The sequence below is a fragment of the Paenibacillus sp. ACRRX genome (genome assembly GCF_022346885.1).
Taxonomy (GTDB): Bacteria; Bacillota; Bacilli; order Paenibacillales; family Paenibacillaceae; genus Paenibacillus_B.
Genome location: NZ_JAKRNK010000011.1, coordinates 1 through 178707 on the forward strand (window position 1 = coordinate 1; position 178707 = coordinate 178707).

Consider the following 178707-nt stretch of genomic DNA (forward strand, 5'->3'; position numbering starts at 1 on the left):
TTCGGGGTGGAAGCACAGTAATGTGTGGAGCTGACGAATACTAATCGGTCGAGGGCTTATCCTAATCATTCTAAGTAGAGCATGTACACTTCGCATTCAGTTTTCAAAGTGCAAGCTTTGAATACAGTTATATTCCCTGATAGCTCAGTTGGTAGAGCACTCGACTGTTAATCGAGTTGTCACAGGTTCGAGTCCTGTTCGGGGAGCCATATGGAGAGATGTCCGAGTTTGGTCGAAGGAGCACGATTGGAAATCGTGTAGGCGCCACAAGCGTCTCGGGGGTTCGAATCCCCCTCTCTCCGCCAGTAGCATGGCCCGTTGGTCAAGGGGTTAAGACACCTCCCTTTCACGGAGGTAACAGGGGTTCGAATCCCCTACGGGTCACCATTACAACTTCTCAACTGGTAATAATTGAGGGTTGAATAAGCTTTGAAGATTTGATATGATATAAAAGTCGCTGATGAAACAACAACATGGACGCTTAGCTCAGCTGGGAGAGCATCTGCCTTACAAGCAGAGGGTCGGCGGTTCGATCCCGTCAGCGTCCACCATAATATCGCGGGGTGGAGCAGTTCGGTAGCTCGTCGGGCTCATAACCCGAAGGTCGTAGGTTCAAATCCTGCCCCCGCAACCAAATAAATCGTGGAGCTGTGGTGTAGAGGCCTAACATGCCTGCCTGTCACGCAGGAGACCGCGGGTTCGAATCCCGTCAGCTCCGCCATTTAATTAATATTGGTTAGGGCGATTAAGTACGAAATTAGGCTCGGTAGCTCAGTCGGTAGAGCAAAGGACTGAAAATCCTTGTGTCGGCGGTTCGATTCCGTCCCGAGCCACCATATAAGTTTTGCGCCGGTGTAGCTCAGTTGGTAGAGCGGCTGACTTGTAATCAGTAGGTCGAGGGTTCGACTCCTTTCGCCGGCACCATCTTGGAGGATTAGCGAAGTGGCCAAACGCAGCAGACTGTAAATCTGTTCCCGTCCGGGTTCGGTGGTTCGAATCCATCATCCTCCACCATTATAGGGGCATAGTTTAAAGGTAGAACAACGGTCTCCAAAACCGTTGGTGTGGGTTCAATTCCTGCTGCCCCTGCCAAGAAGATCTTGGCGAAATTGAATATTTTTAGGAATGTGGCGGTCGTGGCGAAGGGGTTAACGCACCGGATTGTGGCTCCGGCACTCGGGGGTTCAAGTCCCCTCGATCGCCCCATATACCTTTGGGGATTAGCCAAGCGGTAAGGCAACGGACTTTGACTCCGTCATGCATAGGTTCAAATCCTATATCCCCAGCCATTTGCGGACATAGCTCAGTGGTAGAGTATCGCCTTGCCAAGGCGAGGGTCGCGGGTTCGAATCCCGTTGTCCGCTCCATTATGGCGCCATAGCCAAGTGGTAAGGCAAAGCTCTGCAAAAGCTTTATTCCCCAGTTCAAATCTGGGTGGCGCCTCCAAAAAGTTTTAAAAGATTTGATTGAAATGGCTTCATATGTGCCCTTAGCTCAGCTGGATAGAGTATTTGACTACGAATCAAAAGGTCGGGAGTTCGAATCTCTCAGGGCACGCCACTTAAATTTAATATGCCGGTGTGGCGGAATGGCAGACGCGCGCGACTCAAAATCGTGAGGGAAACCGTGGAGGTTCGAGTCCTCTCACCGGCACCATTTCAAAATTCAGACCCAAGATGATTCTTGGGTTTTTTTATTGCTTTAAAAGAATAATTTATAGACAGAATAACTTATAGATAGGGAAAGCATACAACAATATTCGTTAATAACTAATTAAGACTTGTTGACTGCATATGCGCAGCATCTAAAATCGTATGGGCCTTGTTTGTATGGCATGCTTGTTTAGTAAATGGATTGCTATTGTATGCAACTACCGAGAATGTAGGACAGCTTATCCAACAACAGAATCGATACGATTGTCTATATTCTAATACAAAAGCCAAGCAGTGAAGCTTATGCTCGCGTCTGCTTGGCTCTTTATAATTATAATATTTTATTGCGTATCACTGTTAGTAACTGGTATATCTGCAGTTGGAGCAATCACTGCACGGCTAGGTTCGCTTCCTGCGCCATCGGTCAATCTTTTGATCATTTTCTCAATGTCGAGTCCTGAGACATCTTTGAGCATTTGTGGCGCTGTCGCCATAAGTTGGGTGACATAGTTGCTGACGCGGGCTGCTCCTTCACCATGCCCTGTATCTACTACCGTCAATTTGTCAATCGACTTAATTGGTTCAGCTACTTTACCTGCTAATTCAGGAAGCATCTTTACGACAATGTCGAGCACTGCTGCTTCGCCAAACTTTTCGAATGCTTCAGCTAGCTTCTGCTTGGCTTCTGCTTCAGCTAGACCTCGCAAGCGGATAACATCGGCTTCAGCTGTACCACGAGCGCGTTCTGCGTCTGCAATTGCAAGACCTTCAAGCCGCTTCTGCTCGGCTAATGCCTTCGCTTCGGCTTCGATGCGGTATTGCAGCGCATCCGCTTCAAGAACTTTGCGGGATTTTTCCGCTTCCGCAGCTTGAACGACGGAATAACGCTCTGCATCGGCCTTCTTCTTCACTTCAGAATCATATTGCTTCTCGCGGCGCAGTATTTCTTTGCCCTCGAGATCGATTTCACGTTCTTTTCTAACCAGTTCAACACGCATTTGCTCTTCAACTACACTTTGCTTGGAACGTGCTTCCTGGATATGGTATGCCTGATCCGCTTCGGCTCTTGCTTGATCCTGTTCTTTCTTAAAGGAAGCGATCTTCAGTTCTTTCTCTTTACCGGCTTCAGCAATATTCGTATCACGAAGGAGCTCAGCCTTCATACCTTCTTCCTCCGCCTTCGCCTTCTGAATTCGAGAATCACGAATTGCTTCTGCCTCAGCAATATCCGCGTCTCGTTTTACAGCTGCAATCCGAGGCTTCCCGAGTGCTTCTAGGTAACCATGCTTGTCGCGAACGTCTTTGATGGTAAAAGAGACAATTAACAATCCCATCTTCTTGAGATCTTTAGCGGCAACGGATTGAACCTCCTGCGCGAAGCGATCACGGTTGCGGTATACTTCTTCGACGGTCATCGATCCAAGAATGGCCCGAAGATGACCTTCTAATACTTCTTGGGCTTCACTCTGCAATGCCACCGTAGGCTTCCCAAGAAACTGCTCCGCAGCTGTTGCCACATCTTCCACAGATCCTCCGATTTTGATGATAGCAACGGCGTCTGTCAGGACTGGAACCCCTTGCTCGGTGTACACTTCAGGTGTTGTGACATCCAACTTGTGTGAAAGCAAAGATAAAAACTGTGATTGCTGGAAAATAGGAAGTATAAAGGCACCGCCACCGCGGACGATTTTCATCTTGCGACCGGTTTCATCTGAGGACACATTACGGCTGCCTAGATATGAACCAGTCACAATCATTGCTTCGTCTGGGCTTACGGTTTTGTATCGTGCCCAAAATGCCAAGCCTAGTACAACGATCACACCCACTAGGATAAGGGGTATCAATAAATAATCTTCCATCCCATTCTCTCCTTTTTATTCATATATGTATGAGAAAAACTTCGGAATGAAGCTTTTCACAACAAACGAACATATGGATTGATTTGTGTGGTAAAGAATATGATTTAACTAAGAGATTATTCAAGGATGGATACAAATACCGTATGTTCTCTCACCTCGATAACAACTACCCGACTATCTTGAGCTATAGCAATTCCATCAAAAGAGGCCGCGATCTGATTCGTATTGCTTACCCCAACTTTAATAAGCACTTCACCATAGCCCTGGGCGGGTATCGCAATACTGACATCCCCAATTGAGCCTACTAATTCATGGATGGAATAACCAATAGAATTCTCACTGTTCTCCATCGGTTTTATATAGAGGAAGTAAACGAGCACAGCTATCAAAATAGCTCCTGCAACCGCGATGGTGACTATAAAACCAGTGTGAAGCAAGGAGTATCGGGTAAGCAAAATGCCGATGGCGCCAATTGAAGTTAAGCCGCTGACTAGTACAGTGGGCTGTAAAAATGGAACATGGGTATCACCGACTACAAAGTGAAAGGCATGTTCCAATAAATCGCTAAATATTAGCGTAACAAGCGCATAAATAACACCAAACACGAGTAAACCCCAATATAAAGCTTCCATCGCATCACTCCTCACATGAAAGCTGCCTCATCTGCTTTCCATTTGGTAATGAAATCACTCTAATGGGCAGTTATGGAATTATATACGTTTGAATCAGGTGTTAGTTTCAATGGGCGAGGGGCATGCAGAACTGGAGTCTATGGAGGCCCCCGACTTCAGTCTAGGTTTAAATACCGTCCACAGCCTGTTTTGAGATGACAAGAAACAACCTAGAATAAAGACATAAGCAAACGACATATGAAAGGTGGTGACGAACACAATGCAAAAGAAAGGAAATACTCTAGCATTACTGTTGATCGGACTTGGGGCATTCCTCTTGTTGAGTAAGCTTGGTTTAAGCTTTGGAGGATTGTTCGGATACCTGATACCAGTTGCAATGATTGCACTTGGATATTACGGCATTAAAGCAGGAAATTCGTTCTTTGGTTGGATATTCATTATCATCGGTGCCATTTCCTTAATCGGCAAGTTGTCCTGGATTATCGGCTTACTTATTGCAATCGGCATGATATGTTTTGGAGTGTCTATGCTGGTAGGCAAACGTAAAGGGTATCCAAATTAAACATAGGCTACTGAAATTCGAAATAAGGAGGGTTAAACAGCATGAGCAATATATTCCGGCGAGTACGAGATATTACACTCGCCTCACTAAACGAACATTTAGAGAAGTCGGAAGACCCGATTCGCCTCATTGACCAGTTTCTGATGCGTACTCGTCAAGAAATTACGGAAGCGGAGCGGTTGTATCAACAGTATGTCATGCATGCGAACCAGATGAAGCAGCAGCTTAATCAAGCAGCGGAACTTCGCGATCGTAGAGAGCAGCAAGCTCTGCTGGCTCTTAAAGCTAATGAGGAATATGCAGCTAAGCTAGCCCTTCAAGAGAAATTGATGCATGAAGAGAAAGTGTTAAATTACACAGATTTATATGATAAAAGCAAGCAGGCGATTCTCGATCTGGAAGAACAACTGCACACTTTAAAAAGCGAATTCCAAACGGTGTATGACAAACGTCAAATGTTCATCGCCCGTATGCAGACGATTCGTTTGCAGCAGCGTATGAACGAACGGGGATTGGGGAATCCAAACCAGGTTGATGGCATGTTCCGTCGATTGGACGATCGTGTGACTGATATGGAGTGGGAATCCCAAAGCTTGCGCGACGTTCGCCGTATGAATGAAGCCAGCTATAGAGGCTCTTATGAAAAGGATGCCCAAGTGCAGCAGGAGATGGAGCGCTTGAAGCAGAAGCTGAACACACCTAAGGAGTGATAGAAGGATGAACAAGAAGCTGTATCGTTCCACACGTGATTCTAAAATGTGCGGACTGTGTGGCGGACTTGCGGAATGGCTGAATATCGATGCAACACTCATCCGTGTGTTGTTTGTGATCGGGGTCATATTTTCCGGATTCACCCTGCTCGTTGTCTACTTTGTCATAGCACTTGTAGTTCCGAAAGAGCCTCGGCCGCATGGCCCGATGGGATTTAACGGTTCGAACGGATATGGTCCAAACAATTACTATGACCAACAAGGCTATAATGGCGGCTATGCAGGTGGAGGATACTCACATGACCGCGATGCCCAATACCATCGCAATGACTATCGCAGCCGCAACGATTATCGCTCACAGCAGCAATATAACAGTTCGTACGATAACAACAGTTCGAATATCGACTCCATGATGGGTGATATTGAGAAGAAAGCTATGATGAACGAATTACAACAATTGCGCGAGAAACTCGCAAAGTACGAGAAAGGGGATAAGTAAAATGGGAGTATTTAAACGTATTAAGGACATGACAAAGGCATCTGTACATGATTTGTTGGATAAGGTTGAGGATCCGGTAGTAATGTTGAATCAATACCTGCGTGATATGGAGCAAGAAATTCGTGAGGCTGAAGTAACAGTCGCTAAGCAAATGGCTAACGAGCGCCGTATGAAACAACGTTACGAGGAAGCAGTACGCGTTTCGGGTGAACGTGAAGCACAAGCAGGACGTGCATTGACTTCAGGCCAAGAGGAATTGGCAAGAAAATTGCTGGAAGAAAAATTATACTATGATCAAAAGATAGTAGAATTCGGCGATCTTCATGCTCAGGCGAAAGCACAGGCAGAAGAGTTGATGCATCAAATGCACGTCATGAAGGATGAGTTCTACAAGCTTCGTAACAAACGTAATGAATTGGCTGCACGTGCTCAAATGGCACAAGCCCGTAAGCAAATGTCATCCATCAATACGCTGCATACAATTGAAAGCGGAAGTGCATCGCTTGGTTTCCACCGTATGGAGGAGAAAATTATGCAGCTAGAAGCAGAAGCTGATGTCCTGCGCGTGCCATATAGCTCAACCGCATCTGTTTATCAACCGCCGGTTGATCCTGAAAAGCAATTAAAAGTAGAAGAACAACTTGCAGCATTAAAGCAAAAGCTCGGCAAAACGGAATAACCTCTTGGGGTTTAATGATAGAGTATGATATGCTAATCATTGGGCTAAATACGGCGATGCATCCTGCATCGCCGTTAGTGCCTTTGTACAATGACAGAACAGGAGGTGCGACATGTTGTCGAATAACCGAATACTTGCTTATATTCTTATTGTGCTGGGGCTGTTTATATTAATCGGAAAATGGCTAAGCTTCGGGACGTTTGTCGCCCTTGTGCTGATCGTTGTCGGCATGCGTAAAGTGCAGTCGATGGAAACCAAGATCGGATATGTGCTGCTCGGTGTTGGTGGAGCCATACTTCTGTTGGAGCATCTGCCGTTGTTTATTGGCATCGTTCTTATCTCATTAGGCTTATTTTATGTCAGATCGCGTAAGGTACAGCCGAATGAGCAAGTCATAAAGCGTCAGAATTTATCGACTAGCTTAAAATGGGATCGTGAGCCTTATCATCTGTATAGTCAAAGCTTATGGCATCTTGTCGGGGAAAGTGATATTGACTTGTCACTTGCGATTCTGGAGGAACCAGAGACAACACTTCTCTTCCAAGGTGTTATTGGTGATATTGATATTATAATTCCAGACCATATCGGTGTTGAGATCGAAGCAACCGTTTTATTTGGACAAATCGATGTGGGCCATGACAGAGACACGGGATTTTTTAATAAATGGACGTGGCGATCTCCAAATTATGAGAAAATGGATCAAAGAGTGAAACTGTATCTTTCGTATATCGTAGGAGATATTGACATTAAATTGCACTAGGTCAGGTGAAAGGAGAAGCTTTCCGCATGAATAGCAAGAAGAATGCAAATATGGTAATACGATTTATGGGGGAAACGCTGCTCCTTTCCTTTGCTTTGTTTTTTATCATCGTATACATGCTGCAATCAGCGGGTTATGTTCAGCCCTTTGAAACATGGGCAGCTGGAGTAAAGGCAACGTTATCAGCTCTACTGGTCGTTGCTGTTATTGCGACGTTATTTGGTTTTTATCAAGGCTATAAGATCAAGCGCAGAATTGAGCTGCTGCGCGAATCGATGGTGCTCTTAGAGAAGGGCAACCTGTCCAGACCGATGCCGGAGCTCGGCAATGACGAGCTTGGACAGCTTGCGGAACAATTAGGTCGGGTCAGTAAGCGTTGGGAGGAGCAAGTGACCTCCCTGCAGCGTCTATCGACCAATAATGCGCAGCTTGCGGAACAAGCGCGAATTACGGCTATAATTGAAGAGCGGCAGCGATTGGCGCGGGAGTTGCATGATGCGGTCAGTCAGCAATTGTTTGCGATCTCAATGACCGCAACTGCAGTCAAACGTACGTTAGGCCGTGATTTTGATCGGGCAGAGCGTCAGGTCGAACTGATCGAAGAGATGGCATCGGTAGCGCAATCGGAAATGAGGGCGCTGCTGCTGCACTTGCGGCCGGTACACCTGGAAGGCAAGGGGTTAGTTCAAGGGTTGCGGGAACTGGTGCATGAACTGCAGTCCAAAGTCCCGATTGATATTCATTGTGAAGTGGATGAGGATATTCAACTGCTTAAGGGTGTGGAGAATCATCTGTTCCGCATCATTCAAGAAGCACTATCGAATACGTTACGGCATTCCAAGGCTGAGCGTATGGAGATTAGGCTGCAGAATCGTGAGGATGCTGTAAGACTGATGATTCGTGATAATGGAGTTGGTTTTCATTGGGAGGATCATAAGCAGGCAAGTTACGGTCTGCGTACAATGCAGGAGCGTGTTAACGAGATTGGAGGCTCTATTCAATTTATTACGGCCCCTGATAAAGGAACACGTATTGAGATTCGGGTACCCGTGTTAAAAGACGAACCGGCTTGGAAGGAGGAAGAGGTTAGCGATGGCGATAGAAATGGATATCGAGACATCGATTCGGGTGCTGCTCGTGGATGACCATGAGATGGTTCGAATCGGTCTTGCTGCCGTATTAAGTACGGAAGATGGCATTGAAGTTGTTGGGGAAGCAAGCAATGGTGAAGAAGGGATCAGGCTTGCCCAGGAATATAAGCCGGATGTTGTTCTTATGGATCTTGTCATGGATGGCATGGACGGTATCGAATCTACACGTAAGTTGCTGCAGCTTTATCCGGAATGCAAAGTAATCGTACTGACCAGCTACCTGGATGACGAGAAGATGTATCCCGTTATTGAAGCGGGGGCTTTCAGTTACTTGCTGAAGACGTCACGTGCGACGGAGATCGCAGAGGCGATCCGTGCGGCGGCAAGAGGTCAGTCTGTACTAGAGTCACAAGTGGCGTCCAAGATGATGAACCGTTTTCGTCAGCCAAAGCCGACCCAAGCTGCTCACGAACATCTGACAGAGCGCGAGATGGACGTACTGCGATTGCTGGCACAAGGCAAATCCAATCAAGATATTGCGGATGATTTGTTCATCGGAATAAAAACTGTAAAATTTCATGTGACAAATATATTGGCGAAGCTTGGTGTAGAAGATCGAACGCAAGCAGCTATATATGCTTATAAGAACGGCTTAAGCGAATAAATGACAAGGCAGCTCCACGTACTGTGTATACAGTATGGGGGCTGCCTTTTCTTTTTGTCTGCTAGAACGAGTAGGCAGTCGGAATCGCTTTCTCGCCTTGTAGGACAAGCTATACGTAAGTTCACAAGTACATAAATAACTCTATCCGACATAACTTAACATAGCCAAATCATAGGATAAGTACGTGTGAGCCTATGCAAAATTTACCGAAATATATAGGTCGATTATCGTAGGAAATGCTCGATAAAGCTTGATGGAATCAGCATTTACAGAAAGCAGGAGTCTTACAAAACAAGCAGAAACAATAAAGAGACCAGTGCTAAGTCCAAGTCTACCCGGGGGCCGTAATTAAATGGCCGATAAGGATATGAATACCGAGCTGCGGCGTAGGGATCTGCAATATAATTTGCTGCGACTGCAGTTGGACTAGTATCGGGGGAGGTTTTAGCTTTTGATTTTTTCCCCTTCTTTTTACTCGGTGCAGTCTCCTTCGTCTCCCCGGATAAATGTGCTGGAGAGGAATCAGCGTTTAAAATGAGCTTGCCGTTCTCACAATGACTCAGACGTCCGATATACTCTCGACCATCTTTGGTCACAACACCAACTGAACGTCCACAAAATTGTGATATCGTTCTTTCATCCAATGGTATAGGGATCATTCTCACCAGTCTCCTTTCAACAAACGTTTTGTTATTTAATGTATTCAAGACGTGACAGTCGCGTATGGACGTTCACCTAACGGTCTTCAGCCTATTTTGCTAGTAAAAGACACTATTTTGTAATGGAGGTCGACGACATGATGAAACGACAAGGAAGATGGATTGCAGTGCTTAGCTTGACTTTGTTTGCGATGTGTGGAGCTGCGGCATCCTGGGGCGGTCCTATGCTCAGCAGTGCTGCTGCAACGGTAGCAAAAGCGGATCAGAAGCAGGTACCATCCATTTCGGAACGGGTAAGCATGTTGTGGGTATTGGCTGAGCTTAGCGGCGAACGTAAATTTAACACCACCATTACAGTGCAGGGAAGCTTTCATACGGCGGAAGAAAACTGGGGGAAGGAACGGAACGAGTGGTCGCTTGTCATTAAACACAAGGAGCCACTTGCCGAAGTTACAGAGCATGGGCGTACCGTGTATCGTTCTCATTATGGCGCTTCCTCTTGGAAAGGCGATGTCCTTTTATTTCGCGAAAAGGATGGACGTGCCTATTATGTCGTGACGATAAAAGGGGCTGCGAATGGCGGGATGAAGCAGAGCGTGGAAGAAGCTGATCGTCTTCGCAGTCTGCTAACGGGTGGGCACTATGAGAACGATTGGAATGCGACTGTACAGACGGAAACGAGCTTAAGACGTGATGCAGCATGGGCAAAGGCAGAGCAGGCAATCAAAGAATGGGGCAGTGCTAATCCGTTGGATATATACGAAGATGACAGGACGATCAGTGCTTCTTACGAGACTAGTTATATGGGTGAAGGGGTTGCGATGAAGGATGGGCACGCGAACCTTCAGGTTGCCGTACAGGAGAACGGCAGTACGGGAATAACACGAATCTCATTTGGTACTCCATTAATCTCTGGAGAATACTAGGAATGATTTGTCTAGAAAGATGGAATCCTGCAGATTTATGTGCTAAAATGGCATCACATTCGAAATAAAAATGTTGAAGTTCTATAAACGAGTGTAAGGATGATGGAGAGAGATGACTGAGATGCATAATCAAGAATCGATATTGTCCGATGGCGCCGTCTTTTTCATTTTTGGTGCTACCGGAGACCTTGCGCGCCGTAAGCTGTTTCCTGCCATATACAGCTTATATCGTGAAGGCAAGCTTGGCGAGCGCTTTGCCGTTGTAGGACTTGCGCGTCGCCCGCGCACGAACGATGAGTTCCGTGTAGATGTTCGTGCATCGATTGATGAATTTTGTCGATACGATGTGAAGGATAATGGAGAGTGGGAACGATTTGCTGAGCATTTCGAATACAAACCTCTCGATATCAACAATGTGGACGGTTTCCGCGAGCTGACTGTGCAGACGGAAGAGATTGAACGTAAGTTCGACGTTCCAGGCAATCGCTTATTTTATATGGCGCTTGCGCCAGAATTGTTCGGCAGCGTTTCACATAACTTGCGTGATGGTGGAATGCTGGATACAACAGGCTGGACTCGGCTTGTCATTGAGAAGCCATTCGGGTATGACCTGGAGTCGGCAGAACGCTTGAATGAGCAGCTTAGCTCTGTCTTTAAGGAAGAACAGATTTACCGTATTGATCACTATCTCGGCAAAGAGATGGTTCAAAATATTGAAGTGATTCGCTTTGCGAATGCCTTCTTCGAGCCGCTCTGGAACAACAAGCACATTGCCAATATTCAGATTTCCTTATCTGAGACCGTAGGCGTGGAAGAACGCGGCGGTTATTATGACCATGCTGGCGCTTTACGCGATATGGCTCAGAATCATATGCTGCAAATGCTGACGATGATCGCCATGGAGCCACCAAGCCGTCTCCATCCGGAGGATATTCGTGATGAGAAGGTTAAGGTGCTTCGTTCCTTGCGTCAATATCATACTGCAGAGGAAGTACATGATCATGTGATTCGCGGTCAGTACTCCGCTGGTGCTATGAAAGGCAAAGAACTGCCTGGTTATCGCGAAGAAGAGAAGGTGAACCCTGCATCCGTAACGGAGACTTATTTTGCGGCACGGGTATTTGTGGACAACTTCCGCTGGGCGGGAGTACCGTTCTACATTCGTACAGGCAAACGCCTCCCTGTGAAGACCACCGAAGTGGTCGTGGAGTTCAAGAGTATGCCATCTAACGTTTATTTGGGTCGTAAGCATAAGCTTGAGCCGAATCTCCTTGTTATTCGGGTTAATCCGATGGAAGGGATCTATGTCCGTATCAATGGCAAGAAGCCTGGAGCTGAAGGCGGCATTCAACCGCTTGCGATGGACTTCTGCCAGAGCTGCATGATCGGCATTAACACGCCGGAAGCATACGAGCGTTTGATCTTTGACGCAGCGCGCGGCGATTCAACGTACTTTACCCGTTGGGATGAAGTGGCTGCAGCGTGGTCCTTCGTGGATAAGATCGCTGAAGCTTGGCGCGAATCGAACGATGATCTTCACCAATATCCAGCCGGATCATGGGGGCCACAGGCTGCTAATGAACTGTTGGAGCAAGACGGTTATCGCTGGTGGCCTGTGAACGGCCAAGAAGAAGATACCGTTGTGTGGAAATAACGATCGACGACCGACTAGGAGGCGAAAGCGTTGTTTAAGATTTACGATATCTCGATGACGATTCAAGACGGTATGCAGGTCTACAAGAATAAAGATGAGAAGAAGCCAGTTATTCGCAACGTACAGAATTTCTCGAACGCCAAGGCATATGAATCGCGGATCGATATTGATGTACATTGCGGCACGCACGTAGATGCTCCGTTACATATGTTGGAGAATGGCGATACGATTGAATCGATTGGACTCGATCAACTTGTTGGACATGCACGTGTTCTGGACTTAACACATGTACAGGATAGCATCGGTCGCGAAGATCTGGAGCCATTTGGCTTGCAGCGCGGAGACTGGGTTTTGTTTAAGACACGTAACTCTTCTTCGGAAGAGTTTGACTTCGAATTTGTATTTCTGAATGAGACGGGAGCTCAGTACTTAATTGAGCTTGGTGTAAAAGGTGTAGGTACGGATGGGCTCGGCATTGAGCGTGCGCAGCCGAACTATACGACACACCGACCGCTTTTCCAGAATGATATCATTATTGTAGAAGGCTTACGCCTAAAAGAAGTGGAGCAGGGAACCTACTTTATGGTGATCGCTCCGCTTAAGCTGACGGGTATCGAGGCGGCTCCAGCACGCGCGTTCCTGATTGGCTCTTAAGCTAAGCTATAGGCGGATGAATGACTGGACTGTGCTCTCTTTTAGAGGCACAGTCTTTTCCGTACTAGAGCTGAGACTGTGTTACAGAGTAAGCAGCGCAATCTGAGCTGCAGCAGGTATAAAGCGTGTTATCGATAGATATAACAAGAATATGATGGAAAAGGATGATTACACATGACAACTCCGGTACGAATTTCCCAAAATAGCGCTGTACTGCTAGAAAAAGCACGTCGGTTCGGTCTGTCTGATGAACAGCTGCTTCAAGTGATTCAGCATAACGATGTTGCTTTATTAAGTGAAGCGGGCAACTACACGGAATGGGTAACTTATGCTCGTGAGCATGGCGAAGATCTTGAATCAGCAGTGACACACGGCTACAAGATGACATTTAATACGGTGTACGGCCTGAAAAATTGGGTGCGGGAACGCTTAGGCTTCGAAGCAGGCTCTGATTATACCGAAAGTGAAGGGCGTATGGATGGCCTTCAAGTAAGCGCGGAGGATGCAGCTATGCTGGAATCAACACTAGCGACGAATTGGGTTGTCGTAGATCAAAGCGGAGATGCCGAAATTCATGATGTCACATTGGTTATGCGGGCATTTTACCAACCAGAATCCCGTTTCTAAGATACCCTCTTTTATGTTAGAATAGATGTTATGTGATTTTGAGATGAGAGGGCTAATGTGATGAGTAAATCGTTAACAGACCAATTGATTAAAGAGGTCGATAAGCGTCGTACGTTTGCAATTATTTCTCACCCGGATGCAGGTAAGACTACGCTTACAGAGAAGCTGCTTCTATTTGGGGGAGCTATCCGTCTCGCAGGGACGGTAAAGGCACGGAAGGCGAGCAAGCATGCGACGAGTGACTGGATGGAGATTGAGAAGCAGCGCGGAATCTCGGTAACCTCATCCGTCATGCAATTCGATTATAATGGGCATCGAATTAACATTTTGGATACACCAGGTCACCAAGACTTCAGTGAAGATACGTATCGCACATTAACAGCAGCGGATAGTGCTGTGATGTTGATCGACGTTGCCAAAGGCGTCGAGGCACAGACAATCAAGCTGTTCCAAGTATGTGCGAAGCGGGGCATTCCGATCTTTACGTTTATTAACAAATTGGATCGTGAAGGCCGCAGTCCTTTTGAACTGATGGAAGAGCTGGAAAATGTGCTTGGTATCCGTTCTGTTCCGATGAACTGGCCAATCGGTATGGGCCGCGGTTTATGCGGCGTGTATGATCGGATGAAGAAACAGGTTGAGCTGTTCCAAGGCGATGATCACTCTACGATCAAAGTCCAGAAGGTTGAAGATTATAGAGATCCGGTAATACGCGAGATGGCGGGGGACTACTTGCACGATCAATTGTGCGAGGAATTGGAACTGCTGGATGTTGCCGGGGATGAATTTGACTATGAAAAAGTAATGAATGGTGAGCTGACACCAGTATTTTTCGGTAGTGCGATCAATAATTTCGGCTTGCAGACGTTCCTGGAGAACTTTTTGCAGCTGGCGCCTAAGCCATCTTCCCGTCATACGACAGAAGGCGAGATTGAGCCGACCAATGAGAAGTTCTCTGGTTATGTCTTTAAGATTCAAGCCAATATGAACCCTGCTCACAGGGATCGGATTGCTTTCCTGCGTATTTGCTCAGGCAAGTTCGAACGCGGCATGAGCGTAAAGCATGTTCGTGTAGGCAAAGACATTAAGCTGGCTCAACCGCAGCAATTCCTTGCCCAGGACCGAGATATCGTGGATGAGGCATTCCCTGGAGATATCATTGGTTTGTTTGATCCAGGCATATTCCGAATCGGAGACAGCTTGAGCCAAGGCATGTCAGTCAAGTTTGATGAGCTTCCAACTTTCTCTCCAGAAATCTTTGCGCGTGTAACGGTAAAAAATGCGCTTAAGCATAAGCAGTACCAGAAAGGCGTAGACCAATTAACTGAAGAAGGTACGATTCAAGTGTTCCATAATGCTGGAGTATTTGATGAGACGATTCTTGGTGTTGTCGGTCAGCTCCAATTCGAAGTATTCGAATACCGAATGAAAGCGGAATACGGAGTTGATGTACAGCTTCAGCGTTTGTCTTTCCAATTCGCACGTTGGGTTGTCGCTGATAATATCGATCCAACGAAGTTCCGTATTAATTCACAGTTGGTGAAGGATAAGAACGGCAATTTTGTTGCTCTATTTGAGAACGAATACGCGATGCGTACAGCTATGGAAAAAATGCCGGAAGCCAAGTTCTTGGAGATGGCCCCTTAGTCTTAGTAAGTAGGAGTGAGAAGACGCATCCTATTGGGGTAACTCATGGAGAACTTTTAAACAGATGAACAGAACCTTCAGTTCCGCTGCGTAAGCGAGACTGAAGGTTTTTGTTATTATATGAACAAACATATGAGCTATGATGATAACATTATTCTTCTAAACAGAATAAATAGATATGAGATCACAACCACTCGTTAAACTTGCGAATGTACCAAGTTTTAACTAATTGGGTTAAAAGACAATACCCCATTAAAATACCGATCAGCCATGGGAAATAAGATAACGGCAGCGGTTGCAAACCAATCTCCTCACCTAGCAGCGTAAAGGGAATGCAGATACCCGCAACCATGATGAGTCCGGTCAGCAGCAGGACAGGCCAACTGGCACGGCTTTGGAAAAACGGTATTTTTTGAGTTCGTATCATATGAACGATTAACGTTTGTGAGAGCAGACCCTCTATAAACCATCCCGATTGAAACAGTGACTGTTCCCCAATCGTATTGGCAGCAAATACGTAATACATTACAAAGAACGTCGAGTAATCAAAGATCGAGCTGATTGGGCCGATGCAAAGCATAAAACGACCGATTGATTTGGCATCCCATTTGCGGGGCTTGGACAAGAACTCTTTATCCATGTTGTCCCATGGGATTGAAAGTTGGGAAATATCGTAGAATAGGTTTTGTATGAGCAAATGTATGGGCAGCATAGGCATAAATGGCAGAAAGACGCTTGCACCAAGCACACTAAATACGTTTCCAAAATTAGAACTGGCTGTCATTTTAATGTACTTTATTATATTGCCGAATGTTTTTCTCCCCTCAATAACACCTTCTTCCAGAACCATGAGACTCTTCTCCAACAAAATAATGTCTGCTGATTCTTTGGCGATATCTACCGCTGTATCGACAGATATCCCGACATCTGCTTCCCGCAGCGATGCAGCATCGTTAATCCCGTCCCCCATAAATCCAACGGTGTGTCCCTTGCTCTGTAAGGCGCTTACAATCCGCGCCTTTTGCAGTGGATTTAGCTTCGCAAATACGGAAGTTTGTTCTGCTAGATCAGCCAGATGATGATCTGGCATGTCGTCGATCTCACTGCCAAGCACGATACGCTCCACATGTAGGCCTACATCTCGGCACACTTTGCGGGCTACGGCTTCATTGTCACCTGTTAGCACTTTCACTGTTACACCATTATCATGCAGCGCTTGGATGGCTGGTGCTGCACTTTCTTTGGCAGGATCAAGGAAGCAGATGTAACCTATGAGTGTGAGGTCGGATTCATCGTGAACTGTATATTGATCGCTCTGTGTGCGAAGCTCTTTAGTCGCAACCGCCACAACACGCAGGCCATCGCTGTTTAACGACTGCACGATCTGCTCTATGTCTGCACTTATTTCATCTGTCATCGGAACGAGCTGCCCCTGATCAGAGACATGGGAACATATACGGAGCAGTTCTTCCATTGCCCCCTTGCAAATGAGCAGATGCTGATTGTCCTTTTCTAAGATGACAGACATGCGGCGACGGTTAAAATCAAATGGGATCTCGTCCACTTTCTGGTATAAGAGCTCCGCGCCAAGTATATCTTGGAGTTCGGCATGCTCAAGCACTGCAACGTCTAATAAATTTTTCAGACCAGTCTGATGAAAGCTGTTTAAATAAGCATACCGCAGCACGTTTTCGTCTTCATGGCCATGAATGTCCAGATGCCGTTTTAGTACAATTTTATCCTGAGTCAGCGTGCCCGTCTTATCTGTACATAAGATGTTCATCGCGCCAAAATTCTGAATGGCGTTTAGACGCTTAACAACAACTTTATTGCGGGCCATCGTATTTGCACCTTTTGCGAGATTAGAAGTTACAATGACGGGAAGCATTTCAGGTGTTAAGCCAACAGCTACGGATAGGCCAAAGAAAAAAGCATCGAGCCAATCTCCCTTTGTGAAGCCGTTTAGGAAGAAGATGATCGGAACCATAATGAGCATAAAGCGGATCAGCAAGAAGCTTACACTGTTGACGCCTTTATCAAAGCTTGTCATAGGACGAGAGCCGACTAAGGTCTTCGCCATCGCGCCGAAATAAGTGCGGCAGCCTGTAGACACAACGATACCTGTGGCAGAACCACTTATGATGTTGGTGCCCATATAACACATGTTGGGCAACTCAATGGCGCTGTGGCGCAGCTGACGCTTGTGCGTCGAGAATTGGGCATGACGCGGCAGTGTATCTTGTTTCTCCACAGGCAGCGCCTCGCCAGTAAGTGATGATTCACTGGCGAACAGGTCCTTAGACGTTAGTAATCTAATATCTGCAGGAACCAAGTCCCCAGCAGACAGATGAATGATATCCCCCGGAACCAGCGCCTCCATATCGATCTCGTAAGGAGCGGATTGCCTGATGACAGAGGCGGTAGACTTGACCATTTCCTTTAATTTCTCTGCCGTGCGCTGAGAGCGGTATTCTTGTGTAAAGGAAATAAGGACACTAATCGTTACCATCACGCTAATGATGATGGCAGCTTCCGTATCTTTGGTGATGATCGAGAATAAGTCCAGTCCGAGCAAAATCAAAATAAACGGATTCTTAAAGCAGGCAAGCAGCTGCATGTACCAGGCTGGTGCCTTGTCTTGAATAATACGATTGCTCCCGTGTTGTGCTTGTCGAAGTGTGGCTTCTGCATTTGAAAGCCCTAGTAAAGTCGTGTCGTATTCCTCAAGCACGTCATCGTAATGCCAGGAAGAGATTTCAATTAGGCGGGATGAGATTTGCTTGATCGTGTCGTCTTGATTCGTGTGTTTGTTTTTGAATCTGTTTGTAAACATGGTGATACTCCTCCTTCGAGTGGAAGCAATGCGAAGGAGCTCCATAAAAAAACAGCCCCCGGATAGGAGAGCTGTTCGTTCAATTCTTGAAAGCTGGTGGAACAGGTGACAGCTTTAAATACACCTGCTTATGTATAAGAGGTGGGAAAAGTTGACAATATCCTATCCGCAGCTGCAAGAGTTGATCCTCTCCGCAATGCTTTTTGCATAAAAAATTTGTAAATAGGTTGAAAAACATAAAAGGTCGCCAACTACTGCTGCCGTCCATCAGACTTTTCCCTCCTCCGACTCATAAAAATAGGCCCCCTAGAGATAGGGGGCCATGGTGAATGCGCACGCGCAAATAAAATACCATCTAGAGCCCCCTGGTCGAGTTTTGGCACTATACAACGTAAAGACATTTGTCTTAGCCACCTTATGAAAAGCCTTAATCCGGCAATTCCTGTTCTACCCATGGGCATCTTTCGATATTTCTGGGCAGTGGCCTGTGTTTGTATAGGAGCCTCACCTAACGAGGTCATTTGACACCCCTAATAGTAGTCTGGACATTTGTCTTTGTCAACTGTTTTCAAACCGATTAAAATTGTAATTACTGGATGTTATTTTGTTTCTTTCTTTTTAGTACTTTACTTTAACGCTGCGTTAACGTTTAGAATGAGAGTATCACGTGAGAACTATTTGGACTTAAAGAGGTGACGTCACCATGAAAATACAGGAAGCTTCCCGATTATTGGGCATGACCCCACGATCAATTCGTTACTATGAAGAACGAGGGCTGCTCGCTCCCTTTAAAAAAGAGAACAACGGGTATCGTGTGCTTACCAATGACGATATGGAACGACTGAGGATGATTGGCAGGCTGCGGGAATTAGATCTGCCCATAGATGATATTCAACACTGCTTGAACGATGCCATGGCGGGAGAATTGTCTAAGCTGCGTCCTTTCTTGTTACGTAAACGCAATGCGCTGGCAGAAGAATATGTGCAAATGAGAACATTGATGAAACTGATGGATCATATGATACACGCCTCAGACGATATGGAAGGAGAACAGGCGATTATGGAATTGGAACAAGTGACAGAGCAAGCGAAGCGGGTAAGAGAGCTGCGATTAAATTGGCAGGACAGATGGAACTTTGATAAGCAGGCAAAAGGGTATGACGCAGCCGTAAATCGCATTCACGGGAATTCCGATGTTCATGCCGACTATGAGAGGGTACTGCAGCGGACAAGTGGAATAATACAAGTAAAACCAGGAGAACGCGGACTCGATCTGGGAATTGGAACAGGCAATCTATCTGCTCGCTGTTGGGAGCAAGGGGCGCTTATGACCGGTGTTGATCAATCGGAGGAGATGTTAAAGCAATGCCGGGCCAAGTGGCCAGAGTTCAGGCTGTATTTGGGTAATATGATGTCTTTGCCTTTGGCAGATGAGAAGTTCGATTTTATTATGTCGACGTATGCACTGCATCATTTGACAGAAGAACAAAAGTGTATAGCGCTGGATGAGATGGATCGAGTCCTCGTGCCAGGTGGCCGGATTGCAATTGGTGATCTGATGTTTGAAACAGAACAGCACCGTAATGAATATATGATTCGTCTGAAGAAAGAAGGAAAGTTTGAGGAAATTACAGGGATTTTGGATGAGTATTATGCAGATCGTTCCCGACTGCTGGCATGGTGGGAGAAGCACGGATATGAAGTCCATGCAGAACAGCTTGGCTTGTTGGTTCACTTGGTATATGCGCGGAAAAAATAAGTTAGGACAATTACACGAGGGACGCGGTTATGCTAAGCATAACCGCGTCTTTTGTTAGAAATTCTATCATGGAAGCTAACTGTTTTTGGATAAGTGTTGCTGGATAATCGTAATGTATTGCTGCTGCTGCTCAGGACTGCTTTCTTTCCATATCAGTTCAAACAGGACACCAAGACCAGGCAATGCGCGCTCATCGCCGTCAACCGAACCAACGATCATATCCTCTACATCTGCATCGGTTTTGTTCGAGATTTTCTGAATGATGGCCTGACGCAAGTTAATTAGTACGCTCATTCGTATGCCCTCCTTCTGTCATCGCTTTCATCCATTAGCGTAACCATGGTGAGAAAGAACCATGCATGTGGATTATGGAGTTGGTTAGGACAAGCAGGTTGAGCTATGATATAATATTTCACAAAACGTGACGGGAAACGGGAAGGTGAACCCATGGCAAATAAGAAGCAGTATGCAATTATAGGTATGGGGCGATTCGGCTCCAGTATTGCTCGCAGCTTAAGTAATCTTGGCTTTGAAGTGCTGGCGATTGACTCAAGTGAGCAGCGAATTCAGGAAATTGTCAACATGGTAACACATGCTGTATCTGCGGATTCTACCGAAGAAGAGGCATTAAAAGCGCTTGGCGTTCGGAACTTTGATGTCGTGGTTGTAGCAATTGGTCAAGATATTCAAGCGAGCATTCTAACTACGCTTATTCTTAAAGATCTAGGTGTACCCATGATTGTTGCTAAGGCGCAAAATGAGCTGCACGGAAAAGTATTGAGCAAAATCGGTGCTGATAAAGTCGTATTCCCAGAACGCGATATGGGGACACGTGTCGCTCACAATTTGATATCGCCTAACATATTGGATTACATCGAGTTGTCTGATGATCACAGTATTGTCGAGGTTCGTGCAACCGGCAGTATGCTAGGACAGAACTTGATTGAGTTGGATATTCGCGCGCGGTTTGGCTGCAACGTAATGGCGATTAAAAATAATGGACATATTAACATCTCACCATTGGCGGATTACCGATTACGTGAAGAGGATGTATTGGTCATTGTCGGTCAGAACGACAATCTGAAAAAGTTGGAGTTGGCATATTCGGGAGCATGAGAAACAACATGAGTATAAATTCAATTACATCTTTGCATAATCCGCGTGTTAAGCAATGGACGCAGCTGCAAGAGCGGAAGCATCGCAGCCGCGAGGGACGCTTTATTGCTGAAGGCGTACATCTCGTTCAGGAAGCATTGCGTTCCCAAAGTACAGTGGAATGTGTTGTTTATGATATGGATAAGGGCATTCCTAACGAGTTACGATTGGCTGCTGCGAATGAGGGGGAGGTCGAATGGATCGGTGTGACAGATGCGATTATTCGCAAATGTACGGATACGGAGACCCCGCAGCCCTTATTTGCGGTCATGAAGAAGCCTGCAACGGACTGGCGTTACTTATTCGAAGACAAGCAGGCACTGGTTGTAGCTGTTGATGGTGTGCAGGACCCGGGAAATCTGGGTACGATAATACGTACAGCAGACGCAGTAGGTGCAACTGGTGTTGTTGTCGGTAGAGGGACGGTTGATCTGTATAACAGTAAGACGGTTCGCTCCACAATGGGTTCTTTGTTCCATCTTCCTGTAGTTGAGGGAGATCTTGAGGAACTTATTCCAGAGGCGAAGAGGCACCATGTGCGTGTAGTTAGCACAAGCTTGCAGGCCGAAGCGAATTGCTATGAGCACAGCTTTACCGGCCCGACCTGGCTGGTCGTAGGTAATGAAGGTAAAGGGGTGTCTGCGCAGGTACAGGCACTGGTCGATGACGCCGTCATTATCCCGATGCGCGGGCAGGCTGAATCGCTTAATGTGGCGATGGCAACCTCGGTGCTGCTGTATGAGGCGATGCGTCAACGGTATTTTTACAAGTAAATTAACCGTTCCGCGGTGGTTTATGCTGTCTTTTTTGAGGCAGATTATATGTTATTGTAGGAGATAAATTTATTACAGAAAACCCTTATAGTGTAAGGGTTTTCTATATATTCAAATCCTTCAATCTATAGATAAATATAGAAATGGTCCTGTTAAAACTTGCTGTTGATTTACTGATTATTATCTCGCTTGTGAAATGGATTTCTGTTTTTGCCATTCGGAGGAACCAACCTTTTCCCAATAATCACTAGTTTGCTTATCGAAAATGATAAAGTAATCATTTGCTATCTTGATGAATTCAAACCTGTTCTGTACGTTTTGTGCTGATGCTTGCTTGCTCGGTGTCTCGACATAATCAACGTGTTTTGTTTTTAAAGATTGTGATATCAACCATGAGCTTAAAAGAAGGCATATACCTAAAAATAATATCGATATAAATTGATGATTCTTACTCATTATATAACCTCCAAAAGTAGTGAATTTCATATATTACCAAATGTAAGGACGAAAAAACAAAAAACAAACATATATTTCTTATTAGACATTGTGTTCTCGTATTCCTAGCTGTCTAAATAACGAAACCAAGCCAGACAATGTTGCGAATATTTAGCGTCGACACGATTAGAGCGTTCCATCTGACGTTTCAAACGAGCATCCTAAACCAGACAGGGACTGGAAAGTTTCGAATCTATCTCGATCAATTTCCATTCTCTCGCTCCTCCCCTCCGATTACAAACTTATCCGCAGCAATAGTTCACCCTTATGCCGTATTATCCGTTCGTATTGAATATTAGGAGGATTTAAGATGGCATTTCAAAGGACTGCCTATTTCATGATTTGTCTTGGAATACTTCTCTCTTCGTGTACGAGTCCATCATTATCCAATAATCCTGATCAAATCAGTCCTGCTCCAACTTTTCAAACAGGTGTTCTTTTTCAAAGTTCAAGTTTTAACGATCCGACGGAACGTGAAATAGCCGAAATCCTTGAAGAGAACTTAACGGCTGTTCTGGACAAAGATAAACAAAAGTTTGATGATACGTTTGTCATGCCAAAAGATGGCGAGATTTATTATTATGTCATGGATCCACCTTATCAAAGGTTTGAAAAAATAATGGGCAGTGGGAAGAGAATACTAGAAATCGGACTTATACCTTAGAGAAGGTCAGAAAGAAAGTGTGGAAGATTATTACATTGGATTGAGCGCGCATTTTGGTCATCATTTTCTGGCCACTAATGTCCTCCTTTAATTGGAACTGACATTTATAAAGTTTAAAATTTATGCAATAATTATCATGTTTTTAAAACTAAATGCTTCTCTCATGCATCTATTTAATTAGATAAAGAGGGGAGAATTGGGGAAATTGGAATCGAGGTATGGAGTCACGACGGCGATCTGCATTCTATGCGGCATGTTAATGATGGCAGGTTTTCTATTTTTATGGCCAACCTATCAGCAGATTGGCAATTTGTCTGCACTAAGCGATACTTGGTCCGAGAAAAGCGTTCATATTGGTTTCCCTGAAGCAATGGAACCACAGTTATATGATGGGGACGCGGGGACTTTTTTAACAAATACGCTAGGTAATATTCTAGAACCTGACAAACCTTTTACAGGGCAAACTTTTGCACTTGACTCGGATATATATGGAATGCAGCTAGATACAATAAAGGCAGGCTTACAAGAGGGTAGCATTCTACGAACCAGCGTGCAGGAGGCGCCTCCAATATTGCTCGAAGCGAATGCCTCTTATGAACTACATAAGGAAAATAGCCATTGGACGATTGTATTCCGAACAACTGGCATACAGCAGTTTAAGCTATATAGCCCGATGCCGGTCAGGATAGAAGGAGAAGGAGTTACAGTAGTCCATCAGGAGGAAGCGCAGGTAGTTATCGTCACACGTGTCGGCAACTATAGCCCCATCGACCTGTATTGGTCATCCTAATAGGTGCTGCATTGAGTATCTTAGAAATGATAAAGTTATGAATAGAGGTTATAGACCTAAAGACATCAAGATTTAGCTGGGAGGTTGTTATCGGTATGAGAAAAGTATCTTATGTTCCCGAAGCTGTTGATCAGTTGAAAATATGGAATGAGCCGCCTATGTGGAAAGTGGAAGGTCAAGATTTGCTGGTGCGGTCAGCAGGAGAGAGTGATTTTTGGCTCAAGACCCACTACGGTTTTGAGGTTATGAATGGACATGTATTTTACGATGAATATGATACAGACCTTACAGCAGAGGTATCGTTAAGCATCAATCCAGAGTCAACATACGATCAAGCGGGACTTTTTGTGATGCTGTCCGAAAACTGCTGGTTAAAGACCTCCCTTGAATATATACCAGAAGGGCCCTCTCATTTGGGCGCAGTTGTGACCAATAATGGGTACTCGGATTGGTCTACCCGTAATTACCCCAATGATCTTAACACTGAACGGTTAGCATTTCGAATCGAACGGAGAAATGACGATTACACGATATATGCTGCTACTAGTCAAAGTGATGGCAAATGGGAGCAGCTGCGTATCGCTCATCTCCATGCTGAGGAGCCTGGCAAGTCTGTACAGATTGGACTTTATTGCTGTAGTCCGACACCGAATAACGGCTGCGAGACTAGGTTTCATTCATTTACAGTAGAGTGCGAAAACTAGTAATAAATATAGGATTTGCTCCAGATCCGAAGCCGTCCATCCCCCATAGTATGTTTGATGGGGATGGACGGCTTTAGTTTGTTTAAAGGTGATGATCGAAGTGATGTATCAGATAACTAGACATCATTCAGATCATATACACAACGATTGACAGGATATGTTCGCAGTAATTCTATGCGGATTACGGTCTTTTTTGCATTTGGAAAGAAGTAGTTCGTTATTACTTATAACGAAAGTCCTAAATTGTTCCGATATATGAACTGAAGAATGTTTGAACAGCATTCGACTAGATTACTGGGGGGTTACACCACGATGCAAATAAAAGTAAAAAACCCATTTAAGTTTTATTCGCAATTGTCTCTGCGAATAAAATTGCCTGTACTTATTAGTGCATTAGTCGTATGTACGTTAGTCAGTGCAAGTATATTTATGTATTCGTTTGGATCAGGCTTGCTCATGGACAAAAGCAAGGATGAAATGCAGGCCAATGCTGACCGGATAGGGGAAAACCTACTATCTATGGTTCAAATGGAGCAGCAGACAACCTATTTGGTGGCTGTACACGATACCTTTAAAGAGTTATTAGAGCTTCGAAACAATAACAGCATGACAGATAAGCAATTTTTCTCTCCACAAAATGAACTTTACACAAAAGCAAATGATATTTTAGCCAAAAGTTTGTTAGGCGCAGAAGAGAAACAATCACTGACGCTTATTGATACGAACGGTGTTATTGTGGCAAGCAGCAATGTAGAATCGGTCAGAGACGATCGTGCAGACAGAGATTATTTCAGACAGGCGATTAAGGGAGAGTTCTTTGTAAGCGATGTGCTAGTATCCAAAAGCACTGATTCATTAATTGTGGTGACAGCTGAACCAGTGAAAAATGACGCTGGCGACGTCCTTGGGGTGTATATCAGTACGATAGATACGGCTGCTGTAGTTGAGATGCTGCAGGATATCCAAATAAATGACGAAGGTTTAATCTACATCGCCAGCCGTACGGGAACTCTTGTTTACCATTCAAAAGACCCTTCTAAAGTAGGCAAGCCGTCAGAGGCGGATTACTTAAACGAGCTTATGCTGGAGCATACGGAGGGCAAAATATTACGCGGTGATATTGATCATCCGGACAAATATATTCGTTATTCCAAAATCCCGATTGCCGATTGGACCGTGGTAGTGGAGGATAGTTATCAAGATATCAAGAAACCGTTGGACGTGCTTATGGGCAACATTATGGTCATTACGTTAATTGCGATCGTTATTGCTGTCGTAGCCGGCATTGTATTGTCGAGAGCGATAACATCACCTATCGTCAGATTGATGAATTTATTTAAGCAAATGGCGTCAGGAGACTTGACCGTAAGTGCAGACGGAAAGTATAACAGTGAGTTTAAGGAACTGGCAAACAGCTTCAACGTGATGGCTTATCAAAATAAGAAGCTGATCTATAACATGAACAAATCGATCGAAGTGTTAAATAACAGTACAAACGAATTGGATCAATCATCGAAAACGGCCGCACGCTCCATGCAGGAAACATCGGTAACCACGATGGAAATTGCTAAGGCGATGGAATCCCAATCGAATGATACGGAGCACATTGTGGCCAAGTTTGTCGGATTAGGCGATAAAATTGTTTATATTAATAATCGCTCCCAGTCAGTTAAAGAACGTGCGGAAGCGATTATTGAAATATTTAATGTGAACAACGAGATCATTAATCAATTGCTCCAAATTAACAATCGCAATGAGCAAGAAGTGAAGAAAATTTCGATGACTACTCAAATGTTGGCGGAAAGCTCCAATCACATCCGAGCAATTACGGGAGCGATCTCAAATATTGCAAGCCAAACCAATCTGTTGGCATTAAACGCTTCTATTGAAGCGGCGCGAGCTGGTGAGCATGGCCGCGGCTTCAGTGTTGTTGCAGGTGAGATTCGTAAGTTGGCTGAGCAGAGCTCAAAGCAATCAAATGAGATTAACGCGATTATTGAACAGACGCTAGTTCAGGTAGAAGAGAACAATCAAAGCGTAAGCGATATCCAGCAGATTGCCGTAGTTCAGGACGAATACGTAGGCAAAACACAGCAATCGTTTAAAGACATATTGGAATACGTAGTAGATATTACGGATCAAATTAAGTCTATGGCGTTGGAAGTAGCCAGTATGGAGAAAGATAAAGACGAGGTGCTTGATTCTGCGCAAAGCTTGTCCGCATCGGGAGAAGAAGTGTCTGCATCGGTAGAGGAAGTAACGGCGACTGTGCAAGATCAATCGGCTATGGTGCAGCAATTGGCAGGAATGATTGAAACAATCGACAACCTGACACAAGAACTGGCTAGCACCGCTGCTCGATTTAAAGTCGAGTAAGTATACTTGGGGTACTTTTCATTTATAACTAATTCCTTTAAGATAAATAAAGAACATGTATAGCTATGAACAGCCCCTTTTGCTTATGAGCAAGGGGGCTGAATTTGTTTGTCGGAGGTAGGCAACATGAAATCAATCCATACTGAAGTTGTACAACGTCGTCTTGATGCATATAAGGGACAAGATATTTATCTCCATCTGGAAATGACAACGGGGGCTTATGCCTCTCATCAAGATAGCACTAAGCTTACGGCGTCTACTTTTATAAGTAATGTGATTATTCGTTATTCTCATGGCCTGATTACGGGAAATGGACCTTATCGAGTGGGATTGAAGACAGAGCAAGGCTGGGTGTATTCGGAAGGTTTGACTCACTGGGATGATAGCGATAACGAGCAATTGATTATGGCCGGGCACGATCAAGAAGGTAAGCTCGTGGTCGGATTGCAATTAAGCACAAAGCCATTCGGAACAGCAACTGAATGACAGTAATAGACACTGCATATGACACAGTAAACGAACTGCCACTGAGTTCGAACACTATCAAAAATGAAATAAAGGAGTGTTAACATGGAGTCATACCAACACATTTTAGTCGTGCTCCCGCATCCAGATGATGAGGGGATCGTAGCAGGAACTTTGGCTGCAAATATCGCACAAGGGGCCCGTGTAACCTATATATGTCTTACTTTAGGGGAGATGGGACGTAATATGGGCACACCGCATTTTGCCAACAGAGTGTCACTTCCATCGATTCGAAAGCAGGAACTGGTAGAAGCTTGCCGGAACATTGGCATACAAGATCTGCGTATGTGGGGACTACATGACAAAACGGTTGAATTCGAAGATCAGGAGCGTCTGGATGAACGACTGCTGGCGACTATTGAGGAACTGGGGCCGGAGCTGATTATTACGTTCTATCCGGGGTACAGCGTACATCCCGATCATGATGCTACAGGTGCGGCTGTTGTTCGTACCGTGGCGCGTATAGCAGCGGACACTCGGCCTATTGTACAATGTATAGCGTTGTCCAAAGGCTGTAAGGAGATCATTGGCCAGCCGGATATCACAAATGATGTCAGCCAATATATGTCGCAGAAGCAGGCGGCGATCAGATCCCATAGGTCGCAATTTCATCACTTGGTAGGCGATTCCTTTGATAAGCCCGAAAAGCTGGCTAGATTTACGAGGGAGCGGCTTTGGACTTACAAGCTGTGCTGAACAAGCTCACTGATTGTTAAATGGACTAATGGAAGTTGTTTATGAAGCGCGATCGCTTTCCAGTACATAACGGGAGAGCGATCGCCGATTTATTAAGGGAAGCGTTCATATTAATCATCATTAGTATCTCAATGACTGCATAATCACATTTCGTACAGGATTACTGCCCTTACATGGATGCTGTCTTTTTGGAAGTAGGGAGTTGTGTCTTGCTGCCAAGCAAGTTAGTACCTAATACACCTGCCAAGATCATAATAGCGCCGATGATATGATAGTAAAATAACGGTTCCCCCAAGAAAATGACTCCGGCAATGATCGTCACGAGCGTACCCAGGTTTCCAAATACACTCATCTTGGAAGCTTCCATCTTGGAAAGAGCATAATTGGTTGTCAGTGCTGTGACAAGGGAAGACAAGATGCCAAGGTAAGCAATGGACAATAAAAAGGTCGGGTTTGCTAGTGGTTCGATAAATTGTGACCATGTTCCGCTGATGGCGTGTTTGCCGAGCGCAGCTGCATTAAAGCTGACAAAGCCAATAGCTAGCATAATAAAAGTAATATCCATCGGCTTGTATTTCTTTGCAAGCGGCCTCGCCATGACGCTGTACCCTGCCATGCATAGGGTAGACAATAAGAGCAGCAGCAATCCAGACAGATGAGTGAGATCAATGGATGCCCCCTGCATTACAAATATAAAAATTACACCCGCTACCGAGACGGACACAGATAATTTTTGCCACGCATTCGTTCGTTCCTTGAGAAACACGGAAGCCAGAAATAACGTAAAGATCGGCACGGCAGCCATTAATATGCCCCCTTCCGACGAGGAGGCGTGTAACAATCCGAAGCTTTGGAAGCCGAAGAATAAAGCAGGGTATAACAAACCGAGCGGTAAAATGGCTAAAATATCACGCAGACGGATATTCACCGTTATAACGCGGCAAACGATGAGCAGAATGGCTGCTGCAAAAGAGATCGTAAAGCGGTGGGCCAGCGTATCAAGTGGACTTGCAAACTCTAGCGCCAGCTTTACGAACATAAATGACAGTCCGATAATTAGAGCGTTAAGTACAGCTGCAGTGTAAGCTTTCCCCATATGTGTATTAGATTTCAATTCGCTCACTCCTTGAGGTTAAGTATTTCAATTCGTATTAGGGCAGCTACGATATAGATTTTACTCTACATGGGTTAGTTGGAAGTAGCAATCGCTTCCTATACTAACTGTACCGATACAGTTGAATTTCAACTTTCGACCCTCCCATGAAATGAATGGTACAACCTGTGCAAGCATACATATTAAACGTACAGGCCATGCATGACTGAACGGACGGGGATGGGAGGAATGCTCATGCGATGGGGACAAAGTTCCGGCTTACGGCGCTTGCTGCAAGGTTTGCCAGGGACGAAGCGGCCACGCAAGTGGGGACGGGCGGGTGGCAGTTGGTTAAATGGTACTGCTTGGACGCAGCCGCGTGCCAAGCGGGTGCGTTGGCACTCGCAATCGTTTAGCCGTGCCGCCGCGCATGAAAAGGCAGATCCACCGCAAGGAGAGCGCTCGGCACGTCATGGAGGTGCTGGTTGGAAATCTCACCCGCCGAAGCCGAAGCGTCGCAGACGGATATGGTTTATTGCGTTTCTCATTTTTATCGTACTGACTGTTCAATTATTTGTATACGTAGACCGCCATCTTCGCCCTCCACTTATGCATCTCGCAAAAATACGAGTTAAACAGATGGCGACCCAAGCCATTAATAAAGCAATCTCTGATCAGGTAACGCAAGGACGTCAGTTGGATAAGCTTGTGGAGTGGAAGACCGATAATCGAGGGAAAGTGACGAGTTTTATCCTGAATTATAACGAGCATATGCGCATTACCTCGGAGACAGTTAGCATTGTACAGAACGCTCTGCATGAGGTAGAGGAGTTCCGTGATCATATTCCGTTGGGTCAAGCGCTTGGAAGTACGCTCATTGCCTCTTTTGGCCCCCGCATACCGATCAAGATGGAGCCGCAGGGTGCCGTTAAGGTGGAACTGAATACAAGGCCAATGAATGTGGGCATTAATATGGTGCTTGTTGAGGTATTTATTAAGGTGGTGGAGGAAGTCGCAATCGTAATACCGTTTGACTCAGAGCCTGAGGTGGTAGAAACGGAAATTCCGATCTCGTACTTACTCGTCGTCGGTGATGTTCCTATGTATTATTATGATGGCAAAGGCCAGCCTGTTGGTCAGAATAAAGATCAGGCTCCATCGCTCGCACTGCCGCCTTTGAATCCGGATTCAGATGCTTCCAACGGGACGCAAGAACAAAGTGGGAGACAAGGTGTCAGCGTGCAGCCGAACAATTCACAGCCCGTGAACAAGCAGGATCGAGTCACAGATGGGACGATCTCGTCAGGGAGCGGTGAGGGTGATGTTAACCATTAACCTATAATAGTAAAAGGCTAACTCACCGTCCATGACATGGACTGGGGGAGTTAGCCTTTTTGATGATTCGCTGCGGCGAAAGTGTAGGCTCTATCAGGAGGATTTTCCTTTAACAGAATGCTTACGAGCCGCGCGCTCCTTGCGTTTGTCATCTTGTTCCCATTTTTTCAGGGAAGGGTAAGGATCAAATGCATACTCCATCAATCCACGGTCGCGATAGACCCCAAAATGCAGATGGGGAGGAAACTTGCCCGAGGTGCCAGGCTTGCCATAACCGGAACTTCCCACCCACCCGATGATTTGCCCGGGACTTACAATATCGCCTTGCTTTATTTGCTTTTCATATCCTGACAAATGGGCGTAATAGTGATATAGATTGTTGATATCGCGAATACCAATGCGCCATCCGCCTAAACGATTCCAACCTTTTACTTCAATGATACCATAGCAAGTACTTCGTACGGGAACACCATGACCAGCGAAGATGTCCGTCCCTTCGTGAATACGGAATCCCCCATAGTGGCGACCCATCCCCCATGTACTCCGGTAAGCATATGTGGCGGTTACAGGTAATGGAAAAGCGCGTTCATTAATTTGAATGCGGTCAAAATGTTCGTACAGTCGTGAAAATTGAATTATACGTTGGACAGCCCTGCTGTTCTCGTAGTAATTCCAAAGACCGATAGCAAAGTCGTCATTATGCGGTCCGAACGAACCAATAAAAGATGCGACACTGTACAATAAGTCAGTATCGTCGTTCAGATTTGCACGGTCATCCCCTGAACCATCTTTGCCGATTCCTTTAAACAATTGGATGGATTTAGGGTTATCATCTTCCAGATCAGGGTTCAACATGCCGACCCACTTTGGCGGTTCAACGACGACGCCAATGACAGGATTACTTGCTGTTTTTCTTTTTTTTGGATTGGCAATTGTCATCGTACGCTCATATTGATCGATGGCAGCCAGACGATACCAAGGGATGCCAGTTACTGTGCTTAACTTGTCATAGATGTGCCGCCGTGCCTGATATGGGTTAGCCGATACTTCGCTTGAATGTGGGCCTTGTTCCTGAAGCCTTGCTCCGTGCGGATTACTGTGGCTATTCTGCGATTTTTGTTCAACTAAGTTTGCATGGCTACTGGCTGCTGCTAATGCTGAAGAAGAGCCCCATACAAGAAAATACACGGTTAAAAGGACAATAAAGCGTTTCAAGATCTGTACCACCCTTCCAGAAAATATGTGCTCTTATCGTTAGGATGTGCGGTTATTTCATTCTTATCCGAACAAGAACAGTTTGTTCAAGAGAGGTATGGATTTTTAACCATTCATGATATAATACTGAATTAGGTCAAGGTTAAGCGAACAGAGAAAGAAGGTAGACTTCATGAAGAAACAAGGGGAGAAAAAACCCGACTGGATACGCATCAAACTGACCACTGGCGAGAACTACACAGAAATTAAAGATATGATGCGCTCTAAGACATTACACACGGTCTGCGAAGAAGCGCGCTGTCCGAACATATACGAATGCTGGGCGAATCGCACGGCGACGTTCATGATTCTTGGGGACATTTGTACTCGCGCTTGTCGTTTTTGCGCCGTGAATACAGGCATGCCAACTGAATTGGACCTCCAAGAGCCTGAACGCGTTGCCGATGCTGCTGAGAAGATGGGCTTGAAGCATGCGGTTATTACTTCGGTTGCCCGCGATGATTTAGGGGATGGCGGAGCTTCTATCTTTGCTGCTACAGTAAAGGCAGTTCGCAAGCGGTTGCCTTTCTGCTCCGTGGAAGTTCTAATTCCTGACTTTATGGGAAATCGAGACGCTTTGCAAGTTGTCATGGATGCAAAGCCTGATATTTTGAACCATAATGTTGAGACAGTAGAACGGATGTCGGATCGTGTTCGGGCTAGAGCAAAGTATAGCCGCACGTTGGAATTGCTTCGTCGTGCGAAGGAAATGCAGCCGAAGATCCCAACAAAGTCCAGCATTATGCTTGGTGTAGGCGAAGAGTGGGACGAGATCTTAAAGACGATGGATGATTTACGTGCACATGATGTCGATATTTTAACGCTTGGGCAATATTTGCAGCCGACACCTAAGCATCTAGTTGTTGAGAAATATTACACACCAGAACAATTCGCCCAATTAAAAGAAGAAGGGCTCAAGCGCGGATTCAGCCACGTTGAATCGGGACCGCTTGTCCGCAGCTCTTATCATGCGCATGAGCAGGTCAAGTCTGCAAATGATAAGTTGGCTGCAAGAGCGTAACGAGCAGTCAATTGTGCAGCAAGATTGAAGGGACGCGCTTCGCCGTTGTTCACCTAGAGGTTGAATGAACGGGGAAGGAGGAATAGCGGCAGTGATTCATATCAGTGGGAAGACTTACGAGCTTGTCCATGAACATCGGACAGCATGGAACCCGGAGATGTTCCGGGATCGTTACAGTGAAGTGCTGGAACGTTATGATTATATTCTGGGTGATTGGGGATACAATCAGCTTCGCCTAAAGGGATTTTTTAAAGAGGGACATCCAAAGTCAACAAAGGAATCGTCTGTATCCAGCATGATGGATTACATTAACGAATACTGTAACTTTGGGTGTGCTTATTTCATCATTGAGAAGACAGCACATAAAGAAGGTACAAGCATTCCACCTCAAGAATGGGAGTCAGAGGCGGAACTGGAAGGGGCGGCGACAGCTGAGGATACTGGTGCACCTGCTCAGCAGCGGCAAGGTATTGCTTTGCAGTCGCGACAGTCGGCTCAAGGCTCTGGGGCATCCGCTCCTGCAGATGAGCGTGAAGAAGGTCGTACAGAGCGTCAAGCTCGTCCGGAACGAGCAGAACGCCACGGTCAAGGCCAAGCTCGCCAAGGGCGTCCAGATCGTCAAGGACGTCCCGGTCAGCAGCGCCCAGACCGACCTCAGCGTCCTGAACGTACGGATCGTCAGGCGCGCGGCGAACGGCCTGATAAAGCCGAACGTCCAGAGCAGCCGGATCGTCAGAAGCCGTTCCGTCAGCGCAACCGGACGAAGCCAAATAAGTTTAATCCGGGTGCACAGTCTGATGCAGGCCAACAGCCCAATGCGAACTCGAGCAAGCAAGGGAATGATCAACTTACACGACCTGCTGATGCAACGCGACCAGTTGAGGAAGTACGGACATAATCTCGTATTCAATACAGCAACAGCCCTGTTCACGCCTAATGGCGCGATGCAGGGCTGTTGCCGTATGAACACGTATACATAATTATAGCTGCTCGTCATATCCCAGAAAGGCGCCACGTACCCGATTCCAGAATGGGAATGGCCGGTACCGTACAAAGGTGACTTTCTGATCAGCAACTTGGCAGCGTACGGATCTTAAGTTCTCTAATGGCACATTGACATGATCAATCGTCAGCAGCAAACGTTGCTGTTTGCGGGAATAAATATCAAAATGATGATGTTTGGGCAGCACTATCGAGGATCCTAACGTACGGAATACTCGGTTATTAATCGAAGCAATCTCAGCAAGCTGGATGGACTCGATGGACGGGTGGACCATTGCGCCACCCAAGCTCTTGTTATAGGCAGTACTTCCCGAAGGCGTAGAAATGCAAATACCATCTCCTCGAAACATTTCAAACAGTTGATCGTTAATATCGATCTGTGCGACAACTGTACCATCTACACCCTTTATTGTAAATTCATTAAGTGCGATATAAGTCTGTGAAATGCCTTCATCGACATTAATGCTAAGTTCGATCAACGGGTACTTCACGATGCGTGGACCGATTACGTCCTTTACTGCATGCTCAGACATGAGCTTTACGAGCAATTCAATCTCATTAGCCTTCCAATCGGCATAGAAGCCAAGATGCCCGGTATGGACCCCGACAAAAGCGATGGAATCAAGTTGGTTCATATAACGGTGGAACGCTTGAAGCATCGTGCCGTCTCCTCCGATGGAGATGACGATCTCAGGCTGGATGTCATCCGGAACTAAACGATGTTCGGAAGCGAGTTGGTGGAACTTGTCTGATAATTGCTTAGATAGTTCATCTCCACGATGTAACACTGCGTATTTCAAGGTATGAGCTCCTTTATGGCATTGTTCCTTGCATGACATATCAATACCATCTTAATCGTTCCGCCATCGGAAAACAATCGCCATCTAGGATCGAATCAAGCGAATGGCGCGAAGGATAATGCCTAACAAGGCCAAAAGGATGCAGATGACAGCAGCCGTTATTATCCCATACGATATCGAACTGACAGTGTTATTCCAACCTCCACTGGTATGTTGGAATGCGGGAGGAAGCCATGATGTAGTGGCGACACTGGCATCATATAACCATGGGTACAGCAAGTATGCCCCGGCAGCCGCCATCATACTATGAATGAGACGAGCAGCGAGAAAGGGCATATACCGTAAATCTGTCTGATTTAAAATACTTGCAATCTGCGCATGAACGGATAATCCTGCCCATGATAATATCCATGCAGCGGCAACGGCTTGCATATGCAGACCTGCTGAATATGCTGAACCTGCTCCTTTGGCGCCTAGGGTAACTTCAAATAGCCCACCAGAAAAAGCCGGAGCTAACGAATCGGGAAGCTGCACGGCATGAAGCACGACTCCTAGCAGGGAATCCCATACTTTCATCACGCCTGCTGACGTTAAAAGTTCCAGTACAACTGAGAAGAAGACCACGAGGCCGCCTACAACAATCATCAGTTTTAGAGATGACTCAACTGCATCTCGCAGCAACAGCCCAAGAGGGCGTCCATCTTGCACCCTTGCTGTATGCATAGCTTGAAACGCTCGTATCAGCCTGCCCCTAATACCTTTATTTAAGGGGCTGTTAACCGTATTGGTGGCACCTTCTGGCGTAGATGGCGCTTGATGACGGTAGAAGCGCATAATAACGCCTAAAATCAATCCTGAACCATAGTGCGCGGCTGCCAAAGTAAGCGCAAGCCCGGGGTTACCGAAAAAGCCTACCGATACTGCCCCGATCAAGAAGATCGGATCAGAGGTAGTAGTAAATGCAACAAGTCGTTCTCCTTCTTCTCTTGTGATCATGCCTTGGGACCGTAAGCGGGTTGTTAACTTAGCACCTACCGGATAACCGGCTGCGTAACCCATGGCAACAACAAAACCGCCTACACCTGGCACACGGAATAACGGGCGCATGATGGGGTCCAGCAGTGCTCCGATAAAATGGACGATACCGAACCCAAGCAGTGCTTCGGATATAATAAAGAACGGTAAGAGGGAGGGAAACAATACATCCCACCATATGGCCAAGCCACGAACGGCGGCTGAAAGAACCGAACCGGGAAATCGAAGCATTAACAATAAAAACAAGGTAAATAAAGCTGCCGTCAGCAGTAGATTAATGCGACGCCATCCCGACATGATCGTTCCTCCCTTTTGTCACGTTGGACGAGGATGGTTAAGGACAAGGGTCCATAATCATCGTATGAGCCAGAGTGATTAAACATGCTTGTCTAGCTCGGGAACGGGAACGGACATGCACAGTTTCTTAATGTTTGTAATATAAATGTAAAGAAACCGTTTGCATCTTTTCATGTTATTACGTCTATCCTTATGATACAATTGTGCTATAGAAAGCTTAGCGCGTATCCATGAGTAGGGGTGATTCGGATGAGTATTATTGCTGGCATCCTAGTTTGCGCTTTCGTCTATGTCATTCGAGAGTCGTTAATGGGTCCACCAGAAGATCATTGGGAAACATAATTATATTACGTCATGGCGCTGAACACGATTCGGCGTCTTTTTGTGTTCTGCTCCGAGTTATAACGTGACGGATGCAGTATTTTTATTGATTAGAAACCGTTATAATCAGTAATGGAGATATCACATCAGACAGGAGATTCATATGGAACGATACCATCAGACAATTTATGAGGCGATTGGCGGCGAGCAGACTGTGCGCCGCATGGTTGAGGCATTTTATCCGCGTGTGCAGGCCGAACCGCTGCTCGCTCCATTGTTTCCCGAAGATATCACGCCGGTCATGGAGAAGCAGTTTATGTTCTTAACTCAATTTTTTGGTGGCCCTGCTTTATTTTCCGATGCCTATGGACATCCGATGATGCGGGCTCGCCACATGCCGTTTCCCATTACACCGGAAAGAGCAGAGGCATGGCTTAACTGTATGAGACAAGCGATGCAAGATATTGAGATGGAGCCTGAAATCCGCGAGGTGGTTATTCAGCGCTTATCCGGACCGGCACATCATTTTGTGAACCAACCTTCCTGACATCTCCGTTCAGATCTTCGTATAGATATAGATAGAAGGAGGATGACGTAGATGGAATTGGAACCGTTGTACGAATTGAAGGCAACGTGTCCTGCGTGTGACCACATGTTTGTTACCTCAAGGGTTCGTCCACGCTACAAGCATGCGACACAAGTTGACAGTGATTTTTGTCCGCATTATGCAGAAGAGAGCCTGAACCCTGATTATTATGTTGTTCAAGTGTGTGATGCATGTGGATGTGCGACGACCGAGCATGCACTCAAACGTTGGAATGATAAACAGTTGTCATTGTTCAAGAGCAAAGTAGCGAGTCAATGGCAAGGCAAAGATTACAGTGGTGAGCGTTCATGGGAAATAGCGCTGGAAACTTATCAGTTGGCACTCTTAACGGCCCAGACCATCGGTGAGAGCAAGCGTGTTGTAGCGGGACTGCTGCATCATGTCGCTTGGTTGTATCGATACCAACAAGATGAAGTGCAGGAACAGCGTTATTTACGTTTTGCGCTCCAAGCCTATATTGCGGTGTTTGAGGGTGATGGCAGCGAGCTAAATGATGCGCGGCTTATTTATATCATGGGAGAGCTGCATCGTCGTCTTGGTGAATATAATGAAGCGGCCAAATGTTTTGCTCGATTAATTCATGACAAGCGGATTATGGATGCGGCTATGATCCGTGCTGCGCGTGAGCAATGGGCCGTTATGCGAGAAGAGATGACGAATCAGAAGCTGGAGACGCCTGATCATATGTTTGAAGAGAAGCGAACCAAGCTTAAACGTACATAAGCATCCATGAAAATAAGCCCTTATTCTGCGATAGAATAAGGGCTTTGTTGTCTGTACTAGGTGGCTGTGATTGCCAGCCAAGTGCACGTGCCAAGCGATTAAGTGGAGCGTATTGCGACATCTGCCAGCAAATAGTCCTGGTCAGCATCTACAATGGTGATGCGGCTGCTGCAGCAGGGAAAGACGAGCAGTCGCTTCTTGCCATCGTGGATGAGCGAAAGCTCTTTTGGTTTAATCGGGATCAGCACGTTCTCCTGCTTGCAAAATGGACACTGCTGCGCGAACAGATCGCCCATGATTTCGTCATACGGTAATGTGTTTTTAAAAGGTATCATGACGGTTCTCCGGTTGAATCCGCTTGGGCTGTTTCGTTGTCTGCTGGCTTGTCAGCCAGTTCAGCCAGTTTCTTCAGCAAAATATGCTGGGGCATATGCATCAACTGCTCCAAGGGGACGCCCATCGCTTTGGACAGCTTTACTGCGGTATCCGCAGATATCGGTAATGGTCTCATTGTTGAACCTCCTCAGGTGCACAGTGTAAGATGAAGTATAGTATAGTTATACACGTTCAGTACGAAAATGACAAACGAAATGCAATTCCATTCTGTCTTTAAAGGGATCATTTCTGCTGTTCTGCTGCAAGGTGTCATTCATTTGACGTTATGCGTACAAGATTACTCCTGTTTTTCAAGACAGGAAAATGAAGAAGAAGAAGGGTGGGCTCAACTGTGAAACAACCGCTACGTACGACATGGGACTTGGACATTATTTTTCCCGGAGGATCGGAATCAAAGGAATTGGACATGTGTCTGGCTCAAGTAGAGCAGGATATCGTGGGTTTGACTCACATCTTAAAGCAGATGCCAGAGCTTGAAACTTCATCACATGTACATACGCTGGCTGAGAAGATAGATGAGTATCAGACGCTGTCACAACGTGTAAGAGAAGCAAGTGCATTTATCGGATGCCTAACTGCACAAAATACGAAAGATAAAAAAGCATTACAACTGACAGGACGATCATTTGCCATAGCAGCTAAAATGAACACGCTCTCCACCCTGCTGGACCAGAAGCTGGAACAGATGTCAGACGAATTGTGGAGCACTTTTGTCGCGCTACCTAATATGTCAAGAGTAGAATTTAATTTGAATGAGAGCCGCAAGCTGGCAAAAGAAAAGCTTCCTCCTGAGCAAGAAGCCCTTTTAGGCGACTTGTCTACGGACGGATACAAGGCGTGGGGATCGTTATACGATACGATCGTGTCCCACATTCGTATGGAAACCGAAGAAAATGGTAAATGTATAAAGTTATCAGCAGGTCAGGCGCACAACAAGCTCTCTGATCCGAAGCGTGATGTTCGGGAGCAAACGTTCAAGCTGTGGGAAGAGGCTTGGGGAGAAAAGGCGGACTTCTTTGCGGATGCACTTAACCATCTAGCTGGCTTCCGTCTGAAGATGTATGAGCACCGCGGCTGGGATAACGTGTTAAAGGAGCCGCTTGCCATCAACAGAATGTCACAAGAAACACTTGATGTGATGTGGGCGACGATTGTCAAAAACAAACCTGTCTTTGTCCAATATTTGGAGCGCAAAGCCAAGCTGTTAGGAGTAGAGAAGCTCACCTGGTGCGACGTAGAGGCCCCAATCGGGGAAAGCCAATCCAAGATTTCCTATGATGAAGGTGCGGCTGTTATTGTGGAGCAGTTCCGCAAGTTTAGCCCAGATATGGCTGATTTTGCTGTACGAGCCTTTGAGAACAATTGGATCGAGGCAGAAGACCGTGATGGCAAACGTCCGGGGGGCTTCTGTACATCATTGCCGGTAAGTCGTCAGACACGGATCTTTATGACCTATGCAGGGACACAGTCTAACGTATCCACCTTGGCTCATGAACTAGGTCATGGTTATCATCAATTTGTGATGGACGGGCTCCCAGCGTTTGCGCAGCGCTATGCAATGAATGTAGCAGAGACCGCCTCTACTTTTGCGGAGATGATCGTGGCTGATTCTGCTGTGAAGCAAGCGAAGGATGAGCAGGAGAAATTGGCGCTGCTCGAAGATAAGATTGCACGTTCGGTTACCTTTTATATGAATATTCATGCTCGATTTTTGTTTGAGACTCGTTTTTATGAAGCGCGCAAGGATGGACTTCTGGCTACCGAGCAACTGTGTGAGCTAATGGTTGAAGCGCAGAAGGAAGCTTTTTGTGACTCCTTGTCGTCTTATCATCCGCATTTTTGGGCATCGAAGCTGCATTTTTACAAGACAGCAGTACCTTTTTACAATTTCCCTTATACGTTTGGTTATTTGTTCAGTACAGGGATTTATGCCCGTGCGCTTGAAGAGGGAGAGACCTTTGCAGCGAAGTATGATGCCTTATTGCGTGACACAGCTAGTATGACCGTGGAAGATTTGGCTCGCAAACATTTGGATGTCGATTTGACCAAGCCAGATTTCTGGCAAAAAGCAATTGACGTCACCTTGGAAGACGTAAAAGAATTTATGGCAATGACGGAATAAAGCGCAGTATGAAAGTAGAGGGATTCCAGTGTGGGGCGGTTATTAAAGTTTTTGCAAGCTTTGTTTTATTCCACAAATGCAATTTTGATTCCATATCTTCCGCTCTTGTTACAGGAGCGGGGGTTTAATTCAATTGAGACAGGGACACTGCTTATGCTGGGTCCTTTTCTCGCCATGTTCGCGCAGCCATTAGCCGGTATTATTAGCGATAAGCTAAAGGCTGCACGACCCATCCTCATCGTATGTTGGATTGCGACGGGTGTAAGCTCGTACGTATTATTTACGTCTCATCATCATGGGACAATGGTAGCTAGCTTGCTATCCTTGTATATATTTTTGATGCCTACTGTTTCATTGCTTGATGCGTTAGTGGTAAAGAATGCTTCGCGACTGGGTGAATCCTACAGTTCCCTTCGTATGTGGGGTTCTGTCGGTTTTATGATTACCTTGCTTGTTCTTAGCCAGTATTTTGAAATATGGGGTGGGGTCTACTCCTTGACGTGGATATTTGCGCCGATCTGGATTGGTGTATTTCTAATTCTGTGGGTACTCCAAGAGTCTCAGCCTCTGTCTGAGCCGAAAGACAATGGAGGTGCTGCGGCTGAATCGAATCTGAACCTGACGGCGATACGTAAGCTGCTAGCTGATCCTAGACTGCTCGTTTTCTTGGTGTTTATTTTTATTTTGGCGATGCCGCACCGTATGAACGATGCTTTGTTATCCATTCATATGCAGAATTTGGGTGCTACATCAGGTCAGATCTCTTGGGCATGGGCGGTAGCTGGCGGCAGTGAGATTATTGGGTTTTTCGTCATGGCAAAATTAATACGTGCTGAGCGGATTCTCGGAATGTTAGCGGTAAGTGCATTGTTGTACACGGTTCGCTGGGTATTGTACATGTATATTACAGACCCATGGGCAATCGTCTTTCTACAGGCGACGCATGCGCTTACTTATGTAGCAGTATGGGTATTGGCGATTGAATATGTAACGATGATATTGCCGCGAAGCATGGTCGGCACTGGTCAAGCGATCTTAAGTATGGTGTTCCTCGGATTAGGAGGATTGGCAGGTGGATCGCTTGGTGGGGCGCTGCAGCAGCATGTTGGTGAGTCAGCTATGTATGCGATGGGCGTTGTATGTGCGGGAATTGCCGCACTTGGCTTCTATATTTGGACGGTGCGCAATAGGCAAACCGGTAAGGAATTAACAACGTCAGAGCTTTAATCCTTGAATACAACAAGACATGATGCTTTCCTCTGCAGTACAAAAGGATTGTCATCATGTCTTGTTTTGTTATGTACTACTCCGGGTCAATTCATAAATTAAATCTTAAACACTTGTATGGTGCGTTGGAGTTGGAGCACTTTCTGCTGCATCATCTCTGTAGACTCAACCATGTTCTGCACAAGGGCGATCTGCTCATTCATAGAGGCAGATACTTGCTCAGTCCCGGCAGCAGACTCTTGTGTGATAGCGGATATGTTCTCGATAGATCCGGATATTGCTTGGGCATTATCCAGCATAAGGTCGCTTTCAGTAGCAAATGCAGCAATCTGCTGTGTTATAAACTGAATGCTATCCACGATTTCTTTGAAAATGCGCTCTGTCTCTCGAATCATCTCACTTTGCGTGCGTACGACCTCTTCATTGGTCTGAATATTGCTTATCGCCTGCTTGATCCCGGATTCAATACCTTTGACTAGCGCAAATACTTCCTTCGTGGAAGCGGATGATTCTTCAGCGAGCTTACGAACTTCTTGCGCAACGACGGCAAAGCCGAGTCCATGCTCACCTGCGCGTGCTGCCTCTATGGAAGCGTTCAGTGAGAGCAGGTTCGTCTGCTCGGCGAGCTCGGAGATGGTACGTGTAATCTTAGAAATACCGGCTGTCTGGTGGGCCAGGTCATCGATCGTCTTGGCGACATGATCAGTCGCTTCGATATTACGTTTCATGCCCTCAGATTGCGTTTCAACCGCTGTACGGCCCTTGTCAACCAATTGGATCGTTAGTGCTGACCGTACATTCATTTCTTTGGTTGAATGTGCATAGGATTCCACCTTTTGCTCGATTTGTTTAATGGAATCGGACATGGAACCGATATCTTCGGAGATTTCGGTCGCACCGATCGCCAGCTCATTAGAAGAGGCGGCTACTTGTTCCATGACCATTTTCATGTTCTGATTCTTGTGGTACATATCACGTCCTGCATCAGAGACGTGCTTCGAGATATCAGTTGTCTGCTGCAGAATCTCACGCAGCTTTTCAATCATTCGGTTAAAAGAATGACCGAGTTCTCCCAGTGCATCGTCGGTTGTTACCGTGATTGTTGTAGAAAAATCACCTTTGGCGACTTGTAAGGCGGAACGAGACATTTCCATAATAGGTTCGCTTATTGAACGTTCAAGCATATTGATAATGGGGTAACTAATGCCAATGAGGATGACAAGCGTAATCAGACCGGATACTACATTTGCGTTGGAAGTTAGCAGCACAATTGTTGTTAGCGCAAACAGTCCCACAATGCTGTAGCACCCGATAAGCATTTTCCGCTTAAAGCTTAGCGAGTTGAACCAGTTCATATAACCGCCCCTTTGTAGTTGAGAAATACCATAATAATGAAATTATTATAGCATCGTATAGTAAACGGGGTCTATGGAAATGTATATTCTTACAAAATATTCGCGAAAAAAGACATATGATGTCTACAAATGAAAAAGCCTTCAACGCATCAGCGTTGAAAGCTTATTGTGTCGTAATTAAGTATAGTTAGAGAAACAAGCGGGACAAAATTAGCGAGAGGAATGACCTGCCAATTGTTGTTCTGCGATTTGAACCAAACGTTTTGTGATGTAACCACCGATAGATCCTGTATCACGGGACGTATAGTTGCCATAGTAACCATCTTGCGGAATTGGAATACCTAATTCGTTTGCAATTTCCAGCTTCAATTGTTGCAAGGCTGCTGTAGCTTGTGGTACTACCAAGTTGTTAGTGCGGCTTTGTTGGTTTGCCAAGTGAATCACCTCCTTGTGAATGTTATTATGGTGAACTTGAGGAGAATTATGCGAGGTAGCTCAAAAAATATGGATGAAAAAAATGCCAAACGGATTAATCCGTTTGGCATCAGGAGTATAGTATTCAGTTTATTGGTTTAAGGTTGAATAACTTCTAGGTCAAGCACCAATTCTACAGGGGTTTGTGGCTGCAAATCGATCAAGCCTGTTGTTGCTTGATCAAAGGGAAGATTCGGTGCATCGGGCAGCCAAGTATACGGTTCAACGCAAATAATCTCATCTGCTTCACCGCGGGTATACAGCACCCAGTGCTTAAAGTAAGGCTCGTTGCCTGTATACCGGATCCGATAACCGTCATCACGAGTCAGCCATGCTTCTGGCTGATGGTTGCCGATGCTGAATACAGTGTCAAACTGGCTTCCTTTCAAGTTAAGACCATGATTTAGCGCATCATGCTCGTGCAAAGGCAGTGTACGTCCTGTCATAATAAGCTCTTCGTCCAACTCGTATACGCCTGTGACAGGAACGGTCAGCGACCACCGTTCTGGTTGATTGTCTAGCATTAACCACGTATGCGTACCAAAGCCAAAAGGTGCGGCTTTGTCACCTAGATTCGTAATGCTGAGTTTCTGCGTGAGTATGCCGCCAGCAAGCTTAAGCTTCATGCTGAATTCGAGCGGGGTCGGGTACTGACGCATCCAATTCGGATCATCTGCTGTGCGGAATGTTGCTGTAACGCTGCAGCATGTATCACAGCTGTGCTGGTCGACAACAGTCCAAGCCTGCGTGCGGTGCAAGCCATGTATATGGTTCTCATTGGCAGTATTTTGATCGAATTGATAGTCCACTCCTGCATAGGAGAACCGTCCGCGTCTTATCCGTCCAGGAGGCATCAGCATTGGAATGCCAAAGTGATAGGGCTTGGTCAAATAATAATCAAGATCGCTTTCGGCGGGTGTACGGAGCACTTCTCGTTCGGAAGCTTTGTCCCATAAGCGAATGACATTGTTTCCAAGACTAGGAAGGAGTGTCGCCTCCATTGTGTCGCTATGTAAAATAAACGTTTCATGTCCATTCCATTTTCCTGTTGTGATATGGTGCATGCTTGTCCTCTCCTTTATGTATACATCATAATTAACACATGTCCTCATGATACCAAAACGAATGAATAAAGTCATACGTCAGCAAGCAGCAGCAAGCTTTATACGTTGACAAATCGTGCCGCATTGATTATTCTAGTGTGTAACTTCGATGCTGAACAATGAGAAGTTCAACATCCATATAAACCTATATTCAGACAAATCGTTGATGAGGAGAAGTAAGCATCAGCAAGCGCTTCAGAGAGCCGATGGTTGGTGGAAATCGGTGCCGCTGCTATTGCCGAATGGACCTCAGAGAACCGGAAGGAAATTCTTGACTTTATTTAGGAAGTCGAGGACGTATGTCGGGTCGTTGCTCCGCGTTAAGGAGAAGAGGTCTAAGCATATATTTATCGTGTGTGATTATACGCGACTAAATGTTCTATTAGACGAATTAGGGTGGTACCACGGTCTTTCGTCCCTTCGGGGAGACGATAGGCCTTTTTTGTTGTTTTTTTGTAGGGGAAATCCATAATCTTAAGGAGTGAATCCATATGAAACGCGTATTATCAGGTATCCAGCCAAGCGGCCAGCTCACGATTGGCAATTATATTGGAGCTATGCAGAACTTTGTAAAGCTGCAGCACGAACATCAATGCTTCTTTATGGTTGTTGATCTGCATGCGATCACGGTACCGCAAGATCCAGCAGCGCTGCGCGAACAATCGGAATCGGTGGCGGCATTGTATATCGCAGCAGGCATCGATCCAAGCAAGGCAGCCATCTTCTTGCAATCACATGTGCCTCAGCATGCCGAACTGGGATGGTTGCTGACGACCCTCACTTACATGGGTGAATTAGAACGAATGACCCAATTTAAGGATAAATCAGAAGGCAAAGAATCCGTTGGAGCAGGCTTGTTTGTCTATCCATCTTTGATGGCAGCAGATATTTTGTTGTATAATGCTGATCTTGTTCCGGTAGGCGATGACCAGAAACAGCATTTGGAACTTACTCGTGATCTCGCGGGTCGTTTCAACAGTCGTTATGGGGATTATTTTACGGTACCGCAGCCGTTTATCCCTGAAGTAGGTGCACGGATTATGTCATTGGACGATGCGTCCAAGAAGATGAGTAAATCAAATGCAAATGCAGGCAGTAACATCTTCCTGTTAGATGACCCGGCTGTTATTCGTAAAAAAATAAGCCGTGCAAAGACTGATTCGGAAGCGATTGTGAAGTATGATCCGGTTAACAAGCCTGAGATTAGCAATCTGATGAGTATCTACTCGCATACGGCTAATGTCTCGATTGCTGATATTGAGGCAAAGTATGAAGGCCAGATGTACGGTCCTTTCAAGAAAGATCTTGCAGAACAAGTAGCAGCCTTTATCGAACCTCTGCAGACACGTTACCATGAGGTTCGTCGCTCTGGTGAAGTTTACGATGTGCTGCAAAAAGGTGCACAACAAGCGCAAGAAGTCGCGGAGCATACGCTGAATGAAGTCAAGAACCGTATGGGCTTTGTTCTTCCACGTCGATAACAGCTTGAATATGGAACGAGCCTCGGTACCACACTGTTGATGTGGAGCCGGGGCTCTTTTAGTATTAAGAGGCCGTAGAAGCAGCTTGTTCTTTTCTACGAAGTCTGGCTTTGACAATAAAGCCGGCTCCCATATTAAATATCGACAACAAACCGAATAGAATAGCAAGCCAAGCGTTATAGCTTATGGCGATAGCAGTGGCCATCAACAATGCGATGGAAGAGCAGGCAAACCACAATGATAATCCTTTGCTCATGTTAATCTCTCCTTTTTCAAGTAGCCGACATGATGAAATAACAATTCCTGTGTTGGCGTATAACATCTGTAGAAGCGGTTACAATAAGCTTGCAAGCTTGCAAAATAGAAACGCCATAGTGAAGGGAGATTTCATATTATGTCAGCACAATCTTCGAGTCGTACTAACAACTTGGTCGTTCCTCAAGCAACTGCAGCACTGCAACAAATGAAACTGGAAATTGCTAATGAATTAGGTATTCCAGTTGCACAAGACGGTTACTACGGCAATTATACGTCCCGCGACATGGGATCCATTGGTGGATACATGACGAAACGTCTGGTCCAAATCGCTGAGCAATCGCTGAGTGGCGGCAGCCGATAATATCGGTTAGACCGTAGATGGATGCTCAGCTCGAGCACACAGAGGCTGCCCCGGCGCGCGGGGCGGCTTTTTGTTATATGTGGTCGATAATTGCTCCAGTACACAACGTTTGTCTCTGTAGTGGCACGCATTTACGCGAACAAGCCCTTTCCAATAAGAAAGGGCTTCGTCTGTATATCACGACGGCATCGATTCCATCGACTGCATGTAAGCGCATTTCCTTACTTCTAAATGTAGCACTTCTGACTAGCGCCGGAAAGGTCAAATTGTTATGAAGCTATTGGATTTCGTGCTGCACCATTACTCAAGCCCATATTGATGCTTCATTTGTTTTTCGCTTATCCAGCCTATATAGGTATCAAGTGGTTCAAAGTTGCTGTTCATCATCACAAGAGCTACAAAAGGATATTGTTTGCGATGCCGGTAGCGTACGTCTACCCACCTAACGACGTAACCATATCCTGTAGGCTGTATGGATGCACAGCCATACCGGGTAAAATACAGAAACGTTTTTACGGCGGATTGCGATTTTGATGCTTCAACGGCGGGGTGAGAATCACATCTGGCCGTCTCATTCCAAATTAAGCCGCTGCGGCGGAGATGACCAACTCGGAATGCACCGTCTAGTTGTTTCTTTACGACGTTCCAATTGGACCATGCCACTGTAGGAATGATCGTATACCGTTCACCGTCGTTATATTCAGGATCAAGCTGCGGCATGCGGCGGAGTATTCGCCGATGTTCCAGGGTGCGCCATACAAAATAGCCGATTAGTACAAAGTAGAGTACAGGAAAAATGAGTATCGGCGACAATATGTTAAAGCCCCACAAGGTTACAGCTACAAGGTGCGTCGTAAATATAAAAGGATCAAATAACGATATGATGTTCCACGAGATCCATTCTTCGGAAAAGGGGCGAACCGCCTGTGTACCGTATGTATTAAACAAATCGGTAAATACGTGCAGTACAACGGCAAAGCCCGTCCATGCAAAGGTATGCTGCCAATTCGAAGCAGGCATGCTCCAACTAAGCAATGCGGTAATAACTACGGTCCACACAAGCAGCATTGGGATGGAATGAGAGAAGCCGCGATGATTGCGCACATAGGCTTCATTGCTTTTTAATTTCAAAATTGTATCCACATCAGGTGCTTGTGAGCCAAGCATAATCCCGATAAAAACAGCCGTGGCAGTTATACTGTGCTCTGCTACTAAAGGATCAAGCTGAGACAAGCCGGCCAAGCCCAAACCAATGGCAATATGGGATACAGTATCCATCGACATTCACCTCCTGATTGTTGTATTGTGGACGTTGACGGAACAAAATATGACTACGCTCAAGCGGTTAAAGAAGGGATGTTAAGGATGGGAAGCATTATTTTTGTAGAATATCGCATCGAGCCTGAGAAGCGGGAACTCTATTTGACACATATTAACAAGCTGCTTCAATATAAAACGGATGTAACCTTATATGAGGGAACAGATCAACCTAACGTATTTGTCGAACAATGGCATGACACAACACCGCAGCAGTATGCTGACATGAAGCGTGTTCGATTGCAAGAACAAAGTGAGTGGGATGTTGTGACAGCCTGTATTCCAGGCGGAACCGCAAAACTGCATATCTGGGAATTTGCAGCACGACAGGATACATTGTGAAATAATGTTCGTTGAATTGTCAAATTGATGAACGATTGCAAGGATCATTGTCATAGCTTACGCATTTTTGCTATGATGAAAATTACAGCAGGTGAACTTTTTTTCTGCTGTTGGATTACAACAAGGAGGAACGGGGCACGTGGATAAACCTATGACTTATCGGACCTCTTCTGACTCTGTCACGCTCAAGCCTGAGCAAGTGGGAGTCGGGATATGGAAAGAGTTCATTCAATTAACGAAGCCAGGTATTATTCGTTCAAATTTATTGGCTGCCTTTACGGGGTTCTGGGTTGCCGCACGTTGGGACATCCCTTGGATGATGATGTTATGGATGTTGCTCGGGACAACGCTTGTCATGGCTTCTTCCTGTGTATTTAACAACTACTTCGATCGAGACTTCGATATGAAGATGGAACGTACGCGCGATCGGGCATTGCCAACGGGGAGGCTGCAGCCTCAGGTTGTGTTAATCTATGCGATAGCACTTGGTGTTGTCGGACTTACGGTGTTATTCTCTTTAGTTAATGTGCTGGCCGGCGTATTAGGTATTGTTGGCATGTTTGTCTATGTCGTCATTTATACGCTCTGGTTAAAAAGAACGTCAACATGGAGCACCTCTGTCGGGGGGATATCAGGAGCAATGCCTCCTGTCATCGGCTATGTGGCGATCACAGGCAAGATCGATGTAATTGCAGTTCTGTTATTTGCACTTATGTTTCTATGGCAACCGCCGCATTTCTGGGCACTTGGCATACGCCGCGTGGAAGAGTACCGTGCAGCGGGTTATCCCTTGCTGCCTGTCGTAAAGGGGATAAAGCGTACCAAGTGGCAAATGATTCCTTACGTGCTGCTGCTTCTACCAGTACCTTGGCTCTTCTATTATTACGGTTATGCAGGTATTATCTACGCAGTAACTGGAACAGTTATTAATGCATTTTGGTTGTACGTATGTATTGCTGGATTTCGCACGAATAACGATGAGCAGTGGGCCAAGAAGAATTTCATCCTGTCAATCAACGTCCTAATGCTTCAATTCTTTATTCTTATCGCGGATACGATGGGCAAATAAAGACACTTATTATGACGTTACTGGAGGATGGACCATGGCACAATTTGCGAAGCGTTATTCATTGCAATTATTTTTATGCAGTCTCGTGCTTGTATTTGCTGTTGCCGCAGCTTGGATCTATTGGCCTAAAGGCAGCGATCTGCCTGTCGTAAAGGCGGCGCCTGAGTTCTCGATGGAGAACGTAGATGGCCAGACGGTGTCATTGGCTAGCACCAATGGCAAGGCTCGCTTGTTCTATTTCTTTTTCTCTCATTGTACAGATGTATGCCCACCTACAACCTACATGTTAAATGAGGTGCAGGACTTATTAAAAGAGAAGGGCGTATTCGGAGACAAAGCGAACATCGTCTCCGTGACATTTGACCCGAAGCGTGACACTCGTGAACGCCTCATGAAATGGGCTACAGATATGAACAAAGCGGACCTTAAAGGCTGGTACTTCTTACGTGGCGACGAGGCCGGAACGGCAGAGTTCATGAACAAGTTTGGTTCGGCCGTCGTGAAAGACAACGACGGGAACTTTACGCATACAAACCTTGTGACGCTCGTGGACCAAGATGGCAACGTGCGCAAATATTATAACGCAAATGACCTAGAGGTCACTCCGGAATTGATTGCTGACGATGTTATCTCGCTTACCCAATAGCATATGTTACTCCGAAGCAAACGGGGCTGGATCGGGATATATAACATATTCCTCCAGCCCCGCTTTTTCTAACTGCTGGATGAGATATTCATCCGGCGTACCTTCTACGCCAGCATATCCTCTGCGTGTATATATATGTTCAGCATCCTGAAATGTATCTCTTAGCACGCCTCGTATTTTCTTGCCGGATGCATCATTGTCCATAAACAAATATACGTTCATGTCCCCAACTTCTTTACGGAGCGTCTCGGTCTTATTCGTATTTAATGTTCCATATGTACATAGGATTGTGATGTCATCACTTAGTAAGCGGCGAAGACGGCTGCGATCATTTTTTCCCTCTACGATTATTGCGATATCCATGAAGTTCACCTCAGCGCTGTATAAAGTAAGTGTGTTGTGTGACCGAAAAGGTCTCTCCATTATTATGCCGTTTCATTTATATAATAAGTCTTCTATTTACGTAGTGTACCACATGCAGATTCGAACTTTACACGTGACCTTAAGAATAAGGAGACTGATTTGCGAGGAAGCTCCTAAAAAAACGAACGGCTTGCTCGAGAGCAAGCCGCATGAGGAGAGAGCGAGTTGGCATTAAAACACACCAGCGCGGAGGATGATAACTAATAAGATGTAAAGTACAAGAATTGTTCCAGTTGCTGTCCAGAGACCACCGCCGAAACCAGGTCCAATAGGTCCACCACATGGATCTACACAATGCGACATTCGGTTCACCCTCTTTCTGACTTTAAGTCGTGAGGCACAATGTATAGTATGTCGGAGGGTAGATGTCGTGCTGTGCAAACACCCAGAAAGTCCAAAGATAGGTATTCGCCTGCAATTTAAGCATTGGTGCATTTATGAAGCTTTAGATTCAGGAATGGATGGTGTTGATGCTGTAAAAGGTTGAAAAGGCTGCCTGGCAGGCATAATCGTAACTGCCGCCATCAAGACAAGGAACGCGATAAAAAACGGGGATACGACATTACGGAACTGACCAGCCAACAGCGGACCTAGAAATGAACCAATAGAGAACGCAATTGACAAGTAGGAGAAGATTCGTCCGTACTTCACCCCGCCGCTTAACTGGAGTAAGTGGGCTGACATCGCAGGCAGAATGACACCTTTGGTCATGCCAATTAGAAATAACGATACAAACAAAGGCACGGGCCAATGAATGGCGATGACAAAGAACAGCAAGGACAGCACAAATGTCCCGATATAAGTCCGGGCATAGGCTGGATAATGATTCAGGAACAGCATGCTTAGTGTACACAGGGCACCAAGACTGACAGCGGAGAACAGAATGCCAGAGTGCATGATCGATTGAAGTTGGTTCCCAACAAACGGCAGTTCGAAGAACAGGATTCCTTGAGAGCATGAGATGGCAAACGGCATAATGTAGAAGGACCAGGGGACGCTTGCAGTATTTGCAGCCATAGCCGGCTGGGAGGCTGTTTTCTCGCCGCTGTTCGAATGTATTGGTGAGAATGCCTTTTGCCCTGCTGCGGCAGCTGGATATGACACAGATGGCGGCGAGGCGGATATCGCTTCAGCCGGGACTCTAACCATAAAGATCGCAAGCAGGCCAATAATAAACAGACCGATGCCAAGTGCCTGAAAAGATGCGGTGAAGCCTAGCTGAGCAACAAGATAGGCACCAGCTGCTGGCGATACAACGGAAGCAAGTGTGTGCACGAGCCCGTTGCCAGCCATCAGTTTACCTTGCTGCACTTGGTTGGTAGCAAAACGCGCCAGCAAGGCAAGACAGGCAGGGGACAAAAAGGCAAGCACAAATCCACTGATGGAGCGGACAACCAGCAGTTGCCACGGATTAACGACATGAGCTTGCAGCACAAGCAGAATACCTGCCCCAAGTAGGCTTAACACAATAAATATTCGGCTGCCAAACCGATCGACACTGAATCCTGCCAATAAATTACCAGGCAAATGAGTGAAGGAGTACATACCCATCATGAGTCCAATAAAGGAAGGGGCAGCTCCTAAAGAAACAGCGAAAGGAGTAAGGATAGGATATTGGGCATGCAGATCAAAGAATGCAATAAACAAAAATAAATAAAGCCATACGACTGAGCGCATGTGCCGTCACCTCCACAGTGCTATGGTATACTTGTACGTTGAAAGGGACGAACTTATGACCTTAATTACATGGGATACTGGATTCTATCTTTTTCAATTGTTCATCTAACGTAGATATAAATCCCACTGTGTAATTGCATTCAAGTAGGTGGCAGATAAATCAAGCACATTTGTGACAAATAATTGCTGTATGCTACTGTTGCGAACTAGATTTCATATCTATCATATCTGGGCAGCTAGCTTATCCTTGATTATCGAAAAGGTATGACCTTACTGAACAATTGGTAATGATGTATAATATGGGTTGGAAAGGATGGTAGATAGAGAAATGGATATGAATCAGCTTTTTGAGTTTATGAAACAGAATTGGTTAATTTTCCTGATTGCACTTATTGTATTATTTGTCATCGTGAGCTTTGTGAAGACGATGGTCAAATGGGCACTTGTACTTGTAATCGTGGCGGCTGTCGCGGTATACAGCGGCATTACGTGGAACGATATTGACAAAGTGGTTACTACGGTAAAGGATGAGACCGTGCAGCAATTGAAGGATCAAGCGATGAATGCGATGGTTCAGGAAGCCAAGAAAGCGACCTTTTCGGCAGGAGCAGATGGTACATATACGATCAAGTCCCCGAATGTAGAATTAAATGGTTCTACGAACAGCAGTAAGGTTAAGCTGGCGTTTAACGGTGTGTCGTTAGGCGAATGGGAGATTAACGACACAATTAAGTCGTTTATCGATGAGGCGAAGAAGAAATAATGGACACAGTTCGGCAGTTTGCGGAGTTTAACCTCGTGACGATTGTACTGGCGTGTGTCATTCTTTTTAGCGTATGGCAAGGGGTGAGCAGAGGCGCTTCGGGGTCTGTGCGTCACCTCTTCTTTATTATACTGGAGACATGCTTGACGGTTATATCCTTATTGTTGTCATATCTCGCTGCTCAGGCATTATCACCAACCGTTGCGACTTGGCTTCAGGAAATGGTGATTAAGATTCCCAGCCACGAGTGGTCCTGGTGGGAACGTATGTATTACACGACTGTAACGAGCATTAGGGACTTTGCGCTGCTGCGTTTCGCGCTATTATTTAGTGTATTGTATATTTTAATACGCTCTATCATCGGCGTGCTGGCTCGACTTGTAATGACGTTGCTTGCCCCTTCGTCAGCGGATGACATACCGTCAAGTCAGCGTCATTCTGATCAGGTGCTTAGACGTCAAGATCTGCATCAGACCCCAAATAAACCGCTTGTCATCCGTTTTCTGAGCCGTGTTGTGGGCGCTATGGTAGGGATCGTTACTGGTTCAGTGCGTGCTTTCTTTATTGTGGTGCTTCTCTTTGGCTATGTAACCCTGCAGCAGGATACGGCTGTTAGTAGGATGGTACAATCATCTGCTGCATACCAAGCTGCAGCTAATCAAGTTATACAGCCGCTTGCGGGGGCGTGGGTAACCAAACAGCTGCCTGTATTTACAGCGCAAGTCGAGGAGCAGTTAAGTGACTTGATGCAGCGCAAATACGAGGTTATTGACTACCTTATTCCGCAGGATATTGAGAAAGCTGCTCTTGAGGTGACCAAAGGAGCGCGATCTGACGAAGAGAAAGCGCGCAAATTGTATAACTGGGTTGGAACACGTGTGAAATATGACTGGAGCAAGGCGAATAATTATATCCAGCGTGGCGAGTGGAAGGAGCAAACACCGGAGGAGACTTTTGATAGCAAATCAGGAGTTTGTATCGATTATGCGAGGCTATATGCGGTAATGGCACGTACGGTAGGATTAGAGGTTCGTGTAGTGACGGGTAAGGGCTATGATGGGAAAGGCGGATATGGGCCTCATGCCTGGAATACGGTAAAGCTTGTAGACCGAGGTTGGATACCTCTAGATGCGACATGGGCGAGTACGGGCGACTGGTTTAATCCACCGAACTTTGATGCTACGCACATTCCAGATAAAGGAGCAATATCCAACAGTTAATCTGCTGTGTTTAGTCTTTGAGCGAGTCGTTCTAATGTGATAAACTAACATAATGAACATTACTCAACGAACATACTACGCAGGAAGGATGATGGTGCTTTGAGTCATCCGCATTCGGACGAACCACACAAGCGAGAACTATTAAACCGCCGCCACTTTTCATTTCGACTAAATACTTTTTTCTTTGTTACTTTTGCTGTCTTTACGGTGCTTATTGTGCGCCTAGCTATATTACAATTTGTAGAGGGACCTGGCTTAAAAGAGAAAGAAACAAGATTAGGCTATAAGACAACAGCCATTCCTCCGCTGCGAGGCACCATTTATGACGCTTCCAAGAAACGATTGGCTTACTCGACTTCGACGCAGTCCCTTTATTTTAACGTGGACAAGAATTATACGAAGGAAGAGAACATGGCAGATGCGGAGCAGCTTGCCAGTACGCTTGCTGATGTATTTAAGGAATACGGGGATGCCTCTAAGGAGAAACCGCTAACCGCTGAAGAAATCCTGAAGCGTATGGATTTAACGGGCAAGTTGAATTATGTGTTTGTCCCACGTTTGATCAAGACTGGATTAACCCCTAAGGAGATTGCTTATTTCTTGGAGCATAAGCCGGAGTACAAAGGACTCGATATTGTTGAGGACAGTGTACGGAACTATGATGAGGATACGGTTGCGGTGCAGACAATCGGGTATCTGAAGAAATTTAAAGGTGTACGTGAATCCTACGATTACTACAAAAATATTCAGAACAATAAAGATTCGCTGCCAGATGAGTTAAGATATCTTGATTACGAGGATGTTGGCGTAGACGGAATTGAATTTATGTTTCAAGAGGAATTGCGCGGAAAGAACGGCTTGAAGCGATTTCCTGTTAACGTCGCCGGTCGTATCATCGGTCAGATGGAGCTAACGAAGCCAGAGCGTGGGAACGATCTGCATCTGACGATTCATAAGGACATCCAGATGAAGACAGAAGAATCGATCATGAAGACGCTGGAGAAAGTGCGTAACTCTTCTGATTCATTGGAAAGTGCCCCTAATGCACGAACAGGCTATGCGGTAGCCATGGAAGTAAAGACTGGCAACGTCGTTACAATGGCCAGCATGCCTGATTATAATACGAATGTCTGGAAGAACGGCTCTATTAGTCCTGAAGATTATGATAAGTATAAGTTCAATATGAACAATGGTACGATAAAGGCAGCATACGGTCCTTATGATGATGATGAGATTAAGAAGCATCCGAACTCCATCGTGTATCTAGGTTCAACAATGAAGCCACTGTCCGTATTGATCGGTTTGCAGGAGAATTTGTTTGGTTTATATGACAATTATTTTGACGGAGGATATGCTGAATTTGGGCGTAAAGGTTATGAGACCAAGGTATGGAACTCTAGCCGGAAGTCATTCGGTTATATGGATGCGGCAGAAGCTTTGCGAGTATCCTCCAATGCTTTTATGGTTGACATGATCGGAAAGCGCTTGTACTCCCGAACCGATATAAATGGCCTTGAGACGTGGGATAAGTACATGGAGATGTTTGGACTTGGGGTTAAAACGGGGAGCGGGCTCCCTGGTGAATTTGCCGGTCTGAGGGACTATCTTACGGAAGCGGAGAGAAACAATGCGCAGTCTGCACTCGTGTATGCGTCGTTTGGACAGCAAGGTAAATATACGACATTACAGCTAGCCCAATATGCAGCTACATTAGCTTCCCACGGCAAGCGTATGAAGCCTCAATTCGTCAGCAAAATTACGGATGGTGAAGATAAGGTCGTCAAACAGTTCAAGCCAGAAGTGTTAAACGAAGTAAAGTTTGATGAATCGTATTGGAATATAGTTGAGCATGGGATGAGTCGAGTTAACGTTCACGGCTTTGATGGATTCCCTTATAAATTCTATCGCAAGACAGGTACGTCCCAGCAAGACGTTGGGGGAAGAACGATCGAGAACGGGGTGTTTATCGCTTACGCACCAGCTGAGAATCCAACTTTGGCTGTTGCGGTTGTCGTACCAGAGGGTGGCTACGGCTCCTACAGTGCGGCACCAATTGCACGTGCCATCTTTGATGCCTACGATGAAGCCGTAGGGCTTACAGGCACGCCTCGCAAAGCGACGCCACCAGCAACAACGGAATAAGAATACATGAAGCGGCTGTTCTCAGATGAGGACAGCCGCTTGTCTGTTACACGATCCAACGGAAAAGGTAATAAAGGGAAAAATTATGACTTATTTAAGCTTAAATGTAGGGATGGTGATAGGAGCCTATTATGCGCTGTTGGTTAGTATCTTTGTGATCATCTTAATATAAATATTAGTAATATTTAGGCGAATGAAAGTGGTATTATATTTAATTTATACAACAAATCTAAATTTTGTCCATTATGAAAGCGTTTACCTTGTGCTTAAAATGAAGGTGTACGTCTCAGGACCAGCGCGCGGTGTGGGGCGATACATAACCGAACAAAATGAGGTGCTAGGATGAAGCAGAAACAAAAAAGAGCACGATGGGCGGCCATTCTTGGCTGGAGCATGTTGGCATTTATACTATCGGCTGGCGCAGCCAATGCGGCACAGCCACATACCTCTTATTGGTTTCCAGACCAACTGCTGAAGTGGAGTCCGGCAGCGGACAAAGATGCGGAGTTTAACAAAGGGACGATTCGTCTGGCTGAACGCTTCGCAGGCGAAAAGGTTAACGGCAACGCAAGTACGCAGCCTAAGCTGATGGGGCTTGCTGCCATGAATCCGCATACGAGCAATGTGCCTTCTCAAGGATCGGATCAAGACAGTGTTGACGCTTTCAGCTTCTGGCAGTATGTAGATACGATGGTGCTATGGGGTGGATCTTCAGGCGAAGGGATTATCGTGCCGCCGAGTGCTGACATTATCGATGCCGCTCATAAAAATGGAGTCCCGATCGTGGGTACGGTATTCTTCCCGCCAACTGCCTATGGAGGTACCTATCAATGGGTGCAGCAGACGCTGCAGCAGCGCCCTGACGGATCGTTTCCAGTAGCGGACAAATTAATTGAAGCAGCGGATTACTTTGGCTTTGACGGCTGGTTTATTAATCAGGAGACAGTGGGTGGTAATGCTGCGGATGCAACGAAGATGCAGCAGTTCCTAAAATATATGCAAGATCACAAGAAGCCAAACATGCAAGTGGTCTGGTATGATTCCATGACAAAAGGTGGCGGCATTAGCTGGCAGAATGCGCTGAACGCTCAGAATGAAATGTTCTTGCAAAGTGGGAACAGCAAAATATCGGACTCGATGTTTATCAACTTTAACTGGTCCGCCTCTGGTCTGCAGAGTTCGGCTAGCAAGGCCTCCAGTCTTGGCCGCAGCCCTTATGACGCCTACGCAGGCATTGATGTTGAGGCCAATGGTACTGGCAGCTACGTAAACTGGTCGGCAATATTCCCACAAGGTCAAAATGCACGTACATCTCTTGGCATATATCGACCAGATTGGGCTTACCGCAGTGCAACTTCCATGAATCAATTCTATACAAAATCTAGTCAATTCTGGGTTGGGGCGAATGGAAACCCAAGCCAAACGAATGCCTCGGGATGGCCAGGAATGGCACATTATTTTGCTGATAAATCCTCGATTAACTCTTTACCATTTACAACTAACTTTAACACCGGTCATGGTAAGATGTTTGCTATTAATGGCAACGTTATGCGAACGAAGGAATGGAATAACCGCAGCTTGCAGGATGTACTGCCGACATGGCGCTGGATCACACAGAGCACAGGTACGGCTCTAACGCCTAACTTTGACTGGGACCAAGCTTACTATGGCGGGAGTTCCCTTAAAGTAAGTGGCAACTTGAACGCACAAAACGCAACGCATTTACGATTGTACCGGACAGCCTTGCCTGTTGACGCAAATACGGTCATATCCGTTACGTATAAGGCGCCAATCGCTGGGGCACAGGTGAAGGTGGCACTTGTATTTGGAGACAATCCGTCCCAGACGGAATATGTATCATTACAAACGTTGAATACTTCTAATTGGACAACAGCATCTTTGCCATTGTCTGCATACGCAGGTCGTACGATTACGGAAATCGGTCTGAAATTCGAAAGCAGCACAGCTATTCCTAACTTTACTGCAAATATAGGGGAGTTGTCTGTACGTAATAGCAGTCCTCAAGCCCCATTGCCAGCGGTATCCAATCTAGCGGTTACAGAGCTTGGCATGAGCGGTGCATCGACGGATGTTCGCTTGAAATGGGACTCCCTTTCGGGCGGTGTTCAGGTGTACGAAATTTACCGCGTGAAGCCTGATGGCTCAAAAGAGTTCGTGAATGCAACACCTAACCGTGTTTACTACATTCCGCCTATGTTCCGCATTGGCAACGAGCCACAGACTACACTCGAAGTAATTGCGCTTGGCAAGGATGGACAGCGTGGAGCAGCAGCGCAAGTTAGCTTCCTATGGTCAAATGTGCAGCCGGGTATTACGAATGTTGCTTTGAATCGTACTGCCACTGCGGATACTTTTGTAAGTGGGGAATCCCCAGCCAAAGCTGTTGATGGTACGGCTGCAAACAATAGCAAATGGTGCGCCACAGGCAGCGGCAACCACTGGTTAAGCGTTGACTTGGGATCTTCTTATTCCATCACGAAGTTTGTCGTAAAACATGCTGCGGCTGGCGGGGAGTCAGCGAGTTTTAATACTCGTGATTTTAAGCTTCAGTTGAGCGCGGACGGGGTTAATTGGGCAGATGCTGTATCTGTGACAGGCAATACCTTAGGAGAGTCAAGCCATACGATCAGTGCGACAAATGCCCGTTATGCGAAGTTGGTGGTGACAAAGGCAACTCAAACGAGTGATACAGCTGCACGTATTTATGAGCTGGAAGTATACGGGCAATAATGCAGCGTAAATAGCCGCGGGATAGGACTGTATCGTGATTTAGCAAGGAGTTGCTGCTTGAGTATTCCTACTCGAGTGGCAGCTCCATTTTTAGGACATAAGAAACAAGGCGCATAACAAACTTTTGGACAAAGTACCAGCTAGCTAGGTTATACATACTTTAGTATGAAAAGTAGTCCTTTATCATTCTATTCACAATGAGTCAACAACTTTTTTTTGCCGAAAAAGTTGCACTAAGGAAACAATATTGTGTATATTAAACAAAAGAAGTATAGGTAAAAAGTATTGCGCTTATATAAAATATATAACTGCATACAATTTATAAAAGGGAGAGTGTAGTGAAAGTGAAGGCAAAGTCAACGAGATGGAATTCAGCGCTCAAGCGCTTGGTCATGACCGTACTGTTCTTAAGTTTGGCAATGGGGCTGGCAGCTTGCGGCAGCGGGAATTCGAAAGAAACTTCAGGCAGCACTACTGGAAATGAAAGCAGCGGCAAATTGACAATCACCACTACAATTGGCATGATTGCGGACGTCGTCGAGCAAATAGGCGGAGATCACGTAGCCGTCACCGGTTTGATGGGCTCTGGGGTTGATCCGCATTTGTATAAGGCATCGCAAGGGGACATTAAAAAGCTGGACGAGGCAGATATCGTGTTCTACAACGGATTGCACCTTGAGGGCAAGATGGTGGATATTTTAGAAAAGATGAGTAAGAACAAAAAGACAGTTGCAGTATCGCAAAAGCTGGACGAAGCGGAGCTGTTGGCCGACCCGGCGGCTCCGGAAGCTCATGATCCGCATATCTGGTTTAACGTGAGCAATTGGATTAGTGCGGCAGAGGTCATCCGTGACACTTTAGTTGAAATGGATGCTGTACACGCGGACGAGTACCGCCAGAATGCAGAAACGTATCTCGCCAAATTGAAGGAAACGGACAACTATGTTCGTGAGCAGGTCCAGACGATACCAGAGGACAGCCGTGTATTGGTTACAGCACATGATGCCTTCCATTACTTTGGTAAGGCATATGGAATGAAGGTGATGGGGCTTCAAGGAATTAGCACTGCATCTGAATATGGCAGCAGGGATGTGAGTGAGCTGCGTGATTATCTGGTTGATCACCAGATCAAGGCTGTGTTTGTAGAGTCAAGTGTCCCAAAGAAGGCCATTGAGGCCGTTATCGAAGGTGCGAAGAAGAAAGGCCATAACGTCACCATAGGCGGCGAATTATTTTCGGATGCGATGGGTACACCAGGCACGCCGGAAGGTACTTATATCGGAATGGTCAAACATAACGTTGATGTAATTGTTAATGCTTTAAAATAAATAGGGTCCATAATCCGATGGAAAAGAAAGATTCCGTTAACATGGTATGACTACATTTAGCATCTATCATGTGGGGCAGCATTTTACTTTGTATATTAAGCACTACTACTTATCATATCTATCCGATATACAAGATTAAAACGGATGAACTGATTCATGAATAGCAGGAAGCAAGAAGTAGAGAGGAGGAGCAACAATGACACAAACAAGACATGCATCACCTTTGACTGTTACAGGATTAACAGTCGCCTATCAAAAAAAGCCGGTGCTTCGCAACTTAACCTTTGACGTACCAGAAGGCAAGCTAATCGGAATTATTGGACCCAACGGTGCAGGAAAGTCCACCATGATAAAAGCGATACTAGGATTGCTCCCTAAGGTTAGCGGAGAGGTTCAAATATATGGCAAGCCATATGCGGAAATGAGAAAGTCTATTGGTTATGTGCCGCAGCGTGAATCGGTGGATTGGGATTTTCCTACTAATGCGTTGGACGTTGTGATGATGGGGCGTTACGGGCATCTAGGCTGGTTCAAACGACCGGGTGCTAATGAGCGGGAAATAGCGCTGGACTGCTTGAAGAAAGTAGGCATGGCAGATTATGCACATCGCCAAATTTCGCAATTGTCAGGCGGACAGCAGCAGCGGGTGTTCTTGGCTAGGGCGCTCGCGCAGAATGCGGATCTGTATTTCATGGATGAGCCATTTGTTGGTGTCGATGCTATGACGGAGAAAGCGATTATCAGTCTGTTAAATGAACTAAAAGCGCAAGGCAAGACCGTACTTGTCGTTCATCATGATCTAGCAACTGTTAAAGAGTACTTTGACTGGGTGATGCTGCTGAATGTGGAACTGATAGCTAATGGACCTACAGAGCTTGTATTTACGAAATCGCTGCTCCACGAGACGTACGGTGGCAAATTAGCCGTATTCGATCAAGAAGACGGGGCTACCCTCGTCGGATCGAGGTGATAACGATGTCATTATGGTCATGGTCTGTGTTGGCAGACCCTAATACACAATGGATATTGGTCGGATGCATGCTGCTCGGTTTGATGAGTGGCATCATTGGCAGCTTTGCTTATTTGCGCAAGCAAAGCTTGGTGGGCGACACACTCGCTCATGCGGCGCTGCCAGGCATTTGTATTGCCTTTATGCTCACTGGTGTGAAATCGCTGCCGCTATTTTTCTTAGGTGCATTAGTCGCCGGACTCATTGCGACTTTCTCTATGACAGTCATCACGCGGTATTCGCGAATTAAGGCCGATGCTGCGATGGGCATCGTGCTGTCCGTATTTTTTGGTATTGGTATCGTGCTATTAACTCAGATTCAGCATTCGTCATATGGCAATCAGAGCGGGCTTGATAAATTTTTGTTTGGGCAAGCTGCTTCTATGATTCAGAGCGACGTATACACGATGATCGGGGTATCGGCAGTTATTATTATCGCGTGCAGCTTACTGTTTAAGGAATTCAAGCTGCTTAGCTTTGACCCGGGATTTGCCCGTGGATTGGGCTTTCCGATTGGCGTGTTGGAACAAATGTTAATGTTCTTCACCGTTATCGCAGTAGTTGTCGGGATTCAAGCGGTCGGTGTCGTGCTAGTTGCAGCGCTGCTTATTACGCCTGCTGTGTCGGCAAGATATTGGACGGATCGACTGGGACTGATGGTGAGCTTGAGTGGCATATTTGGTGCTGTCAGCGGGGTCATTGGGACGTTGATCAGTACGACCACGAGCAACCTGCCTACAGGTCCATTAAGTGTATTGGCTGCTACAACAGTGTTTGTATTCTCTGTTCTCTTTGCTCCGCGCAGAGGTGTGTGTGCCAAGGTGATTCGACGAATACGCACTAATCGTACTATTCGAGAGGAAGAACATGCACGGATGAGCGAACGTGGCACTCGTGTGCGGAAGGAGGCTTCGTTATGACGGATTTTTGGATCATTGCGACAGGTGCATTGGTCGCCATATCATGCGGCATACTCGGCTGCTTCCTTGTACTTAGAAAAATGTCACTAATAGGAGACGCGATAAGCCACTCCGTTCTGCCCGGAATCGTGATCGCCTTTATGATCAGCGGCTCACGTGATTCGCTTGCCATGCTGTTAGGTGCTTCTGTAGTCGGGCTTATTACGGTCTTTCTGATTCAAATGTTCCAGCAGAGCGGCGTTCAGTCCGACGCCTCGATAGGTGTTGTGTTTACAGCACTGTTTGCAGTCGGTGTTGTGCTTGTCAGCTTAAATGCACGACAAGTTGATCTTGACTTAGACTGCGTATTATTTGGCGAGATTGCGTATGTACATTGGAATACGATTGACGTCTTCGGCATCGATTACATACCGAAGGCAGTATGGATACTTGGCTTCACGGTTGCTGTTATTTTTGTAGTGATTGGACTCTTTTACAAACAATTTAAAATCTGCGCGTTCGATCCCGCTATGGCACTTGCTTGCGGCATTCCAGTTGCGTTGTTCCACTACCTTTTAATGGGTCTGGTATCGATGACAACGGTAGCCAGCTTTGAGAGTGTTGGTGCTATTCTGGTCGTAGGTATGCTGATCGTACCTGCTGCTACAGCCTATTTGTTGACAGAGCGGTTGTCAGTGATGATCATATACAGCGTGCTGATTGGCATAGCATGTGCAGTACTGGGATATTATACGGCAGCATGGCTCGATGCTTCTATTGCCGGAATGATGGTAACTGTAGCAGGCGCATTGTTCGTATTGGCTTTTATTTTCTCCCCAAGCCACGGTATGTTGGCGCGGTTAATCAAGCAGCGTAAACTCGCTGTACTTCACAGTCAAGTAAGCTGACATATGAGCATTCAGCAAGCGTGTAGTAAGCGTGTGATAAGGATCTAACAGGCACGTAAGCAAGTACGTAGCAAGCACGCAAGAGGGTGTGTATCAAGTGCGTAACAAGCATGTTACAAGCACGCATGAAACGAATAGGCAATAGGAAAGCTGGATTCGGGCATCTCATGATGCAACGGATTCAGCTTTCTGTCATATAGGCCAATATACTCAAGTTATTTATAGGAAGAGGTAGATATTTTTGTTGTGCTCGTACCGTTTATGATACAATGTCGTTATGTAAAATGGCGTATGGTAGCCGTCTTACGCGCAGGGTCGCGAATCATGACGAATGTGCGGATGAGCAAGCCATAAACGCCGGACGGGAGTGTAGGCAACAATGAGTAAATATACACTGTTAGCTCTCGATATGGACGGGACGCTGTTAGACGAGGACCAACGAGTGAGTGAGGATACCGCCCAAGCGATAGCGGAAGCGCAAGCAGCGGGTGTAACGGTCATATTATCGACAGGCAGAGCGATTCAAAACGCGGTGCCCTATGCGGAACAGCTTGGTTTGACGGGACCAATGGTAACGGTAAATGGTGGTGAGGTATGGAAAAACCCTCAAGAGCTTCACATTCGCCATCTACTGCAGCGCAGCGCTGTTACTAAGATGCTTGAGCTATCTGAGAAGTATGACACTTGGTTCTGGGCCTATTCGACTGAACGATTGTATAACAGGGAGAAATGGAACGGAAATGTGGAGCAGGAGGATTGGCTGAAGTTCGGTTATTTTAATGAAGATGATATCGTACGCGGTCAATTGCTTGACGAATTACGCACTTTAGGCGGATTGGAGTTAACCAACTCTTCGCCGCACAATATTGAGATTAACCCGCTCGGCATCAACAAAGCATCAGGTGTACAGACTGTGTGTGATATGCTCGGTCTGGACATCTTGCAGACGATCGCCGTCGGGGATAGCTTAAATGACATTGCAGTCATTCGTCATGCAGGACTTGGTGTGGCAATGGGGAACGCGCAGGAGGAAGTTAAGCAGGCCGCTGATGCGATCGTAGCTTCCAACAATGAAAGCGGCGTAGCGGAAGTGATTCGGCGGTTTATTTTAGCATAATTATAGCGCATGAAGTAATCAATAGGATATCGCCAGCAGCTAAGGAGGAATTCGTGATGGCCATTTTGGGATGGATACTTGTCATTGCTTTGTTTGCGGTCGGGATGGCGGGTGCCATCTTCCCTATACTTCCAGGGGCACTCGCGATATATGCGGCGTTCTTTGTGTATGGCCTATTTTTTACATTCGAACCGTTCGGATTCTGGTTCTGGTCCATCCAGACATTAATCGTTGTGGTCATGTTTGTGGCGGATTATGCGGTCAGTGCCTGGGGTGTCAAACGATATGGGGGTTCAAGGGCATCCGTTATTGGCAGTACGATTGGGGTTATATTCGGCCCGTTTGTCATTCCGGCATTTGGTCTCCTAATAGGTCCGTTTCTCGGAGCTTTGATCGGGGAGCTGATCACAGGGGCTGATGTCGGACGGTCGACTAAGGCTGCGATTGGAGCGATCGTTGGTTTATTTACCAGCATGGTGACAAAGTTCATTCTGCAAATCGTTATGATTGTGTTATTTATAATTTGGATTATTTAATTTGTGGTCTGTGGTAGAAGAGGAAAGAAGGGAAGCTTTTGGCAAAGGAGTCTTTTATTAAAGGGACGCTCATCATTGCAGCTGCTACTTTAGTAGCACGCGTGCTGGGCGTATTCCAGCGGGTACCGCTTGAGCATATGCTCGGTTCTGTAGGTAACGCGGCGTTTGCCACATCTCAGAACGTCTATTTGATGATCTTGGCAATCGCGACTGCGGGTATTCCGAGCACACTCAGCAAAATGGTATCTGAACGTTACGCCCTTAATCAGGTGCGTGAGGCCGAGCGTGTCTATGCTGCGGCGCTACTGTTTGGTCTCATATCCGGCGTCGTTGTGACGCTGCTGCTGTTTTTCCTGGCACCTGTCTATGCGACAGCGATCAAGCAGCCAGAAGCCGCGCTCGCCATTCGCGCGCTGGCACCAGCGCTGTTATTGTTCCCGATGCTTGCAATGATGCGGGGGTATACACAGGGACGCAACATGATGCAGGCCAGCGGTGTGTCCCAGATTATTGAGCAGATTTTACGCGTCGCAACGGCGATCGCGCTTGCTTTAATCCTTGTGAACAATGGCGCATCCCAAGCTTGGGCAGCTGCAGGAGCTTCCTTCGGCGGTGTACTTGGCAGTATCGGTGCTTTTGTCGTAATGATTTACTACCTGCGCAAGCTGCGCCGCTTGGATCGTGAAGCAGGCGTACGGGCTCGCAGGTCTAATACACCGCCTGTCTCGTTGAAGGCGATCTTTGCGTCCATCTTTGCGTTATCGATTCCTATAGTGCTGGCATCACTTGCCGTGCCATTGGTCAACTTTATTGATTCGTCCATTACAGTGCCGCTGTTGTCCTCGGACGTAGGTGAGGCTACTGCGACGCATATCTATGGCATATTAGGGCAGCGTGCCCAATCGATTGCAGGCATACCGCCGATTCTGGCGATTGCGCTCAGTACATCGATTATTCCGGTCATTTCCGCTGCTTATGCGAAGCGGGATATGCAGCACTTACAGCGCCAGATCTCGCTTGCGATGCGTATTTCCGTATTAAGCGGCATGCCGATCGTATTAGCGCTTGGCGTAGGTGCCTTTTCCATTAACGGATTGTTATTCAGCTCGCTAGATGGTGCTGGTATTATTGCCATGCTGACGCTGGGTACGATATTACAGATTACGATGATGACATCAAGCTCGATCCTGATCGGACTTGGCAAGCCTTATATTGCGATGATTAGTGTTACGCTGGGTATTATCCTTAAGCTTATTTTCAGCTTTGTGCTGGCTCAATTTATTGGTGTATACGGTATTATTACAGCAACGATGATTACGTTCTTAATTATTACGTATCTCAACCTGCGTGTGATGAAGAAAGTCGTCAAGTTTGACGTTATGGGCAAGCGTTGGCCTGGTTTTATGCTGGCTACTCTTCTTGCAGGCGGCCTTGGTTATTTGACGGAGCGTTTGGGTGAGCAGCTTGTTGGCATTACAGCCCAATCTGTTAAATATGGAGAGCCCTTGGCGGTTGTTCCTCATGCGGGCCACAAGATTGGTTTTATGTTTACAGCAGGGTTTGTTGGTATAGTAGTGTTGGTTGTATTTATCGTAGGCCTGGTGGCGTTTCGTGTCGTTCGTAGGGACGAGCTTGGCAGTTATCCTCGGATTGTTCAGAAAGTACTGCGGCCTATTATGCGAATCCAGAAGGTGGGTTCCAGAGGGTAGGCCCTAGTGACTAATATAGGAAGACAGGTATTCTCTCTTAAGCATAGAGGATACCTGTTTTTTTATGTTATTGACGACTTGTTTTAAAGGAGTTATCATATTAATGAAATTACTTAAACGTTTAAGTTAACTTAAGTCGAGTTGAATGAAGACTGGAGGGATAAGTCGTGTCAAAGCGTTTTATGATTTCCATGTGGGTGGCGTTAGTTAGTTGTATGCTTCTGCTTACAGCATGTGGGTCGCAGCAGACGGGCCAATCTGCTTCGCCAAAAGAAGAACATTCTGAACAGCAGCAAGGGCTGCAAACAGAGTTGAAGCCAGAAGAAGGCGCGGAATTACTTGTATGGGAGTCCAAGGGACCTGAGTTGGATTTTATGAAAGCGGTCGCAGTAAGCTTTGAACAAGAATATGGCGTAAAGGTGAAGGTGGAAGCCGTTCCTGCTATAGATGCCGTGACTAAGCTGACGACGGATGGGCCTGCTGGAATCGGAGCAGATGTTTTTGCAGCGCCGCATGATCACTTAGGTAATGCAGTCATGGCAGGGCTAGTCCTGCAAAATGACGTGTTAGACGACCCAGCAAAAAATCAATTTATGACCTCGGCTCTGGAAGGTGTTAGTTATGAAGGGGTATTGTACGGTTATCCAACCGCAATTGAGACCTATGCGTTGTATTATAATAAAAAATTGCTGCCAAAGGCACCTGGGACTTATGACGAGTTGATCCAATTTGCCAAGTCGTATAATGATCCTGCGAATAAGAAGTACGCCCTTATGTGGAATGTAGGACAGTTGTATCAATCTTACTCTTTCTTGGCGGGTTATGGCGGATATGTGTTCGGCAACGGGGGGACGAATGCGGCGGATATGGGGCTGAATAGCGCTCAGTCGGTTGCAGGAGCAAAGTATTTACAATCATTAAAGCAAATTTTGCCTATCAACGTTAACGATATCAACGATAATATCATTACCGGATTTTTCGTAGAAGGCAGCACGGCAGCTATCATTAATGGCCCATGGCTAATGAATGAGTTGACGAATGCAGGTGTCGATTATGCGGTGGCTCCGCTGCCGCTCTTGCCAAATGGGGAGCACCCGAAGAGCATGTCGGGTATCCGGGCTGTATATGTCAACTCGTATACCGAATATCCAGCAGCAGCAAAGCTGTTTGCACGTTATGTCACTTCACAGGAAAATGGCAAGAAGCGATTCGAAATGACAAGACAGCTGCCGGCCAGAAAAGATCTAATGGCCGAGCCTGCGATCGCGCAGGATGCTAATATTATGGCTTTCTTGGAGCAAGCGGAACATTCGACGCCTATGCCATCCATACCAGAAATGGGAACCGTATGGGTTCCAGCAGGTGCTGCATTAGCTGCTATCTGGAACGACAATCAGGAGCCAAGCATTGTGCTGGATAAGGCAGCAGCTCAGATCAAGACAGCGATTCAATCCAAGAAATAATCGGTCACATGAACGGGTAATCTCAAAATTCGACTAAGGCGGTCTTCCGTATGATGGCAACAACAGATGCTCGTCGGCATCGGACCATAGCTGCTATTTTCTCTGCGGTATTTATAGGTTTGGGTCAGTTGTACAATAGGCAATATATAAAGGGTTTGCTATTTATGACAGCGACTCAATTGTTCTTTTGGAATTATTATCCCATCGTTTATCAAGGAATTAAAGGGCTCATTACATTAGGGGATGTGCCTTCCAAAATTGTTGCTGGTAATGTCATAAAAGGGGACCACTCCATCTTTATGCTGATCCATGGCATCATTATGATCGTCTTGGTGTTGTTATTTGCAGGTTTCTATGCGCTGAATATATACGATGCTAAGAAGAATGGTGAGCTAAGAGATCAAGGAAAGGCGGTTCCTGGATTTCTAGTATCGGTAAGACAGGCTAAGTTCAGACACTTTCCGTACCTGCTGCTGCTGCCCTCTCTCTTTTTTGTTTTATTTGTGACGGTGCTGCCGCTTGTGTTTAATGTATTGATTGCTTTTACGAACTATTCAGCACCTCATCACATTCCAGACCGCAACTTGGTGGACTGGACGGGGCTGCGAACATTTTACGATTTGTTCGCGCAGGAGTCGTGGCGGACGACCTTCTTTGGTATATCCGTCTGGAATATCATCTGGGCGGTAGCGTCCACGCTGTCTGTATTTTTTAGCGGCCTTGTACTGGCATTAATGGTGAATCATCCTAGAATAAAGTTCAAAAGGTTTTGGCGAACAATATTTATTCTGCCGTGGGCGGTTCCGCAATTTATATCGATACTGGTGTTCCGCGTGCTGCTGAATGGTTCTTTTGGTCCCGTGAACGATATGCTGGTTAAATTGGGGATGTCGCCCGTGCCTTGGCTTTCGGACCCGACGATGGCCAAAGTCACCATTATAATTGTAAACTTGTGGTTCTCTACGCCGTTCCTAATGGCGTTAATGTCTGGTGTGTTAACGACACTTCCGCGTGACTTGTACGAAGCAGCTGCAGTGGATGGCGCCACTGGGACACAACGATTCACGAAACTTACACTGCCACTTGTACTAGCAGCGACAGCACCGATTTTAATTATGCAGTTTGCATTTAATTTTAACAATTTTAACTTGATTTATATGCTGACGGATGGCAGCCCGAATCATCCTGATTACTATTACGCGGGCAGTACGGATATTTTGATCTCGTGGATTTTTAAAATGACACTGAATCAAAGCCAGTTCAATATGGCTTCCGCTGTATCGATTATCATGTTTGTCTTTATTGCGGTCTTTTCCCTGTGGAATTATAGAAGGATGAAGACAACACGAGAAGAGGATAGGATCTAAATGTCAAAATTGCTGAACAATTTGGTCGTCATTGGCATATACGCGGTGTTTGCCGTGCTTCTGTTGACGACAATATATCCGTTGATTTGGGTGATCGGTACCTCTCTTCATCCGGGAAATACTTTAATGGTAAGCAGTATGTTTCCCAAGCAGCCAACGCTGGAGCATTATGTCGAGCTCATTCGAAATACTGATTTTGTACTGTGGTTCCGAAATACAGTAACGATTGCACTTGCAAATGCGGTTTTATCAACAGGTTTAGTGGCAGCTACAGCCTATGCTTTTTCCCGTTTTCGCTTTAAAGGCAGGCAGCAAGGTTTGATGGCGCTGCTTATCCTGCAAATGTTTCCTGGCTTCTTATCGATTATGGCAATCTTTGTCCTGCTGCTGCAAACGAAGCTGCTGGATACACACTTGGGCCTAATTTTAATTTATGCTGGCGGTTCTATCTCGATGGGGACTTGGGTGATGAAAGGTCATTTCGATACGATTCCGAAAAGTCTGGAAGAGGCAGCATACATTGACGGTGCAAGCCATATGGTCACACTGTTTAAAATTATTTTGCCATTGTCGCTGCCTGCTATTACCTTTGTCGCTTTAAACAGCTTTATAACGCCGTTTATGGACTTTATACTTCCTCAGATTGTGCTGAGGTCGTCCGATAAAATGACGTTGGCGCAGGGCTTGTACAATATGGTTGCGACAGAGACCAATTCCAGCTTTACGACGTTTGCCGCGGGTGCGGTACTAGTAGCGCTGCCGATCACGATCTTGTATATGTATTTCCAAAAATATCTCATCCATGGTATGACGGCAGGTGCGGATAAAGGCTAGCCATTACAAGACGAAATTTACCGTACTATTTAGGTCTCAATATGACGAGGCATATGTTTAATTATCTGGATTCAGGAAGGAGTAGGTCAGATCATGTTTCTCGAAGCGATCTATCATCGACCGGGACAGTCCTATTGTTACTCTTATGACGAACATACCATCCATATCCGACTGCGGACCAAGAAGAACGATCTGCACTCGGTTAGAGTACTTTATGGCGACAAGTACGATTGGGACAACACGGCAACCGTATCCGAACTTTATAAGCTGGCAAGCGATGAATGGTTTGATTACTGGCAAGCAGAAGTTGTTCCTCTGCATCTGCGGCTTCGGTATGCATTCCAGTTAACAGATGACGAGCAGTCGATTTGGTATACGGAAAAAGGCTTTGTGAAGGACAAGCCGCACAATCCGCTGACTTTTTTTGATTTCCCGTTTCTTTGGGCAAATGAGGTTCTTCAGCCACCTGCTTGGGTAAAAGATGCTGTGTTTTATCAAATATTCCCGGATCGATTTGCGAATGGTGACCCGTCAAATGATCCAGAGTCGGTTCGATCATGGGAAGCGTCCTCACCAGGTCCGCATGATTTTTATGGCGGCGACCTGAAAGGTGTACTAGAGCGACTCGACTACATTAGCGAGTTGGGCATCAACGCAATTTATTTTACACCTTTGTTTGAAGCGAAAACGAACCATAAGTATGATACCACTGATTATATGAAAGTAGATCCGCAGTTTGGCGATACCGAATTGTTAAAAAGTCTAGTAGAGGCTTGCCACAACCGTGGAATCCGAGTCATTTTGGATGCCGTATTTAATCATTGTGGCTATTGGTTCGCCCCTTTTCAGGATGTGCTTGAGCATGGGGAAGCATCGCGCTACCGGGATTGGTTTCATATTAAATCGTTTCCGCTGACACAAGCGCCGAGGCCTTCCTATCATTGCTTCGCTTTTGAATCACATATGCCGAAGCTGAATACAGTGCATCCGGATGTGAGGCAGTATTTACTGGATGTCGCTCAATATTGGATTCGTGAATGTGATATTGACGGCTGGCGTCTGGATGTCGCCAATGAGGTTGATCATGAATTCTGGCGCGAATTCCGTAAAACATGCAAGTCATTAAAGCCGGACTTTTATATTCTCGGGGAAATCTGGCATGATGCGATGCCATGGCTGCAAGGCGACCAGTTTGATGCGGTGATGAACTATCCGGTGACGGAAGCGGTCCTTGATTTTTATGCAAAAGACTCGATCAATGCGGAGCAGTTTGCCTATCAAGTGAACAAACTATTGGCTGATTATCCGCAGCAAGTAAACGAGGCCACCTTTACGATATTAGGCAGTCATGATACGCCTCGTCTGCTGACGATGGCTCGGGATGAGCGGAAGATGATGCTAGCTGTACTGTTCCAATTCAGCTTCTTGGGTGCGCCATGCATTTATTATGGCGATGAGGTTGGCATGACGGGAGGAGAAGACCCAGATTGCCGCAAGCCGATGGTATGGGATGCTTCACAGCAGAATCGTGAATTGTATGCATTTTATCATCAGCTTATCGCCCTGCGAACTTCAAAACGAGCACTACAAGCAGGTCGTTTCCGAATTGTATATGCAGATCAGCAGCAGTTGGTTGTAGAAAGGAAACACGGCAGTGAGCAGGTGTACATTTGCTTTAACAACAGCAAGGATGTCTCCACATTTACGGTTGCGGGTATGACGGTGGTATCGGGATTAAGCATGCTGTTGGGGAATGGGACATTCAAACAGGAGAGCGATCAGCTTATCATCAGCTTACCTGCTTACGGAGGGTGCATACTTCATAACTAACGTCGGTCTGATAGCAAAATTGACACGGAAAAGGCGGTATGCTTTAATTGGCTTAAACGTTTAAGTTTAAGTGAGGTCGGAGAATGATGAAGAAAACAACGATTAAAGATATCGCCCAAGCAGCAGGCGTGTCGATTGCAACCGTGTCTTATATTTTGAACGATGTAAAAACGCAGTCCATCTCGGACGAAACTCGAGTGAAAGTATTAAAAATTGCACAGCAGCTCAAGTATGTTACTAATCGTACTGCTCAATCTTTGAAGATCAAAAAGACAGGCCTTATTGGGATTTTGTGGTTTAAAGACAGTGAGCCAAGTCCATGGTCCGAGCTTAAATATGCCAAAACGATCAGCAAAATTGAACAACAGTGCAGTGCACTGGGCTACCACGTTATATTGATGCAGATAGACAGCTCGGAGCCGTCTTACAAAGTCATTATGGAACGTAATCTGGACGGCGTGTTTCTCATTAATGTGGATCAAGAAAGGTTTGCCACCATCACCCCTTATTTTGGGTTCGGCATTCCGGTCTTTGTAGTTGATAGTTATATTGAGGATTCGCTCTTTCACAAGGTAATGCCAGATGTTAAGGCAGGTTTTGAAGCTTCTATTGCTATGTTGGGTGAAGCACCACAATTTCTAATATTGGACGCATATAACAATAAGCAGTGGATGGACGTGATTAAGCATGTGTCCGGTTTGCCGGAAGAGAGGATACATGTATATAAGGATGCAAGTGGGATGCGGGCTTTCTTGGCCAAGCATGAGCATCGTCCTGGAATTGTGTTAAATGAGTTTATAGCCAATCAGGCAGCCGCATCACATGCGCGTTTCACTGCATGGTGCACGTGTCATTGTCCAGAAGTGCTGCGTGATGATATCAAGCGGGTATCGTTCCGTATGAGCGAGTATACGTCTATTGTGAACTTAATGAACAGTTATATTGATGACGCGGAATATAGAAACGAGGAGAAATTTATCATATTGTCTGTCTCCTCGTAATTATACGGTATGAGGAGAATGCCCAGTGGGTTCAGCACGTTTAATAGAGATTAAACAGTATTATTCCACTATTTTAAACAATACAAGAGATATGTTTGTTTATTTGCCGGCTGGCTATGATCAGGAAGAGCAGCGGCGCTATCCTGTCCTCTATATGCATGATGGACAGCATGTGTTTTTTGCAGATCACAAGGGAGAGTCCTGGGATGTGCATCAGACGGTTGATCGTTTAGTAGCCGAAGGAAAGATGAAAGAGATCATCGTGGTTGCCATTGCTCACGTGGAAGATGCGCGAATTGCGGAATATATGCATGCGAACCCAGACGGGCACAATGTGTTCCACACGGCTAACCAAGGAGAACTCTACGAGCAGTTTCTGGTGCAGGAAGTGAAGCCTTACATGGATCGAGAGTACCGAACTTTAACAGGCAAGGAGCATACCGCCTTAATGGGATCATCTGCAGGCGGGTTAGTGTCCTATAACATAGGTTTCCGTCAATCGGAAACCTTTGGCATGATCGGTGCGTTATGTCCTTTCTTTGTTAGTGTTGAGCCGAACAAGATGGAAGAAAGATGGCTGAGCCGAGTGTATACGGAGAAGAAGGATCTTAAAATATGGATCGACGTTGGAGATGCGGAAGGCTTTACCGTCATGGAACAGCATGTGCGTCATGTGGTGGATGTTCTCGTTCAGATCGGTTATGAGCCGGGCAAAGACCTTATGTATTACTATGCAGTAGGCTCTGGTCATTCGCAGAAAGACTGGGCGGCAAGGGTGCATGCGCCGCTTCTCTATTTTTTTGGAGACATCGGCAAGCCAGTGGATGTTGATCTGCACGGACCTGAGGTGATAGGCATTCAAGGGCCCCAACGGGCGTTGAATCCAATTGTTCGTTTTGATAGCGGCTTTATGATGACGGATATTGACGCTGTCTATGAGGTAGCTGATACGGAGCTGTTGGCAGTAGCAGCGGATGGAATGTTAACTCCGTGTCAGTCTGGGCAGACAAGTGTTACGTATGTTCGTCAGCAGCTGCGAGCCAGTAAGGATATGACCGTGGTTCCGTATGTGTCAGATACGGCGAAGGTTGACATCTATGTAAAAGTACCAGCGTACACGCCGCGTACGGATTGTCTTTATGCAGGCATTGAATTGCCAATGATAGATGAAGGGCTCTATGGTGGCAGCTTTGAGGTGCCAAGAGAGATGTCGTTTGAATTTAGAATTTCGCGAGGCTTAGGCAAGCATGAAACAGACCGCAATGGCCACGAGGTTCCTTACCGTCAGTTTACTGTGACGGATGGACTGGAATTACATTATGAAGTGGAGCATTGGGTGGATTTAATTGCAAGAAAAGGTGATGACAATGAAGCATAGCTCAAGCATTTTACGAAATGAAGGATTCTACTCTGATGTTTTGGATAATATGCGTGATCTTGTGGTGTATCTGCCTCCCAGCTATCAGATTGACCTGAACAGGCGATATCCGGTGTTATATGTACACGACGGACAAAATATTTTTCACCCCGCGTTTAACGGGTATTCATGGAACATTCATACGACTGCCGACCAGTTGATTAAGGAGCGGATCATCGAGGATATTATTGTGGTTGGCGTCCCTAACATGGGGATGGAACGGGCTGATGAATTCACGCATGATCTGGAGGGAGTTTGTTATCAAGACGATAAAGTGCCGATTCAACCACGGGGCGAACTGTATGAGCGGTTTATCATTGAAGAAGTAATGCCATTTATGGATGCCGTATTCCGCACAAAAACAGGGCCGGAACATACAGCCTTGATGGGTTCTTCAAGAGGTGGACAAGTAACGTATCATATCGGCATGCGCCGTCCTGACGTATTTGGGATGCTCGGAATCGTTTCTCCTTATTTCTATTGTGTAGATCCACAGACACAGAACGAAGTGCCTATGTATCATACGTTTACCGCCAAGCAGCCCGTGTCTAAAATATGGATTGATCTTGGCAGTCGTGAAGGACTGCTGGTGAGAGAGAAGCATGTACGTGAAGTGACCGAGAAACTGCTTCAATTAGGGTACAGCCCAGACGATGAGCTCGTTTATTTGTATGAACCGGGAGCAGCACATGTGGAGCGGGATTGGGCGGCCAGAGTGTCAGCGCCGCTGATTCATTTCTTTGGCGACAGGGGAGAGGCATGCGCATTAAAGTTGAATAGCGGTGAGGAAATGGAGGAGGTTGGGTTGATCGGTCCTTCCTGCCGATTGAATCCAATCGTTGAGTATGATTCGGGCTTTAGGATGACTGTATTAAGAGCATTCTATCGTATCGAAGATGAACGTATTGCACAGGTTCGAGAGGATGGGACTGTCATTCCTTTGCAGTTAGGAGAGACAAAGGTGACAGTTCAATATGGGGACCTGGAAGCTGCTGTTACGCTGCGTGTTGTAGCAGAGATACCATCCAATGTCCAGTTGGAACTCATCGTTCATGCACCTCTAAATACGCCGGATGGCGTCAAGCTCTATGCTTGGTTTCCGCTCGTACAACATCCAGAAACCGATACGTATACGAATCAACTGCAAATTCCGATGTATTCGGAGTGGGTATTTCAAGTAAGCCGTGAGGATGGAAAGGTAGAGGTAGATGCAGCGGGGAATAAGGTGGAACGTCACTATAAAGCGCTGGCAGATGCGAAGCTCCATATTCATGTAGAGCAATGGTCTTCGTAATGTAGGAGTACTAACACCGTAATAGAGAGATAACGTGGAAGAGGATAGGGACTAGTGGAAAGGAGAGGACAAGATGAGTAAACTGGTTGTTGGCATTTTATGCAGCACGATGGTCTTTACAGGAATTGCGTTGGCAGCCGCACACAACACGTCTGACGCAGAGCGGGGAGCTTTTGACGGGCGGGATGTCGTTCGGGTTATGTATGACAAGCCGATATCTATAGAGGGTAGCATAGAGCTCCCCGAAGGGAAGCTAAAGAACCCAGATCATAGGCCTTCTACACCAAATAGAGACAATCAGGATCAGCAGCGCTCTGCTTTTCAAACATTGCCGATTACTCAAACCAACAAAGGTGTTGAAGTGACGGTACAAGCTGTTCGATTAACGAAGGATCATACCGACTTTGAAATTACGGTTAACAACAAAACGGACAAAGAAGAAGTTAAGCTTTACTTGGCTGGTACGAAGGCTGGGGCCAACCATGGAATCAAGGGCAAAACCTATGAGACGGTCGTGGCTGCTTCTCACAATCCTGATTTTAAAGATGCTGTGATTAAGCCTGGTAAAGAACGGCACGGCTGGTTATATAACAAAGCGCTCACAGATAAAGACGTGCAAAATTTAACATTACGGTTATCCGTCCATGGGAAAGAGGGAAAGAGAGAATTTCTATTCAAAGTGGACTGTAAGGACCTGAAGTTCCGTACGCTTTGATTGGGAAATGCCTGTATGTAAACGTAAACTTAATAAAGGATACGTAGTCCATCATATTTGTGCATATCGCGGAATAGGATAGATCATACGCCTTTTATGTGCTACCCGAGAAGGGGCATGAGTGAAAAGTTTAACTTTTTGCTTATGCCTTTTTGTTTTGGCGTGGCTTTGTACGGGCTGTATGCACTCCGGCGGGGAGGATGCACTGCTTCTTCTGCCCCCCATTTGTTAGCGGTATCGATTTAGATTTGGCAAACCAGCCTATGCATCAGGAAATGAAGTCGATTATCTTGGACCAAAGTTTGCTGTAGACGGAAATATGGGGACAGGTGTATCGGGTCCCCCACGTTATTCTGCGTTTCAAATTCATTTATAGTATAATGATTGCAACTGTATGGGATGGAAAACAGGGAAAAGAGGGAACAGATGCCTACTATACTTGTTGCTGACGACGATGCGAACATTCGCGAACTTGTCTGCTTATTTCTACGCAACGACGGATTCGCAACAGTCGAAGCCGCGGACGGCAAGGAAGCACTAGCCGTCTACGCCGCGACGCATGTCGACCTTGTTGTGCTCGATATAATGATGCCGATTATGGATGGTTGGACGTTATGCAAGGAGCTCCGTAAAGCCAATCCAGATCTTCCGTTACTTATGCTGACTGCGAGAGGCGAAACATGGGAGAAAGTGAAAGGTTTTGAGTTGGGGACCGATGATTATCTGACGAAGCCATTCGATCCCTTGGAGTTGACGGTGCGTGTTCGAGCATTAATGAAACGATACCGGATTGGCTCCACACAGACGATCCAGTTCGGCAACGTCACGCTTGATCGACAGACCTATAAGGTGATGAGAGGGACGGAGTCGCTTACGCTGCCGCTCAAGGAGTTTGAATTGCTGTATAAGCTTGCTGGAACACCTGGACAAGTCTATACACGCGAGCAGTTGATCGATCAGATTTGGGGGATCGATTACGCCGGAGATGATCGAACGGTAGACGTACATATTAAACGCCTGCGTGAAAGGTTTGCAACTACAACCGATTTTCGTATTGAGACGGTGCGTGGGCTTGGGTACCGGCTTGAGGTTTACGAATGATCAAATCCTTATATATACGTGTTGTCCTGACATTTTTAGTGTCCGTTATCGCGGGCACGATCATTTCCTTTTTTGTGTCTACTTTGATGTTTGAAGAAAAATTAAACGAAAACGCACAAATCAACATTCGTAACTTTGGCCAAGACATTGTCCGGATTTACAAGACTCTTCCGTTAAGTGAAGCGGAAACGTTCGTAAGCGGAATGAAGCAGCTCGATTCCTATCATATTCGGATTTACGAAGCAACAGGTCAGTTCCAGTCGTACGGAAGAGTTAACGAACACAAACCTGCCACTGTGACGAAGGAGCAATTAAAGAAAGTAATAGATGGAGGCGTTGTTCAAGACAATCCGAAAGGTATTGGCAAGGTTCTTTTAGGACTGCCGTTGAAAACGGAACTGGGAACAAAAGCGATGTTCTTGGAAATGCTCGCCCCCCCTTCCACCTCCTTTGTCACCATGTGGGCATCGATCTTTGCTACTTGTTCGTTGATTGCAGGAAGCTTAATCATTCTGGTGGCCTCCATATTTTTAGTAAGACCGATCAAAAAGCTGACAAAGGCGACCAAGCGTATAGCTGCTGGGGATTTCAACGTCAAGCTGAATATTAAGCAAACGGGTGAACTGGGTACTTTGGCTCGCAGCTTCGAAGAGATGATGCATGATTTGCAGCAATTGGAGCAGATGCGCAGGGAATTCGTAACGAATGTGTCGCATGAGGTTCAGTCTCCGCTCACCTCGATATCCGGTTATGCGCTCGCACTCAAGCAAGTAGACCTGGCAGACCAAGAGCGAAGCCGTTATCTTGATATTATCATCGCTGAAGCGAAGCGTATGTCCAAGATGAGCGACAGCCTGCTCAAGCTGAGCTTGCTTGAAGCGCAGTCACAGCAGCTTCGTTTGGCCACACTTAGCCTTGATGAACAGATCAGACGGGTAATCGTCGCGCTCCAGCCGCAATGGTCTGCTCGCGACATCCGTTTCGAGCTCAATTTGAAGGCAATTCGTCTAACGGCAGATCATGATTTATTAAACCAGGTATGGACGAACATAATCGGCAATAGCATCAAATTCTCGGTGGATGGGGGCATTATTGATGTCAGCATCAAACAAGAGGCCAAAAATGTGACCGTCTCCATATCCGATACAGGCATAGGTATTTCCTTGGAGGATCAGAAACGGATATTCGAACGGTTTTTTAAGGCAGATCGTTCACATAGTCGTAAGTATGGCGGCAGCGGTATGGGACTTGCCATCGTTAAACAGATTATATCGCTTCATCAAGGCGACATCCGAGTGCAAAGTGAACCTGGTCAAGGAACGACCTTCATTGTCACCTTGCCAATCATTACACCAACAGAAAGTTAGATTCATAGGGTATCCATCGGATTGACTAGACCACGTTCTTCATGCTGCAGCCCACATGCAAGTTTCCTTGTATGTAGGCTGCAGCATTTTTTCTCTTGTTCATATTCAGTTCATATTGTCGTCATGGGGAGTACATCTCTATTGTATATGCTTGCTTAACGGTCAGTTAAGGCAGCCCGATACAGAAATAACGACAGGAGAAGATGAGAGTGAACATAGGCGAGGGAAAGAGAATGGACTTGGATACAACAACAGGTAAAAAGCCAGCTAGGAAGATGAAAAAATGGCTTAGCATTTTACTAAAAGTGTTAGCAGGATTAGGTATAGCAATCGTACTTTTTTTGGCCATTGTGTTTATCGTAAATATAATCAGTAACAAATCAGAAGAAGGAAAAATAAAACCCTATGGTCAGTTTGTAACCGTTGATGGGAAAAATATGAATGTATTAATCCAAGGACAAGGCGAAGAAACAGTCGTGCTGATACCAGGTTTGGGAACAGGAACACCAGCACTCGATTTTAAGCCGCTAGTAGAACAGTTATCACCATTTTACAAGGTCGCAGTGATTGAACCTTTTGGTTATGGATTAAGTGATGGAACCGAAAAAGAACGAAGCATTGAAAATATTGTAAGTGAAATTCATGAAGCTTTACAGAGCCTTAAAATTGACCGATATATTTTAATGGCTCACTCTATTTCGGGCATTTACGGACTAGATTATGTGAACAAATATGAACACGAAGTGAGTGCATTTGTCGGGATTGATAGCAGTGCTCCCAAGCAATACGGTGATAAGGTTGTTGAATCTCCAATATCAAATACAACAATTACGCTGCTCAAAAAATCAGGTTTAGCCAGATTAATAATGAAACTAAGTGCTGACCCATATGCTAAAATACCAGTTGATGATGAAACAAAAGAACAAATGAGAATTCTTTCTTTCAAAAACTTCAGAAATCCCACCATTGTGAATGAAATAGAAAGTAGGTCTTCTAATTTTAAGGCAACTGAAAATTTAACATTCCCAAAAAACCTGCCTGTTATATTCTTTTTACAACCGGATAGTACAGGAATTGAAGGATGGTCAAAACTACATGAAGAGCAAGTAAAAGATTCTGTACTTGGAAAAGTGATGGCATTTGAAGGAACCCATTATTTACACCATACCAGATCAAAAGAAATCGTTGAAAATTTTAGAACGTTTATGGAAGAAGTAAAAAAGACAAGTAGATGAATTTTAAAATGAAAGCTTGTTTGTAACTATTTGATGTAACAACATGCTGTCATTCGTTTTATCTTAACAAGGTCCTCGTATTATCCATGCTGCGGCATCATGTGCAAGCTTCCTTGCATGTCATGTCGTAGCATTTTTTGATCGTTCATATTCAGTTCATATTGTCGTCATGAGGAGTACATCTTTGTTGGTTAAACTTTCATTAGTCGCACCGTTAAGGTAACTGAATAAACAGATCAGGACAGGAGTAGATGAGAGTGACACAAACAGAGGAAAAGAAAATGGGGAATGGAACGAAATTTAAGAAAGTGCGCAGCATTTTACTTAAAATCATAGCAGCAATCGTTATCGTTATTGTTCTTTTTCTAGGGATTGTATACATCATGAATGTGATAAGTACGAATTCGGAGAAAAAACAAATAGAGCCCTATGGTCAGCATGTATCTGTAGACGGGAAAAATATGAACGTGCTCATTCAAGGAACAGGCGAAGAAACGATCGTGCTTCTGCCTGGTTTTGGAACAGCTACACCAATACTTGATTTTAAACTGCTTATCGATGAGTTGTCTCCATTTTACAAAGTTGTCGCGGTTGAGCCCTTCGGTTATGGGTTAAGTGATGAAACGGAAAAAGAGCGAACTACTGAGAATATCGTAGGTGAAGTTCATGAAGCGCTGCAGCAGCTTAATATTAACCGATATATACTTATGGGCCACTCCATTGCAGGCATTTACGGCATTGATTATGTGAGCAAATATCGAGATGAGGTAACTGCATTTGTCGGAATCGACAGCAGTGTTCCAACACAACCAGGTATGGATGTCAAATTCCCATTAAAAAAATTAGAACTTCTCAAAAAATCAGGTCTCTTACGATTTGCTCTTCAATTCAGTGCTGACCCCTATAAAGGTCTGGCATTCGATGAAAAAACCGTAGAGCAAATGAATTTGATCACGAAACAAGTGAGTAACAATGACACAATGTTGAATGAAATGGATCATATTGGATCTAATTTTAAAGGTGCTCAAGGCTTAACATTCCCGAAAGACATTCCACTTCTTCTCTTTGTACAATCAAATAATGAAGCGAGAAAAGAATGGGTACCTTTGCATGAGGAACAGGCCAAAGAATCGGCATATGGAAAAATAATCACCATGGTGGGATCGCATTATTTGCACCACACTCAATTCAAAGAAATTGCGGAGAATGTTAGAGCATATATGAAAGAAGTAAAGTAAGTGTACGGAGAAAGACACAGCCACGACTTAGCAGATGTCCAATAAGTAATAGGGGAAACCGCCCGTCGGGGCGGTTTTTCATTGTGTGGTTGTACCCTATAAGATGTTATCACATGGTAGGACTGGATTGGCTAAGCACTTGCATGTTTTATATTAGGGCAGGCCTGTGCAAGCTTCATTGCATACGACGAAGTGGCATTTATTTTCTGGTTCATATTCGGTTCATATTGACGTCACGGGGAGTCCATCTTCACTCGTTACACTTTCATACGTGGGGCTTTAAGCTTGGTTGAAAAAACAGATCAGGACAGGAGTAGATACGAATGGTACAACAAGTGGGTATGAAAACGAGGAATCGAACGAGAACCAATAAAGTACGAAACATCTTTTTAATAGTCATTGGAGCAATCATAATAGCCATCGCACTTTTTCTAGCCATTGTGTATACAGTTAATCTTATATGTAATCAATCGGAATTAAAAAGATTAGAACCCTATGGTCAGCACGTAGCTGTAGACGGGAAAAATATGAATGTTCTAATTCAAGGAACAGGTGAAGAAACCGTGGTGCTCCTACCTGGTCTTGGAACAGCAGCACCCGCACTGGACTTTAAACCGATAATCGAAGAGCTATCACCCTTCTACAAAGTCGTCGTCGTTGAGCCTTTTGGTTATGGGTTAAGTGATCTAACCGAAAAGGAGCGAACCACAGAGAATATCGTCCGTGAAATTCACGAAGCGTTACAGGGTCTTAACATTAAACGTTATATACTCATGGGCCACTCCATTTCAGGCGTTTATGGACTCGAATATGTGAATAAATATGAAAACGAGGTAAGTGCATTTGTCGGGCTCGATAGCAGCGTTCCCACGCTAACGGAAAAGGTTGAATCTTCACAATTAGAAATGGCTAAACTGTTCAAAAAATCAGGTCTCTCCAGATTGACCATAAAATTGGGGAAAGACCTTTTGGCTGAACTGCCCTATGATGATAAAACGAAAGAACAAATGAGAATCCTTATGCACAAAAACATATTTAATTCCAACCTTTTAAATGAAATTGAACATATGTATTCTAATTTTAAAGCAGCTGAAAGCGTCTCATTCCCGAAAAATCTTCCCGTTATTTTCTTTGTCCAAGCGAATCATCCCGTTACGGATCAATGGATACCGGAGCATGAAGCGCAATTAAAAAATTCTGTACATGGAAAAATGATGCTGTTTGAAGCAGATCATTACATCCATCGTACCAAAGCCAAAGAAATTACAGAGAATTTGAGAGAATTTATGAAAGAAATAAATTAAGTTATCTTGTTCATACTCCATTCATATTGTCGTCATGGGGAGTACATCTTCGTTGTATAGACTAGGTTTAATGGCTAGTTTAAAGTAGCCATTAAACCGATGAAGGCAGGAGAAGATGCGCATGAAACGAAGTGAGGTAATGAACAAGAGAGTGGGTACGAGAATAGCTAAAAAACGAACTTCAATTGCTGCTTTTACGCTGATACTAACCATGTTAGCTCCGATGTCAGCAATGGCCGCTCCGGCTACGAGTAGCAGCACTCTTACCTATGATGCAACAAAGAAAATAGCTGCTGAGAAAGCCAAAATACTAACCGAAACTTACGGTACTACGAGTCTGCAATATGCACTTATTGATAAAGGAGAGATTGTGGTCTCCGGGCAGGCTGGCAAAAACGACATAAAAGGAAATGTACCACTTACTTCCGATACGGTGTATGGTATAGGCTCAACTAGCAAAATGGTACTTACAGCGTCTGTTATGAAACTTGTTGATGAGGGCAAAGTCGATTTGGATGTTCCACTTGTGAACTACATACATGACTTTAAGATGAAAGATATTCGTTACAAGCAGATTACACCACGCATGCTGTTGAATCATTCCTCTGGTCTGCTCGGTACCTCGGGCCATAATGCTACATTATATGGGGATAATGATACTTACTCACATGATACTTTTTTAGAGCAATTGGCGACTCAAAACTTAAAGGCAGATCCAGGAGCATACTCCGTATATTGTAACGATGGTTTTACGCTGGCTGAGATTCTGGTAGAGCGAGTTAGCGGCATGGGCTTTACTGCATTCATTCACAAATATGTTACTGAGCCTCTGGGCATGGACCATACCAAAACACCACAGGATTTTTTGGATCCATCGAAAATGGCTGGGATCTATTCCCCTCTGTATAAGGGACAGCTTCCAAAAGAAAATTATAACATCATTGCTACTGGAGGCATCTACTCTACAGCTGAAGATCTCGTCAAATTCTCGCAAATCTTCACGGGTCAGGTCGATGGGATTCTTTCTAGCAAGTCAGTAGAAGTTATGGCCCAAGAAGAATTTAAAAGAGGCATGTGGTCAGAAGATAGCGATACATCTATTTCTTACGGGTTAGGGTGGGATAGTGTGAACTTGTTCCCATTTAACGAATACGGCATCAAGGCGGTTACAAAGGGGGGAGATACCATATCGTATCACTCATCATTAGTGGTGCTTCCGGATTACAACATGGCTGCAGCGGTTACCTCTTCAGGTGGTTCAAGCGCAACTGATCAACTTATTGCGAGTGAACTGCTGCTCAGCGCACTTCAGGAGAAGGATCTTATTAAAGAACGGAAGCCGGAGAAGTCATATGGCGTACCTATAAAGGCAGATATGCCAAAGGAAACGTCCCAGTATGCAGGTATTTATAGTGGTGGTTCAGGTAAGCTAATGAAGGTGGAACTGAATGCTGCCGAACAATTGTCGGTAACCACACTTACCTCTCCAAACAGCCCTGATCAAAAGTATACGTATACGGCTGATGGTTCTTTTGTAAACGATAAAGGCACAGAAAAATTGAAATTTGTTGTGGAGAAAAATGGGCGCGCCTATTTGTGGTCCCGTTCCTATTTATCTGTACCGGGGCTTGGACAGTTAGCTTTCTCAGAATATAAGGCAGAGAAACTTGAAGTGAGTGAATTATCTCAGGAGATTAACGCTTCATGGGAAAAGCGTGAAGGCCAAAAATATTACTTGATGAATGAGAAATATACATCAACGTTCTATCTTAATGTTACACCAATCATACCTATTCATTTCCTAAAAGAGGTTCCGGGCTTTGTCTCGAATCATAAAATTATTGGAGCAAACGAAGCGGTTAACCAACTGCAAATCCCTGGCATGGCAGGTCGTGACACGAAGGAAATCAATTTCTTTACTAAGAATGGATTAGAGTATTTTACGGCAGGAGGGAGCATATACGCTGGTGAGGAGCTTGTAAAACCGCTCCATACGGGTACTCAATCGTCGACAACGATCCAAGCGGACGGCTATGCCAGATGGTATTCAGTGCCTGCGGCTGCCAAAGGAAAGGTTATGGCAGTTACAATGCCTTCAAATGGCGCCTTTGCTGTCTATAATCAGGCTGGTATTTGTGTGAACCATACTGTTGTCAGCGGTAATAATCAGGTCGTATTACCGGAGAATGGTAGCATTGTATTTGCAGGTGAGATTGGCTCCAAATTTGAGATTACATTGAAATAATAAATTTGGGCTTGTCTACGATGCAGTTACATAAGGCCATTTGAAAGGTAGAAAATGATGAAAAAAGTATTTATCATGATGCTCAAAATATTAGCAGTCATCGTTATCGTTATAACACTATTTATTGCCATTGTTTATATCGTTAATATCGTCAACAACAAATCGGAGCAAGGAAAAATAAAATCCTATGGTCAGTCTGTAGCTGTTGATGGGAAAAATATGAATGTTTTGATTCAAGGAAAAGGCGAAGAAACTGTGGTGCTGCTACCAGGGTATGGAACAGCAGCACCAGCGCTTGATTTTGAACCGCTAGTGAAAGAGTTATCTCCTTATTACAAGGTTGTCGTCGTCGAGCCTTTTGGATATGGGCTAAGTGATGTAACGGAAAAGGAACGAACCATAGAAAATATGGTAGATGAAATTCATGAAGCATTGAAGAGTCTAGACATCGACCGATATATTCTAATGGGTCACTCAATTGCGGGCATTTATGGCTTGGATTATGTGAACAAATATCCAAACGAGGTGAGTGCATTTGTCGGGATCGATAGCAGTGTTCCAACGCAAGGCGGTACGGAAGATCCATTTCCATCAGGAGCATATAAACTGCTCAAAAAATCAGGTTTTTCCCGGTTGTTCATGAAACTGAGCTCCGACCAAATGGTTGTACCAATCGTAGATGATGAAACTAGAGAACAAATCAGAATCCTTACGCTCAAAAACATGTTTAATCCGAACGTACTAAGTGAAGGCGAACATTTTAGCCCTAATTTCAAAGCTGCTGAAAACTTGACCTTCCCGAAAAATCTGCCAGTTATTTTCTTTTTACAAGCGAATGATACCGAAACAAAAGGTTGGATACCACTGCACGAAAAGCAAATCAAAGATTCTGTACATGGAAAAGTGATGACATTCGAAGGTGGACATTATTTACACCATACCAGATCCAAGGAAATCGTCCAAAACTTTAGGAAGTTTATGAAAGAATAATATGCGCATAAGGAATAAAAAACCGTCATATTTGACGGTTTTTTTGTTTGTCATAGCGAGCCTGCCAGAGATTCATAGGTATGCCGTATTATTTTTGCTTGTTCATACTCCGTTCATAATGGCGTCACGAAGAGTACATCTTCATTGGATAAAATTTCTTTAACGGTCCGTTAAAGTAGCCCAATCCACAGAAGATGACAGGAGATGATAAAGGTGAAACCAAGAGAAATAACAAATATGAGTATAGGTACGAGAACAGGTAGAAAACGAATTTCAATCGTCGCTTTAACCCTCGTGTTAACGATGCTTGCTCCAATGTCTGCAATGGCCGCAACGGCCACTAATAACAGCGCTAAACTTCCTTTTGATGCGTCTAAAAAAGTAGCTGTTGAGAAAGCCAAGGTACTTATAGAATCTTACGGTACGACAAGTCTTCAATATGCGCTCATCGCTGATGGAGAGATTGTCATTTCAGGACATGCTGGGAAAAATGACATAAAGGACAATACACCACTCACTTCAAATACGATTTATGGCATAGGTTCTACGAGCAAAATGGTGCTCACAGCGGCTGTAATGAAGCTTGTAGACGATGGAAAGATAGATTTAGATGAACCTGTTGTGAAATATATAACTGATTTTAGAATGAAAGATGACCGTTACAAACAAATAACACCACGTATGCTGCTAAATCATTCTTCTGGTCTTCAAGGAACTACGTCAAATAACATTTTTTTACACGACGATAATGATACTTATGCACACGATACTTTGTTAGAGCAACTGGCGACTCAAAACTTAAAGGCAGATCCAGGAGCGTACTCGGTATATTGTAACGATGGATTTACGTTAGCCGAGATTCTAGTAGAGCGAGTTAGTGGCATGGGATTTACGGCATTTATACACAAGTATTTGACAGGACCTCTGGAAATGAACCATACAAAAACACCGCAGGACCTCGTGGATCCAACACAACAGGCCGGGATCTATTTTCCTGCCTATAAGGGACAGATTCCAAGAGAGAGTACGAACACAATTGCGTCGGGTGGCATTTCTTCAACAGCTGAGGATCTCGTTAAATTCTCACAAATATTCACGGGACAGGTTGATCATATTCTTTCTAGTAAGTCGGTAGAAGCTATGGCACAAGATGAGTACAAAAGAGGCATGTGGCCGCAGGAAGCTGATCCGTCCCTCGTCGCATACGGGCTAGGTTGGGATAGTGTGCGCTTGTTCCCATTTAACGAATACGGCATTAAGGCACTTTCGAAAGGAGGAGATACGGTATCCTACCATTCATCATTAGTAGTGCTCCCAGAATACAACATGGCTGCAGCCGTCGTCTCTTCAGGTGGTCAAAGCATACTAGATCAAATGTTAGCAAATGAAGTACTGCTTAGTGCACTTCAAGAAAAGGGTGTTATTCATGAGCGGAAACAAGAAAAGCTGCATAACTTATCTATAAAAGCAGACATGCCCCAGGAATTATCTCAGCACGCGGGTATTTATGGTGGCGTGTCAGGTGCCCTAACGAAGGTAGAAATAAACCCATCGGGCGATTTGTCTGTAACCACAGTGAAAGCTCCGAATAATCCTGCCCAAACGTATACGTATAAGGCAGACGGTTCTTTTGTGAACGATAAAGGCACAGAAAAAATAAAATTTGTTGTTGAGAAAAATGGGCGTACCTACTTGTGGTCCAGCTTATATATAACTTTACCAGGGCTTTCACAGACGGCTTTAATAGAGTATAAAGCTGAGAAGCTCGAAGCTAATGTATTATCAAAAGACGTAGCTGCCGCATGGGAGAAACGTGAAGGTAAAACATTTTATGTGGTAAATGAGAAATATACATCGATGCTCTATACTAAATCTGCACCAACTGTAACCATTGATATGGGTGTTCCAGGGTATTTCTTAACGAATAAAATTATTGGGGCAGACAAAGCCGTGAATGGGCTGCAAGTTCCTGGCTCAGCTGGCCGAGATACGATGGATATCAATTTCTTTAAGAAAGATGGATCAGAGTATGTTACGGCAGCGGGTTATGTATACACTAATGAAGATCATTTCAAATCGCTTTATTCTGGGAAGGAATCTACAACAACGATCAAAGACGACGGCTATGCCAAATGGTATTCCGTGTCTGCAGCTTCCATAGGAAAAACCATGACGGTTAAGATGCCTAAGAATAGCTCCTTTGCTGTCTATGATCAAGCAGGAATTTGCATCAACAACACTGTGGTTAGCGGTAAGGATCAAGTCATATTACCGGAGAATGGTAAGATCGTTTTTGCAGGAGAAGTTGGCTCTAAATTTGAGATTTCATTAAAATAATAAATATGGACTTATCTAAGAGGCTGTCTCATAAGGTCTTTGTTGACCTTATGAGACAGCACTTTTTTTGTACGGCCGCAGAGGGGAGTTTAGCGGAAGATCGATATCCCAAACATCAACGCTGGTTTCTAAATATTAAACGCCAATTGGATGAGAGAATCCAATTGGCGTTTTGTGTTTCATTTCTATTTATAAAATGTGAATATTACTATTCAATCTTGTTAATTGTTAGTAAGAGATTGTTGATACTGAGACCAGAGCGTATTTACACCAATACCTGTGATCGATTGAATTTGATTCTCTTTCCATACCAGAATTTCATTAGGCTGCAGGCCGTATGGAATCATACTTGTTGCATTTAATGCTCGAATGAAACCACGGTGCTTCGTATCCTCAATCCAGCGAATGAAGTTTGCTGTTCCATTGCTGTGCCAAGTTCCACCAGCGCCGACACCATAGCGATTATGGTAACCTGCTGCATAACGTAAACTATCAGCCACAGCTTCCACATCAAAGTTGCTATATTGATAAGCATGACCCAATTCATGGTAAAGCATGCCTATAATTTCGTCGCGTACAGAATTGTTGGGATTAGAAGCAACGTTTGCAAGATGTTGTGAGCTGATGCCTAACGTCTTCAGTTCACTATCACCCGATATCCAGGCTGCTCCAGGAACGTTCTCAATTTTCACTAAGATCTTCTTTACTCTAAGCGGCATATCTAACGGATTTTTGTAGAAGATTTCATTTACTTTACGAAGGATAGCTGTGATATCTTTCTCGGCGTTTGGCATAGCTTCTTCAAACAATGTGCTCCCTGAGAGGTTCTGAATTTCGATGATTGGGTTTTCGGTATGCCACATGTCATTGATGCGAGAAAATTCGACTTCACTCAATTGCACAGTGTAACCGCTGTGATTTTGAATATTGTTGAGCTTATAATATCGGTAGGATGTCGTGTTGTTATTTAAGAGGTAATGTTTGCGTTGATGTCTAAGGTTGAAGTTCTCATTGCTTTTCGTATCTAAGGTTGTCCAGTTGACAGTGTCATTTGATCCCTGCAGCACCCAGCTTTTTGGATCACCATCGGCACTATTGTTATTCGATTTGGCAGATGTGAGCGCGTAACCATCGATCGTTACTTGCTCGCCGAAGTCGAACTGCAACCATGCCTTATTGTTATAAGCTAGCCACTTGGTCGTGCTTGTCCCATCAACAAGGTTCGCTTTCGTATCGGATGGAGCATTTTCTTCGCTGGCTGTAACCGTAGGTTTAATCGTTCTTACCGTCTGCTGCTCATCACCGAACAGTTTAATTTCAGACAACTGCAGCAGTTGGCCATTTTCGTATTGATTAACAAATGAATCGAACTTTACAAATTTATAAGCTGTCGTATTGGCAAATGAGTAGGTTTTTGTTTGGTGTCGAGAAGTAAAGGATTGATTCTGCTGTGTATCCAAATCCGTCCAGGTAATCCCGTCGTTAGATCCTTTTAGGATCCAGCTTTTTGGATCTCTTCCAGGCTCATCTTCTGCGGATGTAAAAGAGTAGGATTTAACGCTCTTTGCAGAGGGGAATTCATATTGCAGCCATGCTGGGGAATTAAATGTTAACCACTTTGAAAATATATACTGGTCGAATGCTTTATTCTTCCCTTGATCTGTTCCATTCTCTCCACTTGCTGATACCGTTCCGCCTACAGCCAAATTTATTGGAATAGTGGTAGTAGTGGCTTCGGCTGCCTCAGTTGTAGGAATAAATACATTGCTGTGGACACCTAATCCTATTGCGACAGCTAGGAGTGTAGCTCCCAATTTTTTCATGTTGTCCCCTCGTCTTTCCATTAAGTGTAGTGTTAATACCGATAATTGAGAGTAAGCTCTAAGCTCCTTTCTTAAAATAAATTTGATAATTATGTAAAAGGATAGCATGAATAACCGAGTAATCACAGCTATTTAAATGTGATTATTTTGTAAACAAATTGAACAGAATCAAACACATGAAGCTAAGTTCTATATTATATGTAAATTGAAATATATGCTAAACCATTACGAATTGTATGCGTTTCTAAATGGTGAAAAAAAGACTCGAGAGCTTACGCTCCGAGTCTTTTAAATGTTAAGAAGTTTGTTGCTTGGCCAATCTGATCAACAATTCAACTTGCGTGCTTATTTCAAGGTGAGCTTGATTTGAACGCCAATGTCGCCAGCAAATACAATGGAGCCTTTTGCCGGCAGTTCGATCACTGCTGTCTTGATTTCTCCTAGAGCGTATCTGACAGATGTTCCTTTCTCGTCAAATACGGCAACGGAGCTGTGTGTTGGCAAAGTGACGGTCAGCTTCTTGCTTGCAGCCGCTTCTGGAATGGAGAACCATCTAGCGTAGCCATTAGGTTGTATCGTAACAGTTGACTGTTTACCCAAGTATATCGGCTTGATGGCATCTTCAGATACAGCCAACATGCCTGCGGAATCCAAATACTCGATGCCATCCTTGGTAATAAAGTTGTACTCCATCGTATCCCGGCTGCCCATTCCTGGAATGTTTAGTTGATTGCTGGCCGAAACCGCACTTGTGATCATCTTATCATCCACATATCCTGGAAGTCCGGCAACCTTATTAATCTTCACCCCGTCGGTGAGCAGATAAAAGATCGAAGTGTATTTCTCACTTACAGGGTAATATTTCTTGCCTTCGCGTGCTTTCCAAGCAGCAGCTATTTCTGTGGAAATGTCATTAGCAGCAAGCTTCTCCATAGAAAAATGCGATAAGGCCACTTGCCCAAGGTTAGGAATTTCTTGATACATTTGCGACAATATATAGGTTCTTCCGTTTTCCTTTGTCACGAAGTTCACTTTTGTGTGACCATCTTCAGTGATAAAAGCTCCGTCAGCTGTGTATACGAATTTCTGATCAGGCAATTCCGGTGTCGTGACAGCGGAGAGAGTCATTTCCCCATTTTCTTTCATGGCCACTTTCATTACTTGACTGGTAGCCCCATAATAACCTGCATGTTTTAGTACGTCTGCTGGTATCGATGCCTTGACAGGTTTGCCAAAAGATTTGGCAGGCTGGAACTCTTTAATTGTACCTTTTTCCTTTAACGTCTGGAGCAGCATTTCGTTGGCCAATAATGTATTTATTGTGCTGGAACCACTTGAAGATAGTACGGCTGCTGCCATGTTGTGCTCAGGAAGAACCACAAGAGAAGCATGGTACAAAATCGTGTCGCCGCCTTTGTTAACGGCTTTAATGCCATAGTTGCTAAACGGGTAGAGCTTCACGCTGTCCCAGCCTAATCCATAGTTAATGATGCTGTCCTTATCATCGGGCCATAGTCCTTTTTTGTACTCTTCCTGCTGCATGGCCTTAGCTGATTGGTCAGATAAGATGCCCTTTCCTTGTCCGGTAAATAATTGAGAGAAGCGGGCGAGGTCCTCTGCAGTGGAATAAATTCCGCCAGTGCCAAGCACGTTAACTGATTCAACTGGCAATTGGCCTTTGTGAGCGGGATGATACAAGGCTGCAAACTTGGCAGCCTCCACCTTATCTATCGGTGTATTGGTATGTTTCATTCCAAGAGGGGATGTCACATGTTTGTGCAAATAAGTTGTGAAGTCTAGGCCGCTGACTTTTTCAACAAGAATTTCGGATAACGTAAATCCATCATTGCAGTACACGGAGTATGCGCCAGGATCGGCTTTTAACGATTGTTCTTGCAAATTTTCTAAAAGTGTATCATGAGCATGAGTGTCATTGTCTCCTAATAAGAAGGCATTGGGAAATGTGGAGCCACGCAGACCGGAGGAATGATTCAGCAGCATACGTGGTGTAATTTTTTTGTAACGCTCATCCTTCATTTTGAATTCTGGGAGGTATTGCACCAAGGGCTTGTCGAGATCTATTTTACCTTCTTCAACTAACTTCATAACGGCTACCGTGGCAAACATTTTGCTCGTTGAGCCTATGCCGTACATCGTTTCATTGGTCAACGGTATTATCTTGCCCTCATCATTGAGACCTGTTTGACCGGATACCACAATATTGCCGTTATCAATGAGTGCGTACTGTACGCTTACCGTGCCCATTGCTTTCACTAGCAACTCTGCTTTTTCAGCAGCTAGCTGTTGAATGCTTTGATAGTTCACTGTCGTAGCAGCAGATTCCGCCATGACTCCTGCGGGGAGCAGCATGGTGAATGTAAGTACGACTGCCAATATCCATGATAGTCTTCTTTTCATTTATATACCTCCTTTTGATAGATACATAAGTTAATACGAATGAGGTTTCTAATCAGTTCATTCATCACCCAAAATTGACCATTACAATAATGTAAGGTTGGACATTACAAGATTCGACAGTAATTGCCGAATATACATGATAGCACCCATTTAAATCTATTAATTCAGCGGCAATTCTAGTTCAAACATCAAGTGCCCAAAACTTTACCGCCCACTTCTGCATCTTAAAGGGGAAGTTATTTATCATGAGGAGGACCTGGGTATGAAAAATTTCAAGTGGATGCTTGCTGTATTAGTGATGGCTGGTATGTGCACGATATCTTCCCGTGAGGTTGCTGCTGCTAATGAAACACCCGTTAAGAAGCAAGAGCAGAAAAGGGTAGAGAAGAAAATGGCGGAGTTGAATCCGAAGCTGGCAGAGATGGCGAAGAAAAGCATACGTAAAATAGCAGGTAAAGAAATTGAATTAGAAAGTGTGGTCATCTTTGATAACACGATCTTTATTTATCCGAAGGCTGGCAGAGACAGAGGGCAAGTAGTCATAGATCAGAAGTCGGGTAAGCTCTCTAGCGTCTCTATTCATCTGACACCAGAAGAAGTAAAGCCCGAGATGAAACAGCAGCTGCTGAAGGGATTACAAGCTGTCAATTCACAGCAGAAATATACCATAGAACGTATATCACGAACGATCTCTTACATAGGAGACAGCTCGTTAAATGGTGTCATATTTACCTATGTGGAAGGCAGGAACTTTTCGGCAAGATTTCAAGATGAAAAGTTGGCAGAGGTAAATGTCACTTATGCGTTGTCATCAGTAAATCCGAAAGTTCTTCAACAAGCAGAGCGTACGATAAAAGACACAACTGGACGTACTATTAAAGTAGATAAAGTACAACGCATAAAGGGAGTGAAGAAGGACGTCTGGTTATTGGAGAGTCCTTACACATTACAAGGGTCGTTGTCGATTACAATAGGTGTCCAAACAGGTAAAGTCTGGTCTATCTTCAATTCATACAATCGAAGCTCAGGTGACGCGGAGGCAAATCAGAAATTTAAGTCTGCATTAAAGGAAAAAGAAGCAATCCAGTATGTGGAGGCATTTGCGCAGAAAGGGTTCGGAATGGATTTGAAAGGTTACACGGCTAAGCGAGATACCAATATCCCTGGATTGTTTGTTTATACCAAAAGAGGAGCACCTACCTTATGGTCAATGGTAAATATAGATAAAAAGATAGTTTCTATGGATATTATAACGGAGGATGGAATTCAAAAATAAATCTAAAGACCTAAAACTATTTGCGTCTTCCATGCATCATACGAGTGACTAAAGGGGGAGACACAGATGGAACAGAAGACGCTGATCACCCGTGCCATGAAGGGGGACCACGACTGCTTTGCGATTGCGGTGGAGCAGGTTCAGGATCGCTCCTATCGTATTGCATACAGTTACTTGCATGACGAGGCAGCAAGTATGGATGCAGTGTGTGATGCGGTAGAGAAAGCGTTTATCCATATTGGCAAGCTGCGTGAGCCGGAGAAGTTTGCGACCTGGTTTACACAGATCGTCATTAACCAATGCAAGATGCAGCTGCGCAAAAGGCAGCCTATTATATATACCGATGACGACGACAGTCTAGGTTTCGCGGAGGTTCCGCCGAGCGATGATCTCATGGATTTGCACGCCCTAATGGACCAACTGCCGCCGATGACACGTACTTTAATCCAATTAAAGTACGTACAAGGATACACGTTAGATGAGATCGCGGAGATGACCGAACTGCCGCCTGGGACAGTAAGAACTAAAATTTACAAGGCTGTTAAGCAAATTAAGCTTTCGATGTGCCCGGAGGAAAAGGAGGCGTACTTACGATGAGAGATGAAGAACTTGAACTTGAACTGGAGTTGGAACTGGAACTGGAACGATTCTTCAAGAGTCTCCCAGAGATCCCTGTGCCTGAACTTCTGACGCAACGAGTGATGCAGCGGATGGATACGGTCGTTCGTAAACGGCGGCGTGTAACTTGGGCCAAACGATCGCTGGGAACGGCAGCGGCAGGCGTATTATTATTTTCAGGTTCCGTTATGCTGGTACCGTCCTTCGCCGTATATGCCAAGCAAATTCCGGGGGTAGAGGCTGCCGTTAGATGGCTGCAAAGCGCGGGCGAGTATATGGGGGTTAACCATGCAAAACTGCACGGATATTATCCAGTAACACCGTATGTTACCACATGGGGTGAACGCGAGGTAAGTATCGATCATTTATATCTGGAAGATGACTATATTCATTTGACAGTGATGATGAAGGGGAAGGACATTGAAGATGCATTCCGCAACAATCGAATTGTAAATGCTGAAGTGGAGTTTTCCGCCACGACACCAGAATTGTCCGAGCACAGTGTGGCCAGCAGCTCGGATTCTAGTATCGGATATCCTGTGGAGAGCCGAGAAGAGAGTCAGAAGCGGTATCAGAGACAGATGGAAGATATCTATGTTACGAAGATCGCCTATCACCTGGATCCCGCCTATGTGGAGGAGTTACGCTCCAGTAAGCAGCCTCGGTTTATAACGATAAAGTTGGAGAAAATAAAGCGTAATAAGGAATTTAAGATTACGCACAAGGAAAGCAAGGAAATTCAAGTTCCTTTGGGAGCGGAGAATTTTAAACCTGCAAGAATCGTCAAGTTGGATCAGGACTGGAATATAGCAGATAAAGCGTTTCAACAAGTATACTTGGACAATATCAGAATCTATCCGACAAGGATGCTGTTGGATGTAGGTACCCGCATCGATGGTGGTGGTAGATTTGAATTAAATTCACCGAACAACTGGGAGGATATTCAAGACAATATCCAGCTTACTGACGAGACAGGAAAAGTGTACCCTATTTTATCCGCAGGAATTAATAGTAGCATGCTGAACGGTGTTACTCGTAGTACATGGGAGTTTATCCCATCTATTTATTTTGACGGTAAACCAAAGAAGATGACGCTGCATGTGAAGAAAATATGGATGTCACAGTATAAGATCGCTGACCAATTTACAATCCGTATGGATGATCAGTATCCGAAAAAAATTCACTATCGAGGTAAGGAAGTTGTAATAGCAGGTGTATCTTATTCAAATGGTTATTTGCGATTGCGTGTGGAACCAGATGAGAACGGCTACAATCCATTAGAATGCACGTTTCTTACGTATGAGCCCTATTACTTAAAGCTGCAGGAGCTTGATGGGGAGGAGAAATGGAAACAGCGAGGACTGGAGATTTTCACACCTGAGACGGAAGCGATCCCAATGACGGGCAAACAGCTGGATGAGAAGTACACTGCTCTGAGTAGAGCAGGCGCCATTAGCTGGAGTCCTGAGTTCGGCTACTATTCGAAAAATTTTGATGTTTGGGAGCTATCAGGCAAGAAGATGCCTGTGTACGATATGATGATTATGGCTCCTGAGCAGCAGGAATATCGGATAACCGCACGTCGTTATCATGAGCCTGTCGTCGTTAATCAGAAGCTTAAGTTTACCGTTCCAGGAGTTGGCTCAGCAGATGACCGCGTAGGGACGGTGCTGCAACCCGCCTATATGAAGACGGTATCCGATCTAGGAGATGATATTGCTGATAAGGCGTCACGGTTAATACGCAAGGTTGCAGGTCGGAAAATAGAGCTGTATGGCGTTGAGGAGTATAAAGGCACATCCTATCATGATATTACGGTCTACAGCAAAGACAATAAAAGTTATGTGAAGCTGGACGAGAAGCAGGGAACGGCTGACGTCCATGTGGAAACGAGCTATCCAGATTTGGACCCGGCGAGCAAGCGGATTATTGAAGCGGAAACGGGTCTTAGTGAGCAAGAACTGGCGCTGCAAGCGCAAAAGATTACGAGGAAAATGACGAAGGGCTCACAGGATGTCGTCACATTGCTGGAAAGCAAAGGAATGCGTATTGTTCAAATGAAAGGTGATCAAATTACCAGCCTTTATTATGAAGTGCCTGAGGATAAAGTGAACCAGAAAGCCGTGGAGGCTGCTGAGCGAGCGGTACACCATATGCTCGGTAAATACGTGAAGTTTGAGGTTGTCCGTCGTTCAATGGATAGGTATGATAATGGAATGAGAGATGTCTACAGGTTAGAGAATAAGGAGCGAAATGTTGATGTCAGTGTGGACTACCGTACAGGGCAAATATTAGACATTTCACTGAGTGACCTGTATGAGACACAGACCGACGATACGGAGAAGATGTTCCACCAGTTTACGGAGGATCAAGTCATAGAAGCAGCTTCTTCAGATGTGATGAAGGTATTCGGCATTCGTCTGGCTGGGTATCAAGTACGTCGGGATGAAGGAAGCAGCTACTATACGTTCACGAAACCAGGCCATCCTACGATAGAAGGCTACATGAACAGACATCAAAAGTTCAGCGACTATTTCCTGAAGCCATTTAACGATACCCGTAATTAACACAAACAGATAACACAGAGCTAATCTGATATGCTTTTGACGATAAACCAACTGGGCAGTTCATGTCTGGTTGGTTTTTTTGATGCACATTTGTAAGGTAATAAACAGAATGATGAAAGGCAGGATACAGATTATCCCTTATGGCTGCTGCTTGATGGGTGAAGACTTGCAATTACATTGCAGTCAGCATGTTGTCAAATATAAAATGCCTAAGCAAATACGGACAGTAAATTCCTCGTTAAGCATGGTATTAGCAAGCAAAAATGATGGGCGGCATATGGTCGAATGTCCCGTTGCATGAATATCCGGTTACGCATAATCTGTTACGGTTATAGATCAGATGAGAGGATGAGTGCATGTGAAAGCTCAGAATAGAAAAGCGGGCCAATTACCGGCTAAGTTAGAAAAGTTAAAATCGAGGCAAAGTAAGAAAATCGGTATTCGTCAGGACCGTTTCCAACATCGGATGAGTGGTCGTACTTCTATTACGCTAGGACATCGTCATAACTTTCTAAATTTCACAGATCGCTTTATTCCAGGTAGGGGCACTCACCGCCATACCTTTAACGGTATTACCCGTGTTGCCGACGGCCACCGCCATTCCTACGCAGGGATAACGGGGCGAGCAATCAACGGTCAGGGACCGCGTCATTTTCATCGTTTCCGGCAAGTGACACGGATTGCGGATGGACACACCCACGTTATCTCAGGAAGAACCAGCATACCTATTCGAGTAAGTGGATCTTCACGACATGTTCATAAAATTATTGTGCAAAAGATTAAAAAACATAAGTGTTGTTGCAACCATAATTGATGGGTCACGTTAAAAAATTTAATCTACGCTTTTAGAGAGGGTCGATGCTGGAATGCAGGAGGTGCTGACTAAGCTGGCAGTACCTTGTTACATTTAGAGGCAGCGATGTATATCGAATAATGAACCAAGCGGATGCATTGTAAATGCAAGCGTCTGCTTGGTTCTATGCTTGAATATTAATCTAATTGTCACCTTGATTGACTGGATTAAGTCTCCAGCCAATCATTCCATGCTTATGCTCGCATTGGACAAATCCCAACTTCTCCAGCACACGAATAGAAGCTCTATTCGTATCGAAGCAATCTGCTTCGATAACCTCAACCTTGTGGCTGCCCCAGGCATAGCTCACCAGTTCACGTACAGCTTCGGTAGCATAGCCGCGGCCTTGATAATTCGGCAGGAGCCCGTAACCGATCTCCACAGACCGCTTTTCATTAGGAACTCCTTTGAAGCCGATGTCACCAACGACGTTCATCTTATCCTTGGCAATTACGAACCAAATCCCCCAGCCTAGCAGGTCAGGATCAGCATCAAGCGCGGCCATATAATGAGCAAAGTGGGAGCCAAACGGATATTTGAGGAGAGATACGGTTGCGTTCCAAGGCGCAGGAAGTTCAATCTCGCCATCTTGAACTTGCGATCTCACACATGGTATCAGAATTAACCGGGCGGTGTGCAAATGCAGATGTGTTGCAGGCATTCAGGTAACCCTCCTTCGGCAAATTCCGTTGTCGGTTTCCTAATTATACCTTGATCGTGCCACACCTTGAAGAACGGTTCAACCCTTATTTTCACTTTTTCGTATTTATAAGCTTGAAGATGGGAATATTTTATGATCGTTTTTTCGCCTAGAGTGTTAAGGTGACGGACCCTCAACTAGGGCGAGCGTTTCTAATTCTAGCCACATCTGCTCATGAGCAGCCGTCATGTCTGAATTCTTCGGAGTCGCAGCCATATATAACTCATGCAGAACACCATCGTTATGGAGCCAGTCTCCCGGCTCAATGGGGGCATAGCGATCATCCTGCCATACTGCTTCCAGTCTAGGACTGTAAGCTGGGACTGGGCAAGAGTCAGACTGTTGGTACTCCTTGACGGTCTTAAGACTCGTGAATCGGTGCGGCCAGTAGTCAGCCCGTGATCCGGTGTGGGGAACCGCGCGCATGAAGCGAGTTGCGCCTGCATATACTTCCGGCATATCAAATAACAAGCTGTACAATTGCTTGCCAAAAGCAATTCGTTCACGCAGACTATCAAAACGCTCCAATGTCAAACCAACCACTGACAAGGGAGCTTCTATGCTCGGTACGCCGATGGGAAATATGACTTGATTCATTTGCAACCATCCGTGTGCCCGGAATTCAATCCGCTGGATGGCATGCTTTTGATAATCGGGGTGCTGAACGACACGACCTTCTATAACGTGCTGCTCATTAATGATTAAGGCAATGGTCAGAAGTGGGCTATTTGGTTGAATCCAGAACGATTCCCAGAATGGTGTCATAAAGGAAGAGACACCAAACTCCGGCAGCAAGTGAAACAAGCTTTTCCCTTGCCGTCGGCTTAGTGTATACAGCATCAACTGCGGGTAGGCATCTCTAAATATAAGAGCATTACAGCGTTCCAACACCCGATAGGACCAATGTCGATATTCACCGTCCATAATGGAAGGCAGCCATTCTCCCTGCAAGTCTGTCATATTCCAGCCGCCATTACGTGATACCATATGTGCCAACAGTGCCCAATGCAATTCTGGATACGATTGGTATATGCGCGCGTAGGCAGTTGTACGGGTGATATTGTTCCGATTTAAATTGCGTACACTTCTGTTTATATGTTGGATGATTTTACGTTCTTCGCGACTGAACGCTGTAGACTTCACGGTGCGAATCCGCTGTTCTCCTACTCGCTGCTTGTCCAGTTCAGTCACGAGCCATCGAACCCTCTCTTCCACACGCTGCGCCTGCGCCCGATTCCATTCCAGTATATGCGGGCCTGAATGGACCCATTTGGAGCTTAATTCCCCGATTCGGCGTCTTATCGCTTCGTAAGCCGTATCTGTCAGCTGCTGAATCAATTTAATGAGCGACCTCCATTGCATATGTTTTGATGTGCCCATGGAACAGCTCCTTTCTAATCCGCTTACCTTAAAAATATTAAATTTTTATTAGTATGCCCAATAAATGGGGATAACTTCCATAGATGGTTTGACAACAATTCAGCATTTGATTTATGTTAGATTGAACATAGTAAGGAGGTGATTATCCATGGAAAAAATACAATCGGTTGAACGCTTTTCAGCGCTGATTGCGGAGTCGCATCCGACGATTGCTGTATTTAAGACAAGCTGGTGTTCGGATTGTCACTTTATTGATCCATTTATGCCAGAAGTAGAGCAAAAGTTTAACGAAGTTACGTTTATCGAGGTAGATGCGGAGGCATTTGAAGAGATTGCACAGAAGTATAACATCTTGGGGATTCCAAGCTTTGTAGCTTTTAAAGGCGGCAAAGAAACGATTCGTTTTGTGAACAAGCTTCGCAAGACACAACCGGAGATTGAACAATTCGTAGAACGTGCTGTAGCTGTATCTGAAGCCGTATAATGCACAATCGGAATTGAAGGCAAACTCTTAATGCTGTGTCACGGCGTTAAGAGTTTGTTTTTTGTCAATCAAGAATTGTGAAAGTTATGGTATTATATTTGTCACAATTTTCCCCTACACGATTGTCCATTTTTCGGTATAATGATAGCAATTGGAACAGATTTCTATTTACAGCGGTTCCAAACTGAATAACGGGTCAGGTGAAACGAGTGAAGGCTAACCAGTTCATCCCTCTCAAGAGACTCGCCTACATGACATGTATTGGCATGTTTATCGTCGTACTGAACGGGGCTTTAGTGACGAAGACGGGCTCAGGAATGGGCTGCGGGACCGATTGGCCGCTGTGCAACGGCAAATTTGTGCCCGCTTACACGATAGAATCGATGATTGAATATTCCCACCGTTTTATAACTGGAATTGTAGGTCTACTGGTGTTGTTGACGTTTATTCTTACACTGAGACAGGCGAAGGACAAGCGTGATGCCGTGTTGTATTCTTCGTCAACGCTGTTGTTCACCATCGTACAAGCCATTATGGGGGCGCTTGCGGTTGTGTTTACACAAAATCCTCCAGTAATGGCGCTGCATTTTGGCTTCTCGCTTCTGGCATTTGCCTCTTCGTTTCTAATGTGCATGGCGATGAGGAAGTATGCACAGGGGCAAGTGACGCACAGAAATCAAGCTGCTCGTCCGGTTCAGGAAGTATTCCGGTACGGCGTATGGTTCACGCTGCTTTATACCTATATTGTTATTTATGTAGGTGCATTTGTCCGACATACAGATTCATCAGGCGGCTGCATGGGCTGGCCGCTATGCAATGGCGAGCTTATACCAGAGCTGACCGGCGGCACGCTCATTGCTTTTATGCATCGAATTGCAGCTGCTTTGTTATTTGTTGTAGTTGCGATCATGGCACATTTTGCGTATCACCATCACAAGGATAATCGGGAGATACAGCAGTTGGGTATTTGGTCGATGGTATTATGCGCAGGGCAGATCGTTAGCGGTGCTTTAGTTGTCTTCACGATTACAGATATGAACGCGCTGTTATTTACGAGCTTGCTTCATACGGTTCTTATCTGCGGCTTGTTCAGCGTTCTATGTTATATGAGTATACGAGTGTGGCAGCTAAGGGAGCTTCCTGAAGTGGAGTCTTCATTGGAGCGTATGTCAACTCAAGGATAGCCAGTATGCAGAGGGAATAGTTTGAGTCGTCGGCATACCTGAACGATCAACGATTGGAACTTCAATACATAAACATACACAAAAGCAGACCACAGCGCGTACCACGATTTGTGTACGTCACTCGGTCTGCTTTTGTCTGGTTACAACTATAAGGCTGCTATGAATTACAACTCTAAACATCGATTTGTACTCCTTATGCGCCCTTAGGTGTGAAGTGGACTTCCTCGTCTGCGTTAGTACCCAAGAAGACGACTGCTGCTGCGGCTTTAGCTGCTGCTAGCCAGCGTAGATTCCATTGTGAGTGCTGCTGTTGGCTGGAAGCTGCTGCCTTCAGTTTGTTCATGCTGCGTGTTGTGTTCATCATTGTAAGTTCCTCCTCGGTTATGTTTGTCGGTAGGTTGCTGCTTGATGTCTTTATTGTACCGAACGATAACATGACGAGCCATGCATGGGACTTACGCCTGTCTTACAATGTCGTCATGTGACGAAAGAGAAGATACGGATAGATGTTCCTAATTCTAAACTTGGGATTAGATTAAAAAAAGATTATACTTATGATTATGTGGAATCCAAGCACCAACTGAACTTATTTCAAAAAAAATGTTTAGTAACGAATATAGAGGACCGAATAGAACATGCCATGCGATTCGGCGTAATTCGCGGTCCAAGGAGGGCTAACATGTCATTTGCTAACATACGACAATTTGTGGACAAGTTGAAGCAGGAACAGGACTTGGCGGTAATTGAAGCGGAGGTAGATCCATATCTGGAAATTGCGGAAATACACCGCCGTGTCATTGAAGAAGGGGGACCAGCACTGCTCTTTACCAATGTAAAGGGGAGTCCTTTTCCTGTTGTCACCAACTTGTTTGGCACGATGCGTCGTACGGATATGGCTTTCGGACCGCGCCCTGAACAATTTGCGAAACAGGGCATCGAAGCTATACATAAATTAATGCCTCCCACGCCTAAGAAACTGTGGGATCAGAAATCTTTATTTTGGGATGCATTGAAGGTTGGCTTCAAAAATGTACCGGCTCATCAAGCCCCAATCACACAAGTGCGCAAGACAGAAAAGCCGCTGCAAGGCTTGCCTGCATTGACCAGTTGGCAACTAGACGGGGGGCCTTTTATTACGCTGCCCCTCGTATATACGGAACATCCTGACTTCGGCGCGAGTGATCATAATCTTGGCATGTACCGCATTCAGATTTATGACGATCAAACTACTGGCGTCCATTGGCAGATTCAGAAGGGCGGCGGCTTCCATTATGGTGAAGCGGAGAAGCGGAATCAGGATTTTCCGGTGTCCGTTATCGTAGGTGGCCCACCTGCCCTAATCGCTTCGGCGATCGCACCTCTGCCTGAGAAGCTGCCTGAACTCCTGATGGCTTCATTTGTGTTAGGAGAACGTTTGCCGGTAGTAGACAGCGGCTTTGCGGGTCATCGTATCCCGGCGGAGGCGGACTTTGTCATTCAAGGTTTTGTGCCGCCCCATATTCGCCGCCCTGAAGGGCCTTTTGGCGATCACTATGGCTATTATTCCTGGGTGCATGATTTCCCTGTGCTAAACGTGAAGCAAATGTATCACCGCAAAGATGCGATTTATCCGGCTACCATTGTAGGAAAGCCGCGCCAAGAAGACTATTTCTTGGGCGAGTATCTAGTTCGCTTATTGTCTCCTGCGTTCCCGATGGTCATGCCAAGTGTGCGTAAAGTGCATCCGTATGCAGAGACTGGTGTCCACTCGATGGCCGCGGCAGTCGTGCGGGAAAGTTATTCCCGCGAAGCGCTCATGTCTGGATTCCGTATACTTGGTGAGGGACAGCTCAGCTTAACGAAGTTTCTGTTCCTGACGGATCAGATGGTTGATCTTGAGAATTTCCCGCTGCTGCTGGAATCTGTACTGGAACGATTTAAGCCGGAGACGGATCTGTACATTATCAACAACACGGCACATGATACGCTAGACTATACCGGGCATAAGCTGAATCATGGCAGCAAGGGCATTATGCTTGGCGTAGGCGATCCTGTACGTAAACTGCCACGCGAATATACGGAAGGTGAAGTCGCAGAGATTCGCGACATCGCTGCATACTGCGGCGGTTGCTTGACGATGACCGGTGCAACTTACGAAGAAGAGCCGCAGCTTGCGGAGCGGCTTATGCATCGGTTGGCAGAGAAGGGCACGGAATGGCCGCTTATCTTCTTGGTGGACGACGCCCATCAGATTGCAAGCAGTCAATTATCGTTTCTGTGGGCAGTATTCACGCGCTTTAATCCGGCCTCGGACATTTATGCGGCGGCGGAAGTACGTCAGCACCATTTAAGCTACAAGCTGCCAATTGTGATAGATGCACGTATGAAGCCTGGATACCCGGATGAGTTAATTCCTCGTGAAGACATTGTCAAGCTGGTTGATGATCGCTGGAAACAATACTTCCCGAACGGAGTCACAGGCAAATAGGAGCCAGTTGGCTCATTGAAGGACAGGCATCTTAACCTTTTCTGGTTAAGATGCCACTTTTCGAGTTACCTTAACAACACATGGGAGATGGTTAAAGTCATTTCATTGGTGGATGGAGGGCGTGTTATGCTCCGAATGCTGTTCGGCGAAGCACCGCGTGTAGATACAGGCGAATTATTAGAAGCAATGGCTGCAATGGATCATTATCTGGCAAAGGTGCGCGCAGTAATGGAACGAGATGGGGACCCTCACCATGATTGGCGCAAGATCGAAGTGTGGACGGTAGGCTTGAAAACGTCTCTTGATGAGTTAGAGCAGAGCATGTATGCATCTGATCGGTTTGCCAGTCAGGTTACGAAGCAATATCAAGAGGAAATGAATGAAGAAGAACTGGATAATTACTATCGTCATGTCTATTTCTACAAGAATGGTTTTATTCGGTTGTTCTCGGTGCTTGATAAGGTGGGAACCTTGTTAAATGAGGCTTTGCAGCTTGATACAGGGAAGGTGAAGAACCGATTTTCGTTTTTTACCGTCTTGAGGCAAATGAATTATTTAAATACGACACCTGCATTGACTAGGGAGCTTATGCATTTGAAGGACGTCCATAAAGACTCCTTGCAGCGCTTGCGCAAGCGCCGCAATACAGAAATTCATCATATGAACGCTGAAATGCAGGATGACTTGTGGCAGCGACATCGCAGCCTTAACGATAAAGTAAAACTCGAGAACATCCAGGCAAACGTCCATGACCTAAAAGATGGATATGAGGCGGTTTGTCAGGTCTTAATCGCTATATTTACACATTTACTCAGTATGAAAAATGGTAACGAAAGCAAATAAATGGATGTTGACAAGGTTAATTCCCTGCTATATACTCTGAATTAACTTCATAACCATTTTCTTATCAAGAGAGGCGGAGGGACAGGCCCGATGAAGCCCGGCAACCGATTATGCAAGCCCGGTAGTGCTTATGTCAGCGAATATCGCTACAAGCATGCTTGCATAATGATCAAGGTGCTAATTCCTTCAAAGCGTGATTGCTTTGGCAGATGAGGAAAGGGAGACTTCGACTCATCCGCGCCATCCGGCGATATGATTTTCGAGAGCCCCCTTTTGGCATCTGCCAAGAGGGGGCTCTTGTTATTTATACAAGATCTGCTTGCATGAGGTGTCCACTAACTGTTAAATGCGGCTTGCCATGAGATATAAGGTAGGCTGCATCGATTTCGGCAATCGAAAGCGATGGTGCTGAGAGTGACACAGATGTAGCGGTCAATCCTGAATAATGGGATGCAAGTTAGAAAGTTGCAGGTTTAAGTTGTATATTACAAGGTAAGATTTATGGAATGATGTGGTCTTCCCGATTTAACCCGATGTTAAAATGGGAAAGAAGTGCATCCTAAAGTAAGTCGGAAGGATGGTGTCACAAGTTTTGATTGAGATCAAACAATTATCCAAGCGGTATCCTGCGCAGGGCAAATCAAGCGCAGGCATGCTCGCCTTAGAACATATTGATTTGCATGTGTCAGCAGGTGAAGTGTTCGGTATTATCGGCCATTCCGGTGCAGGCAAGAGTACCTTGCTTCGCAGCATTAATTTGCTGGAGCGGCCCACGTCAGGTTCCGTCCTTATTGACGGAATTGAAATGACGGAATTGTCAAACAAAGAGCTGCAGAAGCAGCGCAGCAAGATTGGCATGATCTTTCAGCATTTTAATTTGCTGTCATCCGCAACGGTGTTCGACAATATTGCGTTTCCGCTGCGCCTGCATAAGACACCTGCGGACAAGGTAAAGGCCAAAGTCAATGAATTGATTCGACTGGTTGGTCTGGAGGAGCACCGTGATAAGTATCCGGCTCAATTGTCTGGTGGGCAGAAGCAGCGAGTCGGTATTGCAAGGGCGCTTGCCAATGATCCCAAGGTGCTGCTGTGTGACGAAGCAACATCTGCGCTTGATCCGCAGACGACTAATTCTATCTTGGAGCTGCTGCTGCAAATCAACCGCAGCCTTGGCATTACGATTGTACTGATCACGCATGAAATGCATGTTATCCAGTCGATCTGTGACCGGGTTGGCGTTATACATGGCGGCAAAATTGTAGAGCAAGGTCCTGTAGTAGACGTATTTTTGAAGCCGCAGCATCCGGTTACTAAAGAGTTTATTCTCGAAGAGAGCCATCATGAAGAGCTGCAGCCATGGACATCGTTTAAGACTCAGGCTGGTGACAGCTCACGCGTCGTTAAGATTAATTATTTGGGCGACGTCACTTATCAGCCGATTCTGCACCGCGTATTATCTGAGGCTGGCATCGAATTCGCCATTTTGCAAGGTACAATCTCTCGTATGAAGGATACACCTTATGGGCAGTTGGTCGTTCGTCTAGACGGGGAAGCAAGGACTTTGCAGACGGCACTTGAAGCCTTGGTGAAGCAGGGACTTGATGTGGAGGTGATTGCGTAATGGTATTCGGAATTGACTTCAGTGAAGTGAACTGGAGCGAGGTGTCTCAGGCATCAGCGGACACGCTGAATATGCTAGGATTCTCGGTACTGTTTACGTTTATCATCGGCCTGCCATTAGGCGTTCTCTTATTTTTGTCAGGCAAGTCCAGTCATTGGTTTGTCAAAGTAATGTACAGCTTATTATCGCTTATGGTGAACGTGTTGAGATCGGTTCCATTTGTCATTCTGATGATTGCGATATTGCCGTTTACGAAGGTGCTGATTGGGACAACAATCGGTGTAAAGGGAGCCATTCCTGCTTTGGTCATCGCAGCCGCGCCATTTTTTGCTCGACTCGTCGAAACTTCACTTCGCGAAGTAGATCGTGGTGTTATCGAGGCAGCGCAAGCGATGGGGGCTTCAACCTGGCAGATTGTACGCAAAGTGTTATTGCCAGAAGCAATGCCTGGCTTGATTGCGGGTACGACCATAACGGCAGTCACTCTAATTTCCTACACAGCAATGTCTGGACTTGTAGGCGGTGGCGGCCTTGGTGACTTGGCGATTCGATATGGCTACCAGCGTTATGAGACCAGTGTTATGATCATTGCGATCGCAGTTATGATCATAATGGTGCAAATTTTGCAATGGATTGGCGACCGATTCGTTCGTCATTACACTCGCAAGTAAGGAAGCACGCTCAATCGGGCTTCATATAGATGACAGCCTCTTAGGTCAGTCACCAACAAATCACAGGGGTTTATTTTGGAAGGGAGAGAAATAAAAATGAAAAATTTCAAAAAACTTACACTCGTATTAACACTGATTGGTCTGGTGGCAATGCTGACCGCTTGCGGCGGCAAGACTGCAGAGAATAACGCTGGGACTGCAAGCAATGGTGGGAATTCCGCAGCAGAAACAACAAAATTGGTTGTAGGTGCTACACCAGTTCCACATGCAGAAATTTTAAAGCATATTGCTCCTAAATTGAAAGAACAAGGTATTGAACTTGAGATTAAAGAATTTACGGACTATGTGCAGCCTAATGTGCAATTAAACGAGAAGCAGCTTGATGCGAACTTCTTCCAACATAAACCTTACATGGATGATCAAAATCAAAAAGCGGGCTTGAAGCTGGTATCTGTAGGCAACGTTCACGTTGAACCGTTTGGTGGATACTCCAAGAAGATCAAGTCTGTTGATGAATTAACAGATGGCGCTACCGTAGCGATCCCTAACGATGCGACAAATGGCGGCCGTGCTTTGCTGCTGCTTGAGAAACAAGGCATCGTGAAGCTGAAAGAAGGCGCTGGCCTTGCAGCAACTGTACGTGATATCGTTGAGAACCCGAAAAACTTGCAGGTGAAAGAGCTGGAAGCAGCAATGCTCCCACGTGTACTGGAAGAAGTGGATCTGGCGCTTATCAACACGAACTATGCGCTTGAAGCAAAATTAAATCCGACAAAAGATGCGCTCTTCCTGGAAGATAAGGATTCTCCATATGCGAACATCCTGACATCCCGTGAAGACAATAAAGACAGCGACGGTATCAAGAAGCTGGTAGCTGCTCTGCAATCGGATGATGTAAAAGCATTTATCGAAGAGAAGTACAATGGAGCAATTGTTCCGGCGTTCTAATCTGACTTTTCCGTAGATTTCCTCCTAATCATACCCTGACCCTTACTAAAGGTGTCAGGGATTTTTTTGTTTAATAGGTGGTAAAAAGTTCAACCTAGTATGGAATAGAGCCTGAATGTATGCTATAAAATGGGAAATTATAGAATTTAAAATTTAGGTCTGTTGTTCTCCTTTGGCAAATATTTTATACTTTAGAAGGATTACTGTTGCAGCGCCGAAGGAGGTACATGACGTGGAACAACAGCGGAAGGCCGCGCTTATTACAGGAAGCGCCAAAGGCCTGGGCAAGATGACGGCCCTTACATTGGCCGATACGGGTTGTGATATCATCTTGAATTACGTACATAGTACAGAGCAAGCATTGGAGTTAAAGTATCAAATAGAAGCAAAGGGTGTTCAGTGCATTGCGGTTCAAGCAGACATATCACGAATCGATGATGTGAAGCGGCTTGTATATACGATGGAATCAGAGCTTCGCGCACCTGATATCGTCATTAATAATGCAGGTCCTTTTATACGTGAACGTAAACGATTTGCTTCATACTCAGAAGAAGAGATTATGTATTTGTTAAATGGAAATTTAACCGGTGTCATCTTGTTAGACCATCTTGTATTACCATCGATGCGTGAGAAAGGATGGGGCCGTATCATTCATTATGGCTTCGGGCACGCCGCAGAAGCGCGAGCTTGGCCTCATCGAGCAGTATATGCAGCTTCTAAGGTTGGCCTTGTCTCTTTCACAAAGACACTCGCGGTAGAGGAGGCTCCGTACGGGATTACAGTTAACATGATTTGTCCCGGAGACATCAGGGGCGAGGATAAAGAGCGCACGATAGCAGAGGTAGCAGGACGTGACGATACCGAATCACCTCGGGGACGACCAGGATCAGGTGAAGACATCGCCCGTGTCATTCAATTTTTGTGTGAAGACAAATCTGATTTTATTACTGGGAATATGATGGATGTATCCGGTGGGTTGGACCCGATTCGTCCTATTATTGCTAAGCAATTATAAATTTAAGCATGTTCGTATAACTCATGACAATAGGGCTGCAGCTATAGTGGACAATAACGGGTTGTCTTGGTAACTATCGTCGGCGATTCATCATTCAGAGGAGAGATAACAGCATGAAAGGGATAACGAAGCAGCTCGCTCAGGATATAGTTCGCCGTACGATGGGTGTCATTGGATATAATGTAAATGTGATGGATGAACACGGTCGCATTATTGGATCAGGGGACAAAATGCGAATTGGCAAGGCACATGAGGGTGCGCTGCTGGCGATCAAGCGTCGTGGACGATTCGAGATAGATGAGGCAAGTGCGGCCAGACTGCAGGGTGTTCTGCCAGGTACAAATCTGGTGATTGAGTTTCAAGATGAGGTTGTTGGAGTCATCGGTATTACGGGTGATCCAAAGGAAGTGACCAAATACGGTGAATTGGTAAAAATGACGGCAGAGATGTATTTGGAGCAAATGTATTTGTTGGAGCAGGCACAATGGGATAAGCGAATGAGGGCAGATTTCCTGCTTTCGGTTATTAGTGCTGAGGAGAAGGATACGCCGAGCCTGCGTGCTCAGGCACAGCGTATCGGTTTTAATGCGGATGTGCTGCACACGGCTTGTATTATTGAGCTTGCAGAGGTGAAGCTTGGGGATTCCCTGGACACGCTTAAGCGTGTAGCCGATCTACTGGAAGGACGATCAGCTATTAACTTGATTGCAATTCGGAACTCGCAGCAGGTCGTTTTGTTCAAAGAACAGCGTGACCTGCGTACACCGAATCGTGATATATACGAAGGTATAAGCCAGATTCGGGAATGGCTGAACGCAAGACAAGTCATTCCGATGCGAATTGCGGTAGGCATGCCTTTTGTGGGCATTGAGGGGATGATGGCCTCTTTCCAATCCGCTCAGGACGCGCTGTTTGCAGGCAGAGCTACTCGTCCAGAGGATAACGTGTATTATGCGGTGGATATGCCATTGGAGGTCTTAACGGTAAAGCTGAAGCGTAATTGGATGACAGATGCGCTGATCGGGTTATGGGAGCACTTTATCGATGAGGATCGCAGCGGTGAGCTGCGGCAGACATTTGAAGTATACTACGCGAATAGTGGTGAAGTGAACAGGATAGCGGCCAGTCTGGCCATTCATCGTAATACGCTCCGTTATCGCTTACAGCGTATTGCAGAATTAACAGGCAAAGATCCGCGTAATTACACTGATTTGTATATACTGATGCATGCACGCTGGTTATATGCAGCTAAGGAACTGAATATGGAATAGTAGCTTGAGAGCGGATATTCCAATGTTATTATCGCAGGGCTTCCTAGAGGAGGCCTTTTTGGTTTGTTCAGTTGCACAAAAAATAGAGCTAGAGAGCCCGGAATATTTATTTTTTGCCCAATGAAGCGCTTACAAATTAGCATTATAGTAGGGGTATGAGCTCATCCTACTTAAGAAGGAACATGCAATAATCAGATAACAACATCTGGGGAGGAACAACATATGACTGCTTCTGTAAGCGTTATCGGCGCATTGGCGGCACTAATCGTTGCAATTGTACTCATTTTACGTAAAGTTCCGCCAGCATATGGCATGATGATTGGTGCTTTAGTTGGTGGATTAGTCGGCGGCATTGGTATGTTGGATACAGTCAATTTGATGATGGACGGTGCAAAAAACATTATTCCCGCAGTGCTGCGAATCCTTGCAGCAGGTGTGCTTGCAGGTGTACTAATCGAATCCGGCGGCGCAAAGACGATTGCGGAGACGCTGGTTAAGAAAGTAGGAGAAACTCGAGCACTGCTTGCGTTGGCATTTGCAACAATGGTGCTGACGGCAGTTGGAGTATTTATCGATGTAGCTGTTATAACAGTGGCACCTATTGCCATTGCGATCGCGCAGCGTGCTAAATTGTCGAAGATGGCCATACTGCTTGCGATGATAGGTGGCGGCAAAGCAGGCAATATTATGTCTCCCAATCCCAATGCAATATCAGCAGCAGATGCATTTCATGTATCGCTGACCTCGATTATGGCGGCAGGCATCATCCCGGCTCTTGTTGGTCTTTTAGTAACTTATTTTATAGCCAAGAAGCTTACACATAAAGGAAGTATGATAGAGGCCAGTGAAGCAGTTGATCAAGGTGGTCAAGAGCTTCCTGGTTTTGGACCCGCCATATTCGCCCCATTCGTAGCGATTGTCCTGTTGGCGCTTCGTCCATTATTCGGCATTGTAGTTGACCCGATTGTAGCACTCCCGGTTGGGGGGATTGCAGGGGCACTTGTTATGGGGCGATTTAAGCATTTGAACAAATATGCGATCTCTGGGCTCGGTAAAATGACAGGAGTAGCTGTTATGCTGCTGGGGACTGGGACTTTAGCAGGGATTATCGCAAACTCGCAATTAAAAGATGTAATTGTTGATGCTTTGACTGCCTCTGGTCTGCCTGCCTATTTGCTAGCACCAATTAGTGGTGCACTGATGTCGCTGGCAACTGCATCCACGACTGCCGGCACGGCTGTGGCCAGCTCTGTATTTGGTTCTACCATTATGGAGCTAGGTGTAGCTTCTCTAGGTGCGGCAGCGATGATTCATGCCGGGGCGACTGTATTTGACCACATGCCGCACGGCAGCTTCTTCCATGCAACGGGCGGCAGTGTTAACATGCAGATGAAGGAGCGTCTGCGCTTGATTCCGTATGAGACAGTAGTAGGACTAGTGCTTGCCGCTGTGTCTACTCTCGTATTCGGTGTGTTGGGCTGGTTTTTGTAAAGCATGACCTCAGATCCATCTGGACAGAACGTTATAGAATAGAAACAGCAGAGCAAGGGAGTGAGGAGAATGAAATTTGTTATTGCTCCGGATTCATTTAAGGAAAGTATGACTGCGTTAGAAGCTTGTGAAGCAATTGAAAGAGGAGTGCGCAGCGTATTTCCTGATGCGGATATTATCAAAGTGCCGATGGCAGATGGTGGCGAAGGGACGGTCCAGTCACTCGTCGATGCGACAGGTGGACGTATCGAGAGAGTTGAGGTGACAGGTCCGTTAGGAAATTCCGTAAGCGCATTCTACGGGGTGCTTGGGCATGGTACCACGGCCATAATTGAAATGGCCGCTGCTTCTGGGATTGGCCTGGTGCCTGCAGCAGAGCGTAATCCGCTAAAGACGACTTCACGCGGCACGGGAGAACTTATTGTGCATGCGATGAACGCGGGCGTTCAAACTATCATGCTTGGACTTGGGGGCAGCGCAACAAACGACGGCGGCGTTGGGATGGCCCAGGCATTAGGATTCCGATTTTTGCGAAACGACGGATCGGAAATTGATGCAGGGGGCGGTTCGCTGGGCGAGATTGCAAGTATCGATTGCAGTCAGGCAGATAAAAGGCTGTTAAAGATGACGTTTGTTGCAGCTTGTGACGTGGATAATCCGCTGATTGGGGAACGAGGTGCCTCAGCTGTATTTGGTCCGCAAAAGGGAGCTACACCGGAGATGATTGAGCAATTGGATGCCAACTTGACTCATCTTGCTGCCTTAATCCGAAACGATATGGGCAAAGCAGTAGCGGATATGGCAGGTGCAGGTGCGGCGGGAGGTCTTGGCGCTGGTGTGGTTGCCTTCTTGAATGCTGAATTAAAACGCGGCGTGGATATCGTGATAGAGGCAACAGGTTTGGCAGGAAGCATGCGTGGTGCTGACTTCGTTATTACGGGGGAAGGGCGCATCGACAGTCAGACTGCCTTTGGCAAGACTCCGATTGGTGTAGCCAAGACAGCGAGAGCATTAGACGTGCCCGTTATCGCGCTGGCAGGTTCTCTTGGTATAGGCAGTGAAATTGTGCATGAGCACGGCATTGATATGCTGTTTACGATTGTGCCTGGCGTATGCACGATCGACGAAGCACTGCGGGAAGCGGCTGTTAATATGGAGCGGACAGCGCGCAACGTTGCAACGCTACTTCGTCTGGGAAGCATGTCCCGCATATAAAAACCAAAGGCTATCCTTATTCGCTTGAATAGGGATAGCCTTTGCTTGTGAAGAGTTCGATTGACTTCAAGTAAAGTGACATCAAAGTTAATCCTGCTTAGAGTGGAACGATACCGCTATGCTGCGTAAGAGCACTCTCTAGTAAGACATTTCTCATAAGGCGCTGTTTTCTTCCAATACATAGCCGCTCCCACGTACCGTGCGGATGTTGGCTTGTTGTTTCAGCTTTTTACGAATACGGTAAACAAGTGAATTGATCTCATCCAGTCCGACATCATACACGCCATTGGTATGACGCTCCGGCCAGACATGGCACATAATATCTTTATTAGATACAAACATCGTCCGATGTTGATACAGCAAATCCAACAACGCCCACTCTTTTACCGACAAGCTCACTTCTTGCCCGAGTACCATACAGAACTGCCTGTCTACATCTAGCACAAAATGATCTACAGAGGATGGCATGACTTTTGGTATTTCAGGAGAAAGGATGGCTTCAAATTCTAGCGTGAAATCAGGCACGACATGTGTGAATTCGAGTTCTACCATGCCTTTTGCTAGCAAAATGGAGTCCGACTCGCTTAGCTGCACAGGAACATGGGGGCTCAGTTCAATTCCCTGTACTTCGGTACCGTGCTTGCTGCCCAGGTCAGCTATATAGTATTGATTATTTCGCTTGAATACGGAAGCATGCTGGCGCGACACAAATGCGTTGTGAAATGCTATGTCAGGTTCCCCCTGTGATCCATGGCGACCAATAACGGTATTTTCTTGAGATAAAGGAATTACTTCATAGGATAAGAAGGGTTCGCCTTTACGAACCACTAAACATGCTTGGTGCTTCATTTTGTTCGGACACTCCTTATGTAAGCTTTTATATTTAATAGATCTCTTAAGTATAATTGTAAATTGTTAAAAAAATATATAGATTTCAAAAAAATGATCGATAACGAAATCAGTTCGAATCGTTCAGGCTGTATAGGAGGGGGATGCTGTGATGGAGTTGTGAGGGAACTACTATGGAATGTGAGGCAGATCTAAGATACAACTAGGAGGTAGGCGTAGAGATAAAGGAGAGACAAAAGAATGAAGAAGCATGCACGTGATAGAAAACGAATAACATTAGGAGCAGCTGTGCTGGTATTAAGTATGTTGGCTGCAGGGTGTTCTCAAGCAGCAGGCATGCAGCTGAAACCGAAAGGCACAACGACAGAGATTAAGGTTGAACAGTCTGTTGCAGTAGCCACTGCTGCCAAAACCTTCACCAATAAAGATAACACGATTCAACTAAAGCAGCTCAGCGATAAATTGTGGATTCAGACGACATATAAAGACATCGGAGACCAGAAAGTTCCCTCTAACGGATTGATTGTGTCCACCGAAGCAGGTTTAGTGCTGTTGGACACAGCTTGGGATGATACACTTATGCAGGAAGTCATGACGATGATCAACCAGCACATACAAAAGAAGGTAGTGCTAGCCGTCATCACTCATGCACATATGGATCGAATTGGTGGTATTAAGACATTGTTAGATCAAGGCATTAAAGTTCAAAGCTCGTCTTTGACGGCACGCCTAGCGCTGAAGCAAGGCTACCCAGAGCCTTCAGGCGTATTGGACGAAAATCCTAAATTCCAAGTCGGGGAGACAGAGTTTGAAACGTATTATCCAGGAGCAGGCCATACAGTAGACAACTTGGTTGTATGGCTCCCGCAAACGAAGACTTTGTTCGGGGGTTGTGTCGTGCTAGGCTCGGATGCAACCAAGCCTGGAAATACGGATGATGCGTATATCGCACAATGGCCTGATTCTGTACGTCAGTTAATGACTACCTATAAAGAGGCCAAGTTTGTTATCCCGGGGCATGGTACTTGGGGAGATTACTCGCTGCTGCAGCATACGTTAGACCTTCTTCTGGCGCAGCGTACATAGGGGGAGCGTCAAACGTCAAATTTTGATTTTATGATCTCCACTTAAAATTGAGTATTTTATTTAGAATAAGGGCCTCGAACTCACTTTGCAGTGGACCATGAGGTCCTATTATGTGCTCATTAGGATGTTATTGTGTCATGCGAACACTTTGGGGACAGCTCCTGTTTTTCCTGTAAAGATAAGAAAAGGGACTGCTGCAAGCCAAATTGACTTGTCAGACAGTCCCATGATCAAGCATTCATCATTAGAATACTTGAACTACTTCCTTAACGCCATCTACTTCTTCCACCAAAGCGCGTTCGATACCCGCTTTCAGTGTGATTGTGGAGCTTGGGCAGCTGCCGCAAGCGCCCATCAGGCGAAGCTTAACGATGCCGTCTTCCACATCCACCAATTCAACGTCACCGCCATCACGCTGCAAGAACGGACGAAGTTTATCCAACACTTCCAGCACTTCGTCATACATGCCGTTAGCTGTAGTTTCGCTCATTTGTGCCAACTCCTTTCATCAAGACTACTTTTATTATATTATAAAGCTATTCGAATTCAAAGATACAAGCTAAAACTGGGGGAATTGTCAATGAGACCGATTATCGAGTTCTGCGTGAACAACATGCACCACGGCACAGATGCCATCATGCAGCGGTTGGAGCAGAACCCCGAGTATGACGTCATTGAGTACGGCTGCTTGGGCAACTGCGGCGAATGTTACCTGTTCCCATTTGCCTATGTAAACGGGGAGATTGTTGCTGCCGAGACAGCAGATGCCTTATACGATAGCATTATGAAGATGATTGAAGAAGTACAACAATGGGATCAGTTTGATATCGATTGATATCAGACTGATCCCATTCTGCTGTTCATCGTGACTATTATCCAAAGTGATGCTTCGATATCCAAAGCACACCACTTTTGATGACACGTGGTACATAACCAACCATCGGTCTTTTGCCTAACATGCCGAATCCGGATTTCTTGCCAAGAGAGCCGAGTACACCTTTAAGCTTGATACGTCCAAGCTTAGGGGTTTCGCCTTTCCATAAGGCCAGGGCGACATCGGCAATTTGTTCGCCTTGAGCTCCGGCTGCCTGGGCGCTAGGTGAGTAGGGCAAGCTAGCACAGTCGCCTACCACGTAAACTTCAGGATACTCCGGAATCTGATGATATTCGTTAATCTTAACGCGGCCTTGCGGGTCCTTCTGGACATTAAGATCCTGTACAACTTGTACGGGCTGAATCCCAGCTGTCCAGACGGTAACTGCTGAATCGATTTCTTCCACATCGTGATCGCGTTTGTTATAAATGACACCTTGTTCAAGGCGTGCTACGTTAATGTAAGAACGAAGCTCTACATCATGCTCAGTAAACCAGCCTGACACGAATTGCGACAGCTTCTCTGGAAATGGCGACAGTACTCTTGAACCTCGATCCAGAATACGAATATTCAAATCTGGACGGCTTTCACGCAGCTCCGCAGCCATCTCAACTCCACTTAAGCCACCGCCAACGATGCTAATTTGACCGTAGGGCTTCACGTCGTTTAAAAGTTGGTACGTCTTTCTGGTGCTTGATAGCGATTGAATGCTGTTGCCATATTGTTCAGTGCCTGGTATGCCGTGATAACGGTCTGTACAACCGAGCGCTATGGCAAGTTGATCGTAAGATAGTGGTTCATCCTCATGTAAATAGACAAGCTTGGCTTCCAAGTCGATGCGTGTGATGTCGCCATATCGAATGTGAACGCGAGGGTCCTTAGGGAATGCCACTCGAATGTCGATATCAGATACAGCGCCCGCGGCTAAAGCGTAGTATTCCGTCTTTAAACCTTGGTAAGGCATGCGATCAATCAACACGATTTCCACGTCTGTAGGAAGCCCACCTCCTAACAGTCGTTCGATTAGAGCAAGACCGCCGTATCCTCCACCACATACAACAAAACGTTTCATTATCGGATTTCCTCCCATGATGCCGAAATAAAAAATTGTCCATTCCATCCGGACTTGTAAAGAGTACGGCTCCACTCGCATTTCCGTTTGTCGCAGCTAAGGTGTATGACACACTGGATAGCTTGTCTTCTATTTATCTCAATCTGTATTTAAATGTAACGATAAATCATTAACCATATTCAAGTTGGATCAACTGCTTATTCATAAATTTTAATCGGATTATAAAACGTGTCTCGTTCTATCGCAGTACGTCCAGCACCTTTGATCAGCCAGACTAGCTCATCACGAGTCAGTCCTTCTGGAGTGAGTGCACCCGCCGCATGGCTGATACGTTCCTTAACTAAGGTACCATGAACATCAGACGCACCATACGTTAAGGCGAGCTGGGTCAATTGTGTGCCGATATTAATAAAATACGCTTTAATATGCTGGATGTTGTCCAGCATGAGGCGGCTGATCGCGATGGTTTTCAGGTCCTCGTAGGCTGAATTGCGGCGCTTGATGCTGGCCTTAGGGCTCTTCGGCTGCATGGATAACGGAATGAATACCAGGAAACCGTTGGTCTCATCCTGCAGCTCACGAACGCTCATCATGTGGCGTATGCGATCCTCATGGGATTCGATGGCGCCATACAGCATCGTGGTATGTGTCTGCATGCCAAGATTGTGCGCAGTCCGGTGAACTTCCAGGTAGCGTTCAACGCCCGCCTTCTCGACACGCATCTTTTTGCGGTATTCATCAGATAAGATTTCGGCGCCGCCGCCAGTAAGCGACTGCAAACCAGCTGCTCTTAATTGATGCAGCACCTCTTCAATGCTTAATCCACTGATGCGGGTAAAAAAGTCGATTTCTGCTGCAGTATATGCTTTCAGTGTAACGTTCGGATAACGTTCATTCAGCGCGCGCAGTGAATCAACATAATATTGAAACGGCACATTAGGATTATGCCCACCAACGATGTGGAACTCTTGTACACCAGGGTGAATATGTTGATCTACATAAGCAATCATTTCATCACCAGACAAGGTGTATGCCCCATCCTCACCCTCATCTTTACGGAAATTACAGAAAGCACAACGTGCCTCGCAAACGTTGGTAAAATAAAGGGACATGTTTTCGATAAAATAAACATTTTTACCGTTCTTGCGCATATTGACCAAGTTGGCCAATTGACCTATTGTCAAAATGTCATCTGATTGGTACAAATATACGCCATCTTCCAAAGTGAGACGTTCTCCACGTTCAACTTTGTCGGCAATATCAGCCATGCGGGCATCCGCATGACGTGTCCATGCTGTCGTCATCGACGTACCTCCTTCACTTTCATTTCTTGCCACGAACGAATGATGTTAGCTCAAGCTTGTGGTCACACTACACCTTGACATGTATCTTCATCCATACCTTGTAGGGCGAAATGCCGAAAAAAAACTCCGCGGCGGATGCTTCCGTCGGAGGTTGCAGTGAAACGAATCACATTATTAAAGATAACAGCATTAATATTATGTCAGTTCCATTATACCCTTGCCTTTAAAAGGGGGCAATATGTCTGGGAGAGACATTCGACATCATTTTCCAACCGTCATGTTCACTTGTGCGTTCAGAAGAGGATGGTTATACTTAGAAATAGAAGGAGGGATGTTATCATGATCACAATTAGCGAATTGGCGATTGAGAAGATAAAGGAAATGTTAGAACAAGAAGAGAACCCGAATATGTTCTTGCGTGTCGGCGTTCGTCCGGGCGGTTGCAGCGGTTTCTCTTACGGGATGGGCTTTGACGATGAGGAGACGGGTGATGACGTTCATTTGGAGTCTCATGGCATGAAGGTCGTTGTGGATAAAGAGAGCATTCCGCATCTGACCGGCTTGGAGATTGATTATAAGGAATCCGGCATGTCTGGAGGATTTACCATTGAGAACCCAAATGCAGTGGCGACATGCGGCTGCGGTTCTTCGTTCCGTACGGCAGTATCTGAAGGTAAAGCGGAGAAGTGCGACGACTAAGCATTGTACTGAAGCGGGTATAGGACCTGGTGATCCCAATTCCTCAATAGCTTGCTAGCTATACGAATGGGTATTTCGTAATTTCGGGTTCGGTTGAAAATGGATTATACTTAATTTACTTATAAGTGTAACCATAATCACATCAACATGGTTTGTGAATTACGTCTCTGGACGGTTAATTTCGTTGAAATTAACTCGTGTGGAGGCGTTTTATTTATGTTGCAGCAGAAACAGCGATGCAAGTGTAGTCATTCTAATTTATAGCAATACCTACGATTTTCCATACCAACAGGCGTTAGTTGTTGTTAGCAGCGCAAGTATGGTATATTGCTCTTTTTTGGTAATAATATATATTATAATAAATTATTATATAGATTTATAACGGGGGTAATAAATCAAATGGATATCGATGATCCAAAACAAGTTGTTTTACAACTTGGTGCAATAATGAAAAAGTATCGGAAAGAAAAAAAATTAAGTCTTGAAGAGTTATCTGAATTAGCAGGAGTGAGCAAACTAACATTAGGTAACATAGAACGTGGAGAAACAAATCCAACACTGGGCATGTTGTGGAAAATTTCAAAAGGATTATCTATCCCTCTGATGGCATTATTTTCAACAAAAAGCAGTGTTAACATATCTCAAGCAGGGGTTGGATTAAAAATTCCAGGGGATCAACCTACTTGTGTATTTGAGCCGATTTTTCAAAATACTAGTGATGAGATGGAGATGTTCCGTGCCTACATCCAACCAAACAGCTCATACCAAACAGAAAAGCACCATCCTAACACGGTGGAATTTACGACCGTGATGACAGGGGCAGTATCAATAAAAGTGAATGAGACCTTATATACATTAAACCAATATGATTCTATTAGTTTTCGTGCAGATAGCACACATTCGTATATAAATAACGCTAATGACGTTGCAGTTCTCCATATATTGTTAAAATACAACCTGTAATATAAGGGTATTTTGATCCTATAGATGTTCAAAAAACAAGGAATAACTCTTTATTATCCCTAGCGGGGAGAGAGAGTTATTCCTTGTTTTTTTGATCCGACGGAAGCGTTAACGTTACGTCACAAAGTTTAAAAAGGAATAGACGAACTCAAAATTATATATTATAGTATACTTTATTGTAATTAAATATATTATAATATACTAAAAGAGGTGCGGAGTGGGCAAAGTAATCACTTGTACGATTAGATGCTGCTATACAAGTACAAGACTATAAATTCATTAAAAAGTGTATGTTGAAGGAGGCTGCCTCGTGAAGGTATTAAATCAATTTAGCAAAACGGATCAAAAATCAATTTCAAAGGTAGTCAGTCAATCCGTGCCGTGGCTAATGGTTGCGGCCGTTATTTTTGTTGCCATTAATCAACGTGCGGCTATAACCTCAGTAGGGCCATTAGTGGGTCTTATTCGGGATCATTTAAATATGTCCAATGCTGTAGCTGGAATGATTAGCACCATTCCTCTATTAGCCTTTGCATTTTTTTCGCCCTTTGCACCTAAATTAGGAAGGAAGTTTGGTATAGAAGTTGTACTCTTGGCAGCCCTTGTTGTTCTCACAATAGGGATTATTTTACGCTCTTTAGCAGGAGTTGCTTATTTGTTTGTAGGCACTTCTATTATTGGAATAGCTATTGCCGTTTTAAATGTATTGCTGCCTAGTCTTATTAAACAACAATTTCCCAATCGCATAGGTACGATGACAGGGGTGTATACTATCTCTAGTAACTTAATGGGAGCCATAGCTTCTGGTATTAGTATTCCGATTGCGATCGGACTGGGGTATGGATGGCAGGGGGCATTAGGTCTGTGGGGTATTTTATCTTTCATTTCCATTTTAGTATGGCTACCTCAAATGAAACGACGTAGTGGACGGAAATCTGACAGGGAAGAGGTTAATGACAATCAGCAGGTAAATATGTGGCGTTCTCCTTTAGCATGGCAAGTAACGTTGTTTATGGGATTGCAGTCTATGATTTTTTATGTACTTATTACGTGGTTACCTGAAATTTTAAAAAGCCAGGGAATTGGTTCTGATCAATCGGGCTGGGTACTGTCCATTTTGCAATTATCCTTGCTGCCCTTTACTTTTATTATTCCTGTTATTTCTGAGCGGATGTCCAATCAACGTCTGCTCGTAGTCACTATGTTTATGCTATTTTTAATGGGAACTCTTGGATTACTTTATGGAAGTTCTAATTTGATCGTGTTATGGATTATGCTCATAGGGAGCGGGGGCGGCATTGCTTTTGGGCTAGCGATGATGTTTTTCAGTTTGCGGACAGAAAATGCCCACGAAGCTGCCGAATTGTCTGGAATGGCTCAATCAGTCGGGTATTTGCTAGCAGCAACGGGTCCCCTATTTTTCGGATTTCTACACGATGTGACGAATAGTTGGACTACTCCGTTGTTCATATTGGTTGGTTCAACCGTTCTGCTCTTTATATTTGGCCTAGGTGCAGCTAGTAATCGATATATAAGCTCTTATAATGGGAATCACAGGGCATAAATTAACAAACAAAAACAAAGGCAGTCCCAGTAAAATGATTAATTTTACGGAGACTGCCTCGTTTACTTTTATAGCCTAGACATACGAATTGCATTTACTCGAAAAATACTTTTGAATAACGGACGACACCTTGAACATTTTCAAGAGAACCTTCAGTTAATTGTACAGCCATAAATACCTCATCAGGCACTTCAAATAGAGCTTTTATGTTCCATAAGTTAGCTGGTTTAGTTAGTCATATATCCCCCTGGTTATAATCATGTAAGTGTGCAGGGATAACAAATTTGAACTTATTAGCCGATTACTTCTGCTAAAAAAGGGATCGAAGAAGATGAACCTTTTTGGGATACGGCCAATGAAGCCGCTTTTGTGGCAACACGTAGTGCGAGTTTAACATCAGATTTTTGGGAAACGATGCTAAGGAAATAACCCAAGAAAGTGTCGCCTGCTGCCGTTGTATCTACTACTTTAACATGATAAGCTTCTTGTCTGTATTCTTGTGTATTGTCTTTATATACGGCACCGTGTGCGCCCAAAGTTAACACAATTTTTAAATGGTTATAGTGTGAAAGCAAATAGTCGAGTATTCGGCTTGGTGACTTTTCCCCACTAATAACATGCCCTTCTATTTCGTTTAGGATTAGATAATCAATTTTAGAAAAATCTAAGTTCCTAATAGACTCACTCATTGGTGAGGGATTAAGCACAATGGTTAACCCTTTTTTATGAGCGGCACTAATTAGGTAGTCTATATCATTTATTTCGTTTTGTAGAACTAGGAAATCACCCGAATCAAAGTTCTCTATCACTTTATCCATTTGTGTACTAGTTATTTCTTTATTCGCTCCACCATACAGTAAAATACAATTTTCAGCTGTTGAAGCCACTTGAATAATGGCATGCCCCGTTATGAGGCCGTTTTCATATATTCCCTCAACATGAACGCCTTCGGATGCTAACTCGTTTTTAAGAAACAGACCATCGCTCCCAATTTTACCTGCATGAAAAGTCTGTGAACCAGATCTGGCAAGGGCTATTGATTGGTTTAACCCTTTTCCACCAGCATATTCAGCATAGTAAACTGATGATAACGTTTCTCCTCCAGTAACAAAGTGAGGCACGGTATACACTTTATCTAGATTTAATGATCCAAAATTTAGAAATCTCATCTAAGCACCTCTTCATGTTAACTTACCAATAATTCGATCATCCGTTTCTTGAATAGTTGATTATCCATGGTTTTGCAGACTGTTGCATTAGGAGCATGACCTGCATAGCCATCAGAAATGGCAAGCTTACTACCGTCATTAACTATAACTTGTCCATAGGCTGCTTCTTCTGTGGTACATACATAGCAGTAACATAACTTGTCTTCAAGAACGATATCATTCCATAATAAAACGCCCATTGCCACAGCATCTGGTAAATCAACAATATGCTCATTACTTCTTTGTAAATTATATTCGAGCAAGGAGCGGTTACAATGAACGGAAAACGCTGCTTCTTCCTTACCACTTGATAGTAATACATCCATATCGTCCTTGTTTAAAGCAGCTTCTCCTAGACATACATCAAATCCAATAATCGTAGTAGGTATGCCTGAGTTGAGCATAATCTTATAGGCCTCTGCATCAACGTAGACATTAAATTCAGCGACAGGTGTAGTGTTTCCAGGTCCAAAGCCAGAAGTGCCCATAGTGTATATATGTTTAACCATGTTCATCGTTTCTGGTGCTTTTAAAATAGCAAGGGCAATATTTGTAACAGGACCGATAGTTAAAATTTCGATTTCACCAGGATTACTCTCAATAATGTCAAGGATAGCGTCTACGGCATGCTTTTCTTCTGGATAAGAGGTAGGATGGATTAAGTTACAATCCCCCATTCCATCTTCACCATGAACATTTACAGCCGTAACTAAATCACGCATAAGTGGTCTAGCTGCTCCAACATAAAGTGGCGGCTTTTGACCATTAGTGACTTCGATCGTCATTAGTGCATTTTTTGTTGCTAATTCAATAGGGACATTACCACAAACTGTTGTTATGGCTTCAACTTGAAGATCAGTTGATTTTAATGCCATCATTAACGCGACAGCATCATCACTACCCGTATCTGTATCAATAATTATTTTTCTCATAACAAGACCTCCACTTCTTATTTGGCCTTATTATATATTTCAATTTATAATGAAAATAGGTCAAATGACCAAAAGTAAAAAGAAGGTGGAAATATGGATTTTAAAGCTATTGTAAATGATGCCCCAACGCTTATTACGAAACATTTTATGTATAGAAAACACAAAAAAGGCAGTCTTATTATTCACCCTCATGAGCAAAATGATTACCTTTATATTCTTACCGCAGGGGTAGCAGAGGTGTATAGACAAAGTTATGAGGGAACGATGCTCTCGCTATATATCTATGACTCCTATAGTTGTTTTGGGGAGATCGAAATTTTTAATGAAAACATTAAAACGCTCAGTGTTATTGCAAAACAAAATTGTGAAACGATAGCTATCCATAAAACAAAGGTTTATGAGTGGATGAAAATGGATTTTAACTTTAATTTGTACATCATTAAACAACTTGCTTCAAAATTAATATTAAGTTCAGATACGTCGGCAAAATTATCACTGCTAACCGTTAAAGATCGTATTTTATTAAGTATTCATAATCACTATAAAGTCGGTGATTTACATAACCTTACAAAACAGATTTTATCAAGTGAGATCTGTGCACCAATTCGAAGCTTAAATCGTTCGATAGCTGAGTGCATAAATGAGGGCGTTATAAGTTATAAAAATAAGAAATTCTCTATACATTCAATTGAAAAAATAGAAAAATGCCTGGAACATTTTTTGCTAAGCGACGGCCCATCAAGCTAAGTGAGGGGTTTATCTATGAAGGGTTCGTTATATTTGATTAGGAGCTGGAGGAAGTGATTTTAGCGCTATTTCACAGTCAAAAACTGAGCAAAGGTATAACAAAATAAGGTGGGTAGAAAGAATTCAATAGCACGTGTGGAATTTAAATGTTTTGTCCATAGACTTGCTAAAAGAGGTGTGTTATTTTGATTATTACCAAGTCATTGTTACATAAATAATGGATATTTGTGTATAGTGATTGGAATGAGAATTTTGGGAGGGAAAATTGTTGAAAAGAATCTTGGGTATAGTGATGACGCTTGTATTATTTTTGACAGTAGTCAATATCAGTCCTGTGCATGCAACGCCAAGTAAGTACACAGGAGGCCTGTTAGACGGGGCAGTTATTCAATTCGGTAAAAAAATCGGTCAACCGACTGGCACCGGTGTTACCCAGATGACGGATAATAATGCAACTACCTATGCTCGAATAGAATTAAATAACTTAGCGTGGTACACGTTCAATTCTCCACAAGAAATCACCTCAGTTATCCTTAAAAGCGAAGATGCAAAGTATAGTATGAATTTCTATGACAGCAATAATAATCTCCTGTATACATACAACTCAGTCATAAATGATGGTATACAAACGCTCCCTACCCCAGTGAAAAATGTGACGATGGTTGTGATAAAGCCATCGAAAACGGATTTCGTATTCGAATGGAATGTCTTTAAGACTGCTTCGGCCCCGCCATCCCCAACCAAGATTAATTGGATACAGGGTGGAGATAAAATTGTAACTTTTGATTGGAATAATACAGGTGCTGAACACTACACGGTCAAACGATCAGCATCCCCTGGCGGTCCGTTTGCGATTCTTGCTTCTATTAACGGTACTTCCTATACGGACAGAGCCGTAACCAATGGCACAACTTATTATTATGTTGTCTCAGCAGGGAATGAAGCAGGCCAAAGCGCAGACTCTCCTCAAGCAATAATCAAACCAAGTGCGACCAAGTACACAGGCGGCTTATTAGATGGAGCTACGTTAAACGTTGGTGCTTCTATTTCAACTCCCACAACAACCACGAGAGCGATCACAGATAATAATGTGGCCACCTATACTCGAATTGAAACGAATAACTTAGCTTGGTATACGTTCAACTCCCCAAAGGAAATCACATCCGTCATCATTAATAGCGAAGAGCCAAAATCCAGTATTAATTTCTATGATCGTAACAACAATTTGCTGTATACGTACAACTCGATCATAAAAGATGGCGTACAAACGCTGCCCAATCCAGTAAAAAATGTGAGTACGGTTGTGTTAAAACCATCAAAAACAGATCTTGTAATCGAGTGGAATGTCTTTACGACAGCCTCGGCCCCCCCAGCACCAACTAAGATTAACTGGATTCAAGCTAGGGATAAGCTTGTCACTTTTGATTGGGATCTTACAGGGGCTAAATTCTACACGGTCAAACGCTCGACATCGTCTGGCGGCCCATACGCTGTGCTTGCCTCCAATATTACAGGCACTACCTATACAGATAGAGCCGTAACCAATGGCACAACTTATTATTATGTTGTCTCGTCAGGGAATGAAGCGGGTCTAAGCGCAGACTCGCCTCAAGCAGCAATAAAACCAAATGTGACCAAGTACACAGGTGGTTTGTTGGATGGGGCAACGCTAAATATAGGTACATCCATTTCAAATCCAAGAACAACCACGAGAGCGATCACAGATAATAATGTGGCCACCTACACTCGAATTGAAACGAATAACTTAGCTTGGTATACGTTCAACTCTCCAAAAGAAATCACGTCCGTCATCATTAATAGCGAAGAACCAAAATCCAGTATCCATTTTTATGATACTAACAACAATTTGTTGTATACGTTCAACTCGATCATAAAAGATGGCGTACAAACGCTACCGAATCCCATAAAAAACGTGAGTATGGTTGTGTTAAAACCATCGAAAACGGATCTCGTAATTGAGTGGAATGTATTTGGATATGATCAAGTTCCACCAACTCCTAAGCCATCTAATCTAAAAGCGACAGCAGGAGATACAAAGGTTACGCTAAATTGGCAATTGGTCAACAATACATCACAATATCATATTAAGCGTGCCAACAAATCAGGCGGTCCGTATACGACAATAAGCACGGTTACAGGAAACACTTATAGTTATTTGGATGCCGGTGTTGCAAACAATACAACTTATTACTATGTAGTCACGGCTAATGGCCCAGGTGGTGAAAGCGGAAATTCCAACGAAGCGTACGCCACCCCAAAACAAGAATTTCCACCAACTCCAGCACCAACCAACCTGATAGCATCAGCAGGAGACTCAACTGTGACGTTGATTTGGCAATTGGTTAACGATGCATCACAATATCATATTAAGCGGGGCAGCACAGCTGGTGGTCCCTATACGACAATTGCAACCGTGACAGGAAGCACATATGGTTTTGTTGACATGAATCTCATAAATGATACTACTTATTACTATGTAGTAACAGCTAGTGGTAAAGGCGGAGAAAGTAGTCATTCCAACGAAGTCTTTGCGACACCTACAGTTGGTGTAAGCCCAGCATCGAGCCTTGGTCAGTCAGATACACAAGCATTGCATCGTTATATAGTGAATAATGAGATAGTGAGAAAAATAACCTATCAACAACAGTTGAGTTACTTGGCTCATTATTGGGGATGAAAGTAATAAGTCAGTGGACATCTCTGATCAGAAATGGTGAAGTAAATCTCATGCATGTGTGCAAAAAAATAAAATGGTCGTTGGTATTAACCATGTTGAGTATATTATGTTTTGTGTTAATGCTATCTTCTTGCGAATATAGGCTAATCATGAGTATTATCCATATTAATCCCTTAGTATTAGTTTTCTTATTATCGTGCCTTTCCTTTATTGCTGGATTTGTTAGTTTAATAAACGTAGTTAATATGAACACTTTTTTCCAGTCGATGCTAGCTATAACTATTAGTTTATTGTTAATAGTATATGTATCTTTTATACAATTTATTGGTACTTTGTTATTGTAAATACACCTTCTAGTCAATCCGAGTGGTATGATCCCCTTTAAGTAGACACTCATATAAAACCTTGTGTGTTAACATGAGGAAATGAGTAAACTTGGAGGGGACTTTTACGTAGAAAAAAGGGACAGGTGTGTCGAATTGGATACTCAAAAGTTCAAAATGAAAGCCGTTTCCTAGAAGACATTTATAGTGAAGAGAGAAGAAAGAATCTTGATGTAGGCGACAAAATGTCAATCTTACTTATTAGTCTTGATAAGTCACAGGCTTTGGTCTATTGGGAAAAAAGCTAATGGTTCTTACGTTGTAATTCCGATGATAACGGAAATCACTAGTTCTCAAATATGGTATATGGACGGAATTATCCTTGTGCCCTCTAAATAGAATTTTGAAGTAAAAGATATTAGTGGAAATGGAATGTACCCAACCTATAATCAGGCTGAAACGGGTTGTGAATTACGTCTTTGGACGGTTAATTTCGTTGGAATTAACTCGTTGGGAGGCGTCTTTTTATGTTAAAGCGGAAGCAATGAAGAAAGTTTCTAAACGTTTTAATTTATAGCAGTAACCACATATGACTTTCCAGCAGGCGTTAGATTTTGTCATTAGCGCAATAAGGTGAAGGTAGACTGAGAGTTAGCCACAGACGATACCAAATTCGATAGTGTGGACGAGCGTGCACCTTAACATACCGGAGAATATAATTGAATACATTTTATTATTGAACATCGTTTTTATTTATGGAGGGGGTGGCGCTTGTTGTCGAATGCGTTTGTGGCACACTCATTGGATGAGGTTCGGTTTTGGTCGCGAATCATGAAAGAACATTCACTATTTCTCAAGTTGGGGTTTAGATGTGAAGATACTCAGCTCATACATGAAGCTAATCAATTCTACGCAATATTCGAAGGGATCGAAAGAAAATCACACGAATTTACAGTAGAGACAGATCCAGAACAGATTCGTCGATTCAACATCGAAGTGTATTCTGCTGCATCCCACATATGGGCATTTAAACGGAGAGTATTAGGCTTAGTGCTCAGTTGCCAGATGCCAGGAGCCAATAACTTCCCATTACTTATTGACCATACAAGCAGAGAAGCAAACTATTTTAGAAACCGTCTGGAACAGCTTAATAATGGCAGGCTAGAGCCATTACCTGATGCGATTATAGATGAAAATGTATTTTTCTTAAGGATTATGGCGGATCATGCCAAATTTATTGGACACTTGCTTGATCCTTCTGAACGACAGTTAGTTGAGCAAGCTCGCAATTTTAGTCATGATTTTGACGAGCTTCTATTTCAAGCAAGAGACTTGGATTCCATGCGGCCACAATCTCAAACGATACCATTACTGGACCAATTCTTGGATCAGAATCGTGTCTCTGTGGCATCGCTGCGTGATTTCAAAAAAACAGCTAGAGATTTAATTGAAGCTTGTCGTATCAAAAGTATCATTCATCCTTTACTCGCTGATCATGTGTATCGTGAAGCTGAACGGTTTCTCGCCATTATAGACATGTTTGAACAGAGTTTGACCTCCGTACAGCACCAGTGAAAATCTTTACACTTTATTTTGATAGATGGGTATTCAATAATGCTTACCATAAAACCGTGCTGTAACCGAGCTCCGTCATATAGCCAAAAGCTATTTATTCATTGCCTGCACCTCTGAGTTCAGTTCAGAAATTATATGGGTATACGTTACTCTTCTCTGGCGTACCTGCACTGACCTGCCTATTTGGCTAATGTAGTGTAATCGATTTCAAACTATAAGTTTATAGGGAAAATTAACTTCCAGAGCTGGTCATTGTAGTTAGAAATAATTAACGATTATGGTATAATAAAATGATCAGTAGTCATCAAAGATGAGAGTGGGAGCTATGATGAAAGATCTTGTCAAGAAGCTGTTGAAAAAAGGATTCACAGTTGAACTGGAAAAAGTTCCTGCCAATAAACAAGAGTTTTTAGATGAAATTGAACGCTATTGTAAAAAGGAACAAGTAACCTACGAATTTGTTGAGTACACGATGCCGGCTGTTGTTTCTCTAGATAACGTGGTCTATACATGCGACGTTGAAAATGCAGGAAGAATAGGATTTGTACTTCATTTCAAAGAAATCTAATCCTGTATGAATGAATACTGATTGTGCAGCAGCTTGCTGCAATTCAAAAGCCTCGGTTCTGCCGAGGCTATTTTCTTTGTATTAGGTTAGACAATTCAGGAATGTAACAAAAGATTGACGTTTTCATTGAGAAGAAATGGTCGCGAAATAAGTGAAGAGGAGGGTAATTTTAATGGAAGTACTCATCATTTTATTTTTATTTGCTATAACACTGCATAATTTAGAAGAAGCAATATGGCTGCCAGCATGGTCGAATGATGCTTCAAAATATCATAAACCTGTGGGGAAAAATGAATTTCACTTTGCAGTCATTTGTATCACTGCTTTGGCCTATCTTTCTGCCTTTTTTTATCTATATAATCCAGACTCCTTGCTGGCTAAGTATATTCTTTCCGGTTTTCTAGGCTCGATGCTTTTGAATGCGATTTTCCCACACTTGCTTGTAACCATCCTGCAAAAAAGATACGCTCCAGGATTGTTAACGGGTATTCTCTTGAATATTCCAATAAACGGTTTTATTTTATATCGATTTATTAAGAGTAACGAAATAACACTTACTGAAGTGATTTTCTCGACGCTTTTAGTAGCAGTATTGCTGGTAGGGTTGATCCCTGTTTTATTTAGAATTGGAAAATCCATAACGAATCAATATGAATAGGTTTTAGGGTAACTGCATGAGTTGGTTCGCTTCATTTTTTGCACGTAATAGGCACTTCGTCTATATACTGTACAAAATGAGGTAAAGGAGCTAATGACTCGATATGTATTACTACTATCCGAGATATTACCATTATGACTTCAGGCAGGTTCCTCTTGCTTGGACACCAACGAGTGTGGTGTTGAACCAACAATTACGAGCCTTATGGGAGCAGCATGTGTACTGGACAAGATTGGCGGTAAACAGTATCGTTGGTAGACAGCCGGATGAAAAAGAAACGATTGCAAGGCTCCTTCGTAACCCCGATGATTTTGCAGCTGCGCTTAAGCCTTTGTATGGACCAGCTGCTGCTAATAAATTTGCGGAGTTGTTTCGAGAGCATTTAACGATTGCGGCTGAGCTTGTAAAGGCTTTACAAGCCGACAACACCTCAGCCGCGGCTGATGCTAAGCAGCGGTGGTATGCGAATGCAGATGATATTGCTGAATTCCTCGGGACCATTAATCCGTATTGGTCTAAAGAAGAATGGAGGAAAATGCTTTACGAACATTTGGATCTGCTGAGCAGTGAAGTCTCTTCCCGGCTTGCCGGGAAATATGCTGAAAACATAGCAATAGGTGATCAAATACAACTACAAGCGCTTGAAATGGCCGATATGATGACGAGTGGAATCGTTCAACAGTTTCCAATGGCATTTACACATTAATAAATGAGTTTAGCGTGTTGAACTTGTAGACATTTGAGTGTATGTGCACTTAAGGACTGTGAATGATAAGTGAATCATTCGTTATGCACAGGCATCAAGGTTAAAAGGGGTTGTCCCAAAAAGGGTGCATCCAAATTAACGAATCCCAATAAATTGGCGAAAGAACCTCCAAATCCACGTATGAGTGTGGAGGTAGAGGTTCTTTTTCATGCCAACCTGTATAATAAACTGGGGGTTAGAAATTTCGAGTTTGACTTTTTGGAACCCCGCCTTTTTGGCAGGGCGTGATTGCTAATCCTAAACCCAGCTTGGGCGTGCCTATTGTTTAATTCGTTTGCCAAGTAAAATGAGAAGCCAAATTAGTCCTGCTCCAAGTATAGTGTGTCCAAGCCCTGCGGCATGGCTAAGCCCGTTTAAGGTTAGGTCGTTCACTTGACCGATACCGCGAGCTACCATCGTTGAGATGGTGAACAGCAGCCCTAGATTGTAGACGTAGTACCACGCCTTGAACGAACGTGCTTCGTGGACGGCAAACAATTTTCCTAGTATCAGCACAATTAAGAAGAAAAGAAATCCGAGTACTAATATATGCGTGTGCACACCTTTTAGCAGCGTCTGACCGTCAAATTCACTCCATTTGGTATATTCTCGATAAAACACACCGCTGATGAGGCCAAGAATGACATAGAGCAATGAAGTATAGTAGAGTTGTTTTAATTTCATAAGAATAATGCCTCCTTAAGATGAGTGTCGATGATTATGATGGTGCTGTTTATGTTGACTACGACTTGTAAACAAACCTTCAAAACCAATAAATAAAGCCGGCAGCAGTATACCGCGAATGAAGAACGTATCCAGCAATATGCCCAATACCATCGTTGCTCCAAATAACATAAGCTCCTGCAGAGGCTGTGTGGATAACACGCCAAAGGTTGCGGCCAGAATAACGCCGGCGGAAGAAATAACGCCGCCTGTCTTGGATACCCCTCGCTGCACAGCATCCTTCCACGAATAGTGCTGTGCTTCCTCACGGATGCGAGTCACAAGCATAATGCTGTAGTCGATGCCAAGGGCAACCATAAAGAGCAGCGTATACACAGGAAGACGATAACTGATTGCGTCAAGCCCAAGTATTTGCTCAAATATATACCAACCAGCCCCTAGTGTCGCTCCATATGATAGCAGCATCGTCCCAACCATGATGACGGATGTGCTGATTGAACGGGTCAGACCTGTAAGCATAAAGAGTAAGGTGACGGTAATAGCTGCAAAAATAAACATCGTGTCGCGGTTGTTCATCTGTTGAACGTCTGCCTGAACTGCTGTTTGCCCTGCAAAATGAAGCTTGAAATCTGATGAAGGCAGATCAGCGGCTTTCAGCCAATCCTCGCTTGCATGACGCCATTCAGTGAGTTGATTAATAGATTTAACACTATATGGATCTCCATTCATTATTAATTGGCCTGTCAATGTCGTTCCGTCTGCAGACCATGCGAATTGATCTTCAATCGGAGCAGTACCGCGTACTTTGCTCCATGAAAAGGAATAAACCCCTTTCTGGTTGGAAAGCTTTTGTTCTACTACCCCTAGATTTTTTGCTAGGTTCTGCAGTTCTTCTGGGTTAGCCGGTTTATTTGCTGCTTGTACTAGCACCGTAACGGGAGCCAGCTGTCCTGGCGGAAAAGCGCCTGACATTTGTTCAAAGCCTACACGTGCTCCCATCTCTTTAGGAAATGAGTGAAGCAGGTTATAGGAGTATTTCATCGAAAATGCGTTAGTCGCGATTGCAGCAAGTGCAATCAGCATAACAAGTGCAATTGTGCGTGGGCGCTTTGTAATACTTTGACTAATACGGAACCAAAACCCGTGATGGTGTACTTGATTATGGTCTGCGGGCTTGAAGTTGACTTTTGCTTGGAATGGCCAGAAACTGGTGCGTCCCGCCACTGCAAATACAGCTGGTATTAACGTAAGTCCAGCTGCGATCATCCACAAGATAGCGATCGTAAACACACCTGCAAAGGCATGATAAGGCTTAAATACCGTACCAAATAAAACCAGCATGGCTGCGAGTATGGTGCCCCCGCTGAACAGAATGGCTTCAGCAACTCCTTTGACAGCCTGCTGCATGGCAACATATTGTGATGGATGACGCCTTAATTCCTCGCGATATCTAGAAAAGATGAAGAGGCAGTAGTCGGTTAATACGGCGAATAGCAGCACGAGCATTATCGATGTTGCAGAACGGTCAATCGTCATCCACCCATTCATACCGAAGAGACCGAGTGTACGATCCACACCCTGATAAACGACACCTGCAATCAGTAGCGGCAAAATGGCCAGTAAAGGTGAACGGTAGATGATGATAAGCAGCACAAGGATCAGCCCAACGGTGGCTGCCATTAAGATAAAGTCCGCATTGCGGAACAAGCGGGACGTATCCGCTGCGATGCCAGCAGGCCCGGTGACATTCAGTTCGAGTCCTTGTGAACGGATGCTGTTGGCCTGATCAGTTAGCTTATCAAGAGTTGTGCCCAACACTTTTGTATCCAGGCCTTGCTTCAAGCTGACATGGAAAAGTAAGGTGGTGCGGTCCTTAGAAAAGAAGGCGGCTTGTGCAGCTTCTGGGAGATGATGAAAGGGCAGGGCTGCTGCGACTTCTGTAGGCCGCTGATCCGAAGCGAGCCATTCGCTCCATCGGGTCACATGTTGTATATCTTCTTTTGTCATGCCTTCGCTTCTATGAAATACGAACAAAGCAGGTAGTCCATTATCCGAAGGGAACTGTTGAGTCAGTATTCGATTTGCTTCTTCAGACAAGGAAGCACTGAAAGCTGAGCCTTCGCCGGTTTGCACAGCATAAGACTTGGAAGATGGTGAAATCGCGCTTAGCAATACGATAACTGTAAGCCAGATCGCGATTATGCTCCACGCTCGTTTACGGGTTGAGATGATAGTAGCAATGGCTTTAATGCGAAACATAAGAGAAATACTCCCCTCACAACTTGATGAAGGGAGTATATCTCGCTAAGATGAACGGAATGTGAACGGAATGTTACATTCTGAATCTTAGAAAGCGGACGCCAGTTGCTGGCGTCGAACGGTTCCGGGCGATGGCTAAGGCGCGGGGCCGTTTGATGTGCGTAATGCGCCCTAGTAAGGCGGAATTTCGGCCTTACTAGGGCGGCTGAAGCGGATCGGGCAAGCCGCCCACAACGGCAGCAAGTAAGCCGAAGTAAGGCGGAGTTCCAGCCTTACAAGGGCGGCCGAAGCGGAAACCGCCCCGCCTAAGGCGGAAAAACCGCCCTAAGCGGGGGGAAGCGCCCGATCCGCGCCAGGAACGGCATCGAGCAAGTCGCCCACATCGGCAGCCGTAAGCCGAAGTAAGGCGGAGTTCCAGCCTTACAAGGGCGGCCTAAGCGGAAATCGCCCCGCCTAAGGCGGAAAAGCCGCCCTAAGCGGGGGAAAGCGCCTGATCCGCGTCGGAGACGGTAGCGAGCAAGCCGCCCGCATCGGCAGCATGTAAGCCGAAGTAAGGCGGAGTTCCAGCCTTACTAGGGCGGCCGAAGCGGAAATCGCCCCGCTTAAGGCGGAAAAGCCGCCCTAAGCGAGGTGAAGCGTCCGATCCGCGTCGGCGACGGTAGCGAGCAAGTCGCCCACATAGGCAGCCGTAAGCCGAAGTAAGGCGGAGTTCCAGCCTTACAAGGGCGGCCGAAGCTTGAAGCGCCCAGCCTAAGGCGGAAAAGCCGCCCTGAGCGGGGTGAAGCGCCCGATCCGCGTCGGCGATGGTAGCAAGCAAGCCGCCCACATAGGCAGCAAGTAAGCCGAAGCTTGAAGCGCTTAGCCTAAGGCGGAGTTCCGGCCTTACAAGGGCGGCCTAAGCGGAAATCGCCCCGCTTAAGGCGGAAAAACAGCCCTAAGCGAGGGAAGCGCCCGATCCGCGTCGGCGACGGTAGCGAGCAACCGCCCACATCGGCTGCATGTAAGCCGCTTTAAATCAACTAGCTCACAGGCAGCTTAATCATGAAGCCTGTGCCCTTTCCGCTTGAGCTGTCCACGGTGATATTACCGCCGTGCAGCTCGATTATACGCTTAGCAATGGCTAGACCTAAGCCAGTACCACTGCGATTACGACTGTTGGCAGCTTCCGATTTATAGAAGCGATCAAATATATGCGGTAAATCCTGCTTCTCAATCACAGCGCCCGTATTATGTATCCACACTTTAACTGTGCTGTCAGCCTCTTCATACTTACATGTTACACAGATAATACCTTCATTATCTGTGAACTTAATCGCATTGCCAACAATGTTGGCCCACACCTGATGCAGCAGTCCTGAGTCACCAGACAGCTCGGTGACGTCCAATTCAAGATCCAGCTCAATCTGCTTAGCAGACCAGTCTGGCTCCATGCGGATGATGACCTCGCGTAGCTGCTCATCAAGTCGAAAGGGCTGTCGTTTCAGCGTTTCGGTGCCGCGTTCGAGTGCAGCAAGGGTCAATAGCTGCCTGCTCAGTGATGATAGCCGTTCGCTTTCCTCGGCGATAATATTTAAGTATCTCCGCTCCTCATCAGGAGGAAGAGGACGATCCCGGAGCTGCTCCGCGAGTCCGCGGATTGAAGTGAGTGGGGATTGAATCTCGTGGGACACGTTTGCTACAAACTGCTTACGCATCGTATCCACTTGCTTTAATGTTTGGGACATCCGTGTAAAGCGCCGTGCCAACTCGCCAATCTCATCGTGCCTAGCCATGTCTACATGAATATCGTAGCGGCCCTTCTCTAATTCACCGGTCGCGAGCATAAGCCTATTTAGAGGTCTGACCAAGTAACGTGTTTTGAGAGCAATGAGCACTAAGCTTACAACAAAAGTAGTAGCAAATAAGATGGCGAGCATCTGTCTAAGCTCTTGCAGCTGCTGTACCATATCCGGCCGGGCAAATAACGCATAAGAGCGTCCATTCCACGATAAGGGGAAACCTACAGCCATATCCAGCTTGTTTTCAAATACAGCAGGCACGAACCAATTCCAATTTTTTTCTGTTAAACCACGGTACCGCTTGCCCGACAGTACAGATTCAATCACATCTTTTGACAGAGTCAAGTCCTTAAATGGGCGTCCATACATCGTACCGTTATATTGTCCATCAACCAGATATAGCTGATATCCAAGTTCAGATAACGTTTGCAACCGTGCACTCCATTCAGTGCTGCTTCCATCATGAGACTCAAGTAAGGTGAGCATGGACTGGCCTACGGCCTCCATCTTCTGTTCATAGTGGTTTTTGAGTCCGTGAGCGTATACAAGATTGGCCACAACCAACCCGACAACGAAGCTGATCATCACGATGACAACGGAAAACAGTACTATACGGCCGTATAAAGACTTCATCCTTCTGCAGCCTCCAGCTTATAACCAAGCCCTCGTATCGTGACAATACGAAAATCAGTGGTCAACGGATGCAGCCGCTCTCTTAGTCGTTTAATATGCACATCAATAGTGCGGCTGTCGCCCTCATAATCGATGCCCCATATCCAATCAAGCAGTTGGTCGCGCGTGTATATTCGCCCAGGGTAGCTCGCAAGCTGCACGAGCAGCTCGAACTCTTTACGAGGCAATGTTAGTATCTGACCGTTAGTGGAAACGGTGTATGCGAATCGATCAATGAGTGTATGTGGAAAATGAATAACGGTATCTGATACGAGCTGATAGCGTCGCAGCAGCGCCTTCATTCGGATTAGCAGTTCTTTCGGCTCAAAAGGCTTGACGATATAGTCGTCTGTTCCTGCTTTATACCCGGCTTCCTTATCTTCGATCTCGCCTAGGGCAGTTAGTAGAATAACAGGGATGTCGTACTGCGCACGAATCTCGGAGCACAGCGTATGGCCACTTTTACCTGGCATCATTACATCTATCACAGCAAGATGTATCATGGATTGTTCCAGCATTGCTGCTGCTTGTATACCATCAGTTGCTTCTACGACTTCATATTGCTCTGACTCTAATACTAATCGGAGAAGTGCGAGGATATTAGGATCGTCATCTGCAATCAATACACGTATTTGCATCTTGTTATATAACCTCCAAACTGATTAAAAGGGACAAATCCCAGCAACTATTCTGTAATCAAGCATTTTGTGATCTTGTAAGCCGTAGATTCATCAAGTATTAGCTTCTCAAACCAAAAGGTGATACCATCCTCCATGACAAGCCACCCAAACCACTCAAGCCACCAAAACCACCAAAACCACCAAAACCACCAAAACCATCCAGACTATCACCAGATGTGATGGCATCAGCCCCAGAATGAACGGCTGTATTATACAATAAACCTGCTCACACATCCAAATCACACATCAAATTATTGCGCATGGTCATGCCAAAAAACCTTCCTGGTGCGAGCTCCTGCGCCGTGAAGGTTCGAAAGAAATCTTTAAGGAACGATAAATGGCTGAAGGCCGTCCATTTTACAAAAAAGTGCGGTTGATCATTAATACTATTAAATAAAAACAAAAGATCGAAAACAGACAAGCGCCCGCACCAAGTACAAATTTACGCTGTTTCATAAAACGAAAGCTGATCGCAAAAATTCCAATATTGACAAGAACAAGCACAACGGCCATCGAGATAATAGCAATCCAATATAAGACGTGAAATACACTTGCTGTATCCATTCTAGTCTCTCCTATCGGCACAGCAGGATTAAAGTTCATCTGCTGGTTGAATATACCTATACGATACCATTGCACGGCAGATACTGACAAGCCATATCCTGTTCCTTCTAAGGAGAACTATACGAGTCTATTAAAATAAGGCGAACGCCGTGGACAATCATACAAGAAGTGGACATGGACCATGAGTACTGTATAGGTATAACGAAGAAAGGGGATACGCGCATGGATGGTAGGCAGCTGGCCAGTAAATGGCTGAAGACGGAAGCGCTGTTGTCAGACTCACGCGTAGCAGACTATATCCCTGCGACACGTATGTATAACTCCTCTAATTTGCATCAAATGTTAAATCAATATGGATTTGTTGTCATTAAACCGGTTGTCGGCGGCGGTGGCGCTGGTGTGATCAAAGTAACGAAAGAAGGAGCAACTTACCGCTACACGTACTTGGCTAATACCCGCTCCTTTACGAGCTTTGATGCTATGTTCCGTTCCTTGTCATCAGCGAAGAAGAAGAGGTCTTATCTAATACAACGCGGGATACGTTTGGCCACCATAGGTGGACGCCCAATAGATTACCGGGTCAAAGTAGTAAAAACGAATGGGGCATGGGTGTTCCGTTCGTTGGTTGGTCGTGTGGCGCGGAAAGGGTTGTTTGTGACGAATTTGTGCAAAGGCGGCACGATGTTGACTGCTGGACAGGGTATCCGCCGATCGTTATCAGGAAATTGGGTCCGGTCAAAAAAGAACGAGATGAGACATGTTACTAGGATCTGTACAGCTATCTTAGAAGCCAAATATCCCGGCATCGGGCAATTAGGCTTTGATTATGGGATCGAACGCAGCGGCAAGATGTGGATTTTTGAAGTAAATACCCGCCCTCAGTAGATAGGGGGCGGTTTTTTTGGAGTCTATCCTATTAGCGGATGCCTATTAATCGATTTGATAGATTTTATTTATTTTAAGAGGAATATTCATTAAAGTTAGTTATAAATTAACAGTGTAAATAAACTGTTGATAACTATATCCACACTTTATGCCTTGCTAGCTGTGGGAAATCGACGGTTGTCAACAATATATACACAATATTTCCACAGCGGCCTGTGGATATTGGAACGCTTGTTCTGCTTTTCATCAACATGATATGATGAGGCAGTAAAGGAAAACTAAGGAAAGGTTGTGATTAAGATGGCTTTACTTTCCGATGAGTTGCTCGTAGATTCTTATCTACAGGCAATCCGACTGCGTTTAGACGAAGAGTTCATTGCGTTGCTGCTCGCGGAAATGCAAAGACGCCGCCTTCGTCCGACCGTTCGACATTTACCGGTAATCAACTAAGAAAGTACCGGCGTGTGCTATGCGACATTATGAGCTTGCATCGAATTGAAGCCCGTTTACCGTTGTCATCGAATGACAATGCTCGCAGTACATGATATGCATACAGACTCCGACATTAGAACGGTATGAGTCGAATGTGCTCTTATCCACTGCTGTCAATCGGCCTTCTACCTGATAAGGCGCATAGGGTCCATCATAATCATCCCGTTTGCCGCTATCAATGGTTGGGTTCAAGCAGTTCGGGCATAGCCAACAAGGACTGATCATGCCGTTGCATAGCTGACAAACATCAAACAAGGGTATCCTCCTCCAGTATATATAGATATGGAGTAGGATACCCTTTCTTTCCTTGTCTATGTGAGATCCGACAAGGATTATCTCTTCATGCTGCTGCTATGTCCAGGGGACAACTTTGCAGTTGGATCAATGTATACTTTGGCGTTGTTAATCGCGGTAGGTGCTTCACCGAAACCAACGGCAATCAGTTTTAATTTGCCGGGATAAGTGGTGATGTCTCCAGCTGCGAACAAACCTGGAATGTTGGTTTCCATACGCGAGTCAACAACGATAGAGCCATTCTCAATCTCAAGTCCCCATTCAGAAATCGGGCCAAGAGAAGAAACAAAGCCAAAGTTAACAATGACAGCATCGACATCGATATCTGTCGTTTCTTTTGTCTTGACGTCTTCAATCGTGACACGCTCAATCCGATCTTCACCGTGCATATGTGTGATCTCTTTTGGTGTAAGAATTTGCACCTTGGAATTTTGCAATTGCTGTACCGTATGCTCATGCGCGCGGAACTTGTCACGACGATGAATAAGCGTAACCTGTTCTGCAATCGGTTCAAGCATCAGCGCCCAGTCGCATGCGGAATCGCCGCCGCCGCTTATAAGCACTTTCTGGCCTTTGAATTTCTGCAAATCGCTGACAAAATAGTGCAAATTGGCTTTCTCATATGTTGCGGCGCCAGGAAGATCAAGTCGTCTTGGTTCAAATGCGCCTACGCCTGCTGTAATAATAATAGCGCGTGATTGATGTACGCCCTTGTCTGTAGTAACTTCGAACAGACGCTCATCCAGCTTCTTAACATTGGTAACTTTCTCTTCAAGGCGAACGTCAGGATGGAAGTGATCCATCTGTTCTTTCAGAGAATTTACCAGTTCCTGAGCGGTTACCTTCGGAAATCCGGCTACATCATAGATGTATTTTTCAGGGTACAACGCAGCTAATTGTCCTCCTAGCTGCGGCATACTTTCGATCAGGCGTACCGAAGCGTGGCGCATGCCGCCATAAAAGGCTGCAAACATACCAGCGGGGCCGCCGCCGATAATTAATATATCGACAATATCTTGTTGTGTATCAGTAGTATTCAAGGCTGAGCACCTCCAAATGGCATTGTGACTAAAATCATGTTTAAATAGCCCTTAGGCACATACACCATTATAAACCCTACATTCCATAATGGAAACTATGGATGAGAACTATCTTTCAACAATTTCAGCTATATCGTGACAAACCCGACATTTAGTATCATCATTGGCATGCAGCCTGCTAGTGCATACTGCTTCCACACCGTTCCAATACGTGCTGTTTTGCCCGATATACAGTGGATAATCTACATAATCAAAATAGCAGCTAATCCCGCAAGCAGAAGAGAACCAATAAAACAGGCAGCAAACGCCTTAACCCCATGCTGACGAATATCTTCGACACGCATGTTCAGCCCCAGTCCTGCCATCCCCATGCCCAACAGAATATAAGCAAAGTCAACCATACTAGCCGCTGTGCTTGCTTGGACCCATCCGAGGCTGCGAATCGCGGCCGCCGCCAAAAAACCGAACACAAACCAAGGGATCGGCAGAGCAAGCAATTTGGCAGCAAATGATCCTGTTGCAGCTGCTGCAGCTGCTTCATGGCCAACTGTGGTTTTCGCAATCTGGATACGCTTGCTGCGACGTGTTGTCATGACGCCAAGTAGCAGTGCAACTGGAGCTAACAGCGCGACGCGACTCAGCTTAACCATAATGGCAAGATTCACTGCTGCGCTGGTCAGCGGATCGGTAGCCGCTACGACATGAGCTACTTCGTGCAGTGTTGCGCCAGCAAATCGTCCGTATTGTGATGCGTCCCAAGGGAGCATTGGAAATACTAAGGCATATAACATAGTAAATAACGTGCCCATCACACAAACTATAGCTACGGCCGTTCCTGTCTTGGCACGATCAGCATCAAGTTGGGGCGCAACGGCTACTACGGCGGCTGCTCCGCAGATACCGGTACCGCAGGCAACCAGCATGGCCAGGTCATGATCAATGCCGAACCATCGGGAGATTGCATATACGACAAAGATGCCAAATAATAAACAAGCGGCAGCTAGCCAAAGCACGGAAGAGCCCGCGCTTGCAAGGTCCTGCCAGTTAAGACGCAGGCCCATCAGAATGATGCCTAAACGGAGCACCTTTTGGGCTGCAAAACGAATGCCGCTTTCCGTGCTGTGTGGCAGTGGAAGCCAGTGCCGCCATGCCATTCCTAATAGGATGGCAATGACTAATGGACCTAACATATGAAGGCCTGGAAGCTTGCCAATATAGCGAGCTGCCAAAGATAAGATAAGGGCTAGCACGATACCATATATAAATCCGTAACGTTTGATATTGGGATACATGGGGATCTCCTTTCTCTAGGTGCAAGGGGTATAAAATGATTTAACTTATAAGTTCACTATATTTTGTTTTAATCATAAATGGAAATTGATAATATTGAACATAATCATCAATTATATCTATGATAAAATGCATGATAGTGGATATGAAAGGGAACGATAACGATTGGAGGCACCATTCAGGTGATGGATTTAGAGTTGCTTAAAATGTTTATTACTGTCGCAGAACAGCGGCATTTCTCAAGGGCTGCGGAACTGCTCCATTTGACACAGCCTACTGTCAGTATGCGTATTCGTCAACTTGAACAGCAGCTTAACGTCGGCTTGCTGGAACGATCGCCAAAGAAGGTCTCTTTGACTCCTGCTGGGCATCTATTCGTAGAACGGGCACGAGAGTGTGTACGCATTATGGAACAAACGCGCATAGACATTCAACGATTAAGCGAAGAGATTACGGGCGAGCTGTGTATAGGTGCCAGCTATTCAATTGGCGAGTATGTGCTGCCACGGCTTATTGCCCAATTTAGTGAGATGTACCCGCAAGTGCAGATTCGAGTAAGTATTCACAATACGCATGATATTGTACAGGAAGTATACCAGCAGCAATTACACGGCGGATTGGTGGAAGGACGAGTCAAACACAAGGAAATGCAAATGCGGGTATTTGCTGAAGATGAATTGATTTTGGTGGTGGCACCAAGTCATCCGCTTGCCATATTTCAAAGTGTACAGATTGATCAGCTTCAAGAGCAGGTTTGGGTGCTGAGGGAGACAGGTTCTGGGACACGTTCTTTTAGCGAAGAGTTTATGGCTGACTATGATTTATCAATGAAACGAAGCTTTGAAATAAGCAGCAATCAAGGAGTAAAAGAAGCGGTTCGTGCCGGACTGGGCTTGTCTTTGTTATCGCGGCATGTTGTACAAAGAGAGGTGGATGCAGGACAATTAAGAGAACTTACTCTGATTGGATCGCGATTTGTACGTCCATTGTCTATCGTACAAAGAAGAGATATTGTTCCTGTTCTTGCATGGGAGCAGTTTCTCAATTTAGTTATATCTTGCGATATTTAGCGTAGTTTTACAAAATACCAAAAGTAAATCGCTTTAATTTTAAGAACATTGGAAAATGGGCTTGAATTTTAGGCTGAAAATAGCTATGATTGCAGTTGAATTGCATAATTGTGTGCAATGATGTCGATCATGGTCTAGTACGTGTCGATAGATGTCACAAATCCAAACGTTCAGAACGTAACATTTATATATTAAGGAATTCGACGATGGGTTGTAAGTGACTTTTGTAACTGAACTTAACAGGATGATGTGATCTGAACTGCAAGTCACCTTAAAAGTGGATCACATAATAAGTTGACTACATTTCCAGAACGTTTGCACATTTTTGTGGTGTTTTTCACACACACAAAGTTTAATGAGGTACAAACATATAGAATAAAAGCAGGATTCAGGTTGGAAGGAGCAGAAATAAAAATGAGTAATATTCCAAAAATTGTTATTTTAGGCGCGGGCTATGGGGGCATTATGACGGCTCAACGCTTGCAGAAAGAATTGAACTACAACGAGGCAGACGTAACATTGGTTAACAAGCACGACTACCACTACTTTACTACGCATCTCCACATGCCAGCAGCAGGTACAGATACACTCGACAATGCTCACGTATCCATTTCCAAGCTAATTGACGAATTTAAGATTGACTTTGTGAAATCGACAGTTAAAGAAATCCGCACACAAGAGAAGAAGGTTATTCTTGAAGACGGAACTTTGTCTTACGATTATCTCGTAATCGGCTTGGGCGGCGAGACTGAGACATTTGGTATTCCAGGCTTGGCTGAATATGCGATGAGCATCCGCAGCATCAACTCTGTACGCGCTATTCGCGAACATATTGAACAACAGTTTGCTCAATACAAGCAAGACAAGCGTGAAGACCGCTTGAACTTAGTAGTAGGCGGAGCAGGCTTTACAGGAATCGAGTTCGTCGGTGAATTGACAGACCGCATTCCACAGTTGTGCCGCACACACAGCATTGATCCTTCACTTGTGAAGATTTACAACATTGAAGCTGCTCCGACTGCACTTCCAGGCTTCGATCCTGAGTTGGTTGATTATGCGATGAAGTTGTTGGCCAAGAAAGGGGTAACATTTAAGATTGCAACTGCAATTAAGGAATGTACGCCTGAAGGTGTCATTCTGGCAACTGGCGAAGAAATTAAGGCAGCTACAATTGTATGGACAGGCGGTATCCGTGGCAGCCGTCTCATCGAACAAGCAGGCTTCGAATCGATGCGTGCACGTGTTAAAGTCGATGAGTTCTTGCGTGTGCCAGGCCAAGATAATATCTTTATTATCGGCGATAACTCGCTGATGATTAATCCGGAAAATGAGCGTCCATTCCCGCCGACAGCACAGATGGCAATGCAGCAAGGCCCTGTCGCTGCCAGCAATATCGTGGCTTCGATCCGCAACCAGCCATTAAAGAAGTTTGCATACCAAAATAAAGGTACTGTTGCTTCTTTGGGTAAAGGCGAAGCAATCGGCGTAGTAGGAAGCAAGAAGCTCAAAGGTTTCTGGGCAGCTCAGCTTAAGAAAGTAATCGACATCCGCTGGTTGTTTATTATCGGCGGCGTATCGCTTGCTATGCGCAAAGGGAAGTTCTTCTAAGTCATGAGACACTGCAGCGTACAAGTCAGAGGGCTGCTGACGCGTGATGAGCTGGATCGTTATAACGCATTAATGGAGGTGGGTTCCTATTTGGAATCACAGACTCGTTATGATTTGGCGTATACGGTACAGCAAGAAGTGGACCTTTTGATTCAACCTGCGATTGAACGGTTGAAGGACAAAAGCCGCGCACGCGACAAAATGACGGAGGAATATCTTGCATCGCTTCGTAATGACAGCGCTGAGGATGATAGTTAGTCATTAAAGACAATGGGTGGGCAGAGGATTATCACTGCCTACCCATTTTTTTGTTTCATAGGTTTTATCATTAAAGAAAGGGTGTATCCCTGGACTTCAGGAATACACCCCTTTAAATCATACTATTTTAACATCGTACTCAATTCGCTTGGCGTAAGACGGTTGCCGACAAAGAACGAACCGAACTCGCCAAAACGAGCACTAACCTCGTCGAAACGCATTTCATATACAAGTTTCTTGAATTGAAGCGGATCGTCACTGAACAGCGTAACGCCCCATTCCCAATCATCAAATCCAACAGAACCTGTAATAATCTGTTTGACCTTGCCAGCATAGCTGCGGCCAATCATGCCATGGCTGCGCATCATAGTACGGCGATCTTCCATGGAGAGCATGTACCAGTTATCTTGTAAGTCTCGCTTCTTGTTCATTGGATAGAAGCAGAGATGCTTAGCCTTTGGCAGCACGGGCTTCAGACGAGCGATAACCTCAGGGTTGTCCATCGGATCTTCGTTGGAGCCGGGCTTAGCCAAATAATTGCTTAATTCAACTACGCTAACGTAAGAGTAGGTAGGAATCGTAAAGCGGGCGAAAGCAGATTTATTAAATTGAACTTCAAGCGCATTCAGTTCCTCGAGCGTCTCGCGCAAATGGAACATCACAAAATCGGCTTTTTGGCCTAGAATGCTGTATACAGCTGTGCTGCCTTGATTGTCATTCTCTGTCTGCGTCCATTGTTCCCACAGGCTGTGCAGTTCATCGAGTGCGTGTGCGCGTTCTTCATCGTCAGCCTTGTTCCAAAGTGCCCAGTTCATGGTGCGGAAATCGTGCAGGGCATACCAGCCTTCAAGCGTTAACGCCGCTTCATTCATATATAAGCCTCCAATGTGCTGTAATGGATAACTATACTAATTTGCTCATTCTCTAACATTGTATCTTATTTCACTTTGAGTGAGCAACTTGATGTGCGAAATGTCACTGAATGTTCGTTGATTTTTGCAGGTTATGGAAGTAAACTAGGACTAGTCAATAGGAAAATGTTGATAAATGAGGAAAGTTTGCGACATACATAGTGAGATGTCATATGCGCAAGGGGGCTTGTGTAGTGGAAGGGTTAATCATGGTATTTATATTAATGGTACTGTTTTTTGTGATGATGTTTGGCATAGGCTTTATTCTGAACATGCTGATGAAGACCACATGGTTCCCCGTAGGTGTGTATATTGTCATCATCTTACCTGCGACTGTAATTATGCAGTGGAACCAAAATGAGACGTTTGCCGGTAACTTGTTCAGTTATGGACTTGTGGACTATTTAACGGCTTTAGCGGGGGTACTAGGTGCGATCATAAGTGGCAAGACCATTCATTTTTTGCGGAAGAGCGGATATCAGATGTTCTAATTTTGAGATCTTTACGCTGCAGAACATAGTTGCAAATAAAGATCGCAAACGTTATTTCTTTTGAGTTGGATAAACGAGTGTTGAGGAAACCACGCATTTTTACCTGTGAAAGTGGACTTCATAACTCGTTTTCTTTGTCTAAGATCAGAAGCAATCAGAGCAAGATTTTCGTTCGAGTAAGGTGGCTGATATCACGCACACAATTCGAACTGCTAAACAGGTCGGAGACAATGAACCTTTGAATCAACAACGGTTGCGGTAGTAAGGGACATTACTGGGGAGGTATTTTGATAATGGGAGCATGGGACACAGGCATATTTGATAACGATGGAGCTGGAGATTGCTTAATAGCGATACAACATAATCCTGCCTCTATCCAAGAACAAGTACAATATATACAGAATACTTGGCTTGAAGAAAAATATATGGAAGTGGACGAGGGGTCATCTATTCTTGCGCTTGGCGAGCTTGTTTTGATCGCTTATGGCATTCAACCTACTCACCCGCTTACAGCGGATATTGATCTGGAGGCCATTAAGTCACAGTTAACACAGGAAATATTATCACAGATTACCCAGTTGATCCGGGTTGCTTTAAATGTGGATAACACGGGAGCTTCGGAAATTTATGAGCTGTGGGCAGAAGCTGATACTGCTGATTTTGCTGCATGGAAGCATACAGGTAATAATGTATTAGCTAAGCTGGAACAGATCAATCTATAGGGGAAAGTTGTACATCAGCGCCTTATTTAAGTTCTGACTTGAACTGAATAAGCTGTTGTGTATAATATATTATTGTAGGTAATTTATTCTGATGAAAGGCAAGGTACGAGGCTGATGAATAACTAATTCGATCTTAATGCATCATTTTGACACACGTATAAATCAAAATGAACGTTCTGAGAGGATTAGTCTGTCTATTTTCAGTGATTCGTACAGTGCCCTATGCTTTTTAACTGGTTTCCTTCGCATTAGAGGAATCCTTGTTTAAGCAGAGCTGTTGCCATGTTTATTTGCGTATCTGCGCATGAGCAGGGCAATATTGTGCCAACCTGACTTGTAATGATGACAAGACATATAGTCCTCTCTAGGAATGTTCCTAGGGAGGTTTTTTTATGACTTTATTGATAGAAGCAAGACAACTGCGTATAGGATTTGGCGACCGCATTCTATTTGAGAATGATGAGATATTAAAGCTATATGAGGGGGAATGTATCGGGATCGTTGGCGTTAATGGTGCTGGAAAGAGTTCGCTGCTGCGCGTGATGAGCGGTGAACTGGAGCCGGAACAGGGAAGTGTGATCAGATACGGCAGCTGCAGCGTTGTTACTCAATGGGATGATCGTTCGATTGGGGAGGCGTCGCCTGAACTGGATCGTTTGAGCGGAGGAGAATGGACTAAACATAAGCTAAAGCTTCTTTATCAAAGTAAGGCACCAATCTGGTTTCTGGATGAACCAACAAGCCATCTTGATGTGCAAGCGATTGAGGAGATGGAGCGCATGGTGAAGAAACATCGTGGATTGGTCGTTATTATTTCCCATGATCGTATGTGTCTTAATCGTGTATGCACAAAAATATGGGAAGTGGAAAACAAACAGCTTTATTCCTATGCAGGAAGACGTCCAGGTGCTTATGAAGCTTACCGACAAGAAAAATCGCGGCTGTACAAGGAGCAGCTGCATGCGTATGAGCGCAACGAAGAGGAGAAGAGCCGACTATTAGAAGCAATGGTTGATAAGAAAGAACATGCAAAGCGAGTCGGCAAGGCTCCAAATACGAATAGACTGACAAGCAAGGAGATTCGTAGCGCCAAGCCACATTTTAATCGCAAACAAGCCAAAGTTGATAAAACCGTCAAAGCTTTGGAGCAACGAATTGCTCAGCTCCCTCAGCTTGAACGTCCTTACGAACAGCCAGAGCTAATATTTGATTTAGCGTTCCATGAAGCGATACACAGCAAAATTGTTATCGAGGCCCGAGAACTTGCCATTGGCATAGAGAATACGGAGAGAACGTTGGTCCAGCCAAGTTCCTTTAGGATTAGGCCAGGCATGCGAATAGCCATAACAGGTCCGAATGGGGCAGGCAAGACATCGCTTATCCGCGTTCTGCACGATACGTATAAGCGCGTTAGGCTTGACGGGGATAAGCAGCGTGCGGCCTATCTGACTGCGGCTGAAGGTTTGCAGTTAGATGGCGAGCTGCAGTATGCGCCCAAAGTAAACATCGCTTACTTTGATCAGCTTTTGCTAGGACTAGATGCCGAAGCAAATGCAGTCCAGAATGTGCTTACTTCCAGCCGTTATCCAGAACATATGGTAAGAACGGCTTTAGCTAGATTAAATCTGGCAGGAAATCGGGCGCTCCAGCCGCTTTCCTACCTGAGCGGTGGTGAGCGGGTGAAGGTACTGCTGGTAAAGCTATTTTTAAGTGAAGCCAACCTGCTCATCCTAGATGAACCTACTAATTATTTGGATATGGAAGCATGTGAACAATTAGAGGTACTGTTGAAACAGTATCCTGGAACATTAATCTTTGTGTCGCATGACCGTATGTTTACGTCTGAGGTAGCTACACATGAGTTGCGTCTAGATGGTGGTTCACTGCACATCATGGCTTGGGGGGAAACCCATCAGGACCCGATTCTCAGTAACAATTCCACTCTCAATTCCTCTGCAGCCGACAACAGAGACAGCTGCCTGACTGCGGAGGATCGAATGAGATTCGAACTCGAATGGTCCAGTCTACTGGCTCGTCTATCAGCGACGCACGTAGAAGAAGAGAAGAAGGAGTTGGAACGGCGTTTTCAAGAGATGCTCGAATTTCGGAAAACTTACGGTATCGGTTAGGTCAGATTAAGCGCTAGCGGGCTCTAATTAGCCAATTCAGGGTTATTGTGGGCGTTTAACGATATGCTTACTCGGTTGTTGCAGCTTGCTATTTTAGCTATGATGACTAGTAATCATAATCGGATAAGGAGGATATGCATGTTCATTATTCAAGGAAGCTCACGTGAAGGCGGAAATACAGAACAGCTTACAGAACGGATAACGCAAGGGATTGAAGTGGAAACGGTTCGCCTGCGGGATTATAAAATTATGCCAATTGTAGATGAAAGGCATGCTTCAGAAGGCTTTCAGGCAGTTGAGGATGATATGAATCAAATTGTTGAGGCTATGCTGAATCATGATACGCTGCTGCTAGCGACGCCATTATATTGGTATGGCATGTCAGGACAGATGAAGCTGTTCATCGACCGCTGGTCCCAATGCCTGCGTGACGACTCATTACAATTCAAAGAGCGTATGCAGGGGAAAAAGGTGTACGTTGTTATTGTAGGCGGACCTAAGGCAAAATTAACAGCTTTGGCTCTTGTACAGCAGTTCAAACATATTTGTGATTTTATGGGCATGACGTTGGAAGGCTACATTATTGGAAGAGGTACAAAGCCTGGCGAGGTGCTGCATGATGCTGAAGCCATCGCAGAAGCGCATGTGCTGAACACAAGCTGGCGGTAAGCACATGAATAGTTAGCATCATCCAACAAAAGAGCAAACTCGTTCATTACCACCATTTATGACGGACGAGTTTGCTCTATTTATGTTACAATAGTTCCACTATGTTTCGAACGGAAGGAGAAGAGATACTTCGATGCGAATGTCCAATCTGTTTCATTATACCGAGCAACATCGGTATGTCACTTATCGGGAGTTCAGCTTAAGCGAACTAGACCATAAAATGTTATCCCATGTGTACCAACCGATGATAGGTGCTTTCGCTATCAGTTTGTATCATCTTCTCTATCAACATGTGCCTGCTGATCAGGTGGGTTTCTCCGGCATGGATGCTCAGCGTAAGTTGTTCCTGCTGCTTGGAATGGAGCCAAGTGAGAAGGGGCGTTCTTATCTCATAGAACAGACATCCAAGCTTGAAGCAGTAGGCCTGCTTCAGACTTCCCGCCTTATGCTGCCCCAGGCGGAAGATTATATGTTTGAGTATGAACTGCAGCCGCCATTATCGCCGGTACAATTTTTTGATACACAGCATCTTACGCTGCTGTTGCGGGATAAAGTGGGTAAATACATGGTTTTGTCTCTGCGGGAGCAATTTAATACAAAGGAGCCGTTTGCAGAATCACATGCAGATGCGCATCGGGAAAATATCTCAATTCCATTTTATGAATTGTTCCGCCTAAATACACAGGTCATCGATTATGAATTGGAGCAGGCGCTGCAAGAAGTAGCACCAAGTCGAAACCTGACGCAAATGGAGCAGCAAGGTCAGACACCAGAGTTAAATTATTCGGATATCATTACTCGTTTCCCTAAATACTCCTATAATCGTTCTTGCGTGGAGAGGCTGCGTCATGATCGGGAAGGTATGGGTATTATTAATTATGTCGTACGCAAGTTTGAACTGACACCCCAGGAGTTGTGCAGACTTCTTGATGAGGACGGTGTGTTCAGCCCGGATGGCAGGCTGCTGTTGGACGAGCTGCAGCATCGAGCGCATTTGCACTTTAGGCAGAATAAGAAGCGTGAGGAATGGCGTGAACGCGAGCAGCACAAGATTAATCATGTGCAGCAGTCGGCAGAGGCCGCTGCGGACAACGGTGCTCACGTCGAGGAGCCTGAAATAGCCGTACAGATGGAATATTATTTAGAGGTGCCTCCACAATTCGGTGGCAAGTGCGATATTCATCAATATAATATGATGCTGCGAAATACGCCGTACACCCGTTTGCTGGAGAAGTTTTTCCCGGGAGCGGTCCCGGATACGTTTCTGGACATGTTCACCAAGATGGATCTGAATTATAAACTGAAGGATGAAGTCATCAACGTCCTCATCCATTATTTGATGATGATGCTGGCCCAAGGCAGTGGTAATCAACGACTGAACCGTGCATTTGTGGATCAGATCGTCTCGAATATGTTGCTGAAGCAAGTAAAGTCGTACGAAGAAGCGGTGCAATACATTCGCACGCAATCTAATCCAGATCACAGTGGACAAGGTGCACAGAACGGCAGCGGCCGTACAAGCAAGGGCAATCGTACGAATAGTCGATATACGAAGCAGCAGCAGAAGCCGATCATCCCGATTGTACAACCGACAGGGGAAGCATCCCAACTGTCACAAGAGGAAATTGATCGTGCACGCGAACTGGCTCGTCGCTTGGATGCGAATCGAAAGACTAGATAATTTGACCTGTTCATACAGAATTTATAAATGATATAGAAATGTATAACCGCAATGTCAGCTTGGAAAGGAGGTGCCGCTGATGGAATCATTAGGTGACGTGTTAAAGCAGCTTCCATTCCGTGAACGACGGGCGCAAGCAGAGGCGAAGATGAATGAATTGCTGCATCATCCCTTAATCCAGCAATTCAGAGCAGACCATCCTGAATTGGATGACTTTACGCTCAAAACCAGCTTAAATAAGATGTATCAGTATGTAAAAGAGCAGCGTGCCTGTGAGCATTGCCCGGGTCTGGAGAAATGCCCAAATGATTTTGAGGGACATTTTACAAAGCTTACTGTTGTTGATGTAAATGGGCGTTCTTTAATTGAAGATCGTAAAGTGCCTTGTCAGAAACAGCTCACCCATGAGCGGCAGCAGACGGTCCATAACAGAGTTCGTTCATTCTTTGTGGATGAGATGGCACTGAAACAAGGATACTCCGCTCAAGAGATTATGGAACGGGATTATGAGCGAATACCTGCTGTGGCCAGTATAATGGACTATATTGAGGAGACCCATAAAAATGGTATTTCTCCGATTGGTATGTATTTGAGCGGCTCATTTGGTACAGGAAAGACGTTCCTGATGAGTTATATGCTGTATGAGTTGGCGAGAGCGGATTATACGGGTGTTATCGTCTATATGCCGGAGTTTGTCGAGGATCTGAAGTCTATGTTTCAGGAGCCGAAGAAGCTGCGGGATACGCTTGAGATGATGAAGGAGACAGATCTGCTTGTATTTGATGATATTGGGGCAGAAAATATGACGCCATGGATCCGAGATCATGTGCTGGGGTCCATTTTAAATCATCGGATGAACCGCAAGCCTACTTTTTACACTTCAAATTATGATATGGATGCGTTATTTAAGCATTTTAGCTATACCCGTGAAGGTGAGGATGTGTACAAGGCTGAACGCCTTATGGATCGCATACGCCCTTATGTGGAGGTAGTGGCTGTTAATGGCCGTAATAAGCGAGGTTCTTAATTAATCTTTGATGATTGATCTTTAATCTTAATATGACATAACAAAGAAGTCCGTGCCTCTCGTCAAGCAGAGGACCGGACTTCAGCAGTTCATACGGCGTGAGACATGCTTAGGATACGATGAACTTGATAATCACCATTCCGAAAAAGACTACGGTCATAAACCCGAGCATGACGTTAAAGCCTGTAAACACATCAAACAAATCATCTCGCGGCTCTTCCATCACGTGTTCACGAGGATCAATTGATCTCGCTTCCATAGCAAGTCCTCCTAACTGTCTGCGTCTCGTTGCAATGATGCATCTCACAACCAAGACAGGTATTTTAACCCAATTATCGTCTCTAGTATAGCGAATGTGGCAATGATTTGTAAAGATTAGGCTTGACAATCATGTGACAAAATATAAACAAAATTCATCATGTGCTTTCGCATAATAAGATGAGTTGTGGTATACTTTAGTTGTTGACTCTAAAAAAAAGTAACTGACTATAAAGGAGGAACCTACTCATGGCAATAGTAAATGTATCTGACCAATCCTTCAACACAGACGTAGAATCATCCCAAGGCGTCGTATTGGTTGATTTCTGGGCACCTTGGTGTGGTCCTTGTAAGGCAATCGCTCCAATCCTGGAAGAATTGGATGGCGAAGTATCTGGACAAGCTACAATCGCAAAAGTGAACGTGGATGAGAATCCAGAATCCGCTTCTCGCTTTGGCGTGATGAGCATCCCGACTATTATCGTCTTCAAAGACGGCCAACCTGTTGATAAGGTTGTTGGCTTGAATTCCAAAGACGCATTAAAGAGCTTAGTCGCTAAGCACCAATAAGTTTAACTAAGCAAGCCCTCCCGTAATGGGAGGGCTTTTTTTGTGCTGATTGCTTTCTCGCAGCAGTGAGCGCAGCTGACGAAATTATGCATTTATAAATAATTGTGTATGCGTCGATTAAAATGTCTTCTAATGCCTTCACCAAGTACGTTAAACGTCAAAATCGTAAACATAATGGCAAGAGCAGGATAGAAGATGTAGGTGAACTTGCTGACGTAAATATCAGCGCGCATCGAAGCAAGCAATGACATCCAATTGTTGCTCGTATTCATCAATATCATAGACATTTCGTTTACCTCCACCCACTCTTGCGAAAGAAATATGCTTAGCACACCTAATTGACCGATTAGGAGCGTTACTTTGCCTAAGTCTACGCAGAAATTAACGACGATTTCAGGGATCATAGTCGGGATGAAGTAACTTCTCGTTAGCCGCCATGGACTAAGTCCTAAAGCATGGCCTGCTTCAACAAATGGCTCCCGAGAAATTTGATGGGTCTGCTGTTGAATAAGATAGGCGACACGTCCAACTTCGATAGCAGCCAATATGAGAATAACCCAAAGCAACCGCCATGAAGCAAACAGTAGGAAGGGAAGACTAAGTAATAAAATAGCAGAGAATAATGTAGGCAAATAGGAAAATAGTTGATTCCATACTGTCAGAATGCTGTTCGCGACCCCGCTCTTTCGGTATGCTGAGAGCCCAAGCGGGACTGCGATCATATATCTTAAAGCGGTGATGGAGAAAATAATAAGCAGCGTTTCCTTGGTGCCCATAATAATTTTGCTTAGATTGTCGACCCCGTCTTTGTCAGAACCAAGCAAGTTCTTGCTTGAAGGCTCATATGGAGGGAGAATTAGGCGCTCATCTTGGGACCACCTGTGTTTCTCAGGTGTTAACGTCTGATCGATAAATGGTAAGTACTGTCCTGCAAACATGACAAATACGAGTAAAGCAAACATGATGCCGCCAATCCACAATGTAATATTTTTCAATGTGCTATAGCCCCTTCCTTGGGTCCAAGTAGATTCTGGACATCTGACTGATCCATTGCACAAGCAAGAGCAGGAACATAAAACAGAAGCAGATGCCAATAATGACCCCAGGCTCATAATTTTGTCCGGTTCCGTATGAAATGCTGTAGTCCATAGCCAAAAATAGGCGGAGCGCTGCTCCAGGATAGTTCATAAAATACTCAACCATCAACAAATTGGACAAAATATATACAAATAAGGAAGACAAGTGCGATAAAATACTGCCGACACAATTCGCGAGCATATGTTTATATAAGACCAGCACACGCGTTAATCCCTTTGCACGCGCTACTTTGATGTACAATTGCCCCTCCTGAGATGCCAGCGAGGCACTGGTAATACGTGCAATATAAACAAGTGGATAAACGGATACCAGCAAAGAAGGCAACAAAAAAGCGGTCCATCCCTCCAGTGCGAATATACGAAGCGAAGGCACGTAGCGGATCAGCAGCCATTGTATCAATAGCAGCAGCAGAAAATCAGGGATAGATTGAAACAGCCAGGTAGTCCAATTGCCAAAAAAACCGATCTTTCTTCTTGATCCTTGATAGTCAAGGATACCCTTTAATATGCCAAGCACAAAGCTAATTGTAAACGCTGTTACGATGATGATCAGGCTGAAGGACATGGAGCGTAATACGGCTGCACCAGCGGTTTCATCGTTATGACGGGTCATACCGAGACTGTGATCTTTAACTACACCTTTAAAAAATTCGCTAATATTGTTCCAATACACATCCCAGCTGAATTGATATTCAGCCATTACTTTATAGCGTTCTACTGTAATGTCCAACTGTCTTGGAAATAATACGATCAGAATAATAAGTATCATAGCAACGATGCCAATAACAAACGATCTAAGCAATTGTGAGCGAGAACTCATGGTGGCCTCCTAAATTATACTAATTCATATTACGTTAGTATTATCATATAATGATTAGCTTGTCTAGAAAAATGTTCCTATTTGGATCTAACATGAGATCTACATCAAATGTTATTTTTTATAAAATGTATTGGCTTTTGATTAGAATGGAGCAGATCCAATAGTTGTCACAGAGAAATGTAGTTGAATCCAGAAGCTAGTAGAAAAGGTTGCAACATGCAGTGTATCGATTGATTTTCCGTGATTTCCATGGTTAAGATTAGCTCTGGCAAGGGCTTTCTCTTCTGCTTGTGCTCGTATACAATAAGAGGAGGGGAACAAAAAAGCGAACACATGGAAAGGAGGGACCCGGTTGAAGCATGAGGATAGATCGCCTCATCAGGACAAGGAAGGCCGAGAGAACGAGACAGACAAGAGTGCCTATGGGCAATCACAACGCTGGAAAGAACGTTGGAACGAACGTTATGCCCCGGAACAGCAGGCTGTGCTGACAGCAGAAGAGATGGATGCGCGTGAGCGTGCTTTGGAGCGGATACGCAACAAGTTGGCGCTGCTGCCTGATCTGCCTGGCTGCTATTTGATGAAGAACAGCGAAGGTACGATTATTTATGTGGGCAAGGCCAAAGTGCTCAAGAACCGAGTCCGTTCCTATTTTACTGGCAGCCACGACGGCAAGACGCAGCGGCTTGTCTCCGAGATACGCGACTTTGAATATATTGTTACAGGCAGCAACATGGAATCGCTTATTCTGGAATGTAATCTGATTAAACAGCATCATCCGCGTTATAACGTATTACTTAAGGATGATAAGAGCTTCCCATATATTAAAATAACGAACGAACAGCACCCGAGACTGGAAGTAACTCGGCGTGTTTTGAAGGACAAGGCCAAGTATTTTGGGCCCTACCCGAATGCATTTGCGGCGCAGCAGACGAAGAAGCTGCTCGATAGATTGTATCCCTTGCGCAAGTGCCGCACGATACCGGATCGGGTGTGCCTCTATTACCACATTGGTCAGTGTCTGGCGCCTTGTGAATACGAGGTTACAGCAAGTGACTATGAGGTAATGACGCAGGAGATCGCCAAGTTTCTGAATGGTGGACATGAAGAGATTAAGAAAGAGCTGCGGCGCAAGATGGAAGAAGCGGCAGAGGAGCTGCAATTCGAACGGGCGAAAGAATACCGCGATCAGTTATTGGCGATTGAAGCGATTATGGAAAAACAAAAAATTAATACGGCAGATCAGATGGATCGCGACGTGTTTGGATTTGCAGTGGATAAAGGGTGGATGTGCGTCCAGATTTTATACGCGCGGCAAGGCAAGATGATAGAGCGTCATGCGACCAAGTTTCCTTATTACGGCCATGCATATGATGATTTTATAACATTTGTAACACAGTACTACAGTGACAATCCTGCACTTCCGAGGGCGATATTGCTGCCGGATGAGACGGAATGGGTAACGGAAGAATCAGGTTGGGATGCGGATACAAGCGAATTGCTGACCGCCCAGGCTGATGTACACGGTGATACGCTGCCTCATGTCGGCTCTACATTGCTCACGGATAAGCAGGAAGCTGATCACGATGAAGCAGATGAGGTCGATGAGGCTGCACCACCAATGAAGTCCAGCGCAGAGGCGCTGCACCAATGGTTAAAAGTGAAGGTTCTTGTGCCGAAACGCGGCTTAAAGAAGCAGATGGTGAAGATGGCGATGGATAATGCACGTGTTGCGCTGGAGGAGAAGTTCAAACTTCTGGAACGTGATGAGGAACGGACAGCGTGTGCGGCAGAACGTCTTGGCGAGGCACTTGGAATCAGATCGGCGCATCGTATCGAGGCCTTTGATAATTCGAACATTCAAGGCTCTGACCCTGTATCCGCGATGGTTGTCTTTATTGACGGCAAGCCTGCCAAGAAAGAATATCGGAAGTACAAGGTGCGCACAGTGCAAGGGCCGGATGATTATGAGACGATGCGTGAAGTGATACGCAGACGGTACGAGCGTGTGCTGAAGGAAGGCTTGGAGCAGCCTGATCTGATTGTTGTTGACGGTGGTAAAGGACAGATGGCGGTAGCTATCGATGTATTGGAGAATGAACTGGGACTATACATTCCGGTATGCGGTCTGGTTAAAGATACAAAGCATAAGACAGCGCAATTGATGGCCGGGGATCCTGCACAGGTTGTGCCGCTCGGCAGAGATAGCAAGGAGTTTTATTTATTGCAGCGGGTACAGGAGGAAGTGCATCGCTTTGCAATTACGTTTCATCGGGAGCAGCGCGGCAAGTCGATGGTTGTTTCTGCACTTGACTCCATACCAGGTATTGGTGAAAAGCGGCGGAAAGCGCTGCTGAAGCACTTCGGCTCTTTGAAGAAGATTCGTGAGGCTGAGATAGAAGATTTTCGTCAAGTGGGGATAGGCGAGCAGTTGGCACGTACGATCTTATCCCATTTACGGGAGGATGATGATCAGGATGCAGCCCAAGAATCCGAGCTGGAAGTAGAGAAGCTGTCAGATTACGATGAGAGCGAACCTGAACTTGGGACAGATTCAGCGAATATGCCAGCAGAATAGGCATTACAGTTGCAACAGCTAGATCCTTCAACGCTATAACTGAAGCAAGCAAGATCATAAATCACCACAATAAGAGGCCAAAAAAATGAAGCATGGTAGTTCATTTTTTTGGCCTCTTATACATATTTCAGTTAGGAGACAGGCTCGTGCGACGGTCTTATTTTTAGAGTCTTATGCCGATGAAGCGTGTTAATCCCATAGACAACAGCCATGGGGAGCAGCAAGTAGAAAGTGCCTATCACGATGCCAGACCAACTGCCATCAATCCAATAAGGGATCACCATCAATATAGTATCTAACATGAGATGAGCGACTACTGCGCTCCAGAAACCATAACGCACCATAATCCATACAAACAGGAAACCGATAATCATCAATTCCAACGGACGGGAGTAGTACGGATAGATCGGATAAGTCACATGACCAGCAGCCCACACAAAAGTAGGAATAATAGCTGCAACCCATGTATTACGCAGAAATTTGCGGAACAATCCCACTGCAAACAACCGGAAAAAGCCTTCTTCTGAAATGGCGGCTACCCACGCTACTAAAGGATACAAAAACATGTAACTTAGATTGAGTGGAGAGCTTGAAGCGTCTGTAGAGGACCAAGCCTTCATACCCAGTTCCAGCCCTGTGTAAATAATACTTTGCGTGCCCAGCAACACACCCGTGAATGCCAGGCCAACCCAGAAAGAACGCACAAGCTGTCGCCCGAAATCGGCGTCGCTCCATGAGATCACAACCTGCTTGTGCTGACTCACGTCCCAGCATGAACGCCCAACGATCAAGGCGAGGTATAACGTAATACCGGCTTGAACGAATAGAAAAAGCGATTGTATGGTAATGGTCATCTGCAAGCGATCATACCCGATTGGCTCCAGTCGATCAGCCATAATAGTACCTGGTATCACGTTCCAGCCATGCAGAATAGAGATCAGGCACGACAAGGCAGCCAACGTCAGCATCGTTCTGGATCTAAAGCGAATACGCTTGCGATATATAAGGGCCATTATGCAGGCGGCAGCTGCAAATATTACCGACATTAGTACATAACCAATGGAGGAGATCTGCTCAGCAGTGCTCTTTTGCTCTTGCATAAGCTGTGTATAAGCTTCAGGTAATGTCCAAATGGATTGAGCCTGGCTGATCTTGCCATTTTGCCACCACACAACAACTTCCAGTTTGGCATCGCCGACCTGCCCATTCTTGACAGTATAGCGAATTTCATTCGATAATTGCTCGGATTTGCGGGCAAGCTGTGCAGGTGTGTAGCCAAGCTGTAGTACAGCTTCATCTGAATGGGCTAACATGTAAGCCCGATCTGGATTAGGTTGTTCCACTTCGGATGTAGTGGAGCTATTGTCGGCATCAATGGTATCGGACAACACTTGTTGATAGCCGACGATCTGTCCAGTGCGCATATGGATGTCGATTGTCACGAGCTCACGCTTGTGTTGTAGGGGGGCTTCTTTGTCGAAAAAGACCCGATAAATATCATATGGCGCTGCCTTTTCCCAACGATTATACGCAGTATGCAGCTCATATTTACTTAAGTAGCCAGACAGGAGATCATTGGTATAATATATGGCACCTTTTTTGAATTGAGCGGATGATGGAATGGATGAGCCTTTGCTCGTGTTAGAGAAACTGGGCGTTGCTGAAAATATAGCCGAGGTGTAAGCGACTTCCGCGCGGCGGATAGCTTCATCTTTGGTTAACATAGGAGTAAGCTGCTCTGTATTTGAACTGGACAAAAATGGAATGATAACTTGAATGACTAAGAATAATAAGAATCCCGCAACTGCTGCGCCAATGAGCGCCTTGGATGCACCCTGCCCATATCTTTGGTTGCCAGCAGTAGAATTGTATGTAAATTTCAAGGGAATCCCCCTTCAATCTTAAATTTGAAATACGATAAAGACAGTTGTTCCTTCCCACATTATCGAAATGAACAAGCAACGTCAAGAAAAAGGGCCTTGCGCCGATGTATTACGAGAAAAGAAGTGAATGTAAGCGTTATATAATGATGTTTTCGGGCGTTTTCTCGTGTATTTGCTCCTTTCAAGACTTTGTGAAGAACATAGGAAACGTATATAATCTCGTTATGAATTGAATACAGCCGAGTTTCGTCATGCGACGAAAGCGGGGGAACCGAATTTTGGGGTGAATTTTGAGTGTGCTGCAAGCCACTTGAATAGGGCGACCTTGACGTGCCCGAATCCGTCAGCTAACCTCGTAGGCGTAAACGTCAGGATACCAGCGATAAGCATTGGGGTCTCCAGTGCTTTTTTTCGTGCCATTTTACGTATGAGGTGAAAAGCATCCTTGAAGACTGTTAAGCGTAACAACCTGCGGAGGCTAACCCCTTCACGCACCTTGGTCATTGGATTTGCCTTCATTGTTTTGATTGGCGCACTGTTGCTCATGCTGCCAATATCCAATGCCGACGGCACACCGTTGCCGTTTATCGACGCCTTATTTACAGCTACCTCTGCCACTTGCGTAACAGGTCTTGTGGTTGTTGACACAGGCACACACTTTACGATGTTTGGTCAAATCGTCATTATTAGTTTAATCCAGGTTGGCGGTCTAGGGTTTATGACGATGGCGACGCTGTTTGCTATGGCATTTAAGAAGAGAATTTCATTAAAAGAACGGCTGATCCTCCAGGAATCGCTGAATCAAGGCTCGATGGAAGGTATTGTACGACTAATCCGCAAAGTACTGCTTTATGCTTTTGTCATTGAGGGTTCTGCCGCTGTGCTGTTTACGTTAAGATGGTCGTTCGATCTGCCATTCGGGCAGGCATTGTATTTCGGTATTTTTCATGCCATCTCGTTCTTTAACAACGCAGGTTTTGACTTGTTCGGCCAAGTTAGCGGTCCTTTCTCCAGCTTAACAAGTTACGTAGGGGACCCGATTATTAACTTTGTATCCATGTTTTTGATCGTATCGGGTGGTATTGGTTTTATAGTCATGTCTGATGTGATGGATTTCCGTCGTACACGTCGATTGTCTCTGCATACCAAAGTTGTATTATCCATGACCAGCTTTTTAATTGTGTTTGGAGCTGTTGTCCTATTTATATTTGAGTTTACGAATCCTCATACGTACGGTCAACTGAATGGTTGGCAGAAAATATGGGCATCGTTCTTCCAGTCGGTCAGTCCGCGTACTGCGGGGGCGAATACGGTTGATATTGGTGCTATGAGACAGGCATCTCAGTTCTTTATGGTCATTCTGATGTTTATCGGTGCATCTCCAGGATCAACAGGGGGCGGTATCAAGACGACTACGTTCACGATCTTGATTGGTGCCGTCTTTGCGATGATGCGCGGCAAGGAAGACATCGTTATGTTCCGCTGCCGTCTGGCTAAAGACCGTATTTTCAAAGCAGTTACATTAACCTTGCTGGCACTGGGGCTGGTTCTCTTCGTGTCTATGATATTGTCTACGACAGAAGATCGGCAATTTCTTGCCATCTTGTTCGAGACAACATCGGCATTTGGTACGGTCGGACTCACGATGGGAATCACAACTAGTCTGTCGGATGTAGGGAAATTGTTAATTGCCCTTACGATGTTTGCAGGACGACTCGGACCAATTACGCTTGCGTATGCGCTTGGACCGAAGGCAGAACGTGAATTGTATCGCCACCCGGAAGGTAAAATAACGATAGGTTAAGAGTACGGCGTAAGCATGAGGATTATGTTTAGTTGGAATATATAGATATATAGTAAGCAAGGATGAAGGGGATAACATCTATTATGGACGCTCAGCAGTTTGCGGTAATTGGAATGGGACGCTTCGGTTCCAGTCTGGCAAAAGAATTAATGAAGTTAGGGCATCAGGTTCTTGGTATTGACAAGGATGAAGAAATCATTGACGAACTGAGTTCCGAGATGACCCATGCGGTTGTAGCGGATGCTGCTGATGAAGAAGTGCTGCGTTCCTTGGGCATTCGTAATTTTGATTGCGTCATTGTTGCGATCGGTGATGACATTCAGACTAGTATTTTGATCAGTATCCAGGTGAAGGAGCTTGGGGTCAAGAAAGTGGTGGCCAAAGCGTTAAGCGAGCTGCATGGACGTGTTCTGGAAAGATTGGGCGTAGATCGCGTGATTTACCCAGAGCGGGATATGGGAATAAGGGTGGCGCATCACCTTGTGTCGCCTAATTTGCTCGATTATATTGAATTGTCTAAGGATTATACGATTGCAGAGCTGAGTGTACCAAAGTGCCTGCACGGGCTTAAGCTCAAGGAGCTGGATCCACGTGCCAAGTACGGCTGCAGTATCGTAGCCTTAAATAAGCCTGGGGGCATCATTATCGCACCTTCAGCTGAAGATACGTTGGCAGAGAAGGATATTATGGTCATGATCGGTACGAATCGGCAAATTGAAGCTTTTGAAGAACGTCTCTTGGTGTAGCAGGTGTTCAGTCGGTCAGCCAGGCTTCGTCATCATCATCAATAGCGGATAGAACTATAGCCACTTGTCAGTGTCCAGATTGTTGTGTTGGAACTGTCAGGTGGCTTTTGAAGTTGTACGGTTGTTTTCGGCGATAGGCAATACATGTAGGATTATTCGGCAGCTCTAATCATTTTAATCAGTTGTTCTTTGTTGATATCCAGTGCTGATGCTGCTCGCAAAATACGGGGCAGCTCAATATCCGCAAAATGAATTTTGCGTTTGTTTTGCACGAGCTTTTTAGCCCCTGGGCTTACAAACATGCCAACTCCTCTTTTTTTATATAGAATGCCCTCATCTACAAGTAAATGAATACCCTTGGCAGCAGTAGCAGGATTGATTTGCAGTAGTTTTGCAAATTGATTGGTGGAAGGAACCTGACTCTCCTCCATTGAAGCACCGCTTAATATATCATTTTCAATCTTTTCCGCTATCTGTAAATAAATTGATTTAGACTCGTCTAGCTGCATAATCGCTACCTCATTTCTCAATTACTTGTACACCACCATTTCATACAGCAGGCCAAATAGCTTTGCCATTACAAAGGACAAAAGCACAATCTAAACCCGATTGTTAGGTGCCGTTGTCATTTTTCTTAATAGATATCTGGTTCATTACTTATGTATTTGACTATAAGACTGGAATATAAAAAAAACAAGAGGCACAAGAGCCTCTTGTTATATAACACAATGTTGCATACCAAATAAGATTAGAAAAATATCTTAAACAGGATCAGGGAAATAATCATATGCATCCCCATAGCAATGGTAATAAAAGCAAAGCGGTTTGAGCGCTCAACCTTGCCTAGTTCCGCCATTTCAGTAGTCGTTAGAACGACGGAAGACAAGAGCAAGCAGCCGACCATGAAGAAAGATAGCTGTGTGAATGAAATGACGCTAACGAGACCAGCCAACAGGAAGCCTACGCTAAAGGGCATTTGTAAAGCCCCTAAGCGGACAAAGGCAGGCAATAAGCCTGGTCGTTCCTTGCCTTTAAAAGATAAGGTAAGCCAGAGAGCACCAATCAACGCACCAATAGAAAGGATAGCGATCACTAGAAAACGGATAAAGAATGAGAACGGGATACTAGGCGCACCACGATCAAGTAACGATAAAATGTCAGATGGTCCAAATAAGAAACCAAAGAAATGTTTCGAAACGATATATGCCCATACTGCGAAACCTAAACTGGAAAGCAGGATGCCGATCACGGCATATAACCAATCGCGCTGCGGGTGAAGCCGGGCAGCTTCGGTCGGTTGCTTAAGCAGAGTTAAGAGCGTTCGTGTCTCAAAGGCAGAGGTTGCCTCGCGAGCAAATTGACCCATCGAATGTTGAGGCTGTGAATGCTCGGTATAGGTTTGCTGTGCTGTCTGCCCGTCGGTGCCATTTGACGCCGCTGATCCCCAAGGTTCCTTCCTTAGGTTGAAAGATTCTGACGAAGCAGGATGAGAAGCGCCAGCTGACGCTGCGATCTCGCTGCACGCATGGGGCACATCCTGTTCCAACTTGGCGCCGCAATGATTGCAAAAATTCATTTTTTATTTACCTCCTAGAATTTGAATCTATTATCATAAGTACATATCCTATTATAACCATATATTTTGACAAAGAATGAAAGAATTCTTATTTTTTAATTGCCCAGCCACTCGGAACGGATTACCGCTTCCGCAATGAACTTTCGGACGGATTCAGTCAGCATGGCCTGTTCCGCATATACAAGCGACGTGACACGTTCCGTCTGTTCAAGCTCCTTGAGATGAACAGCAATAAGGCGGTTGTCCAGCAGCCATTCGGGACGCAAGTAGGACTTGGGAAGCAAGGCAGTGGCTTCGCATGTGGCAAGCAGTCGACCGATCGCTTCGAATGAGTCAATTTCCATTCGGATATCAGGCATGATTCGATAGCGCCGGAACAGGTCGTCAATAAGCTTGCGATACCAGGTTCCGTTAGAGAATAGCAGCATAGGGACACCGTTTAGATGTGACATTGTCCAATCTTTAACTCGTGTTAGCTCATGGCTGCTCGGCAGCACGAGCATCAGATGGTCGGACAGCAGCGGAATAGAGACGAGTCCCTGCTCGCGAATGGCGTCGCCTACGATACCAAAGTCGACTTTCTTGTCGCGGACATAAGAGACGATCTCATGTGTCTTGCCCGTAACGGCCTTTAACTGAGCGTCGGGGTACTGCTCTTTAAACATAGATACAAATAACGGCAGTGTAGTTTGTAACGTCGTAAGGCTGGCGCCTATTGTAACGTTGGTTTGTCCTTCGGTCTTGTAGGCGGTAATTGATTTCATAAAGGAAAGCTGTCGGCTGCGGATATCAAGCGCAAAGTCATAAGTCATCTGACCAACCCGGGTAAGCTCGAGTCGTTTGCCATGGCGGGCGAATAATTCGACATTTAATTCTTCTTCCAGACGTGACACTTGTCGAGACAAGGCAGGCTGCGAAATATTCAACCGCTTGGCGGCTTGATTCAAGCTGGTATGTTCAACGACAGTGGCAAATGCCTCTAGCAGATCAAGCATATAGAATTCCTCCTTGAGTTTGGAGTTATACTTGTGAAAATATGTTCAATGATATTTATCATATAAAGCGCTCGGATATATTGCTGCTACAGGCTGCCTCAGGCCTTGTCAGAACTGGCTTATGCATTTTAGTTATGATTTATATAAAAACATTGCAATTCCATTATAAGCCGTTAAGGAGTAATATGGTAGTGTCACAACTTGGTCACAAATAGAGAAAACGGTTACAAAAACCTGGCTTAACCGGCGAAAATAGCGTTAAATAGATTGTAGAAGCCATGTGACAAAATATTGACGCTTTCGACAGGCACAGGTAAAATGAGGATGTTTTACTACCAAAATCTACTGGTACGCATCGGAAAGGGGAAACGGCACACATATGAAACGGGGATATTTTTACTCGCGTAAACTCCACTCGCTGCTCGGCGTCATGCCGCTGGGATTTTTTATCATTGAGCACATGCTGACGAACTATGCAGCCTATGAAGGTGGAAAGGAAGCGTTTCAAGGGAGCGTTAAGTTTCTAAATGATTTACCGCTGGTATTCTTCTTGGAGTTGTTTGGCATCTGGCTTCCGCTCCTATATCACGGGGTATACGGACTTTATATCGCTTATACGTCCCGCAACAATGTGGGCAATTACAATTATGGACGCAATGTTGCTTTTATGATGCAGCGGATTACTGGCGTCATTACATTTGTGTTTGTTATCTGGCACCTTTACCAGACTCGATTCCAAGTTGCGGTCGGCAACATTACACATGAGGAGCTAGGCACTCATATGAATGAGATCGTAACGCAGCCGGCTATGTTCATTTTATACGTAATCGGTGTTGTAGCGGCGTCTTATCATTTCACAAATGGATTATGGGCATTCCTCGTAAGCTGGGGAATTACGATTGGCCCACGTGCTCAGAAGGTGTCTTCTGTTATCTGCACGGGTTTATTCGTCGTGATGTCCGTCTTGTTTGTGATGTCGCTGTTCGCTTTCCGTGGCACGGAATTCGAAGCGGCGCATGTATGGAATGCTGCACAATCGATGATAGGTTAAGGGGGATGACGCGCAATGGCTAAACAGAAAATTATAGTTGTCGGAGGCGGCTTGGCTGGCCTGATGGCAACGGTAAAGGCAGCGGAGGCAGGCGTGCACGTAGAGCTGTTCTCCTTAGTACCTGTAAAACGTTCCCATTCCGTATGCGCGCAGGGCGGCATTAATGGGGCTGTAAATACAAAAGGTGAAGGTGACTCCCCATGGGAGCATTTTGATGATTCGGTATATGGTGGCGACTTTTTAGCGAATCAACCACCTGTTAAGGCGATGTGCGAGGCAGCACCAGGCATCATTCACTTGATGGACCGGATGGGAGTTATGTTTAACCGTACACCGGAAGGATTGCTTGATTTCCGTCGTTTCGGAGGCACAAAGCATCATCGTACGGCATTTGCCGGTGCCACAACAGGCCAACAGTTATTGTACGCTCTAGACGAGCAGGCAAGACGCTGGGAAGCAGCGGGTCTGGTGACTAAATACGAGCATTATGAATTTTTGTCTGCAGTCCTTGATGACGAAGGCATTTGCCGAGGCATTAGTGCTCAGGATCTGCGCACAATGGAGACGAAGACATTTATTGCAGACGCGGTCATTCTAGCATCCGGCGGCCCGGGTATTATATTCGGGAAAACGACCAACTCTGTTATTAATACAGGAACTGCAGCAAGTGCGGTATATCAGCAAGGCGTTCATTATGCCAACGGCGAATTCATTCAGATTCATCCGACTGCCATTCCAGGTGACGACAAACTTCGTTTGATGTCGGAATCGGCACGTGGTGAGGGCGGGCGCATCTGGACGTACAAAGACGGAAAGCCATGGTATTTCCTTGAAGAGAAATACCCTGCGTATGGCAACCTTGTGCCGCGTGATATCGCAACCCGTGAGATCTTTAGTGTCTGTGTAGACTTGAAGCTTGGCGTTAATGGCGAGAACATGGTGTATCTTGACTTGTCTCACAAAGATCCGAAGGAACTCGATGTCAAGCTTGGCGGCATTATTGAGATCTACGAGAAGTTCATGGGTGACGATCCGCGCAAGATTCCGATGAAAATATTCCCTGGCGTTCACTATTCGATGGGCGGCATGTGGGTTGACTACAATCAGATGACAAACATTCCTGGCCTATTTGCGGCTGGCGAATGCGAGTACCAATACCATGGTGCGAACCGTCTAGGCGCAAACTCGCTCTTGTCCGCGATCTACGGCGGCATGGTAGCTGGACCGAAGGCGGTCGAGTACGTACGTGGTTTGAAAAAATCTGCGGAGGACGTTGCTTCGTCTGTATTTGACCGTGAAACTAAACGTCAAACCGACAAGTACGAGAAATTGCTGAAGATGGATGGCAGCGAGAATGCCTACGTTATTCACAAAGAGCTTGGTGAATGGATGACGAACAATATGACGGTTGTTCGTTATAATAGCAAGCTTCAGGATACGATTCATAAGATTAAGGAGCTGAAGAGTCGTTACCAGAGTATTAACATTAACGACACGGCTCGTTGGAGCAATCAAGGGGTTGCCTTTACTCGTCAATTATGGAACATGCTGGAGCTCGCTGACGCAATGACACTCAGTGCGCTGCTGCGTGATGAGAGCCGAGGGGCTCACTATAAACCTGATTTCCCGGAACGGAATGATGAGAAGTTCTTGAAGACTTCGATGGCGGCGTGGACGGCAGAAGGTCCGCAAATAACGTATCAGGAAGTCGATGTATCCTTGTTGAAGCCGCGTAAGCGCGACTACACGACCGACAAGAAGAAAGGAGAATAACGATGGCGGACACGATGACTCGACCTAACACGATTAAGTTTATTGTGACGCGCCAAGATGCTCCGGATGCAAAGGCTTACACGGAAGAATTCGAAGTTCCGTATCGCCCGAACATGAACGTCATCAGCGCGTTAATGGAAATTCAACGGAATCCGATCAACACAAAAGGTGGCAAGACGGCGCCTGTCTGCTGGGAATCGAACTGCCTGGAGGAAGTATGCGGAGCATGTTCGATGGTAATCAACGGCAAGCCTCGACAAGCTTGTTCGGCGTTGGTCGATAAGCTGGAGCAGCCGATTCGCCTGGAGCCGATGAAGACGTTTCCTGTCGTGCGCGACTTGGTCATTAACCGTCAGCGTATGTTCGACTCCTTGAAACGTGTTAAAGCATGGATTCCGATCGATGGAACTTACGATCTGGGACCTGGGCCGCGTATGGCTGAACCGAAGCGGCAATGGGCGTACGAGCTCTCCAAGTGCATGACGTGCGGTGTTTGCTTGGAAGCATGTCCGAACGTAAACGATAAGACGAGCTTTATCGGGCCAGCACCAATCTCGCAGGTGCGTCTCTTCAACGCTCATCCAACTGGTGAGATGAACAGAGAGGAACGGCTGGAAGAGCTGCTGGAAGACGGCGGCATCGAAGGCTGCGGCAACTCACAGAACTGTGTTCGATCTTGTCCAAAGGGAATTCCGCTTACGACTTCCATAGCGGAAATGAACAAGGATACAACCAAGCTGATGTTTAAGCGCTGGTTCAAGATGTAATCCAAAGGGAAATGCTTATCACAATGAATAGATGCCACTTTGATTGAAAGGTGGAAGCAACAGGGCTGTCTCCTCTTCATGAGGAAACAGCCCTGTTTTTGTAACAAGTTGATGCTGCATATTTAGAGTAATGATAGTTTCGGTTAACGATACTCAGGTTTAAGCATTCCCTAAGCGACCCGTTCGATATAAATGTAATCGCTTTAAAAAAATTCATACATAATACAAATTACAGTTTGCGAATAACTTTAATTGCGATATAGTAAGAAATGGATAGAGCTTGCGTGCATGCTTATTGTGTGTCAACCCATATACGGATGCCTAAGCTTAAATTAATAAGTAGTTGAACGATGGGGGGACATCATTAATGATGGTTCGCTGGTGTGAAGATGATAGGTTAAGCTGGCCTGTTATTCGTCTCTGCAAGTGCCTCAAGCCGCTCGTTGACGATTGGGACCCATTGAGCTTGCTTGCCAAAGGAGCACCTGAAGATGAATACGATTGTTTGACAGCTTTTCTAGCGGGGATATTCTTCAACGAGTACGATGCTTTCCAATTTGCCGATGAGCTAGAGAACTTTATCGAGGAACACTTCGGTGTGGGTCCTGCTATGATGAAGTCAGAGCGAGCTAAGCGATGGCGAATGCAGATCGAATCATTTTGTTCCGTGATGATAGCTCTGAGACAGCCACTATCGGAATATTTGCAATCGTTTACAGAAGCTCATCCTCCTGTGGAACAACTGCCGCAATTGAGAACCGCATGTACCTCGTCCTCACCTCAGGATTCATAGCCCTCCATAATAGAACGTACGAGCTGATATGACTCAGATGTAGGCAGCGGCTGTACCCACAATACGCGATCAATTAAATGGAGACAACGATCGACGTATTGGGGACAGCCGCTTAATTGCACCGATATAGGTTAAATCAGCGCAGAAGCTTTTTCATCCAGCGAAGACCATTCTTAACACCTGGATAGCGAAGTGAGAGGTCAAACGCAGTGGTTTGATACAATACGGCTTTGTTGTGACTAAACGTATCAAAGCTGTATTTGCCGTGATAGCGGCCAGTTCCACTTTCGCCTACGCCTCCGAAAGGCAGATATGGCGTAGCAAGATGCATCAATGTATCATTGACACAACCTCCCCCGAAAGATAGTTGCTCAATGATGCTGTGCTGCACCTCGCGTTCAGATGTAAACAAGTACAGTGCAAGTGGCTTCGGACGAGCACGGACGGCGTGGATGACTTCATCTAAATGTTCGTACGTCAGGACCGGAAGGATAGGGCCGAATATCTCTTCCTCCATTACCTTCATCGTCCAGTCCACATCTGTTAAGACGGTTGGCTCCATACGACGATTGTCTGCATCGACATGTCCCCCCCAAGCAATGCTTCCTTCGTCAAGGAAAGTCGTGAGTCGGGCAAGATGCTTGTTGCTGACGATGGAAGGATACAGATCACTTTCCAACGGCTTCTGTCCATAGAATGATACAACGGCTTCATGAAGCGCCTGCACAAGTGCTTCACGACGAGTGTGATGTACATATATATAATCGGGTGCAACACAAGTTTGCCCTGCATTTGTCCACTTGCCAAACGCGATACGACGTGCTGCCAACTGGATATCGGCATCCTGATGTACGATACAAGGGCTCTTGCCCCCTAGTTCGAGCGTGATGGGGATTAGACGTTTAGCGGCTGCTTCCATCACTTTTTTGCCAACACCAACACTACCTGTAAAGAAAATATAGTCAAATGGAAGCTCAAGGAGTGTCTGACTGGTCTCAACCGCGCCTTCAACAACCGCGACATATCGTGGATCAAAGCTGTCTCTTATGATGGTGGACAGCACCGCGCTTGTGTGCGGTGTCCATTCTGATGGTTTCAGCACAGCGGTGTTGCCGGCTGCGATAGCGCCGATAAGCGGAGCAAGCGCAAGTTGGAATGGATAGTTCCAAGGCGCAATAATCAGTGCAGTGCCGTAAGGCTCGGGAACAACCATCCCGCGGCTGCCGATATGTGTTAGCGCGGTCTTCACTTTGCGTGGCTTCGCCCAGCGTGTGAGTCGTTTGGCTAAGTGACGAGCTTCCGCTAACGTAAACCCGATCTCCGTTACGTATGCTTCTGTCTCGCTCTTCCGTAGATCAAGCTGCAAGGCTTGAACAATAGCTGCTTCATGTTGTTGTATGGCGTCAATAAGCGTATATAACGCTTGTTGACGCTTTGTTATGTCCCGCGTATGTCCTTCAGCAAAATACTGCTTCTGTGCTTGTATAAGCTGATTGATCTGTTCACGGCTCATCCGTCTCAGCCTCCTTAACGAATCATGCTCTCTTGCTATCATACTGGATATTCGTTTGCATTGCATGGTCCTCTGCTTCATAATAAAAAGATAGTGAGTGAAAGCGGGGGATCTCAATTGCAACCTCTTACGTCCGATAAAGCGGACCCGCCGGTAGACACTTCATCTGAAACTTCTAAGTCGCGTACATCTCAGCAGCGGGTGAGCAGGCGTCGCTTTTTAAAAAGCATGATAGGCAGTGTTGTAGCTGCTCCATTTTTGATGGGAGCCTATTCAAGATGGGTTGAGCCTAAGTGGATTAGAAAGAGAGAGTTGACGATAGCTACGCAGCGTTTGCCGCAGGCATTTCAAGGCATGCGGATCGCACATTTGTCAGATCTTCACTTTGGCGACCATACATCCGAACAAGAAGTGGATTCATTAATTAGTCGTGTGATGAAAGCACGGCCTGATATGATATGTTTTACGGGTGATCTGGTAGAAGATCATAAAGTATCAGGGAAAGCCATTATTCCTTATTTGAAGAAGCTGCGTGCTCCATTCGGCCAATATGCGGTACTTGGCAATCATGACTATCGGCGCGGCACAGATCTGGCAACGGAAGTGCTGACTGAAGCAGGCATTGATGTGTTGACCAACAAAGCGCGTATACTAAGCCATAATGGCTCCTCAATGGCAATTGCAGGAATAGATGATGCGCTTGACGGAACTCCTGAAATGGGGAATGCGCTTGCGTCTGTGCCGGACGAGATGTGGACACTGCTGCTGGCTCATGAGCCCGACTGGGCCGACTATACGGTTAGCTCACACGTTGATATGCAATTATCTGGCCACAGCCATGGGGGGCAGATTAGGGCTCCGTTTTACGGCCCTATATTTTTACCGGAGATGGGCAAACGATATCCCGACGGCGTATATACCCTTCCGCGAGAGCATGACCATCCCTTACTGGTACATACGAGCAGAGGCCTTGGCACGACTTTGCTGCCGCTGAGGCTGTTTTGCCCGCCTGAATGGACGATGATAACACTCCAATCGGAGATGTAGTATGGATATAGCATGATCAGATAGATACAGAACGTTCAAAGCCGTAACTTGATTAGGGGAAAGACAACAATTAGAGCTTGATGGAAAGCGGATAACGAGAGGAGAAGAATCACCATGCAGACAGTGGCCATCCTTTCAGACATTCACGGTAACTTGCAAGCACTTGAAGCCGTAATGAGCGATCTAAAACGGCTGGGAGTTGACCGTATTTTTTGCCTTGGGGACTTGGTGGGAAAAGGACCAAATGCTGTGGAAGTGACCGATATTGTATTACAGGAATGCGATGTTATTGTCAGAGGAAACTGGGATGAACTTGTAGCTCGGATCGAAGATGACATGCAGTTCCGTTGGCATGCAGATCAACTAGGAAAAGAGCGCGTGAAGCGGCTGTCATCGCTGCCGTTCTCGTATGATTGCATCATAAGCGGACGGCATATCCGTATGGTGCATGCTTCTCCGCAGAGCGTGTATCACCGTGTACAGCCATGGGATCCAATAGAAAAGCGATTGGGTATGTTTGACTTTACTTCTTCGCTGCATGAGCCGCTGCATCCTTGCCAATCACCAGATATCGTCATCTATGGAGACATTCATCAAGCGTATTTACAGCATATCCAGGGGAAAACCCTGCTTAATTGCGGCAGTGTGGGCAATCCGCTTGATATGACACAGGCATCCTATGTCATTTTGGAAGGCGAATATGGGAATGTAGATCAAGCTCCATTCTCAATCCAATTTCGTCGGGTTCCTTATGACATTGAGCAGGCAGTATGGGCAGCCGAACATACGGATATACCAGGCGTTAAGCATTATGTGCGTGAGCTCCGTACAGGGGTGTACCGAGGCTTGCAGAAGTCTGTTGATGAAGGATAACATATCTTATCTTAACATAGCCTCTCTTTTCAACCGGAACAATCAGTGATACGATAAACGAATGAATCCAGCACAAGCCAGCGTATATGACGCTGGCTTTCTCGCTGTTGTTTAATAAGCGTCGATGGTTACCGGAGTGAATGGAGTACGGAAGATGTGAAGGAATAGAGAGAAGAAAGATGAGGTGTCAGCAGCATTGAAAGCACAACAATGGTTCACCCATCCTGTCGGACTTACGGTGAGCGCTGTTATGACTACGCTCTTGTGGGGCAGCGCGATGCCGGCAGTCAAGATTGGATATGAGAAATTACAAATCGCAACAGGGCAAACCTTTGAACAATGGGTATTCGCTGGTTATCGATTTACTCTGGCGGGAATTATGCTTGTTATATTTGCGTCTGTAGTGGAACGTACTGTCAACAAAGCGGACAGGGATGGTGCAGAAACAACGGAACATAAGGGGACAACGGGTACAACTAGATTGACCTGGTTCCGAGTTTCGCGATTAGCCGCGGTGCAGACTTTTATGCAATATTTATGCTTTTATATCGGTTTGAGTTTAAGCACAGGCATGCAAGGCGCGATTATATCGGGAGCCACTTGCTTCTTCCAGATGGTAGTCGCAAGATTTATTGACAAAAATGAGCATTTTACCCGCCGCAAGACAGTAGGGCTTTTGCTCGGATTTGCTGGGGTAGCTGTTGTTACGTTAACACAAGGCGGTCTCCATTTTAGACTTGGCCTCGGGGATATATGTTTAATTTTGTCTGCCTTGTTTGGCGGTTTAGGCAACGTGCTGGCCAAACATGAATCGCGCGACTTTCCTGTGCTGTGGCTGACAGGCAGGCAGATGCTGCTTGGTGGTATTGGCCTTATGATCGTGGGGGCTGTGAAGGCTGGCATAACGCCGTTTCAGTGGGAATTGCAGACGCTGCTGCTGCTCGCGTATTTAGCATTTTTGTCTGCGGCTGGATTCGGGCTATGGAATATGATTATGAAGTATAATGCCGTGGGTAAAGTTTCGATGTATTTATTTTTGATCCCTGTATTTGGCGTATTTTTGTCAGTTATGCTGCTGGGCGAGCACTTTAATGTATGGACTTTAGCGGCCCTGCTGCTCGTTGTGGCGGGAATTCTGGTCGTAAATCGATCCCCTGCCCAAGCAGCAGATAAGAACTATCTAGACGGGCACACAACTGGGAAGGACGTTTCTAACCAAACAGCGTCATAATATAAATAACGGCCTCCGTCCAATCTTATTGAGTGGTCGAAGGCCGTTATTTAGTTAGATTAAGGTCCAGCCTACGTGTTGCGGCTGCTGCGCTGTGAAAATGTTCTTCCGTAATCACCATGCGGATGAATATCTGCATGTTCCGTTTGAATCGTTGAGTGGGTGATACTATATTTCTTCTCAAGCGTCTCGTTAATAGCTAATATGATGCAGAACGGTTGAATGTTTTCGCGAACAAATACGTGTGCAGTCAAGGAATAATGATCACTAGAGATCGCCCATAGATGCATTTCATGTACATCTTCAACCCCCTCAACTTCCAAAAGGTCCTGTCTAATCTGTTCCAGGTCAAACTTATCAGGAACTGCTTCCATAAGAATGAGGTAGGATTCTTTAATAATACGGAAGCCGCCAACAAAAATAATGCAGCCAATAACCATACTAATCAGTGGGTCAAACCAGAGCATGCCTGTAAAATAAATAAGCACAGCAGATATGATTACGCCGATGGAGCTTAATAAGTCACCAATAAAATGCCATAAGGCACTTTGAATGTTTAAGTTTTCTTCTTCCTTCATACTGCGGCTGAGTATGATTGTTAGAACGATGTTCACAATTAGGCCAATGGAGCTGATGATCAGCATTAATTGAAAGTTAATGTCTTGCGGCGTAATGAAACGTCTGACCCCTTCGATAAAGATCCCGACAGCAATAATAGCTAGTGCCAGGCCATTTAGGAAAGAAGCCAATATTTCAAATCGTAAATACCCATATGTATACTTCGAGTTAGAGGCTCTTCTAGCCATATAAATGGCTGCCATACTGAGACCAAGAGCCAGAACATCGGAGATCATATGAGCCGAGTCGGACAAAAGGGCGAGTGAGTTGGACATGATGCCGCCAATGACCTCAACAATTGTAAAAAACAACGTCAAGCTAAGCGTAATCCATAACGTCTTAAGTGAAGCGGATTGGACTTTGTTATGCTGGAGATGATGGAAATCTACATGTTCTTGAGCTTTGTTGCCCATAGGATCACCTTTCTTATTAACCGTTCTTTAGTATTTGTTACATAACCGTAATCTTGTTGTTAACGTTATATAATGTAATAGGGGTATAGTAATAGCAAGACCCCCTTTTGATGAAAATATATCCCTTTTGTCGGACCTGCGATATGCAGGTCTCTTTTTTTACAATCATTAAAAGAAACAGAAGTGACAAATGATATGTTGTACATGCTGGAATGTTAGTAAAATGATAAGGGCAGTAATGGATGCTAGAACAGCATTTTCTTTATAAATGATAATTATTATTAATTTATATTTATTATAAATAATTACTTACTACATAATACCTCCGTAATGCGGAAGCGTCAAGCTATTTTGTGTCGTCCGCCCCCACTGCATGTGAAGATAATCTGATGCTGTTGAATATGTATAAATAAAAACGAGGCTATCCGAGGGAGCAAACAAGCGTTGTGCTTGCTCTCTCAGGCAGCCTCTTTACCTTTTGACAAATCTGATCATGCGATAAACATTTCTAGATGTTGAATGCTTGAGGACAAGCGATCGTCTAGTTTAACGCTACCACTTGTTTTTGTTTCTGCTTAAAATACACCCAAGACTTAAAACCGATCTCCAGCAGTCGTTGTCGCACATCTTCCCATTCTTCACCTACACGTTCTGGCTTATGTGCATCCGAACCAAAGGTGACATCAACGGCGTAATAAAGTGCTCGTTCCAATATATCATCAGACGGGTACCAGCCACCGCTTAGCTTAGTTTTGCCAGAGGTGTTGATCTCAATGGCGATGCCATGTTGAGCGATAGCTTGCAGCGTTTGGTCAATGGCTGCTGGCGTTTGAATGTCAGAGAAGGCAGGATAGTTTCCCTTCATTGCGTCGATGTGCCCGAGAATCTGGAACATGTTAGCTTGGGCAGACTCACGAATAAGACGGTAGTATGCGGTCTTGGTTTCGATGCGATCTTCTTCCGACAAGTCGCGCCAACGATTTTTGTTAAAGATGCTAACGCCATGTGTATGGTGGACAGAGCCAATAATATAATCAAAGGGATAGCGAGAAAGTGTCTGATGATACAGCTTGGCATACTCTGGGAAGAAGTCGGATTCAATGCCAAGGAGTACGTCAATTCGCCCTGCATACTCGACTTTTAGCTTTAATACTTCGTCAACATAGGCTCCGAATTCACTCTTTCTCATCGTAATGTTGGGGAAGGGTTGATCGTCTTCATGACCAAAGTAGGGTGTGTGGTCGGAAATGCCTATCACGTCAAGTCCTGATGTGATTCCGGCTTCAATATAGTCACGAATGGTACCGTTAGCGTGGCCGCAGCGAACATGATGTGTATGTAAGTCAAATTTCATCAGCAAGTAGCTCCTTCTTCATTGATGCGTGCTGTATGCCGTCCCTCGTCTTATTATTCCGATCCGTAAAATTGATTCTCCGGCATACCCTTTAAATCACTCAAAAATTGCTGCATCGCCGTATTCAAATAACGTCCAGCCCGATAAATAACACCCACAGGATGCGAAGTTTCCAACTCATAAATGGGAACGATCTGCAAAGTGCCCCGTTTAAGCTCACTGCTGACAGACAGTTTGGATATAATGGCAGCACCCATATTCAATTCAACCATACGCTTGATTTCCTCGCTGCTTGACAGTTCCATCACAATATGAGGTTGTATGCCATGCTGGCGGAACGCCTCATCCGCAAAACGTCGGCCTACTGTATCTGGTGACAGCATAATAAGCGGGACGTCTCTTAACATGTCGATTGTGGCACGTTTGTGTTGTGCCAGTGGATGTTGTGGGTTAACCACAAGCTCAAATGTGTCGTAGTAGAGGACGGAAGTAATGAGATTCGGGTTCTTGTCCGTTAAATAACCGATCCCAATATCAACGGTGCTGTTCTCAATCTGAGTAGCGACTTGAGATGAGGACATAGACAGGATCGTTGTCTTAATAAGTGGAAACTGGTCTTGAAAGTAAGAAAGGATGCGCGGCAGAATCTGAATCGCAATGGAAGTTGTTGTTCCCAGTACAATATGACCCTGTGGAATCTGATTCAAGTCGGCAAGCTTCTGTTTTAGATCATCTACGATATTCAGTACTTGTTCGGCGTGCGCTAGAAATACTTTTCCGCTATCCGTCAGCGTGACGGGTTGATTGCGGTCAATCAGCACCGTTTTGAACTCATCCTCCAAGCTTTTGATCTGAGCGGACACGGCAGGTTGCGTCAAGTTAAGCAGTTCCCCCGCCTTGCGAAAGCTCATTGTCTTGGATATTGTAATCAGCGTTTCCAATTGGCTTAAGTTCATACCCATTACCCTCCTTCCAGTATGTGGTGACGACTAGCCGGTCATTGTGATCTCCATACAACAAGTGTAGATGAGCACTCATGAGCAATACTCACAATTTAAATTATAGAGTAACGGTTACAAATGAGCAATGTTGCCTACATAGCCTCGCCTAATTGAACATACAATGTACAAGCTTCACAAATCCTTGAATTGACCATTTCATGGACTTGCTGCAAAATTAGGCTGTACATAGTTATTAAACTGCTCAAGCTGGACAAAGAGCACGTCACAGTTTGAAATCAATTACTGGAGGAACTTTATGCAGACGAAGCAAGTACGTCACTGGATGATGTACGATTGGGCCAATTCGGCCTTTGCCACCACGATGATGGCAGCTGTACTGCCGGTATTTTATCAGACGGTTGCGGCATCTTCACTAGATAAGCATGTAGCAACCAGCTTCTGGTCTTATACCCAGACGATCGCGATGATCCTCGTTGCATTGTCTTCGCCGCTGCTTGGTGCAATGGCGGATTTATCACAGCGGAAGATGTTATTTCTGCGATTGTTTACTTGGCTGGGTTCATTGAGCTGCATTTTGATGGTGTTTGCAGGTAATGGCGACTGGATTCTCGTGTCGATCCTGTTTATTTTTGGTACGATTGGTTTTTCCGGTGGCAATACCTTTTATGATTCGCTGCTGCCTGACATTGCACCTCCGGATCAGAGGGATGAAGTCTCTGCAAAAGGATATATGTTTGGTTATATCGGTGGCGGTGTACTCTTGGCAATTAACATCGTCATGCTGGAAAAGTACGCTTGGTTTGGCTTCCCAGATAAGCTTGCAGCTACACAAGCCGTGTTTGTAACTGTGGGTATATGGTGGCTGCTGTTTTCACTACCGATGTTCCGTTCACTGAAAGATCCTCAGCGGACTGTAAGATTATCAGCAGGAACGTATGCCAAGAATGGATTCGGGCGTGTCATACGGACTGTACGTCGTCTGCCAAAGTATCCTGAGCTGTTAAAGTATATCGTTGCATTTTGGTTTTTCAACGACGGGATATCAACAATTATTGGCATGTCTGCGATTTATGGTGCAGAGTTGGGCATTGGAACGACGCATTTGATCGCGGCACTTCTTATTACCCAGTTCGTCGGCATTCCGTTTACTTTTATATTTGCAAAATATGCAAAAAAGTTAGGCTCTAAGCGATCATTATATCTGTCACTCAGCATGTACGTAGTTATCGTATGCTTTGGATACTTTATGCAAACGGCTGTACACTTTTACATTCTTGCTTTTATGGTTGGCATGGTGCAGGGTGGGAGCCAGGCGGTAGCCCGGTCCATTTACAGCCAATTAGTGCCGAAGCAGCGTTCGTCTGAATTTTTTGGTTTCTTGAGTTTATCAAGTAAAGTATCTGCTTCCATCGGACCTTTTGTGTTCGGGACGGTAGCGTTTATGACGGGTTCTTCACGTCTGGCTATCTTATCGATCGTTTTGTTCTTTATCATTGGAATTGCGATGCTCGTTACCGTTAATATTGAGAAAGGTCGCCTTGAAGCGGAACGTAATGAAGAGCAGGATGACACACATGGTCATACGTCTTCATCTTCTCCTCCGCATACGCCGACTGTATAAGAGACGGAGCTGCCCTATGTGTGATGTTGTTGGGGCAGCTCCGTTTTGCTGTGTGGCTGCATTTGGTTGTGGACGACCGTATGCACAAATGCCACATATTACGATATATAGTAGATTTCCTCTACTATGATCGATATATTTCTGTTACGCAAGGTCAACTAAGGCCGAAATCCCGCCTAAGTTGAGGATCAAGATGCGCATGAGCGCCTGATAAGGCGGGATACCCGCCTAAAGGAGGCTTGCCGCAGTGTTAGCTTATCCTCGCAGTGACGGAAGTAGAAGCTCTCTGCGGATGAGCATATAGACGTTGCAACGTGTGATAGCGCAGGTCTCGCAGCGAGGTAAAGATCAGGCATGGCAACGCGCCTATCCCGCGCAAGGTCAACTAAGGCCGATATTCCGCCTTAGTTGAGGATCCAGATGCGCATGAGCGCCTGATAAGGCGGGATACCCGCCTAAAGGAGGCTCGCCACGTGCGATAGCTTAGGCATAGCAACGGACCTATCCCGCGCAAGGTCAACTAAGGCCGAAATTCCGCCTTAGTAG

General features: G+C 45.1%; 161 protein-coding genes, 16 tRNA genes, 1 pseudogene, 3 riboswitches and 1 other annotated feature. Of the genes and pseudogenes, 126 read left to right on the plus strand and 52 right to left on the minus strand.

The window, feature by feature from the left end; genetic code table 11:
- Window positions 1-133 precede the first annotated feature (133 nt).
- From MH117_RS23535 to MH117_RS23610, 16 genes are all read left to right on the plus strand, one after another.
- Window positions 134-209, plus strand: a tRNA-Asn gene (locus MH117_RS23535).
- 3 nt (window positions 210-212) lie between these two features.
- Window positions 213-305: transfer RNA gene (locus MH117_RS23540), tRNA-Ser, on the plus strand.
- Between the two features lie 7 nt (window positions 306-312).
- Window positions 313-387: transfer RNA gene (locus MH117_RS23545), tRNA-Glu, on the plus strand.
- A gap of 88 nt (window positions 388-475) precedes the next feature.
- Window positions 476-551, plus strand: a tRNA-Val gene (locus tag MH117_RS23550).
- A gap of 6 nt (window positions 552-557) precedes the next feature.
- A tRNA-Met gene (locus MH117_RS23555) sits at window positions 558-634 on the plus strand.
- A 10-nt stretch (window positions 635-644) separates the two neighbouring features.
- Window positions 645-721, plus strand: a tRNA-Asp gene (locus MH117_RS23560).
- Between the two features lie 39 nt (window positions 722-760).
- Window positions 761-836, plus strand: a tRNA-Phe gene (locus MH117_RS23565).
- A 12-nt stretch (window positions 837-848) separates the two neighbouring features.
- Window positions 849-924, plus strand: a tRNA-Thr gene (locus MH117_RS23570).
- A gap of 4 nt (window positions 925-928) precedes the next feature.
- Window positions 929-1014: transfer RNA gene (locus MH117_RS23575), tRNA-Tyr, on the plus strand.
- A 4-nt stretch (window positions 1015-1018) separates the two neighbouring features.
- Window positions 1019-1092, plus strand: a tRNA-Trp gene (locus tag MH117_RS23580).
- Between the two features lie 38 nt (window positions 1093-1130).
- Window positions 1131-1206: transfer RNA gene (locus tag MH117_RS23585), tRNA-His, on the plus strand.
- A gap of 8 nt (window positions 1207-1214) precedes the next feature.
- Window positions 1215-1289, plus strand: a tRNA-Gln gene (locus tag MH117_RS23590).
- A 3-nt stretch (window positions 1290-1292) separates the two neighbouring features.
- Window positions 1293-1367: transfer RNA gene (locus tag MH117_RS23595), tRNA-Gly, on the plus strand.
- A gap of 4 nt (window positions 1368-1371) precedes the next feature.
- Window positions 1372-1446, plus strand: a tRNA-Cys gene (locus MH117_RS23600).
- Between the two features lie 37 nt (window positions 1447-1483).
- Window positions 1484-1560: transfer RNA gene (locus MH117_RS23605), tRNA-Arg, on the plus strand.
- Between the two features lie 14 nt (window positions 1561-1574).
- Window positions 1575-1656: transfer RNA gene (locus MH117_RS23610), tRNA-Leu, on the plus strand.
- Window positions 1657-1993: 337 nt separating this feature from the next.
- On the opposite strand, the gene MH117_RS23615 is transcribed toward MH117_RS23610, so the two are convergent.
- Both MH117_RS23615 and MH117_RS23620 read right to left on the minus strand, forming a co-directional pair.
- On the minus strand, window positions 1994-3511 hold the full coding sequence (locus MH117_RS23615; RefSeq protein ID WP_239333115.1) for a flotillin family protein: 1518 nt from the start codon (window positions 3509-3511) through the stop codon (window positions 1994-1996).
- Between the two features lie 116 nt (window positions 3512-3627).
- Window positions 3628-4143 (minus strand): NfeD family membrane protein, encoded by a 516-nt coding sequence (locus MH117_RS23620; protein ID WP_239333117.1) that lies wholly within the window; start codon window positions 4141-4143, stop codon window positions 3628-3630.
- A 259-nt stretch (window positions 4144-4402) separates the two neighbouring features.
- Here MH117_RS23620 and MH117_RS23625 point away from each other — a divergent pair, with 259 nt between their 5' ends.
- The 7 genes from MH117_RS23625 (at window position 4403) to MH117_RS23655 (ending at window position 9108) form a co-directional block, all read left to right on the plus strand.
- A complete protein-coding gene (locus MH117_RS23625; protein WP_239333119.1) occupies window positions 4403-4705 on the plus strand; it encodes a LiaF transmembrane domain-containing protein in 303 nt (100 codons plus the stop codon).
- 41 nt (window positions 4706-4746) lie between these two features.
- Complete coding sequence (locus MH117_RS23630; RefSeq protein WP_239333121.1) at window positions 4747-5415, plus strand: PspA/IM30 family protein; 669 nt, start codon at window positions 4747-4749, stop codon at window positions 5413-5415.
- 7 nt (window positions 5416-5422) lie between these two features.
- Window positions 5423-5914 (plus strand): PspC domain-containing protein, encoded by a 492-nt coding sequence (locus tag MH117_RS23635; RefSeq protein WP_239333123.1) that lies wholly within the window; start codon window positions 5423-5425, stop codon window positions 5912-5914.
- Window position 5915: 1 nt separating this feature from the next.
- Window positions 5916-6593 (plus strand): PspA/IM30 family protein, encoded by a 678-nt coding sequence (locus tag MH117_RS23640; protein WP_239333125.1) that lies wholly within the window; start codon window positions 5916-5918, stop codon window positions 6591-6593.
- Window positions 6594-6705: 112 nt separating this feature from the next.
- On the plus strand, window positions 6706-7353 hold the full coding sequence (liaF, locus tag MH117_RS23645; RefSeq protein WP_239333127.1) for a cell wall-active antibiotics response protein LiaF: 648 nt from the start codon (window positions 6706-6708) through the stop codon (window positions 7351-7353).
- Window positions 7354-7379: 26 nt separating this feature from the next.
- The gene (locus MH117_RS23650) at window positions 7380-8498 is read left to right on the plus strand and encodes a sensor histidine kinase (RefSeq protein WP_239333129.1); all 1119 of its coding nucleotides are present in this window, start codon (window positions 7380-7382) and stop codon (window positions 8496-8498) included.
- Window positions 8446-9108, plus strand: a complete 663-nt coding sequence (locus MH117_RS23655) for a response regulator transcription factor (protein WP_425414253.1) — start codon at window positions 8446-8448, stop codon at window positions 9106-9108. The genes MH117_RS23650 and MH117_RS23655 overlap by 53 nt, the downstream gene beginning before the upstream one ends.
- A 284-nt stretch (window positions 9109-9392) precedes the next feature.
- On the opposite strand, the gene MH117_RS23660 is transcribed toward MH117_RS23655, so the two are convergent.
- Window positions 9393-9767, minus strand: a complete 375-nt coding sequence (locus MH117_RS23660; RefSeq protein ID WP_239333131.1) for a hypothetical protein — start codon at window positions 9765-9767, stop codon at window positions 9393-9395.
- Window positions 9768-9904: 137 nt separating this feature from the next.
- Between MH117_RS23660 and MH117_RS23665 the strand changes: the two genes are divergently transcribed.
- The 5 genes from MH117_RS23665 (at window position 9905) to MH117_RS23685 (ending at window position 15275) form a co-directional block, all read left to right on the plus strand.
- Complete coding sequence (locus MH117_RS23665; RefSeq protein WP_239333133.1) at window positions 9905-10693, plus strand: YwmB family TATA-box binding protein; 789 nt, start codon at window positions 9905-9907, stop codon at window positions 10691-10693.
- 112 nt (window positions 10694-10805) lie between these two features.
- Window positions 10806-12347, plus strand: a complete 1542-nt coding sequence (gene zwf, locus MH117_RS23670) for a glucose-6-phosphate dehydrogenase (protein ID WP_239333135.1) — start codon at window positions 10806-10808, stop codon at window positions 12345-12347.
- Window positions 12348-12377: 30 nt separating this feature from the next.
- Entirely contained in the window at window positions 12378-13001 is a 624-nt protein-coding gene (locus MH117_RS23675; protein ID WP_028546820.1) for a cyclase family protein, read from the plus strand.
- A gap of 174 nt (window positions 13002-13175) precedes the next feature.
- The gene (locus MH117_RS23680) at window positions 13176-13628 is read left to right on the plus strand and encodes a hypothetical protein (protein WP_239333137.1); all 453 of its coding nucleotides are present in this window, start codon (window positions 13176-13178) and stop codon (window positions 13626-13628) included.
- Between the two features lie 60 nt (window positions 13629-13688).
- Complete coding sequence (locus MH117_RS23685; RefSeq protein ID WP_239333139.1) at window positions 13689-15275, plus strand: peptide chain release factor 3; 1587 nt, start codon at window positions 13689-13691, stop codon at window positions 15273-15275.
- Window positions 15276-15459: 184 nt separating this feature from the next.
- On the opposite strand, the gene mgtA is transcribed toward MH117_RS23685, so the two are convergent.
- The gene (gene mgtA, locus MH117_RS23690; protein ID WP_239333141.1) at window positions 15460-18108 is read right to left on the minus strand and encodes a magnesium-translocating P-type ATPase; all 2649 of its coding nucleotides are present in this window, start codon (window positions 18106-18108) and stop codon (window positions 15460-15462) included.
- Window positions 18109-18462: 354 nt separating this feature from the next.
- Window positions 18463-18631: riboswitch (M-box (ykoK) riboswitch) on the minus strand.
- Window positions 18632-18811: 180 nt separating this feature from the next.
- On the opposite strand from mgtA, the gene MH117_RS23695 reads away from it, so the two are divergent.
- Window positions 18812-19867: a methyltransferase domain-containing protein gene (locus tag MH117_RS23695; RefSeq protein ID WP_239333143.1), complete on the plus strand. Its 1056-nt coding sequence runs from the start codon at window positions 18812-18814 to the stop codon at window positions 19865-19867.
- Between the two features lie 75 nt (window positions 19868-19942).
- On the opposite strand, the gene sspI is transcribed toward MH117_RS23695, so the two are convergent.
- A complete protein-coding gene (gene sspI / locus MH117_RS23700) occupies window positions 19943-20161 on the minus strand; it encodes a small acid-soluble spore protein SspI (protein WP_239333145.1) in 219 nt (72 codons plus the stop codon).
- Between the two features lie 153 nt (window positions 20162-20314).
- On the opposite strand from sspI, the gene MH117_RS23705 reads away from it, so the two are divergent.
- Together MH117_RS23705 and MH117_RS23710 are read left to right on the plus strand one after the other, a co-directional pair.
- Window positions 20315-20983 carry a potassium channel family protein gene (locus MH117_RS23705; protein ID WP_239333147.1) on the plus strand — a complete coding sequence of 223 codons (669 nt, stop codon included), beginning with the start codon at window positions 20315-20317 and terminating at the stop codon, window positions 20981-20983.
- 8 nt (window positions 20984-20991) lie between these two features.
- Complete coding sequence (locus MH117_RS23710) at window positions 20992-21795, plus strand: TrmH family RNA methyltransferase (protein WP_239333149.1); 804 nt, start codon at window positions 20992-20994, stop codon at window positions 21793-21795.
- 180 nt (window positions 21796-21975) lie between these two features.
- Here MH117_RS23710 and MH117_RS23715 read toward each other — a convergent pair whose 3' ends face one another.
- A complete protein-coding gene (locus MH117_RS23715; protein ID WP_239333151.1) occupies window positions 21976-22251 on the minus strand; it encodes a hypothetical protein in 276 nt (91 codons plus the stop codon).
- A 349-nt stretch (window positions 22252-22600) separates the two neighbouring features.
- Here MH117_RS23715 and MH117_RS23720 point away from each other — a divergent pair, with 349 nt between their 5' ends.
- From MH117_RS23720 to bshB2, 6 genes are all read left to right on the plus strand, one after another.
- A complete protein-coding gene (locus MH117_RS23720) occupies window positions 22601-22954 on the plus strand; it encodes a hypothetical protein (RefSeq protein ID WP_239333153.1) in 354 nt (117 codons plus the stop codon).
- 196 nt (window positions 22955-23150) lie between these two features.
- The gene (locus MH117_RS23725; RefSeq protein ID WP_239333155.1) at window positions 23151-23744 is read left to right on the plus strand and encodes a hypothetical protein; all 594 of its coding nucleotides are present in this window, start codon (window positions 23151-23153) and stop codon (window positions 23742-23744) included.
- 95 nt (window positions 23745-23839) lie between these two features.
- A complete protein-coding gene (locus tag MH117_RS23730; protein ID WP_239333157.1) occupies window positions 23840-24448 on the plus strand; it encodes a DUF1349 domain-containing protein in 609 nt (202 codons plus the stop codon).
- Window positions 24449-24760: 312 nt separating this feature from the next.
- Window positions 24761-26824 carry a methyl-accepting chemotaxis protein gene (locus tag MH117_RS23735; RefSeq protein WP_239333159.1) on the plus strand — a complete coding sequence of 688 codons (2064 nt, stop codon included), beginning with the start codon at window positions 24761-24763 and terminating at the stop codon, window positions 26822-26824.
- A gap of 126 nt (window positions 26825-26950) precedes the next feature.
- Window positions 26951-27310, plus strand: coding sequence for a YojF family protein (locus tag MH117_RS23740; RefSeq protein WP_239333161.1), 360 nt, complete (start codon window positions 26951-26953; stop codon window positions 27308-27310).
- Window positions 27311-27394: 84 nt separating this feature from the next.
- Window positions 27395-28045 carry a bacillithiol biosynthesis deacetylase BshB2 gene (gene bshB2, locus MH117_RS23745; protein WP_239333163.1) on the plus strand — a complete coding sequence of 217 codons (651 nt, stop codon included), beginning with the start codon at window positions 27395-27397 and terminating at the stop codon, window positions 28043-28045.
- A 169-nt stretch (window positions 28046-28214) separates the two neighbouring features.
- Here bshB2 and MH117_RS23750 read toward each other — a convergent pair whose 3' ends face one another.
- Complete coding sequence (locus MH117_RS23750) at window positions 28215-29141, minus strand: DMT family transporter (RefSeq protein ID WP_239333396.1); 927 nt, start codon at window positions 29139-29141, stop codon at window positions 28215-28217.
- 252 nt (window positions 29142-29393) lie between these two features.
- Between MH117_RS23750 and yunB the strand changes: the two genes are divergently transcribed.
- Window positions 29394-30473 carry a sporulation protein YunB gene (gene yunB / locus MH117_RS23755; RefSeq protein ID WP_239333165.1) on the plus strand — a complete coding sequence of 360 codons (1080 nt, stop codon included), beginning with the start codon at window positions 29394-29396 and terminating at the stop codon, window positions 30471-30473.
- Between the two features lie 93 nt (window positions 30474-30566).
- Here yunB and MH117_RS23760 read toward each other — a convergent pair whose 3' ends face one another.
- A complete protein-coding gene (locus tag MH117_RS23760; RefSeq protein ID WP_239333167.1) occupies window positions 30567-31688 on the minus strand; it encodes a M23 family metallopeptidase in 1122 nt (373 codons plus the stop codon).
- A gap of 130 nt (window positions 31689-31818) precedes the next feature.
- Between MH117_RS23760 and lipA the strand changes: the two genes are divergently transcribed.
- Both lipA and MH117_RS23770 read left to right on the plus strand, forming a co-directional pair.
- The gene (lipA, locus tag MH117_RS23765; protein ID WP_285109210.1) at window positions 31819-32748 is read left to right on the plus strand and encodes a lipoyl synthase; all 930 of its coding nucleotides are present in this window, start codon (window positions 31819-31821) and stop codon (window positions 32746-32748) included.
- Between the two features lie 91 nt (window positions 32749-32839).
- A complete protein-coding gene (locus MH117_RS23770) occupies window positions 32840-33646 on the plus strand; it encodes a YutD family protein (RefSeq protein WP_239333171.1) in 807 nt (268 codons plus the stop codon).
- Window positions 33647-33728: 82 nt separating this feature from the next.
- On the opposite strand, the gene MH117_RS23775 is transcribed toward MH117_RS23770, so the two are convergent.
- Window positions 33729-34550 (minus strand): NAD kinase, encoded by an 822-nt coding sequence (locus tag MH117_RS23775; protein WP_239333173.1) that lies wholly within the window; start codon window positions 34548-34550, stop codon window positions 33729-33731.
- Between the two features lie 84 nt (window positions 34551-34634).
- On the minus strand, window positions 34635-35882 hold the full coding sequence (gene ylbJ, locus MH117_RS23780; protein WP_239333175.1) for a sporulation integral membrane protein YlbJ: 1248 nt from the start codon (window positions 35880-35882) through the stop codon (window positions 34635-34637).
- Window positions 35883-36366: 484 nt separating this feature from the next.
- On the opposite strand from ylbJ, the gene MH117_RS23785 reads away from it, so the two are divergent.
- Window positions 36367-36750, plus strand: a complete 384-nt coding sequence (locus tag MH117_RS23785) for a globin domain-containing protein (protein WP_239333177.1) — start codon at window positions 36367-36369, stop codon at window positions 36748-36750.
- A gap of 51 nt (window positions 36751-36801) precedes the next feature.
- The gene (locus MH117_RS23790; protein WP_239333179.1) at window positions 36802-37533 is read left to right on the plus strand and encodes a DUF2225 domain-containing protein; all 732 of its coding nucleotides are present in this window, start codon (window positions 36802-36804) and stop codon (window positions 37531-37533) included.
- Between the two features lie 98 nt (window positions 37534-37631).
- On the opposite strand, the gene MH117_RS23795 is transcribed toward MH117_RS23790, so the two are convergent.
- Window positions 37632-37868, minus strand: a complete 237-nt coding sequence (locus tag MH117_RS23795) for a hypothetical protein (protein WP_239333181.1) — start codon at window positions 37866-37868, stop codon at window positions 37632-37634.
- Window positions 37865-38044: a YycC family protein gene (locus MH117_RS23800; protein WP_239333183.1), complete on the minus strand. Its 180-nt coding sequence runs from the start codon at window positions 38042-38044 to the stop codon at window positions 37865-37867. The genes MH117_RS23795 and MH117_RS23800 overlap by 4 nt, the downstream gene beginning before the upstream one ends.
- 67 nt (window positions 38045-38111) lie before the next feature.
- Here MH117_RS23800 and MH117_RS23805 point away from each other — a divergent pair, with 67 nt between their 5' ends.
- From MH117_RS23805 to MH117_RS23815, 3 genes are read left to right on the plus strand one after another with little or no spacing between them, the layout of a single operon-like run.
- On the plus strand, window positions 38112-38264 hold the full coding sequence (locus MH117_RS23805) for a hypothetical protein (RefSeq protein ID WP_239333185.1): 153 nt from the start codon (window positions 38112-38114) through the stop codon (window positions 38262-38264).
- A complete protein-coding gene (locus MH117_RS23810; protein ID WP_239333187.1) occupies window positions 38261-40051 on the plus strand; it encodes a M3 family oligoendopeptidase in 1791 nt (596 codons plus the stop codon). The genes MH117_RS23805 and MH117_RS23810 overlap by 4 nt, the downstream gene beginning before the upstream one ends.
- Before the next feature lie 30 nt (window positions 40052-40081).
- The gene (locus MH117_RS23815; protein WP_239333189.1) at window positions 40082-41278 is read left to right on the plus strand and encodes an MFS transporter; all 1197 of its coding nucleotides are present in this window, start codon (window positions 40082-40084) and stop codon (window positions 41276-41278) included.
- A gap of 98 nt (window positions 41279-41376) precedes the next feature.
- Here MH117_RS23815 and MH117_RS23820 read toward each other — a convergent pair whose 3' ends face one another.
- From MH117_RS23820 to MH117_RS23830, 3 genes are all read right to left on the minus strand, one after another.
- Window positions 41377-42633 (minus strand): methyl-accepting chemotaxis protein, encoded by a 1257-nt coding sequence (locus MH117_RS23820; RefSeq protein WP_239333191.1) that lies wholly within the window; start codon window positions 42631-42633, stop codon window positions 41377-41379.
- Window positions 42634-42843: 210 nt separating this feature from the next.
- Window positions 42844-43068: an alpha/beta-type small acid-soluble spore protein gene (locus MH117_RS23825; protein WP_239333193.1), complete on the minus strand. Its 225-nt coding sequence runs from the start codon at window positions 43066-43068 to the stop codon at window positions 42844-42846.
- 137 nt (window positions 43069-43205) lie between these two features.
- Window positions 43206-44171 (minus strand): aldose 1-epimerase, encoded by a 966-nt coding sequence (locus MH117_RS23830; protein ID WP_239333195.1) that lies wholly within the window; start codon window positions 44169-44171, stop codon window positions 43206-43208.
- A 193-nt stretch (window positions 44172-44364) separates the two neighbouring features.
- Window positions 44365-44633 (plus strand) — a binding site (T-box leader).
- A gap of 68 nt (window positions 44634-44701) precedes the next feature.
- Between MH117_RS23830 and trpS the strand changes: the two genes are divergently transcribed.
- Entirely contained in the window at window positions 44702-45691 is a 990-nt protein-coding gene (trpS, locus tag MH117_RS23835) for a tryptophan--tRNA ligase (RefSeq protein ID WP_239333197.1), read from the plus strand.
- Window positions 45692-45755: 64 nt separating this feature from the next.
- On the opposite strand, the gene MH117_RS23840 is transcribed toward trpS, so the two are convergent.
- Window positions 45756-45947: a hypothetical protein gene (locus MH117_RS23840; RefSeq protein WP_239333199.1), complete on the minus strand. Its 192-nt coding sequence runs from the start codon at window positions 45945-45947 to the stop codon at window positions 45756-45758.
- Window positions 45948-46085: 138 nt separating this feature from the next.
- Here MH117_RS23840 and MH117_RS23845 point away from each other — a divergent pair, with 138 nt between their 5' ends.
- Window positions 46086-46310: an alpha/beta-type small acid-soluble spore protein gene (locus MH117_RS23845; protein WP_028546849.1), complete on the plus strand. Its 225-nt coding sequence runs from the start codon at window positions 46086-46088 to the stop codon at window positions 46308-46310.
- A gap of 300 nt (window positions 46311-46610) precedes the next feature.
- Here MH117_RS23845 and MH117_RS23850 read toward each other — a convergent pair whose 3' ends face one another.
- Entirely contained in the window at window positions 46611-47588 is a 978-nt protein-coding gene (locus MH117_RS23850) for a metal-dependent hydrolase (protein WP_239333201.1), read from the minus strand.
- 27 nt (window positions 47589-47615) lie between these two features.
- Here MH117_RS23850 and MH117_RS23855 point away from each other — a divergent pair, with 27 nt between their 5' ends.
- From MH117_RS23855 to MH117_RS23865, 3 genes are all read left to right on the plus strand, one after another.
- Window positions 47616-47969, plus strand: a complete 354-nt coding sequence (locus MH117_RS23855; RefSeq protein ID WP_239333203.1) for a hypothetical protein — start codon at window positions 47616-47618, stop codon at window positions 47967-47969.
- Between the two features lie 139 nt (window positions 47970-48108).
- Window positions 48109-49038, plus strand: coding sequence for a heme o synthase (cyoE, locus tag MH117_RS23860; RefSeq protein WP_239333205.1), 930 nt, complete (start codon window positions 48109-48111; stop codon window positions 49036-49038).
- Between the two features lie 34 nt (window positions 49039-49072).
- Window positions 49073-49684, plus strand: coding sequence for an SCO family protein (locus tag MH117_RS23865; protein WP_239333207.1), 612 nt, complete (start codon window positions 49073-49075; stop codon window positions 49682-49684).
- A gap of 6 nt (window positions 49685-49690) precedes the next feature.
- On the opposite strand, the gene MH117_RS23870 is transcribed toward MH117_RS23865, so the two are convergent.
- Window positions 49691-50047, minus strand: a complete 357-nt coding sequence (locus tag MH117_RS23870) for a toprim domain-containing protein (RefSeq protein WP_239333209.1) — start codon at window positions 50045-50047, stop codon at window positions 49691-49693.
- Between the two features lie 495 nt (window positions 50048-50542).
- Window positions 50543-51784 (minus strand): MFS transporter, encoded by a 1242-nt coding sequence (locus tag MH117_RS23875; protein ID WP_239333210.1) that lies wholly within the window; start codon window positions 51782-51784, stop codon window positions 50543-50545.
- Between the two features lie 355 nt (window positions 51785-52139).
- Here MH117_RS23875 and MH117_RS23880 point away from each other — a divergent pair, with 355 nt between their 5' ends.
- The 27 genes from MH117_RS23880 to MH117_RS24010 all read left to right on the plus strand — a co-directional run bounded on the left by MH117_RS23880 (window position 52140) and on the right by MH117_RS24010 (window position 87904).
- Window positions 52140-52547 carry an ATPase gene (locus MH117_RS23880; protein WP_481857296.1) on the plus strand — a complete coding sequence of 136 codons (408 nt, stop codon included), beginning with the start codon at window positions 52140-52142 and terminating at the stop codon, window positions 52545-52547.
- The gene (locus MH117_RS23885; protein WP_239333211.1) at window positions 52547-53767 is read left to right on the plus strand and encodes a transglutaminase-like domain-containing protein; all 1221 of its coding nucleotides are present in this window, start codon (window positions 52547-52549) and stop codon (window positions 53765-53767) included. The genes MH117_RS23880 and MH117_RS23885 overlap by 1 nt, the downstream gene beginning before the upstream one ends.
- 99 nt (window positions 53768-53866) lie before the next feature.
- Window positions 53867-55909, plus strand: a complete 2043-nt coding sequence (locus tag MH117_RS23890; protein ID WP_239333213.1) for a peptidoglycan D,D-transpeptidase FtsI family protein — start codon at window positions 53867-53869, stop codon at window positions 55907-55909.
- Window positions 55910-56251: 342 nt separating this feature from the next.
- Window positions 56252-58660 carry an endo-beta-N-acetylglucosaminidase gene (locus tag MH117_RS23895; RefSeq protein ID WP_239333215.1) on the plus strand — a complete coding sequence of 803 codons (2409 nt, stop codon included), beginning with the start codon at window positions 56252-56254 and terminating at the stop codon, window positions 58658-58660.
- 392 nt (window positions 58661-59052) lie between these two features.
- Entirely contained in the window at window positions 59053-59988 is a 936-nt protein-coding gene (locus MH117_RS23900) for a metal ABC transporter solute-binding protein, Zn/Mn family (RefSeq protein ID WP_239333400.1), read from the plus strand.
- A gap of 196 nt (window positions 59989-60184) precedes the next feature.
- Window positions 60185-60958: a metal ABC transporter ATP-binding protein gene (locus tag MH117_RS23905; RefSeq protein WP_239333217.1), complete on the plus strand. Its 774-nt coding sequence runs from the start codon at window positions 60185-60187 to the stop codon at window positions 60956-60958.
- Window positions 60959-60963: 5 nt separating this feature from the next.
- Window positions 60964-61917, plus strand: a complete 954-nt coding sequence (locus tag MH117_RS23910; protein WP_239333219.1) for a metal ABC transporter permease — start codon at window positions 60964-60966, stop codon at window positions 61915-61917.
- Window positions 61914-62804 carry a metal ABC transporter permease gene (locus MH117_RS23915; protein ID WP_239333221.1) on the plus strand — a complete coding sequence of 297 codons (891 nt, stop codon included), beginning with the start codon at window positions 61914-61916 and terminating at the stop codon, window positions 62802-62804. Before MH117_RS23910 ends, MH117_RS23915 begins: the two co-directional genes overlap by 4 nt.
- 379 nt (window positions 62805-63183) lie before the next feature.
- Window positions 63184-63921: a Cof-type HAD-IIB family hydrolase gene (locus MH117_RS23920; RefSeq protein ID WP_239333223.1), complete on the plus strand. Its 738-nt coding sequence runs from the start codon at window positions 63184-63186 to the stop codon at window positions 63919-63921.
- Window positions 63922-63977: 56 nt separating this feature from the next.
- On the plus strand, window positions 63978-64457 hold the full coding sequence (locus MH117_RS23925) for a DUF456 domain-containing protein (RefSeq protein WP_239333225.1): 480 nt from the start codon (window positions 63978-63980) through the stop codon (window positions 64455-64457).
- 38 nt (window positions 64458-64495) lie between these two features.
- A complete protein-coding gene (locus MH117_RS23930) occupies window positions 64496-66166 on the plus strand; it encodes a putative polysaccharide biosynthesis protein (protein WP_239333227.1) in 1671 nt (556 codons plus the stop codon).
- A gap of 167 nt (window positions 66167-66333) precedes the next feature.
- The gene (locus MH117_RS23935) at window positions 66334-67629 is read left to right on the plus strand and encodes a sugar ABC transporter substrate-binding protein (protein WP_239333229.1); all 1296 of its coding nucleotides are present in this window, start codon (window positions 66334-66336) and stop codon (window positions 67627-67629) included.
- 50 nt (window positions 67630-67679) lie between these two features.
- Window positions 67680-68996: a sugar ABC transporter permease gene (locus MH117_RS23940; RefSeq protein WP_239333231.1), complete on the plus strand. Its 1317-nt coding sequence runs from the start codon at window positions 67680-67682 to the stop codon at window positions 68994-68996.
- The gene (locus tag MH117_RS23945; RefSeq protein ID WP_239333233.1) at window positions 68997-69830 is read left to right on the plus strand and encodes a sugar ABC transporter permease; all 834 of its coding nucleotides are present in this window, start codon (window positions 68997-68999) and stop codon (window positions 69828-69830) included. It begins immediately after the preceding gene.
- 93 nt (window positions 69831-69923) lie between these two features.
- Window positions 69924-71660, plus strand: a complete 1737-nt coding sequence (locus MH117_RS23950; protein ID WP_239333235.1) for an alpha-glycosidase — start codon at window positions 69924-69926, stop codon at window positions 71658-71660.
- Window positions 71661-71743: 83 nt separating this feature from the next.
- Window positions 71744-72661 carry a LacI family DNA-binding transcriptional regulator gene (locus MH117_RS23955; protein ID WP_343224484.1) on the plus strand — a complete coding sequence of 306 codons (918 nt, stop codon included), beginning with the start codon at window positions 71744-71746 and terminating at the stop codon, window positions 72659-72661.
- Between the two features lie 25 nt (window positions 72662-72686).
- Window positions 72687-74039, plus strand: a complete 1353-nt coding sequence (locus tag MH117_RS23960) for an alpha/beta hydrolase (RefSeq protein WP_239333237.1) — start codon at window positions 72687-72689, stop codon at window positions 74037-74039.
- Window positions 74029-75372, plus strand: a complete 1344-nt coding sequence (locus MH117_RS23965) for an alpha/beta hydrolase (RefSeq protein WP_239333239.1) — start codon at window positions 74029-74031, stop codon at window positions 75370-75372. The genes MH117_RS23960 and MH117_RS23965 overlap by 11 nt, the downstream gene beginning before the upstream one ends.
- A gap of 73 nt (window positions 75373-75445) precedes the next feature.
- Window positions 75446-76087: a hypothetical protein gene (locus MH117_RS23970; protein ID WP_239333241.1), complete on the plus strand. Its 642-nt coding sequence runs from the start codon at window positions 75446-75448 to the stop codon at window positions 76085-76087.
- A gap of 426 nt (window positions 76088-76513) precedes the next feature.
- Window positions 76514-77188, plus strand: coding sequence for a response regulator transcription factor (locus MH117_RS23975; RefSeq protein WP_239333243.1), 675 nt, complete (start codon window positions 76514-76516; stop codon window positions 77186-77188).
- Window positions 77185-78555 carry a sensor histidine kinase gene (locus MH117_RS23980; protein ID WP_239333245.1) on the plus strand — a complete coding sequence of 457 codons (1371 nt, stop codon included), beginning with the start codon at window positions 77185-77187 and terminating at the stop codon, window positions 78553-78555. The genes MH117_RS23975 and MH117_RS23980 overlap by 4 nt, the downstream gene beginning before the upstream one ends.
- 233 nt (window positions 78556-78788) lie before the next feature.
- Window positions 78789-79790 carry an alpha/beta fold hydrolase gene (locus tag MH117_RS23985; protein ID WP_239333404.1) on the plus strand — a complete coding sequence of 334 codons (1002 nt, stop codon included), beginning with the start codon at window positions 78789-78791 and terminating at the stop codon, window positions 79788-79790.
- 257 nt (window positions 79791-80047) lie between these two features.
- Window positions 80048-81028 carry an alpha/beta hydrolase gene (locus MH117_RS23990; protein WP_239333247.1) on the plus strand — a complete coding sequence of 327 codons (981 nt, stop codon included), beginning with the start codon at window positions 80048-80050 and terminating at the stop codon, window positions 81026-81028.
- A gap of 323 nt (window positions 81029-81351) precedes the next feature.
- Window positions 81352-82332 carry an alpha/beta fold hydrolase gene (locus MH117_RS23995; protein WP_239333249.1) on the plus strand — a complete coding sequence of 327 codons (981 nt, stop codon included), beginning with the start codon at window positions 81352-81354 and terminating at the stop codon, window positions 82330-82332.
- A gap of 121 nt (window positions 82333-82453) precedes the next feature.
- The gene (locus MH117_RS24000) at window positions 82454-84577 is read left to right on the plus strand and encodes a serine hydrolase domain-containing protein (protein ID WP_239333251.1); all 2124 of its coding nucleotides are present in this window, start codon (window positions 82454-82456) and stop codon (window positions 84575-84577) included.
- A gap of 54 nt (window positions 84578-84631) precedes the next feature.
- A complete protein-coding gene (locus MH117_RS24005) occupies window positions 84632-85567 on the plus strand; it encodes an alpha/beta hydrolase (RefSeq protein ID WP_239333253.1) in 936 nt (311 codons plus the stop codon).
- A gap of 204 nt (window positions 85568-85771) precedes the next feature.
- On the plus strand, window positions 85772-87904 hold the full coding sequence (locus MH117_RS24010; protein ID WP_239333255.1) for a serine hydrolase domain-containing protein: 2133 nt from the start codon (window positions 85772-85774) through the stop codon (window positions 87902-87904).
- Window positions 87905-88125: 221 nt separating this feature from the next.
- On the opposite strand, the gene MH117_RS24015 is transcribed toward MH117_RS24010, so the two are convergent.
- Together MH117_RS24015 and MH117_RS24020 are read right to left on the minus strand one after the other, a co-directional pair.
- Window positions 88126-89727, minus strand: a complete 1602-nt coding sequence (locus MH117_RS24015) for a discoidin domain-containing protein (protein ID WP_239333257.1) — start codon at window positions 89725-89727, stop codon at window positions 88126-88128.
- A gap of 345 nt (window positions 89728-90072) precedes the next feature.
- On the minus strand, window positions 90073-92145 hold the full coding sequence (locus tag MH117_RS24020; RefSeq protein ID WP_239333259.1) for a serine hydrolase domain-containing protein: 2073 nt from the start codon (window positions 92143-92145) through the stop codon (window positions 90073-90075).
- Between the two features lie 262 nt (window positions 92146-92407).
- Here MH117_RS24020 and MH117_RS24025 point away from each other — a divergent pair, with 262 nt between their 5' ends.
- The 4 genes from MH117_RS24025 to MH117_RS24040 all read left to right on the plus strand — a co-directional run bounded on the left by MH117_RS24025 (window position 92408) and on the right by MH117_RS24040 (window position 97420).
- Window positions 92408-93421 (plus strand): hypothetical protein, encoded by a 1014-nt coding sequence (locus MH117_RS24025; RefSeq protein ID WP_239333261.1) that lies wholly within the window; start codon window positions 92408-92410, stop codon window positions 93419-93421.
- A 66-nt stretch (window positions 93422-93487) separates the two neighbouring features.
- The gene (locus MH117_RS24030; RefSeq protein WP_239333263.1) at window positions 93488-94018 is read left to right on the plus strand and encodes an RNA polymerase sigma factor; all 531 of its coding nucleotides are present in this window, start codon (window positions 93488-93490) and stop codon (window positions 94016-94018) included.
- Window positions 94015-96606 carry a DUF4179 domain-containing protein gene (locus tag MH117_RS24035; protein WP_239333265.1) on the plus strand — a complete coding sequence of 864 codons (2592 nt, stop codon included), beginning with the start codon at window positions 94015-94017 and terminating at the stop codon, window positions 96604-96606. The genes MH117_RS24030 and MH117_RS24035 overlap by 4 nt, the downstream gene beginning before the upstream one ends.
- Window positions 96607-96964: 358 nt before the next feature.
- Window positions 96965-97420, plus strand: coding sequence for a YmaF family protein (locus MH117_RS24040; RefSeq protein WP_239333267.1), 456 nt, complete (start codon window positions 96965-96967; stop codon window positions 97418-97420).
- A 181-nt stretch (window positions 97421-97601) separates the two neighbouring features.
- Here the strand turns inward: MH117_RS24040 and MH117_RS24045 are convergent, their stop codons facing one another.
- Entirely contained in the window at window positions 97602-98120 is a 519-nt protein-coding gene (locus MH117_RS24045; protein WP_239333269.1) for a GNAT family N-acetyltransferase, read from the minus strand.
- A 156-nt stretch (window positions 98121-98276) separates the two neighbouring features.
- On the minus strand, window positions 98277-99539 hold the full coding sequence (locus MH117_RS24050; protein WP_239333271.1) for a DUF2515 family protein: 1263 nt from the start codon (window positions 99537-99539) through the stop codon (window positions 98277-98279).
- A 148-nt stretch (window positions 99540-99687) separates the two neighbouring features.
- Between MH117_RS24050 and MH117_RS24055 the strand changes: the two genes are divergently transcribed.
- Window positions 99688-100023, plus strand: a complete 336-nt coding sequence (locus MH117_RS24055; protein ID WP_239333273.1) for a thioredoxin family protein — start codon at window positions 99688-99690, stop codon at window positions 100021-100023.
- A 251-nt stretch (window positions 100024-100274) separates the two neighbouring features.
- Window positions 100275-101207 carry a COX15/CtaA family protein gene (locus MH117_RS24060; RefSeq protein ID WP_239333275.1) on the plus strand — a complete coding sequence of 311 codons (933 nt, stop codon included), beginning with the start codon at window positions 100275-100277 and terminating at the stop codon, window positions 101205-101207.
- Between the two features lie 193 nt (window positions 101208-101400).
- Here the strand turns inward: MH117_RS24060 and MH117_RS24065 are convergent, their stop codons facing one another.
- Window positions 101401-101571 carry a hypothetical protein gene (locus MH117_RS24065; RefSeq protein WP_239333277.1) on the minus strand — a complete coding sequence of 57 codons (171 nt, stop codon included), beginning with the start codon at window positions 101569-101571 and terminating at the stop codon, window positions 101401-101403.
- 315 nt (window positions 101572-101886) lie between these two features.
- Here MH117_RS24065 and MH117_RS24070 point away from each other — a divergent pair, with 315 nt between their 5' ends.
- From MH117_RS24070 to MH117_RS24110, 9 genes are all read left to right on the plus strand, one after another.
- Window positions 101887-103674 carry a UbiD family decarboxylase gene (locus MH117_RS24070; RefSeq protein ID WP_239333279.1) on the plus strand — a complete coding sequence of 596 codons (1788 nt, stop codon included), beginning with the start codon at window positions 101887-101889 and terminating at the stop codon, window positions 103672-103674.
- Between the two features lie 126 nt (window positions 103675-103800).
- Window positions 103801-104517, plus strand: a complete 717-nt coding sequence (locus tag MH117_RS24075; RefSeq protein WP_239333281.1) for a Cthe_2314 family HEPN domain-containing protein — start codon at window positions 103801-103803, stop codon at window positions 104515-104517.
- A gap of 58 nt (window positions 104518-104575) precedes the next feature.
- Window positions 104576-104733: riboswitch (SAM riboswitch) on the plus strand.
- 376 nt (window positions 104734-105109) lie between these two features.
- Window positions 105110-106138, plus strand: coding sequence for a methionine ABC transporter ATP-binding protein (locus MH117_RS24080; RefSeq protein ID WP_239333406.1), 1029 nt, complete (start codon window positions 105110-105112; stop codon window positions 106136-106138).
- Window positions 106138-106809 carry a methionine ABC transporter permease gene (locus MH117_RS24085; protein ID WP_239333283.1) on the plus strand — a complete coding sequence of 224 codons (672 nt, stop codon included), beginning with the start codon at window positions 106138-106140 and terminating at the stop codon, window positions 106807-106809. The genes MH117_RS24080 and MH117_RS24085 overlap by 1 nt, the downstream gene beginning before the upstream one ends.
- A gap of 96 nt (window positions 106810-106905) precedes the next feature.
- Window positions 106906-107757 carry a MetQ/NlpA family ABC transporter substrate-binding protein gene (locus MH117_RS24090; protein ID WP_239333285.1) on the plus strand — a complete coding sequence of 284 codons (852 nt, stop codon included), beginning with the start codon at window positions 106906-106908 and terminating at the stop codon, window positions 107755-107757.
- Between the two features lie 232 nt (window positions 107758-107989).
- A complete protein-coding gene (locus tag MH117_RS24095) occupies window positions 107990-108772 on the plus strand; it encodes an SDR family oxidoreductase (protein ID WP_285109201.1) in 783 nt (260 codons plus the stop codon).
- Window positions 108773-108885: 113 nt separating this feature from the next.
- Window positions 108886-110043 carry a sugar diacid recognition domain-containing protein gene (locus tag MH117_RS24100; protein ID WP_239333287.1) on the plus strand — a complete coding sequence of 386 codons (1158 nt, stop codon included), beginning with the start codon at window positions 108886-108888 and terminating at the stop codon, window positions 110041-110043.
- Between the two features lie 222 nt (window positions 110044-110265).
- Entirely contained in the window at window positions 110266-111534 is a 1269-nt protein-coding gene (locus MH117_RS24105) for a GntP family permease (RefSeq protein WP_239333289.1), read from the plus strand.
- Window positions 111535-111603: 69 nt separating this feature from the next.
- Complete coding sequence (locus MH117_RS24110) at window positions 111604-112749, plus strand: glycerate kinase (protein WP_239333291.1); 1146 nt, start codon at window positions 111604-111606, stop codon at window positions 112747-112749.
- Between the two features lie 153 nt (window positions 112750-112902).
- Here the strand turns inward: MH117_RS24110 and MH117_RS24115 are convergent, their stop codons facing one another.
- On the minus strand, window positions 112903-113598 hold the full coding sequence (locus tag MH117_RS24115) for an FHA domain-containing protein (RefSeq protein ID WP_239333293.1): 696 nt from the start codon (window positions 113596-113598) through the stop codon (window positions 112903-112905).
- A gap of 240 nt (window positions 113599-113838) precedes the next feature.
- Between MH117_RS24115 and bla the strand changes: the two genes are divergently transcribed.
- On the plus strand, window positions 113839-114684 hold the full coding sequence (gene bla, locus MH117_RS24120) for a subclass B1 metallo-beta-lactamase (protein ID WP_239333295.1): 846 nt from the start codon (window positions 113839-113841) through the stop codon (window positions 114682-114684).
- Between the two features lie 244 nt (window positions 114685-114928).
- Here the strand turns inward: bla and MH117_RS24125 are convergent, their stop codons facing one another.
- Entirely contained in the window at window positions 114929-115174 is a 246-nt protein-coding gene (locus tag MH117_RS24125; RefSeq protein ID WP_028546897.1) for a NifU family protein, read from the minus strand.
- A 90-nt stretch (window positions 115175-115264) separates the two neighbouring features.
- Between MH117_RS24125 and MH117_RS24130 the strand changes: the two genes are divergently transcribed.
- Window positions 115265-115519, plus strand: a complete 255-nt coding sequence (locus MH117_RS24130; protein ID WP_239333297.1) for a YuzB family protein — start codon at window positions 115265-115267, stop codon at window positions 115517-115519.
- 37 nt (window positions 115520-115556) lie between these two features.
- Here MH117_RS24130 and MH117_RS24135 read toward each other — a convergent pair whose 3' ends face one another.
- Both MH117_RS24135 and mqnE read right to left on the minus strand, forming a co-directional pair.
- Entirely contained in the window at window positions 115557-116630 is a 1074-nt protein-coding gene (locus MH117_RS24135) for an NAD(P)/FAD-dependent oxidoreductase (RefSeq protein ID WP_239333299.1), read from the minus strand.
- Between the two features lie 197 nt (window positions 116631-116827).
- Window positions 116828-117934, minus strand: coding sequence for an aminofutalosine synthase MqnE (mqnE, locus tag MH117_RS24140; RefSeq protein WP_239333301.1), 1107 nt, complete (start codon window positions 117932-117934; stop codon window positions 116828-116830).
- Window positions 117935-118273: 339 nt separating this feature from the next.
- On the opposite strand from mqnE, the gene MH117_RS24145 reads away from it, so the two are divergent.
- From MH117_RS24145 to MH117_RS24155, 3 genes are all read left to right on the plus strand, one after another.
- Window positions 118274-118633 (plus strand): HesB/IscA family protein, encoded by a 360-nt coding sequence (locus tag MH117_RS24145; RefSeq protein ID WP_239333303.1) that lies wholly within the window; start codon window positions 118274-118276, stop codon window positions 118631-118633.
- 399 nt (window positions 118634-119032) lie between these two features.
- Window positions 119033-119596, plus strand: a complete 564-nt coding sequence (locus MH117_RS24150; protein ID WP_239333305.1) for a helix-turn-helix domain-containing protein — start codon at window positions 119033-119035, stop codon at window positions 119594-119596.
- A 388-nt stretch (window positions 119597-119984) separates the two neighbouring features.
- Window positions 119985-121160, plus strand: coding sequence for a CynX/NimT family MFS transporter (locus tag MH117_RS24155; protein WP_239333410.1), 1176 nt, complete (start codon window positions 119985-119987; stop codon window positions 121158-121160).
- A 94-nt stretch (window positions 121161-121254) separates the two neighbouring features.
- Here MH117_RS24155 and MH117_RS24160 read toward each other — a convergent pair.
- The 3 genes and pseudogenes from MH117_RS24160 to MH117_RS24170 all read right to left on the minus strand — a co-directional run.
- A pseudogene (locus MH117_RS24160) lies at window positions 121255-121389 on the minus strand (GNAT family N-acetyltransferase); the annotation flags it as partial.
- A 64-nt stretch (window positions 121390-121453) separates the two neighbouring features.
- A complete protein-coding gene (locus MH117_RS24165) occupies window positions 121454-122329 on the minus strand; it encodes a ribokinase (protein ID WP_239333307.1) in 876 nt (291 codons plus the stop codon).
- 17 nt (window positions 122330-122346) lie between these two features.
- Window positions 122347-123300, minus strand: coding sequence for a nucleoside hydrolase (locus tag MH117_RS24170; RefSeq protein WP_239333309.1), 954 nt, complete (start codon window positions 123298-123300; stop codon window positions 122347-122349).
- Between the two features lie 93 nt (window positions 123301-123393).
- On the opposite strand from MH117_RS24170, the gene MH117_RS24175 reads away from it, so the two are divergent.
- The 6 genes from MH117_RS24175 (at window position 123394) to MH117_RS24200 (ending at window position 130575) form a co-directional block, all read left to right on the plus strand.
- The gene (locus MH117_RS24175) at window positions 123394-124047 is read left to right on the plus strand and encodes a Crp/Fnr family transcriptional regulator (protein ID WP_239333311.1); all 654 of its coding nucleotides are present in this window, start codon (window positions 123394-123396) and stop codon (window positions 124045-124047) included.
- A 268-nt stretch (window positions 124048-124315) separates the two neighbouring features.
- Entirely contained in the window at window positions 124316-126745 is a 2430-nt protein-coding gene (locus MH117_RS24180) for a fibronectin type III domain-containing protein (RefSeq protein ID WP_239333313.1), read from the plus strand.
- Window positions 126746-127842: 1097 nt separating this feature from the next.
- Window positions 127843-128643, plus strand: a complete 801-nt coding sequence (locus MH117_RS24185) for a DUF2935 domain-containing protein (RefSeq protein WP_239333315.1) — start codon at window positions 127843-127845, stop codon at window positions 128641-128643.
- A gap of 310 nt (window positions 128644-128953) precedes the next feature.
- The gene (locus MH117_RS24190) at window positions 128954-129211 is read left to right on the plus strand and encodes a DUF4318 domain-containing protein (RefSeq protein WP_239333317.1); all 258 of its coding nucleotides are present in this window, start codon (window positions 128954-128956) and stop codon (window positions 129209-129211) included.
- A 172-nt stretch (window positions 129212-129383) separates the two neighbouring features.
- Window positions 129384-129869 carry an HXXEE domain-containing protein gene (locus MH117_RS24195; RefSeq protein ID WP_239333319.1) on the plus strand — a complete coding sequence of 162 codons (486 nt, stop codon included), beginning with the start codon at window positions 129384-129386 and terminating at the stop codon, window positions 129867-129869.
- A 178-nt stretch (window positions 129870-130047) separates the two neighbouring features.
- Window positions 130048-130575, plus strand: a complete 528-nt coding sequence (locus tag MH117_RS24200) for an acetylglutamate kinase (protein ID WP_239333412.1) — start codon at window positions 130048-130050, stop codon at window positions 130573-130575.
- A gap of 318 nt (window positions 130576-130893) precedes the next feature.
- On the opposite strand, the gene MH117_RS24205 is transcribed toward MH117_RS24200, so the two are convergent.
- The 6 genes from MH117_RS24205 to MH117_RS24230 form a co-directional block, all read right to left on the minus strand.
- The gene (locus tag MH117_RS24205; RefSeq protein ID WP_239333321.1) at window positions 130894-131298 is read right to left on the minus strand and encodes a DUF2871 domain-containing protein; all 405 of its coding nucleotides are present in this window, start codon (window positions 131296-131298) and stop codon (window positions 130894-130896) included.
- A gap of 15 nt (window positions 131299-131313) precedes the next feature.
- Window positions 131314-133557, minus strand: a complete 2244-nt coding sequence (locus tag MH117_RS24210; RefSeq protein WP_239333323.1) for an MMPL family transporter — start codon at window positions 133555-133557, stop codon at window positions 131314-131316.
- Between the two features lie 1019 nt (window positions 133558-134576).
- Window positions 134577-135968 (minus strand): sensor histidine kinase, encoded by a 1392-nt coding sequence (locus MH117_RS24215; protein WP_239333325.1) that lies wholly within the window; start codon window positions 135966-135968, stop codon window positions 134577-134579.
- Window positions 135965-136645: a response regulator transcription factor gene (locus MH117_RS24220; protein ID WP_239333327.1), complete on the minus strand. Its 681-nt coding sequence runs from the start codon at window positions 136643-136645 to the stop codon at window positions 135965-135967. The genes MH117_RS24215 and MH117_RS24220 overlap by 4 nt, the downstream gene beginning before the upstream one ends.
- Window positions 136646-136745: 100 nt before the next feature.
- The gene (locus tag MH117_RS24225; RefSeq protein ID WP_239333329.1) at window positions 136746-136904 is read right to left on the minus strand and encodes a hypothetical protein; all 159 of its coding nucleotides are present in this window, start codon (window positions 136902-136904) and stop codon (window positions 136746-136748) included.
- A 140-nt stretch (window positions 136905-137044) separates the two neighbouring features.
- Window positions 137045-137341, minus strand: coding sequence for a hypothetical protein (locus MH117_RS24230; protein WP_239333331.1), 297 nt, complete (start codon window positions 137339-137341; stop codon window positions 137045-137047).
- 132 nt (window positions 137342-137473) lie between these two features.
- Between MH117_RS24230 and MH117_RS24235 the strand changes: the two genes are divergently transcribed.
- Both MH117_RS24235 and sda read left to right on the plus strand, forming a co-directional pair.
- Window positions 137474-138136, plus strand: coding sequence for a YheC/YheD family protein (locus tag MH117_RS24235; protein WP_239333333.1), 663 nt, complete (start codon window positions 137474-137476; stop codon window positions 138134-138136).
- Window positions 138137-138436: 300 nt separating this feature from the next.
- Window positions 138437-138586: a sporulation histidine kinase inhibitor Sda gene (sda, locus tag MH117_RS24240; RefSeq protein ID WP_239333335.1), complete on the plus strand. Its 150-nt coding sequence runs from the start codon at window positions 138437-138439 to the stop codon at window positions 138584-138586.
- Between the two features lie 27 nt (window positions 138587-138613).
- On the opposite strand, the gene MH117_RS24245 is transcribed toward sda, so the two are convergent.
- From MH117_RS24245 to MH117_RS24255, 3 genes are all read right to left on the minus strand, one after another.
- A complete protein-coding gene (locus MH117_RS24245; RefSeq protein WP_239333337.1) occupies window positions 138614-138883 on the minus strand; it encodes a hypothetical protein in 270 nt (89 codons plus the stop codon).
- A 77-nt stretch (window positions 138884-138960) separates the two neighbouring features.
- Window positions 138961-139962, minus strand: coding sequence for an NAD(P)/FAD-dependent oxidoreductase (locus tag MH117_RS24250; RefSeq protein WP_275444813.1), 1002 nt, complete (start codon window positions 139960-139962; stop codon window positions 138961-138963).
- A gap of 242 nt (window positions 139963-140204) precedes the next feature.
- A complete protein-coding gene (locus MH117_RS24255) occupies window positions 140205-141254 on the minus strand; it encodes a YeiH family protein (RefSeq protein WP_239333339.1) in 1050 nt (349 codons plus the stop codon).
- 183 nt (window positions 141255-141437) lie between these two features.
- Here MH117_RS24255 and MH117_RS24260 point away from each other — a divergent pair, with 183 nt between their 5' ends.
- From MH117_RS24260 to MH117_RS24270, 3 genes are all read left to right on the plus strand, one after another.
- Window positions 141438-142322 carry a LysR substrate-binding domain-containing protein gene (locus MH117_RS24260; protein WP_239333425.1) on the plus strand — a complete coding sequence of 295 codons (885 nt, stop codon included), beginning with the start codon at window positions 141438-141440 and terminating at the stop codon, window positions 142320-142322.
- A 414-nt stretch (window positions 142323-142736) separates the two neighbouring features.
- Window positions 142737-143930 (plus strand): NAD(P)/FAD-dependent oxidoreductase, encoded by a 1194-nt coding sequence (locus MH117_RS24265; RefSeq protein WP_239333341.1) that lies wholly within the window; start codon window positions 142737-142739, stop codon window positions 143928-143930.
- A gap of 3 nt (window positions 143931-143933) precedes the next feature.
- The gene (locus MH117_RS24270; RefSeq protein ID WP_239333343.1) at window positions 143934-144188 is read left to right on the plus strand and encodes a hypothetical protein; all 255 of its coding nucleotides are present in this window, start codon (window positions 143934-143936) and stop codon (window positions 144186-144188) included.
- 122 nt (window positions 144189-144310) lie between these two features.
- On the opposite strand, the gene hemQ is transcribed toward MH117_RS24270, so the two are convergent.
- Window positions 144311-145060 carry a hydrogen peroxide-dependent heme synthase gene (hemQ, locus tag MH117_RS24275; protein ID WP_028546920.1) on the minus strand — a complete coding sequence of 250 codons (750 nt, stop codon included), beginning with the start codon at window positions 145058-145060 and terminating at the stop codon, window positions 144311-144313.
- 212 nt (window positions 145061-145272) lie between these two features.
- Here hemQ and MH117_RS24280 point away from each other — a divergent pair, with 212 nt between their 5' ends.
- The 6 genes from MH117_RS24280 to dnaI all read left to right on the plus strand — a co-directional run bounded on the left by MH117_RS24280 (window position 145273) and on the right by dnaI (window position 151818).
- The gene (locus tag MH117_RS24280; RefSeq protein WP_239333345.1) at window positions 145273-145590 is read left to right on the plus strand and encodes a YuiB family protein; all 318 of its coding nucleotides are present in this window, start codon (window positions 145273-145275) and stop codon (window positions 145588-145590) included.
- Between the two features lie 293 nt (window positions 145591-145883).
- A complete protein-coding gene (locus MH117_RS24285; protein ID WP_239333347.1) occupies window positions 145884-146312 on the plus strand; it encodes a DUF4259 domain-containing protein in 429 nt (142 codons plus the stop codon).
- Between the two features lie 392 nt (window positions 146313-146704).
- Window positions 146705-148441, plus strand: a complete 1737-nt coding sequence (locus MH117_RS24290) for an ABC-F family ATP-binding cassette domain-containing protein (RefSeq protein ID WP_239333349.1) — start codon at window positions 146705-146707, stop codon at window positions 148439-148441.
- Between the two features lie 138 nt (window positions 148442-148579).
- On the plus strand, window positions 148580-149110 hold the full coding sequence (locus MH117_RS24295; protein ID WP_239333351.1) for a flavodoxin family protein: 531 nt from the start codon (window positions 148580-148582) through the stop codon (window positions 149108-149110).
- 133 nt (window positions 149111-149243) lie between these two features.
- Entirely contained in the window at window positions 149244-150791 is a 1548-nt protein-coding gene (locus MH117_RS24300; RefSeq protein WP_239333353.1) for a replication initiation and membrane attachment family protein, read from the plus strand.
- Window positions 150792-150870: 79 nt separating this feature from the next.
- Entirely contained in the window at window positions 150871-151818 is a 948-nt protein-coding gene (dnaI, locus tag MH117_RS24305; protein WP_239333355.1) for a primosomal protein DnaI, read from the plus strand.
- A 109-nt stretch (window positions 151819-151927) separates the two neighbouring features.
- Here the strand turns inward: dnaI and MH117_RS24310 are convergent, their stop codons facing one another.
- Window positions 151928-152077 (minus strand): YqzM family protein, encoded by a 150-nt coding sequence (locus tag MH117_RS24310; protein WP_239333357.1) that lies wholly within the window; start codon window positions 152075-152077, stop codon window positions 151928-151930.
- Between the two features lie 248 nt (window positions 152078-152325).
- Between MH117_RS24310 and trxA the strand changes: the two genes are divergently transcribed.
- Complete coding sequence (trxA, locus tag MH117_RS24315; protein ID WP_239333359.1) at window positions 152326-152646, plus strand: thioredoxin; 321 nt, start codon at window positions 152326-152328, stop codon at window positions 152644-152646.
- A 92-nt stretch (window positions 152647-152738) separates the two neighbouring features.
- Here the strand turns inward: trxA and MH117_RS24320 are convergent, their stop codons facing one another.
- Both MH117_RS24320 and MH117_RS24325 read right to left on the minus strand, forming a co-directional pair.
- Entirely contained in the window at window positions 152739-153641 is a 903-nt protein-coding gene (locus tag MH117_RS24320; protein ID WP_239333361.1) for an ABC transporter permease, read from the minus strand.
- A gap of 4 nt (window positions 153642-153645) precedes the next feature.
- Window positions 153646-154563, minus strand: a complete 918-nt coding sequence (locus MH117_RS24325) for an ABC transporter permease subunit (RefSeq protein ID WP_239333363.1) — start codon at window positions 154561-154563, stop codon at window positions 153646-153648.
- A 502-nt stretch (window positions 154564-155065) separates the two neighbouring features.
- Here MH117_RS24325 and uvrC point away from each other — a divergent pair.
- Complete coding sequence (gene uvrC / locus MH117_RS24330) at window positions 155066-157141, plus strand: excinuclease ABC subunit UvrC (protein ID WP_239333427.1); 2076 nt, start codon at window positions 155066-155068, stop codon at window positions 157139-157141.
- Window positions 157142-157272: 131 nt separating this feature from the next.
- Here uvrC and MH117_RS24335 read toward each other — a convergent pair whose 3' ends face one another.
- On the minus strand, window positions 157273-159024 hold the full coding sequence (locus MH117_RS24335; protein ID WP_239333365.1) for a CPBP family intramembrane glutamic endopeptidase: 1752 nt from the start codon (window positions 159022-159024) through the stop codon (window positions 157273-157275).
- A gap of 227 nt (window positions 159025-159251) precedes the next feature.
- A riboswitch (cyclic di-AMP (ydaO/yuaA leader) is annotated at window positions 159252-159401 on the plus strand.
- A 68-nt stretch (window positions 159402-159469) separates the two neighbouring features.
- On the opposite strand from MH117_RS24335, the gene MH117_RS24340 reads away from it, so the two are divergent.
- Together MH117_RS24340 and MH117_RS24345 are read left to right on the plus strand one after the other, a co-directional pair.
- Window positions 159470-160828: a TrkH family potassium uptake protein gene (locus tag MH117_RS24340; protein ID WP_239333367.1), complete on the plus strand. Its 1359-nt coding sequence runs from the start codon at window positions 159470-159472 to the stop codon at window positions 160826-160828.
- An 83-nt stretch (window positions 160829-160911) separates the two neighbouring features.
- The gene (locus MH117_RS24345; RefSeq protein WP_239333429.1) at window positions 160912-161574 is read left to right on the plus strand and encodes a potassium channel family protein; all 663 of its coding nucleotides are present in this window, start codon (window positions 160912-160914) and stop codon (window positions 161572-161574) included.
- A 152-nt stretch (window positions 161575-161726) separates the two neighbouring features.
- Here the strand turns inward: MH117_RS24345 and MH117_RS24350 are convergent, their stop codons facing one another.
- The 3 genes from MH117_RS24350 to MH117_RS24360 all read right to left on the minus strand — a co-directional run bounded on the left by MH117_RS24350 (window position 161727) and on the right by MH117_RS24360 (window position 164145).
- Window positions 161727-162083, minus strand: coding sequence for a GntR family transcriptional regulator (locus tag MH117_RS24350; RefSeq protein ID WP_239333368.1), 357 nt, complete (start codon window positions 162081-162083; stop codon window positions 161727-161729).
- A 239-nt stretch (window positions 162084-162322) separates the two neighbouring features.
- The gene (locus MH117_RS24355; RefSeq protein WP_239333370.1) at window positions 162323-163150 is read right to left on the minus strand and encodes a hypothetical protein; all 828 of its coding nucleotides are present in this window, start codon (window positions 163148-163150) and stop codon (window positions 162323-162325) included.
- Between the two features lie 95 nt (window positions 163151-163245).
- A complete protein-coding gene (locus tag MH117_RS24360) occupies window positions 163246-164145 on the minus strand; it encodes a LysR family transcriptional regulator (RefSeq protein ID WP_239333372.1) in 900 nt (299 codons plus the stop codon).
- Window positions 164146-164524: 379 nt separating this feature from the next.
- Here MH117_RS24360 and MH117_RS24365 point away from each other — a divergent pair, with 379 nt between their 5' ends.
- From MH117_RS24365 to MH117_RS24380, 4 genes are all read left to right on the plus strand, one after another.
- Complete coding sequence (locus MH117_RS24365; RefSeq protein WP_239333374.1) at window positions 164525-165196, plus strand: succinate dehydrogenase cytochrome b558 subunit; 672 nt, start codon at window positions 164525-164527, stop codon at window positions 165194-165196.
- Window positions 165197-165211: 15 nt separating this feature from the next.
- Window positions 165212-166969 carry a succinate dehydrogenase flavoprotein subunit gene (sdhA, locus tag MH117_RS24370; RefSeq protein WP_239333376.1) on the plus strand — a complete coding sequence of 586 codons (1758 nt, stop codon included), beginning with the start codon at window positions 165212-165214 and terminating at the stop codon, window positions 166967-166969.
- Window positions 166970-166971: 2 nt separating this feature from the next.
- The gene (gene sdhB / locus MH117_RS24375) at window positions 166972-167736 is read left to right on the plus strand and encodes a succinate dehydrogenase iron-sulfur subunit (protein WP_028546937.1); all 765 of its coding nucleotides are present in this window, start codon (window positions 166972-166974) and stop codon (window positions 167734-167736) included.
- 367 nt (window positions 167737-168103) lie between these two features.
- Window positions 168104-168529 carry a hypothetical protein gene (locus MH117_RS24380; RefSeq protein WP_239333378.1) on the plus strand — a complete coding sequence of 142 codons (426 nt, stop codon included), beginning with the start codon at window positions 168104-168106 and terminating at the stop codon, window positions 168527-168529.
- 136 nt (window positions 168530-168665) lie between these two features.
- On the opposite strand, the gene MH117_RS24385 is transcribed toward MH117_RS24380, so the two are convergent.
- Window positions 168666-170084, minus strand: coding sequence for an aldehyde dehydrogenase (locus MH117_RS24385; protein WP_275444815.1), 1419 nt, complete (start codon window positions 170082-170084; stop codon window positions 168666-168668).
- A 75-nt stretch (window positions 170085-170159) separates the two neighbouring features.
- On the opposite strand from MH117_RS24385, the gene MH117_RS24390 reads away from it, so the two are divergent.
- The 3 genes from MH117_RS24390 to MH117_RS24400 all read left to right on the plus strand — a co-directional run bounded on the left by MH117_RS24390 (window position 170160) and on the right by MH117_RS24400 (window position 173193).
- Complete coding sequence (locus tag MH117_RS24390) at window positions 170160-171089, plus strand: metallophosphoesterase (protein WP_239333382.1); 930 nt, start codon at window positions 170160-170162, stop codon at window positions 171087-171089.
- Between the two features lie 114 nt (window positions 171090-171203).
- Entirely contained in the window at window positions 171204-171962 is a 759-nt protein-coding gene (locus MH117_RS24395) for a metallophosphoesterase family protein (RefSeq protein ID WP_239333384.1), read from the plus strand.
- A gap of 184 nt (window positions 171963-172146) precedes the next feature.
- Window positions 172147-173193, plus strand: a complete 1047-nt coding sequence (locus tag MH117_RS24400) for a DMT family transporter (protein WP_239333386.1) — start codon at window positions 172147-172149, stop codon at window positions 173191-173193.
- A gap of 71 nt (window positions 173194-173264) precedes the next feature.
- Here the strand turns inward: MH117_RS24400 and MH117_RS24405 are convergent, their stop codons facing one another.
- The 3 genes from MH117_RS24405 to MH117_RS24415 all read right to left on the minus strand — a co-directional run bounded on the left by MH117_RS24405 (window position 173265) and on the right by MH117_RS24415 (window position 176534).
- Window positions 173265-174224, minus strand: coding sequence for a cation diffusion facilitator family transporter (locus MH117_RS24405; RefSeq protein ID WP_239333388.1), 960 nt, complete (start codon window positions 174222-174224; stop codon window positions 173265-173267).
- Between the two features lie 541 nt (window positions 174225-174765).
- Entirely contained in the window at window positions 174766-175578 is an 813-nt protein-coding gene (locus tag MH117_RS24410) for a histidinol-phosphatase (RefSeq protein ID WP_239333390.1), read from the minus strand.
- 53 nt (window positions 175579-175631) lie between these two features.
- Window positions 175632-176534, minus strand: a complete 903-nt coding sequence (locus MH117_RS24415) for a LysR family transcriptional regulator (RefSeq protein WP_239333392.1) — start codon at window positions 176532-176534, stop codon at window positions 175632-175634.
- A gap of 301 nt (window positions 176535-176835) precedes the next feature.
- Here MH117_RS24415 and MH117_RS24420 point away from each other — a divergent pair, with 301 nt between their 5' ends.
- Entirely contained in the window at window positions 176836-178161 is a 1326-nt protein-coding gene (locus tag MH117_RS24420; RefSeq protein WP_239333394.1) for an MFS transporter, read from the plus strand.
- Window positions 178162-178707: the final 546 nt, after the last annotated feature.

What these genes read in the sequence shown, in the direction of transcription:
- MH117_RS23615 (WP_239333115.1), bottom strand. Translation starts at nt 3,511, where the DNA reads ATGGAAGATTATTTATTGATACCCCTTATCCTAGTGGGTGTGATCGTT.
- MH117_RS23620 (WP_239333117.1), bottom strand. Translation starts at nt 4,143, where the DNA reads ATGGAAGCTTTATATTGGGGTTTACTCGTGTTTGGTGTTATTTATGCG.
- MH117_RS23625 (WP_239333119.1), top strand. Translation starts at nt 4,403, where the DNA reads ATGCAAAAGAAAGGAAATACTCTAGCATTACTGTTGATCGGACTTGGG.
- MH117_RS23630 (WP_239333121.1), top strand. Translation starts at nt 4,747, where the DNA reads ATGAGCAATATATTCCGGCGAGTACGAGATATTACACTCGCCTCACTA.
- MH117_RS23635 (WP_239333123.1), top strand. Translation starts at nt 5,423, where the DNA reads ATGAACAAGAAGCTGTATCGTTCCACACGTGATTCTAAAATGTGCGGA.
- MH117_RS23640 (WP_239333125.1), top strand. Translation starts at nt 5,916, where the DNA reads ATGGGAGTATTTAAACGTATTAAGGACATGACAAAGGCATCTGTACAT.
- liaF (WP_239333127.1), top strand. Translation starts at nt 6,706, where the DNA reads ATGTTGTCGAATAACCGAATACTTGCTTATATTCTTATTGTGCTGGGG.
- MH117_RS23650 (WP_239333129.1), top strand. Translation starts at nt 7,380, where the DNA reads ATGAATAGCAAGAAGAATGCAAATATGGTAATACGATTTATGGGGGAA.
- MH117_RS23655 (WP_425414253.1), top strand. Translation starts at nt 8,446, where the DNA reads ATGGCGATAGAAATGGATATCGAGACATCGATTCGGGTGCTGCTCGTG.
- MH117_RS23660 (WP_239333131.1), bottom strand. Translation starts at nt 9,767, where the DNA reads ATGATCCCTATACCATTGGATGAAAGAACGATATCACAATTTTGTGGA.
- MH117_RS23665 (WP_239333133.1), top strand. Translation starts at nt 9,905, where the DNA reads ATGATGAAACGACAAGGAAGATGGATTGCAGTGCTTAGCTTGACTTTG.
- zwf (WP_239333135.1), top strand. Translation starts at nt 10,806, where the DNA reads ATGACTGAGATGCATAATCAAGAATCGATATTGTCCGATGGCGCCGTC.
- MH117_RS23680 (WP_239333137.1), top strand. Translation starts at nt 13,176, where the DNA reads ATGACAACTCCGGTACGAATTTCCCAAAATAGCGCTGTACTGCTAGAA.
- MH117_RS23685 (WP_239333139.1), top strand. Translation starts at nt 13,689, where the DNA reads ATGAGTAAATCGTTAACAGACCAATTGATTAAAGAGGTCGATAAGCGT.
- mgtA (WP_239333141.1), bottom strand. Translation starts at nt 18,108, where the DNA reads ATGTTTACAAACAGATTCAAAAACAAACACACGAATCAAGACGACACG.
- MH117_RS23695 (WP_239333143.1), top strand. Translation starts at nt 18,812, where the DNA reads ATGAAAATACAGGAAGCTTCCCGATTATTGGGCATGACCCCACGATCA.
- sspI (WP_239333145.1), bottom strand. Translation starts at nt 20,161, where the DNA reads ATGAGCGTACTAATTAACTTGCGTCAGGCCATCATTCAGAAAATCTCG.
- MH117_RS23705 (WP_239333147.1), top strand. Translation starts at nt 20,315, where the DNA reads ATGGCAAATAAGAAGCAGTATGCAATTATAGGTATGGGGCGATTCGGC.
- MH117_RS23710 (WP_239333149.1), top strand. Translation starts at nt 20,992, where the DNA reads ATGAGTATAAATTCAATTACATCTTTGCATAATCCGCGTGTTAAGCAA.
- MH117_RS23715 (WP_239333151.1), bottom strand. Translation starts at nt 22,251, where the DNA reads ATGAGTAAGAATCATCAATTTATATCGATATTATTTTTAGGTATATGC.
- MH117_RS23720 (WP_239333153.1), top strand. Translation starts at nt 22,601, where the DNA reads ATGGCATTTCAAAGGACTGCCTATTTCATGATTTGTCTTGGAATACTT.
- MH117_RS23730 (WP_239333157.1), top strand. Translation starts at nt 23,840, where the DNA reads ATGAGAAAAGTATCTTATGTTCCCGAAGCTGTTGATCAGTTGAAAATA.
- MH117_RS23735 (WP_239333159.1), top strand. Translation starts at nt 24,761, where the DNA reads ATGCAAATAAAAGTAAAAAACCCATTTAAGTTTTATTCGCAATTGTCT.
- MH117_RS23740 (WP_239333161.1), top strand. Translation starts at nt 26,951, where the DNA reads ATGAAATCAATCCATACTGAAGTTGTACAACGTCGTCTTGATGCATAT.
- bshB2 (WP_239333163.1), top strand. Translation starts at nt 27,395, where the DNA reads ATGGAGTCATACCAACACATTTTAGTCGTGCTCCCGCATCCAGATGAT.
- MH117_RS23750 (WP_239333396.1), bottom strand. Translation starts at nt 29,141, where the DNA reads ATGGGGAAAGCTTACACTGCAGCTGTACTTAACGCTCTAATTATCGGA.
- yunB (WP_239333165.1), top strand. Translation starts at nt 29,394, where the DNA reads ATGCGATGGGGACAAAGTTCCGGCTTACGGCGCTTGCTGCAAGGTTTG.
- ylbJ (WP_239333175.1), bottom strand. Translation starts at nt 35,882, where the DNA reads ATGTCGGGATGGCGTCGCATTAATCTACTGCTGACGGCAGCTTTATTT.
- MH117_RS23785 (WP_239333177.1), top strand. Translation starts at nt 36,367, where the DNA reads ATGGAACGATACCATCAGACAATTTATGAGGCGATTGGCGGCGAGCAG.
- MH117_RS23790 (WP_239333179.1), top strand. Translation starts at nt 36,802, where the DNA reads ATGGAATTGGAACCGTTGTACGAATTGAAGGCAACGTGTCCTGCGTGT.
- MH117_RS23795 (WP_239333181.1), bottom strand. Translation starts at nt 37,868, where the DNA reads ATGATACCTTTTAAAAACACATTACCGTATGACGAAATCATGGGCGAT.
- MH117_RS23800 (WP_239333183.1), bottom strand. Translation starts at nt 38,044, where the DNA reads ATGAGACCATTACCGATATCTGCGGATACCGCAGTAAAGCTGTCCAAA.
- MH117_RS23805 (WP_239333185.1), top strand. Translation starts at nt 38,112, where the DNA reads ATGACAAACGAAATGCAATTCCATTCTGTCTTTAAAGGGATCATTTCT.
- MH117_RS23820 (WP_239333191.1), bottom strand. Translation starts at nt 42,633, where the DNA reads ATGAACTGGTTCAACTCGCTAAGCTTTAAGCGGAAAATGCTTATCGGG.
- MH117_RS23830 (WP_239333195.1), bottom strand. Translation starts at nt 44,171, where the DNA reads ATGCACCATATCACAACAGGAAAATGGAATGGACATGAAACGTTTATT.
- trpS (WP_239333197.1), top strand. Translation starts at nt 44,702, where the DNA reads ATGAAACGCGTATTATCAGGTATCCAGCCAAGCGGCCAGCTCACGATT.
- MH117_RS23840 (WP_239333199.1), bottom strand. Translation starts at nt 45,947, where the DNA reads ATGAGCAAAGGATTATCATTGTGGTTTGCCTGCTCTTCCATCGCATTG.
- MH117_RS23845 (WP_028546849.1), top strand. Translation starts at nt 46,086, where the DNA reads ATGTCAGCACAATCTTCGAGTCGTACTAACAACTTGGTCGTTCCTCAA.
- MH117_RS23850 (WP_239333201.1), bottom strand. Translation starts at nt 47,588, where the DNA reads ATGGATACTGTATCCCATATTGCCATTGGTTTGGGCTTGGCCGGCTTG.
- MH117_RS23865 (WP_239333207.1), top strand. Translation starts at nt 49,073, where the DNA reads ATGGCACAATTTGCGAAGCGTTATTCATTGCAATTATTTTTATGCAGT.
- MH117_RS23870 (WP_239333209.1), bottom strand. Translation starts at nt 50,047, where the DNA reads ATGGATATCGCAATAATCGTAGAGGGAAAAAATGATCGCAGCCGTCTT.
- MH117_RS23875 (WP_239333210.1), bottom strand. Translation starts at nt 51,784, where the DNA reads ATGCGCTCAGTCGTATGGCTTTATTTATTTTTGTTTATTGCATTCTTT.
- MH117_RS23880 (WP_481857296.1), top strand. Translation starts at nt 52,140, where the DNA reads ATGAAACAGAATTGGTTAATTTTCCTGATTGCACTTATTGTATTATTT.
- MH117_RS23885 (WP_239333211.1), top strand. Translation starts at nt 52,547, where the DNA reads ATGGACACAGTTCGGCAGTTTGCGGAGTTTAACCTCGTGACGATTGTA.
- MH117_RS23895 (WP_239333215.1), top strand. Translation starts at nt 56,252, where the DNA reads ATGAAGCAGAAACAAAAAAGAGCACGATGGGCGGCCATTCTTGGCTGG.
- MH117_RS23900 (WP_239333400.1), top strand. Translation starts at nt 59,053, where the DNA reads ATGACCGTACTGTTCTTAAGTTTGGCAATGGGGCTGGCAGCTTGCGGC.
- MH117_RS23905 (WP_239333217.1), top strand. Translation starts at nt 60,185, where the DNA reads ATGACACAAACAAGACATGCATCACCTTTGACTGTTACAGGATTAACA.
- MH117_RS23910 (WP_239333219.1), top strand. Translation starts at nt 60,964, where the DNA reads ATGTCATTATGGTCATGGTCTGTGTTGGCAGACCCTAATACACAATGG.
- MH117_RS23915 (WP_239333221.1), top strand. Translation starts at nt 61,914, where the DNA reads ATGACGGATTTTTGGATCATTGCGACAGGTGCATTGGTCGCCATATCA.
- MH117_RS23920 (WP_239333223.1), top strand. Translation starts at nt 63,184, where the DNA reads ATGAGTAAATATACACTGTTAGCTCTCGATATGGACGGGACGCTGTTA.
- MH117_RS23925 (WP_239333225.1), top strand. Translation starts at nt 63,978, where the DNA reads ATGGCCATTTTGGGATGGATACTTGTCATTGCTTTGTTTGCGGTCGGG.
- MH117_RS23940 (WP_239333231.1), top strand. Translation starts at nt 67,680, where the DNA reads ATGATGGCAACAACAGATGCTCGTCGGCATCGGACCATAGCTGCTATT.
- MH117_RS23945 (WP_239333233.1), top strand. Translation starts at nt 68,997, where the DNA reads ATGTCAAAATTGCTGAACAATTTGGTCGTCATTGGCATATACGCGGTG.
- MH117_RS23950 (WP_239333235.1), top strand. Translation starts at nt 69,924, where the DNA reads ATGTTTCTCGAAGCGATCTATCATCGACCGGGACAGTCCTATTGTTAC.
- MH117_RS23955 (WP_343224484.1), top strand. Translation starts at nt 71,744, where the DNA reads ATGATGAAGAAAACAACGATTAAAGATATCGCCCAAGCAGCAGGCGTG.
- MH117_RS23965 (WP_239333239.1), top strand. Translation starts at nt 74,029, where the DNA reads ATGAAGCATAGCTCAAGCATTTTACGAAATGAAGGATTCTACTCTGAT.
- MH117_RS23970 (WP_239333241.1), top strand. Translation starts at nt 75,446, where the DNA reads ATGAGTAAACTGGTTGTTGGCATTTTATGCAGCACGATGGTCTTTACA.
- MH117_RS23975 (WP_239333243.1), top strand. Translation starts at nt 76,514, where the DNA reads ATGCCTACTATACTTGTTGCTGACGACGATGCGAACATTCGCGAACTT.
- MH117_RS23980 (WP_239333245.1), top strand. Translation starts at nt 77,185, where the DNA reads ATGATCAAATCCTTATATATACGTGTTGTCCTGACATTTTTAGTGTCC.
- MH117_RS23985 (WP_239333404.1), top strand. Translation starts at nt 78,789, where the DNA reads ATGGACTTGGATACAACAACAGGTAAAAAGCCAGCTAGGAAGATGAAA.
- MH117_RS23995 (WP_239333249.1), top strand. Translation starts at nt 81,352, where the DNA reads ATGGTACAACAAGTGGGTATGAAAACGAGGAATCGAACGAGAACCAAT.
- MH117_RS24000 (WP_239333251.1), top strand. Translation starts at nt 82,454, where the DNA reads ATGAAACGAAGTGAGGTAATGAACAAGAGAGTGGGTACGAGAATAGCT.
- MH117_RS24005 (WP_239333253.1), top strand. Translation starts at nt 84,632, where the DNA reads ATGATGAAAAAAGTATTTATCATGATGCTCAAAATATTAGCAGTCATC.
- MH117_RS24010 (WP_239333255.1), top strand. Translation starts at nt 85,772, where the DNA reads ATGATAAAGGTGAAACCAAGAGAAATAACAAATATGAGTATAGGTACG.
- MH117_RS24015 (WP_239333257.1), bottom strand. Translation starts at nt 89,727, where the DNA reads ATGAAAAAATTGGGAGCTACACTCCTAGCTGTCGCAATAGGATTAGGT.
- MH117_RS24020 (WP_239333259.1), bottom strand. Translation starts at nt 92,145, where the DNA reads ATGAAAAGAAGACTATCATGGATATTGGCAGTCGTACTTACATTCACC.
- MH117_RS24025 (WP_239333261.1), top strand. Translation starts at nt 92,408, where the DNA reads ATGAAAAATTTCAAGTGGATGCTTGCTGTATTAGTGATGGCTGGTATG.
- MH117_RS24030 (WP_239333263.1), top strand. Translation starts at nt 93,488, where the DNA reads ATGGAACAGAAGACGCTGATCACCCGTGCCATGAAGGGGGACCACGAC.
- MH117_RS24035 (WP_239333265.1), top strand. Translation starts at nt 94,015, where the DNA reads ATGAGAGATGAAGAACTTGAACTTGAACTGGAGTTGGAACTGGAACTG.
- MH117_RS24045 (WP_239333269.1), bottom strand. Translation starts at nt 98,120, where the DNA reads ATGCCTGCAACACATCTGCATTTGCACACCGCCCGGTTAATTCTGATA.
- MH117_RS24050 (WP_239333271.1), bottom strand. Translation starts at nt 99,539, where the DNA reads ATGGGCACATCAAAACATATGCAATGGAGGTCGCTCATTAAATTGATT.
- MH117_RS24055 (WP_239333273.1), top strand. Translation starts at nt 99,688, where the DNA reads ATGGAAAAAATACAATCGGTTGAACGCTTTTCAGCGCTGATTGCGGAG.
- MH117_RS24060 (WP_239333275.1), top strand. Translation starts at nt 100,275, where the DNA reads ATGACATGTATTGGCATGTTTATCGTCGTACTGAACGGGGCTTTAGTG.
- MH117_RS24065 (WP_239333277.1), bottom strand. Translation starts at nt 101,571, where the DNA reads ATGATGAACACAACACGCAGCATGAACAAACTGAAGGCAGCAGCTTCC.
- MH117_RS24070 (WP_239333279.1), top strand. Translation starts at nt 101,887, where the DNA reads ATGTCATTTGCTAACATACGACAATTTGTGGACAAGTTGAAGCAGGAA.
- MH117_RS24075 (WP_239333281.1), top strand. Translation starts at nt 103,801, where the DNA reads ATGCTCCGAATGCTGTTCGGCGAAGCACCGCGTGTAGATACAGGCGAA.
- MH117_RS24085 (WP_239333283.1), top strand. Translation starts at nt 106,138, where the DNA reads ATGGTATTCGGAATTGACTTCAGTGAAGTGAACTGGAGCGAGGTGTCT.
- MH117_RS24090 (WP_239333285.1), top strand. Translation starts at nt 106,906, where the DNA reads ATGAAAAATTTCAAAAAACTTACACTCGTATTAACACTGATTGGTCTG.
- MH117_RS24100 (WP_239333287.1), top strand. Translation starts at nt 108,886, where the DNA reads ATGAAAGGGATAACGAAGCAGCTCGCTCAGGATATAGTTCGCCGTACG.
- MH117_RS24105 (WP_239333289.1), top strand. Translation starts at nt 110,266, where the DNA reads ATGACTGCTTCTGTAAGCGTTATCGGCGCATTGGCGGCACTAATCGTT.
- MH117_RS24110 (WP_239333291.1), top strand. Translation starts at nt 111,604, where the DNA reads ATGAAATTTGTTATTGCTCCGGATTCATTTAAGGAAAGTATGACTGCG.
- MH117_RS24115 (WP_239333293.1), bottom strand. Translation starts at nt 113,598, where the DNA reads ATGAAGCACCAAGCATGTTTAGTGGTTCGTAAAGGCGAACCCTTCTTA.
- bla (WP_239333295.1), top strand. Translation starts at nt 113,839, where the DNA reads ATGAAGAAGCATGCACGTGATAGAAAACGAATAACATTAGGAGCAGCT.
- MH117_RS24125 (WP_028546897.1), bottom strand. Translation starts at nt 115,174, where the DNA reads ATGAGCGAAACTACAGCTAACGGCATGTATGACGAAGTGCTGGAAGTG.
- MH117_RS24130 (WP_239333297.1), top strand. Translation starts at nt 115,265, where the DNA reads ATGAGACCGATTATCGAGTTCTGCGTGAACAACATGCACCACGGCACA.
- MH117_RS24135 (WP_239333299.1), bottom strand. Translation starts at nt 116,630, where the DNA reads ATGAAACGTTTTGTTGTATGTGGTGGAGGATACGGCGGTCTTGCTCTA.
- mqnE (WP_239333301.1), bottom strand. Translation starts at nt 117,934, where the DNA reads ATGACGACAGCATGGACACGTCATGCGGATGCCCGCATGGCTGATATT.
- MH117_RS24145 (WP_239333303.1), top strand. Translation starts at nt 118,274, where the DNA reads ATGATCACAATTAGCGAATTGGCGATTGAGAAGATAAAGGAAATGTTA.
- MH117_RS24150 (WP_239333305.1), top strand. Translation starts at nt 119,033, where the DNA reads ATGGATATCGATGATCCAAAACAAGTTGTTTTACAACTTGGTGCAATA.
- MH117_RS24155 (WP_239333410.1), top strand. Translation starts at nt 119,985, where the DNA reads ATGGTTGCGGCCGTTATTTTTGTTGCCATTAATCAACGTGCGGCTATA.
- MH117_RS24165 (WP_239333307.1), bottom strand. Translation starts at nt 122,329, where the DNA reads ATGAGATTTCTAAATTTTGGATCATTAAATCTAGATAAAGTGTATACC.
- MH117_RS24170 (WP_239333309.1), bottom strand. Translation starts at nt 123,300, where the DNA reads ATGAGAAAAATAATTATTGATACAGATACGGGTAGTGATGATGCTGTC.
- MH117_RS24175 (WP_239333311.1), top strand. Translation starts at nt 123,394, where the DNA reads ATGGATTTTAAAGCTATTGTAAATGATGCCCCAACGCTTATTACGAAA.
- MH117_RS24190 (WP_239333317.1), top strand. Translation starts at nt 128,954, where the DNA reads ATGAGAGTGGGAGCTATGATGAAAGATCTTGTCAAGAAGCTGTTGAAA.
- MH117_RS24195 (WP_239333319.1), top strand. Translation starts at nt 129,384, where the DNA reads ATGGAAGTACTCATCATTTTATTTTTATTTGCTATAACACTGCATAAT.
- MH117_RS24205 (WP_239333321.1), bottom strand. Translation starts at nt 131,298, where the DNA reads ATGAAATTAAAACAACTCTACTATACTTCATTGCTCTATGTCATTCTT.
- MH117_RS24210 (WP_239333323.1), bottom strand. Translation starts at nt 133,557, where the DNA reads ATGTTTCGCATTAAAGCCATTGCTACTATCATCTCAACCCGTAAACGA.
- MH117_RS24215 (WP_239333325.1), bottom strand. Translation starts at nt 135,968, where the DNA reads ATGAAGTCTTTATACGGCCGTATAGTACTGTTTTCCGTTGTCATCGTG.
- MH117_RS24220 (WP_239333327.1), bottom strand. Translation starts at nt 136,645, where the DNA reads ATGCAAATACGTGTATTGATTGCAGATGACGATCCTAATATCCTCGCA.
- MH117_RS24235 (WP_239333333.1), top strand. Translation starts at nt 137,474, where the DNA reads ATGGATGGTAGGCAGCTGGCCAGTAAATGGCTGAAGACGGAAGCGCTG.
- sda (WP_239333335.1), top strand. Translation starts at nt 138,437, where the DNA reads ATGGCTTTACTTTCCGATGAGTTGCTCGTAGATTCTTATCTACAGGCA.
- MH117_RS24255 (WP_239333339.1), bottom strand. Translation starts at nt 141,254, where the DNA reads ATGTATCCCAATATCAAACGTTACGGATTTATATATGGTATCGTGCTA.
- MH117_RS24260 (WP_239333425.1), top strand. Translation starts at nt 141,438, where the DNA reads ATGGATTTAGAGTTGCTTAAAATGTTTATTACTGTCGCAGAACAGCGG.
- MH117_RS24265 (WP_239333341.1), top strand. Translation starts at nt 142,737, where the DNA reads ATGAGTAATATTCCAAAAATTGTTATTTTAGGCGCGGGCTATGGGGGC.
- MH117_RS24270 (WP_239333343.1), top strand. Translation starts at nt 143,934, where the DNA reads ATGAGACACTGCAGCGTACAAGTCAGAGGGCTGCTGACGCGTGATGAG.
- hemQ (WP_028546920.1), bottom strand. Translation starts at nt 145,060, where the DNA reads ATGAATGAAGCGGCGTTAACGCTTGAAGGCTGGTATGCCCTGCACGAT.
- MH117_RS24280 (WP_239333345.1), top strand. Translation starts at nt 145,273, where the DNA reads ATGCGCAAGGGGGCTTGTGTAGTGGAAGGGTTAATCATGGTATTTATA.
- MH117_RS24285 (WP_239333347.1), top strand. Translation starts at nt 145,884, where the DNA reads ATGGGAGCATGGGACACAGGCATATTTGATAACGATGGAGCTGGAGAT.
- MH117_RS24290 (WP_239333349.1), top strand. Translation starts at nt 146,705, where the DNA reads ATGACTTTATTGATAGAAGCAAGACAACTGCGTATAGGATTTGGCGAC.
- MH117_RS24295 (WP_239333351.1), top strand. Translation starts at nt 148,580, where the DNA reads ATGTTCATTATTCAAGGAAGCTCACGTGAAGGCGGAAATACAGAACAG.
- MH117_RS24300 (WP_239333353.1), top strand. Translation starts at nt 149,244, where the DNA reads ATGCGAATGTCCAATCTGTTTCATTATACCGAGCAACATCGGTATGTC.
- dnaI (WP_239333355.1), top strand. Translation starts at nt 150,871, where the DNA reads ATGGAATCATTAGGTGACGTGTTAAAGCAGCTTCCATTCCGTGAACGA.
- MH117_RS24310 (WP_239333357.1), bottom strand. Translation starts at nt 152,077, where the DNA reads ATGGAAGCGAGATCAATTGATCCTCGTGAACACGTGATGGAAGAGCCG.
- trxA (WP_239333359.1), top strand. Translation starts at nt 152,326, where the DNA reads ATGGCAATAGTAAATGTATCTGACCAATCCTTCAACACAGACGTAGAA.
- MH117_RS24325 (WP_239333363.1), bottom strand. Translation starts at nt 154,563, where the DNA reads ATGAGTTCTCGCTCACAATTGCTTAGATCGTTTGTTATTGGCATCGTT.
- uvrC (WP_239333427.1), top strand. Translation starts at nt 155,066, where the DNA reads ATGGATGCGCGTGAGCGTGCTTTGGAGCGGATACGCAACAAGTTGGCG.
- MH117_RS24345 (WP_239333429.1), top strand. Translation starts at nt 160,912, where the DNA reads ATGGACGCTCAGCAGTTTGCGGTAATTGGAATGGGACGCTTCGGTTCC.
- MH117_RS24350 (WP_239333368.1), bottom strand. Translation starts at nt 162,083, where the DNA reads ATGCAGCTAGACGAGTCTAAATCAATTTATTTACAGATAGCGGAAAAG.
- MH117_RS24355 (WP_239333370.1), bottom strand. Translation starts at nt 163,150, where the DNA reads ATGAATTTTTGCAATCATTGCGGCGCCAAGTTGGAACAGGATGTGCCC.
- MH117_RS24360 (WP_239333372.1), bottom strand. Translation starts at nt 164,145, where the DNA reads ATGCTTGATCTGCTAGAGGCATTTGCCACTGTCGTTGAACATACCAGC.
- MH117_RS24365 (WP_239333374.1), top strand. Translation starts at nt 164,525, where the DNA reads ATGAAACGGGGATATTTTTACTCGCGTAAACTCCACTCGCTGCTCGGC.
- sdhA (WP_239333376.1), top strand. Translation starts at nt 165,212, where the DNA reads ATGGCTAAACAGAAAATTATAGTTGTCGGAGGCGGCTTGGCTGGCCTG.
- sdhB (WP_028546937.1), top strand. Translation starts at nt 166,972, where the DNA reads ATGGCGGACACGATGACTCGACCTAACACGATTAAGTTTATTGTGACG.
- MH117_RS24380 (WP_239333378.1), top strand. Translation starts at nt 168,104, where the DNA reads ATGATGGTTCGCTGGTGTGAAGATGATAGGTTAAGCTGGCCTGTTATT.
- MH117_RS24385 (WP_275444815.1), bottom strand. Translation starts at nt 170,084, where the DNA reads ATGATAGCAAGAGAGCATGATTCGTTAAGGAGGCTGAGACGGATGAGC.
- MH117_RS24395 (WP_239333384.1), top strand. Translation starts at nt 171,204, where the DNA reads ATGCAGACAGTGGCCATCCTTTCAGACATTCACGGTAACTTGCAAGCA.
- MH117_RS24405 (WP_239333388.1), bottom strand. Translation starts at nt 174,224, where the DNA reads ATGGGCAACAAAGCTCAAGAACATGTAGATTTCCATCATCTCCAGCAT.
- MH117_RS24410 (WP_239333390.1), bottom strand. Translation starts at nt 175,578, where the DNA reads ATGAAATTTGACTTACATACACATCATGTTCGCTGCGGCCACGCTAAC.
- MH117_RS24415 (WP_239333392.1), bottom strand. Translation starts at nt 176,534, where the DNA reads ATGAACTTAAGCCAATTGGAAACGCTGATTACAATATCCAAGACAATG.
- MH117_RS24420 (WP_239333394.1), top strand. Translation starts at nt 176,836, where the DNA reads ATGCAGACGAAGCAAGTACGTCACTGGATGATGTACGATTGGGCCAAT.